Here is a 230686-nt window from a genome sequence, read left to right as displayed (position 1 = left end):
CCAGCACCCGTCCCATCCGCCGGCCTGCTGCACACTCGGCTGCAGCATGTTTTCGCCGGCCTATGCGCCGCCGGCCGATGCCGGGCTTGCACTTGCGTCCCTTTCCTTCGCCGTCGCCTTCGTCTTCCCGGCGACCACGCATCTCGACTTCGCCCGCGAACGCTCCCCATCGAACCCGCGCGCGCCGCCACTGGCGGCTTGAGCCTGCTTGCTTGCGGAACCTTTCGCGAGCGTACTCATCCAAGATCAAGCATTCGCGACCGGCGACGGCGCGATCATCACGTCGTGGAGCAACCATGTCCCATTCTTTCCGTATATCGGCGGGCACTGTGTTCGGCCGCACCCTGTCCCGCTTCAAAGCCGATTTCGGCATTGCCGCGTTGGCCCTCGCGCTTGTCTTCCTGGGCGCCCAGGCCGTCCTGGCGCATGAATTCAAGGTCGGCGATCTCGAAATCGAACACCCCTGGTCGCGCGCCACGCCAGCCGGCGCCAAGGTGGCCGGCGGCTATTTCACCATCGTCAACAAGGGCAGTACACCGGACCGGCTGCTGTCGATTTCCTCCGACGTCTCGGAAAAGGCCGAGCTGCATCAAATGGGCGTCAAGGACGGCGTCATGACCATGCGGCCAGTGGATGGTGGCCTGGAAGTCCCGGCAGGCGGCAAGGTCGCGCTGGCGCTCGGTGGCTACCACCTGATGTTCATCGGCCTGAAGCGGCAACCCAAGCAGGGTGAAAAATTCGCCGCCACGCTGACCTTCGAGAAGGCCGGCACGGTCAATGTCGAGTTCGCCGTTGAAGGGATGGGCGAAATGGGCGGCATGGACGACCACGCCAATTGATCGCGCCGATCACCAATTTTGAAATCTGAGGGACCATCATGAACAAAAATCTGTTGGCGGCCGGCGCGTTTCTCGTGCTGGGGACAAATGCCGCCTTTGCGCACATCACGCTCGAGACCCAGGAGGCGGCAGTCGGCTCGACCTACAAGGCTGTGCTGCGCGTGCCGCACGGTTGCGATGGCAAGGCCACGACGGCGGTGCGCGTGCAGATCCCGGAAGGGGTGATCGCGGTGAAGCCGATGCCCAAGTCGGGCTGGACGCTGCAGACCAAGAAGGGCAAGTACGAGAAATCGTACCAGCTCTACGGCCAGGCGGTTGCCGATGGGGTCAAGGAAGTCGACTGGAGCGGCGGCAATTTGCCGGATGAATTCTACGACGAGTTCCTCTTCCGCGCGACGCTGACGGCCGACCTGCCCGCCGGCCAGAAGCTGTACTTCCCGGTGGTGCAGGAATGCGGCGATGCCGCCGCCCGCTGGATCGAGATTCCGGCGGCCGGACAGGATGAGGACGCGCTGGAGAACCCGGCGCCCGGCATCAAGCTCACGCCGAAGAAATAGCTTTTCTCCCTGGCGCTCTGCTTGTCGGAGCGCCGCATCCCCATGGCACGGCATGATCGCAATACCTTCCTGGATGGTCGATACGAACAGCAAGCTCGTCGGCTGGATTGCCGGCGGGCTGCTCGCCGCGGCCATGGCGCTCATCGTCATGGCCTCGACAAGCCAGGCCCTTGCCCATGCGGCGCTGATCAAGACCGATCCGGCCGACGGTGCGGTGCTGGCGCAGGCCCCGGCGCGGTTCTCGCTGACCTTCAGCGAGCCGGTCTCGCCGTTGGTGCTGACGTTGGTGATGCCCGACGGCACCCCGGTTCCGCTGACCGACTTCCGTCTCGGCGACCAGACGGTCGAGATCGACAATCCGCGGGCGCTCAAATCCGGCACGCATGTGCTGAGCTGGCGTGTCATTTCCGCCGACGGCCATCCAGTCGGCGGCTCGCTGCTGTTTTCCATCGGCGCGCCAAGCGAGCCGCCGGCCGTCTCCGAGGCGATTGACTGGCCGTTGCGGTCGGCGATCTGGATCGGCAAGGTTTTTCTCTACATAGGCCTTTTCCTCGGCATTGGCGGCGCGTTCGCTTTTGCCTGGCTGGCCGGGGGTGGCCGGGCCGGCCAGCGCTTTGTCGCGGCCGCGATCTTGTGCGGGCTGGTGGCGGCGCCCTTGTCGCTGGGCTTTCAGGGTCTCGATGCGCTGGGGGGGCCGCTCTCCCATCTGGCGCAGCCGGTGATCTGGCGCACCGGGCTCGGCACCAGCTTCGGCTGGACGGTGCTGATCGCCCTGGTCGCCTTGGGACTTGGCCTGCTGTCGCTGGCCGGACCGCGCGCGGCCGCCAGGCCGCTTGCCCTTGCCGGGCTGGCTGGCGTCGGCGTCGCACTCGCCGCCAGCGGCCATGCCAGTGCCGCCGAACCGCAATGGCTGACACGGCCGCTGGTCTTCGTGCATGGCGTCGGCATCGCTTTCTGGGCCGGCGCTTTGGTGCCGCTCGGCCTCGCGCTGAAGCGTCAAGCGGCGGGCGCCGTCGAATTCCTGCACCACTTCTCATGGGCAATCCTGCCTGTGGTGGCCTTGCTTGCCGCGGCAGGCATCGTGCTGGCCGTGATCCAGGTGCAGATACCCTCGGCGCTGGTCGACACAGCCTATGGCCGGCTGCTGCTGGTCAAGCTCGCGCTGCTGGTCTTCCTGTTCACGCTCGCCGCCGTCAATCGCTGGAAGCTCACCGCTTCGGCCGAGGCGGGAGCGACCGAGGTGCAACGCAGGCTCACCCGCTCGGTCGGCGTCGAAGTGCTGATCGTGCTGGCGATCTTCGGGGTCGCCGCGGGCTGGCGCTTCACGCCGCCGCCACGAGCACTGGCGATCGCGGCGGCGCAGCCGGTTTCGGTCCACATCCACGCGCTGCAGGCGATGGCCGATCTCAGCATCACGCCAGGCCATGCGGGGCCGGTGGTCGCCTCGATGATCATCATGACCGGCGATTTCGGACCGCTCGACGCCAAGGAGGTGACGCTGGTGCTGTCGAAGCCCGATTCCGGCATCGAACCGCTGAAGCGCGCGGCGACCAGGCCCGGCGACGGCAGCTGGCGTGTCGACAACCTCATCATCCCGGTACCCGGCCGCTGGATGGTGCGCATAGACATCCTGGTCTCGGACTTCGAGATGGTGAAGATCGAGGCGCCGGTCGACATCAGACCGTAACGTCCCAGCCACACAATTGGGCGAGGCGGTTGACGCGGGCCTGAAGGGCCGTCAATCATTCAAGCAACAATGAGCGCAAGCTCCAAAACACCAGATCCGAAAGCAGGGAAGAAACGATGGAAAAAGCCGAAATCGGCCTGATCGGCCTTGGCACTATGGGTTCCAACCTGGCGCTGAACATCGCCGAGCACGGGCACCGCATCGCCGTCTTCAACCGCACAAGGGCACGCACCGACGCTTTCGTCGAGAATTCCGGTGCGCTCAGGGACATGGTCGTCCCCTGCTACAGCCTGGAGGAACTTGCCGCCGCGATCCGGCCGCCGCGCCCGATCATCATCATGGTGCTGGCCGGCAAGCCGGTCGATGAGCAGATCGAAGCGTTGCGTGGCGTGCTGTCCGACAACGATATCGTCATCGATGCCGGCAATGCCAATTTCCGCGATACGATGCGGCGCTTCTCCGAGCTCTCTGGCTCGGGTTTGACCTTCATCGGCATGGGTGTCTCCGGCGGCGAGGAGGGCGCGCGCCACGGACCCTCGATCATGGTCGGCGGCACGGAAGACTCCTGGAAGCGCGTCGAGAAGGTGCTGACCGCGATCTCCGCCAAGTTCAAGGAGGAACCTTGCGCCGCATGGCTCGGCACCGACGGCGCCGGGCATTTCGTCAAGACCATCCATAACGGCATCGAATATGCCGACATGCAGATGATCGCCGAAATCTACGGCATCCTGCGTGACGGCCTCGGCATGGGGCCGAAGGAGATCGGCACGGTATTTTCCAACTGGAACAAGGGCCGGCTCAATTCCTACCTGATCGAGATCACCGCCAAGGTGCTCGCCGCCGACGATCCGAAGACCGGCAAGCCGGTGGTCGACATCATCCTCGACCGCGCCGGCCAGAAGGGCACCGGCAAATGGTCCGTCATCGAGGCGCAGCAGCTCGGCATTCCGGCGACCGCGATCGAAGCGGCGGTGGCGGTGCGCGTGCTGTCGTCGATCAAGGACGAGCGGCAGGCGGCGGAAAAAGCCTATGGCAATATCGGCGTGACCAGGATTTCCGGCGACAAGGACGCGCTGCTGAAAGACCTCGAACTGGCGCTGTTCGCTGGCAAGATCGCCGCCTACGCGCAGGGCTTCGCGGTGATGAGCGGCGCTTCGAAGGAGTTCAACTGGAACCTGCCGATGCCGACCATCGCCAAGATCTGGCGCGCCGGCTGCATTATACGCTCGCACATGCTCGACACGATGGCCGAGGCTTTCAGTGGTGGCGCTTCCACCAACCTGTTGATGGCGCCTGCCTTCATCAGCCTGATGCAGGAGGCGCATCCGTCGCTGCGGCGCGTCGTGGCGAGGGCTTCCGAAGCCGGCGCGCCGGTGCCTGCACTGTCTTCGGCGCTTGCCTATTTCGACAGCTACCGCCAGGGCCGCGGCACCTCGAACCTGATCCAGGCGCAGCGCGACTTCTTCGGGGCGCATGGTTTCGAGCGCATCGGCGAGCAGGGTGCGTTCCATGGGCCGTGGGGCAGCGGCGCGGCTGGCTAGATCAATTCCAGGAAGATTGCGTGGCGGTTTTCCGTCCTGAATTGCGTAAAAAGGAGTCTATTCACCGAAGCGCCGATAGGCCACGACGCCCTTCGGTTCGCTCAGGCTCTGCAGCGAGCCGGGCGCGGCGCCGCCGATCCAGCCGAGCACCGAGCGGGCGAGTTCGGACCCGGCCAGGCGGAAGTCTTCGTTGACGACCAGCAATTCATGCCTGAACAGATGCAGCAGTTCCGACGACTGCTTCGACACCACGTCTACGTCGCGGCCGAGCTTCAGGCCGGCGTCCTCGATGCCGGCGACGATGGCGAGGGTCGCGGCGGCGGCGCTGCTGACGATGCCGTCCGGCCTGATGTCGCGCCGCATCAGCTGTGCGGTCCTCGTCCTGATCTGTTCGATCGAATGGTCGATCGAAACGGTGTTGAACGGCACCTCGCTGGCGCCGACTTCGCTCAGCGCATCGGCAAAGCCGTCGACCGTGTGGCGGTAGTAGCTCAAACCCACCGGCGGCGTCACCAAAGCGAGCCGGCGGCGGCCTAGGCCGGCGAGATGGCGCACCGCCTCGGCCGCGAAGGCGTAGTTGTCGAAATCATGATAGGGATGCACGAGCCCCATATCGGTGCGGCCGTGGGTCGCGAAGGGAATGCCGCGCTCCAGCATGTAGCGGGCGCGGGGATCGTTCGGCTGCGTGCGTGAAATGATGACGCCGTCGGCGGAGCCGGTCTCCACGAGATAGCGCACCGGATCCAGCGGATCCTGCGAGCGCGAATAGGGCGTGACGATCAGGTGGTAGGGCGTGTCGGCGATGACTTCCGTGACGCCATAGATGATGTCGGAAACAAAGCTCATGAGTTCCTGCTCGGTGTTGAGCACGAGGCTGATGACATTGGTCTTGCCGGTCCTGAGGCGCACGCCGGCGCGGTTCGGCCGATAGCCGATCTGCTTGGCCACGAGCTGGACTCGGCGCCTGGTCTCGGCGCCGATCTCGGGCGCGTCCTTCAAGGCCCGCGAGACGGTGGTGACACCGAGCCCGGTCATGAAGGCAAGCGTCCTCAGCGTCGGCCGCTCCTGTCCCGTCGCCTCGTCACCCTTGGCCGTGCGCTGTCTGTTCATCCGTCCCGCCCATCAGGCGCATAGCAGCCGCCGGGCAGCCCGGCAATGTTGCGGCCGCTCCCCATAGCGCGTCACCTACAGTGGAAGTAGTATACTGAAACGTTACAGCTTGTCACGATCGGTGTAAACGGGCGCGGGCGGACGCAAAAAGACGCCGTCAACCGCGAGGCGAAAAAGCGTTGGGATTCAGAGGGAAGCGTGCTCTTGGCAAGTTTCTTGCTGCTTTTGCCTAGAGAGCGGTGCAGTTTTGCATATTGCGCCGCACAACGCCGCAGCAGCGAGATGATTTTGTTCGCAGCTCGAAAAATGTCAAAGTGACACTTGCCGGAAGGGTTGCGTATGGTCTTCAATTGCCGTATCGAAAATCTGTAACGTTTCAGATTTCTGGGAGGAAGCCGAAATGCGATACAAATTCCTGACCGCTGCCTTTGCCGCGACGGTTGCTTTCAACTTTGCCGGGCCGGCGGCCGCGACCGATCTGGAAGTCACCCATTGGTGGACCTCCGGCGGCGAGGCGGCGGCGGTCGCCGAACTCGCCAAGGCATTCGACGCCACCGGCAATCACTGGGTCGACGGCGCCATCGCCGGATCCGGCGGCACGGCGCGGCCGATCATGATCAGCCGCATCACCGGCGGCGATCCGATGGGGGCCACGCAGTTCAATCATGGCAGGCAAGCGGAAGAGCTGGTTCAGGCTGGCCTTATGCGCGACCTCACCGATGTCGCCACCAGGGGCAAGTGGACGGAAGTGGTACGGCCCAAGAGCCTGCTCGATTCTTGCACCATCGACGGCAAGATCTATTGCGTGCCGGTCAACATCCATTCCTGGCAGTGGCTGTGGCTGTCGAACGCGGCGTTCGAGAAGGCCGGCGTGCCGGTGCCGAAGAACTGGAACGAGTATGTGGCCGCCGCTCCGGCGCTGGAGAAGGCAGGCATCGTGCCGCTCGCGGTCGGCGGGCAGGCCTGGCAGGCATCGGGCGCCTTCGACGTGCTGCTTGCCGCGGTCGGCGGAACCGACACCTTCCTCAAGGTCTACAAGGACAAGGACGCCAAGTTCGCAGCCGGTCCCGAAGTCGCCAAGGTGTTCAAGGCGGCCGACGATGCACGCAAGATGGCCAAGAACACGAATGTGCAGGACTGGAACCAGGCCACCAACATGGTCATCACCGGCAAGGCCGGCGGCCAGATCATGGGTGACTGGGCGCAGGGCGAGTTCCAGGTCGCCGGCAAGACCGCCGGCAAGGACTACACCTGCCTTCCCGGCCTCGGCCTGAACGAGGTCATCGCAACGGGCGGCGACGCCTTCTATTTCCCGCTGCTCAAGGACGCCGACAAGGCCAAGGCGCAGGAGGTGCTGGCCGAGACGCTGCTCGATCCCAAGACCCAGGTCGCCTTCAACCTCAAGAAGGGCTCGCTGCCGGTGCGCGGCGACGTCGACCTCAACGCGGCCAATGACTGCATGAAGAAAGGCCTCGCCATCCTGGCCAAGGGCGCGGTCATCCCGTGGACGGACCAGCTGCTCTCGCAGGACAGCCAGAAGCAGAAGGAGGACCTGTTCTCGGAGTTCTTCGCCAAGCCCGACATGAGCCTCGAAGAGGCGCAGAAGCGCTTCGCCGACATCATCGCTTCGGCTGATTGACGACCGACGAGCCGCCCGCTCCCGACCTTGCCAGACAGGGCCGGGAGCCAAGGCGTGCTGACTTTCCGCCCTTATCCGATCGAGCACGGCTGTACCGATGAGCAAGAGCGAACGCCCGAGCCAACTCTTCCGCAATCTCAACGCGAAGGTCGCTTCGATCCCGATGATCCTCACCGCAATGGTGGTCTTTGTCGGCGGCACCGCGTGGACGGTGCTCTATTCCTTCACCAATTCGAAGCTGCTGCCGCGGCTGAATTTCGTCGGGCTCGACCAGTATTACCGGCTGTGGGCGACGCCGCGCTGGCTGATTTCGATCGAGAACCTCTTGATCTACGGTGTGATCTCACTGGTGTTCTCGCTGGTGATCGGTTTTCTGCTGGCGGCCCTGCTCGACCAGAAGATCCGTTTCGAGGACACGTTCCGCACCATCTTCCTCTACCCCTTCGCGCTCTCCTTCATCGTCACCGGCCTTGTCTGGCAATGGCTGCTCAATCCGGATTTCGGCGTCCAGGGCGTGGTACGAAGCCTCGGCTGGACCAGCTTCGACTTCAATCCGCTCTACAATTCCAGCATCGTCATCTACGGCATATCGATCGCGGCGCTTTGGCAAGGCACGGGGCTAATCATGTGCCTGATGCTGGCGGGCCTGCGCGGCATCGACGAGGACATCTGGAAGGCCGCACGGGTGGACGGGATTCCCATGTGGAAGACTTATCTGTTCATCATCATCCCAATGATGCGGCCGGTTTTCATCACCACGCTGGTGATCATCGCGTCCGGCATCGTCAAGGTCTATGACCTCGTCGTCGCGCAGACCAGCGGCGGGCCGGGCATCGCCTCCGAAGTGCCGGCCAAATACGTCTATGACTACATGTTCTTCGCCCAGAATCTCGGCCAGGGCTTTGCCGCCTCGACCATGATGCTGCTGTCGGTGATGATCGTCATCGTGCCGTGGGCCTATCTCGAATTCGGAGGCCGCAAGCGTGTCTGATCATGCCGTCTCCTTGTCCGCCACGTCGTCAAACCTCCGGACTGGCGCCTCCGGCCCGAGCGGACCAAAGCCGCGGCACATGTTCTCGCGCCGTAACATTTTCCTGTACGGCACGCTCATCGTGGTGGCGCTCTACTATCTCCTGCCGCTCTATGTGATGGTCGTCACCTCGCTGAAGGGCATGCCGGAGATCCGCCTCGGCAACATTTTCTCGCCGCCGCTCGAGATCACCTTCGAGCCCTGGGTCAAGGCGTGGTCGCAGGCCTGCACCGGCCTCAATTGCGACGGGCTTTCGCGCGGGTTCTGGAATTCGGTGCGCATCACCGTTCCCTCGGTGATCCTGTCGATCGCCATCGCCTCGGTGAACGGCTACGCGCTGGCCAACTGGCGCTTCAAGGGCGCCGACACCTTCTTTATCATCCTGATCGTCGGCGCCTTCATTCCCTACCAGGTGATGATCTATCCCATCGTCATCATCCTGCGCGAGATCGGCCTCTATGGCAGCCTTACCGGCCTGGTGATCGTGCATTCCATTTTCGGCATGCCGATCCTGACGCTTCTGTTCCGCAATTATTTCACCTCCATGCCGGAGGAACTGTTCCGGGCGGCGCGCGTCGATGGCGCCGGCTTCTGGGGCATCTACCTGCGCATCATGCTGCCGATGTCACTGCCGATCTTCGTCGTCGCCGTCATCCTGCAGGTGACCGGCATCTGGAACGACTTCCTGTTCGGCGTCGTCTACACCCGTCCCGACACCTATCCGATGACGGTGCAGCTCAACAACATCGTCAATTCGGTGCAAGGCGTGAAGGAATACAACGTCAACATGGCCGCCACCATCCTGACCGGGTTGGTGCCGCTGATCGTCTATTTCATTTCCGGCAAATTGTTCGTGCGCGGCATCGCCGCCGGCGCGGTGAAAGGGTGATGGCGATGGCGGCGAACGGCACCAGCGTTTCGATCCAGGACCTGTCGCTGAACTTCGGCGCGGTCTCGGTGCTGCAGACGCTCAATCTCGATGTCGCCGAAGGCGAGTTCATCGTGCTGCTCGGACCCTCCGGCTGCGGCAAGTCGACCTTGCTCAACTGCATCGCCGGCCTGCTCGACATTTCGGAAGGCCGCATCTTCATCAAGGGCAAGAACGTCACCTGGGAAGAGCCCAAGGACCGCGGCATCGGCATGGTCTTCCAGTCCTATGCGCTCTATCCGCAAATGACGGTGGAGAAGAACCTGTCCTTCGGGCTGCGTGTCGCCGGCATCGCCAAGGACGAGATCGCCAAGCGCATCGCGCGCGCCGCCGAGATCCTGCAGATCGAGCCGTTGCTGCAGCGCAAGCCGGCGGCCCTTTCCGGCGGCCAGCGCCAGCGCGTGGCGATCGGACGGGCGCTGGTGCGCGATGTCGACGTCTTCCTGTTCGACGAACCGCTGTCCAATCTCGATGCCAAGCTGCGTTCGGAGCTGCGTGTCGAGATCAAGCTTCTGCACCGCAAGCTGCAGAACACGATGATCTATGTCACCCACGACCAGATCGAGGCAATGACGCTGGCCGACCGCATCGCGGTGATGAAGGGCGGCGTCATCCAGCAGCTCGACGCGCCGCAGACCATCTACAACCGCCCGGTCAACCGGTTTGTCGCCGGCTTCCTCGGTTCGCCTGCGATGAATTTCGTCGAGGGGCAGCTGGAGACCGGCACGACGGCGGTGTTCAAGACCGGGGATTTGGCCATCCCGCTCGAGCGCTATGGCTTCGATGGCGCCGGCAACAAGAGCGGGCCTTGCGTGTTCGGGATTCGCCCCGAGCACGTTGCCTTTGGCGAGGCCGCGAATTCCATGCCCTTCGCCACCGATGCCGCCGTCGAGATCGTCGAGCCGATGGGCTCCGATACGCTGGTGTGGACGAAGCTCGGCGGCCGCATTTTTTCCTTCCGTGTCGAGGCGGAAAAAACGCTGCGCAATGGCGACCCGATCAGGATCGGCTTTGATCCTGCCCGCGCCTCGCTGTTCGATACTCCATCCGGCAACCGCATGTAGCTCCCAAGAAAACCATCCTCCCAAGGACAATCCCCAAGCAGAACGGACAGAGACGATGAACTGGTCATTCCAACTTTACAGCGCCCGCAATTTCTTGCCCTGGACCGATGTGCTCGAAATGCTCGGCAAGCTCGGCTATGCCGAGGTCGAAGGGTTCGGCGGCGTCTATGACGATCCCAAGGCCTTCCGCGCCGAGCTCGACAAGAACGGCCTTGCCATGCCGACCGGGCATTTTTCCATCGATGCGCTGGAGAATGATTTCGACGGTGTGCGCCGGATCGCCGAAACGCTCGGCGTCAAGCTTTTGATCTGTCCCTATCTGATGGCCGAGGACAGGCCATCCGACGCCGCCGGCTGGCGCGCCTTTGGCGAGCGCCTGGCCAAGGTCGGCGAGGTCGCGTCGAAGGCCGGCTATGGCTTCGCCTGGCACAACCATGATTTCGAGTTCAAGACACTCGCCGACGGCTCGGTGCCGCAGGACCATATCCTGTCGTCCGCGCCCAATATAGGCTGGGAAATGGACGTCGCCTGGGTAGTGCGCGGCGGCTCCGACCCGCTGCCCTGGATCGAAAAGCAGGGCCAGCGCATCGTCGCCGTCCATGTCAAGGACATGGCGAAGGCGGGCGAGGGGCTGGATGAGGATGGCTGGTCGGATGTCGGCCACGGCACGATCGATTGGGCCGGCCTGATCAAGGTGCTGCGGGCCAAGAGCGCGGCGAAATACTTTGTCATGGAACAGGACAATCCCGACGACATCGAGCGCTTCGCCCGCCGCTCGATCGCAACCGTCAAGAGCTACTAGGAACAACCACCATGGCAAAGAAGCTGGGTACTGGGAAATTGGGTGTTGGCGTCATCGGCTGCGGCAACATCTCGAAGGCGTATTTTTCGCTGGCGCCGTTGTTTCGCGGCATCGAGATGCGCGCCTGCGCCGACATCAACATGGACGCGGCCAGGGCGCGGGCGAAGGAATTCAAGCTGCGCGCCGAGACCGTCGAGGATCTGCTCAAGGCCGACGATATTGACATCATCGTCAACCTGACCATTCCGGCCGTGCATTACGAAGTCTCGAAGCAGGTGCTCGATGCCGGCAAGCATGTCTATTCCGAAAAGCCGTTCGTGCTGTCGCTCAAGGAGGGTCAGGACCTCAAGGCGCGGGCGCAGAAGAGGGGGCTGCGCATCGGCTCGGCGCCGGACACGTTCCTCGGCGGCGCGCACCAGCTGGTGCGCGAACTGATCGACGAGGGCAAGCTTGGCAAGATCACCAGCGGCACCTGCCACGTCATGGGCCACGGTATGGAGCATTGGCACCCCAATCCCGACTTCTTCTTCCAGCCCGGCGCGGGACCAGTGCTCGACATCGGACCGTACTACATCACCAATCTCATCCAGCTGATCGGGCCGGTGAAGCAGGTGGCGGCTTTCGCGACGACCCCCGCCAAGGAACGGACCATCAGCTCAAAGCCGCGCGCGGGCGAAAAAATCCCGGTCAACACGCCGACCACCATCCATGGCCTGCTGGAATTCGAGAACGGCGCCGTGGTGACGCTGAACACAAGCTGGGATGTGTGGGCTCACGGCCACGCGCCGATGGAACTCTATGGCGAGGCCGGGACGGTGTTCGTGCCGGATCCGAACTTCTTCGGCGGCGACGTGCGCTTCACCGAAGAAGGCAAGCCGGTCAAGAAGCTGCCGAAATGGAAGCATCCGCTTGGCGTTCCCAATGAGATGCATGGCCAGGGCATGATGGCCAATTACCGCACGGCGGGCCTGGCCGACATGGCGCTGGCGATCGCCGAAGGGCGGCCGCACCGCTGCTCGATGGAGCTCGCGCTGCATGCCGTCGATGTCATGACCGGCCTCCTGCGCTCCGGCGAAACCGGCAAGTTCGTCACCATGCAGACCACTTGCGAGCGTCCGGCCGCGCTTGGCGTCAAGCAGGCCAAGGAGCTGCTGGCCAAGAAGAACTAGTCGCATGGATTATCGATAATTTTGCCTTACCCCTCTCCCCGTTCCTCCGGGGAGGGGGTAAAGGATGGGGTACGGGCATGCCCATCGCCTCTGCGATGACGGTGCCCTGTCCGTTCAGATTCGAGGATTTCCCGATGCCCTATATCGCCGCTGAAAACCGCTACGAGAAAATGATCTACAACCGCTGCGGTCGGTCCGGCCTCAAGCTGCCGGCGATCTCGCTCGGGCTGTGGCACAATTTCGGCGACGACACGCCGCATCGGACCAAGCAGGCGATCGTGCGAAAGGCCTTCGATCTTGGCATCACCCATTTCGACCTCGCCAACAATTACGGGCCGCCGCCCGGCTCGGCCGAGACGGCTTTCGGCGAGATACTGCGTACTGATTTTGCCGCCTATCGCGACGAACTGATCATCTCGACCAAGGCCGGCTACGAAATGTGGGCCGGCCCCTACGGCGAATGGGGCGGGCGCAAATACATGCTGGCCAGCCTCGACCAGAGCCTGAAGCGGATGGGCCTCGACTATGTCGACATCTTCTATTCGCACCGCTTCGATCCCGATACGCCGCTCGAAGAAACCATGGGCGCGCTCGACCATGCGGTGCGTTCGGGCAAGGCGCTCTACGCCGGCATCTCGTCCTACAATTCGCAGCGCACCCGCGAGGCCGCCGACATATTGAGGCAACTCGGTACGCCCTGCGTCATCCATCAGCCGAGCTATTCGATGCTGAACCGCTGGGTCGAGGAGGACGGACTGCTCGACACGCTCGAGGGGCTCGGCGTCGGCTCCATCGTGTTCTCGCCGCTGGCGCAAGGCATGCTGACCGACAAATATCTCGGCGGCATTCCTGAGGGCAGCCGGGCCTCCCAGGGCAAGTCGCTGAAAACAGCTTTCATCAACGATCGCACCATTGCCAACATCGAGGCGCTCAACGCGATCGCCGGCAAGCGCGGCCAGACGCTGGCCCAGATGGCCTTGGCCTGGGTGCTGCGCAGGGGCCGGGTTACTTCGGCGCTGATCGGCGCCAGCCGGCCCGAGCAGGTCGAGGATTGCGTCGGGGCGCTGAAGGTGCTCGACTTCAGCGACGCCGAACTGGCCGAAATCGATACATACGCGCGCGAGTCCGATATCAACCTGTGGGCTGCTTCCGCCGAACGCAAAGGCCCGCCGAGGAAATAGCTGAAGCCGGCTAATAAAGGCTGGCGGAATTGCTCGCGCCGGCCTTCGCGGATGAAGTCCAGTCAGGGCGTGGCCGGCCTCCCTGAGGCGGCGTGATCGCCGCGTGGGTCGGCAGGCCAATGGTGCCTGGCACACCCTTGGCTACCCTCGTCGAGATTTCTGCCAATGTGCCCGCGCGTCATCGATTGGCCCGGGACAACAACAGAAGAGTAGCAAAGACGACGGTTCGTCGCTATCTGAATGGGATCGGGCCGTTTGCATGCGCAGACAGCCCGCCAACAGTGCAGGACAAGTGGAACAGGACCATGGCGGCAAGGGATGTGCTGACGAAAAACCAGTTGTGCGTGCTCGAGAAACTCGAGATCGCCAGCGGGCCGCTCAGCGCCTACACCTTGCTCGATCAGCTTCGCGAGCGCGGTTTTCGCGCCCCATTGCAGGTCTATCGCGCGCTCGACACGCTGGTGAAATCAGGTTTCGTGCACCGGCTGGAAAGCATTAATTCCTTCGTCGCCTGCGCCGAGCCGCACGACCATAGCCACTCGATGACCGCCTTCGCCATATGCGATACTTGCGGGCAGGTGACCGAAATGTCCGATCACGACGTCGATCACCGGCTGAACGAATGGGTCAACTCGACCGGCTTCGCCGCCAAGAAGGCGGTGATCGAATTTCGCGGGACCTGCGCGAAATGTTTGGCGCAAGCGGCCTGAGGGCCTTCGCCAGCACGTCAGTGTGCCTCGTCCCAGTTGTTGGCGGCCCGCGCGTCGACATGCAGCGGCACCGACATCGAGACCGCCGGCATCGCCGCGTTTTCCATGACATGGCGCACGACGGGGATCGTCGCCTCGACTTCCGCCTCGACCGTTTCGAAGATCAGTTCGTCATGCACCTGCAGGAGCATGCGGGCCGACAGCTTGGCCTTGTCCAAGGCTTCCTCCATGCGGATCATGGCGCGGCGGATGATGTCGGCGGCGGTGCCTTGCAGGCGGGCGTTGATCGAGGCGCGCTCGTTGAACGCGCGCAGCGACGGGTTCGAGGACCTGATGTCGGGATAGTGGATGCGGCGGCCGAAGATCGTTTCGACGAAGCCGTGCTCGCGGGCATAGGCCTTGGTCTCCTCGATATAATCGCGGATGCCGGGAAAGCGCTCGAAGTATTTCTTGATGTAGGCGCTCGCCTCCTCGCGCGGGATCGACAGCTGGTTGGCGAGACCGAAAGCCGAGATGCCATAGATGATGCCGAAATTGATCGCCTTGGCGCGGCGACGCACTTCCGACGGCATACCCTCCACGGGCACGTTGAACATTTCAGACGCTGTGATGGCGTGGATGTCGGCGCCATCCGCAAAGGCCTGCCGCAATTGCGGGATTTCGGCGACATGGGCGAGCACGCGCAGTTCGATCTGGCTGTAGTCGGCTGACACCAGCCGGAGGCTCTTGTCGGTGATGAAGGCGGTCCGGATCTTGCGGCCTTCAGCCGTGCGCACCGGAATGTTCTGCAGGTTCGGGTCGGAAGACGACAGACGGCCCGTCGTCGTCGCGGCGAGCGCGTAGGAGGTGTGGACGCGTTTCGTGTCGGGATTGACGAAGCCGGGCAGCGCATCGGTGTAGGTCGATTTCAGCTTGGTCAGCTGGCGCCAATCGACGATCTTGCGCGGCAGTTCGTGCCCTTCCGCGGCAAGGTCTTCGAGCAGCTGCGCCGAGGTCGACCACTGGCCGGTCTTGGTCTTGGAGCCGCCGGGCAGGCCCATGCGGCCGAACAAGATGTCGCCGAGCTGCTTGGGCGAGCCGATGTTGATGCGCTCGCCGATGAGCAGGTAGATTTCCTCCTCGAGCCGGGCCGCACCTTGCGCCAGTTCCCCCGACAGCCGCGACAGGATCTGCCGATCGACCGAAATGCCGCGCTGTTCCATGCGCGCCAGCACCGGCACCAGTGGCCGCTCCAGGCGTTCATAGACCGAGACCAGGCCCTTGGCGGCAAGCCGGGGCTTCAGCACCCGCCACAGCCGCAACGCCACGTCGGCATCCTCGGCGGCGTGAGCGGTCGCCCTGTCGATATCGACCTGGTCAAAACCGACAGAGCTCTTGCCGGAACCTGTCACGTCCTTGAGTTGAAGGGGTTTATGGCCAAGCCATTTGTCGGCAAGGGCATCCATGCCGTGGCCGTGCGGCGTGCCGGCGTCGAGCACGTAGGAGATCAGCATGGTGTCGTCGAACGGCGCGACATCGATGCCGTAGCGGCTCAGGATGACCAGATCATATTTCAGGTTCTGCGCGATCTTCAGGACCGACCTGTCCTCGAACAGGGGTTTGAGGACCGCCAGAGCCTCGCGAAGCGGAATCTGGTTTTCGAGCGTGCCGCCGCCAAGCAGGTCGCCATTGCCGCTCTTATGGGCGAAAGGAATATAGCCGGCGCGGCCAGGCGCTGTGGCCATGGCCAAGCCGATCAGTTCGGCCTGCATCGGATCGGTCGAGGTGGCCCTGACGTCGAAGGCAGCGATACCGGCCTCCCGCGCCTCCGCGACCCAGGCTTTCAGCGTCGCGATATCGCGGATGCACTGATAGGCCGCGGTATCGATCTTGGCGGTCGCCGCTCTCTCCAGCCGCAATGCGGCCAGAAGGGAAGGGGTGTCCCCTTGTTTTGGCGTCTCCGTCATCTCGATTTCAGCAGCCTGGCCAGGCTCGGAGCCCGTTCCGCCCCGGGCAACGGGCGGTGTTCCGGCGCCGACATCGGGGCCATGGGCGTTATCGGCGCGTTCGACGGGCACCGCGACGGCCTGGACGTCGCCGGCCTCGGTGCCGGTCGCTTCCGCCACACGGCGCGTCAGCGAGGTGAATTCCATGGTCTTGAGGAAGCCGATCAGCTTTGGTCCGTCGGGGGCATGCAGGACGAAATCGTCCAATCCTTCTGCCACCGGCACATCGTTCTTCAGCGTCACCAGCTGGCGCGAGACGCGCGCCTTGTCGGCGTTGGCGATGATCGATTCCCGCCTTTTTTCCTGCTTGATCTCGCCGGCGCGGGCGAGCAATCCGTCGAGGTCGCCGAACTGCTCGAGCAGTTGCGCCGCGGTCTTTGGCCCGATGCCGGGCACGCCAGGCACATTGTCGACTGAGTCGCCCGTCAGCGCCTGCAGGTCGATCATCTTTTCCGGCGGCACGCCCCATTTCTCGACGACTTCGGGGATGCCGATCTGCCGGTCCTTCATCGGGTCGTACATGCCGACCGTTTCGCCAACCAGCTGCATCAGGTCCTTGTCGGAGGAGATGATGGTGGTGTCGCCGCCGGCCTCGCAGGCCAGCCGGCAATAGGTGGCGATGAGATCGTCGGCCTCGAAGCCTTCCATCTCGACGCAGGGCAGGTTGAACGCCCTGGTAGCCTGGCGGATCAGGCCGAACTGCGGGATCAGATCCTCGGGCGGAGCCGAACGGTTGGCCTTGTATTCGGGATAAAGGTCGTTGCGGAAGGTTTTCGAGGAATAGTCGAAGATGACGGCGAAATGCGTCGGCACAATGCCCACATCGGTGTTGCGGGCGTCCTGCATCAGCTTCCACAGCATGTTGCAGAAGCCGGAAACGGCACCGACCGGCAGGCCGTCCGACTTGCGGGTCAGCGGCGGCAGCGCGTGATAGGCGCGGAAGATGTAGCCGGAGCCGTCGATGAGAAAGAGATGATCGCCTTTTTTCATGCGGGCAGGGATAGCGCGGCGCGATGGCTTGGTCCATGCCAAAGACAGCGCCAGATACAACACCCTGACAGATCGCGACCCTGACGGATCAAAGGCATACAGGCCCGCTCACGGGCACGTTACAAAAGTGTAACGTTGACGCCCTTGAATCGCCACGTTCACAGACCCAAATACACGTCATCGGCAGTTTTCGCCGAAGTCCGGAGCAAGGCCCGTCCCCCGCCTATACCGGACAATTGCGGCAGCCTATCCCCCCTCTCCGGGCTGCCGCATCGTTTCGAGTAAAAGGCCGCCGTGGTTCCCCCTCCACCACGGCGGCATTTTTTTGCCCGCGGCGGCCATCCGGGTCGTGGTCCAATCGTCCCGGGCTTTTCGTTTCGCCGCTCTGCCTTTACGGTTCCGACACTGAACCGAAAGGCTATTGCAAATGTCCGCAGTCTCCCCCGTCCTCGACCGTCTCGACAAGAATCTCGACCAGAGCCTGGAACGGCTCTTCGGCCTGCTCGGGATCAAGTCGATCTCCACCGATCCAGCCTACGCCGCCGACTGCCGCAAGGCGGCGGAATGGCTGGTGGCGGAACTCAAACTGATCGGCTTCGACGCCAGTGTGCGCGACACGCCCGGCCACCCCATGGTGGTTGCGCATCATGATGGGCCGGCTGGCGCGCCGCATGTGCTGTTCTACGGCCATTACGACGTGCAGCCGGTCGACCCGATCGAACTGTGGGAAAACGATCCCTTCGCCCCCGCGATCAAGGAGGTCGGACCTGGTCACAAGATCATCACCGGGCGCGGCTCGGCCGACGACAAGGGCCAGCTGATGACCTTCGTCGAGGCATGCCGTGCCTGGAAACAGGTGCACGGCAGCCTTCCGTGCCGGGTCACCATCCTGTTCGAAGGCGAGGAGGAATCCGGCTCGCCCTCGCTGAAGCCGTTCCTCGAAGCCAATGCCGAGGAGCTCAAGGCCGACTTCGCGCTGGTCTGCGATACCAGCATGTGGGACCGCGACACGCCGTCGATCTGCGTCGGGCTACGCGGTCTGGTCGGCGAGGAGATCACGGTGAAGGCCGCCGACCGCGACCTGCATTCGGGCCTGTATGGCGGGGCTGCCGCCAACCCGATCCGCATCCTGGCCAAGGTGCTGGCCGACATCCACGACAAGGACGGCCATATCACCATCCCGGGCTTCTATGACGGCGTCGAGGAAACGCCCTCGCAGGTGCTGAAATCATGGGAGACGCTGGGCGAGACGGCCGAGACCTTCCTCGGGCCTGTCGGCTTGTCGATCCCATCGGGCGAAAAAGGCCGCTCGGTGCTGGAACTGACCTGGGCGCGACCCACCGCCGAATTCAACGGCATCATCGGCGGCTATACCGGCAAGGGTTTCAAGACGGTCATCGCGGCGGAAGCCTCGGCAAAGGTCTCGTTCCGCCTTGTCCACAAGCAGGATCCGGCCAAGATCCGCGCGGCCTTCCAGAAATTCGTCAAGGAACGCATCCCGGCCGATTGTACGGTCGAATTCCATGCTCATGGCGGCTCACCGGCAATCCAGCTCTCTTACGACTCGCCCTTCCTGGCCAAGGCCAAGACGGCGCTTTCCGACGAATGGCCAAAGCCCGCGGTGACGACCGGCAGCGGCGGCTCCATTCCGGTGGTGGGCGACTTTCAGACCTATCTCGGCATGGAATCGCTGCTGGTCGGGTTCGGCCTCGATGACGACCGCATCCACTCGCCCAACGAGAAATACGAGCTCAGCTCCTTCCACAAGGGCCAGCGCTCCTGGGCGCGCATTCTGGATGCGCTGACACGCTGAGCGCGGAAAACACGTTTTCTTGTTGATTTTTCACTGGATCGCGGCGAGGACGGGTAACGCCGCGACCCGGAGAAAACGATGAGCGATATCCGCTTCCATAAAAACGATCTGCCCGACCTTTCGCATTACGATGTCGCGGCGGTGGCGATCGATACGGAGACGCTTGGCCTCAACCCGCACCGAGACCGGCTCTGCGTGGTGCAGATCTCGCCTGGCGACGGCAGCGCCGATGTCATCCAGATCGCGCCGGGCCAGAAGGAAGCACCAAACCTGGTCAAGCTGCTGGCAAACGACAGGGTGACCAAGCTGTTCCACTACGGTCGCTTCGACCTCGCCGTGCTCTACCATGCGTTTGGCGTGATGGCCGAGCCGGTGTTCTGCACCAAGATCGCCTCGCGGCTGACGCGCACTTACACCGACCGGCACGGGCTGAAGGACATCTGTTTCGAGCTTCTCGGCGTCGGTCTGTCCAAGGCGCAGCAATCGTCGGATTGGGCGGCCGAAACGCTGTCGCCCGAACAGCTCGAATACGCCGCCTCCGATGTGCTCTATCTGCATCGTTTGCGCGATGCGCTGGCGGGACGGCTGGCGCGCGAGGGCCGCACGAAGGAGGCGGACGCCTGTTTCCGCTTCCTGCCGACGCGGGCCAAGCTTGACCTGATGGGCTGGGGCGAAGAGGATATCTTCGCTCACAGCTGAGAAAAGGGATGAGATGGCGGACAGAAAGCCGATATCGACCGCGCCGACCGACGGCTCAAAGGTCACCGTCACCTGGAAGGACAGCGACGGCGTCCTCAATGAATCCATAGCGCAATACCGCGACGGCGGCTGGTGGGTCTACACCGACAGCCATACCCAGAAGAAGGTCGAGCCGACCAGCTGGCGGCCCGCTGCCAGCGACGACGACGACCAGTGAGCGCCGCTGGCGAGGCCGGCTGCTTTCGACTAGCCTGAAGCCGTTGATATCGGGGCCGATTCGGAGCCTTCCGCTCCGCACCCGCCCTCTTGCACGGAGGAACCCGCCATGGGTGTCGAAAGCCTTCTCGTCTTCATCCTCATCGGTGCCATCGCCGGCTGGCTCGCCGGTCTCATCGTTTCGGGTTTCGGCTTCGGCCTGATCGGCAACATCATCGTCGGCATTATCGGCGCGTTCATCGCCGGCTGGCTGTTTCCGCGCATCGGCTTCTCGATCGGCGGTGGCATCATCGCCTCCATAATCCACGCCACGATCGGCGCCATCATCCTTTTGGTTCTGGTCAGGGTCCTGAAACGAGCCTGAGGCTCGGCACGACAAAAGGCGCGCCATGAAGCAGAATACGCTCTATCTCATCATTGGCGCGCTCATCATCGTGATCATCGCGCTGGCCGTCTACGTCTACCGCGAGCAGGCCAGGCCGAAAGGCGTCGAACTCAAGATCGACGACAAGGGCATTTCAATCCAGCAGAACTGAACCCGCCGGGATCCAGGAGCGTGACATGGGGGCTTCCGACGCGTGGCAGAGCGGAGAGCGGCCCAGGATCACCGTGGCGGAATGGGAGAGACTGAACCGGCCGCCACGACGCGAGGCGTTGCTGCGCTATTACTGGCGGACTTTTCGCTTCCTGAGGACATCCGCGCCGGTCAGCGAATTGCAGGGACGACAGCAATCGTTCCGTGACGCGGTCGTGGCCACCGTTGCCTTCAACCGGCCTGATGTGATCGCATGGCAGATCCACCTCGTGCGCCGACACCTGGCCGAGCACGAGAGCTATATCGTCTTCGACAACAGCAAGAAGGAGGAGGCGAGGGAGGCCATCCGCGACCTCTGCCTGCGCCAGCACGTCCCCTATGTAGCGTTGCCGAGGAACAGGCTGACGGTCAGCAGATCGCACGGCCAGGCGCTTAACTGGATCGTGCGCAATTTCATGACCGGCTTGGCCCCGAAGGTCTTCGGCTTCATCGACCATGACATCTTTCCGACGGAACCTTTTTCAATCCGCGACCGGCTGAAGGGCAAGAGCGTTTACGGCAGTGTCCGGCGCGACACTCCGACGCCGGGCGGCTGGTTCTTGTGGCCCGCCTTCTGTTTTTTCGACGGAAGCCTGTTGCGGCAGCGGCTGGATTTCGCGCCGAGCTACAAATTCCGTATGGACTCGGGTGGCGGCAACTGGCCGCTGCTCTACCGCACGATCGACCAGGCGCTGGTCAGATTTACCGAGAACAAGTTGCTGCGCTGCGGCGAGGGCGATGACGAGCACGAGGATTTCTTCATGTCGGTCGACGGCTGGCTGCATGTAACCAATGCCTCGAACTGGCGAAGGCAGCCGGTTGATAGGCGCGAACAACTTGTCGCCTTGTTGCGGCAAGCTGCGGGTCCTGACCATCTGGATGTGAAGTTCGAGCCGATCTAGAAGGATCGGGGTCCGTCGACCGCTCGAACAATGTCGTTGCGGTCACCTGCGAGGAGCAGGCGCTGGCCTTCTATCCGCCGGCGTCGATTGTCGGAACGGCAGGCTCGGGGATCGAGCCAGGCTTCGGAGAGAAGAGGATTAACAAATTCCTAACGGAATTCAGAGGTTTGGCCGAAGGCCTGCTTAACCCGCCCTTAAATCGCCGCATCTACTCTTCAACCCGAGCGCCATTGGCACCGGGGACATCAAGCGCAGCGCATGGCGAACCGCAGAGACAGTCGCATCGAGCCCAGCTTCGAGGGACCGCCGCGAGCGAGATCCCAGACGGGTCTTTCGGTGAGCGAGGAGGACCGCGTCGTGCCGAGCAGCCGCAAAGCCTCCGCCAAACGCAAATCATCGAAGGCGAAATCGTCGCGGGGGAGGCGCGGCGGAGGCGGGCGCGGGCTGTTCGGCGTGCTCGGCCGGCTGTTCTACTGGTGCTTCGTGCTCGCCATCTGGGGCGGCATCGCGGTGGCCGGCGTCGTCATCTACTATGGCGCCAAGATGCCGGCGGTCACGACCTGGTCGATTCCCGATCGTGCGCCCAACATCAAGATCGTCTCGGCCGATGGGCAATTGCTGGCCAATCGCGGCATGAGCGGCGGCGAGGCGGTCGGCCTGCACGAAATGTCCCCCTATATCCCCGAGGCGGTCATCGCCATCGAGGACCGCCGTTTCTATTCGCATTTCGGTGTCGATCCGATCGGCCTGTCGCGCGCCATGGTCACCAACCTCATCGGCGGGCATTTCTCGCAAGGCGGTTCGACGCTGACGCAGCAATTGGCCAAGAACCTGTTCCTGACGCCGGATCGTACGCTGGAGCGTAAAGTGCAGGAGGTGCTGCTGGCCCTATGGCTCGAGCACAAGCACAGCAAGGACCAGATACTCGAAATGTACCTCAACCGGGTCTATTTCGGCTCCGGCGCCTATGGCGTCGAGGCGGCCTCGCGGCGCTATTTCGGCAAGAGCGCGCGCGACGTCACGCTGTCCGAAGCCGCCCTGCTTGCCGGCCTCTTGAAAGCGCCCTCGCGGCTGTCGCCGGCGCGCGATCCCAAGGCCGCCGAGGAGCGTTCGCAGCTGGTGCTCGGCGCCATGCGCGAGGAGGGCAAAATCAGCGAAAAGGAGCTGAAAACGGCGCTCAGCGCGCCGGCGACGCGCTCGCCATCCTACTGGACCGGTTCGGAAAACTATGTCGCCGACACCATCATGGAAGAATTGCCCGACCTGATCGGCGACGTGCGCGGCGATATCGTGATCGATTCTACCGTGGACCTGAACCTGCAGAAGCTCGCCGAAAAATCGATCCGCCGGCTGATCGACGACAGCGGCAAGAAGCTCAACGTCACCCAGGGCGCGCTGGTGTCGATCGACGATTCCGGCGCGGTACGCGCCATGGTCGGCGGCTACGACTATTCGACCAGCCAGTTCGACCGTGCCTCGGAGGCGCGCCGGCAGCCGGGCTCGGCGTTCAAGCCGTTTGTCTATATGGCGGCACTTGAAGCCGGCCGCACGCCTGACAGCATCCGCAACGATGCGCCGATCAAGATCGGCAACTGGACGCCGGACAATTACGGCGGCAAGTACTTTGGGAAGGTCACCTTGGCGACAGCGCTGGCAAAATCGCTGAACTCGGTTGCCGCGCAGCTGACCATGGAAGTCGGCCCGAACGCGGTGGTGGAAGCCGCGCACCGCATGGGCATCCAGTCCGACCTGCAGGCCAACACCTCGATCGCGCTCGGCACCTCGGAAGTGACGCCACTGGAGCTGACTTCGGCCTATGTGCCCTTCGCCAATGGCGGCTACAAGCCGGACATTCATTTCATCCGCCGCGTGTCGACGTCAGACGGCAAGGTGCTCTATGACAGCGCCGGCGGCAGCGCACCGCGCGTGATCAAGCCCGAGATCGTCGGCATGATGAATTCGATGATGACCGGCACGGTCGAGGTCGGCACCGCCAAGAAGGCGGCTTTCGCCTGGCCGTCGGCCGGCAAGACCGGCACCAGCCAGAATTCGCGCGACGCCTGGTTCGTCGGCTACACCGCCAATCTGACCACCGGCGTATGGTTCGGCAATGATGACGGCACGGCGATGAAGAAGGTCACCGGCGGCGCGCTGCCGGCGCAGGCCTGGCACGAGTTCATGGTCGCCGCGCATGAGGGCTTGCCGGCGCGGCCGCTGCCCGGCACCTGGAAATCGACGCCGGCCGACACCATCGTCCCCGACGAGATTCCCTCTGCCAGCAACAACCAGCCGGCACCGGTTCCGTCGGCGTCCGTCGGCCAGCAGCCGCCGGCCGCGCAGGCGACAGCACCGGCAACGCCGGTCCGTGCGGCGCGGCCTGCCCAGACCGTCGATGCCGATGGCTTCGATATGCCGGCGGATGACGGCACCACCGCTTCGGTCGGACATCCGGTGCCGCCAGGCAGCGTCGGCGGTCGGCTCAAGAAACGGCAGACGTCGATCCTGGATATCCTTGGCGGCGGCTGAGCAGCCGGCTGGCGGCGTCAATCCGCCTCTCGCCACCTCAGCGGCATTCGGCTACATGTCCAGCCCGGAGACCGCGACATGACCGAGACCGACACCAGAAAAACCATCGTGCTGACCGGCGCCAGCCGCGGTATCGGCCATGCCACTGTCAAACGCTTTTCGCGCGAGGGCTGGCGCGTCATCACCTGCTCACGCCAGGCCTTTGCCGAGGATTGCCCGTGGCCGGCCGGTCCCGAGGATCACATCAAGGTCGACCTCGCCGATCAGGAAGATGTCGGTATTGCGGTCTCGGAAATCCGCCATCGGCTGGAATCCCATGGTGGCCAGTTACACGCGCTGGTCAACAATGCAGGCATTTCGCCCAAGCTTAAGGACGGCAACAGCCGCATGAACTCGATCGACACGCCGATGCATGTCTGGCGCGACGTGTTCCAGGTCAATTTCTTCGCGCCGATCATGCTGGCGCGCGGCCTGTTCAAGGAATTGGCGGCGGCCAGGGGCTCGATCGTCAATGTGACGTCGATCGCCGGCACCCGCGTGCATCCCTTCGCCGGCACCGCCTATGCGACCTCGAAGGCCGCGCTCGGCTCGCTGACGCGCGAGATGGCGCATGATTTCGGCCCGCACGGCATCCGTGTCAACGCCATCGCGCCAGGCGAGATCGACACCGCGATCCTGTCGCCGGGCACGGAAAAAATCGTCGAGACCATCCCACTGCGGCGCCTGGGCACCACGGCTGAGGTCGCCGACATCATCTTCTTCCTGTGCTCGAGCCAAGCGTCCTACGTGACCGGCTCGGAAATCCACATCAATGGCGGCCAGCACGTGTGAACTGATCGAGCCAAGGCCCGCTAATCTGGCCAGCGTGACAACAGCCTTCGCAGTTCATTCGTGGCTTGATCAACGCGCCTGTGGGCAGCGCCGGCTCAGGCAGCGGACGGTTCAGCGACCCGCGGCTTTTGGCCAAGCACCTCTTCGACAATGCCGCGCGCGATCTCGCGTTCGCCCATGATCACCGTATCGGCGCCGAGCCCCTTGAGATGCTCGACCTCGGCGTCGGAATGGGCGCGGGCGACGACGTTGATGTTGGGATTGGCGGCGCGTGCCCGCAGCACGATCTGGCCAGCCTCGAACGCGTTGGGAATGGCAAGGATCAGCCGCGTGGCGCCTTCGGGATTGGCGGCGGCGAAGACTTCGGCGTTGGCGGCGTTGCCGGCAACGGTTTCGACGCCGTCTGCTTTCAGCCTCGCCAGCGTCTTGTCGGCATCCTCGATGACCAGGAAAGGCCGTGCTGCTTCTTTCAACGCGGCGCCGACGAGGCCGCCGACGCGGCCGTAGCCGATCAGGATGGCATGACCGGTGAGCGCCGTCCTTGGTGGCGGGCCGTCTTCCTTTTTGGATGCCATGGCGACCGAGGCGACATGGCCCGGTTCCGTCGCCGGGCCAACCGGCTTGGCGTCCGCCGGCGGCGCCGTCCTGGCGGCGCGGGCCTCGAGCCACGGCTTCATCCAGTCGATGACCAGGAACATCAGCGGGTTGAGCACGATCGACAGGATGGCGCCGGCCAGGATGAGGTCCCGTCCCTGTTCGGGCAGAAGTTTCAGCCCGACGCCGAGTTCGGCCAGGATGAAGGAGAATTCGCCGATCTGGGCGAGGCTGGCCGAAATCATCAAGGCCGTGGCCGGCGGATAGCCGAAGGCGACGACGATGACGAACGCCGCCAGCGACTTGCCGATGACGATGATGGCCAGCGTCGCCAGGATCGGCAGGCCGTTGCTGAACAGGCTGAACGGGTCGAACAGCATGCCGACGGAGACGAAGAACAGCACCGAGAAAGCATCGCGCAGCGGCAGCGATTCTTCGGCGGCGCGGTGGCTGAGCTCGGATTCGCTCATGATCATGCCGGCGAAGAAGGCGCCCAGCGCCAGCGAGACGCCGAACAGTTTTGCCGCGCCGAAGGCGACGCCGAGCGCTATTGCCAACACCGAGAGCCGAAACAGCTCGCGCGAGCCGGTATGGGCGACATAATGCAGGATCCAGGGAATGACCCTGCGGCCGACCATCAGCATGACGACGACGAAGGCGGCGACCTTCGCCAGCGTCATGCCGACGACACCCCAGATGCCGTAACTGGCCGGCAGCGCCAGCAGGCCGCTCGAATGGGCATCGGCCTGTTCCTGGCCGCCGAGTACGCCGGCAAGGGCCGGCAACAGCACCAGCGCCAGCACCATGGCCAGATCCTCGACGATAAGCCAGCCGACGGCGATGCGGCCGCGCTCGGTCTCGATCAGGCGGCGTTCCTGAAGCGCGCGCAGCAGCACCACGGTCGAGGCGACCGATAGCGCCAGGCCAAACACCACGCCCGCCCCCATCGACCAGCCGAGCATCCAGGACAGCCCGGCGCCGAGCGCGGTGGCAAAGCCGATCTGGACAATGGCGCCCGGCACGGCAATGGCGCGGACCGACAGAAGGTCCTTCAGCGAAAAATGCAGGCCGACGCCGAACATCAGGAGGATGACGCCGATTTCGGCCAATTCGTTGGCAAGGCGGGCGTCGGCGACAAAACCGGGTGTGTTCGGCCCAACCAGCACGCCGGCTACGAGATAGCCGACCAGTGGCGGAATGCGGAACCGATTGGCGAGGGCGCCGAAGACGAAAGCCAGCCCCAGACCGGCGACGATGGTGGCGATAAGGGGCGTGTCATGCGGCATTGTCTATGGAGCGCCTTTCAAGCCACCGATGTCGGATATGCGCCGCCCTAAGCCGCCGCCTGTTTGCAATATGGTGGACGGGGTGTCGGCGATGCAACCCGCAAAGCCGCGAATCAACGTCGAGACGGCAAAAATCTGACCGGCAGCTGAGTGACTGCCGGTCAGGTGCCTGGGATCAGTGGCGACCGTGCTGCGACCCGATAGGCGCCTTCGCCGCGCGTGGTCAGGCTGCCTGCAGCAACGCCTCGATCTCGAAAATGGCGTGGTTGGTCATGGTCTTCGGGATTTCGGCCGTCACCTTGTCGCCAACCTCCTTATGCAGCTTCTTGCGCATCGCGCCGAGCACCATGGGCGGGGCGACAAGCACAAGACTGTCGAATGCACCCTCATGTGCAAGCTTGTAGAGGCGGGCGGCAATCTCCTCGGCGAAGCGTTCCTTGCCGATGCGATGCCAGTCGGTCTCCTCGACCGCGCTTCGATGCACGGATGGGCCGTCATTGTATCGACCGGGGCTGTCGCTTCCCTGTTCGCGTGTGGGCGGGTTCTCCTGTTCCATCACCTGCACGACTTCAAGGTTGGGAAACTTGGTGTCGCCGGCGTTCTTGAGCAGGAGCGCCTTTTCGCCGTCGGCCACCAAAACCCAAATGCCATGCTTCAGTTTGATCGTGTTCATAGGGACGCTCCTTGTTGAGTGGTGGCTATACCGGGAACGCATTTTGACCCGTCAACGTTCCACCCGAACGGAGGACCGAGTGGCCGTGCAGGCAGGCGCTGAAGACGAAATCACCACCGGACGACTTTAATCTACTGAATTGATAGAAATTAGAAAAAAACTGTTTTGTGGGATAGGTAGCCGGCAGCTAAAAGTGCTTAAAATCAAGGCGCGTTTCAGCAGCCCGGGCGCTCCCGGTGCGTGGGCATGGAATATTTTTCTCCCGCCCTTCGCGGTTGCGGAAAAGCGATTGCCTGCCATCACCGGATGCGCGAGTGCTTTGCTTCTGCTTTTTTACGCTTGGGCGTAAAACTGCGACCCTGTTCCCGGATCTGCTTTGTCATGTCGCAAGCCACCACCAAGCTCAACGCCTTCCCCGTCTTCATGCGGGTCGAGGGCGAAGCCGTGGCCATTGTCGGCGGCGGCGAGGAGGCTTTGGCCAAGGCGCGGCTGATCGCCCAGTCGAGCGCGGTCCTGCACATCATCGGTGGGGATGCCGAACCGGATCTGTTGGCCTTCATCGCCGAGACGGGCGCGAACCATATGCCCGGCGCGTATGATGCTTCGCAGCTTGAAGGCGCCGTGATGGTGTTTGCCGCCAGCGGCGACGAGGCGCTCGACCGTCGCGTCGCCGCCGACGCGCGCCGGCTGGGCATTCCCGTCAATGCCGTCGACCGGCCGGACCTCTGTGATTTCTTCACTCCGGCGCTGGTCAACCGCGCACCGGTCGCCGTGGCGATAGGTACCGAAGGCGCGGGCCCCGTGCTTGCCCAGATGCTGCGCAGCCGCATCGACCGCATGCTGTCGCCCTCGCTTGGGCCACTGGCAGCGCTTGCGGCGTCGTTCCGCAATGCCGCCGAGAGATTGCCCAGGGGCAATGTACGTCGCCGTTTCTGGAGCGACTTCTTCGGCGGAGCGCCAGCACGCGCCGTCGAGGCCGGCGAATTTTCACAGGCGCGCGAAGCCGCCACCGATCTGCTGTTGTCCGACGCGCCCATTCGCGGCCACATCGCCCTGGTGGGCGCCGGTCCCGGCGCCGAGGACCTCCTGACCCTGCGGGCGCATCGTCTGCTGATGGAGGCCGATGTCATCGTCCATGACGCGCTGGTGCCGGAGGCGGTCGTCGCCATGGGCCGCCGCGATGCCGAGCGCCTGCCGGTGGGAAAGCGCAAGGGCTGCCATACCAAGAGCCAGGCCGAAATCAATGCGCTGCTGGTGGATCTCGGTCGTCAGGGCAAGCGCGTCGTGCGGCTGAAATCGGGCGATCCGCTGGTGTTCGGCCGCGCCGGCGAGGAGATGGCCGCGCTTCGTGACGCCGGCATCGCCTATGAGGTGGTTCCAGGCGTCACAGCGGCCTTTGCCGCTGCCGCCGATTTCGAACTGCCGTTGACGCTGCGCGGCGTTTCCTCCTCGATGGTGTTCACCACCGGCCACGATCTCAAGGGCAATTCACTGCCGGATTGGGCCAAGCTCGCGATTTCCGGCGCTACCGTTGCCGTCTACATGGGCCGCTCGGTCGCGGCCGAAGTTGCCGGCCGGCTGATCGAGGCGGGCTTGTCGCCGGACACGGCGGTCGCCGTGGTCGAGAATGCCAGCCTGGCGAATCGCCGACGCTTCCACGGCACACTTGCCGACCTGCCGTCGCTGGAAGCGCGCGCCGATCTGTCGGGCCCGGTCATGACCATCATCGGCGACGCCGTCGCCGGCGCCAATTTCGAGCGGTCCGAGCCGCTCGCGGCACACAGGCACGAGAGCGTGCCCGTAGCAGCCGCCGAGGGAGTTCAGCCATGAAGATACTGACCGCCAATCGCCTCGGCGACGGCATTGCCGTGTGGTACGCCGATGGCGGCTGGGCCGAGACGGTGGACCATGCGGACCTTGCCCACGACAAGGCGGCCGAGGATCGGCTGGAGGCGATCGGCGCCAAGGCCCATGCCGACAATGAAGTGGTCGACGTCAATCTGATCGACGCGGACATCGTCGACGGCGTTGTCGAGCCGGTGCGGCTGCGCGAGAAGATCCGCGCCGCCGGCCCGACCATCCGCAACGACCTCGGCAAGCAGGCCGAGCAGGCGGCATAGCCAGGACACCAGGTGAACGGGCGGACGCGCCCTGAAAGACGAAGCATGTACCGTTACGATGAGTTCGACCACGATTTTGTCCAGGCCCGCGTCGCCGAGTTCAGCGACCAGGTCGGGCGCCGGCTGTCCGGCGAGATCACCGAGGACCAGTTCCGGCCGCTCCGGCTGATGAACGGCGTCTATCTGCAGCTGCACGCCTACATGCTGCGCATCGCTGTGCCCTACGGCACGCTGAACGGCAAGCAGTTGCGCATGCTCGGCCACATCGCCCGCAAATACGATAAGGGCTACGGCCATTTCACCACGCGCCAGAACATCCAGTTCAACTGGCCGGCGCTGTCGGACATTCCGGCGATTCTGGCGGACCTGGCCAGCGTGGAGATGCACGCCATCCAGACCAGCGGCAACTGCATCCGCAATGTCACCGCCGATCATTTTGCCGGGGCTGCCGCCGACGAGGTCGCCGATCCGCGTCCCTATGCGGAAATCCTGCGGCAGTGGTCTTCGGTGCATCCGGAATTCTCGTTCCTGCCGCGCAAGTTCAAGATCGCGGTGACGGGAGCCGAGCGCGATCGCGCCGCCATCCAGACGCACGACATCGGCCTGCACCTGAAGAAGAACGCCGCCGGCGAACTCGGCTTCGCCGTTTATGTCGGTGGTGGCCAGGGCCGCACGCCGATGGTGGCGAGGAAGATCCGCGACTTCTTGCCCGAAGCCGACCTTCTCTCCTACTGCACGGCGATCCTGCGCGTTTATAATCTCTATGGCCGCCGCGACAACAAGTACAAGGCGCGCATCAAGATCCTGGTCCACGAGACCGGCGCCGAGGAAATCACCCGGCAGGTCGAGGCCGAGTGGCAGGAATTGAAGGACGCGGAGCTGAAGCTGCCCGAGGCGGACATCCGCGCGATCGAGGCCTATTTCGCCCCGCCCGCGCTGACCGGGCGGCCGGACGGCGATGCTGCCGTCAAGGTGGCGCGGCTGGATTCCAAGGGCTTCTCGGACTGGCTCGACCAGAACGTGGTGACGCACCGCCACCCCGACTACGCGGCGGTGACGATCTCGCTCAAGGGTATCGGCGAGGTGCCGGGCGATGCGACCGACAGCCAGATGGAAGCGGTCGCCGACATTGCCGAGAAATATGCCTTCGACGAGCTTCGCGTCAGCCACGAGCAGAACCTGATCCTGCCGCATGTGGCGCGTGCCGACCTCAAGGCGGTCTATGACGCGCTGGTCGACATCGGGCTGGCGACGGCTAATTCCAACCTGATCTCGGACATCATCTCGTGCCCGGGCCTCGATTATTGCGCGCTGGCGACGGCACGCTCGATCCCGATCGCACAGGAAATCTCGCGCCGCTTCGCCTCGCTGGAGCGGCAGCGCGAGATCGGCGAATTGAAGCTGAAGATCTCCGGCTGCATCAATGCCTGCGGCCACCACCATGTCGGCCATATCGGCATCCTCGGTGTCGAGAAGAAGGGCTCCGAACTCTACCAGGTGACATTGGGCGGTTCGGCCGACGAGAACACTTCGGTCGGCGAGATCATCGGCCGTGGCTTCTCTTCGGAAGAAATCACCGACGCCATCGAGCAGATCGTCGACACCTATCTCGGCCTTCGGCTCAACCCGCAGGAAAAATTCATCGACGCCTACCGCCGTGTCGGTCCCGCGCCGTTCAAGGAGGCGCTCTATGCTGGCGAAGCCAAGGCCGCTTGACCATATTGCCGATGCCGATGACGGCATCGCCGCCAAAGCGGCGGGGTTTGACGCGCTCTACGGTCATCTCAGCCCGATCGAGATCATCGAACGATCGGCCAACGATCTGTTTCACGACGAGATCGCCGCCGTGTCTTCATTCGGCGCGGATTCGGCAGTGCTGCTGCATATGATCGCCAAGATCGACCGCACGCTGCGGGTCATCTTCCTCGATACCGGCAAGCATTTCGAAGAGACGCTCGGCTATCGCGACGCGCTGGTCGCCGATTTCGGATTGACCAACATCCGGGTGATCAAGCCGGACGAGGCGGCGCTCGAACGGATCGACCCGACCGGCAATCTGCACCAGAACAACACCGATGCCTGCTGCGACGTGCGCAAGGTCGAGCCGCTGGCACGTGGCGTCGCACCCTTCCGCGCCTGGTTCACGGGCCGCAAACGCTTCCAGGCCTCGACACGGGCCGCACTTCCGGTGTTCGAGGCGGTCGGGCCTCGCATCCGCATCAATCCGCTGGCGCACTGGACGACGTCGGACCAGGCCGACTACATGCGCGCGCATGCGCTGCGCGAAAACCCACTGGTCGCCTATGGTTATCTGTCGATTGGCTGCTTTCCCTGCACGCAGCCGGTGCAGCCGGGCGAGGATGCGCGCAGCGGCCGCTGGGCCGGCCACGCCAAGACCGAGTGCGGCATTCACCTGTCGGGACTGGAAGTGTCGCTGACCGACGCATCACTATAGGGTATATTGCCATTCAGGTGAGGCCGGGCTGCAAACGGCGGCTTCCTGCGCTTCCGGTGCTCACGGACTTCAAGTACGCTCCGCTCCGGTTCTCGTAAGCCGCCGTTTTCGACGTAGCCTGACCTGGATTTCAACACGTGCTTGAGCTCTTCGAATTTTAGGAATTTTGATGACTGGACTGACGACACCGGAGACCCGGCTCTGGACCCCGGAGGGTTTTCGCGAGGACGAGTGGAGCCATGCCGAGAGCGCTGACGCGCTTTCCGGCAATGGCCGATTCATCTTGCCGCTGCAGGCGTTCCTCGATCTCGACCCGGAGGTGCGCCGCTCGGCGAAGGAGCGGCTCGGGGTCGTGCTGCAACCCGGCGACCAGCTCGAGAAGATCGTCGACCTGCTCGACCAGCTGTCGCTGGTGGCGCTGGCCTTCCCGGCTTTCGGCGACGGCCGCTCCTTCTCCAAGGGCGAACTGCTGCGCAGCCGTTATCATTTCACGGGCGCGTTGCGTGCCACCGGGCAGGTCCTGGTCGACCCGTTGCCGCACATGCTGCGGCTTGGCTTCGATGAATTCGAGATCTCAAATCCAGTGCTCTTGAAGCGCCTTGAAGAAGGCCGCACCGGTGGGTTGGGGCTTTACTACCAGCCAGCCGCCATAACGGAGACCAAGGGTCCGAAATATTCCTGGCGGCGCCTTCGCAACAGCTGACGCTTTTTCTAGGAAGGCCGAAGGCCCTCTCACTCGAAACTGGTCGTACCAATTGTGCGATTTGCGCTTTTCCTCCCGGCATCTTGCCCTTAGGATACCCCCGTTATTTCGCGACCCGAAATAAATGGCCACAAAGGGAGGAACCGGGAATGGCTGGCAAGAAGATATTGATGCTCGTTGGCGAGTTCAGCGAGGAATACGAGATTTTCGTCTTTGAACAGGCCATGCATGCCGTCGGCCATACCGTGCATGTCGTTTGCCCGGACAAGAAGGCGGGCGATGTGCTGAAAACATCGCTGCACGATTTCGAGGGCCACCAGACCTACACCGAGAAGCCCGGACACGATTACATCCTCAACAAGACGTTTTCCGAGGTGGATCCGGCCCAGTACGATGCCGTCTACGCGGCGGGCGGGCGCGGTCCCGAATACATCCGTATCGACAAGCGCGTGCAGACGCTGGTGCGGCACTTCCATGAGACAGGCAAGCCGATCTTCACCATCTGCCATGGCGTGCAGATCCTGATCGCGGTCGACGGCGTGGTGCGGGGCAGGGAAGTGGCGGCTCTTCACTATTGCGAGCCGGAAGTCACGCTGGCCGGCGGCATCTATATCGACGTCGCGCCGAATGGAGCCCATGTCGACGGCAATCTCGTTTCGGCCAAGGGCTGGCCGGGCCTGTCCAATTTCATCCGCGAATGCCTGAAGGTGCTGGGCACGGAGATCCGCCATGGCCAGATCCTGATGCGCGACGAGCGGCAAGCGGCCTGAGAAAGGTTTGGGAAATACCGCCGCGCGCTGGCGCGGCGGTATGCTCTACGCCGCCATCCGCGCTTCGCGGAACGACACCAGTTTGTGGCTGCTTTCGTCCCACAAGGCCAGTTTGACGCAGCGCAGGCTCTCGAGGAGCGTGACGCGGCCGATGCCGCGCAACTCGGGATAATCCCGCAGCACTTCCTGCAGCCGGTAGCCGGGCACCTTGGCGGAGAGGTGGTGGACGTGGTGAACGCCGATATTGCCGGTGAACCAGTTCAGCACCGGCGGGAGGTCGTAATAGGACGAGCCGTGCAGGGCGGCGCGCTGGAACTCCCATTCCTCATCCTTCGCCCATTCGGTCTCCTCGAACTGGTGCTGGACATAGAACAGCCAGATGCCGGCCGAACCGGCGAGAATGACGATCGGCAGATGGACGATCAGGAACGCGCCGGGGCCGATGACCCAGATGAGGATGGCCGCGGCAAGCGCGATGCCAAGATTGGTGGTCATTGACGACACCCAGGGCGTCAGGCCGCCACGCATCATGCCGATAGGCAGCCTTTGCGAGAAGATGAACAGCCAGATCGGCCCCAGGCCGAACATCACCAGGGGATGACGGTAGAGGCGATAAGCCAGGCGACCCCGCCAGGACATCCGCCGGTATTCGGCGACGGTCAGCGTCCTGATGTCGCCCATGCCGCGTTCGTCGAGATTGCCGGCGCTGGCATGATGGGTGGCATGGGCACGCCGCCAGCAGTCGTAGGGCGTCAGCGTCAGGATGCCCAGCGCGCGGCCGATCCAGTCATCGGCAATGCGATTGGCAAAGAAGGAGCCATGGCCGCAATCGTGCTGGATCATGAAAATCCGCACCAGGAAGCCGGCCGCGGGCAGGATCAGCACCAGTCCCCACCAATGACCATAGGCATAGGCAGCGGAAGACAGAGCCCACAGAGTGGCGAAAGGAATGAGGGTGATGGCGAGTTCGAGTGTGCTACGCCGCCTGTCAGGCTTCTTGTAGCGCGCCAGGATCTTGAGCCAGGCGCGCTTGCTGTTGGCAGCTGCCTCGGGGGAAATCATGTTCATCAGGAAGCATAGGCAGGGTGTGCCGCCACCGCAAGCCAATGATCACGCAAAGTTACTGTGCGTAATTGTCGCGTAAAGCCCGGGCGGTCCTACTGCCGTCGCCAGCCGGCGTCGCCATCCTCGACCCGGTCGAGATGCTCGAGCAATTGCTCAAACCGGTCCGGGATGTCGGGTTCGATGCGGAAGGCTGGCAAGGTGCGCAGAAAGCGCGTCACTGCCTCGGCGCCGAACTGGCGCCGAACCTCCGCAGCGAGCCTTTCGCCTTTTTCAAGCTTGTTGCGGGTCATCATTTCAAAAATCCTGCGTCGGCTCCGAAACTCCCCCAGCAGCGGAATGGTTCCCGCATCACCGCCTCGTGGCAAGCAAAGCCGGCAAGTACGGTAAAATTTGAATTAAAATCGAAGCGTCCCCATCGTGCTTTCCTGGTGGGGTCGCAGGCCCCTGCGGTCTCTTTCCCCTTGATTTTTGGCCTGCGAACCTCGATATCGGGCACAAAATCCATACCATTCGAGATGACGGGAAACGGCGATGAGCGACCAGGCAAAAGACGAACGCACGCCCAATGAAGCCGAGGCGGCCGAGGCCAATGCCGAGCGCACGGAAGGCAGCACCGATGGTGACTACGAAGCGCTTGTACGGCTGCTGAAGGAAAATGAAGAACTGAAGGACCGCGCGCTGCGGGTCGCGGCCGAGATGGAAAACCTGCGCCGCCGCACCGCGCGCGACGTGCATGACGCGCGCACTTACGCGGTGGCGAATTTCGCCCGCGACATGCTGTCGGTGTCGGACAATCTGCGCCGCGCCCTGGATGCCATTCCGGCCGAGGCCAAGGCATCGGGGGATGCCGGCTTCAAGGCGCTGATCGAAGGCGTCGACCTGACCGAGCGCGCCATGCTGTCGGCGCTGGAGCGGCATGGGGTCAAGAAACTCGCTCCCGAGGGCGAGAAGTTCGATCCCAATTTCCACCAGGCAATGTTTGAAGTGCCCAATCCCGATGTTCCGGCCAACACCGTGGTCCAGGTCGTGCAGCCGGGCTATTCGATCGGCGAGCGGGTGCTGCGCCCGGCCATGGTCGGCGTCGCCAAGGGTGGTCCGAAAATCGCCGCCGACGCGCCGGTCGAGCCAGGGCCGGTCAATGAGCAGGCCGAGAAGGATGCGTGATTAATGGGTAGCGATAGAGAGTTGTGAGTAGCAAGGACTGGGCCGGGTAGGCGCCTGCTTCGCCAATTGCCATTCACTACTGACTACTTCACTACTCACTCCATGAATCCGATCGCCCTCCTCGACTATGCCGGCGTTGCGGTCTTCGCGGCGACGGGGGCGTTGGCGGCGTCGCGCAAACAGCTCGACATTATCGGCTTCCTGTTCCTGGCCAGCGTCACCGGCATCGGCGGCGGCACGCTTCGCGACGTCATCCTCAATCTGCCGGTTTTCTGGGTCGCCAACTCCAGCTACGTGCTGATCTGCGCGGCGGTCGCTGTGCTGGTTTTCTTTGCCGCGCACCGTATCGAATCCCGCTGGAAATGGCTGCTCTGGCTCGACGCCATCGGGCTAGCCGCTTTTTCGGTGATGGGTGCGGCCAAAGGACTGGCCATTACCGGTTCTCCAGTCGTCTCCGTCATCACCGGCGTGCTCACCGCCACGTCCGGCGGCATCCTGCGCGATCTGCTGGCCGGCGAACCCTCGGTGCTGCTGAGGCCGGAAATCTATGTTACGGCCGCTCTCACGGGCGCTGCCATCTTCACGGCTGGCGACGTCACAGGATTGCCGCCGATCGTTTCAGAGCTGGCCGGCTTCGCCGCGGCGTTCGCCGTGCGCGGCGGCGCGCTCCGTTTCGGCTGGACCTTTCCAGCCTACAAGAGCCGGCCCGGCCGGCGGCCGGAAGACATTCCGTGAGGAGAGGGAGTAGGGGAGTGGTCAGTAGTCGCCGAAGCGCGAATCGTGTCGTCTTGACTACTGACTACTGACTACTGACTACTGCCTAATCGCTCACGCGGCGAAGCGCTGCGCTTCCCCGCCATAATAGTTGACGTAGCGGGCACCGATCTCCTTGACCGGCATCACGACGAAAATGTCGACCGTGGAGAATTCGCGGTCGATGACGCAACCATCGCCGATGCGAGCGCCGACCCGCAGATAGCCCTTGACCAGAGGCGGCATCGCCGCGATCGCCGCCTTGGTGTTGACCGCCTCGATCGGCATCAGATCCATGGAGCAATAGCGCCCGGACACAGCGCGCACGTCCCAGGCCGAGTTGGTGCGGCAGTGATGGGCAAGATAAGTGAGCGCCTCCGCATGCGCGGCCGGCACGGTGCCATGGAACGAGGCGCAGCCGGTCATCACCCCGATCTCGTAGTGATTGATGTAGGCCCAGATGCCTTGCCATAGCGCTTCGATGGTGCGCTTCGAACGGTATTCCGGCAAGACGCAGGAACGGCCGAGTTCAAGGAAACGCTGGCTGGGATGGCGGGCGATGAGCTTGGTCAGCTCGAATTCGCCTTCGGAATAGAAGCCTCCGGCGGTTGCCGCGATTTCTTGCCGCAGCAAGCGATAGGTGCCGACGATGCGGCGGTGCTCAGGGCCGGAAAGCGTGGTGTCGAGGACGAGCAGATGGTCGCAGAGCGGGTCGAAGCGGTCGGCGTCGCGGCGGTCCTGCGCCTGGAACAGATCCTTCCTGGCGCCAAGCTCGTCATAGAATACACGGTAACGCACTTCCTGCGCGGCCGCGATCTCGGCCTCGTTGCGGGCGAGCCGCACTTCGAGATTGCCGATACGGCCGAGCGCCGCGCCCTTTATGACGGAATCGACATTACGTCCGGCGAGCAAGGCGCTGCTGGCGTTCGGCCGAGTGTCACATTCCGGCATAACTGTATGCACGAGTGATTCTCCTTCGAGCCATCCCTCTTGGCACGGGGATACGGTGTAGGTGCAACAGGATTGTGACAGTACCGTGATACGGCGTCGCGGGCAATACTTCGTCGGCTGGCGAAAACGGTCAACCGGCTACGTTGCGTCACAAGACCCCAGGCGCGTCGCGTTCGCGGGCGCCGAAAATGGGCTGGTTTTTGGCGGCCTTGACCAGCCACGCACCCCGGAAAAAGCTGGCTCAAGCGGCGACCTGGCCCTCGACGGCACTGACCAGCGCATCGGGGTCGAGCGGCTTGGTGACGAAGCCGCTGGCGCCGTGGGCGAGCACCGCATGGCGGGTCTTTTCCTGGCTGTCGGCCGACAGCACCATGATCGGCACCGGCGGCACGGAGGCCTCCTCTTCATGGCGGCGGATCGCGGCAATGGCGTCCAGTCCGTCCATGACGGGCATGTGAAGATCCATCAGCACCACGTCGAAGCGGTGCTTGTGGCCGGCACCAGTGACCGCCTCGACGGCGGCCTTGCCATTGCCGACCACCTTGACGCGATGCCCGGCCTTCAACAGCGTCGCGCGGGCCAGCATGGCATTGATGTCGTTGTCCTCGGCGATCAGCACGGACAGGCCCTGCTGGCGTTCGCCTGAGGCACGAAGCGCCGGCGCGCGGCGTTTTTCCGGCTGCGGCTGGGCCAGGACCGGTGCGTGGCTGCTCAAAAGGACACGCAAAAGTGTTCCTCCGCGCACTGGCCGGGCAAGGAAAGTCGCGTAGCCGCTGGCACGAAACTCGCCCAGCATGCCGCGGTCGGTGGGTGCGATCAGCGTGACGGCTTCGCAATCGGAAAACCCATGCTGGCGAAGCCGCTTGAGCAGCCTTCCGTCACTCTCTTCCATGGCCGCGTCGACCAGGAGCACGTCGCAGCCGTCGGCAAAGGATGCGGCCTGAGCCACGGTGGTGGCGATGCCGGCCGCGCCGCCATTGGAGCGGATGGTGCGGGCGATGGCATCGGCCTCGACGGTGTTCTTGGATACGATCACGGCGCGTCGCCCGGCAAGCGCGTTCAACCGGCCCTGCGGCGGCTCGGTGGCTGATGTGGCGGGAATCTCGAAGACGAATTCCGATCCCTGGCCAAGCCGGCTGGAAACCGAAATCGTGCCGCCCATGGCGGCCACCAGGCGCTTGGAGATGGCAAGTCCCAGTCCAGCACCGCCATGCGTGCGTGTCGAGGTGCCGTCGGCCTGCTCAAACTCCTCGAAGATGCGCTCCATGTCCTCGTCGCGCAGGCCGGGACCGGTATCGGCGATGGTGAAGCAGATGCGGTCGCTGGTCTCGGTTCGGGCGCGCGCGACGCTGACCAGCACGCCGCCACTGTCGGTGAACTTGATGGCGTTGCCGATGAGGTTGAGCAGCACCTGCCTGACCCGGCCCGGATCGGCGGTGATCAATTGCGGCACATCCGGTTCGACATGGCAGCCAAGGCCAATGCTCTTGGCGAAGGCGCGCGCGGCCATCAATTCGATGATGTTGTCGGCGATCTCGCGCACCGACATGGGCTGCGGTTCGGGATCGAAGCGTCCGGCCTCGATCTTGGAATAATCGAGCAAGTCCTCGATCAGGGCAAGCAAGGCGCTGGCCGAGGTCGAGATGGCGCCGACATAGGTCTGCTGCTCCGGCGAAAGGCTGGTGTCGGCGAGCAGCCTGGCCATGCCCATGATGCCGTTCATCGGCGTGCGGATCTCATGGCTGACGGTGGCGAGGAAGCGCGACTTGGCCTGGCTCGCGAATTCGGCCCGCTCGCGCGCGGTGATCATGGACGACTCTGCGCGCTTGCGTGCTGTGATGTCGCGGGCGATGGCGCGATGCGAAACGGCACCGCTGTCCTTTTCGCGCACCGACAGCTCGATCCAGGAGAACCAGCGCGGGCCCGTCGGCGTGCGGATGGCGACGTCGGTGGAACTCAGGCATTCATGATCCGAGAAAGCCGCATCGGGAACGATACCGACCTCGATGCCGAGTTCGGCCAACGTCTTGCCGGCAAGATCGCGCGGATCGGTTTCGACGAGGTCGGCGAACACCTTGTTGGCGTAGACGATGTAGCCGTCGCGGTCGCGATGGATGACGAGATCGCCGAGCGCGTCGATGAGACCGCGAAAGCGCTCCTCGCTTTCCTGCATCTCCCACATGCGGTCGGCCAGCGTCTCGATCTCGGCGCGGTTGCGGGCGGTGATTTCGTCGAGCAGGACCGCGGTGCGGCGTACGCTGCGTCTGGCGCGCAGATGCATGGCCAGGCCAGCAAGGCCGGTTCCCAGCAAGGCAAGGCTAATGAAGACTGGCGCCCCGGTCAGGGATGAGAGGCCGGCCAGCAGCATGACGGCAACGAAGGTCAGGATCGGCAGGCCTTCGCGCTTGGCCGGTTGCTGATCAGGGACCAGCGGCGGCGCGGCGATAAACCGCCGCGCCGATACCGGCGGTTGCGCCGATGCCGCATCGATGTCGTCGCCGGCGTCGGCCTGTTGGCTGTCGGATTCCGCGATCATGCGAAATCCTTTGCCAGACAGAGATTATGGAAAATTGCGGGGGATCGTTCGAATTTTAGCGGATCGGGCGTTTTTGGCCCGGCGGCGACGGATTTGCCAGCCAATGTGGCAATTCCGCCCGGCGCCTGCCACCCCTGAACCGGGTCACATGTCGACGACGACGCGGCCGCGGATCTTGCCGTCGACGATGTCGTGTGCCGCACCGATGATGCCGTCGAAGCCGATGGTCGTGGACAGGCTGGCGAGCTTGTCCACATCGAGATCGGAGCCGATGCGCCGCCAGGCCTCGAGGCGCACGGCTTTCGGCGCCATCACCGAATCGATGCCGAGCAGGGAGACGCCGCGCAGGATGAAGGGGGCGACACTCGACGGAAGATCCATGCCGCCGGCCAGGCCGCAGGCCGCGACCGCGCCGCCATAGGAGGTCATCGACAGCACATTGGCCAGCGTGTGGCTGCCGACCGAATCGATGCCGCCGGCCCAGCGCTCCTTGGCCAACGGCTTGGCGGGCTGGTTGAGCTCGTCGCGCGATATCACCTCGGCGGCGCCGAGGTTGATCAGGTAGGGGCTTTCGGCGTTGCGGCCGGTCGACGCGATGACATGGTAGCCGAGGCTGGACAGGATCGAGACCGCGACCGAACCGACGCCGCCGGCAGCACCCGTCACCACGACAGGTCCGCGCTCAGGCAGGATGCCGTGCCGCTCCAGCGCCATGACGCAGAGCATGGCCGTGTAGCCGGCGGTGCCGACCGCCATGGCATCATGCGCGCTCATGCCTTCCGGCAGGGGCACCAGCCAGTCGCCCTTGACGCGGGCGCGCCCGGCATAGGCGCCGAAATGGGTTTCGCCAACGCCCCAGCCGTTCAGGATGACCTTGTCGCCCTTGCGCCAGTCGGGATTGGAAGAGGAGATGACGGTGCCGGCAAGGTCGATGCCCGGCACCAGCGGCCATCGACGGATCACCGGCGCCTTGCCCGATATCGCCAGTCCATCCTTGTAGTTCACCGTCGTTGCCTCGACCGCGATGGTGACGTCGCCCTCCATCAGATCGGCGTCGATGAGATCGGTCACGGCGACCGACTGTTTTTTCTCGGCATCGCGCGAAACGAGGATGGCTTTGAAGGTTTCGGTCATCTTTTTCTCCCCGAACTTGCTCGGCGTGACTGTGCGGCGATGGCCGCGCGGGGTCAATCCTCGGAAGGCTTGGCGTTCGGAGGCGCGGGTTCACGCCGCCAGCCGATGAGTTCGTCGAAGACGACCAGGGCCGCGCCCACCGAAATGAAGGCATCGGCAAGGTTGAAGACGGCGAAGGACCAGACCGGCGTGTGGAACAGGATGTAATCGATGACGTGGCCGTAGACGGCGCGGTCGATCAGATTGCCCAGCGCGCCGCCGATGATCAGGGCAAAGCCGGTGCGGGCGATGACATGGCCCGATGGCGTGCGCGTGGCGAGGTAAAGCACGAAAGCGACGACCAGCACCGCGATGACAACCAGGCCGATGTCGCCGAAGGAGGAGAACATCGAGAAGGCGATGCCGGTGTTGTAGGTGCGGAACAGCGCCAGGAAGGGCAGGAGGTCGAGCTTTTCCTGGAAGGGCAGTCCGGCTTCGACCAGTGTCTTTATCCACTGGTCGAGCGCGATGGCCACCATGACGAGCAGCGCGTAGGGAGACCATGATTTCACGATTGGGCAACCCTCATTGCTGGTCCGAAATTGGTTCGAGCTTCAGCGCGCCGCGCCGGATCTCGAACAGCATGATGCCGGTGGCGACCGCGAGATTGAGCGAATCGGCACGGCCCGCCTGCGGAATCCTGAGCAGCCTGTCGCAGCTTGCCGCCAGGCTTTCGGGCAGGCCCTGCTGCTCATTGCCCATCATCAGCAGCACCGGCCCGCGGGAAAAATCCACCGAGCGGTAGTCGACCGCGCCTTTCAGATGCGTGCCGGCAACCAGCCCTGAAAAGCCGCCGCGCCAGGCAAGGAATGCCTCCGTCGTTGCCTTGGCCACCGGTATGGCGAAGATCGACCCCATGGTGGCGCGCACCGTTTCCACCGAAAACGGATCGGTGGTGTCGCCGACCAGGATGACGCCCTTGGCGCCGACGGCATCGACGGTGCGGATGACGGTGCCGAGATTGCCGGGATCGCGCACCCGGTCGAGCGCCACCCAGACATCGCCATTGTCGGCACGGATGTCCTTCAGGGCCAGGAATTTCTGCGAGAAGACGCCGACCACCATTTGCGGATTGTCGCGGCGGGTGATGGCGACAAGCACTTTTTCCGATACTTCGAGCACGGTGCCGCCGGCGGCGACGGTGCGTGCCGCGACCTTTTCCACGGCCGCGTTGCCGCGTCCGGCCTTGGCGAAGACCAACGTCCTGATCTGCCAGCCCAAGTCGAGCGCATCGATGACCAGCTTCAGCCCCTCGGCCATGAAGGCGTTCTGCTGGTCGCGGAATTTCTTCAAGGCAAGTGCCTTGATGTCCTTGACCAGCGGATTGGCAAGGCTGGTGACTTCCTTCACCTGACCGGGCGCGCCGGCATGCCGTTCGTTCATGTCAGGCCACCCAACGCGAAAACAGTGACGTCGAAAGCGCCCGGCCGGCGGACTTTTCACGGATAATCAGCTCACCCGATTCAACCTTGCCGCCCATGCCGGCGAAGGTGTCGCGCACCAGAGCGTGGATGGCGAAGAAGGAGGCACGGATCGAATAGGCGGTCAGCACCACGGCAAGCGGTCTTGGGGTCAGGATCGAGCGACAGAGGTCCGTCAGATCGGGAAGATCTTCGAACAATTGCCAGACCTCGCCCTTGGGGCCGCGGCCATAGGCCGGCGGATCGAACAGGATGATGTCGTAGCGGCTGCCGCGACGCTCCTCGCGCTCGGCGAACTTGACCGCGTCGTCGACGATCCAGCGGATCGGCTTGCCGCCAAGTCCGGATATCTCCTGGTTTTCGCGAGCCCAGCCGATCGCCTTCTTCGAGGCGTCGACATGGGTGACCTCAGCGCCGGCGCGCGCCGCCACCAGCGAGGCAAGGCCGGTATAGCCGAACAGGTTGAGTACCTTGACTGGCCGCCTGGCGGCCGCGATCAGCCCGGCCATATGGTCCCAGTGCGACGCCTGCTCGGGAAAGACGCCGACATGGCGAAACGAGGTGAAGCGGCCGAGATAGTCGATGCCGTCATGCTTCATCGGCCAGGTTTCGCCGAGCGGCGTCCTGGGAAAACGCCAGCGGCCGATGCCTTCCTCGTCGGTGTCGCCGGTGAAGATCGCGTCGGCACGCTCCCAGTCCTTGGCCGGCAGAGCCTTCTGCCAGATCGCCTGGCCCTCGGGCCGCACGATGCGATAGGGTCCATATTGTTCAAGCTTTTGTCCAGCGCCGCTGTCGAGCAGCGCGTAATCCGCGTTGGGTGCCACTTCGAGGATTACCGGAAGTTGCTCAGCGGGCAGGACGCCGCCGCGACGGGCAAGGTTGCGGGGCGTGGATTTCGGTGCGGGCTGGTCCGGCTTCAGGTCTTGCCGCGGCCTGACCTCCGGCCTGGCCACGCCGCGACCTTCCGGTGGACGCGATTGCGCGGCTTCGCCTTTACCCGGCTGGTGCGGGCGGCCGTCGCGGCGTTTGTCGCGAAAAGACTTCAAGAGACAGCTTCTCCGGCGGTTCGGCCCGCTTCTGCCACAGCTATGCCCATCGGCGCAACAAACCCGCGCGACATTGCGATAGCAACGATTGGGGCAATTGCGGCTTGCGGATGGCTTAGCCGCCACGCCCGATCGAGAGCAGTGCGACAACCAGCGAAACGAAGCCGGCAGCCTTGGCCGCCGTGACGGCCATGTGGCCGGTTTCCCAGCGCAGCCGTATGGCGTCGAAATTGTCTGGAATCGGCCCTGGCACCCAGGTGGCGAGAACTTTATTGGCCGGTTTGACGAGAACGAACCAAAGTACGAGGGATAGCGCATAGAGCAAGGTGGCGGCGAGTGCGAACCAGAACGCCGACCGATCTTGGCGCAGCAGCCACGCCAGCAGTCCCGGGCAGATGATTGCCGCGACATCCAGCGGCGCGCCAATGATTGCGAAGAGCAGGAACTGGCCGTTGATAACGGTGGCCTCGCGCCAAAGCGCCGGGGACCATCGGGTGAGCCGGGGCACCGATTCCAGGACATGGGCGAAGGACGGCCCGAGGCTGAGCGCAGCGATCATGGTGGCCAAGACAGACCAGAACAGCAGGAAGCCATATAGTCGCATGACGCAACAACGGTTCCGGGCCGAAGCCGTTCCGAACGGCCGCACTTGCCATTGCCGCGGCCCCAGCCCTATCGTTTGGCGCTCCGGCACTGCGGGCCGATTAGCGGGCAAGCGTTGGCCGACGGATAACTGGCCAATTAGGAGCAGAAATGAGCGCGTATTGGATCGCCGTGGCGTCGGCCGAACATGTCCGGCGCGGCCGCAAGGGCGGCTTCATGCAGGTCAACCATGGCAAGGCGGCACCGCTGCGCCGCGTCAGGCCCGGTGATGGCATCGTCTATTATTCGCCGACCACGGTTTTGGGGGAGAAAGACGGTCTGCAGGCGTTCACGGCGATCGGCATGGTGCGGGAAGGAGACCCCTATCAAGGCGACATGGGCGGCGGCTTCACGCCGTTCCGTCGCGATGTCGACTGGGCGCAGGCACAGGAAACGCCGATCAAGCCATTGCTTGAGAGGCTGGAGTTCACCTCAGGCAAATCGAACTGGGGTTACCCGTTGCGCTTTGGCTTGTTCCCGATCAGCGTGGCAGATTTCGCTTTGATCGCGGAGACGATGGGCGCCAAACTCGCTTCGACTAGCCCCTGAGCGCCTTGTAGACGGCAATGCCGGCGGCCAAGTCCTCCAGCGCGGCACCGACCGACTTGAACAGCGTAATCTCGTCCGGGCTGCCGCGACCTTCCTTTTGGCCGCGCGCCAGTTCGTGCAGGTCGGCGACGATGGCTTGTGGTTTCAGCACGCCTGAGGCCAGTGGCTGGACGATGTCGCCGGCTTCCTTGGTGGCGCCGGCGCGGGTGTCGACATAGACGCGGGCGCGCATGACCGCGTCGTCATCGCTTTCGCGCATCGCAGGCGTAAAGCCGCCGACCAGGTCGACATGGGTTCCCGGCCGCAGCAACGTGCCCTTGATCAGCGGCGTGGTGGTGATTGTCGCCGAGGAGACGATGTCGGCCTGGCCAAGCTCGGCATCGAGATCGGTCGCGGCGCTGGCCGCGAAGCCCTCGGCGCGCAGATCGGCCGCGACTTTCTCGGCGTTGGCCGGGGTGCGGTTCCAGATGCGGATGGTCTTGATTGGCCGCACGGCGCTGTGCGCCTTGGCCAGGAAGGGCGACAGCGCGCCGGCGCCGACCACGAGCAGCCGCGAGGCATCGTCGCGGGCGAGATAGGACGCCGCCAGCGCCGAGGCGCACGCCGTGCGCCACTGCGTCAGCCGCTGGCCGTCGATCAGGGCTTCCGGCTCGCCGGTGCTGCCATCGAGCAAGAGATAGAGCCCCATCACGGCGGGCTTGCCGACGGCGTTGTTGTCGGGCGAGACGGTGACGATCTTGACGCCGATATGGCCGCCGGCGGAACGGCCCGCGGCGTGAAAATCGGTCCATGCGGGCATCAGCAGCAAGGTCGACGCCGCGCCGTCTGGCCTTTCGACCGCGTGATGATGCCTGACCGGCTGCACCGCGCCCTCGCGAAATGCCGTGCGCAATGTCTCGACCAGTCCAGGAAAGGTCAGCGCACGATCGACCTCCGCGGCCGAAATGGTCAGCATGAAAAGCTCCGCGAAAAGAAACGCGCCGACCTGCGGCTCAATTGGTCGGCTTCGGCAACGCCGACCCTTGGGCCGGTGCTTGGGCTGATGCCTGCGGCACCGAGGGCGTGCGGCTGACTGCCTGGCGCAGGTTTTCGGCCTCGACACCGCGCTGGCGAGCCAGTTTGCGGTAGTGGCCCTGCTTCACCCATGTCGCCAGGCTGCCGACGACCATGCCGATGGCGAGCGCCAGGAACAGGAAGATGAACAGCGGCAAGGTGAGTGTCAGCTTCGGATTTCCGGGATTGAAGGGGTCCAGCGTGAAGGCGACGAGTTCGCGGTTGGCGACGGCCAAAGCGATCAGGATGATCGCCAGGGGCACGAAGACCACGATGAGCATGAAGCGATTGAGCATGATGTTTTCCGTCGCAAGCGGGCCGATAAGGCCGTCCGGCGCTGACGCGCCTACTTGCCGCCGTTCAGCCTTTCACGCAACTCCTTGCCGGTCTTGAAGAACGGCACCCATTTCTCCTCGACCTCGACGGATTCGCCGGTGCGCGGGTTGCGGCCGGTGCGGGCAGGTCGGTTCTTCACCGAAAAAGCGCCGAAACCGCGCAATTCGACCCGGTTGCCCTCGGCAAGCGCGTCGGTGATTTCATCGAAGATCGCGCCGACGATGTTTTCGACGTCGCGCAGGAAAAGATGCGGATTGCGCGTGGCAATAATCTGCACAAGCTCGGACTTGATCATCAGACGGGTCCCCGTGAAAGCAGTTCGGCCAAAATTATCAGGATGATTTTATTTGCTTTTTTAGCTGTCCCAACGCGTCTCAAGGGTGCCAGACGGAAACGAGACCGTCAAGAAACAAGCGGTCGGCGCCAAGTTCATGGATCACGTCGCCGCCGGAGTCCGGCAGACCGAGCGCGCCGGCGATCGTGCGTGCCATTGCCTTCGAGAACAGGAAACCGCCGCGCCGTTCCGTGTCCTTCCACTCGACCACCTTGAGCTTGGCATCGACACCCTTGGTCGCCAGCCAGTCGATCGCCACGGACTCGCCGCCGACGGCGTCGATCAGCCCGTTGGCAACACCCTGGCGGCCAGTGAAGATCGAACCGTCGGCCAGCGCCAGCGCCTGTTCGTGGGTCATCTTGCGACGTTCGGCGACGATGCCGACGAACCAGTCGTAGCTGTCCAGAATGAGCTTGCGGACCATGGCGCGCTCGTCGTCATTGGTCGGCTTGAAGGGCGAAGGTGAGGCTTTCAGCGGCGAGGACTTGACCTCCTCCAGCTTGACGCCGAGCTTGTCCATCAGGCCGCTTACGTCGGGATACTGGATCAGCACCCCGATCGAGCCGACGATCGAGGTCTTGCGGGCGACAATATGGTCGGCGGCACTGGCGATCATGTAACCCGCCGACGCGGCGAGCGTGCCGACCTCGGCCACGACAGGCTTGTCGGCGGCCAGCTTGCGCACCTCCTCGTAGATCGATTCCCCGCCGACGGTGGTGCCGCCAGGAGAATCGACCACAAGGATCACGCCTTTTACTTTCGGCGACTGGCGGATAGCCTCCAGCCGCTTGATCAGTTCGTCGTCCTCGGTGATGGTGCCTTCGATCCTGACCTTGGCGATGTGGTCGACGGCGGAGCCGCCGAAATCGTCGCCATAGAACCAGGCCGACACCGCAATCACCCCGAGCGCCACGATGCCGAAGGCCGCGACACGCCAGAAAGTCAGCTTGCGCCGCAAGCGGCGGCGGTCGATCAGGTCGTCGGCTCTCAATGCCATCGTCAGCCTCACAGTCATCGGGAAGAGACGCTTTTAGACCATGATGTCTTGATCGGGAAGCAGTTCCGTCCCGCACATGGCGCGGCAATCCGCGCGCGGCGGTCCGTGTTGTCTGTTTTGTGACTGGCCTGTGCGGGCGACGCAAGGTAAGTGGGAAGAACTTCGGTGGTGAAAAAAGACGCAAGGGCGTCTATTTCTGCTATGAAGCACTGGCTGTTGCGCTGACCCGGGTTTCGTTTGTGCACGGCAGCTGTCACATTTTTGCGGTTTTCGTCGGCTTGTGCTTGCGCGAGGGCGCTGGCGTCCCACCTATAGGCGGTGCTCCCGGGGCAGGGTTTTAGAAGAAAGCAGTCATGTTAGCGCGACCGAATGAACCGACCAGCCCGGAGACGGAGTTGGCTCCCCCGGCGGATGACTGGACGCGGGGCGAAGCTTTCGACCGCGCCCAGCGTCATTCACGCCGCGTGCGCGTACTCAAATTCGCCGTGCCCTTGGCCGCGGCATTGATCGCCGTCGCCTTCCCAGTCTATTCCTACCTCGCCGCGCCCGTTTCCGTCGCGGTGCAGGCCGAAGGCACCGCCTTCTCGAACGGTAAGCTGGTGATGGCCAATCCCAAACTCAATGGTTTCACCAAGCAGAAGCAGCCCTATTCGATGACGGCGCTGCGCGCCATACAGGATGTGAGCACGCAAGGCATCATCGAGCTCGAGGGCATCGACGCCAAGGTGCCGATCGCTCCCGACAACGTCGCGGCGGTAAAAGCCTCGCGCGGTACCTACGATCGCGACGGCAATACGATGAAGCTGAACAGCGACGTCACCATCACCACGACCGACGGCCTCCAGGCCAAGTTCAAATCGGTCTTCCTCGACATGGGCAAAGGCACTATGAAGACGGATGATCCGGTCGATGTCAGCCGTGGCGGGTCGCAGATCACGGCGGATTCGATGTCGGTCCAGGACAATGGCAAGATCCTGGTGTTCGAGAACAAGGTTCGTGTCAACATCGATCCCGCCGTTCTGAAGGCGGCTGAGGCAAAGGGCGAAGAAGCGAATGTGGCTCAATAGTTCGACACGGCTTGCGGCCGCAACTTCGGCGCTGTTCCTGCTCAGCCTGGCGCCGTCGCTGGCGCAGTCGGGAGCGGCCAGCCAGGTGTCGGGTCTCAAACTGGCCGGCGACAAGCCGATCCAGATCGAAAGCGACAAGCTGGAAGTCCACCAGGCCGACAGCGTCGCGATCTTCACCGGCAATGTCACCGTCGTCCAGGGGCCGACGCTGATGAAGGCCGGCAAGATGATGGTCTACTACGTCAAGGACCCCAATGCGGGCGCCAAGGGCGCCGAAGCCGCCGGGGCGGCAGCCATGACCGGCTCGGCCAACATCGATCACCTGGAGATCTCCGACAAGGTCTACATCAAGTCGGATCAGCAGGTCGCGACCGGCGATCAGGGCAGTTTCGACATGAAGAGCCAGGTGCTGGTGCTTTCGGGCAAAAAGGTCGTCCTTTCGCAAAACGACAATGTGCTGGTCGGCTGCAAGCTCACCGTGCAGATGAAAACCGGGCTGGCCCAGGTCGATCCATGTGCTGGGCAGCGTGTGCAGATGTCGATCACACCGCCGCCGAAATCGGGAGCGACGAACCCCTGATGGTCAGCCTGTCGTCGCTGACGGCGCGTCTTCCGGGACGGGCCGCAGGCAAGCTTTCGGCGCCGGCCACGGTCGACAAGGCGAAGTTCAAGGGAACCTTGATCGCCAAGGGTCTGACCAAGAGCTACAAGGGCCGCAAGGTCGTCAGCGGCGTCACGCTGGGCGTGCGCGCAGGCGAGGCCGTCGGGCTGCTCGGCCCCAACGGCGCCGGCAAGACGACCTGTTTCTACATGGTCACCGGCCTGGTGCCGGTGGATGAAGGCTCGATCGAGATCGACGGCTTCGACGTCACCTCGATGCCGATGTATCGTCGCGCGCGCCTCGGCATCGGCTATCTGCCTCAGGAGGCCTCGATCTTTCGCGGGCTCAATGTCGAGCAGAACATCCGCGCCGTGCTCGAAGTGGTCGAAAAGGATCGCAAGGTCCGCGAGCGCAACCTCGACGAACTGCTTGAGGAATTTCACATCAGCCATCTGCGCAAGGCGCCATCCATGTCGCTCTCGGGCGGCGAAAGGCGGCGCCTGGAAATCGCGCGCGCGCTGGCGACGCGCCCGGCCTACATGCTGCTCGACGAGCCCTTCGCCGGCATCGATCCGATCGCCGTCGCCGATATTCAGCAATTGGTGCGTCACCTGACGGCGCGCGGCATCGGGGTCCTCATCACCGACCACAATGTGCGTGAGACGCTCGGCCTGATCGACCGCGCCTACATCATCCACGCCGGCCAGGTGCTCACTCATGGCCGCGCCGACGAAGTGGTGGCAAATCCCGACGTGCGGCGGCTTTATCTCGGCGAGGGTTTTACGCTCTGAGCGTGAAATTTGTTTCCTGATACGATTTTTTACGCGCCGGCGACCTGTTTTCCGCGATTTTGCTCCGGGATAACGCTCCGGTAAGCGGGTTTTGCTAGGCTTTGCCTTGACAGGCAAAAGCCGGGCCAGTTTCTATGGCCGGCCGTGAAATTGATTTCCGGAAGTTGGGGACGCGTAGAGGAGGCGTTTGAAACCGAACCATGGCATTGGCGGCCAAACTACAGCTCCGACAGTCGCAGTCGCTGGTGATGACGCCGCAGCTGATGCAGTCGATTCGGCTGCTGCAGTTCACCCATACCGAGTTAGAGCACTTCATCGACGAGGAGATCGAGCGCAACCCGCTTCTGGAGCGCGCCGAGCCGCAGGATGATGCCGCGAGCGACCAGGCGCAGAAGCTCGACGTAGAGCCGCAAGCGGCCGCCGATGGCGACTGGTTCGAGAACGAGGCGGGATGGAGTGCCGAAGCCATCTCGGAAAAGCTCGATACGTCCCTGGAAAACCTGTTTCCCGACGATCCCGGCACCAGTGAGCGGTTGGGCCCCGACCTGACGGCGCAATGGAAATCGGCTTCGGGCAGTGGAAGCTCCTCGTCCGAGGGGCTCGACGCCGGCGACATGGCTGCGAGCGGGATCACGCTGCGCGACCATGTCGGCGAGCAAGTCGCGCTCGCCTTCATCGATCCCGTCGCGCGGCTGATCGCCGGAGAACTTGCCGATGGGCTCGACGAGACCGGCTATGTCAGGGCCGATCTGGCGGAGATCGCCGCGCGGCTTGGCACCGACGAGATGGCGGTGGGCGAGGTGTTGGCGGTGTGCCAAACCTTCGAGCCGGCCGGCCTGTTTGCCCGCGACCTCGCGGAATGCCTTTCGCTGCAGCTTGCCGTGCGTGACCGTCTCGATCCGGCCATGAAGGCCCTGGTCGCCAATCTCGAACTGCTGGCGCGCCGCGATTTCCAGACGCTGAAGCGGCTCTGCGGCGTCGACGAGGAGGATTTGCTGGACATGCTGGCCGAAATCCGGGCGCTCGACCCGCGGCCGGGCATGGCGTTTTCTGGCGGCGCCAGCGATGCGATCGTCGCCGATGTCGAGGTGCGGGCGGCCAATGACGGCAGCTGGACCGTCGAACTCAATGCCGAAACGCTGCCGCGCGTGCTCGTCGACCACATCTATTTCGCCCAGGTGTCGCCGCACGCGAAGAACCAGGCGGAAAAGGACTTCCTGGCCGAGTGCCTGCAGAACGCCAACTGGCTGACACGGAGCCTCGACCAGCGGGCCAAGACGATCCTCAAAGTGGCCTCGGAAATCGTGCGCCAGCAGGACGCCTTCCTGGTCCATGGCGTGCGCCAGCTGAAGCCACTCAACCTGCGCACGGTGGCAGACGCCATCGGCATGCACGAATCGACGGTCAGCCGGGTGACCGCCAACAAATACATGCTCACCCCGCGCGGCGTGTTCGAGCTGCGCTATTTCTTCACGGCCTCGATCGCGGCATCGGGTGGTGGCGATGCGCATTCCTCGGAAGCGGTGCGTGATCGCATCAAGCAAATGATCGACGAGGAGAAGCCCGTCGATGTGCTGTCGGACGATGCTATTGTCGACATGCTCAGGGAAAGCGGCGTCGATATCGCCCGGCGCACGGTCGCCAAGTACCGGGAAGGCATGAATATTCCCTCGTCGGTACAGCGCCGGCGCGAGAAACGGGCGCTCGCCAGCGCCGGCCGCTAGGCGTTCACGATTTCCACAGCTTTCAAGTTTCATTGACAAGCCACGGTGAAGTGGCTAGAAGCCCGCCCGCATGAGACGGGCTTGATGCCCGCTAGCGGATGGTCCGTCACGACAATGACCCGGGACGGTCAAGAAGGCGGCTTGTGATCAACCGGAAAGTTCGGATTTAAATCGGCGCGAGTGACGCCGCAAAGCTTGTGCGCACGGATCACGAGTATAAACTCGGGCCAGTTTGAAGCCTGAGCAAGGAAGGTCAGTTTTCAGATGAATCTGCGCATTTCGGGAAAGCACATGGATATCGGCGATGCGTTCCGTACACGCATCAACGATCGTGTCGGTGAAGCGATCGGCAAATATTTCGATCGCGGCTTCGCGGGGCATGTCACCGTCATCAAATCGGGCTCGCGCTATTCCGCGGATTGCATGATCCGGCTGGATTCCGGCGCCTCGCTGCAGGCCACCGGCGACGCCCAGGACCCGACACTCGCCTTCGAGGCCGCGGCCGATCGGTTGGAGACCCGGCTCCGGCGTTACAAGCGCCGTCTGAAATCGCACAATTCAGGCAATGGCAACGGCGAGTTGACCGACATCGCTTACACGGTGATGGCACCGCTGGCCGATGACGATGAAGAAATCCCGGAGGATTTCGCACCGGCCATCGTCGCCGAATCGACCATGACGTTGAAGACCATGTCGGTGGCCTCGGCCGTCATCGAACTCGATACCAAGGACAGTCCCGTGCTTGTTTTCCGCAATGCCGGAACCGACCATCTCAACATCGTCTATCGGCGGCCCGACGGAAACATCGGCTGGATCGATCCGTCCACGACCAAAGTCGCACAGGGATAAAAGCCGGCCGCACGAGGGGTGGGGACTGGCGCGGCAGGCGAACAAGGATTTTCAAGCATGGATCTGAGCGATCTTATCAGCGTTCCGGCGATTTTGCCGGCGTTGAAGGCGAACTCCAAGAAGCAGCTACTGCAATTGTTGTCCGAGCGGGCAGCGACGATTTCGGGCATTCCGGAACGGGAGGTGTTCGACACCATCCTGCAGCGCGAGCGCCTGGGCTCGACCGGCGTCGGCAACGGCATCGCCATCCCGCACGGCAAGCTCGCCGGCGTGAAGCGCATCGCCGGCGTTTTCGCCCGGCTGGAGACGCCGGTCGATTTCGAATCACTGGATGACCAGCCGGTCGATCTGGTGTTCCTGCTGCTGGCGCCCGAAGGGGCGGGTGCCGATCATCTCAAGGCACTGTCGCGCATTGCGCGCGTGCTGCGCGACGCCGACACCGTGGCCAAGGTCAGGGGCACGCGCGACGCCGCGGCGATCCATGCGCTTTTGTCGGATACGCAGGCCTCGCACGCGGCCTGAAGCCATCTTTTTAAATATTGCTCCAAGGGCCGCCATGAGCGGCCCTTTTCAGTTCAGCCAACCAATTGTCTTTAATGAATGGCGACGGTGGTCAGGTCGTTTTCCATGGCGCCGGCCAGCGCGCGGTCACGCGCGTCGGAAAGCAGGATCGGCTGGCCATTGGCCCCAAACAGGGCCCACAGCTCCATGCCGGGCGCGATTTCACCGATGTTGGGGAAGCGGCCGAGCAGTTCGTCGCTCGAGACCTTGCGCAGATAGGCGACAGAGCCTTCGCCGAGATGGGCGAATTCGCCGCTGGTCATGGTGATGGTTTCGTCAGTTCTGGTCATTTCAAGCCTCCTTGGCGCGAGGACGCCGCTCAAGGCCATCCCGCATGAGAGCCATCGGTGAAGATCAGTCTTTCACCGATATGTTTATTTTCCGTACCAGCCGTTCCGACTCCGGCCGATCAAGGTCGATCGACAAAAGGCCGTTCTTCAGCTCCGCCGCGATCACACGCATGCCGTCGGCCAGCACGAAGCAGCGCTGGAACTGGCGTGCGGCAATGCCGCGATGAAGGAATTCGCGCTCGGTATCGTCGGTCTGGCGACCGCGCACGACCAACTGGTTTTCCTCCGTTGTCACATCGAGATCGCTTTCGGCGAACCCGGCGACGGCGAGTGTAATGCGCAGCCTTTCGGCCTTGCCGTCGGCACCGCTCAGGCGCTCGATGTTGTAGGGAGGGTAGCTGTCACCGGACTTCGCCAGACGCTCCAGGGTCTTTTCCATGGCGTCGAAACCCAGGAGAAGCGGGCTGGAGAAAGGCGTCATTCGGCTCATGTTACACTGTCCTCTCAAGAGCGACATAAACTGGAAAAACCCAAATGGCATTTTTCCCGATGGTCTTGATATGGTCCGCCCCGCGACCAAGTTCAAGCCACCAAAAGACCCGCCCAAGGAGACCATGTCGCGGACCCACGGAAATAGCCCAGGATCATCGTGGACTCACAGGAATAATCGACATGGCGCTTGAATCGACGCGCGGATGCAAGGAGAAGCGCGCAGGCCGGAACCGTCCCCCGTCAAGCGGTTCAGCAGCTTTGCAGCCGGTTGGCGTCTTTCGGGCGCAGGACCGGCCCGGTGAGCTGATGGCCAGCCAAACAAGGAATTGAAATGCCCCAACCACGCAAGATCATCATCGACACCGATCCCGGCCAGGACGACGCCATCGCCATTCTGCTGGCGCTTGGCAGTCCTGAACTGGAGATCGCCGGCATATCGGCCGTCGCCGGCAACGTGCCGCTGAAGCTCACCGAAAAGAACGCCCGCAAGATCTGCGAACTGGCCGGCCGGCCCGAAATCAAGGTCTACGCCGGCGCCATCCGTCCGTTGGCGCGCGAACTGGTCACGGCCGAGGAGGTCCATGGCAAGACCGGCTTGAACGGACCGGATTTGCCCGAACCGACAATGAAGCTGCAGGACCAGTATGCCGTCGATTTCATCGTCGAGACGCTGATGAAGGAAGAGAGCGGCACCATCACGCTCTGCCCGCTCGGACCGCTCACCAATGTTGCGCTGGCGCTGATCCGAGAGCCCCGGATTGCGCCGCGCATCAAGGAAATCGTGCTGATGGGCGGTGGCTTCTTCGAGGGCGGCAACGTCACGCCCACGGCCGAATTCAACATCTATGTCGATCCGCATGCCGCCGACGTCGTCTTCCGGTCCGGCATCCCGATCGTGATGATGCCGCTCGATGTCACCCACAAGGCGCTGACCACGTCCAAGCGCATCGAGGCGTTCCGCAAGCTCGGCACCAAGGTCGGCATCGCCGCCGCCGAGATGTTGGAATTCTTCGAGCGCTATGACGAAGGCAAATACGGCACGGATGGAGGGCCGCTGCACGACCCCTGCGTCATCGCCTATCTCCTGAAGCCCGACCTGTTCAAAGGCCGCCATTGCAACGTCACCGTGGAAACCGCCTCCGAACTGACCATGGGCATGACCGTGGTCGACTGGTGGGGGGTCACCTCCAGGGAAAAGAACGCCATGGTGATGCGCGACATCGACCATGATGGGTTTTTCGCGCTGCTGGTGGAAAGGCTGGGGCGGCTTAACTGACGTTTGGAATCGCCGACAAGCGCGCAGTGTCACCGGCGCGCGTTGTCACCCATTGAGCAATCGATAGGTGTCGACGCCGCGCTTGTGGTGTTGACGTTCAATAGGAACGAGTGAGCCAACAAGATGCGGTCGCTCGACGTCGTCGTCGATCGAAATCCGCGTGTTGCCGTCATCAAGGCGCACGTGGTAGGTGTAGTATAGATTGTGACCTACCATGGCATACGGGCTGACAGGTTTCACTCTGATGTATTCTACCACGGCCATCACGCGTTGAGTGGTGACGACCGGATTGGCCTGGAGCCCTACAATCGCAATGGATTTCATCAGCGCAAAGGCGCAAAAGAAAGCGGTGCCGATCACTGCGTCGCTGTACTCGTATTGCCAAATAAGCAAGCGATCCCGAAAGGAAACGTTTGATTTGCGCATAGTGAAGAGTTGTGCAGCAGCGTACAATTCTTCAATATGTCTCCGCAAAAATTTATGGAGAAGGCGCTTTCGCCGTTACTTTGCCTTCGAAAACGCCAGCCACAGGCCGCCGCCGACCATGAAGCTGCCGCTGATCCGCGATAGGAGCTTGATGCGGCTGGCTGACAGCATGCGCCCGGCGCGGCCGGCGGCGAGCGCATAGGTCGAGTCCGACATGGCGGCGAAGATCATGGCGGTCAGGCCCATGATGACGATCTGCAGTGGGTAGTTGCCGGCGGGAGAGATGAACTGCGGAAAGAAGGCGCCGAAGAAGATCAGCGTCTTTGGATTGCTCAGCGCCACGGCCAAGCCCTGCAGGAAGAAGCCGCCGCGTGGTTTGCGGGCGGTTCCGTCGGCGTTCAGCGTGCCCTTCGAGCGGAACATCTGCACGCCCATCCAGATCAGGTAGGCCGCGCCGATCAGCCTGACCCACTCGAACCAGTGGCCCATGCCCGAAATCAGCGTGTTGAGGCCGATGCCGACGATGACGATCATGACTGCTAGGCCGGCTTGCGTGCCGGCGACATTAGCGAGACCGGCGCGAGTGCCGTGGCGGATGCTGTTGGCGATGATCAGCGTCACCGTCGGTCCCGGCACCAGTATGATGACGATGCAGGCAAGGACATAGGCGGCGTAGAGTTCCAACGACATGATTTTTCCTCGCAATGCCGCTATCGCGGCCTAGCATGCAACAATCAATGCATGACGGCGAGGACGACGCAAGCCGGCGCGCCGGTCTGGCTCAGGCTCCGGCGGGCCAGGGCAGCGTCGTCTCATAGGCAGCCGCGGCCTTCAGCACGGCGAGGTCGCCGCGTGGCCTGCCGACCAGCTGCATGCCCATCGGCCGGCCCCTGTCGTCGAAGCCGACGGGAACATTGACCGCCGGGCAACCGCCCAGGGTGGCGAAGGCCGAAACCTGCATCCAGCGATGATAGCTGTCCATTGCCCGCCCCCCGACCTCGCGCGGCCAATGGGTGCCGACATCGAACGGAAAGACCTGCGCGGTCGGCAGCGCGATGAGGTCGAAGCGGTCGAAGATCGACAGCAGCGTGCGGTACCAGGAGGTTCGGACGACCGAGGCCGCGCGTATCTGCGGCGCCGTCAGCCGCATCGCGTTTTCCACTTCCCATACGGCTTCCGGCTTCAGCAGGCCACGCCTGGCGGGGTCGTCATAGTGTACTTTCAGAGCGCAGCCGCTGCTGGCCTGGCGCAGCGTCACGAAGGCCTGCCAGAGTGCCTCGAAATCGAAATCCGGTCGCAAGGGCTCGGTCAGGAAAGATACATCCGTGAACCGTGCGAGTGCTGCCTCGCATAAGTCGAGGATGCCGGGCTCGATCGGCAGATGGCCGCCGAGATCGCCGAGCCAGGCGATACGGCCACCGGTCGCCGCCGTCGCCAGGCCTTCGAGGAAGGAGCCTTGCTTCTCATAGGAGAGAGGCGCCTGCGGATGGTAGCCGGCCTGCACGTCGAGCAAGAGCGCCATGTCGGCGACGTTGCGGCCCATCGGCCCCTCGACGCCCATCTGCGCGTGGAAGACCTCGAAGTCGGGACCGCTGGGCACGAGCCCCTGTGACGGCCGGAAACCGTAGACATTGTTCCAGGCCGCCGGGTTGCGCAGCGAGCCGCCGAAGTCGCTGCCATCGGCGACGGGCACCATGTCGAGTGCCAGCGCCACCGCCGCTCCGCCGCTTGAGCCGCCGGCGGTCAGCGCCGGATCGAAAGCGTTCAGCGTCGGCCCGAAAACATTGTTGTACGTGTTGGAGCCGAGCCCGAATTCGGGAACGTTGGTCTTGCCGATGATGATGGCGCCGGCGTCGCGGATGCGTTCGACGAAGAAATCGTCTTCCCGCGGCACGAAATCGGCGAAGATCGGCGAGCCGAACGAGGTCCTGAGGCCGGAGGTCGAGGCAAGGTCCTTGATGGCGATCGGGAGGCCAAAGAGCGCGCCGGTGCCATCCGTCCGCCTGATATCGGCGGCATCGGCCTCGCGCAGTATGTCGGCACGGTCGCGTAACGAGACGATGGCGTTGACCAGTGGATTGACCGCGTCGATGCGGTCTAGGAACGCCGTCACCACCTCGCGCACGGAGAGTTTCTTCCGGCGGATCGCACCGGCAAGTTCGACAGCCGAAAGGCGGCAGATGTCGCTGGCCGCCGGTACGGCATGCTTCGTGCGGGGACGCATCATTTCAACCGGCCTCTTGCAGCGCCTGGTCGACATCCTTGGCCAGTGGGATCGCCGGTTGGGCGCCGGGCTTGAGGCAAGCCAGCGAGCCGGCGGCGCCGGCACGCGCCAATGCCTGTTCGAGCGTGAGGCCCGACGACAGGCCGGCGGCGAAATAGCCGCAGAAAGTGTCGCCGGCCCCGACCGTGTCGACCGGCGTGATCTGCAAAGCAGGGACGGTCAGGAATTCGCTTGGCGTTGCCGCCATCACGCCGTCGCCGCCGAGCGTGACGACGATGATGCGTCCAGTCTTGCTGGCATAGTCGCGCATGCGCGCCGCACGATCGCGGCCTTTCAGGGCCAGGGCTTCGCCATAGAGGTCGAATTCGGTTTCGTTCGCGACCGCATAGTCGGCCTTGCCGAGGAAGGCGGCTGCCCCGCCATGGAAAGGGGCCGTGTTGAGGACAGTGATCGCGCCGGCCGCCCTTGCCTGGTCGAGGGCCGCATCGACCGTCGCGAGCGGAATTTCATGCTGCAGCAGCACGACGTCGCCCTTTGTCAGAAAAGCCTTGGAGAGGTCGCCGGGCACCACGGAAGCGTTGGCGCCGGGCACCACGGCGATAATGTTTTCGCCGTCATCGCCGACCATGATCAGCGCCGTGCCGGTCGAGGCAAAGGTCTCTCCCACGCCCGACAGGTCGACCTTGGCCTCGCGCAGCAAAGCCAGTGCCTCGGGGGCGAAATTGTCCTTGCCAACGGCGCCGACCATGCGCACCTGAGCGCCGGCACGCGCGGCGGCGAGTGCCTGGTTGGCGCCCTTGCCGCCGGGGGCCGTCGTGAAGCTGGAACCGCTCACCGTCTCACCGGGGCTCGGCAAGCGGTCGACATTAGCGATAAGGTCGAGGTTGATCGAACCGACTACGATAATCAAGAAATGCCTCCTGCTGATGCGCGGAAGCTATCCTGCCAAGCCGTTCGATGCCAGACCACGCGAATGGTCCAGCGTGATTTGCCGCCTCACTCGCATCGCACGGTGACGATGCCCTGATAGTTGCCGGCGGGAAAGATACCGCTCGACTTGGTGGCGGTGAGGTCGATCTGCATGGCGTGGGTGCCATTGGCGACCCTTTGCGGCACGCCCCCATTATTGTCGACTCCCGAGCCATCGAGGCGGAAGACCGAGGCGAAGGTCACGTTGGTGCCGCCGCCGCTCGGCGCGGAAGAGAATGCGGCAGGCGCCGGCGCTGAAACCGAATAGCAGTCCAGCAAGTTGAGCAGCGAGCACAGCAGGGAACTTGCCACCACGGTGGCGCTGGCGCTTGATCCGCCTGCCTGCTTGGAGCCCAGTATGCTGATGGCCGGATTGGCGGTCATCGTGCCCGATGCCCCGACCATGATGGTGCAGGTGCCGATGATCGCAGCCTGCGCCGGAAGGCAGCAGCCGGCGAGCGCGGCCATCGCGAGCAGCGCGCGGCTATTTCTTCTTCTTTTTCTTGCCATCGCCGCTTCCGGTCCTGATGCTCCAGCCTTCGTTGGCCCATCCGGATGACGCGGCCACGGGCGTGGGAGCGCTGGCGGCCACGCTCGCAGTCGGCCCGTCACCGCCGAGGCCCATCTTGAGGAGCTTCAGCTCCAGTTGCAGGCGCTCGACCTCAAGCTCGTAGAGGCGGCTGCAATCGACGCGCTTCGGCGTACGCCCGATCGGAATAACCACGCGGCCGTAGGTGGCGATGTCGTTGTTCGCCTGATTGTTGCCTCTGATGACGCCAAGGTCGAGATAGGCACCGGTGCCCGATACGGCGGAGCGGCAGGTGGTTCCGTCGGAAGCGTGGACCTCATCCTGCCCTTGGGGCAAGGTCACGCCGGGCAGGTTGAAGCCGCTCTCATTCTGATTGAGGTTGTAGACGTCCTCCGCCAAAACCGGTGAGATTCCCGCCCAGATTGCCGCAAACGCGACTGTCAGGACTTGCGGTGCCCAAAAAACTTTCCGCATATCTGTGCCCTTATCTGCGTCTGTTGATTGGGAAAGGGGATGCTCTCGGTACAGATACGCACTTTACGCTCGGCAGCGCCGCCGAAGGGCACGACCACAAGGACAGGACGGGAAGCCTGCGAGCCCAGTTGGAAAGCGCTCGGAGAGATCTTGGCATCCACTGGCTGAAAATCCTGATCGTAGACGTGGATTTCGACCTTGATCTTCTGGCCGTAGGGATTGGCGGGAAACACGCGGACCGCGAAGGCGTCAGTGAAACTGTTGACCTCACCCCGCATCGGCGACATCGACTGGGCGTTGGCGGCAATGGCCGGCAGGCCGACGGCCAGCGCCGTCGCCAGGATTCGTGCATGGTTCAAGGACCCCTCCTTCGCGACGGCTATTCGCAGCGCAGTGTTACCGTTGCCTGATAGTTTCCGGTGGCGAAGCGGTTGCTGCCGCCCTTGGTGCCAGCGAGATGGACCGAGACAAGGTCGGCGCCGGGGACAGTGAGGGCGGTGGTGGCCCCCGTTTCAGCGGTCGTGTGGGCGCCGCTGGCCGAATAGGTCGGTGTCCAGGTGGTGGCGGTGCTGTCAGCGGCGGGCACGGTGGTGAGGGTCACCGGATCGACGCTAAACGAAACACCCCCGGTGGTGGTGAGCGTGACTGTTCCAGCCAAACCGCCGCTGTTGTGGGAGCTCAGCGACTGAAGGTCGGCGCTCACCGTCATCGTGCCGTTGGTGCCGACAACAAGCGTACAGGTCGCGGTGACCGTGCCATTGAAGATGACATTCTGCGTTGTGGCCATCGCCGCGTGGTCCAGGCAAGTGACCAGCAAGGCTGCACCAAACACGGTGCGGAACAACTTCATCGAGATCCTCCTATTAAGTCGGATTGCCCGAATTAATATGGATCATCATCGCTTTATCGTGGTTAATTTAGCGTAAACTTAAATAAGATATCGAAATAACGTTCGTGAAGGAACCGGCGGTTGTCCACGGTTGTATCCAGAAGTTCAAAAATCAAGCGCAATAATACTGCGTATTTCCAAATACTCGTATTTTTCTGTGGCAGAAAGCAAAAATCGACATTTCACGACGAAATCTGCCCCGCCTCCCAGCCGAGGATGGCGCGCTTGCGGGTCAGGCCCCAATGATAGCCGGTGAGATCGCCTGATTTGCCGATGGCGCGGTGGCAAGGCACCACGAAGGAGAGCGGGTTGGCGCCGTTGGCGGCGCCGACCGCGCGGCTGGCGCTCGGGGTACCGATGCTGGCCGCGATCGAGGAATAGGTACGGGCCTTGCCCATCGGAATCTGGAGCAGCGCCTCCCAGACGCGGACCTGGAAGTCGGTCCCGATCATGACGACATGAAGCGGCTGATCGGCGCGCCACAGCGTCGGCTCGAAGATGCGCGCGGCATAGGGTCCTGTCGCTTCCCTGTCCTCGATATAGAGCGCGTTCGGCCAGCGGCCGGACATGTCGGCAAAAGCGGTGCGTTCCTCGCCCGCGTCGCAGAAGGCGAGGCCGGCAAGCCCGCGGTCGGTGGCCATGATCAAGGCAGTGCCGAACGGGGAGGTGTGATAGCCGTAGCGGATGGTGAGGCCAGCGCCGCGCGTCTTGTAGTCGCCCGGTGACATCGCCTCATGGGTGACGAACAGGTCGTGCAGCCGGCCGGGGCCGGACATGCCCAGTTCGAAGGAGGTTTCGAGCAGAGGCATGCCGGAATCGAGCAGCCTGCGCGCATGGTCCAGCGTCACCGCCTGCAGGAAGGCCTTGGGCGACAGGCCGGCCCAGCGGGTGAAGAGTTTTTGCAAGCCGGTCGGCGTCTCGCCGACCTCCTCGGCCAGATCTTCCAGCGATGGCTGGTCGCGATAGTCGAGACTAATCTTTTCGATGGCGCGGCGTACGATTTCGTAGTCGCTGCCCTCGGGCGTGATGTCCTTCTTGAGGACTGCCGTGTGTGTGCTCATGGACTGTCTCCTTGGGCTGGAATATCGCCCCTCGGGGCGCCGATCGCCACCCGAAACTTGCCTTCTTGCAGCACTTGCCCAGATAGACTCGGGATTCGAGCCAGGGAGCCGCTGATGGCTGGCGAAAAAGTCCATCTGACAGGGGCAAAAGAGACCTTGCTCATGACGCTCTACGGCAAGGCGCTGGAGAGCCGGATGCCGGATTCGCTGCTTGGGGATCATTTCGCGGACACGGCAGTGCGCAAGATCGACTATGATTTCTCCAGGCTGAAGGTCGACGAAAATCTCGGCATCGGCCTGGCGATTCGGGCCAAGACATTGGACGTCCGTGTCGAGGATTTCCTGGCCAGAAATCCTGAAGCCATCGTGCTGCATCTGGGTTGCGGGCTCGATACGCGCTTCTTCCGGGTCGATCCCCCACCAGGGGTGGACTGGTTCGATGTCGACTATCCCGAAGTGATCGAACTCAGGCGCAAGCTTTACCCCACGCGCGATCATTACCACCTCATCGCTTCATCGGTGACCGAGCCCGGGTTGTTGGCCGGCGTGCCCCGCCACCGCCTGGCTATCGTGGTGGCGGAGGGGTTGACGCCCTATCTCCCCGCCGACGAAGGGCTGCGCCTGCTTTCACGGCTTGTCTTGCATCTTGCCGGCGGCGAACTGGTCTTCGACGCCTATAGTCGCTTCGGCCTGACGCTGCTTCGTCTCAATCCGACGATCAAGGCGACGGGCGCCAAGGTCCATTGGGCGATCGACGACCCGCACGAACTGGAACGGGCGGTTCCGAAGCTGCGGTTCATCGAGGACATCTCCGCCTACAAGCCCGAGCACGCTGCCCGAATGGGCTGGTCCGCCAAGCTGTTCGTTCGCCTTTGGAAATATATTCCGGCGCTGCGCAAGATCGGCAGGCTGCTGCGGTATCGCTTCTGAAGCACAGTGTTAGCCGCAATTCCAGGCGGAAGGTCGGGTCACTTTTCCTGGAATTGCTTTTAGCGCGCCTTGGCGGTCGCCAGCGCGCGCGAGAAGGCGGTGGCGAAGCTCTCGCGCGAATCGGGGTCGAGGAAGCCGCCGATCGGCACGTTCTGGCCTTGTGCTTCCACGGTCATTCTGGTGATGCCGATCTCGGCGTGCCGGGCGATCGAAAACCGTACCCAGAACGGATTGAAGCGATGCGCTTCCGACTTTCCCGAGGCGGCCGTCTTGCGAATGTCGAGGCTGGTGCGCGAGACCGACACTTCCTCGCGGGCGCGTGCAGCCCGATAATTGACTCGGAAGGCGATGTAGACGGCCACCACGTCGAGGCCGAAGAAGCCGAACACCGGCCAGGCACCGCGCGACAGGAAAAACGCACCCGTCACCAGCCAGCCGAACATCAGTGCGCCCATCAGGATCAGGAAGCCCGTCCTGCCCAGCGACCGGTGCGGGGTCAGCAATGCATGAAAGAAGGGCTCGTCAGCCTGAAACGAGGCGTTTGTGTCACTCATGACAGACTATTATAGGAGGGAAATGGCGCGTCCCAAGTCCAATGAGTCTTCCATGCCCGAAAAAGAGCTGCCGGCCGGACGGCGCGATGGCTCCAACACCAAGCCGCGCCCTCGGCCGGTGGGGCGCTCGTCCCGCTACAGCCCGGCTGAAGTGCATGAGATTTTCCGGCGTTTTTCGGTGCAGCGGCCGGAGCCGAGGGGCGAACTCGAACACGTCAATGCCTTCACGCTGCTGGTGGCGGTGGTGCTTTCGGCGCAAGCGACCGATGCCGGTGTCAACAAGGCAACGCGGGCTCTGTTCAAGGTTGCGGACACGCCGCAAAAGATGCTGGCGCTCGGTGAAACCAAGGTCGGCGACCATATCAGGACCATCGGTCTCTGGCGCAACAAGGCCAAGAACGTCATCGCCCTATCGCAGGCGCTGATCCGCGACCATGGCGGCGAGGTGCCGGATGACCGCGATGAACTGGTCAAGTTGCCCGGTGTCGGGCGCAAGACCGCCAATGTCGTGCTCAACATGGCCTTCGGCCAGCATACGATGGCGGTCGACACGCATATCTTGCGCATCGGCAACCGGCTTGGCCTGGCGCCCGGCAAGACGCCGGAACAGGTAGAGCAGGGGTTGTTGAAGATCATCCCGGACGAATATATGCGCCATGCGCATCACTGGCTGATCCTGCACGGACGCTATGTCTGCAAGGCGCGCAAGCCGGATTGCCCGGCCTGCGTCATCGCCGATATTTGCAAGGCAGAGGTGAAGACGACCAGCATTCCGGCGCCCCTGGTGCCGATCGCCCCGCTTGAAACTGTCGCCGCCGAAGATCAGGCGCCGTAGCCGCGCGCCATCGCCGCCGCGAACACCGGGATCAGGCTCGGCCGGACTATCAGAAGAACGACTATCTCGGCTGGATCGGCCGCGCCAAGCACCCGGATACCAGGTGAAAGCGGCTCGACCAGATGCTGGATGAATTGCAGCGTGGTGGTGTCTACATGAATATGGTCTGGCAGGCTGAAGTTCTGCTTCGATTACTAGGCCTTCCCTGGATGATGGCGCGTATCCCCCTGGCCCTTGCCCCGCACCAGCGATTTGCTAAGCGCTGAAGATCAGCGAGGCATATCGTCATGAAAAATCCGCACGGTGTTCCGGTCATCGAGACCCAGCGAACCATTCTAAGGGCGCACCAACTGAAGGATTTCGACGCCTATACCGCCATGTGGGCCGACCCCGTCGTCACCCGTTTCATCGGCGGCAAGCCGCACACGCGTGAGGAAAGCTGGATGCGCTTCCTGCGCCATGCCGGCCTGTGGTCGCTGCTTGGCTACGGCTTCTGGGCCATCGAGGAGAAAGCGACCGGCCGTTTCATCGGTGAGGCCGGGTTCCACGATCTGAAGCGCGACATGGAGCCGTCGATCGAAGGCATCCCCGAGGCGGGGTGGGCGCTCGCACCGGCCGCGCACGGCGCCGGCCTTGCCACGGAGATCGTCAGCCGCTTGCATGGCTGGGGCGACGAGACGTTCGGAGGTGCCAGAACCGTCTGCATCATCGATCCTGAAAATACGGCTTCGCTGAACGTCGCCAGGAAGTGCGGCTATACCGAGTTGACGCAGACCCTCTATCATGATGCGCCGACGATCCTGCTGGAGCGGCTGCCCTGAGCGGTGTCAGGCGAGGCGAGGACGCCGACAATCAACCGGCCATGCGCTACAAACGCGCAATCCGGACGGAAAACCGCTGCACACCTTGACCTGCCGCAGCCGGCCTTGGGGCGCAGCTTCCCTACATGGGCGGCGAACGGAAGTTGGGGGCCTTTCCGACGCCATAACGGCGAGAGCTAGGGCAAAGCCTCCGTCGCGAGGCTCGCCTGCTCCAGCATGGAGGCATCCTCGCCGAAGGCGCGAGTGGCGCGGGCCGCCGCCTCGAGCAGCGGGCGCTTCATGCGCTCAAGAAAGGCAGTGTCGACGCGTGTGCTTGGACCAGCCAGCGTCAAAGCGCCAAGCAGCACGTGCCCCGGCCCGAAAACCGGCGCCGAGACGCCTGCCGTTTCGGGGTCGCGGTCACCCACAGCGAGACAATTGCACGTTTTGCGAATGGTTTCATAGGGTTCTCCCTGCTGTCCCGAAAAGGCCGCCAGCACGCGCCCGCCCGAGCCGGCCAGCAGAGGCAATACGTCGCCTTCGCGTATCGTGTAGCGGATCGGATGCTTGGATTCGACCCGGTAAAGACAGGTGCGCACGTCTCCCGAGCGGACGTAGAAGGCAACACTCTCCCAACTTCGTTCGGAGAGATCGCGCATGATCGGCAACAGGATGTCCACCGCCACCACCGAACGCTGGTAAAGCGCGCCCAGCCGAAAGGCGGCGGGTCCGACGCGATAGCGCCCATCGTCCAGGCGCTCGAGCAGTTGCCCGCGCAACAGCGAATTGGCGAGCCGCAGGATCGTGCTTTTGTAAAGACCGGTGCGCATCGCGATTTCAGCAAGACTTAGCGAGCGGTCGGCCGTGCTGAAGGCGTCGAGGATGGCGATCGCCCGGTCGAGTGCCGCAACACCTTCGACGGAGGTGCGCCGGATTTCCGCATCAGCCGAGTTGCCTGGTAAGTCCATTGCGGTTCCCAATTCGGTGAAGCCCGAGCGGAACCACTCTGTCGCGCCACCGGACCGTTCTGTCCAGCAGAATGTCGTTCCTGTTGACGGAACAAGGTAAAATCTGCTTGAACTTGATCACGGGTCTGTGAACAGGCGCGTTTTGGCAGGCACCGGAGGAGGTGTCGTGATCTGGAGGAATCCCATGCTGAACAGACGCAGATTTTTGATGAGTACGGCGGCGGCTGGCGCGGCCGGGCTGGTGGCATCGCATTTCTCACCCGCCTTCGCCGAAGGTGCGCCTCAAGTCCAGATCTTCGTGCCGGCGGCGCCCGGCGGCGGCTGGGACCAGACGGCGCGCACGATGGATCAGGTGCTGCGCGGCGAGAAGCTCATCTCCGGCTCGCAGATCACCAATGTCGGTGGTGCCGGCGGAACGGTAGGGCTGCCGCAGTTCATCAATCAGTGGAGCGGCAAAGGCAATGCGCTCATGGTCGCGGGCATGGTCATGGTGGGCGCCATCATCGCCAACAAGGCGGCCAACAACCTGACCCAAGTCACGCCCATCGCCCGTCTCACCGGGGAGTTCGAGGCGCTGGTGGTGCCGGCGGACTCGCCGTTCAAGACGGCCGCCGATTTCGTCGCGGCACTCAAGGCCGATCCGACGAAGGTTCCTGTCGCGGGCGGCTCGGCCGGTGGGTCCGACCACATCCTGTTCGGCCTGATCGCCAAGACGGTCGGCGTTCCGGCTCCCAGCCTCTCCTATGTACCGTTCGCGGGCGGCGGCGAAGCTCTGTCGGCATTGCTCGGCAACCAGGTGGCGGCCGGCATTTCCGGCTTCGGCGAGTTCTCCGAGCAAGTCAAGGCGGGTGCGCTCAGGCTGCTCGCCATTTCGGCCGACAAGCGCCAGGACGGCATCGACGCGCCGACGCTCAAGGAAGCCGGTATCGATGTGGAACTGTTCAACTGGCGCGGCGTCTTCGCGCCGCCCGGCATTTCCGACGCCGACAAGGCGGCCATGATCACGCTGGTCGAAGCCATGGCCAAGAGCGATGCATGGGCGACCGAATGCAAGAACCGCAACTGGACGTCCATCCTGCTCACCGGCGACGACTATGCGAAATTCGTCACTGAGGATTCGGCTCGCATCGAGGCCATCCTCAAGGATCTCGGTCTCGCCTGATTTCCCCAAGGGGGCGGCTCGTGCCGCCTCCTCCTTTTCTCGACGCATCGATCGCATGCGGCCATGCAGCGTGAAGGTACGACGAAGCCGGCTGCTGGAGGCGGCTGTTTTGGCCACCAGATCGTAGCCATCCATACGGGGAGGACATTCATGAGCACCACCGACCAGCAGGCAGTGCCGCCGCGACTTGCCGTACCGGAATTGTTGATCGGCGTCGGCCTCCTGGCCTGCGCCGGGGCCGTCGCCTGGCAGACGCTGGCGATCCCGGTCTCGCCGCTCTATTCCAAGGTTGGTCCGACCGTCTTTCCCTATCTGACCATGGTCGGCCTGGTTGTGCTTTCCCTGCTGCTCATCCTCGCCGCGCTTCGCGGCGGCTGGCAGCCGGAGGAGGAAAAGGAAACGCCGACCGACTGGAAGGCGATGGGCTTCGTCGTTATCGGTCTGCTGGCCAATCTTGTGCTCATCCAGCCGCTCGGTTTCACCGCCGCGTCGGTCATCATGTTCGTTCTCGTCTGCTACGGCTTCGGCAGCAGGCATACGCTGCGCGATGTGCTCACCGGCCTGGTGCTGGCGCTGGCTGCTTATTTCGGCTTTGCCAAGGCGCTCGGCGTCAACATCGGCGCTGGTTTCGTCGAGAACCAGCTGAACATGGTGATCGACGCGTTCACCAGCACGCTGGGAGGCTGACGCCATGGATACGCTCGGCCATCTCGCACACGGTTTCGCGGTCGCTTTCAGCCCGACCAATCTTTTGTGGTGCCTACTCGGCACGACGCTTGGCACCGCCATCGGCGTGCTGCCTGGCCTTGGGCCAGCACTGACCATCGCGCTGCTCTTGCCGATCACCTATCAGGTGGCGCCGGAGGCGTCCTTCATCCTGTTCGCCGGCATCTATTACGGCGCCATGTATGGCGGCTCGACGACCTCGATCCTGCTCAACACGCCGGGCGAGAGCGCAACCATCGTGACGGCGCTGGAAGGCAATAAGATGGCCCGCTCCGGCCGCGGCGGCGCAGCACTCGCCACCTCGGCGATCGGCTCTTTTGTCGCTGGCACACTCGGCACGCTGGGCGTCGCCTTCCTGGCCCCGGTCGTGGTCAAGTTCGCGCTGGCCTTCGGCCCGGCGGAGTATTTCTCGCTGATGGTGCTGGCATTCATCACTGTTTCGGCGGTGCTTGGGTCGTCGTCGGTGCGAGGCTTGACCAGCCTGTTTGCCGGCTTTGTAATCGGGATGATCGGCGTCGATCTGCAGACGGGCCAGCCGCGCTTCACCTTCGGCATGACCGAGTTGCTCGACGGCGTCGACGTCATCATCGCCGCCGTCGGCCTGTTCGCGGTTGGCGAGACGCTCTACATGGCGTCGCGCCGCTATGCCGGCAAAGACGAGATCGTGCCGCTGAAAGGCTCGCTCTACATGACGGCGGCCGAATGGGGGCGTTCGTGGAAGGCCTGGCTGCGGGGAGCGGCGATCGGCTTTCCGATCGGCGCCATGCCGGCCGGCGGCGCCGAGATCCCGACCTTCCTGTCCTATGCCATCGAAAAGAAACTGTCGAAGCACAAGCAGGAGTTCGGTACGGTCGGCGCCATCGAAGGCGTTGCAGGGCCGGAAGCCGCCAACAACGCGTCCGCCGCCGGCGTGCTGGTGCCGATGCTGACGCTTGGGCTGCCGACCTCGGCGACGGCGGCGATCATGCTCTCGGCCTTCCAGAGCTACGGCATCAATCCGGGGCCGTTGCTCCTGACGACACAAGCCGACCTTGTCTGGGGCCTGATCGCCAGCCTGTTCATCGCCAATGTCATCCTGGTCATCCTCAACCTGCCGCTGATCGGCCTGTGGGTGCGGCTGCTGAAGATCCCGGCGCCGCAGCTTTATGCGGGGATCCTGGTGTTCGCCACTGTCGGCACCTATGGCATCTCGCAGTCGCCGATCGATCTCGTCATCCTCTATCTCCTGGGCGCCGCGGGCTTCCTGATGCGGCGGTTCGATTTTCCGACCGCGCCCGTCATCATCGGCATGATCCTGGGACCGCTTGCCGAAACCCAGTTCCGCCGGGCGATGACCATCTCGAACGGCGACTGGTCGGTGTTCTACAAGCATCCGTTGTCGCTGACCCTGCTGACGCTCGCCTTCATCGGCCTGGTCGGGCCGCATGTCTGGGCCTTCATCGAAAACCGGCGGCGGCGCGGTCCCGAACATGTGCCGGGCGATGCCTGAGCGATCTGAAAAGATATGACAGACCTGCTTTCCGGTATCCGCGTCCTCGACCTGACCAATGTGCTCGCCGGGCCGTACTGTGCCTATCAGCTGGCCTTGCTGGGAGCCGACGTGATCAAGGTCGAGGGGCCGCAAGGCGGCGATCTGGCGCGCCAGCTCGGCGGCTCTCCAAAGCTCAACAATGCCGGCATGGGCGCATCCTTCCTGGCTCAGAACGCCGGCAAACGATCGGTCATGCTCGACCTCAAGAAGGACACGGATCGCGGGCGCTTCCTCGACTTGGTCGCCAGCGCCGATGCGCTGGTGGAGAATTTTCGGCCCGGCGTGATGAAACGCCTCGGGCTTGACTACGAGATGCTGAGGGTGGTCCGCCCAGGCCTCGTCTATTGCGCGATATCGGGTTTCGGGCAGAGCGGGCCGATGCGCGACAACCCGGCCTATGACCAGATCATCCAGGGTCTTTCCGGGATCATGAGCATAACCGGCACGCCGGAAACCGCGCCGCTGCGCGTCGGCTATCCCGTCGCCGATACGCTGGGAGGCTTGGTCGGCGCGTTCTCGATCGCCGCGGCGCTGGTCAGGCAGAAGACATCGGGCGAGGGCGCGTTCCTCGACGTGTCGATGCTCGAATGCACGCTTTCCGCGCTTGGCTGGCCTGTTTCCAATTACCTGACGGCAGGGGTCGATCCCAAGCCGATGGGCAATGAGAACATGACGGCGGCTCCCTCCGGCGCCTTCCGCACCGGCGACGGGCTCATCAACATCGCCGCCAACAAGCAGGAGCAGTTCGTGACGCTGTGCCGGCTGATCGGACGGCCGGAACTGGCGTCGGACCCGCGCTTTGCCGAGCGCGAGACCCGCAAGCAGAACCGTGCCGCGCTCAAGGTCGAGATCGAGGATGCTCTGGCAAGCGATCCGGCGGCAATTTGGGAAGAGACGCTCAACCGAGCCGGCGTGCCGGCGGGCCGGGTACTGACGATCCCGCAAGTGCTGACCGAACCACAAGTGCTCGAACGCCAGGTGACGGCTCGCTTCGAGGATGTGGCTGGCATGGATGGGCCGCTGACCGTCCTGCGCGGCGGGTTCATGGTAGACGGTACGGCACCGTTGCCGACGCGGCCGCCGCCTGTGCTGGGCGAGCACATGGACGAGGTGTTCGCCGGCCTGCCGCCGCGCGCCAAGGCAAAGGCCCTGACATGAGCGGCGTGGAGAAGAAAACAGGCCGCGCGCGCGGCGAGGAATGGTGGCAGACCGGCATCATCGAGATGAGCCCCGGTGTGATCCGGCTGCGCGGCTACGAGATCCAGGACCTGATCGGCCGCGTCAGCTTCCCGGCTGTCATCTGGCTGATGCTGCGTGGCGAATTGCCCAGCGAAGACGAGGCGGCACTGCTCGGCATTGCCTTGGGGGCGGCCGTCGACCACGGGCCGCAGGCGCCGTCGATCGCCATCGCCCGCATGGCGGCCACCTGTGGCGTCGGCATCAACAGCGCCATGGCCTCGGCCATCAACGTGCTGGGCGACGTGCATGGTGGCGCCGGCGAGCAGGCGCTTTCCTTCTATGGCGATATTGCCGTGGCGCTTGATGGCGGCATGGGCCTCAATGAAGCGGTTTCGACACGTCTCGACCGGTTCTTCGGGCAGGAGAAGGGCTATGTGCCGGGGCTTGGCCATCGCTTCCATCCTGTCGATCCGCGCGCGCCGCGCCTGCTGGAACTGGTCAGAGATTTTGCCGCGCGTGGCGTGGTCAACGGCCGCTTTGCCGACATTGCCGAGGCGATCGAGGCCGACGTCGCGCGGCGCAAGGGCAAAAAAATCCCGCTCAACATCGATGGCGCCACCGCCGTCATCTATGGCGAACTCGGCTTTCCGCCGCCGCTGACGCGCGGACTCTTCGTGCTGTCGCGTTCCGTCGGCATCCTGGCGCATGCCTGGGAGCAATCTCAGCAGTCCGAGCGCAACAAGGGGCCGCTGCCGCGCGAATGGCTGTGGGCCTATAGCGGCCCGCCGGCACGGCCGCTTCCTGAAGATGAGGGCGCGGACAATTGAGGCTTATGCCTGCTCGAGCGGCGCGGGTCCGGGAAACTTCAAGGTGTTCACCAGCGTCGAGAGATCGGGCTCATCGATGAGCATCGCGGCGTCGGCCGGCGCCAGCCAGGCCCGCTGCCGCCGCTTGGCTTCCTGCCAATCGGCAAGCTCTTCCGTCACTTCCAGCAGAAACACGACGACGTCGACGCGGACAAAGCGGTTGGCCAAACGTTTCCAGTAGGAATAGGTGCCCGCCGGCTGCTTCAGCGTCTTGCCGAGCACGCCGGCTTCCTCCAGTGCCTCGATGGTGGCTGCCTTGCGCCCGCTCTTGCCTTTCATCGGCCATCCCTTGGGCACGATGAAGCGTCTCGTGGTTCTCGATGTGACCAGCATCACCTCGATGCCGCCATGCGCATTCAGCCGGAAGGGGATCGCCGCCACCTGGCGGATCCTTTCGCCTTTCTTGGCTTGGCGTACGGTCTTTTTCTTGGTGGCTGCCATCTCGATAATCCAGTCGCTGCAATGCCCCTTAGCGTGCTGCGACGCCTTTGCAAAATCCAAACTGCCGCAGGGGCACCCGAAGTGCCCTATCATGTAAGTCGGCTAAATAAAAGAAGCTGCCGTTCGTCAGCGGCAGGTGCTCACGGCGGTGTTGCCGATTATCTGCGTCTGGCAGCTCGGCCTAACCTGCGGCACGACCGGCGGCGGTTGCTGGACGATGATGCGATCCTGGGCACGATACTGCTGTTGCTGCTGCTGAAACTGCTGCCGCTGAACCCGGTTTTGCAACGCCTGCAGATCGTTCTGCTGGATGACTGTGTTGTTTCTGACCGTGGGATTGAGCACCTGCGCGGAAGCGGGCATCGCAAAGCCGGCGCAAACCGCTCCAGCCAGCACCACCAAGGTTGATATCATCGATGAACGACGCGCACACATCCATCTATTCCTGCAAAAAAATCTCATCACACCAGATATATAGGGCTTTTGCCCGACGATGCCATGCGAGAATGCCGATCACCCTCACACGAACCGCGCCCGCTCAAGGGCTGCCACCCGCGCTGGCTGCGTGTTTCCGGCAAGGAAGAAGGGTCGGTTGCAGGTTTCAACTTTTTTCCACCAAGGAGTGGGAGATCGAAGGCCGCTTCGGCGCGGCGGAGAATCTGCTGGCACCCCCCGCATTGCACTTGACGGAGGCGATCGATTCGCCGCTCTATCGGGTCGGCGCCGGCCTCGAGCTGAATTGCGTCGATGGCGTCGTCATGTCCGTCAGATATAATGGCGCCTTCGGGGAAACGGTCAAACAGAATGCAGTCAGCGCGTCTCTCAAGGTCAGTTTCTAGGCTGGCTCGAGGCGGAGCCGGGCGGGAGAGATCTTGATGAGGAAATACGCGTATTTCGCAGCAGTGCTGGGTGCTACCTGCATCGCAGGCCTGCCGGCCATGGCGGCGCAAACCAAGGGCGACAAGGTGGCGGCAACGCCGCCCGCCGCAGCTGACGTGCCGCAACTGCCGGGTGGTGCTTCGGCCTTGTCCGAAACCCATGGCGACTGGACGGTCAATTGCCAGATATCGGGCACGAACAAGGTCTGCAGCCTGTCGCACCAGCAGTTCAACAAGCAAAGCAACCAACGGCTTTTGGCGATCGAGCTGTCGAGCAAGACCGGCGAGGATGCGACCGGAACGCTTGCCCTGCCTTTCGGTCTGGCGCTTGCCAAGGGTGTCGCGCTGACCATCGACGATCAGAAGCTCGACGGCAGCCTGCCGTTCAGCACCTGCCAGGTGGTCGGCTGCCTGGTGCCGGTGGCGTTCGATGCCAATGTCACGCCGCTGCTCAAGAACGGCACCACACTCAAGATCGATGCGTTCGCGGCCGATACGGGGCAAGTCGTAAGCTTTTCCATTCCGCTCAATGGCTTCGGCGGTGCACTTGCCCGCACGGCGGAGCTTTTGGCCAACTGACGGCTTGGCTCACCGCAAGCGACAGGGTGTTGGCGGCAAACGCTTCCGCCGACACTTGTCAGACGATGATGGTTTTCAATCGCTCGGCGATGAGCGCGGCAAGCCGTGCCGCTACCTCGTCCTTGGTCATTTCAGGCCATTCCTCGACGCCGGCTTTCGACACGACCCGCACCCGGTTGCGATCACCGCCCATCACGCCTGAAGGACCGATGCCGCTTTGGTGGGACACATCGTTGGCGACGATGAGATCGGCCCCTTTCTTCGTGAGCTTGGCCTCGGCGTTGCGCAAGAGATCCTGCGTCTCGGCGGCAAAGCCGACGACCAGGCCTGGTCGTTGCTTGTGATGGCCGACACCCGCCAGGATGTCGGGGTTTTCGACCATGCGCAGCACCGGCGGGCCTTCGCCCGCGACCTTCTTGATCTTCTCACCGGCTGAATTCTCGGTGCGCCAGTCGGCAACGGCGGCGACGAACACCGCGGCGTCGGCGGGCAGAAGCTGTTCCACCGCGTCGCGCATCTCCTGCGCCCGTTCGACATGGAGGGTCTTCACTCCGGCCGGATCGGCGATGGTGACGGGACCGGAGACGAGGCGCACATCGGCGCCGAGCCTTGCCAATGCCGCGGCGATGGCGTGGCCCTGCTTGCCGGACGAGCGGTTCGCGATATAGCGCACCGGGTCGATTGGCTCGTGCGTCGGGCCCGACGTGACGATGATCTTGCGCCCCGCCAGTGGCCTGGGGCCGGCATCGAGCAGCGCCTCGACCGCGGCGACGATCTCAAGCGGTTCGGCCATGCGGCCTTCGCCGGCCTCATTGCTCTCAGCCATCTCACCCTTGGCAGGGCCGACGAAGGTGATGCCGTCCTTGCCCAAGCTCGCGCGGTTGCGGCGGGTGGCGGGATGCGACCACATCCTGGGGTTCATCGCCGGGGCCATCAGCACCGGCTTGTCGGTGGCGATGAGCACGGTCGAGGCCAGATCGCTGGCATGGCCATTGGCGAGCTTGGCCATCAGGTCGGCAGTGGCGGGCGCCACCACCAGGAGGTCCGCCTCGCGCGACAGCCTGATGTGGCCGACATCGTGCTCGTCATTGCGGTCGAACAGGTCGGTGAAGACATGGTCGGCGGAGAGCGCACCGACCGACAGCGTGGTGACGAACTCCTGCGCCGCCGATGTCATGACGACGCGCACCGCCGCGCCGCGCTCGCGCAGCCGACGGATGAGGTCGAGCGCCTTGTAAGCGGCGATGCCGCCGCCGATGATAAGCAGGATGCGCTTGTTGGAAAGCGTGCCTCGCGGCAAGCTCTTGCCTGCTAGTGCCGACGCCGGGCTCGGGGTGCCTTGCGAAGTGGCCAGTTCGTGAAGGGCTTTCTCGATCTGGTCGAGACGGCCAACAGGGCCGACCTGGCCGTCGACGGCGGCCCGGATCATCACCCGCGCCTGTTCTTCCATGGAGCGATCGTTTTCCGCCGCCAGACGGCGCAGCAACTCCTTGACCTCATCGTCCAGGTTGCGGATCGTGATGCTGGCCATGTGATTGCACTCTACTCATCTTACTTGATGGCGATGATAGCAATGCAATCAAATTGCCGCAAGCAGCTGGCTTGCCGCGAACACAGGCCTAATGAAGCTTCCAGGCAATGTAGACCAGCGTCAGCGCGATCACCCATAATGCGACACGGCCGGAACGGCTGTAGCGCGCTTCGGCCTTGCCTATAGCGCGGGCAGTCGCCTCATCGAAGCGCAGGCCGTGCTCGGCCATCAGGTCGATCTCTCGCGACAGCCGTTCCGTACGGGCCGCGAGTTCCGGCGCCTGGCGGATCAGCGCCAGCATCGCCTTGCCGCCGTCGCGCGCGTCGGCCAGCAGGCCGCGCGGCCCGAGGTTCCCGGCTATCCAGCCGCCGACCACCGGTTCGGCGGTCTTCCACATGTTGAAAGCCGGATCGAGCGTGCGCGCCACGCCCTCGACAACCACCATGGTCTTCTGCAGCAGGATCAGTTCCGGCCTTGTCGCCATGTCGAAGAGTTCGGTCACCTCGAACAGCAGCGTCAGAAGCTTAGCCATCGAAATAGTTTCGGCGGGTTGGCCGTGGATCGGCTCGCCGATGGCGCGGATCGCCTGCGCGAAGGCAGAGACATTGTGCTGGCGCGGCACATAGCCGGCCTCGAAATGGACTTCGGCGACGCGCAGATAGTCGCGTGTGATGAAGCCGTAGAGGATTTCCGCCAGGAAGCGGCGCTCCTTCTTGCCAAGGCGTCCGGCAATGCCGAGATCGACGGCAACGATGGTGCCGTTCGCCTCGACGAACAGATTGCCCGGATGCATGTCGGCGTGGAAGAAGCCGTCGCGCAGCGTATGGCGCAGGAAAGACTGGATGAGGTTGGTGGCGATTGCCTTCAGGTCATGGCCGGCGCTTTGCAGGCCGGCGATGTCGTTCATCTTGACGCCGTCGACCCATTCCATGGTCAGCACGTCGCGGCCGGTGCGTTCCCAGTCCACCGAAGGGACGCGAAAGCCAGGGTCTTCCCTGGTGCTTTGGCCAAGTTCCGAGAGCGCGGCCGCCTCGAGGCGCAGGTCCATCTCGATCCTGGTGGTCTGCGCCAGCGTCTCGGTCACCTCGACCGGCCTCAGCCGGCGCGACGACGGTATGTATTTCTCCTGCAAGCGGGCGGCGAGGAAATAGCTTTCGAGGTCCTGGAAGAAGCGGCGGCGCACGCCCGGCCGGATGACCTTGACCGCTACCTTCCTGGCGACGCCACCATCGACGGTTTCAGCGGCATGGACCTGAGCGATGGAAGCCGCGGCGACCGGGTCGCCGAACTGCTTGTAAAGATCGCCGAGCCTGCGCCCGAGCGAGGCTTCGATGGCGGCCACCGCTTCCGCTGTCGGGAAGGTGTGCATCTTGTCCTGCAGCATTGCGAGATCGAGCGCCATGTCGTTGCCGACGACATCGGGCCGCGTTGCCAGGAACTGGCCAAGCTTGACGTAGGATGGGCCGAGCCGGACCACCGCCTTGGCCAGCCGATCGCTGCGCTCATAGGCGAGCGCGCGACGGCGGGTGAACAGCCGCGCCAGCCGCCAGCCGAATTTCGGCAGGCCGGATAGTTCCTCGCCGGGCAAGGCGGCAACGACGCCCTCGCGCACCAGCACCCAACCGGCCCGTACGAGCCGGAACGCCGCGCTGACGGTGCTCATGGCCGCGTCCGCCCTACCGGTTCATCGAACTGGCGCAAGGCTCGTCGCGTGAGGAAGATCGGCGACGGCTTCAAAGCTTCCAGCCCGAATGCAGGGCCGCTATGCCGCCGGAATAGTTGCGGAAGGAGACGCGGTCGAAGCCGGCCCGAGAAATCATCGCCGCGAAGTTTTGCTGATTGGGGAATTTTGCGATCGATTCGACCAGATAGGAATAGGGCTCGCCGTCCCCGGTGACCAACTTGCCGATCCTGGGGATGGCATTGAACGACCAGGCTTCGTAGACCTTGTCGAGGAGCGGCATCTCGACCTCGGAGAACTCCAGGCACAGGATACGGCCGCCGGGCTTCAGCACGCGGAACGCCTCGCCCAGGGCCACGTCGATATGCGGGACATTGCGAATGCCGAACGCGATGGTGTAGGCGTCGAAGCTGGCGTCAGGGAAGGGCAGTTCCTCGGCATTGGCCTCGACGAAATCTGTGTTGCCGGACAACCCCTTCTTTTCAGCCCTGTCGCGACCGACGGCAAGCATCGAGCCGTTGATGTCGAGCACGGTGGCATGGGCATGGCCATGGCTGGCATCGACGATGCGAAAGGCGATGTCGCCGGTACCACCGGCAACATCGAGCACGCGCCAGCCCGCGCGCTTGGGCGGATTGAGCCAGGCGACCATGGCATCCTTCCACAGCCGGTGCAGGCCAGCAGACATCAAATCGTTCATCAGGTCGTAGCGGTCAGCGACCTTGTGGAAAACATCGTTGACCAGGGATTGCTTCTCGCCTTCCCCTACACGCTTGAAACCATAGGAGGTTTCCATGCCGCCGGCAGCCGTGGTTCTCTCAACTGACATTTTTTTGATCCGTCATAAAACCGGCGGGACCATAGCCGATCGATGATGCGGGCGCTATTGTTTAAGGCGCGGTGTTCAGCCGCGCTTCCAGGTGGTGGGTTTCAAGACCTGGACTGACCGACGGGATGTTTGAATGCCTCTGAAAGCGGAACTGCACTGCCACATCGAAGGGGCAGCGGCGCCCGATCTCGTCATTCGCCAGGCGCAGAAATACGGCAAGGACACCTCGCCTTATATCCAGAACGGTTCTTTCGTCTGGCACGATTTCACCTCCTTTCTCGCCGCCTATGACTTCTCCGCCGACCTGTTCCGGACCGAGGAGGATTATGCGCGGCTGGCCGACCACTATCTGACCAGCCTGGCCCGCGATGGCGCCATCTACTCCGAGGTGTTCACCTCGCCCGACCACGCGACGAAAGCCGGGCTGTCACCCAAGGCCTACACCGATGCGCTCGGCGAAGGCATGCTGCGCGCCAAGGCAAAGACCGGCATCGAGGGCCGCATGATCGTCACCGGCGTGCGCCACGTCGGTGTCGAGTCGATCGAGCGCGCGGCACGCTTCGCGGCGCGTTGCGGCCATCCGCTGGTTACTGGGTTCGGCGTCGCCGGCGACGAGCGCATGGGCGAGATGGAGGACTACGTCAGGGCTTTCGAGATCGCGCGCGAGGCCGGGCTCGGCATCACCGTCCATGCCGGCGAACTGACGGGCTGGGAAACCGTCCAGGCGGCACTCGACCATATCCGCCCGTCGCGCATCGGCCATGGCGTGCGCGCCATCGAAAACCCTGACCTTGTCCGGCGCATCGCCGACGAGGGTGTCGTGCTGGAATGCTGCCCCGGCTCCAATATCGCGCTCAAGGTGTTCGACAGTTTCGCCGACCATCCCTTTCCCGCCCTGCAGGCGGCCGGCTGCAAGGTGACGCTCAACTCCGACGACCCGCCCTATTTCTGGACCTCGCTGAAGCACGAATACGATATCGCCGCCGAACATTTCTCGATGAGCGAAAAGGCGCTTGCCGCCGTCACCAGGACCGCCATCGAAGCCGCCTTCGTCGACAGGAAGACCAAGACAGCGCTTCTTGGTCGGTTGGACGCGAAAGTTCGGTGAACAGTGAGTAGTCAGTAGTCGGTAGTGACGGTGCACGCATCGAGCGGTTGAAGGCCGGCGCTTTCACTGACGCAGGGACTCGCAAATCGGCTCACTATTCACTACTCACTGTTCACCACTCACTATTCCGTCGGAGCACATCATGAAGGGCGTCACCGTCGTCGATCATCCGCTTGTCCAGCACAAGCTGACCATCATGCGCAAGAAGGAGACCTCGACGGCCGGCTTCCGGCGGTTGCTGCGTGAGATATCGCTGCTGCTCGGCTATGAGGTCACCCGCAATCTCGAACTGACGACGACAACGATCGAAACGCCTATGGAGACGATGGAGGCTCCGACGCTGGAGGGCAAGAAGCTGGTCTTCGCCTCGGTGCTGCGCGCCGGCAACGGCCTGCTCGAAGGTTTGCTCGACTTGGTGCCGGCGGCCCGCGTCGCCCATGTCGGCCTCTACCGCGATCATGAAACGCTGGAGGCCGTCGAGTATTTCTTCAAGGCGCCGAGCGACCTCGCCGACCGGCTGGTCATCGTCGTCGACCCGATGCTGGCGACAGCCAATTCGGCGATCGCGGCGATCGACAAGTTGAAAGAGCGCGGCGCCACCAACATCCGCTTCCTGTGCCTGCTGGCGGCGCCCGAAGGCATCGAGCGCTTTACCAAGGCGCATCCGGATGTTCCGGTCTTCACCGCGTCCATCGACCGCCAGCTCAACGAGAAGGGCTACATCATGCCCGGCCTTGGCGATGCCGGCGACCGCATGTACGGGACGAAGTAATACCCGAGCAATGTGCTTGGTATTTTTTACCAGGCGTTTACGCAAAGACGTGGTTCCGGCGCGCGTTAAAGCGGCAAACACCATCCGGCGCTAATGATCAGCTCTTCACAAAGGCCGATCCATGCTGCGCAAGCTTCTCATTCTCAGCGTCTTTGCCGGTGCGTCGGCATCGATCCCGGTCGTCTACCAGTCGAATCCGCGAATATTCGAAAACCTGCTGAAATCGGCGGTGACGGCCAAGCCAGCGGCCGAGACGCAACCGGATGTCAGCCTGGCCTCCGTTCCCGACAAGCCGGTAGCGCCGCTGCCGACCGGCCGGAAGGTCGTGGTCGCGGCGGACGGGCGCGGACACTTCTCGTCGACCTTCAGGCTCAACGGCCGTCAAGTCGACGGCATGATCGACACCGGTGCGACGCTGGTCGCGGTCAATATGTCGACGGCACGCCGGATCGGACTGTCGCTCAATCCCTCCGATTTCAGCCACGAAGTCAACACCGCCAACGGCACCATCAAGGCAGCCGTGGTGACGATTGATCGTCTGCAGATCGGCAGCATCAGCGTCGAAGGTGTGCAGGCGATCGTGCTCGACGACAAGGCACTGCGCACCAACCTGATCGGCATGAGCTTTCTCAACAGGCTCGGCAAATACCAGGCTGAGAACGGCACATTGCTGCTGGTTCAGTAGGTCCACTCAGCCACGCGGCAGAATCCGCCGGATGACCGACTTGTCGGCGGCCGGCTTCGAAGCACCGATCGCATAGGCTGAAAGCACGGTCGCGGCTGCCGTCTCGGCATCTAACGGTGAGCGGGCGTGGATCAGAGCCAGCGCATCTCCGGCGTGTACTTCCGCGCCTATGGGCAGCAGCCTTGTGATGCCGACCGAGGGGTCGATCCTGTCGTCGGGCCGGGTGCGCCCGCCGCCCAGGCCGACGACCGCGAGACCGATGTCGCGGGTGGCGATGCCAGTGACGAAACCCTCCGACGTCGCCTTCACCGCGATTTCCGTTGCTGCTTCCGACAGATATTTCTCTGGCTTCTCGATGAAATCGGCGGGGCCGCCAAGCACCGTCACCATGCGCGCGAAGGTGGCGGCTGCGCGGCCGCTGGCGAGTGTCTCGGTGGCGCGTCGCATGCCGTCCTGGTTCGACGACACCAGTCCCGCCGACTGCAGCATTTCGGCTGCCAGCGCCAGCGTCACGTCCTCCAGCCGCCGGTCGCGCAGGCGGCCGGTCAGGAAATCGACGGCATTGCGCACCTCGACGGCATTGCCGGCGGCGGAGGCAAGCGGTTCGTTCATGCCGGTGATTAGCGCCGAGACTTTCAGTCCGGTGCCGCTGGCGACCTCGACGAGGCTATTGGCAAGCGCGGTCGCATCTCGGGATTTCTCCATGAAGGCGCCATTGCCGACCTTGACGTCGAGCACCAGCGATTGCAGGCCCGCCGCGAGCTTCTTCGACAGGATCGATGCGGTGATCAGCGGCACGGACTCCACGGTTCCGGTCACGTCGCGGATGGCGTAGAGCCGGCGATCGGCAGGTGCCAGGTCGGCGGTTTGGCCGATGATGGCGCAGCCGGTTTCAAGCACGGCTTTGCGGAACAGCGTGATGTCGGGTTGGCTGATATAGCCGGGAATGGCATCCATCTTGTCCAGCGTGCCGCCGGTATGGCCGAGGCCACGGCCCGAGATCATCGGCACATAGGCACCGCAGGCGGCAACGATCGGCGCCAGCATCAGCGAGACATTGTCGCCGACACCGCCCGTGGAATGCTTGTCGGTGACAGGGCCTGGCAAATCCGACCAGTCGAGCACGTCGCCGGAATCGCGCATGGCCAGCGTCATCGCCACCGCCTCGTCGCGGTTCATGCCGTTGAAGAACACCGCCATGGCGAAGGCCGCGACCTGGCCGTCGGTGACGGTACCCGACGTCACGCCGTCGATGAAGGCGGCGATCTCGTGAGGCGCCAGCCTGTGGCCGTCGCGCTTGTGACGGATGATTTCCTGTGGAAGCATCAGCTCTCCAGCAGCCCGTCACGGAACACGCGCTGCAGCACCGTTGCCAGCCGCGATCCGCCAACCGGCGCCATGTCCTTGGTTTCCTGGTGCGAAAGCTCGGCTCCGGTCATGCCGGCGGCCAAATTGGTGATGACCGAACAGGCAGCGACGCGAAGGCCGAGGAAACGCGCGAGAATCACTTCCGGCACGGTCGACATGCCGACGGCGTTGGCGCCCATGATGCGCGCCATGCGGATTTCGGCCGGCGTCTCGAAGCAGGGGCCCGAGAACCACATGTAGACGCCCTTGTGAAGCGCAGTGCCGGTCGCCTTCGCCGCGCCTTCGATCGCGTCGCGGATACCGGCATCATAAGCTTCGGTGAGGCCGACGAAACGGCGGTCGCTGGGCTCGCCGATCAGCGGGTTGGTGCCGGAGAAGTTGATATGATCAGTGAGCAGCATCACCGAACCCGGCGGCATATCCGGATCGACCGAGCCGGCCGCGTTGGTGAGGATCAGTTTCGTGATGCCGATGCCGGCGAGCACTTCCAGCACCGGACGCATCGCCGCGGCATTCCCATGCTCATAGTAGTGGGCGCGGCCGGACAGCATGAGCACCGGAACGCCGGCAAACAGCCCGGCGACCACTTGGCCGGCGTGGCCGCTGACACCGCTCCTGGGAAAGCCGGGCAGGTCGGCATAGGAGACGCGGATCGGATTCTCGATCCGGTCGACCAAGCCGCCCAGGCCCGAACCCAGCACAAGCGCGGTCGACGGCGCCAGGCCGTCCAGCCTTTCGATAAGGTGGTCGACCGTTTTTTGCGTCATATCAGCCAGCTCTTCATTTCAGAATGTCGCCGCGGAAGCCGTAGGGCAGCATGTCGCCCATGGTCACGGTTTCGGCCACGCCGGTGTTGTCGCAGAGATAGAGCTTCGTTTCCGGGCGGCAGAATTCGGCCAGTCGCTGGCGGCAGCCGCCGCAAGGCGAGCATTTGGCCATGCGTTCGGCAAGGACGGCGATTTCAACGATCTTGCCGCCGCCGCCCATGATATAATGGCCAAGCGCGGTGGTCTCGGCGCACCAGCCTTCCGGATAGGAGGCGACCTCGATGTTGGCGCCGGTGAAGACGCGTCCGTCCTCGGTGCGTATGGCGGCACCCACCGGGAACTTGGAATAAGGCGCATAAGCCTTGGCCATGGCAGCCTTGGCCGCTTCGAACAGATCATGCGACATTCAGGTGTTCTCTCCGATGATCATGTCCAAAACCCGGCGCTTCGTCTGCGCCGAACTGTCGACCGTTAGCGTTCCTTGACATAGGGCACGCCGCCGGCGCGCGGGGGGATGGCCTTGCCGATGAAGCCGGCAAGCAGGATGACGGTGAGGATATAGGGCAGGGCCTGCATGAACTGCACCGACACCTTGCCGACAATGGGCAGCGGCGTTCCCTGCAGGCGGATCGACGCCGCGTCGAGGAAGCCGAACAGCAGACAGGCGAACATGGCGTTGACCGGCTTCCATTTGGCGAAGATCAGCGCGGCCAGCGCGATGTAGCCCTTGCCCGCGGTCATGTCCTTCACGAAGCCGCCATTCTGCACCATAGAAAGATAGGCGCCTGCAAATCCGGTCAGGATGCCCGTGCAGATCAGCGCGCGATAGCGCAGCCAGGCGACCGAGATGCCGGCGGTGTCGACCGCGGCCGGATTCTCGCCGACCGCGCGCAGCCTGAGGCCAAAACGCGTGCGAAACAGCACCCACCAGGTGAACGGCACCATCGCAAAGGCGAAATAGACGAGGATCGAATGGCCGGAGATCAGTTCGGCATAGATCGGACCGATGATCGGCACGCCCCTGATGGCATCGGCGCCGGGCCAGATGATCGCCTCGAATCGTTCGCTCGGTTGCAGCGCCGGCGTGCGGCCACCCTGCTGGAACCATGCCTGGCCGAGAATGATGGTCGATCCGGCGGCGACGAAGTTGATCGCAACGCCCGAAACGATCTGGTTGCCGCGATGGGTGATCGAGGCAAAGCCGTGCACCAAAGCGAAGGCGACAGAGATCAGGATCGCCATGCCGAGACCGATAAGCGCCGAATGGAACACGGAAGCCGCGGCAGCACCCGCGAAGGCGCCGACCAGCATCTTGCCTTCGAGGCCGATGTCGAAAATGCCGGCCCGCTCCGAATAGAGGCCGGCGAGGCAGGCAAGCAGCAGCGGCACCGACAGGCGGATGGTAGAGTCCAGCACCTGGATGACCGCGTTGAAGATATCCATCTCAGGCGCCTTTCCCGTTGACGGCCTGCATGCCCACCGATTTCGGGCTGAACGATGCGAACAGAGCCTGGATATAGGGCCTGAACATATGCTCCAGCGCGCCGGCGAAGAGGATGACCAACCCTTGAATGATGACGATCATGTCGCGGCTGATTGCCGGCATCTCGAAGGCGAGCTCGGCGCCGCCCTGGTAAAGCATGCCGAACAGGATCGCCGCCAGCACGATGCCGACCGGATGCAGGCGGCCCATCAGCGCTACGGCGATGCCGACGAAACCGGCGCCCGAAACGAAGTCGATCGCGACATTGTGCTGGTCGCCCATCACAGGGTTGAGCGCCATCATGCCGGCTAGCGCGCCCGAGATCATCATCGCTGTGATGATGATGCGCGTTTCCGAAATACCGGCATAGCGGGCCGCTTTCGGGCTGTGGCCATAGGTGCGCATCTCATAGCCGAGCTTGGTGCGCCAGATCAGCAGCCAGACCAGGAAAGCCATCACCAGCGCCAGCAGGAAGCAGATGTTGAGCGGGGCCGAGCGGATCTTGGCGCCGAACAATTCGATGATCCAGTTCAGTTTCGGCAGCTCCGCGCCGGCGAGGAAGTTACGCGTCTGCGGCGCCTGCGACCCTGCCGGCTTCAGCGGGCCGACCAGCAGGTAGACCATGATCGAGGCGGCGATGAAGTTGAACATGATCGTCGTGATGACGATGTGCGAGCCCCGCTTGGCCTGCAGATAGGCGGGAATCAGGGCCCACAATGCGCCCACGAGCGCCGAAGCGACGATGGCCAGCGGAAATGTCAGCCACCAGGGCAGTGTGCTGTCGAAGGAAAGGCAGACAATGGCGATGCCGAGGCCGGCGATGTAGGCCTGCCCCTCGGTGCCGATGTTGAACAGTCCGCAATGCGCCGCTACCGCCACCGAAAGCCCGGTGAATATGAAGGTCGTGGCGTAGAAGAGGGTGAAGGCGATGCCGGTGCCCTTGCCGAAGGCGCCTTCGACCAGGATGACGGCGGCACGGAAGGGGTTTTCGCCGACCAGCATGACGACGAAGCCAGCGACGATGAAGGCGACCGACAGGTTGATCAGCGGGATCAGCCCGTAGTCGGCCCAGGCCGGCAATTTGGCGTAAGGCGTGCTCATTGCGCCGCCTCCCGATGCTCGACACCGGCCATCAGCAGGCCAAGCTCGCCTTCGGTCGCGTCGGGGCCGCGCTCGCCAACGACCCGGCCGGCAAACATCACCAGGATGCGGTCGGAGAGCGAGCGGATCTCGTCTAGCTCGACCGAGACCACCAGCACCGCCTTGCCCTGGTCGCGCATGGCGATCAGGCGCTTGTGGATGAACTCGATGGCGCCGACGTCGACGCCCCGCGTCGGCTGGCCGACGATCAGCACGCCGGGGTCCTGCTCGATTTCACGCGCGAGCACGATCTTCTGCTGGTTGCCGCCGGAAAAATTGGCCGTCTTCAGGCGCGGATTGCCGGGACGAATGTCGTATTTCTCGATCTTGTCGCTGGCATCGGCCATGATGGCATCGATGTTGAGAAACGGTCCCCTGAGGTAACGGGGATCGTCGTGGTAGCCGAGGATGGAATTCTCGTTCTCCTCAAAGGCCAGCACCAGCCCGACATGGTGGCGGTCTTCCGGTACGTGGGCGAGGCCACGGTCGCGCAATTCGCCGGGATCGGCCTTGCCGGTGAGATCGATCGGCTTGCCGTCGAGCGTCACGGACCCGGAAACGGCGCGCCTGATGCCGGAAATCGCCTCAAGCAACTCGGATTGCCCGTTGCCGGCGACGCCGGCGATGCCGACGATCTCGCCGGCTCTGATATCGAAGGAGACGTCGTCGACCATGGTGACGCCACGGGAATCCCTGACCGTCAGGTTCTTGACCGCGAGCTTGACGGCACCGGCCTCGGCTTCGCCCTTTTCGACCCTCAAGAGGACACGCCGCCCGACCATCAGTTCGGCCAGTTCCTCGACGGTGGTTTTCCTGGTCTCCCGGGTCGCCACCATCGTGCCCTGACGCATCACCGACACGGTGTCGGTGATGGCCATGATCTCGCGCAGCTTGTGGGTGATCAGCACCACCGTCTTTCCCTGTTCCTTCAACTGCCTGAGGATGCGGAACAGGTGGTCGGCCTCGGCCGGCGTCAAAACGCCCGTCGGCTCGTCGAGGATCAGGATTTCGGCGCCGCGATAAAGCGCCTTCAGGATTTCCACACGCTGCTGCAGGCCAACCGGCAGTTCTTCGATGATCGCATCGGGATCGACGTCCAGCCCGTATTCGCGCTCCAGCCGGTCAAGCTCGGAGCGCGCCTTGGCGATGCTGCTCTTCAGAAGCGCATCGGTTTCGGCGCCGAGGATGATGTTCTCCAGCACCGAGAAATTGTCGACCAGCATGAAATGCTGGTGCACCATGCCGATGCCGAGCGCGATCGCGTCGTTGGGTGTCTTGATCGATGCCGGCTTGCCGCCGACGCGGATCTCGCCGCTGTCGGCCTGGTAGAAACCGTAGAGGATCGACATCAGCGTCGACTTGCCGGCGCCGTTCTCGCCGACGATGCCGTGGATGGTGCCGCGCGCGATCTCCAGATTGATGTCGCGGTTGGCGCGCACCGCGCCGAAACTCTTGTTGATGCCGATCAGTTCGATTGCGGCTTGCGCCATGCAGCCTGTCCCACTCTTATTTTTTTATCGCTTGGTCAAAACGCCTAGCATGGCGCTCCGCCCATGCCAATTGTCCGGAGCAGCATCCACTCTCGACAAATCCCCGCGCGCTTGTCAATTTCGAACGTGGCCGAAGCTCTCACATTCGCTACTATGGCGAGGTCGATTTGACGTTGCGGCGCAAGGTGTCGCGGTACAAACTGGGGACTTTGCATGATCATGCCCGCCGACCGGCTGACGACGCTGGAAATCCGCGCAGCGGAGCAGGAGAAGACCATCGAGGAACTGTCGGGCCAGATCGCCGAGCAGTGGAAGGTGATCGACCGCATGCAGCGCAAGCTTGATGCGCTGACAGACCGCTTCCTCGCGCTTGAAGAGCAGGCGGCACCGGATGTGCCGGTGACCAAGCCGCCACACTGGTGAGGAGAGGGGGAGGGCACGGATCATGGCCGGTGAGAGCGATCGTATCGCAAGGGCCGGCGACTATGTGCTGGGCCTGATGAACGATGCCGAGCGCGAGCGGGCCGAGCGCGATCTCGAGATCGACCCTGCGTTCCGCGACGCGGTGGTGCAGCTGGCCGAGCGCATGCATGTCTTCGATCGCGCCGAAAAACCAGCCGGCGTCAATCATTGGGAACTGGTTACGCAGCGACTCGCCGAATTGCCGCAGATGCGAGGCGTTGGCCTGGGCGGCAATGATGCCAAGTCGCCGACAGTGATCCGAAGCTTGTCCCGTCAGCCGTACGGCGTTGGTGTGCATTCGCTTGGCGGTAGGCGTGGACTTGTCGTCATGGCCGGGCTGATTGCGGCCTTCGCGCTCGGCTATCTCCTGGGCACATTGTGATGGAGCCGGCGCGACATCAGCATCATCGTGTCGCCGTCCTGCTCGCACAGCTCGATCGTGTCCCAGCCGAGCGCCGCGTAGAACTCGCGCGCTTGCCAAGTGTAGAGGTAGAGCGTCTCGACGCCGGCTGACGCTGCATGCGCTTCGATCGCCTCGACCAGCGCGGTGCCGGTTCCCTTGCCTCGATGGCCGGCGTCGACGACAAGCCCGGCCAGCCACGGTGTCAGATCATGCGCCGGTTCCAGTTCGTGGCGGACCAGCAGGCAGGTGCCTATCGGCACATCGTTCACACGGGCAACCAGAGCCTTTTCGAGGCCGTCGCTGGTCAGCAGGTTGCGGAGCCCTGCCGCATCCTCTTCCAGCGTCCTTCCCGTGCCCTCGAAGAAGGCGGCAATCCGCAGTCGCGCGACGACTTCGATGTCATGCCCGCGCATGGGTTCGATCGTTGGCTGCATTCCTCGCTCCATGCCATTTGCGAGCTTCGTTCGATCGGCAAAAGCAAAACCGCCGGGCTTTCGCCCAGCGGTTGCAGATCATGGCCGTACGCTGCCGCCGATCAATAGGGGCAGGCGTTGTCGGCTGTGTAGTCGTGCACCTTGACCGTGCCGGCGATGATGTCGGCCTTGGCTTTTTCGACGGCCGCCTTCATTTCGTCGGTCACCAGTGCCTTGTTGTTGTCGTCCATGGCGTAGTCGACGCCGCCTTCCTTGAGGCCGAGATTCTCGACGCCACCCTTGAAGGTGCCGTTCTTGCCATCCATGAAGGCGGTGTAGACGGCAACGTCGACGCGCTTCAGCATCGAGGTCAGCACCTTGCCGGGCTGCAGGCCGTTCTGGTTGGAATCGACGCCGATGCCGAGCTTGCCGGCATCGGCCGCCGCCTGCAGCACACCGACGCCGGTGCCGCCGGCGGCCGCGTAAACCACGTCGGCGCCCTGGTCGATCTGCGTCTTGGCGATCTCGCCACCCTTGGCCGGATCGTTCCACGCCGCCGGCGTATCGCCAGTCATGTTCTGGATGACGTCGGTCGCGCCAGCGGACTTGGCGCCGCCGACATAGCCGCATTCGAACTTGCGGATCAGCGGGATGTCCATGCCGCCGACGAAGGCAACCTTCTTCGACTTCGACGCCATCGCGGCCATGATGCCGACGAGATAGGAGCCTTCATTCTCCTTGAACACCAGCGAGCGGACATTGGGCAGGTCGACCGCATCGTCGATGATGGCGAAGTTGAGGTCCGGGTATTCGGCCGCGACCTTCTTCAGCGCATCCTCCCAGGCAAAGCCGGCCATGACGATCGGGTTGTGGCCGTCCTCGGCGAAGCGGCGCAGCGCCTGCTCGCGCTGCGAGGCGTTGGACACTTCGAACTCGACATAGGCGACGCCGGTCTCGGTCTTGAATTTTTCGGCGCCATGGTAGGCAGCCTCATTGAAGGATTTGTCGAACTTGCCGCCGAGATCATAGAGGATGGCCGGCTGGACATCCGCGGCGAAAGCCGGAAGAACCATTGCGGTTGCGGCCAGGAGGCCGAGAACGATACGTTTCATGTGATCCACACCCTGTCGGTTATTTTTTCCGTTGCACACCGCCTGCCTGCCCGGTTCTCCGGCAAGCAAACGACGTTAGCCAGGAGTGTATTGCCCTCCCGCTCCCGGGCAATCTGGCACGGCCCGAAACAAAATTCACGCGGAATTTTGACCTTTTGGAAAAGCGTGCCACGGGCAAGCCACGCCGCGATCCGATCTTGCGTGCAAGCTTTCAGCAGCCGGCCGGAATGGTGCGGGAGATGGGTTCAGTTGGCGGCGAACTGTCCCGTGCGCCGCTGCCGCCGATAGCCGATGGCGTACAGCAGCAAGGCCAGCACCGCGAAGACGGCAAAGCCCGGCTGGTTGAGCACCCAGGCGATGACCGTGTCCCACAGCAGCGGACTGGCCTTGGCGCGCACGAAGGTTTCGAAGGCGGCCCGCGTGTCCGGCGAGACGGCCAGCCAACTGGCGTTGAGCGGGGTCAGCACAAGGGCCGAAGCCGCCACCGTGCGCGTCGTGTCGAGCACCGCCATGATGACGGAAACCGATAGCGCGACCATGGCCGCAAGACGAAAGACGAAGCGAAACATCAAGGCTCTCCCCCGGTTCCCCCTGGACGCTGACCAGAAGACCGCCGGCACATGTCCGAAACAGAAATAGAATGCGTGCGGTTCAGCTGCAATCGCGATACGCGAATTTAAGGCCCGCGCTTTTCTGGGCCCTATGCGACCGGCTCGCGCCTGGGGCGGTGAACGAGCCAGACGGCAAGAATGCCTCCGGCAATGGCGCCGACCACCAGCCCGGCCAATCCGATGAAGGCGGCAAAGTAGCCGCAGCCGCCCTCGAAGCAACTGACCTCGGCGACATCGGCGATCACCGAGCCAGCCAGGAAGCCGCCAACCGCGCCAATGATCGCGCCCAGGACGATGCCGAGCAAGGCAGCCACGATGGAAACGAAGACCGACGGCGCTTCGATCCGCGACCTGGCATAGACGCCCTCGGCGCCGGACCCACGGCGCAGCAGATAGATGCAGAGCAGGCCGATGGCGATTTCGACGCCGCCGATAAGCAGGCTCCTGGCGGAAAAGACGAAATCGGGCACGGCGAGCACATAGGCCTGCCTCGCCAGCACCCAGGCGATGGTCGCCACCTGCCAGATGATGAACTGGCGCGGGAAGCGCGCCGAGCGGCCAAAAGCAAGGCCGAGCAAATAAAGCCCCCACAGGATGGTGATGATGTCGACGGCAAGCCCGCCAAGGAGGAAATAGAAAATCCTGTCCGGCAGGCCGGAATTGCCGGTCAGCCACCAGGCGGAGGCCAGGCCGTAGACCGACCACGCCATGACGAAGATGAGCCAGCCCACCGGCACGTAGGACAGCCCGCTGTCCGGGCGCCCGATTGGCGCCTGCCCCGGCATCCCGCCGCCCGGTTGTTCACTGCCTGATGTCATGCCCGGACGATGCCCCCCGCAAAGCCTCCATTTCACTCGACAGGTGGCCCGCGACGAAGTCAAGCGCGGCCGGCCTTGCCGGCTCGCCTGTGCACATCATTTGGGGCGTCGGCACCTTGAAACGGATGACGCCGCGCCCTCGCGAAGCGCTGTGTGGCCGGCAAAGCGAATAGACTGTCGTTATGGCTTGGCATTCGGCGCGGGATCGACTAGATGAGCCCCGCGCCTGTTGCTTTGACGGCTCAGGTGCCGGGGAGAGGTGTCCGCTGGTTGGCGGCACCCATAGCGCGGAAATCGCTACTCCTCCCTGAAGGGACTGCATTGTCCCCAACCCGCGCGGCGAAACCGGCCGTCGCGAAAAATGCAAGGACGGAGAGGTGGCCGAGTGGTTGAAGGCGCACGCCTGGAAAGTGTGTTTACGGGAGACCGTAACGCGGGTTCGAATCCCGCTCTCTCCGCCATTTCTCAAATTGGCCAAATTATCCCTGATAAATCAGCTACTGACCGACAATGGCGTCGATCACTTAGACCAACGACTTAGACCAATCTGGATCAACCAGCCAATAGGTAAGCTTCACGCTCTTCGGCTTCCTTCATGGTATCCGTTCGGTCCACCTCACGACCCCATCGAGGTCCCGGTAGCGTTCGACCCGGGAGCGCCCGAAGTGGGTCGAGAAATACCAGTCCCTAACGCCGTTGATCCCGATCTCGGTCTTGCTGGTTTTGATGGTGGTAAAGTTCTGCATCGCCTTTGCTCCTCTTGCGCCGCTCAGCCGTTGAAGCGGTCGTGTGGGAGATACTGGCGGATGAACACGGTGGTCGATTCAAATAAATTCAATGCATTAGCGGAACTATCCCCTTAGCGGAGACGTCCCGCCAATGGAGCGATTTCTGTCCCAAAGGGCCGACCCCGACACACCTCTTGGGGCGATGCATCGGGGCAGGATAGGTCGATTAGTCGCTGTAGGCCGAACCGTTCTTACGAGCCCGTGCTATGGCTTGGGCGTGCCCATGGAAGACGTGCCACTCACCCTTGGCCGCAGCCCTGCGGAGCGCCGGGAAGTCAGCCTCATCGACATACTCAAGGTAAGTCGCCAGCGTCAGCCCATGCTGCCGAAGCACGTTGCGGTCCAGATGCTGCTCGAAAGCAACCATGACCACAGCCGTCTCAACCTCCTCGATCCCGAAGGCTTCCCCGGTCGGGATTTCTCCGGTCTCCACGTAGGCATCCACGATGAATTGCTGTTGAGGTTCACTGTGGGTTCCCTGAAGCGGTCAAGGCTCTGGTCGGCCATTCGCACAAAGTCGGCATGTTGCTTCTCCTCCTTTTGCTCGGCTGTCAGTTCCTCGTCGACCTCGTCGTCGGTCTTGTCATCCACGGCAGGCAACTCAGGAGCCGAAGCCCCTTCGCCACTCCCGGCCTCCGTGATTACCTGAAAGACTTTGGCGCGACGTAGCCACGGGCAGCCAGACCGTCGACCACGGCCTTGTTGAACTCGGCCTGCGTGATCTGCCCGACCTCGGCCATGTCCTTGGCCTGCTGGTATGAAACCTCGATACCGCCGAGGACCTTGACCGTGGTCTTCTCGACCTCTGTCTCCTCCTGCTTGGCCATCTCTGCCGCCTCGGTAGCAAGGGCACCTTGCTTGGCCCTGTCAGCGTCAGCCTGTGCTTCCTGTGCCCGGAACAGGCCTTGGCGAGCGCTTGTGCCGGCTCTGGGCAAGGTTGCATAGTCCAACAAAGCGACTCAGCGTGCTGTGCGCATCGGCTCGGAGCAATCGTGATTGGACTTTATGACATCTGGCCCGCTTTTGTGGTCGTCGCGCTGCTTTGGCCGCTTGCGGGCATGCCGCTGTTTCAGCGGGTAGGTTTCGGATCGAACTCCTCCAGGGTGCGGGCAATAGACGGAATGCGAGGCTATCTGGCGCTTGCCGTCGTGCTTCACCACGCCGTCATCTACCATGAAATGCTGGCGACCGGCGCATGGAAGTATCCGCCCTCGGCTTTCTATGGCCCACTGGGACAGGTAGGCGTATCCTTGTTCTTCATCATCTCTGCCTATCTGTTCTGGGGGAAACTGCTGTCGGCCAGGTCCTCCGTGGATTTTCCGACCCTGTTCCTCAAGCGGGCTTTCAGGATCGGGCCGCTCTATGTTGTGGCCGTCGGCACGGCGATGGCTTTGGAGGTCGCCGATGGCGCGATCGACTATTCGGCCTTCGCAACTTACGAGCAGGCATTTTTCAATCTGCTGCTCGGTGTCTTCGGCTACGTCCCGCTTTCGAGTTCCCGCGTCTGCGCATTGGCCTGCGTAACCTGGACCTTGCCCTATGAATGGCTGTTGTATTTCAGCCTGCCGATCGCGGCGATATTCAGCCGGCATCCGGTGGCCCGCATGGGCTTGCCAGCCGTTCTCCTGGTTTTTTCAATTCTCATGTCAGTGAACGGAGGCCGCCCCGCCTATGGCTTTCTCGGACTTTTCGCGGGCGGGATGTTGTGCGCAACGCTTGAAGCACACGGCCTGCTGGTGACGTGGCATCGGCATGCCTTGTCCGCCGCCGCCCTTGTGATGCTGGTGTGTATCTTCGCTGTCTATAAGACTGCCTACGCGCCGGGGCCGATGCTGCTATGCATTGCCACCTTCTTCCTGGTGGTGACGGGCGCTGATTTCTTTGGTCTGCTGACGGCCTCCCGCTCAGTGCGGCTGGGCGAGATCAGCTTTGGCATCTATCTCTTGCAGGGGCTAGCCTTCGTCTCGACATTCTCCATCGCGCCCGTGCGGGCCTTCGCCATGGACAACCCCGCCCAATATTGGCTCGTGATATTGATTGCGATGGTGCTTCTGATCCTCATGGCGCTGGTCGCGCATCTTGTGGTCGAAAAGCCGGGCGTCTCGCTGGGAAACCGTCTTGCGGCAGTTCTTCGCCTGTCGACGCATCGCGAGGTGCGTGAGACGACAGCCGCTGACGCGGCAGCCCTGGCGCATCGCGCACGTCTCACAAGACAGTCTGCAGGCAGCGCATAACGTCCAAGAGCGATGATTTCCGGGCCGTTCGAATGCTGATTGGCCTGTGCTGGCGGGAACGATGGGGGCATGGCGATCAGAGCACGACAGCCGCTTTTCATATGAAATCTCCCGGCCCGGAACCTCTTGGCCAGCGGCGCGTTTCACGGCGTCCCGTCCGTGGACCAGCCCGGATATTTCTCCTGGCGCTGCTATAATCAGGAGCCCGCTTCATGTATGACAAGTTGTTTCATCCGCCCGTCGCACTGACCGTCGGTCTCGGCTTCAAGCGCGAAATCGCCTCGCTGGCCGAAATGCACGATTTCCTGACCAACTGGACGACCTCCCGACGTGGTCCGCTTTATCGCAATGCCGTCGAGGCGTGCAGCCTGGCCTTGGAAGGCTGCATCACGAGGGACGAGGCGCGCCATGCGCTTGTTGAATTCGCGGAAGCCACCGGTATTCTCTGGCCCGAGATCGAGCCGGTCATCGTGGCGCGCGCCGTCGCACGCGGCCATGGCGGCTACGCCGCCTGATCGTTCGAGCTGTCATTGCGATGGCCACCTCGTAAGGCCGCTCCCCCGAAAGCCCGGCTTGGCCCTCCGAGCCCGGCTTTTCCGTTCCATCTTGCGGAGGGTCCGCAGACCAGGCCGCGGTCAATCGCACCAGTTCGATGAGATGACGAGCGATGCTTCGAAGACATGGCGCCCGCTCTCGTCGCGCACCTTCACGGTGATGGCCGTTCGGTCGTTTTCGATCATCTCGTCGCGAATGATGTCGGGCAGGATAAGGATTGCCTCTCGCCGCAGACGCTCGCGCGAGTCGAACACCTGACCATGGTCATCCACCGTCAGGCCATCGCCATTGTAAAGGTCGAGAAAGTATCTGGGCATGATGCGGCCGGATCCCGAGCTGATGAAATTTCCAAAAGAGACTTGAGCGACAATTCGCGGGCTAAGCCGTTGTTCCATCAGAGATGATCTTCGTTGGCGAATAAGCGCCTTCTAACAAATGTTAATGCCCGCCGGCGCCCGACGACCTAGTGCTTCGGTAGCCGCCCCTTGCTTTCGACAGTTGGCGATCGGCTCTGAGCCCTTTCGCTGGAGATAGCGGTGCTGGAATCCCTGTATCTGAATCTCGCCCAGCACGACGCGCTTTCCGATGCCGAAAAGGCGCTGCTGGCTGAGGCCATGACTTTCGAGCGGCATTTCGCGGTCGGCCAGGATATCGTCGCATCGGGCGCACGGCCCACCTATTCGACCCTGATCCTCGACGGTTTGGCGGCGCGCTACAAGGTGCTCGAGAACGGCGGCCGGCAGTTCACCTCGCTGCAGGTGCCTGGCGATTTCGTCGATCTCCACGCCTTCCTTCTGAAGACGATGGATCACGGCATCGTTGCTATGTCGCCCTGTCATGTCATGTTCGCCGATCACAGCCGGCTTCGTGCCATCACCGAGGAAGCGCCGCATCTGACGCGGCTGCTGTGGCTGGACACGCTGGTCGACGGCGCCATCCATCGCGAGTGGATCGTGGCGATGGGCCGCCGCTCCAAGACCTCACACCTGGCCCATCTCCTCTGTGAGCTTTTCGTACGGCTGCAGGTGGTGCAGCGCACCAACGGTATGAGCTTTCACCTGCCGTTCTCACAGGCCGAGCTGGCCGATGTGCTCGGTCTTTCCGTCGTACACATGAACCGCGTCATCGGCGCCCTGCGCAAAGTCGGCGTCGTCAATTGGGCAAATCACACGGTGACAATCCTGGATTGGCACAGGCTCCAGGAAATCGCCGAGTTCGATCCGACCTATCTCAGCCTGACGCGGGAGCCGCGGTAGAGCGTTCCCAGCAAGGCCGCAAAGCGCGGCGGCATATCCTTCCCGGCAATCCGCGTCGACAAGCTGCTCTTCGACGGCGAGCCGCGCCGGAAACCTTTATAGAATTCCTATTTCTTTCCCATCCGCCCCGTCTCGAACCTTTATGGCGATCGGGTCCATATGCACGTCGAGCAAAGCCGTCGACGCTGCCTAGTGCGGCGCGCCGTCTTACGGTATTTCTGCCCTGTCTTTGGCAGGAGACCAGTAGAAAATTGGAAGCAAGGAAAAGCACAATGGACATTATTGTTCTCGGGATCGGGGTTTTGTTCTTCGGCCTGTCCATCGTCTACGTCAAAGCTTGCGACAGAATTTAAGCTGAAGGATCGAGCCTATGCTTGTCGATTACATCCTCGGCGGTGGCGTGACCTTGTTCCTGCTCGCCTACCTCACCTACGCGCTCATTCGTCCAGAACGCTTCTGAAGGCACGGAAAGCCACAGCCATGACACTGAACGGATGGATACAGATCCTCCTCTATTGCGGGATCCTCGTTTTGCTGGTGAAGCCGCTTGGCTTCTACATGCACCGCGTCTTCAATGGCGATCGCACGCCGCTTTCGCCGATCCTCGGCCCGCTCGAGCGCGGGCTCTACCGCATTTGCGGAACCAGCGAGCGCGAGGAGCAGCACTGGACCACCTATGCGGTGGCTCTCCTGCTGTTCAACCTGGCGGGCTTCCTGGTGCTCTATGTCCTGCAACGCCTGCAAGGCAGTCTGCCCTACAATCCGGTCGGCATGAGCGCGGTCGACCCAGCGCTCGCCTTCAACACCGCCGCCAGCTTCATGACCAACACCAACTGGCAGAACTACGGCGGCGAAAGCACGATGTCCTATCTCGTGCAGATGGCCGGGCTGACGGTCCAGAATTTCGTTTCGGCCGCCACCGGCATCGCCATTGCAATCGCGCTGATCCGCGGCTTCGCCCGGGCGTCGGGCAAATCCATCGGCAATTTCTGGGTCGATATGACGCGCGCCACACTTTATGTGCTCTTGCCGCTCTGCGTCGTGCTCACCCTGGTCTATGTCTGGCTCGGCATGCCGCAGACGCTGGGGCCTTACGTCGACGCCACGACGCTTGAGGGCGCCAAGCAGACCATCGCGCTGGGGCCGGTCGCCTCGCAGGTCGCCATCAAGATGCTCGGCACCAATGGCGGCGGTTTCTTCAATGCCAACGCGGCACATCCCTTCGAGAATCCCGACGCCATCTCCAACCTGATCCAGATGCTGTCGATCTTCGTCGTCGGCGCCGCATTGACCAACGTCTTCGGCCGCATGGTCGGCAATCAGCGCCAGGGCTGGGCGATCCTCGCCTCCATGGGCGTGCTGTTCATCGTTGGCGTCGCCGTCTGCTACTGGGCGGAAGCCGCGGGCAATCCGCTGGTGCATGCGCTGGGCATCGACGGCGGCAACATGGAAGGCAAGGAGACCCGCTTCGGCATCGCGCTCTCGGCTTTGTTCTCCGTCATCACGACGGCCGCTTCCTGCGGCGCGGTCAACGCCATGCACGATAGCTTCACCGCGCTCGGCGGCATGGTTCCGCTCATCAACATGCAACTCGGCGAGGTCATCGTCGGCGGCGTCGGCGCCGGCTTCTACGGCATGCTGATGTTCATCCTGATCGCCGTCTTCGTCGCCGGCCTGATGGTCGGCCGCACGCCCGAATATCTCGGCAAGAAGATCGAGGCGAAGGAGGTCAAGATGGCGATGCTGGCCATCCTGTGCCTGCCGCTGGCGATGCTGATCTTCACGGCGATCGCGGTGGTGCTGCCGAGCGCGGTGGCGTCGATCGCCAATGGTGGGCCGCACGGCTTCTCCGAGATTCTCTACGCCTACACCTCGGCGGCGGCCAACAATGGTTCGGCTTTCGGCGGCCTCAGCGGCAACACGCCCTGGTACAACATCACGCTCGGCATCGGCATGCTGATGGGCCGCTTCCTGGTCATCATCCCGGCGCTTGCCATCGCCGGCGCGCTGGCGGCGAAGAAGACCGTCCCCGCCTCAGCCGGCACCTTCCCGACCGACGGTCCGCTGTTCGTCGGGCTGCTGGTCGGCGTCATCGTCATCGTCGGCGGCCTGACCTTCTTCCCGGCGCTCGCCGTCGGACCTGTCGTCGAGCACCTGGCGATGATCCATGGACAGACATTCTGAGGCAGACATGTCCTGGTTCAGCAACAAGCGCCGCAATATCAGGCATCGGGCCGATCCGGGGAAGGAGGGGCTGCCGCCTCCCTTCCCGACCATGTCGACGTTTCTTGGGCTTGCCGCCGCCATGATCGCGCTTTGGCTGCTGGCCTACCGGCTTCCTCATCTTTTTTCGGCATCCGACCAGTCGCCGCCGCACACCAACACTGAAGCCGGAGCTTCAAAATGAGTCAGTCAAAGTCAGCCAGCATCATGGATGCCGGCATCCTGTGGCCCGCCATCGGCGGCGCCTTCCGCAAACTCGATCCGCGCACGCTGGCCCGCAACCCGGTGATGTTCGTCGTCGCCGTCGTCTCGGCGCTGACATCGGTGCTGTTCGTCAAGGACCTCGTCACCGGCGGCGGTGATTTGCTGTTCACGCTGCAGATCATCATCTGGCTGTGGTTCACCGTGCTGTTCGCCAATTTCGCCGAAGCCGTCGCCGAAGGGCGCGGCAAGGCGCAGGCGGATTCGCTGCGCAAGGCTCGCACCGAAACCCAGGCCAAGCTTTTGACGGGCGAGGACCGCACCAGGTTCAAGCTGGTACCCGGCACCAGCCTGAAGGTCGGCGATATCGTTCTCGTCGAGGCCGGCGACATCATCCCGTCCGATGGCGAGGTGGTGGAAGGCGTCGCCTCGGTCAACGAGGCGGCGATAACAGGCGAATCCGCGCCGGTGATCCGCGAATCCGGCGGCGACCGATCGGCCGTCACCGGCGGCACGCAGGTGCTGTCGGACTGGATCCGCGTGCGCATCACCGCCGCCGCGGGCCACACATTCCTCGACCGCATGATCTCGCTGGTCGAAGGCGCCGAGCGCCAGAAGACGCCCAACGAGATCGCGCTCAACATCCTGCTCGTCGGCATGACGCTGATCTTCGTGCTGGCCACAGCGACCATCCCGAGCTTTGCCCACTACTCGGGTGGCTATATTTCGGTGACCGTGCTCGTCGCGCTGTTCGTGACGCTTATCCCGACCACGATCGGCGCGCTGCTGTCGGCCATCGGCATTGCCGGCATGGACCGGCTGGTGCGCTTCAATGTGCTGGCCATGTCGGGTCGCGCCGTCGAAGCCGCCGGCGACGTCGACACGCTGCTCCTCGACAAGACCGGCACCATCACGCTCGGCAACCGCCAGGCGACGGAATTCCGCCCGGTCAAGGGCGTCAGCGAGCAGGAACTGGCGGACGCGGCACAGCTTGCCTCGCTCGCCGACGAGACGCCGGAAGGCCGCTCGATCGTGGTGCTGGCCAAGGAGAAGTATGCCATCCGTGCCCGCGACATGGCGACATTGCATGCTACTTTCGTGCCCTTCACCGCGCAGACCCGCATGAGCGGCGTCGACATCGACGGTTCGTCGGTACGCAAGGGCGCAGTCGATTCCGTGCTCGCCCATGTCAACCAGGCGACATCGGCCAGCCGCGCGACGCGCCCGAACAGCGACACGATCAGGGATTTGCAGGCGATCGCCGACGAGGTCGCGAAATCCGGCGGCACGCCGCTGGCGGTCGAGCGGGGCGGGCGCCTGCTGGGTATCGTGCACCTCAAGGACATCGTCAAAGGCGGCATCCGCGAGCGTTTCGCCGAGCTGCGCAAGATGGGCATCCGCACGGTCATGATCACCGGCGACAACCCGATGACGGCAGCTGCCATCGCGGCCGAAGCCGGCGTCGACGACTTCCTTGCCCAGGCGACACCGGAGGACAAGCTGAAGCTGATCCGCGACGAGCAGTCCAAGGGCAAACTGGTCGCCATGTGCGGCGACGGCACCAACGATGCGCCAGCCCTTGCGCAGGCCGATGTCGGCGTCGCCATGAACACCGGCACGGTCGCTGCTCGCGAGGCCGGCAATATGGTCGACCTCGACAGCGATCCGACCAAGCTTATCGAGATCGTCGAAATCGGCAAGGCGCTGTTGATGACGCGCGGCTCGCTGACCACCTTCTCGATCGCCAATGACGTGGCCAAGTATTTCGCCATCATCCCGGCCATGTTCGCCGTCTTCTACGTCGCGCCCGGCCAGACCACAGGTCCGCTGCAAGCGCTCAACATCATGCATCTGGCGACACCGCAGAGCGCCATCCTGTCGGCCATCATCTTCAACGCGCTGATCATCATCGCGCTGATCCCGCTGTCGCTGCGCGGCGTGAAGTACCGGGCGATCGGCGCGGGTGCGCTGCTCAGCCGCAACCTTCTCGTCTACGGCCTCGGCGGCATCGTCGTGCCGTTCGTCGGCATCAAGATAATCGACATGGCCGTCACGGCCCTTGGCCTTGCATAAGGATCATTCCGATGCTCAAGCAGATCAGACCCGCGATCATCATGATCGTCTTCTTCACCGTGCTGACCGGGCTCGTCTATCCCATCGGCATGACCGGCATCGCCCAGGCGCTGTTCCCGCGCCAGGCCAATGGCAGCCTGATCGAGAGGGGCGGCAAGGTGATCGGCTCCGAACTGATCGGCCAGGCCTTCGCCAGCGACACGTATTTCCACGGCCGGCCGTCGGCCGCCGGCAACGGCTACGATGCCAGCGCCTCCGGCGGCTCCAACCTCGGTCCGACCAACCCGAAGCTGATCGAGCGCATCAAGGGCGACGCGGAAAAGCTGATGGCTGAGAACCCGGACCAGCCGGTGCCGATTGACCTAGTGACGACGTCCGGCAGCGGCCTTGATCCGCAGATCAGTCCCGAGGCCGCTTATTTCCAGGTTCCGCGCGTGGCCAAGGCAAGGCGCATCGACGAGGCCAAGGTCAAGGCGCTCGTCGACGGCCAGGTCGAGGACCGGGAATTGGGCGTGCTCGGCGAGCCGGCGGTTAATGTGCTGGCCCTCAACCTGGCGCTGGATGCCGCGAAGTAGGTGATGTCCGGCGCCGGGGATCGACACGGTCCCCGGCGCCATTCATGATCGGACCCGATGCCGGACGACAGAAGCAACGTCGAAAACAGACCATCTCCCGACGCGCTGCTAGAGCATGCCGAGCGGGAAGGGCGCGGCCGTCTGCGCATATTCCTGGGCGCGGCACCCGGTGTCGGCAAGACTTACGAGATGCTGATGTCTGGTCGCGCCAGGCTGGCCGACGGTGCCGACGCGGTGATCGGCGTGGTCGAGACGCATGGCCGCAAGGAAACACAGGCCCTGGTCGAGGGGTTTGAAGTCATTGCCCGCCGCAGGGTCGACTACAAGGGGCGCGTCCTCGACGAGATGGATATCGATGCCATCCTTGCCCGGCGTCCGGCGCTGGTCCTGGTCGACGAACTCGCCCACACCAACGCGCCCGGCAGCCGCCACCCCAAGCGCTATCTCGATGTCCAGGAAATCCTGGCGCGGGGCATAGACGTCTATACGACGCTGAACATCCAACATGTCGAAAGCCTGAACGACGTCGTCGCCCAGATTACCCGGGTCAGGGTGCGCGAGACGGTTCCAGACTCCATCATCGACCAGGCGGATGATGTCGAGATCATCGATCTGACGCCCGACGACCTGATCAAGCGGCTGGAGGAGGGCAAGGTCTATTTCCCCAATACCGCGCAGCGTGCTGTCGAGAACTATTTTTCGCCGGGCAATCTGACGGCGTTGCGGGAACTGGCGCTGCGCCGAACCGCCCAGCGCGTCGACGAGCAACTGCTCAACCACATGCAGTCCCACGCCATCCAGGGTCCGTGGGCGGCGGGGGAGCGAGTTCTTGTCTGCGTCGATGCACGTCCGGGCGGGGCAGCCCGCATTCGCTACGCACGCAGGCTGGCCGACAGGCTTCGTGCACCCTGGACGGCGCTTCATGTCGACACGCCTCGCTCCGCCGGCATGTCCGAGGATGACAAGGACAGGCTCGCCACACTGCTGCGCCTTGCCGAGCAGCTCGGTGCCGAGGTGACGACCATCCCGGGCCAGAGCGTCGCGCAGGACATCGTTCGCCATGCGACGGCCAACAATTTCACCCACATCGTGGTCGGCAGGCCGACCCGGTCGCGCTGGCGCGAACTGATCGAAGGGTCGCTCACCTATGATCTGATCCGCAATGCCGGCGACATCAGCGTCCATGTCATCTCCGGAACGGAGCGGGACACCGAAACGTCTTCCAGGAGAGTGAACGCGGCAGCCGAGGAAAGGCATTTCCAGGCCAAGCCGTATTTGCTCGCCACGGCTTACGTTGCCGGATCATTGGCCGTCAGCACCGTTCTCGACCAGTTCCTCGACGTTCGCAATCTGGCGATCGTCTTCCTGCTCTCCGTGCTGACGTCGGCGGTGGCTGGTGGTCTCTGGCCGGCGCTTTACGCCTGTTTCCTCAGTGTCCTTGCCTTCAACTATTTTTTCCTCGAGCCACGCTACACGCTGACGATCCGCGATCCCGAGAGCATCGTCGCGATTGCCGTCTTCGTCGCCGTTGCCGTCATCGCCAGCAACCTGACGGCGCGCGTGCAGCGTCAGGCCGCCGCCGCCCGCTCGCGGGCGCGGGCAACCGAGGACATCTATCTGTTCTCCAAGAAGCTCGCGGGCGCCGGCACGCTCGACGACGTGCTCTGGGCCACCGCCTTCCAGATCGCCTCGATGCTGAAGCTGCGCGTGGTGCTGCTGCTGCCGGAAGACGGCACGATCACCGTCAAGGCAGGCTATCCGCCCGACGACACGCTGGCCGAGGCCGACATTGCCGCCGCACGCTGGGCCTGGGAGCACAACCGTGCCGCCGGACGCGGCGCCGACACGCTTCCTGGCGCCAAGCGCCTCTATCTTCCCTTGCGCACGGGACGCACCGCAATCGGCGTCGTCGGCCTCGACAATGACAAGCAGGGCCCGCTTCTGACGCCCGAGCAGCAGCGGCTGCTCGACGCGCTGGCCGATCAGGCGGCGGTGGCGATCGAACGCATCCAGCTCGTTGCCGATGTCGACCGCGCCAAGCTCGCGGCCGAAGCCGACCGGCTGCGCTCGGCGCTGCTGACCTCGATTTCGCATGACCTGAAAACGCCGCTCGCCGCCATCATGGGCGCGGCCGGCACGCTCAAGGAATTCGCGCCCGACCTCCCCGAGCAGGACAGGGCCGAGCTCCTGTCGACCGTGATCGACGAATCGGAGCGGCTGAACCGCTTCATCGCCAACCTGCTCGACATGACCAAGATCGAATCCGGGGCGATGGAGCCGAACTACGCCCTCCATTATGTCGGCGATATCGTTGGCACGGCGCTCGACCGTGCCCGCAAGATCACCAGCGAGCACAAGATCGAGGTCGATATTCCGCCCAACTTGCCGATGCTGCGGCTCGATCCCGTGCTGTTCGAACAGGTCCTGTTCAACCTTCTCGACAATGCCTCGAAATATTCGCCGCCCGGCTCGACGATCCGCATCCAGGCCTGGGCCGATAATGGCTCCGTCATGGTGCGGATCATGGACGAGGGACCGGGCATTCCGGCGCAGGACCTGGAACGTGTCTTCGATACCTTCTACCGGGTGCGCAAGGGCGATCAGGTGCGCGCCGGCACCGGGCTCGGCCTGTCGATCTGCCGTGGCTTCGTCGAGGCGATGGGCGGCACGATCGCGGCCGCCAACCGGACCGACCGCCCCGGTGGCGCCTTCACCATCAGGATGCCGGTGCCGGCGCAGGCGCGCGATATCGGCAACCGCGGCGACGAGCCCGGCATGGATCAGCCTCGATGACCAATTCGAATGTCAGGATACTGGTCGTCGACGACGAGCCGCCGATCCGCAAGCTGCTGCGGGTCGGCCTTGGCAGCCAGGGTTACGCGGTCAGCGAGGCGCCGAACGCCAAGGCGGCGATCGAGCTGATGGAACAGGAGACGCCGGATCTCGTGCTGCTCGATCTCGGCCTGCCCGGCATGGGGGGCCATGAACTCCTGCGCAAATGGCGGGAGGAGGGCGTCGACGTTCCCGTCGTCATCCTTTCCAGCCGTACCGACGAGGCCGGCATCGTCAGCGCGCTCGAACTCGGCGCCGACGACTATGTCACCAAGCCGTTCGGCATGAACGAACTGGTGGCACGCATCCGGGTGGCGCTGCGCCACAAGTTCCAGCAACAGGGTGAGAAGCCGATATTCCAGAGCGGTGACCTCAGCGTCGATCTGGTCAAGCGCGTCGTCAAGGTCGAGGACAGGGAGGTGAAGCTCTCGCCGAAAGAGTACGACATACTGCGCATCCTGGTGCAGCATGCCGGCAAGGTGCTGACCCACCACTTCATCCTGAAGCAGATCTGGGACGACTCGACAGACGTGCAGTACCTCAGGGTTTATGTCCGACAGCTCAGGCAGAAGATCGAAAAAACCCCCGACCAGCCGCGCTACATCACCACCGAAACCGGTGTCGGCTATCGCCTGCGTGTCGAGTGAAATAGCCTGTCCGATAAACCTGCGTCAGCCGATCGCCTCCAGAGGCCGATTTGCCGCCGCCGATATCCGCAAGGCGGCGAGACAGCCCAGAATGCCGAGCGGCACGAAGGCAAGGAACAGCCAGCTCGCGACATTGGCCGCGGCGTCGTGATTCAGGCCCTGCGAAAAGCCGCTGGCGTTGGCGACGATGCCGGCAATGGCGGCGCCCACTGCATAGCCGATGCGCTGCATCGTCGGCACCGCGGCCGAGGCGATGGTCTGCTCCTCGGCCGGTGCGGAGGCGACGATGACGCGGGTCAGGAACGGCCAGGCAATGCCGAAGCCTCCGCCCTGCAGCAGGGCGCAGACCAGGATCAGCGGGATCGAGCCCAGCGGTATCGTGTAGGCGAAGCCGGCGATGCCCGCCGCGATCATCAGCGCGCCGCAGACAATGATCAGCCTTTCGCGCCGCGGCGGCGCGTTGGCGACGAGAATCGACAGGATCGACCAGGCGATCGATTCGGCGGCGATGATGTAGCCGGTGGTCAGCAGCGGAATGTCGTGCAGGCTGGTCAAGAGCAGCGGCCCGTAGACGCCGAAGGAGCAGGTCGCGATGGAAAAGGCGGCGACCATCGTCATGCCGGCGCCGACCGGCGTGCGCCAGGAGAACAGCCGCGCCGGGAACAGCCTGGAGCGCGGCTTCAGCGCATCGACGTAGAAAAACAGCGCGAGGCCCGTCAGGCCTAGCACGATCAGCAGCGAGGAACGCAACAGGGCGATGTCGACGCCGGCCGAGGCGATCAGCACCACGGCGACGGCAAGGCAGCCAAGCGCCACGAAAGGGAAGGGCGGCGCCTTGCCGGCACTCGTGCTGGGTTTCTTCGCCTCCGGCGTGTTGAGTACGAGGAAGCTTGCCAGCGCCATGGCGGTGCCGCCGAGTGTGAAGACGCCGAAGGCCCAGCGCCAGGACAGCAATTCGGTCATAACAGCGCCAAGCAACGGGCCGCTGAAAGCAGCAACGCCCCAGATAGCCGACATGATACCGAAAAGCTGCGGCCAGATGGCACGCGAAAACAGCCGCTCGACCGATACGAAGGCCAGCGACACCAGCGCGCCGCCGCCGAGGCCCTCGATCAAGCGGCCGGCAAGGAACAATTGCATCGAGGGCGAGGTGGCGCAGATCAGCGCCCCGGCGGCATAAAGCAGGGCCGCGACCACCATGTTGGTGCGCAGCGGGACATAACTCACCAGGCGTCCGGCGGCGGCACCGGCGACGATGGCGCCGAGTTCGTAGATTGCCAGGGACCAGCCGACGAGCTGTACGCCGGCCAGTTCGCCGACCATGGCCGGCATGACCGTCGCCACCATCGTCTCATTGGTGGCGTGCAGCAGGATGCCGAGGCTGATGAAGCAGAAGCGGGCGAGGTCGCCGCTTGCCCACAATGCGCGCCAGTCGACCTTGTTTGTGCTGATGTCAGTCATGTCCATCCCTGCCTTGCATATCTCGATGTAGCCGCACGGCACCAGAAGCCAGTGCGGGCTTCCAGCAGGACCATGCGCGCCGCGTCGAGATGCGGCCTTGCTCGGGGCGGGTTTGTAGAACCTCAACCTCTGTTGAGCTCAAGCGATTTTCTCGAAATATGTTTAGGCCAGCGTCGTCCTAGCTGGACCGCTTGCGATCAATTCTCGGTGCTGCGCAACTGGAATTGGCTGACGCCGATGGCGAGATTGATGCCGGTCTGCGTCTGCAGGCTGAGCGGCTGCAGGGTAAAGGCCTGCGAGGAGCCGCCGACCAGGAGATTGGCGCCGGCGCCGATGGCGGCGGTCACTTCGGCGCTGGCGCCGATGTAGTCGCCGGCCAATGCACCCGGCGCGTAGATGTTCTTCAGCGGCGTCAGCACCAGCCAGCGCATCACCGCCTGCTTGGTCGTGCCGATATCGAGTCCGTATTTGTTGACGGCGCCGAAATAGGCTTCCGGCGCGAAGCTCTTGTCGGCCGGGGTGAAGGTGCAGCTCAAATCCTTGCTCGAGCCGAAGATGAAGCCGGTGCCGCCCGATATGGCGCATTCAAGCGCACCGAGTTCGATGCCCTGGTCCTGCGCTCGTGCAGCGCCCGCAAGCATGATCGTGGTCGCGGCAGCGGCGATGGCTGTCCTGAACATGGCGGTCCCCTCAAAATCAAACAGCGCGGAACCATACTATCTGGTTCCGCGCCGCAGGGTGAGGGGTCGTGGAGCGCGTGGCTCCGTGCAATCACTTGAGCGAGTGGATCAGCTCCAGCGAGGTGACGGCGACCGCCAGGTTGACGCCGGTCTGCGCCTGGACGCTGAGTGGCTCCAGCATGAAGGCGCTGTCGAAGCCACCGACCAGCAAGTTGGCGCCGCCACCGGTGACGACGCTCGCCTCGGCGTTGACGCCATAGTAGCTGCCGGCAAGGTCGCCCGCGTCACGGTCGCGGGTTGCGGCAAACACCGCCCAGACCAACTGGCCCTGGTGCGTCTTGCCGAGATCGACGCCGAGCTTCGAGATGACGCCGGTGTAAATTTCAGACGGCCCGTGATGATAGGGCCGGAACACACAGGACACGCCCTTGTTGGAGGTCACGAGATAGCCGGTGCCGCCATCGATGGTGCAGTCGAGCGTGCCGAGCTGCAACCTGCCGGCGCTGGCCGGGGCGGCAGCGAACATAGTCGTTGCAAGGGCGGCAGCGCAGACGAGTTTCTTGATCATGGGAGGGTCCTTTCGCAATCGGTCTTCAGTAACGTCTCGAGCGCCGCGACCGTTCCGCCGAAAACTTGGCGCGAACAAGGCGAGGGGTTAACGGCTTGTCGCGGGGGTTAATACAGGGTTGCCGGATTGGCGGCGATCTTCAACGCCGCGTGTCCTTTCGGATACGCACGATGCAGTGCGCACCTTGCCGTGGGCCTGATGAGCCGACGTCAGCTGACGCGGGCGAGGCCGTCCTTGGCCGGCTGGTAGCTGGGGTTGAGGCGCACAGCCTCGCGATAGGCCTTCGCCGCCTTTGCCTTGTCGCCGCGCCGTTCGTAGATCAGCGCCTGGTTGGCCCAGGCCTCGGCGTTCTGGCCGTCGAGCTTGATGGCCATGTTGAAATCGGAGAAGGCGTTATCCTCGTCGCCGGTCGCCAGATAGGAGAGGCCACGGCCGTTGTAGGGTTCGGCGGCGTCGGGGGCCAGCGAGATAGCGGTCGAGAAATCCTCAATGGCGAATTTGTGCTGGCCCTGGCTCTGATAGATCAGGCCGCGATTGTGATAGGCGCGGGCGTCCGTCGTGTCGAGCTGGATCGCCTTCTGGAAGTCGTTGAAGGCATCCTGGGTGCGGCCCGCCTTACGGTAGAGATTGCCGCGGCCGATATAGGCGGCGTCATAATTGCCGTTGATCTGGATCGAGCGATTGTAGTCGGCAAGGGCTGCTTCCTGGTTGCCGAGGAAACGCTGGATGAGGGCCCGGTTCGAATAGGCCTGGTAGAAATTCGGATTGAGCTGGATGGCCTGGTTGAAATCCTTGAGCGCCGCCTGGTACTGGCCGCCGCGGCCATAGGCCGAGCCGCGGACATTATAGCCTTCCGGATCCTGGGGATTGCGCTGGATGACCGCCGACAGCGAGGAGATATTCTCGCTCGACCCTTGCGCCTTGTCGATGTTGTTGAATTCACCGGCCGGCCCCGATGTCTGGCAGCCGGCAAGCATCAGTCCGGAAAGCAGGGCCGCTGTCAGGGCGAAACCACGCAATGCGGTCCCGCGCTCCACGCTTGTTGCGTTCATGTCTGCCCTGTCCTCACTTGCGCCGTCGTTCAGGTCCGGTTCCCCCTCCGGGCCGGGTCACATCAAAATAAAAGGGTGGCGGCGATTCCGCATCGCGCCACCCTGGTATCCTTCGAAAAGGACGAAATATTGGCGATAATCAGCGCGGCGGACGCGCTGCACCGGCGGCACCGCCAGCAGCGACCGGACGCGGGGTCATCGGCAGCAGGCCTTCGCGCTGTGCGCGCTTGCGGGCCAGCTTGCGGGCGCGGCGAACGGCTTCGGCCTTTTCACGGGCGCGCTTCTCGGAAGGCTTCTCGTAGTGGCCGCGCATCTTCATTTCGCGGAAAATGCCTTCGCGCTGCATCTTCTTCTTCAGCGCGCGAAGCGCCTGATCAACGTTATTGTCGCGGACGAGTACCTGCACGGGCAATCCTGTCTTTCGGGTTTGATATCAACAGGCAAGCAGCCATAGCCGCAAGCCTCCGCGGCGCTCGACACCACGAATTGTGGCGGCTGATAGCAGAATCAAGCCTCACTGTCCACAGTCGAAATGAGAGACGACAGCCAAATTGCCACGTCGCCTGGAGATAGTGTGCCCGTTACGCCGTCGCCAGGTGCAGCCGCTCGAAATCCTCGAAGAACTCACCGTAGTCGCAGGTGATCTCCTCGCCGATGGCGATATCCCGGGTCGCGGTCGCACCGCCATATTGCGAAAAGTCGGTGTTCGGGGTCGCCGAATGGTTCATGAAGCGGCCATTGTCGACCTCGTAGACCATGAAACCGGGCTTATCCGGGCTCGGATAGGCATAGCGGTCGAGCAATTCCTTCAGGGGCTGGGGTGCGGCCTCATATTTGTCCATCGGAATCAGCCGGTCGAAATCCGGATCCAGGCGCCAGATCGAGGCGCCCTTCCGGATGGGTTCGGCGGCGAACATGCCGACGCCTTCGATCGCGCTCTGGGCGACATAGGTTCGGACCAGCATCATGGTTTCACAACCCGTCTTGGCAAGAAGACCCGTTTCGACAGGAAACGGAATCGCCAAATCGCGCCGAAAAAGCAAGAGCGGCGGCCTGCGTCACAACGACGAACAGGCAGCTCTCCGTAAAAATCCTTCACGTCCGGTTGATCGACACACCGCCATCGGCAAACAACGCGGTACCCGTGGTGAAGCTCGAGGCGTCAGAGGCAAGGTAAAGCGCCGAGCGGGCGATCTCTTGCGGCTGGGCCATGCGTTTCAGGGCATGGAGGCCCTCGACGAAGGCGCGGGCCTCGGGTGTGGTCGTCGTCGCACCCGGTGTGTCGGTGCCACCCGGCAGCAGCGCGTTGACGCGCAGTCCCTTCGGTCCATATTCGGCGGCCAGCACCTGCGTCAAACCGATCAGGCCTGCCTTGGCGGCAGCGTAGGCGGCCATGCCGGGCATGCCGGCGGTGTAACCGACAAAGCTCGATGTGAAGATCAGCGAGCCGCCGCCGCGCTCCAGCATGGCCGGTATCTGATACTTCGCGCCGAGAAAGGCGCTGGTCAGGTTGGTATCCATCGTCCCGTGCCATGTCTGTGCCGACATGTCGGGGACGGAGCCCATCAGTCCGACGGAGCCGGCATTGTTCAACGCGATGTCGAGGCCACCGAAGCTGCCGACCGCCAACTCGACGAGGGCTTTCGCATAGCTCTCGTCGGTGACATCTCCCGCGAGAGCGACGGCGGTGCCGCCGGCATCCTCGATTTCGGCGGCGAGTGCATCGAGCTCCGCTCGGCGGCGAGCGGAAATGACGAGCCTGGCGCCTTCCTCGGCGAACAGCTTTGCCGTGGCGCGGCCGATGCCGGAACTGGCACCGGTGACGATGGCGATCTTATTGGCGAGTGCGAGCATGTTTGGCATCCTTGTCCTTCGCGCCAGCTTCGCCGGCGATCGGATGCTTGGTCGCAAATCGGCAGAACAGCAGCCACCCGAAAGCTGCAGAGATCCGCGCCACTACTGCCGCAGCAGCCATGCCAGACGATCCAGCGAGAACGCGTAGCTGATGACGATCAGCAAGGCCATGATGATGGCCGTAATGGTATGGCCCGCCAAATGGAAACCCGCGGCGCCGCCGAACAGGACGATGAATTCCAGCGCCAGCCTGACAGCGCCCGGTACAGGCACCGGTGCCCGGCCCGACCGGCTTGGATCGTTGAGGACCGCGAAGATACCCCATGCCGCGGCTGCGGCGAGCGGCAGGGCAATGGCGAGGACCCAACGCCACGCTTCGTCCGAAAGGCTCCAGCCTGCCATGCCGAGGCCGAGCAAGGCGGCAAGCTCCAGCAGGAAGCGCAATGTGAGATTCCACCAGGCGTTGCCCATCATCATCCTCCGAACCCCAGCGCCGAGAAGTGTGACTGAAGGCAATCATGGGAGCCAGGCCGGATAGCTCTTTTTCAGCGCGGCGCAAAACGGCAAGCGCCGTCGCAAACAGCGCAAGGGTGGCAGCGCTGTTTCGCTAGTGATACACCTCGCGCGCCGGGGCTTGATGATGAACGCCCGGCTGCCATTTGCGAGGCTGGAACGTGAAGAAATATTCGGTATTCGCCATCGCCCGCGAAGCCATGCGCGGCCACAAGGGCTGGGAGGAACAATGGTCCTCGCCGGAGCCGAAGAAGGAATACGACGTTATCATCGTCGGTGCCGGCGGCCATGGGCTCGCGACCGCCTATTACCTCGCGACCGTGCACGGCATCACCAATGTCGCGGTGCTGGAAAAGGGCTGGCTGGGCGGCGGCAATACCGGCCGCAACACCACCATCATCCGCTCCAACTATCTTTATGACGAGAGCGCCGGGATTTATGACCATGCGCTGAAGCTCTGGGACGGGCTCTCCCAGGAGCTCAACTACAACGTCATGTATTCGGCGCGTGGCGTCATGATGCTGGCGCACAATGTGCACGACATCCAGGTGCTGAAGCGCCATGTGCACGCCAACCGGCTCAACGGCATTGACAATGAATGGCTGACACCCGAGCAGGCGAAAGCATTCTGCCCGCCGCTCAACACGTCCAAGGATGCACGCTATCCGGTGATCGGTGCGGCGTTGCAGCGTCGCGGCGGCACGGCGCGCCATGACGCGGTCGCCTGGGGTTATGCGCGCGGCGCCTCGGCGCGCGGCGTGCACATCATCCAGAACTGCGAGGTGACCGGCGTCAAGCGGGCCGCCAATGGCGCGGTGACGGGCGTCGACACGACGCGCGGCTTCATCGGCGCCAAGAAGGTTGGCGTCGTCGCCGCCGGACACTCCTCCGTCATCATGAACATGGCCGGCGTGCGCATGCCGCTGGAAAGCTATCCGCTGCAGGCGCTGGTGTCGGAGCCGATCAAGCCGGTCGTGCCTTGCGTTGTGATGTCGAACACGGTGCACGCCTATATCTCGCAGTCCGACAAGGGCGAACTGGTGATCGGCGCCGGCACCGACCAGTATGTCTCCTATTCGCAGACCGGTGGGCTGCACATTCTTCAGCATACGCTCGACGCCATCTGCGAAATGTTCCCGATCTTCACGCGCATGAAGATGCTGCGGTCGTGGGGCGGCATCGTCGACGTCACACCCGACCGCTCGCCGATCCTGGCCAAGACGCCGGTGCCCGGCCTCTACGTCAATTGCGGCTGGGGCACGGGCGGCTTCAAGGCGACGCCGGGGTCCGGGCATGTCTTTGCCCACACCATCGCCAAGGACGATCCGCACCCGATCAACGCGCCCTTCACCATCGAGCGCTTCCGCACAGGCCGCCTCATCGACGAGGCGGCGGCCGCGGCGGTGGCGCACTGATGATGATGGCCGAGGTGGCAGTCGCGGTGCCGCTGATGCTGGCGGGGGAACAGGGCATGTTCCATGTTCCGACGGCGCAGGAAGTGCGGCTGCAGCCGATCAGCCGTGCGGGAAACGAGACCGGCTGGCCGTTTTCTGTCGACGAGGGAATGCTCGCCTGCGTCTGGAGTGTCGGCCAGAAAGTGGTGATGTTCTTCGAAGGCAGGCCGCATGGGCTGGATGAAGACGAGGATTTCCAGCCGCGTGGCGTCGTCGTTACGACAGATCCGATGCAGCTGACGCTCGGCAACATGGCCAACCGCGATCTGTTCAGCGCGGCGACGAGCGTCGAGGAGCGGCTGCGGCTCGTCGCTCCCTTCATGACTATGGGCCAGAAGCTTTGCGATCAACCGGCTGGCGCGCGCGTCGGCCACGGCGAATTGTAGGAACAAACACGATGCTTCTCATCCGCTGCCCCTATTGCGAGGAAGAGCGCCCGGAACTCGAATTCCGCAACGCCGGCGAGGCGCACATCGCACGCTCGGCCAACATATCAGGCGAGAGCGACGACGACTTCGAGAAGTTCTTCTTCATCCGCTCCAATCCAAAGGGCATTATCCATGAGCGCTGGCGCCACATGCATGGCTGCGCGCGCTTCTTCAACGCGGTGCGCGACACCGTCACCGACAAGTTCGTCATGACCTACAAGGCCGGCGAACCGAAACCCTCCAAGCTGCCCGGAGTAGCGAAATGAGCGGCGCGTTGCGCATTCCCGGCGCCGGACGCCTCAGCCAGGCCAAGACCGCGCGGTTCAGCTTCGACGGCCAGTCCTATGAGGGCATCGAGGGGGACACTCTGGCCTCGGCGCTGCTCGCCAATGGCGTGCATCTGGTCGGCCGATCGTTCAAGTACCACCGCCCGCGCGGCATCCTGTCGGCCGGCGCGGAAGAGCCCAACGCGCTGGTGCAGATCGTGCGCGACGACGCGCGCAAGACGCCGAACGTGCGCGCCACCGTGCAGGAGCTCTATGACGGGCTCGCCGCCAATTCGCAGAACCGCTGGCCGTCGCTGTCCTTCGATGTCAGCGCGGTCAACGACCTGGCCTCGCCGCTGTTCTCGGCCGGCTTCTACTACAAGACCTTCATGTGGCCGAAGGCGGCCTGGAAGAGCCTTTACGAACCCAAGATCCGCGAAGCCGCCGGCCTCGGTGTTTCGCCCGACAAACCCGATCCCGACCATTATTCGTCGCGCTACGCCCATTGCGACGTGCTGGTGCTGGGCGGCGGCGCGGCCGGCATCGCGGCGGCACTTGCCGCGGCGGAGACCGGCGTGCGCGTCATCCTGGCCGACGAGCAAGCCGAGTTCGGCGGCAGCCTGCGCTTCGAATCTGGTGCGAAGATCGACGGCCAGGACGGCTTTGCCTGGGCACAAGGTGCGGTGGCGAAGCTCGCTGGCATGGACAATGTTCGCGTGCTCCCGCGCACGACGGCGTTTGGCTATTACGCCCAGAATTTCGTCGGTCTGGTCGAGCGCGTCAGCGATCACCTGAAGGCCCCCGCCCACGATCTGCCGCGCGAACGGCTCTGGCAGGTCCGCGCCAAGCGCGTGGTGCTGGCCTCCGGCGCCATCGAGCGTCACATGGTGTTTGCCAACAATGATAGGCCCGGCATCATGCTGGCGGGTGCGGCGCGCACCTTCCTCAACCATTATGGTGTCGCGATCGGCCGGAATGTCGGCGTCTACACCGCCAATGATTCGGCTTACGGCGCCGCGATCGACCTGAAGAAGGCCGGCATCAACGTGGCGGCGATCGTCGATTTGCGTGACAACCCGACCGGCCCGGTGATCGATGAGGCCAGGGCCCTCGGCATCGAGATCAATTTCGGCCGTGCCGTGATCCGCGCCGGCGGCAAGCTACGGGTGTCGTCGATGACGGTGCAGCCGAAGAATGGCGGCGGCGAACGCACTATTCCCGTCGATGCGATCCTGATGTCCGCCGGCTGGACGCCGTCGGTGCATCTGTTCTCGCAATCGCGCGGCAAGGTCGCCTTCAACGACGAGACCAAGCGCTTCGTGCCCGGCACCTACGCGCAGGACTGCGTGTCGGTCGGTGCCTGCAACGGCACCGACGGCCTGACGGTGACCGTGGACGAGGCCTATGCGGCGGGCGCCAAGGCGGCGAAAGAAACAGGCGGCAAGGCGTCCAAGGGCGCCAAGCCGAAGGTCGAAGCCTCGGAAAGCTGGTCGCGCGGCATGCTGGGTGCTGGCCCCGGCGCCGGGCCGGACACGACGGTGAAAGCCTTCGTCGATTTCCAAAACGACGTGACCGCCAAGGACATCCGCCAGGCGGTGCATGAAGGCATGCGCTCGATAGAGCATGTCAAGCGCTTCACCACCAACGGCATGGCGACCGACCAGGGCAAGACCTCTAACATGCACGGACTGGCGATTGCCGCCGAAACGCTGGGCAAACCGATCCCGGAAGTCGGCCTGACCACGTTCCGCGCGCCCTACACGCCTGTCACCTTCGGCGCGATCGTCAGCCACGCGCGTGGGCCGCTGTTCGACCCGACACGCAGAACCGCGATCCATCCCTGGGCCGAGGCGCAAGGCGCGGTATTCGAGGATGTCGGCCAGTGGAAGCGCGCCTGGTACTTCCCCAAGGCAGGCGAGGACATGCATGCGGCGGTCGACCGCGAATGCGTCGCCGTCCGCAACCAGGCCGGCCTGTTCGATGCGTCGACGCTGGGCAAGATCGAAGTGGTCGGCCCGGACGCGGCGAAGTTCATGGAACTGCTCTACACCAATCCGTGGGAGAAGCTGGAGCCCGGCCGCTGCCGCTATGGCATCATGCTGCGCGAGGACGGCTTCATCTATGATGACGGCGTCGTCGGCAGGCTGGCGCCGGACCGCTTCCATGTAACGACGACGACGGGCGGCGCGCCGCGCGTCATGAACCACATGGAGGATTACCTCCAGACCGAGTTCCCGCATCTTAATGTTTGGCTGACCTCGATCACCGAGCAGTGGGCGGTCATTGCCGTCCAGGGGCCGAAGTCGCGCGAGATCATTGCGCCGCTGGTCGAAGGCATCGACATGTCCGACGAGGCGCTGCCGCACATGTCGGTGCGCGAGGGCAAGATCTGCGGCGTGCCGACGAGGCTGTTCCGCATGTCGTTCACCGGCGAGCGCGGTTTCGAGGTCAATGTGCCGGCCGACCATGGCCAGGCGGTCTGGGAAGCGTTGTGGGCCGAGGGCCAGAAGCATGGCGCCGCCGCCTATGGTACCGAGGCGATGCACGTGCTGCGCGCCGAGAAGGGCTACATCATCGTAGGCCAGGATACGGACGGTACGGTGACGCCAAACGATGCCGGCCTCGACTGGGCGGTCGGCAAGAAGAAGGCCGATTTCGTCGGCATTCGCGGCCTGACGCGGCCTGATCTCGTCGCCAAGGGGCGCAAGCAACTGGTCGGCCTGAAGACCAAGGATCCAAAGGTGGTGCTGGAAGAAGGCGCGCAGATCGTCGAGGATCCCAAGCAGGCGATCCCGATGAAGATGCTCGGCCATGTCACGTCGAGCTATTGGTCGCAAAATTGCGGCCGTTCCATCGCGCTGGCGCTGGTCGCCGGCGGGCGTGACCGGATGGGCGACACGCTCTATGTGCCGATGCCGGACGGGGTGATCGAAGTGGAGGTTACCGGCATGGTGTTCTTCGACGAGACGGGAGGGCGCCTCAATGGCTAAGGCTGCTGCAAAGACGGCCACGATGGCTTCATCATCAGCAGAGCGGCGTCCGGCATTGGCCGGGCGCACTGTCTCCGCAACGAGTGTCAAGGTCGAAGTGCTGCCGCCGGCCGAGCGTATCTCGCTGCGCGCCCCGGAGGCTTCAGTCGCCGCTTTGTCGAAGGCGCTCGGCCTGACCTTGCCGAAGAAGCCGAAAACCTCGGCGTCGAAGGGCGGGCGTACGGCGTTGTGGCTTGGCCCGGACGAGTGGCTTGTCATCGACGAGGCCGGCAAGGACCCACTCGCCGATTGCGCAGGAGTTTCCGCCTTGCATTCGTCGGTCGGCATCTCGCATCGCAACATCGCGATTTTAGTCGCCGGTCCGGCGGCGGAAGCCGCGATCAATTCGGGCTGCCCGCAGGACCTGTCGCTCGACGCCTTCCCGGTGGGCGCCGCTTCGCGCACCATTCTCGGCAAGGCCGAGATCGTGCTGCTGCGCACGGCCGACGAGGCCTTCCGGGTCGAGTGCTGGCGTTCCTTCTCGGACTATGTCTTTACTTTCCTGTCCGAGGGAGCCCGCGACGCCGCCGGCTGACCCCGGAACGTTTGCCGCCCGCGTCCGTTGAGCGGCGACAGTCGAGGGAGAGATGCCGATGCCGTCGAAGTCCGCGCCGAAATCGCCGAAAACCGCGGCGGTCCGTTCGCTCGAACATGAGCGGCATTACGAGGCCGACGCCGAAGAGGAACTTGAGGAAGGCCTCGAGGACACGTTCCCGGCCAGCGATCCCGTGTCGATTACCGGGTCGTCCATTCCTGGAGCACCGGCGAAACCCGGCAAGGCCAAGACCGTCCCCGGCCGCAAGACCCGCAAACCCTGATTTCAGAATTTTGGCTGACGGCCTCTTCCCAAGACCTCCGTGGATGCGGTATTCAAAGCGCTTTGGAGAGGAAAAATGCCTGTTAGAGCCGTTGTCTGGGGTGAAAACGTCCACGAACAGACCAATGCCGCCGTACGCAACCTCTATCCGCTGGGTATGCATGGCACCATTGCCGCCGCCCTCAATCAGGACAAGGGCGTCGAAGCGACCACCGCCACCTTGCAGGAACCCGAGCATGGCCTGAGCGAGACGCGCCTGGCCGCCACCGACGTGCTTTTATGGTGGGGCCATGCCGCCCACGGCGAGGTCAAGGACGAGATCGTCGAGCGCGTGCAGAAGCGGGTCTGGGAAGGCATGGGGTTGATCGTGCTCCATTCCGGCCACTACTCGAAGATCTTCAAGCGGCTGATGGGCACGCCCTGTTCGCTGAAATGGCGTGAGGCGGGCGAGCGCGAGCGTGTCTGGGCGATCAACCGCAGCCACCCGATCGCGCAACGCATCGGCGAATGCCTGGAGATCGGCGAGACGGAAATGTATGGTGAGCCGTTCGCGGTGCCGGAGCCGCTGGAGACGGTATTTATCTCCTGGTACGAAGGCGGCGAGGTGTTCCGATCGGGGCTGACCTATCAGCGCGGGGCGGGAAAAATCTTCTACTTCTCGCCGGGCCATGAGACCTATCCGATCTATCACAATAAAGGCGTTCAGCAGGTGCTGCGCAACGCCGTGCATTGGGCGCATAACCCGGCCCCGGCCTGGTCCGGCATCACCAATGCGCCAAACGTGCCGACGGACAAGGCCAAGGAGAAGATCGTGCAGAAAGGCCTGCGCCTGCATGCGGACGGTGACAAGGGACTGAGCTGATGCACCGCCTGCTTTTGCTCGGCACCGGTTGGATCGCGGCGCATCATATCGAGGAGTTCGGTCAGGTCCCGGGCTGCGCCATCGTCGCTTGCGTGGACCACCTGCCGGGCCGCGCGGCGGCGTTCGCAGCCGCCAACAAAATAGGCACGTTCTTTGAAAGCCTCGATGCGGCGATCGCTTGGGGTGAGTTCGATGCCGCCATCAACGCCACGCCCGACCAGGTTCACAAGGCGACGACGCTGGCCCTGCTGGCCGCCGGGAAACATGTGTTCTGCGAAAAGCCGCTGGCGCCGAACCACGCCGATGCGCTTGCGATGAGCGATGCCGCCGAGGCGGCCGGGCTCGTCAACATGGTCAACCTGACCTATCGCAACACTCCGGTGATCCAGGAGGCGCGGCGCATGGTGCAGGCCGGCGAGATCGGCGAGTTGCGCCATGTCGAGGCGAGCTACCGGCAAAGCTGGCTGGTCAGCAAGTTCTGGGCGATTGGCGGGTCGACGACAAATGGCTGTGGCGCCTGTCGGGCCGGCACGGTTCGACAGGTGTTTTGGGCGATGTCGGCATCCATATCCTCGACTTCGCGACCTATGGGGCGGCCGAGGATATCGTCAGCCTGCATGCCGATCTTGTGACCTTTCCGAAGGCGGAAGGCGACCGCATCGGCGACTATGTGCTCGACGTCAATGACAGCTTGGCGATAACGGCGCGGCTCGGTTCAGGCGCGCTGGCCACGATCATGGCCAGCCGCTACACGACAGGCCACGGCAATGATTTGTCGCTGGCCCTGCACGGTACCAAGGGCGCGATCAAGGTCGAGACCGACGGTAAGGTTTCGAAACTGTCCGCTTGCCTGGGTGACGACGTCGATCAGCACCGTTGGCGGACGCTGACGCCACCTGGCGTCAAGCACAACGCCCAGCGCTTTGTCGATGCGCTGGACACGGGACAGAACGGCGATCCGTCGTTCCGGCGGGCCGCCGACATGCAAAGGCTGATCGACGCCGCCTTCGAAAGTTCAGCGACCAAACTGCCGGTCTCGATCGGCTGAAATCACCATCCGGCCGGCTGAGCCGGCCAGAACCTACTTTCGAAAAATCTCAGTAGGCGCTCGGCATGATCCACGGGTTCACCGTGATGCCGAGCCGGGGACCCTTGCCGTCGGTCGTGGCTTCCGTGGAGGCCTTCTTGTCGACCGAACCGGTCGAAGCGCAATCGAGCTTCATATTGGTCTTGGTGTCGACGCAGGTCGCGGCGGGAACGTGCTTGACCGCGTGGGTGCCGTTGGCGGCAAAGGCCGAGCCCGAAAGTGCCAGCACGGCGGCGAGGGTGAGGAGTGTCTTTTTCATGGCCTGTCTCCGGTTTCGGCGGGTGAATTTTTTTCGTACATGTACGTTATTCCGTACAAATACGTCCGTCGATCGCGAAGTTCAAGAGAAAATCGTACGCGTACGGTAGTTTTTTGTTAACCAAGAAAGTCGCTGCGGAAGGCTTGGAGGGGCGGTGCGGAATCTGGGAGAACAAAGGATATAGCGCTCAGCAGTTGACCGGTGTCTCGGTCAATGGCGGCACATCTTGCGTGCTGAGCGTGGCAAGGGTGAAGTCGCACATTCGCTTCACGAAAGCCTGCGGGTCGCCGAACGGGTAGAAGGGGAAGGTGATCAAAAGCGAGATCGTGCCATGGCCGACGGCCCACAGTATGGTGGCGATGGCGCGTGGATCGCCATGCAATTTGCCGGCGGCGACACAGGCCTCGACCCTGCTGATCAGCGCCTTCATTGCGGGGTTGCTTTCCTCCATGTCCTCGTAGCTCCTGCCTTCCGGCAGCTTGGTCTTTTCGGTCATGAAGACGGTGCGGTATTCGTTGGGGTTGCCGAGCCCGAAGGCGGCATATTCGGTCATGACCGCCTGCAAGGCCTCGATCGGATCGTCGGACGGGTGCTCCTCAATGCGCCGGGCGAGCGTTTCGAACGCGTCCTCGGCCAGGGCGAACAGGATGTCCTGCTTGTCGGCGAAGTAGGAATAGACCGACATCGGCGCATAGCCGACCCGCTTGGCCAGCTTGCGGATGGTCAAGCCTTCATAGCCTTCTTCCTGGACGAGCTTGTGCGCGGCCGCGACAAGCTCCGAGCGCAGTTCGGCCTTTTGTTTCTCGCGGCGTTTCTGGACGCTCAGCGGCAAGTCCGTTGCCCTTGTCTGGTTGGTGCCTGGCTGAATTATATACGCTGTACGGAAACGGACAAGGGCGCCGCGGGTTCCCACGCGGCAGGCGTCAGATCGCGCCAACACCGCCATCGATGGCCAGCGCATGGCCGGTCATGAAGGAATTGGCCGGGTCGGCGGCAAACAGGATGGCCGTGGTGATCTCGTCGACTTCCGCCACGCGCTTCATCGGTATGCCACGGGTCAGCTCGGCCAACGCCTCTGCCTCCGGAATGCCGGAGACGCTCACGAAACCGTCTATCATGCCCGTTCTGGTGTGGGCGGGGCAGATGGCATTGATGCGCAGACCCTTGCTGGCATATTCGACCGCCGCCGACCGGGTCAGGCCGATCACGCCATGCTTGGCGGCTGCATAGACCGAAAGCTTCGGCGCGCCCGAAAGGCCGGCGGCCGAGGCAATGTTGACGATGGCGCCGCCCTTGCCGGTCGCCTTGAACTGCCGCTCCACTTGCGGGATCTGGTGCTTCATGGCGTAGAAGACGCCGAGCAGGTCGATCTCGAGCACCCGGCGGGCTTCGTCCGATGGAACCTGCGGCAGGCGCACGAAACTCTGAACGATGCCGGCATTGTTGACGGCGACATCCAGGCGGCCAAATTTTTCCAACGCCAGCGCCACCAGCGCTTCCGACAGTGCCTCCTCGGCAATGTTGCCTGCCAGCATCGCGGTCTCGGTATCGAGCGTCTCGGCGAAACTCATCAGGGCCGTTTCATCCAGGTCCGAGAGAACCAGCCGGGCGCCTTCGGCGGCAAAGCCCTTGGCGGCGCCACGGCCGAGGCCGCCGGCCGCGCCCGTGATCAGCACCGTGGTTCCATCAAAGCGGCCCATTGCTTAGTCTTCCTTGTCGATCAGCTCGGCGGCGAGGTGCGACAGCAGCTTCACCGCCTCGCCATAGGTCCTGGCTTTTTCCGGATTGGAAGCATTGCCGTCCAGCGCCCGCTTGTAGACACCCTGGCAGATTGCCGCCAGGCGGAAGAAGGAGAAGGCGAGGAAGAACGTCCAGTTGCCGATGCCGGCGAGGCCGCGCCGCCGGCAATAGGCAGCGACATAGTCTTCTTCCAAGGGCAGGCCGAGGGCCGGGCGATCGATGCCGCCAAGGCCGCGAAAGCCGGAGGCATGCGGCAGGCGCCATTGCATGCATTGATAGGCGATGTCGGCGAAGGGGTGGCCCGATGTCGACAATTCCCAATCGAGCACCGCCAGTACCCTCGGCTGGTCCGGCGCAAAGATCAGATTGTCCAGCCGATAGTCGCCATGCACCAGCGATATCAGGCCGTCATCGACCGGCAGGTGGGTTTCCAGCCAGGCGATCAGCCGGTCCATGTCGGCAATGATACCGGTTTCGGAAGCACGGTACTGGCCGGTCCAGCGTGCCAGCTGCCGCTCGAAGTAATTGCCGGGGCGTCCGAAATCGCCAAGACCCACGGCCTCGACATCGACATCGTGCAGGGCGGCGAGCGTGGCGTTCATGGCGTCGTAGATCGCGGCGCGTTCCTCGTTGCCGTACGCCTCCGGCAGTGCCGGATCCCAGAAGATGCGGCCGTCGAGGAAATCCATGACGTAAAACATGCGGCCGATGGGCGAATCCTCGGTCGACAGGTGCAGCATTTCGGGCACTGGTACGGCGGTGCCGGAAAGCGCCTTCATCACACGGAATTCGCGGTCTACCTGGTGAGCCGATTTCAGGAGTTGGCCTGGCGGCTTGGCGCGCAGCACGTAACGGCCGCTTGCCGCCGTCAGGAGATAGGTCGGGTTGGATTGGCCGGATTTGAATTTTTCGATGGCCGCGAGTCCGGAAAAACCCGGGATATGCGCGTCGAGGTAAGGCGCGAGCGTCGCCTGGTCGAGCGCGTTGGCGTCGTTCATGCTGTCTCGGGCTGGCGTTCAAGCAAGGTCAGCGTCAGCCAACGGGCGGTGAGCGCCGGTTTTTTGGAGCCTTCGATCTCGATGGTCACGTCGTGCGCCGTCTGCACCCAGCCCGACGGCCTGACCTTGACGTCGGCCAGCACGAAACGGGTGCGGATGCGCGCGCCGGTCTTCACCGGGGCGAGAAAGCGCAGCGAATCGAAACCGTGATTGACGCCCATCTTGCCGTTTTCCAGTGGCGGCATGGTCTCGAACGTCATCGCCGACAGCAGCGACAGCGACAGGAAACCATGCGCGATGGTGCCGCCGAACGGCGTTTCGCGCTTGGCCCGCTCCGGATCGCAGTGGATGAACTGGTGGTCGTCGGTGGCGTCGGCGAACTGGTCGATCATGCGTTGCGTGACCACCCGCCAGGGCGAAACGCCGACCTCCTTGCCGACACTGGCCAGAAGCACATCGAGACTGATTGGTTCCACGCTCATGTCCTCCAGTTCACCTCCGGCTTCTGCGGCCGGAAAATGTCATTCCTTGAACAAGGTCAACCCATGCTGCACCGACTGCCCGCCGTCGATCGGAAGGATGGCGCCGGTGACATAGCTGCCTGCACGGCTGCACAAATAGAGCGTTGCGCCGGCAATGTCATCCGGTGTGCCGATGCGGCCGATCGGGACATGGCCGCCGACATGCCTGGCCTGCTCGTCCGTGCCGGTGGCAAATGCGGTCATACGGCTCTGGAAGGGACCGGGGGCAAAGGCGTTGACGGTGATGCGGCGGCCGGCGAATTCGAGCGCCAGCGTGCGTGTCAGGTGATGAACGGCCGCCTTGGAGGCGGTGTAGGAATAGGCGTCGTCGGCCAGCGGCTGCGTTCCCATCACCGAGCCCAGATTGATCACGCGGGCAGGATCTTCGTCGCTGGCGGCGGCATCGAGCAGCGGCAGCAATTCGCGCGTCAGATGGAAAACCGCGGTGACATTGACGCCGAACACCTTGGCCCATGCCGAATAAGGGAAGCTCTCCAGCGGCGCACCCCAGGACACGCCGGCATTGTTGATGAGGATATCGAGTTTGCCGGTGCGCGCCTTGACCTCGCCGACCAAGGCGGCAATGCCGGCCTCGCTGGAGACGTCGCCGGCAAAGCCTTCCGCTTGGCCCGAAGCGCCAAGCCCGTTCAACTCACTGGCCACCTTGATGCAGTCCTCGCCCTTGCGCGAGGCGATCATCACGCTGGCGCCGGCCTTGATCAGCGCGGTCGCCGCCATGCGGCCGATGCCGGTCGCGGCTCCCGTCACCAGCGCGGTCTTGCCGGTGACCGAAAACAGCTCGTCCAGATAGCTCATCACAATCCTCCGCACGGCCTGCGGGCAAACAGTTCGCGTTGACAAGGCTATCCGAAGTACGGTCATCCTTGCCACTGACAAAATGCCCGGCCTGCATGAAGGGTTAGCGACCGATGACGGAGATGAATCTCGGCATGACCGAGCGGTTGAAGCCGATCCACGCCCGCGTCGCGGCCATGGTGCGCGACGAGATCATGCCGCTCGACAAGGAATTCCTGAGCGAGGTCGGCAAGGCCGGCGACCGTTGGGTCTACAGCAAGCGCCAGGGGGAGATCCTTGAAGGTTTGAAGAAGACCGCACGGGAGCGCGGCCTGTGGAACTTCTGGCTGACCGGCTCGGAACGCGGCTACGGCCTGTCCACCGTCGAATACGCCTATTTGGCCGAGGAGATGGGCAAGGCGCATCTGGGCGCCGAAACCTTCAACTGCTCGGCACCCGACACCGGCAACATGGAGGTTCTGGAACGCTACGGCTCGGCCGAGCACAAGCGGGAATGGCTCGAGCCGCTGCTGGACGGAAAGATCCGCTCGGCCTATCTCATGACGGAGCCGGACGTCGCCTCCTCCGACGCCACCAACATTTCCATGCGCTGCGAGCGACAGGGCGGCGACTATCTGCTCAACGGCGAGAAATGGTGGGCGTCGGGTGCCGGTGACCCGCGCTGCGCCATTTACATCGTCATGGTGCGGACCGCCGGCGATGAAGAGCCACAGCACCGCCGCCATTCGATGATCCTGGTTCCCTCGGGCGCGAAGGGCGTGACCAAGGTCCGGGCGATGCAGGTCTATGGCGACGATGACGCGCCGCATGGCCACATGCATCTTCGCTTCGACAATGTGCGGATATCGACGTCGAACCTGATCCTCGGCGAGGGCAGGGGCTTCGAAATCGCGCAAGGCCGGCTCGGCCCCGGCCGCATCCATCACTGCATGCGCGCCATCGGCCAGGCCGAGATGGCGCTGGAGATGCTGTGCCGGCGTTCCCTACGCCGCGAGGCCTTCGGCCAGAAGCTGGCGAAACTCGGCGCCAATCTCGACATCATCGCCGAATGCCGCATGGAGATCGAGATGGCCCGGCTGCTCTGCCTCAAGGCGGCATGGATGATCGATCAGGGCGACGCGCGGGCCGCGGCCCCCTGGATCAGCCAGATCAAGGTCATCGCGCCGCGTGTGGCGCTCAAGGTCACCGACGAGGCGGTGCAGATGTTCGGCGCGCAAGGCATCAGCCAGGATACGCCTCTCGCCCGCTCGTGGACGCATCTCAGGACGCTGCGCCTCGCCGACGGGCCGGATGCAGTGCATCGGCGGCAGGTGGCGCGCATGGAGCTGAAGAAATACACGCAGGAAAAGGTCTGAGCGCTGCCCGGCCGCGTTGCCGCCGACAAACAAGGAATACCGTCAATGACGATCCCCTCCGAAATGAAGGCGCTGCTCTTGGTCGGTGACGGCTATACGAGTACGCCGAGCGGCAGTGCGCTCGAGGCGATGGAGCCGTATCTCGAGCCGGGAAGCATCGGCGTGCCTGCGCCCGGACCTGGCCAAGTGCTGATCAAGGTCAGCCTCGCTTCGATCAATCCCTCGGATGTCGCCTTCATCAAGGGCCAGTACGGCCAGCCGCGCGTTATGGGCCGTCCGGCCGGCTTCGAGGGTGTCGGCACGGTCGTCGCGAGCAGCGAGGAGCCCTATCCCAAGAGCCTTGTCGGCAAGCGCGTCGCTTTCGCCACTGGTCTGAGCAATTGGGGCTCGTGGGCTGAATATGCCGTCGCCGAGGCGGCGGCCTGCATTCCGCTTCTCGATACGGTTCGAGACGAGGATGGCGCTGCGATGATCGTCAATCCGCTGACCGCGATCGCCATGTTCGACATCGTCAAGCAGGAAGGCGAAAAGGCCTTCGTCATGACCGCCGGTGCGAGCCAGCTCTGCAAGCTGATCATCGGGCTGGCGAGGGAGGAAGGGTTTCGGCCTGTTGTCACGGTGCGCCGTGACGAGCAGATCGCGTTGCTGAAACAACTTGGCGCGGCGCATGTCCTCAACGAGAAGGTGCCTGATTTCGAGGCCACGCTGCGCGAGGTGATGAAGGCCGAACAGCCGCGCATCTTCCTCGATGCAGTCACCGGGCCGCTGGCATCTGCCATCTTCAACGCGATGCCAAAAAGGGCTCGCTGGATCATCTACGGCCGGCTCGATCCCGAGGCAACGATCATCCGCGAGCCCGGCCAGCTGATCTTCCAGCACAAGCACATCGAAGGCTTTTGGCTTAGCGAGTGGATGCGGCAATCCAGGGATCGGCGAGGTCCGGCGGTCCTCGAGGCACAGAAGCGTTTTTCGGACGGACGCTGGTCGACCGACGTGACGGCGGTCATTCCGCTGGCCGAGGCAATGGCGCGAATGCCGGCGGAGCTGGCCAAGCCCAACGGCAAGGTGTTCATTCGGCCCTGATGCCGTCTTATGCGGCCCGGGAAGGGCGATCGCAGGCTTTCTGGACCTTTTCCCAGTTCGGTCGGCCATCCTTGGCGATCCCCGAAATTGATCGCCGCGTCTTTCGACCCCTATGCCTCGTCGCTTTGTCCGTGATATGTCGCCGCCATCGAATGCCGGGGACGGCGCCAAGGCTGAGGCGCCTTCCCCCATGGCGTGCGGGGTGAATTGATGACGATTTCCAAGCCGGTTTTCGATCGTTTGGGGCTGGGCATGTGGATCGGGGCATTCCTGATCGTTCTCGGCCTGGTGCTATGGTCGCCCGGCACGCGCACGGTGACGCAAGCCTACGGATATGGCAGCGAAGCATTCCTGACCGGGCGGCCGCTGTACAATCTTCAATCCGAGATGGGGTACCTGTATGCGCCAGCCTTCGCCGCGCTTTACCTACCGGTGCTGAAGCTCGGACCGTATCTGGGCGGCGTGGTGTGGCATGCGGTGGGCTTCGCAGCGCTCACCTTCGCGGCGATGCGGCAAGTGCGCAAAATCGGCGGTGAGGAATTGCCATGGCTGCTTTCCTTCGGCCTCTTCCTTGCCCTGCCGATGGCGCTGGGTGCCATCCGCAACGGCCAGGCGACGATCCTTTTGACCGCGGCCTGCTGGCTTCTGACCCTGTCGGCGCTCGAAGGGCGGCGCGCCGAAACCTTCTTCTGGGCTTCGGTCGCCATCATCGCCAAACCGACCGCGATCATCATGCTTTTGCTGGTGGGAGCCCTGCGCCTGCGGCTGATACCCGTGCTCGTGCTGGCAGTGCTGTTGGTACTGGCCATACCGTACGCGTTCGCGCCTGCCGGCTACCTCAACCAGCAGTACGGTGACTTCGCCCGCATGTTGACCTCCATGGCCGTCGACAAGTCCGGCCACTTTGTCCCTACCGACTTCACGGCGCCTTTCACCTCGGCCGGGCTGCCCATGCCTGAGTTCGCCGCCACGATCGTGCGCATCGTCGGGGCATTGCTTACGCTGTCGACCGTCCTCTGGTTCGACCGCAAGCTCCAGCCTGGAATAGCCGCACTGGCGATCTTCCTGGCGGCTGCCTTCTACATGTGCGTCTTCAATCCGCGTGTCGAGCCAAATACCTATGCCATGATCGCCGTGCCCGCCGGCCTCGCTATCGCCACACTGTGGCGGGAGGAGCGTGGCGGCGTCCTGGCCTCGGTGCTGTCGACGGTATTGTTCCTCACAGGTTTGACCAGCGTCGAGCGCCACATGCATGATTTCTTCTACCCTTGGTTCCGGCCGATCGCGGTCACCTTCATCGCCTGTTCGCTGATCTGGTGGTTCTGGGCCAAGGCGCGCGAAAAGATCGTGAGCGTCGGACCCGTTGCACATGGCTGATCCGCGTCAAAAACTCGACATCGTGGCGCCCTTCTTCAACGAGGCGCAATCGGCGCCGGCCTTTGCCGCCCTGCTCGACAGGCTCGAGGAAGCGGTATCAAGCCGTTTCGGCATGGCCGTCCACAAGATCCTGGTCGACGACGGCAGCCTCGACGATGGCGCCAGGCGATTTTCGCAAGCCCTGTCGGGATCGTGGGAGATCGTTCGCCTCAGCCGCAATTTTGGCAAGGAGGTCGCGGTGCTCGCCGGCCTCGACCAGTCGCGGGGCGACATGGTGCTGATCATGGATTCGGATCTGCAGCATTCCATGGATATCAGCTTGAAGATGATCGCCGAGCTGGTGGAAAGCCCCGATATCGACGTCGTGTACGCGCAGAACGACCGCCGCGAGGCCAGCTGGCGGCGCAGCCAGCTGGCGCGACTTTTCTACAGCCTGATCAACAGCAGCCAGCGTTTTGACATTCCGGAGAACGCCGGTGATTTTCGCGTCATGCGCGGTCCCGTGGTGCGTGCGCTGACCAGCCTGCGCGACAAGCGGCGCTTCAACAAGGGCCTGTTCGCCTGGGCCGGTTTCCGTCAGAAAGCCATACCCTATTCGCCGGAAAACCGCCCCATCGGCACGTCGAAATGGAGCCGGCTCAACCTGATCGCCTTTTCACTGGAAGGATTTACATCGTTTTCCGTCATCCCGCTGCGCATCATCAGCTTGAGCGGGATGCTGGCGGCGCTGGCGGGCGTCGTTTACGGCGCCAAAGTGTTCTTCGAGGTGATGTTCTACGGCGTTGCCGTGCCTGGTTACCCCAGCCTGATGGTCGCCGTCGTGCTGCTCGGCGGCCTCAACCTCACCTTGCTCGGCCTGATCGGCGAATATGTCTGGGTCACGCTGTCGGAGAGCAAGGACCGGCCGGTCTATCTGGTGCGCGATGTGGTGCTCAGCGAGACCGCCCCCGACAAGCCGCCGGGCGCGTCCCGCGGATGACGCGGCGCATTCGCCTGATCGCCGACGACTACGGGCTGGCACCAGGGGTTTGCGCCGGCATTCTCGACCTGCTCGACCGCGGACGCCTGACCGGCACCAGCTGCATGACCGGTTTTCCGGAATGGGCCGAGGCGGCGGCGCGCATAAAGCCGCTGCGCGGCCGCGCGGCGATCGGGCTGCACCTGACCCTTACGGACCAGCCAGCGGTCACAGGCAAATCGAGCCTGGCGCCCGAGGGTCGGTTGCCGCCGCTTCGTTCGCTGGCCCTGCCGGTCCTGCGCGGGCGGGTCGACGAGCGCGACGTCCATGCCGAACTCGACGCGCAATATAGCCGTTTCGTCGAGGCGCTGGGCCGCAAGCCCGACTTCATCGACGGTCATCAGCACGTGCATTTCCTGCCTGTCGTGCGCGGCTGGCTGCGGACACGTTTTCCCGACACTGCCGGCAGGCCGGTGCTGCGAGGCGCTCCGGCGCTGAGCGATGCCGCCGCCGCACCGAAAATCGCGGCAATCGCTGCCGTGGCCGCCGGCTTCAACCAATCGATGCAGCGTGCCGGCTTTGCCGTTTTGAAGCCGCTCGCCGGCATCTATGACTGGCGGCAACCCGAAAAGTTCGCCCCCTTGCTGGAGGCTGCCGTCGAAGCGCTGTCGGACCGTGGGCTGTTCATGTGCCACCCCGGCCATGTCGACCAAACGCTGTGCGCGCGTGACCCGATGCAAGGCGTGCGCGAAGTGGAATTCGGCGTTCTGGCTTCGGATGCGTTCGGCGTGAGCCTGGCCCGAGCCGGTGTCGAGATCTTGGACGGCAGGGAATGAATGGCGTTCAGCAACGGCGTTCGACCGGCAGCAAGATCGTCCGTTTTGCGCTGGTCGGACTGGCAAATACGGCCATCGACCTTGCCGGTTTTTTCCTGCTGCTCAAGCTGCACGCCCCGCCGCTGTCCGCCAATGTCATCTCGTGGTCGATTGCCGTCGTCTTCTCTTTCGTGGCGAATGGCTTCTGGTCGTTCGAACGCAATCACGCCATTCGGCTGCATGATGCCTTCCTGCGCTTCGTCTCGGCTGGGGCGTTGATTTCGCTCGGCGTGTCCAGCCTGTCGATCGCACTCTTCGCCGGCATCGGCGGTGTGTGGCCGGCAAAGATCGGCGGGGTCATCGTGGCGGCCGTGCTGAACTTCCTTGCCGCGCGTTGGTCGATCGAGGGCCGGCTGCTGAAATAGGTATCTCTATTCCGCCGGTTCCACGTTGGTGTAGGCGGCTTCCTCGAGTTCGCGCTTCAGCCGTGCTTCCTCATGGGTCTTCGGTGTGACGAAGCGGCCAAGCAGGAGATAAGCGACCGGGGTCAGGAACAGTGTCGAGATGGTGGCCAGGCCAAGCCCGCCGACAATGACCCAGCCGAGCGCCACGCGTGCCTCGGCGCCAGCGCCGGCGGCCAGCACGAGCGGCACACCGCCAAGTATGGTGCAGATCATCGTCATCATCACCGGCCGCAGGCGGATGGTGGAAGCCTGCTCGATCGCTTCGCGCACGCCCAGGCCCCGATCTCGCAGCTGGTTGGCGAATTCGACGATCAGGATGCCGTTCTTGGCCATGACGCCGACCAGAAGCACCAGGCCGATCTGGCTGTAGGCGTTGAGGCTGGTGCCTGAAAGCAGCAGCGCGAAAATGGCGCAGGCAAGGCCGAGCGGCACCGTCGCCATGATGATGACGGCGCTGACGAAACTCTCGAACTGGGCGGCCAGCACCAGGAGGATGATGACCAGGGCGAAGCCGAAGATGGTGACCATGGCGCTGTTGGTTTCACCCAAAGTCGCAGCCTCGGCCAGAGGCAGGATGCGGCTTCCAGGCGGCAGGAGCGGCATGGCGATCTGCTCGGCGCGTGTCAGCGCATCGCCAAGCGCGAAATTGCCAGAGAGGTTCGAGGTGATCGCCACCGAAGGCTGCTGCTGTTCGCGCGACAGCGACGGTGGTACGGCGCGCTCGGTCAGGGTGGCGATGGTCGACATCGGCACGAAGCGGCCATCCGCCGTCTTGAGGAACACATTTTCCAGATCGGTCGGATCGTTGATCGGATTGGTGGTCGAGACCAGTTTCACCCCGTAGCTGCGGTCGGCGATGTAGACATCGACGACGTCGTTGCCGTCGAGCATGGCTTGCATGGTGTTGGCGAGCCCCGTGATGTCGATGCCGAGATCGGAGGCGCGCTCACGATCTATCGCTACGGCCAGTTGCGGCTGCGTCGGGTCGATCGACAGGCGCGGCGTCTGAAAGCGCTCATCCTTCTGCATCTCGGCGATGATCTTGACCGCTGCATCGCCAAGCGCCTTTCGGTCGTTGCCAACCAGAGCGAATTGCAGGCCGTTGCCGGCGCCGCGGATGCCGAGACTGTTGGGTTGGACCGGGAAGATCCGCACGCTGGGCACCTGCCTGGTCAACTGACTGATCTCGGCCATGATCTCCTGCTGGCTGCGGCTGCGCTCGTCCCACGGCGCCAGCGTCATCACCATGAAGCCCGAATTGTAGGAACCGTTCTGGCCGGCGTTTTCGAAGGTCGAGCGGATCTCGCCGGAATCGCGCATCGGCTGGATCAGCCGCTCGATCTTCTGCATCTGCTGCGTCGTGTAGTCGAGACTGACGCCTTGCGGGGCGTTGATGCGCAACAGCACGGCGGCGCGGTCCTCGGTCGGCGTCAGTTCCTGGCGGATGGTGCCGAACAGCGCGAAGGCGACGCCGGCAAACAGCACCGCGACCAGAACCACGATCCAGGGCGCGTCGAGGCAAGCGTGCAGCGCGCGCTTGTAGCCGGCATTCAGGACGCCGCCGATGCGAGCGCCGATGCCTTGGCCGCCTTCGTGGTGAAACGGCGCGCTGGTCAGCATGCGCGAGGCAAGCATCGGGCAAAGCGTCAGCGCGACCACGCAGGACAGAAGCACCGACATCGCAAGCACGAAACCGAATTCGCGGAACAGGCCGCCGGTCTGGCCGGGCAGGAACGAGATCGGCACGAAGACGGCGACAAGCGTCAGTGTCGTGGCGACGACGGCGAAGAACACTTCCTGCGCGCCGAGCACGGCCGCCGCACGCGGCCCCATGCCTTCATTGCGCCGTCGCACGATGTTTTCCAAGACGACGATGGCGTCGTCGACCACAAGGCCGGTGGCCAGCACCAAAGCGAGCAGCGTCAGGATGTTGACCGAGAAGCCGGCTAGATAGATGGCGGCGATGGTGCCGATCATGGCGACCGGCATCGACAGGCCGGGGATGAGCGTGGCGCGCCAGTCGAGCAGGAAGATGTAGATGACGATCAGCACCATGGTGACCGACAGGCCAAGCGCGATCTCGACCTCGTGCACCGCACCCTTGACGAAGACAGCGTCGTCGCTGGTGATCTTGATCGACATGCCCTTGGGCAGGTTCTCCTGCAGCTTGGCGACGGCGACCTGGACGCCCGTCGAAATGTCCAGCGTGTTCGATTCCGCCTGGCGGATAATACCGAGGCCGATTCCGGTCTTGCCGTCCGAACGCAGCGTCGTCTGGCCAACATCGGGGCCGAGCGTGACGGTCGCGACATCGCGGATGCGCGTCGTGCCGCCGATGATGATGTTTTCGAATTCCTCGGGCGTCGTCACGTCGGCCGTGGTGCGGACGATCAGGTCCTGGTTGGTCGTTGTGATCGACCCGGCCGGGGAATCGAAGGCGACGGAGGCAAGCGCCGCCCGGAGGTCGGCGACCGTGAAGCCGAGACTGGCGAGCTTGTTCTGGTCGACATCGATGCGAAAGATCTTGTCGCGGTCGCCATAGACCTGGACGTCGGCGACGCCGGGCACGGCGGCCAGTTCGTCCTCGATCTGGTCCTGGACCACCACCGTCATGTCCTGGATCGACATGGTGTCCGAAGTCACCGCCAGCCGCATCACCGCGTCGGAATTGGCATCGGCCTTGACGATGCGCGGCGGATCGGCGGTATCGGGCATCTGGTTGGCGACCCGGCCGACGGCATCACGCACATCCGAGGCGGCGACATTGAGATCGACACCGTCGTTGAACTCGATGGTGACGCGGCTCGAGCCGAAGGAGGAGGAAGACGAGATCGACTTGACGCCGGAGACGCGGGCGACGGCGCCCTCGATCGTGTCGGTCAGTTCGCGGTCGACGGTTTCGGCGGCCGCGCCTTCGAAGGTCGTGGAGACCGTGACGACGGCGCGGTCGACGTCGGGCAATTCGCGGATCTCGACACCGTAGAAGGCAGCGAGGCCGGCAACGGCAATAAGAGTGTTCAGCACGAACGCCATGACCGGCCTGCGGATGAACAGTGCGGTGAAGCCGGTATCGCTGGCGGCGTTGACGGAGCCGGTCATGAGCCTTCCGCGGCGTTGGCGGCGCGCTGCTCCTGGCCCGCGATGCGAACCTCGCCGCCTTCGCTGACACTTTGGGTGCCTTCGGTGACCACCATGTCGCCGCTGTCGATCTCCGCGTCGATCAATACGGTCTCGGTGTTGCGCTGGATGATGCGCACCGGCACGCGCCTGGCCTTGCCGTCCTCGACCTGCCAGACATAGGCGCCGTCCGAACCCCAGAGGATCGCCAGCGGGCTGACGGCCGGATAGGTCTCGCCGGGGAATTTCATGGTGATGGAGAACGACATGCCGGCGCGCAGCGAATCGGCCGGATTGGCGATGGTGGCCTTGACCAGAAGTGTGCGGCTCTTTTCGTCGATATGATTGTCGATCGCCGAAACCGTGCCGGTGTATGCGTTGCTCGGATTGGCGATCGGCGTCGCCGTCAATTGCGCGCCGACCTTGACGGCGGCGGCGAAGCGCTCGGGTACCTGGAAATCGACCAGGATAGAGGACCGGTCGTCAAGCGTGGCGATCGCCGACTGGTTGGTGACGTAATTGCCGGCCGAGATCGGCAGGATGCCGACCGTGCCGGTGATCGGCGCCAGGATCGAGCGGCGCTGCAGTGCAAGCTCGGCATCCTGAAGCGCCAGCTTGGCGCCGGCCAGAACCACTTCGGCATCGGCGACCGCGACCGGTGTCGCCGCGTTGGAGGCACGCAGCGACTTGACGCGGTCGAGCTTGGACTGAGCATCCTGCAAGGCAAGCTTGGCGCGGTCCTGTGCGATGATCTCCGTCTCGGAATCGAGCGTTGCGATGATCTGTCCCTTGTCGACATGAGTGCCGGATTCGACCAGCAACTCGGCAAGACGGCCGGAACTGTAGGGATTGACGGTCACCGAGGCGTTGGCACGGCCGGTGCCGATCGCCTGCAGGCGGTCGTTTATGGTGGCCGTACCGGCAGGCAAGGCGACGACGTTGACCTGCCGGACTCCATTGCGATTGCCAGCCTGTTTCGCGCCGTCCGCACCGCTTCTGGCGGGAGGCGTTGCCGCGTACGCCCAATCCATCCCCCAGCGCGCCAGCACTTCCGGCGCGCCTGGATAGAAGCGTGCCCAGGCGGCCGCGGCGGCGACCACGATCACAAGCGCAACGACAATTTGCTTCCAGGTCCGCATCGACACTCCGGTTTCAGAAATCGTCGGCCATTCCCGAAGGAACGGCACAGTGACGATGCGGGCGGGCGGCAAAAATCCGGCCACGCCACACCCCGATATCAGCGGTTTATGGCAATTATCACGCAATCGTGCACATTAAATCTCGGTAACGTGAAACCGAGACGGCCGCGAAGCCGATGCAATGATCCGGAGGATTCTGCCTATCGCAGGCCTTCCATCTCGCGGATGCGCCGGGCGCCGTCGGCCTCGAGTTGCCTGGTGACGGCGCCGATCAGCGTTTCGGCGACGACGAAAAGTGCCGCTGAGGAATCCCATGCGGAAGGCACGGCGGTTCGTCCGGCGATGACATGGCGAGCAAAGCGGGCGATCGGCGACAGCCACTGGTCGGTGAACAGTACGATCTGAACGCCGCGCTGATGCGCCTTCTCGGCGAAGCGGACGAGGCTGTCCTGGTAGCGCCTGATGTCGAAGATCACCAGCACGTCGCGCTTGCCCATGTCGATCAGCCGGTCACGCCACATGCTCTCCTGGCCGGCGAGGTGAAAGACATCGGGCTGGATGACGGCGAGATGGGCGGCCATGTAGCGCGCCAGGGGGTCGGTAAAGCGGCCGCCGATCAGGAATGTCTTGCCACGCCGCTCGGCCAGCCTGGTGGCAATGTCGGCAAGCTGCTTGTCGGACAGGTGCCTGAAGGTCTCGCGCATATTGTCGAGCGTTGCTTCCAGCATGGGCGACACCGTGCCGCCAATAGGCGAGGGCGGGTTGAGCGTTCGTATCGCCGGCGATTGCAATTGCGCCGCCAGTTCATCCTGCAGGCTCGACTGGAACTCGGGGTAATTCTGGAAGCCCAGCCGGGCGACGAAACGCAGGATCGTCGGCGAGGAAACGCCGGCCGCGGATGAGAATTCGGCGACTGTCTTGAGGCCGATCATCGGATAGCTCGCGATCAGCGTCTGCGCTGCGCGCCGTTCGCCGGCGGGCATCGCGCCGATACGGTCGGCAATCAATTCGGCAATGTTGGAAATCATCTTTTCCCCACCCTTGGCCCGCCGATCGTCTTTTCCCCAGATCGCATTTGACAAAGCCAAACAAACTGTATGAAATCATCCACCGGGACGCAATGAAACAAAATACGTAACATACGATACAGCGCTCCCAGGGGACGGCAGGACTATGGAGACAGCGCGGCCCGCCAGCCTTGCATCGTCTGCTACCGTGGGGGTGACGAACCCCGGCGGATCGAGCCCCTTCGTGCTGACCTGCGATCACGCTTCCAATTTCCTGCCGGCTGAATTCGGCACGCTCGGCCTCGCCGCCGACGACCTGTCGCGTCACATCGCTTGGGATCCCGGCGCACTGCCGGTTGCGTTGCGGATGGCGCAGGCGCTTGATGCGACGCTGGTCGAAACCCGCATTTCGCGTCTCGTCATCGACTGCAACCGGCCGCTCGACGCGCCGGACCTGGTGCCGCCGGTCAGCGAAACCACTGCCATACCGGGCAATACCGGCCTGTCGGAAAAACAGCGCGCGGCGCGGGTCGCCCTGTCATGGCAACCGTTCCATGGCGCCATCGAGCGCATCGTCGAGGACCGGTTGGCGCGCGGCCAGGAGACCCGCCTGGTTTCCGTTCATTCCTTCACGCCGGTCTACAAGGGCCGCAATCGGCCCTGGCATATCGGCATCATCCATGACGAAGATCGCCGGCTGGCGTCGCCGCTGATATCGGCGCTGCAACGGCTCTCAGGCATCACCGTCGGCATCAACGAACCCTATTCGCCGGCCGACCGCGTCTATTTCACGCTGGAACGGCATGCGCGCTCGCGCGGGCTACCCTGCGCGATGATCGAAATCCGCAACGATGAAATCTCCGGCGAAACCGGGCAGCGGAAATGGGCGGATATGCTCACGGGCATTTTTTCGGATCTGGAGCCAGAGGAGGCCAAGGGCTCTCGACGAAGCGCAGTCGGAAAGTCAGTTCAATCGGCCAGCTAAGAACCAACAGGGGAACTCTGACATGACAACACCTGATCACTCTGACAAGTCGGAGGACACAAAAATCCTCCACAGTATGGGCTACGCCCAGGAACTAGCGCGCCGCATGAGCGGCTTCTCCAACTTCGCCATTTCCTTCTCGATCATCTGCATTCTGGCGGGCGGCATTACGTCTTTCCCGCTGGCCATGGCCACCGGCAGCGGTTTCGAGGCGACCATCGGCTGGGTCATCGGCGGCGTCTTTGCGCTCGTGGTCGCGGCTTCTCTCGGCCAGATTGGATCGGCCTATCCGACAGCCGGCGGCCTCTATCACTGGTCCTCGATCCTGGGCGGACGCGGCTGGGGCTGGGCCACGGCCTGGATCAACTTGCTCGGCCTGATCTTCGTCGTCGCTTCGGTGAATGTCGGCGTCTACCTGCTGTTTCAGGGGCTCGTTGCTGGCCCGATCTTCGGCTGGGACACATCGGCCTGGGGCTTCTGGCAACAGACGGCGGCAGTCGTCTTGATTACAGTTACCCAAGGTCTGTTCAATCATCTCGGCATCAAGACGACGACGATGTTGACCGATTTTTCCGGCTACCTCATCCTCGTTGTCGCGGTCGTGCTGACGCTGACCTTCCTGATCTGGGGCGCGCATGGCTTCGACCTCGCGCGGCTGACGACTTTCGTCAACACGACCGGCGATCTCGGTGGTGGCTATGTTCCGACGGCCCGCACCGCACTCGTGGCCTTCCTGATTGGCCTTCTCTACCCGCTTTACACGATCACCGGCTTTGACGCCTCCGCGCATACCGCCGAGGAAACGCACAATGCCCGCGTCGCTGTGCCCAGAGGCATGATCCACGCGGTCCTCTGGTCTCTCGTCTTCGGTTTCGTCATGGCGGTCTCCTTTGTCCTTGCCAGCCCCGATCTCGTGGCGACCGCCAAGGACGGCGGCAATGCCTGGTTCAACCTGTTCAACAATCTGCCGGCGCCAACCTGGCTCAAGGCTCTGCTCGGCATCGCCATCGTGCTGTCGAACTATCTGTGCGCGCTAGCAGGGCTCACTTCGACCTCGCGCATGATCTTTGCCTTTTCGCGTGACGGAGGTCTGCCGGGGTCTTCTTTATGGAAGCAGGTTTCGCCGACCTGGCGCACGCCCGTCCCGGCCATCTGGCTCGGCGTCGTTCTGTCGATCGCCGCCACGCTCTATTCGCCGGCTTTCGCGGCGCTGGCAGCCGGCTGCGCACTCTTCCTCTACGTCTCCTACGCCATGCCGATCGCGGCCGGACTTCTTGCGGAAGGAAAGAGCTGGACCGAGTTCGGGCCATTCCGGCTCGGCATCTGGTCAAAGCCGTTCGCCGTCATCACCGTGCTTGGTGTTCTGGTGTTGATGTATGCCGGCATCCAACCGCCCTTCGACATCTTGATCAACTATGCGATCGGATTGATCGTTCTGCTTGTCGTTTTGTGGTTTGCCGTCGAGAACCGCCGCTTCCAGGGGCCGCCCATCGGCGAGACGGCAATCGCCAAGCGCAGGGCGATCATCGCAGCGGCCGAAAAGGCCGTCGGCGAATCCGCCTAAACAACCAATCAAGCCGTGGCGGGTTCGCTCGCCACGGTTTTTTGTTCTCGTTCAATATGACAAGCCCGAAACGCCAAGCACTGGAGTGCCAAAGGAATGGCCGGAAGTTTCTCGTTCGATCAGTTGAAGAAAGCGGTCTCCAGCGGCGAGATCGACACGGTGCTGGCATGCATTGTCGACATGCAGGGCCGGTTGGCGGGAAAGCGGTTCCTGGCGCAATACTTCGTCGATTCCGCGCATGACGAGACGCATGGCTGCAATTACCTGCTGGCGGCCGACATCGATATGGAGCCGGTGCCGGGCTACAAGGCGGCAAGCTGGTCGAAGGGCTATGGCGACTTCGTCATGAAGCCGGACCTGGCGACGCTGCGGCGCATTCCCTGGCTGGAAAAGACGGCGCTCGTCATTTGCGACGTGCTCGACCACCACACCCATGACGACCTGCCGCATTCGCCGCGCGCCATCCTGAAGAAGCAGGTCAAGCGGCTGAGCGAGCGCGGCTATATCGGCTATTTCGCTTCCGAGCTCGAATTCTATCTGTTTAACGAAACCTACGATTCCGCCCGCAAGAAGCATTGGCAAGGGCTCGATACAGCCTCGCCCTATATTGGCGACTACCAGATCGGCATCACCACCAAGGAAGAAGGCGTCATGCGCCGGCTTCGCAACGAGATGGAAGCCGCCGGTATTCCGATCGAGAATTCCAAGGGCGAGTGGGGTCCGGGCCAGGAAGAGATCAATGTGCGCTACGCCGAGGCGCTCGACATGGCCGACCGCCACGTCATCCTGAAGAACGGCGCCAAGGAGATTGCCGAGTCCGAAGGCAAGGCGATTTCCTTCATGTCCAAGTATAATTACGGTCTCGCCGGCAATTCGAGCCACATCCACAATTCGCTGTGGAGCGCGGACGGCAAGACGCCGCTGTTCTTCGACAGACAAGCCGACTGGACCTTGTCGACGCTCGGCCAGCAATGGGCGGCCGGGCAGCTGAAATACGCCAAGGAATTCACCTGGTTCCTGGCGCCCTACATCAATTCCTACAAGCGCTTCCAGGCCGGCACTTTCGCGCCGACCAAGATCATGTGGAGCGAAGACAACCGCACCGCCGGCTTCCGCCTGTGCGGCGAGGGCACCAAGGGCATCCGCATGGAATGCCGCATCGGCGGCGCCGACCTCAATCCCTATCTCGCCTTCGCGGCGCTGATCGCGGCCGGCCTCGCCGGTATCGACGAGAAGCTGGAATTGCAGAAGCCTTTCGTCGGCGACGCCTATCAGGCTTCTCGTTTGCCGGAAATTCCAAAGACGCTGCGCGACGCGACCGAGACGCTGGCGAAATCGAAGATGCTGAAACAGGCGCTCGGCGAGGATGTGCTCGAGCACTATGTCCACACAGCGAAGTGGGAGCAGTTCGAATACGATCGGCGTATCACGGATTGGGAACTGCACAGAGGGTTCGAGCGATATTAAAGCTTTATGCAGCTTTATTGTTGACAATGTAGTTAATGTAGCTCATATGAAGGCTGCAAGCTGCAATTGTTGGGGAGTTCGCAATGTCCAAATATGCGCCGCTGAAGGAATTTCTGGTCGCCCAGAATGCCGACCGTGTGCCTATGTCGTTCGATGAGATCGAGAGCGTGCTTAGTCTGCCGTTGCCGGCATCGAAGCGATACCCCGCGTGGTGGAGCAACAATCCGAGCAACAATCCCATGACCAGGGAGTGGCTCGAGGCCGGATTCGAGACCGAATCCGTCAACGTAGGCACTGGCAAGCTTGTCTTTCGCCGCGTTCGCAAGATGCCGACCGGTGACGCCGCACCCGCTGTGCGTACGCACCGTCACCCTGGATTTGGTTTCATGAAGGGCTTGATAGCTATCGAGGCCGGGTTTGATGTCACCAAACCGTTCGATGATGAGCCTTGGGATCGGGGTTATCTGGGCGGTGAAACTCAGGCGCAGCATGGTAAACACGTGATGCGCAAATGAGTGAAGAGCCGAGCCTGCTGCTGGACACGTGCGCGATGATCTTCATTGCAAACGACAGCAAAATCGACCCTCAGGCAAGTCAGAAGATTTCCGACGCGGCCTATGATGGCCGCCTCTATCTCTCGCCGATGTCAGCATGGGAGATCGGCATCGGTGTGGCTAAGGGCCGGCTCAACTTGCCCATAGCGCCGCTCGATTTCGTAGAGCGATTCATTGAGCGCATGTCCGCAAAACTCAGCGCGATTTCGCCGGCTATTCTGATCGCGTCCTCCAACTTGCCGGGTTCGCCCCATGGCGATCCTATGGATCGAATACTGATTGCCACTGCAAGGGCCTTGGACATGGTTCTTGTGACGCGAGACGAGCCCATCCTTCGCTACAGCCGCAATGGCCATCTGCGTACATTAGCCTGCTAAATGGAGCACCTTTTGGAAACCGTAAAACTCAAATCCCCCATCGACGGCTCGATCTATGCGGAGCGGCCGGTCGCTACCGACCAGGCGATCAACGCCGCGGTCGAGCGTGCCAAGGCGGTGCAGGAGAAGTGGGCGCAGTCGCCGATCGTCGAGCGCGGCAAGTACATGCTGGCGATGCTGGAAGCACTGGTCGCGATGACCGACGAGATCGTGCCGGAGATCGCCTGGCAGATGGGGCGTCCCGTTCGTTATGGCGGCGAGTTCGGCGGCGTCAAGGAGCGTACCAACTATATGGTCGAGATCGCGGAAGCGGCGCTCAAGTCCGTGCCGGCCTCCAACCCGAAGGACGGCTTCCGGCGCTATGTGAAGAAGGATCCGCTTGGGGTGGTCATGGTGATCGCGCCATGGAACTATCCCTATCTGACAGCGGTCAACACCATCGTGCCGGCGCTGATGGCCGGCAACGCCGTCATCCTGAAACATGCCGCGCAGACGTTGCTGGTCGGCGAGCGCTTCCAACAGGCTTTCGACAAGGCCGGCCTGCCAAAGGGCGTTTTCCAGAATGTCGTGCTCAACCATGCACAGACGGAAAAACTGCTGGGTTCCGGCAAGATCGACCATGTCAATTTCACCGGCTCGGTCGCTGGCGGCCGTGTTATCGAAAAGGCGGCGGCAGGCACCTTCATGACGCTTGGGCTCGAACTCGGTGGCAAGGATCCGGCCTATGTGCTGCCCGACGCCAAGATGGACCATGCCGTGGCCAATCTGGTCGACGGCGCCTTCTTCAATTCCGGCCAGTGCTGCTGCGGCATCGAACGCGTCTATGTGCACGAAAAAATCTATGACGAGTTCGTCGAAGGCTTCATCGCCGAGACCAGGAATTATGTCGTCGGCAATCCGCTGGAGCAGGCGGCGACGATGGGACCGATGGCGCAGGCGCGCTTTGCCGACCTGATCCGCGAGCAGAAGGCCGAAGCGCTGCGCAAGGGTGCCAAGGCGCACATCAACATGAAGGTGGCTAACGACAAGGCCGGCTCGCCTTACCTGGCGCCGGAGGTGTTGACGCAAGTCGACCATCAGATGAGCGTCATGCGTGAGGAAAGCTTTGGCCCGATCGTCGGCATCATGAAGGTGCGCAACGATGAGGAGGCGATCGCTTTGATGAACGACAGCCCCTACGGGCTGACGGCCTCGATCTGGACGCGCGACACCGAGCATGCGGTGGCGATCGGCGACCGCGTCGAGACCGGCACGGTGTTCATGAACCGCTGCGACTATCTCGATCCCGCGCTGGTCTGGACCGGCGTCAAGGACACCGGCAAGGGCGCTGCCCTGTCGGCGCTGGGCTATGACAACCTGACCCGGCCGAAATCCTTCCATCTGCGTGAAGCCATCTAATTTTCGAAAGATAAAAATGTCCAAGCTCATCTCCAAATGGAACTACCCCACCACCGTTCGCTTCGGCGCCGGGCGCATCAAGGAACTGCCGGAGGTGCTCGCGGCCACCGGCATCAAGCGGCCGCTTTTCGTCACCGATCCGGGATTGGCGAAACTGCCGGTCGTCGCCTCGACGCTCAGGATTCTCGACGAGGCCAAGGTGCCCTATGGCGTGTTCTCCGAGGTGAAGCCGAACCCGGTCGAGTCCAACCTCACCGCCGGCATCGGGGTGTTCAAGAGGGGCAAGCATGACGGCGTCATCGCCTTCGGCGGCGGCTCGGCGCTCGACCTCGGCAAGCTGATCGCCTTCCAGGCCGGCCAAGTCAGGCCGGTCTGGGACTTCGAGGATGTCGGCGACTGGTGGACGCGCGCCAACTCTGGCACCATCGCGCCAATCATCGCGGTGCCGACCACCGCCGGCACCGGCTCGGAGGTCGGCCGCGCCGGCGTCATCACCAACGAGGAGACGCATACCAAGAAGGTCATTTTCCATCCGAAGTTGTTGCCGGCGATCGTCATCGCCGATCCGGAGCTTTCGGTCGGCATGCCCTCCTTCATCACCGCCGGCACCGGCATGGACGCGCTCGCCCATTGCCTCGAGGCCTATTGCGCGCCGGGCTACCATCCGATGGCCGACGGCATTGCCGTCGAAGGCATACGCCTGGTGTTCGAGAACCTGCCGAAGGCTTATGCCAATGGCAAAGATCTCGTCGCCCGCGCCCACATGATGAGCGCGGCCGCCATGGGCGCCGCGGCCTTCCAGAAGGGGCTGGGTGCCATCCACTCGCTGTCGCATCCGATCGGCGCGCTCTACGACACCCATCATGGCATGACCAATGCCGTGTTCATGCCATATGTGCTGGCCTTCAATCGCGACTCCATCGAGGAGCGTATCGCCCGGCTCGCCGCCTATTGCGGCATCAAGGGCGGTTTCGACGGCTTCGCCAAGGCTGTTATCAAGCTGCGCAAGGAGTTGAAGGTGCCGCACGCGCTGCCGGGCCTGATCAAGGGGCTCGACATGGACAAGAAGCGCAAGGGCCTGATCGCCGACATGGCGGTGGTCGATCCGACGGCCGGCGGCAACCCGGTCAAGCTGACCAAGAAGGCGGCGCTGACACTGCTCGAAAACGCCATCGCCGGGACGGTCTGAGGCCGGTTCCTGGATGCGGAAGTTGATCGGGAAACGAGGGGAAAGGAGAGGGGAAGGGGCGATATAGGGGCGGATTAATGATTAGCCGGAAAATTAAGTGATGGCTAATTGCTACAGTCCGTTAAAAAGAGTTAACTTTTCACGCTGCGAGGCGCCGGTTTCACAAAGCTTTCATCTGGCTGTCACACGAAAACGATACCGCATCGCAGACGTCCAACGGCGTCAGTTCAATGGAGAGAACACATGTTCAAATTCACGGGGAAAGTGCTTTCCCTTTCGGCCGCGACCCTGATGGTGTCGTCGGTGATTTCGTCCGCCGCTTCGATGGACGATCTCATCAAGGCCGCCAAGGCCGAAGGCCAGCTCACCACGATCGCCTTGCCGCATGACTGGTGCGGCTACGGCGACGTCATAGCCGGTTTCAAGGCGAAGTATCCGGAAATCACCGTCAACGAACTCAACCCCGACGCCGGCTCCGGCGACGAAGTCGAGGCGATCAAGGCCAACAAGGACAACAAGGGTCCGCAGGCTCCTGATGTCATCGACGTCGGCCTGTCCTTCGGCCCGACCGCCAAGGCCGATGGCCTGTTGATGCCATACAAGGTGTCGACCTGGGACTCGATCCCGGACAGCGCCAAGGATGCCGATGGCGCCTGGTACGGAGACTATTATGGCGTTCTCTCGTTCATGGTGAACAAGGACCTGATCAAGGAGTCGCCGAAGGACTGGGCCGATCTCCTCAAGCCCGAATTCGCCAACGCGGTCGCCGTTGCCGGCGATCCGCGCGCTTCGAACCAGGCCATCCAGGCCGTCTACGCCGCAGGCCTTTCCGGTGGCGCGGCTGCTGGTGAAGCCGCTGGCACCGCCGGCCTCGACTTCTTCAAGAAGCTCAACGCCGCCGGCAATTTCGTGCCGGTCGTCGGCAAGCCGGCAACGCTTGCCCAGGGCCAGACCCCGATCCTGATCAACTGGGACTACAACGCGCTCGCTGGTCGCGACACGCTGAAGGGCAACCCGCCCGTCGACGTCATCGTGCCGAAGACCGGCGTTGTCGCCGGCGTTTATGTGCAGGCGATCAGCGCGTTCGCGCCGCATCCGAATGCAGCCAAGCTGTGGATGGAATATCTCTATTCCGACGAAGGCCAGATCGGCTGGCTGAAGGGCTATTGCCACCCGATCCGCTTCAACGATCTTGCCAAGAACGGCAAGATCCCCGCGGACGTTCTGGCCAAGCTGCCGCCGGCGGAATCCTACGCCTCGGCTGCCTTCCCGACGCTCGACGAGCAGGGCAAGGCGAAGGAGACCATCAGCAAGAACTGGGACGCCGTTGTCGGCGCCAACGTCAAGTAAGGCTTGAAATCCACCGGGCGGCCGCGAGGCCGCCCGGCTTCCCCTCGAAGACGGTAGCCGGCGCATGACCGATCTTACGCTTTCAAATCAGTCTGTCACCACCAAGCCCGCGCCGCCGAACGAGGCGACCACTTTCCGCTTTCCGATGCAGTGGATTGGCGTGGCGCCTTTCTTCATCTTCGTCCTGATGTTCCTGATCCTGCCGACGATCTATCTCGTCCTGGGCGCTTTCCAGAATGGCGACGGTCAGCTGACGCTGGACAATATCCTACAGCTGGTCAGCGATCCCTCGATCAGCGCTTCCTACTGGGTTTCGATCAAGATCAGTTTCTGGTCGGCGGTCATCGGTGCCTTTGCCGGGCTCGCGATTGCCATCGCCATCGTGCGCGGCGGGCTTCCCAACTGGACCCGCTCGGCGACCTTGACTTTTTCGGGCGTCGCCTCGAATTTCGCCGGCTTGCCACTGGCCTTCGCCTTCCTGGCGACCCTCGGCCGCGTCGGCATCGTCACGACGCTTCTGCGTGACGTTCTCAATGTCAACATCTACGCGATGGGTTTCAATTTCCTCACGACATCGGGTCTGATCGCGGTCTATCTGTTCTTCCAGATTCCGCTGATGGTGGTCATCATCGTGCCGGCCATCGACGGCTTGAAGAAGGAATGGGGCGAGGCCGCCGCCACGCTCGGGGCCACCCAGTCGCAGTATTGGCGCATGGTGGTCATCCCGGTCTTGTGGCCGAGCTTCCTCGGCACCGTTATCCTGTTGTTCGCCAATTCCTTCGGCGCCATCGCCACGGCTTATGCGTTTGCCGGCCCGGCACTCAACATCGTTCCCATCAAGCTCTATTCGCAGATCAACGGCGACGTGCTGCACAACCCGCAGCTCGGCTATGCCATCGCCTTCGGCATGATCGTCATCACGGGCTTGGCCAACGTCTTCTACATCTGGTTCCGGACCCGGTCCGAAAGGTGGCTCAAATGAAGTCGGGCAAATTCTGGGCCTGGGTCGTCTTCATTGTCGGCGCGGCCTATTTCTTCATTCCGCTGATGGCGACCGTCGAGTTCTCGTTGCGCATGCGCCGCGGCGTCCATTCCTTCGACGCCTACCAGATCGTGCTGGGCGACGCTCGCTTCCAGTCGACCTTCCTGTATTCGGTGGTAGCGGCCGTCTTCACCATCATCCTCGGCGTGCTGATCGTGGTGCCGGCGGCATACTGGATCCGGCTGCGCCTGCCGCAGCTCAGGCCGATCGTCGAATTCATCACGCTGTTGCCGCTGGTCATTCCGGCCATCGTCATCGTGTTCGGCTATATCAGGATGTACGGCTCGAATTCCCCGCTGCCGTTCCTGGGCAGCAATATGGGCGCCAATGCGCTGCTGGTGATCGGCTATGCGACGCTGGCTCTGCCCTACATGTATCGCGCCGTCGATACGGGGCTGCGCACCATCGATGTGCGGACATTGACCGAAGCAGCGCAGATCCTGGGCGCCGGCTGGGGCACGATCATTGGCCGGGTGATCCTGCCCAATGTCCTGATCGCCGTGCTGTCGGGCGCCTTCCTGACCTTCGCCATCGTCATCGGCGAGTTCACCATGGCGAGCCTTCTCAACCGTCCGGCCTTTGGCCCGTATCTGCAAAACGTCGGCGCCAACCGCGCCTATGAACCGGCAGCCCTTGCCATCATCGCCTTCGCCATTACCTGGGGCTGCATGTCGCTCATCCAGATCCTGTCCCGCTTCGCGCCGAAATCGGCGAACCGCCCGAATTGATCGAAAAGCACTGACCTGAGAGAAAAAGCCATGGCCGAGCCATTCCTGTCCATCCAGCATGTGCGAAAGTCCTACGGGTCCAACACCGTGGTGCAGGATTTCAGCCTCGACGTCGAGCCGGGCGAGTTCGTCTCGTTCCTGGGGCCATCCGGATGCGGCAAGACGACGGTGCTGCGCATGGTCGCCGGCTTCGAGGAGCCGTCGGCCGGCAAGATCGTCGTCGCCGGCAAGGACATCACGCGGCTGAAGCCCAACCAGCGCAACGTCGGCATGGTGTTCCAGGCCTATGCGCTATTCCCGAACCTGACGGTGGCGCAGAACATCGCTTTCGGGTTGAAGGTTGCCGGCATGCCGAAGGCCGACGCGGACAAGCGCGTCGCCGAGATGCTCGACATGATCAGGCTGCCGCAGATGGCGGACCGCTATCCCTACCAGCTCTCCGGAGGCCAGCAGCAGCGCATCGCGCTGGCGCGTGCTATCGCGCCGAAACCAAAGCTCCTGCTGCTCGACGAGCCGCTGTCGGCGCTGGACGCCAAGGTGCGCGTGTCGCTGCGCGAAGAAATCCGCTCGATCCAGAAGAAGCTCGGCATCACCACCATCTTCGTGACCCATGACCAGGAAGAGGCGCTGTCGATCTCCGACCGCATCGCCGTCATGTATGGCGGCAAGGCCGAGCAGGTCGCGACGCCGTTCGAGATCTACAACCGGCCAGCGACCAAGTTCGTCGCCAATTTCGTCGGCACGCTGAACGTGCTCGAAGGCAAGGTCACCGACGCCGCCTCCGGCAAGGTGCAGGTCAACACGCAGGAAGTCTCGCTCAAGGGCAAGCTCAACGGCTCGAAGTCCGGCGACACGCTGTCTCTGGCGCTGCGACCCGAGGCGATTTCGCTCGGCCGCCAGCCCGGCCGCGACTCCAGCCTGACCGGAGAGATTTCCGAAGTGCACTTCCTCGGCTCGGTTATCCGGGTCCGTGTCGGCATCGGCGGCAACACGGTGTCGCTCGACACGTTCAACAACTCCGCCACCCCGCCGCCCGCAGTCGGGGAGAAGGCCGAGATTTCGTTCTCGTCGAGCGATATGCTGGTGCTGCACTAGGTAGTCCGCTGTCGGAAGGCGCTCCCAAACGGGCGCTCCAGCCGTCGGGATTTCTCATGCTGCCGGCGGCGACACGGCCCGTGCCAGAGATGTCCCTGTTGTTTCACGACCATGACTTTGGCACTGCCAATCGCCTCGTTCGGCGGCTACGATAGAGCATGGCTCTTTTCGAACTGACGCTTATCCTCCTGTTGATTGCAGTCGCGCTGACGGCGCTGTCGCGGCGGCTGCAAGTTCCCTATCCGTCGCTGCTGGCGCTGGCGGGCGCGGGCATCGCCTTCCTGCCCGGCATGCCCACCATCGAAATCGACCCGGAACTGGCGCTGGCCTTGTTCATCGCGCCGGTGCTGCTCGACGCCGCCTATGACACCTCGTTGCGCGACCTCAATCGCAACCGGCTGCCGCTCGCCCTGTTGGCCTTGGGGGCTGTCGTTTTCACCACCGCAGCGGTTGCGCTGCTCGGCTGGAAGATGGCAGGCCTGCCGATCGCCGCGGCCGTCGCCCTTGGCGCCATCGTAGCGCCGCCCGATGCCGTCGCGGCGTCGGCCGTGCTCGGACAATTCAAGGTGCCGCATCGCATCACCACCATCCTGCAAGGCGAGAGCCTGCTCAACGATGCAACCGCGCTGCTGATCTACCGTATCGCTGTCGCCGCCGCCCTCGGTCCGTTCCTGTTGAGCAGCGCCGCGCCCATGGTCGTCTTGTCGACCGTTGGTAGCCTGGTGGCCGGCTATGTACTCGGTCGGCTGTCGCTTGCCACGCTGAGCCGCATCGAGGACGCGGCCAGCGGTACCGTGGTGCAGTTCGCCGGCACGTTCGGTGTCTGGATCCTGGCGGACAGGTTGGGTCTGTCGGCGATCATCACCATCGTCGTCTACGCCATGACCATCGCACAGACCGCGCCGCGCCGAATGTCAGCAAGAAAGCGTGTCAGTTCCTATTCGGTCTGGGAGACGGCTGTGTTCGTGCTCAACGTGCTGGCCTTCGTGCTGATGGGTCTGCAGGCTCGGTCGATCGTCGGACGGCTCGCCGGTACGGGAGAGCTCGACGCGTTCGTCTTTGCCGCGGCAGTGCTGGCGGTCGTCATCGTTTCGCGCCTGATCTGGGTGCTGGGCTGCGGTGCAGTCATCAGGTGGTTTGCCCGCTTTGGCGGCGCCGAGCATCAGCCGGATACGCCGTCCTTTCGCGGCGGCGTGCTCATCGGCTGGTGCGGCATGCGCGGACTGGTAACCCTTGCCGCGGCATTCGCCTTGCCGGTCGAATTTCCTGCTCGCGACCCGATCGTGCTCGCCGCCTTCACGGTCGTGCTCGGCACCCTGGTGCTGCAAGGAATGAGCCTGAAGCCGCTGCTGCGCGTCCTGAAGCTGGATCCCGACGAAACGGTCGACCGGGAGGTAGCGAAGGCGCGCGTCGTGGTCATGCAGGCCGCGCTTGATGTATTGAGCGGCAAGACCTCGAGCGCCGCAGCCGCGGTGCGCGAGCAATATGCCGCCCAGCGCAAGGTCGCCAAAAATCCCGAGGATGCCCAGGCCGCGACCGAATATGACAGGCTGCGTCTCTATGCCATCAAAAGCCAGCGCGATGCCCTGGAGGAGCTGCGCCGCAACGGCACCATCGGTGACGAAGCCTATCACCGTCTGGAGGAAGAGATCGACTGGACGGAACTTGCGGCATCGCCGGCAGGCCGGTTCCAGCCGCTGACCACCGACTAGCAGATACCGCGTCTCGGCCGCTGCCCTGCTGGCCCAAGCCCCGTCCGTCCTCCTGCACATTGCAAGCGATCGGCCGAACCGTTACTGCCAACACCGAAAAGTGAGCCGGATAAGCAATGAAGCTGGTCAGCTACAACATCCAGTACGGATTCGGCAGCGACGGGCGCTACGATCTTTCGCGTGCGGCACGCCTTGTCGCCGGCGCCGACATCATCGCCTTGCAGGAGGTCGAGCGGCACTGGCAGCGCAGCGATTTCGACGACCAGCCGGAGCGGCTTTCCCAATTGCTGCCTGGGTATCACTGGGTCTACGGCCCAGCCTACGACATGGATGCCAGCGAGCTGCGTGACGGCCGCCTGGTCAACCGCCGCCGGCAATTCGGCACCATGGTTATGTCGAAGCTGCCGATCGTCTGGTCGCGACTGCACGCGCTGCCGATGCGCCGCACGCTGCGGCCGCTCAACACCCGCAACGCCGCCCTCGAATGCATGATCCGCACGCCGGCCGGGCCGGTCAGGGTGCTGTCGCTGCATCTCGCGCACATCGCGGCGGAAGAGCGGCTGGAGCAGATTGATTATCTCATGGCCGAGCATCGCCGGGCACCATCGGAAGGCGGACCGTGGAGCGGCGCGGACGATGAACCTTCGCGTAACTGGACACATGGGGAAGTCGAGCCGGAAAATCCGCTGGCGACGATCTGGATGGGCGATTTCAACATGGAACCCGGCAGCGCCGAATATCGCCGCATTGTCGGCAGCACGCCCTATCATCGGGGCGCTGCCTATCTCGACGGCTTCGTCGATGCCGCTTCTGTCGCCAGCGAGCCGGTGGCGGATTTCCATACGCATGAGAAGATCATCGACGGCAGACTGGCAAAGCGCCGGCTTGACCATTGCTTCGTCGGCGGCATGCTGGCCGGGCGTGTGCGTTCGGTTGGATCAGACATGGGCGAGGTGGCTTCCGACCACTTCCCTGTCCGGGTCGACATCGATCTCGAGACGCCCTTCGGCCTGGGAGGTCGATGAGCTCCCCATGACGCTTTTCGTCTTCTTCGCGGTGCTTGCCGCGGCCGCCATGCACGCGATCTGGAACGCGCTGGTCAAGGTGCATCTCGACCGCTTCCTGTCGATCACGCTGATGACGCTCGGCATGGGCACTGCTGCCCTCGTCGTGCTGCCCTTCGTCGAGTTGCCGAAGGCGGAGGTCTGGCCCTACATCATCGCTTCGGTGATCTTCCACATGGGCTATCGCACCTTCCTGATCGGCGCCTACCAGGCCGGCGATTTCGCCCAGACCTATCCGCTGGCGCGTGGCACGGCACCTCTGCTGGCCGCGATTGGCGGCATGTTCGTCGTCGCCGAAGTGCCAGCGCCGCTTGCCATCCTTGGCATCCTGCTGTTATCGGCCGGCACGCTTGTGATGTCGTTTCGCGGTGGCGCGCATCTGGAGAAGCTGAACCTGCGCGCGGTCGGCTATGCGCTGGGCACGTCGATCTTCATCGCCAGCTACACGCTGTCCGACGGCAGCGGCGCGCGGCTGGCGGCAACGGCGCAAAGCTATGCCGCCTGGTTGTTCATCTGCGATGCATTTGGCGCGCTGGTGCTGTGCCTCGTTTTCCGAGGGCCCAAAGCGCTTCCCGTTCTGGCGCGCGACTGGAAGACGGGACTGTTCACCGGGGTGCTTTCCGGCGCCGCCTACTGGATTGTCATGTGGGCGATGACCAAGGCGCCGATCGCCTCGGTGGCGTCGCTGCGCGAGACCTCGATCCTGTTTGCCATGATGATCTCGGTCTACGCCCTCGGCGAGAAGATGACAGGCTGGCGCGGCGCTGCCGCGCTCAGCATTGTTGCAGGCGTCATCGCGTTGAGGATGGGTTGACCTCTCAGCCGAGCACCGTCATTACCTGGCCGCGCCGCTCCGGACTGAAGCGGATGACGACGATGATGCAGACGGCGACCACACCGGCAAAAAGCGCCAGCGCATAGCCATAGCTGCCGCCGGGGGCTTCGGCGATCCCGGCCTGATATGGACCGCCATAGGAAGCGGCGAGATTGCCGGCCTGATAGATGAAGCCGGGCAAGGTGGCGCGCACCGCACCGGGAGAAAGCTCGTTGAGGTGGACCGGGATGACACCCCAGGCGCCTTGCACCGCGACCTGCATGACGAAGGCGCCAATGGCCAGCATGAAGGGCGTGGAACTGTAGGCCCATAGCGGGATCGCCGGCAGGGCGATGATGCAGGCGAGTGTAATGGCGTTGATGCGGCCGATCTTCTCCGACAGTGCACCGAATGCCAGGCCGCCGACGATGGCGCCGATGTTGGCAACGATGGTGATCCAACTCACCGTATGTGGATCGAAGCCGTGCTGCTTCTTCAGGAAGGTCGGATAGAGATCCTGCGTGCCATGGCTGAAGAAGTTGAAGAACATCATCAGCACGACGGCATAGAGCGCGACGCCCCAGTGCTTCTGCAAGGTCTCCAGCATCCCCGGTAGAGCGGTTTTCTGTGCCTCGACGAAGGCAGGAGATTCCGGCACATGCGAGCGGATGAACAGGACGATCAGCGCCGGGGCGAAAGAGAGCAGGAACATGGCGCGCCAGCCGATCGTGTAGCCGCCGATCGTCTGCTGGTAGAGCAGGCCATAGACCACCGCCGCCAGCAGGTAGCCGGCCGGATAGCCGCATTGCAGGATGCCCGAGACGATGCCGCGGGCGCTCGGCGGGACGGATTCCATGGCAAGCGAACTGCCGAGGCCCCATTCGCCGCCCATGGCGATGCCGAACAAGGCCCGCAGCGCCAGGAAGATGCCGAGATTGGGCGAGAAGGCGGCGAGCGCCCCGATCACCGAATAGCTGACGATATTGAGCATGAGAATGGGCTTGCGCCCGTATTTGTCGGCTAGCATGCCAAAGAAGAACGCGCCGATGAAGCGCGTGGCCAAGGTCAGGAACAGTGCCTTTGACACCGCCGGGACATCCGTCTGGAATTCAGTCGCAATATCGGTGAGCAGGAATGTCAGAAGGAAGAAATCGAAAGCATCGAGCGTCCAGCCCAAGAATGAGGCCAGGACGGTTTTCTTCTGCTCTGTAGTGAGGTTCAAGGCGTCCTCCTTTTGCATCCCCAAAGGAACGATATGTCGCCCTGTCGGCAAAAGAGAACAGCGATCAGCCGGCTTTCGAAAGGCCGGCGGTCACTTTTTCGTAAGATCGAGATCGAAGACCATCAGTCCGTCCGTGCCGCCTTCGAGAGCCGCGACCAGGCGAGCGCCGGCACGCTGATGCGCTTCATGGACGAGATAGGCGTCGCGCGCCGCGGCATCGCGGAAATCGATGGTGAAGCCATGGGTGAACCCGCGCGCGAAAGGCTCTGGGCTGACATTGGTGCTGAACTGGACGGTGTCCATGCCTTCGACCACCTGTCGCAACGCCTCGAGGCCGGCGTGGATGGCCGTGCGCTCGGTCGACGACACATCGCTACGAAATCTGGCGAAAACGCAGTGCCTGATCATTTTACCACTCCTTAAGCAGCACGATTGCCGGAAAACACCGCCGGCGGCAGCGGCTCGCGGCCGAGGATCAGGTCGGCACCCTTTTCGCCGACCATGATCGTCGGCGCATTGGTGTTGGAGGAAGGCACGCGCGGCATCACAGACGCATCGCAGACGCGCAGCCCTTCGATGCCGCGCAGTCTCAGGTCCGGCGTCACCACCGCCATCTCATCATGGCCCATGCGGCAGGTGCCGACAGGATGGTGATCGGTCTTGGAGGTGCGGCAGGCATAGTCGATCAGCTCATCGTCGCTGGCGAGCGACGGGCCGGGCAGCACCTCGCGCAGCACGTAAGGGGCAAGCGCCTTCTGCCGCATGATCTCGCGCGCCAGCCGCAGCCCTCTCAGCGACATGTCGCGGTCATAAGGATCGGACCAGTAGTTGGGGTCGATCAGCGGGTGGTCGGCGGGATCAGCGCTTTTCAGCCGCACCGTGCCGCGTGAGCGCGGGCGCAGGAAGGCCGAGTTCAAGGTGACGCCCGGGTTTTTCAGCTTCTCGACGCCAGCCTCGATGCCGGAGCCAAGACCCAGATGGAACTGGATATCGGGCGAGGCGGCGGTCGGGTCGGCATACCAGAAGCCGCCGGTCTCGAACAGGCTGGAAGCCACCGGCCCCTTCTTCAACAGCAGATATTGCAGGCCAGCCCAGGCCGTGCGGTGCAGCTTGGCGTAATTGTCATAGGTGTGGTCGCCGGTGCATTCGGCGATGACGAACAGGTCGAGATGGTCCTGCATGTTGGAGCCGACGCCGGGCAGGTCATGCATCGGCGTGACGCCGACCGATTTCAGATGGTCGGCCGGGCCGATGCCCGACTGCATCAAAAGCTTAGGCGAACCGATGGCGCCGGACGAGACGATCACCTCGCGGTCGGCGCGCAGGATTTTTGTCTCGCCGCCCGGCCTGTCGACCACCTCGACGCCGATGGCGCGACCGTTCTCGACGACGATGCGGGTGACCAGTACGTCGGTCCTGACGGTGAGGTTCTTGCGAGCGCGGATCGGCCTGAGATAGGCGACCGAGGCGGAGGAGCGCCGGGCATCCTTCTGGGTCAGCTGGTAATAGCCGACGCCTTCTTGGGCAGCGCCGTTGAAATCCGGATTGAAGGGAATGCCCATCTCCTGGCCGGCGCGGAAATAGGCTTCGCAGATCGGCAGCGGCGCAATCGGGTTCGAGACGCCGAGCGGGCCCTGGTCGCCGTGGAAATCGTTGGCGTAGCGCTGGTTGTTTTCGGCCCGTTTGAAATAGGGCAGCACGTCGCGGTAGCCCCAGCCGGCCAGCCCTTCCTCCTTCTCCCAGGCGTCGTAGTCGCGCGCATTACCGCGCGTGTAGATCTGGGCGTTGATTGAGGAGCCGCCGCCGACCACCTTGGCCTGCGTGTACCAAAAGACGCGGTCGTTCATGTTTCTCTGCGGCACCGTCGACCAGCCCCAGGACGCAATGCCCTTGGTCATCTTGGCAAAGCCCGCCGGCATGTGGATATAGGGATGCCAATCCTTGCCACCGGCTTCGAGCAGCAGCACGGAATTGGAGGGATCCTCGCTCAGCCGGTTGGCCAGCACGCAGCCGGCAGGGCCGGCGCCCACGATGATGTAGTCGGTCATTGTCTCATCCGTTCATAGCCGAGGCACGGAAAGCGCGCCGTCGACATTGATGATCGAGCCGGTCGAAAAGCCCAGTCTCCCGGCAGCGAGCGCGGCCACCATGGCGCCGATGTCGGACGCTTCGCCCCAGCGTTTCGCCGGCACCAGGCCGCTGTCTATCAAAGCGTCGTATTTGGCGGTCACGCCCGCCGTCATGTCGGTGCGGATAATGCCCGGCCGCAGCTCGAACACGCCGATTTTTTCCGGGGCGAGCCTGAGCGCCAGATTCTTCACCCACATCGAAAGCCCTGCCTTCGACATGCAATATTCGGAGCGTTCCGGCGAGGCCATCTCGGCGCTGACCGAGGTGATGGTGATGATCGATTTCGCTTCATCGCTGGGCTGGCGGAGCATCGCCTTGGCGACCGCCTGGCTGAGAAAGACGGTGCCCCGCAGGTTGACGCCGATCGCGCGGTCGAAATTGTCGGGTTTGAGGTCGAGCAGGTCGCCCCGCACCACGGCGCCGACGCCGGCATTGTTGACCAGGCAATCGATGCGGCCGAAGGCGCGCATGGCGGTTTCGACCAAGGCGGCGTGGCTGGAAAGATCGGCGATGTCGCAGCTGACATAGGCGAATTTGGCGCCGCGTTTGGCGACGTCTTGCGCAAGCTCGTCAGCGGGTTTCGCGGCAACATCGGCGACAAGGATGTCAAAGCCGGCATCAGCGAGTGCCTGAGCGCAGGCAAGACCAATTCCGCGCGCGCCGCCGGTGACGATGGCTGCGGGGCGGGTCATCGGATACTCATCCTTATGTTAGCGCCGCCCCTCATCGCCCTGCCGGGCACTTCTCCCCGTATAGTGACGGGGAGAAGGACGCTGTTATCGCCTGCTTCACCATGCGCCAGCATTGCAGAAAAAGCGCCGAGATTGCGGCCAGCGTGCTTCTCCCCGTTTACGGGGAGAAGGTGCCGGCAGGCGGATGAGGGGCGGCGCTGACCGATCATGCGGCGAGCTCCGTCTTGCGGATGTGTTCGGCGACACGCAGCGCCTGGGCGGCGATCGACAGCGCCGGGTTCACGGCGGCCGAGTTTGGCAGAAAACCGGCGTCGACGACGAACAGGTTCCGGTGATCGAAGGCACGGCAGAACGGATCGAGCGGCGACGTCGCCGGATCCTCTCCGATTTTCACCGTCCCGCACTGGTGCGAGGGCGTGCGTTTGTCGAAAGGGCGCGACAGCACCAGGGGATAACCGCAGGCGCGAAAATTCTCGCGCATCACCTTGGTCAGCCCGTCGAGCGACTGCATATTGGAGCGCCGCCATTGCATAACGATGTCCTTGCCGTCGACCATGATGCGGCTTTCGGGGTCGGGCAGGTCCTCGCACATCAGGTACCAGTCGACCGCATGGCCGGCCATGAAATCGAGCGCGAATTTCGGCACTCGTTTCACATTGGCCTTGAGCATGTTGCCGTCGATCTTGCCGAGAAGCTGGACATTGCCGAGCGGTTTGCCGCCCTTGCCGTCGGAGAGGTAATAATCGTTGAGCATCAGCGTCTTCTGGTAGACGGCATCGTTCCGGCGGCGCGGATCGATCGCCAGCATGGCGCTCGAATTGTGGTTCATGAAGTTGCGGCCGACCTGGTCGGAGCGGTTGGCCAGGCCCTTGCCGCCCCCCTTGCCATTGCTGGGTGAGGGCGAGCGCAGCAGGATGACCGCTGAATTGACCGCGCCGGCCGACAGGATAACCAGTTTTGGCGACAGCTTTTTCAGCTCGCCGCTCTGGCGGTAATGAACCGCTGATACGGTTTTACCGTCCGGAGCAGTCTCGAGATATTCGACATGGGCGCCGGTTTCGAGCTTGATGTTAGGATCGTTCAGTGCCGCCGCCAGCGGTGCGGTCTGGGCGTCCATCTTTCCCTGGCCAGTGTTCGGAAAAGCGTCCCAGCCGGTCCTGCCTTCCCTGAGCCAGGTGCCGATATCGACGCCAAGCGGCAGCGAGGCCGGATGCAGGCCCAGCCCCTTGAGCTCGGCGCGGGCACGGGCGATCGGCGCCTCGTCCGGCACTGGCTTGTAGGAATAGGGGATCGAGTGGAACGGCTCGGTCGGATCCTCGCCGAGCGTGCCGCGCACGCGGAACAGCTGCTCTGCCCTGGAATACCAAGGCTCGAATTCGTCATAGGAAAACGGCCAGGCCGGCGAGACGCCGCCGAAGTGCTCCATGGCGGAGAAATCCTCTTTGCGGTAGCGGATCAGCACCGCGCCGAAGAATTTCGAATTGCCGCCGACATAGTAGTAATTGCCCGGGTTGAATGCGGCGCCACCGGCCTCGCGCCACATCTCCTTCGGCCGGTAGTGGCCATCAACGAAAATCGAGCGCGTGTCGCGTGCATGCGGCGTTGCCGGCAGCGGCTCGCCGCGTTCCAGCATCAGGATCGAGGCGCCGCTGCCGGCTAAGCCGGAGGCGATCGTGGCGCCGCCGATGCCGGAGCCGATGATGACGATATCCGGGTTTGTCATGGCCTAAAGCGCGCCGCTTTTGAATGGACACATGCGACGCGCTTTAGGTCTATTGTCTTGATGCATGTCGTTGCCCCAAAACCGGACCCACTTTTGGGCGACGCACATCAGCGGATACGGCTCTCGGTCGCCGGATCGAAGAACACCGCCTTGGTCAGGTTGAAGGCGAGCGGCGTGTTGGTGCCGGGCTGGATGTTGGCATCTGCGCGCAGCCGCGCCACCACGCCTTTGCCGCCGAGGTTGGTGACGGCGAAGGTATCGGAACCGGCCGGCTCCACCACCTCGATATGGCAATCGGCGGTGGCGATTTGCGAGGCGTTGCGCTCCGCGCCTTCCGGATCGGTGAGCGCCTCGGGGCGAACGCCGAAGATGACCGGCTTGCCCTTGAACGCCGACAATCCGGCCGGGGCGTTGGCCATCGGCAGAGTGATCGGCTGGCGTGCCTCGCGATCGAGCACGACGGCCAGGTCGCTGCCATTGCCGTCGATGGTCGCCGGGATCAGGTTCATCGCCGGCGAACCCATGAAGTCGGCGACGAAGACATTGCTGGGGTTGTTGTAGATCTCGGCCGGCGTGCCGAATTGCTGCACCTCGCCATCGCGCATGACGGCGATTTTGGTCGCCAGCGTCATCGCCTCGATCTGGTCGTGGGTGACATAGACGATGGTTGTGCCGGTGGTGGCATGCAGGCGCTTGATCTCGATGCGCATGTCGACGCGCAGCTTGGCGTCGAGGTTGGACAGCGGCTCGTCGAAAAGGAACAGCTTGGGGTCGCGCACCAGCGCCCGGCCCATGGCGACGCGCTGGCGCTGGCCGCCCGAAAGCTGGCTCGGCTTGCGGTTCAGCAGATGGCCGATCTGCAGCACCTTGGCCACCTTGTCGATCGCCTTCTGGCGTTCGTCGGCCGGCACGCCGCGCATCTCCATGCCGAAGGAGATGTTCCCGGCGACCGTCATGTTCGGGTAGAGCGCGTAGCTCTGGAATACCATGGCGATGTCGCGCTTGGACGGGTGCAGATCTGTGATGGTGCGGCCATCGACGCGGATATCGCCGGAGGTGATGGTCTCCAGTCCGGCGATGGTGTTGAGCAAAGTGGACTTGCCGCAGCCGGAAGGACCGACCAGCACCAGGAAGCCGCCCTTTTCCAGTTCGAGATTGATCCCCTTCAGGATCTCGACCTGGCCGAAACGCTTCCTCAGACCATCAATTTCCAGAAAAGCCATTGGGTTATCCTTTGACCGCGCCCGCCATCAGGCCACGCACGAAATAGCGGCCGGCGAGCACGTAGACGAGAAGGGTGGGCAGTGCCGCGATCATCGCGGCCGCCATGTTGACGTTGTATTCGACGACGCCTGTCGAGGTGTTGACGACGTTGTTGAGCGCCACCGTCATCGGCATGGCGTCGCCGGTGCCGGCATAGGCGGAGGCGAACAGGAAGTCGTTCCAGATGTTCGTGAACTGATAGATGACGGTGACGACGAAGATCGGCATCGAATTCGGCAGCATGATGCGCCGAAAGATCTGGAAGAAGGAGGCGCCGTCGACCTGCGCGGCCTTGACCAGTTCGGTCGGGAACGCCTCGTAATAGTTGCGGAAGAACAGCGTGGTGAAGCCGATGCCGTAGACGACGTGGACGAACACCAGGTTCACCGTCGGGTTGCCGAGGCCGAAGCTGGTTCCGACCGTGTTCTGCAGCGACACGCCGAACCGTCCGAGGCTGCCCAGGATCGTCGCCATCGGCAACAGTACCGACTGGAACGGGATGAAGCAGGCAAACAGCATCAGCCCGAACACCAGGGTCGCGCCGCGAAAACGCCATTTGGTCAGCACGTAGCCATTGAGCGCGCCGAGCATGGTCGAGATCAGCACGGCCGGAACCACCATCTTTATGGAGTTCCAGAAATAGCCCTTGATGCCGGCGCAGGTGAGGCCTACGCAGGTCTCACCCCAGGCCTTCAGCCAGGGGTCGAAGGTCGGCGCCTTTGGCAGCGCCAGCATGTTGCCGTTCTGGATCTCGTCCATGGTCTTGAACGAGGTCACCAGCATGACGAACAGCGGCATCAGGTAGAACAGCGCGAACAGCGCCAGAAGCCCGTAGATGACGATGCGGTTGACAATCTTGACGTTGACGCCGCCGCTGGCCCGGCGGGCGGGAGTGGTCACGGCGCTCATCGCGATTTCTCCCTAAGTTCGGAATAGAGATAGGGCACGATGATGGCGACGATGGTCATCAGCATGATCACGGCGCTTGCCGAACCGACCGCCATTTCGTTGCGCTTGAAGGTGTATTCATACATGAAGTTGGACGGCAGCCAGGCCGAGCCGCCGGGGCCGCCGCTGGTCAGTGCCACGACCAGGTCGTAGGATTTGATGGCTAGGTGCGCGAGCACGATGAAGGCCGACAGGAAGATCGGCCGCAAGAGCGGAATGACGATGCGGCGATAGAGCTGGAAGGTGGTGGCGCCGTCGATCTGCGCCGCCTTCATGATCTCGCCGTCAATACCGCGCAGGCCGGCCAGGAACATCGCCATGATGAAGCCGGAGGCCTGCCAGACGCCGGCGATGACCACGGTGTAGATGACGAAATCCTTGTTCTTGATCCAGTCGAAATGGAAGCTCGTCCAGCCCCATTGATGCAGCGTCTGTTCAAGACCGAGGCCGGGGTCGAGGAACCATTTCCAGGCAACGCCGGTGACGATGAAGGAGAGCGCCATCGGATAGAGGTAGATGGGGCGCAAAACGCCTTCGCCGCGAATCTTCTGATCGAGCAGGATGGCCAGGAACAGGCCGAGCGCCAGGCAGATCAAGATGTAGAGAAAACCGAAAATGCCCATATTGGTGATCGACGTGTACCAGCTCGATGGCGGGTCGGTGTCGAAGGTCCAGCCCCACAATCGCTGATAGGCGCGTGCGCCTGTTATGGCATAGGACGGGAAGGTCTTGGAGTTGGTGAAGGACAGATAGATCGTCCACAGGATGAAGCCGTAGACGAAGACGATGGTGATGGCGAAGCTCGGCGCCAGCACGATCTTGGGCAAGGCATCCTGCAGGCGCGAGCGCACCGAGGTGCGCGACCGCTCCGGCGTCAGCTTGATCTGGGTTGTCGCTACACTGCTCATGGGGTTCCTCCCGTCGGCATCCGGCCGATCGGCCTCACGGACCGGAAACCTTCCCCGCCGGAGCGGGGAAGGTGTTTGTGGCCGGCGCTTACTTGGCGTCGTCGATCGCCTTGACCAGTTCGGTCACGGCTTCGTCCGAGGTCTTGATCTGACCGTGGACAAACTTCGAGATGACGTCCTTGTAGGCATTGGCGACAGCCGGAGGCGCGCCATAGCCCTGGGCCAGCGAGCCGAACAGCGTGCCGCCTTCATTGGCCTTCTTCAGGTCGGCGATACCCTTCTTGCCGCAAGCGTCGAAGTCGGTGTCAGGCACGTCGGTGCGGGCCGGAACCGAACCCTTGACGACGTTGAAGGCCGACTGGAAGCTCTTCGACAAGGTGGCGGTGGCCAGAGCGATCTGGGCGGCCTTGCGGTCGTCCGGAACGTTGAACATGCCGAACATGTCGGAGTTGTAGATCACCGAGCCGTCGGTGCCCGGGAAGCGATAGCAGAGGAAGTCCGTACCCGGTGTCTTGTTGGCGGCGTGGAACTCGCCCTTGGCCCAGTCGCCCATGACCTGCACCAGCGCATCGCCCTTGATGACCATCGCGGTGGCCAGGTTCCAGTCGCGGCCAGAGAAGTTCGGGTCGACATAGGTGACGAGCTTGGCCAGATTGTCGAACGACTTCTTCATCGTGTCGGACTTGAGCGACGCGTCGTCGAGGTCGTTCATCGCCTTCTTGTAGAACTCAGGTCCGCCGGTCGACAGCACGACGGAATCGAACATGGTCGCTTCCTGCCAGTTCTGGCCACCAAGCGCGAGCGGGGTGACCCCAGCCGCCTTGGCCTTGTCGAGCAGGGCGATGAAATCGTCGAAGGTCTTAGGCTCGGTGCCGCCGATCTTGTCCATCACCGCCTTGTTGATCCACAGCCAGTTGACGGAGTGGACGTTGACCGGAGCGGCAACCCACTTGCCGTCATAGACGGAGAACTTCTGCAGCGCGGCCGGAACCGACTTGTCCCAGCCTTCCTTCTTCGCCGTCTCTGTGAGGTCGCCCATCACGCCGGCAGCGGCATAGTCGAGCACGGTGTAGCCGAGCATCTGCGAGGCGGTCGGATAGTTGCCGGCCGCGACCATCGCCTTCAGCGCGGTCATGGCGGCATCGCCGCCGCCGCCGGCCACGGGAACGTCCTTCCAGGCATAGCCTTCCTTGGCCAGATCGCCCTTGAGCACGTTGAGAGCAGCTGCTTCGCCGCCCGACGTCCACCAATGCAGCATCTGCACTTCCTTGACGTCCTCGGCATGGGCCGCGAAAGCCAGGCCCGAAGCGAGCGCCGTTCCGATAAGCAGTTTGCGCAACATGTACTTCCTCCCTTGTTGCATTACACGACCGGTGGCAGCCCACCGGGTTCTTCCCAACTCAGCCGACCCACCAACCGGTGCGCTGGCCGCGATGAAACTGGATTGTCTTTTCCTCTGTATAGTCCTCAACAGCGCGCTTGCCGAGTTCGCGGCCCAGGCCCGACTGCTTGTAGCCGCCGAACGGCAGTTCTGGATAACCTTCCATGAACGTGTTCACCCAGACAGTCCCCGAACGCACGCCCCGCGCCACCGACATGCAGGTGTCGATGCAGGCGCTCCACACACCCGCCGACAGACCATAGGGCGTGTTGTTGGCGATGCGCAACGCCTTTTCAATCGATTCAAAAGTCAGTACCGAGAGCACCGGCCCGAACACTTCCTCGCGCGCGACCGTCATGTTTTCGGTGACGTTGCGTAAGATCGTCGGATCGAGATATTGGCCGGCATTGGAAGGGCGTTGCCCGCCGCCGCTGTAGATACTGCCGCCTTCACTAGCGGCAGCCGCGACGTAACCCGTCACCTTGGCCAGATGGTCGGACGAAATCATCGCGCCGACCTTGGTTAGGTCATCGAGCGGATCGCCCACGGTTACCCTGGCGGTCAATGCCTTCACGGCGCCCAGGAAGTCGTCGGCGATCGCCTCATGCACGATTAGCCGGCTGCCGGCATTGCAGCACTCGCCGGCGTTGAAGAAGCCGCCGAATACCGCAGCATCGGCAGCGGCTTTAAGATCGGCATCGGGGAAGACGATCTGGCCGTTCTTGCCGCCGAGTTCCATCGAAACCTTCTTAAGGGAATTCGAGGCCGCAGCCATGGTCATCTTGCCGACACGAGTGGAACCGGTGAACGAAACCATCTCGACCAGGGGATGGCTGACCATCGGCGCGCCGACATCGGCGCCGAGACCGGCGAGGATATTGACGACGCCAGCGGGAACGCCGGCTTCCAACAGAATATCGCCAAGCACGAAGGTCGAGGCCGACGTCATTTCACTTGGCTTGACCACGGCCGTGCAGCCGGCGGCGAGCGCGAAAGGCAGTTTCTGGCTGACGATGAGGAACGGGAAATTCCACGGCGTGATGATCGAGACGACGCCGATCGGCTCACGCAGGACGACGCCCAGCATGGCATCGCCGAGATTGGCGTAGCTTTCGCCGTGCAACGTGCGGGCCAGTGAGGCGGCATAGCGCCAGATGTCGACGGCGCCGCCGATCTCGCCGCGCGCCTGGGCGATCGGCTTGCCGGATTCCAGCGCATCGAGCCGGGCGATGTCTTCCAGCCGGATCTCGATCAGGTCGGCTGCCTTAAGCAGGATCGCGGCGCGTTCGGACGCTTGCATGCGCGGCCAGGGGCCGGTCTCGAAGGCCCTGTGCGCCGCCTGCACCGCGGCTTCCACTTCGGCGGCACCCGCCTGAGCATAGTGTGAAACCATGAAGCCGTGGCCGGGGCTCTTGCGTTCCAGCATGCGGCCATCGCGGGCATCGACATGCTTGCCGTCGATCAGAAGCTTGTATGCCTTGGGGGCCACGGAGGCCTCGGCAGGCATGGAAATCTTCAGAGGTGCATTCATGTGATTTCCACTCTGTCCTACGAACGCGAAAACACGGGCTTCTGCTTGGTCTTGAAGGAGCCGACGCCGGCCTTGAGATCGCCGGTGAGCGCCATGAAGCCGCTGGCCAAGGCTTCTGTTGCAGCGGCACTTTCCTCGCCTTCCGCCACCGCAATCATCAGCTTGGCGGCTTCGGTGGCCAGCGGTCCGCGTTCGGCGATTTTTTCAGCCCAGATCCTGGCTTCATCCGACGCCTTGCCGGTTTCGACGACGCGGTCGACGATACCCAGCGCAAGCGCTTCCGGCGCCAGGAAAATCTCGCCACCGACAGCCATTCGACGCACCGTCTGGGCGCCGAAGCGACGCACCGCGCGCTGCGTGCCGGACCAGCCGGGGACAACGCCGATCGAGGTCTCGGGGAAGCCGAGCTTCACCTGCGTTTCCGCGACGCGGAAATCACAAGCCACAGCCAGTTCCAGCCCGCCGCCGAGCGCATGACCGGACAGAACGGCGATGGTCGGTTGCCGCAGCCGCGCCAGCCGGTCGAAGACACGGTGGCCGTAGCGCACCCATTGCACCTGGAAATCGGCGGCGCTCATGCTCCCCCAGGCCTCGACGTCGCCGCCGGCGCAAAACCCCTTGCCTTGGCCGCATATGAGGACGACGCGGACCTCCTGAGCGCTTTCCGCCTCGTCCAGCGCCGCTTCCAGCGCGCGCAGCATCGGGATATCGAGCGCGTTGAATTTTTCCGGACGGCGCAAGGTGACAATGCCGATCGCGCCATCCTGCTCGAAGGTGACGAGATGCTCAGCCATGCGCGCCTCCGAGCAAGGCGCCGCCATTGAGCGACAGGCCGACCGGCCGATCCTGGTAGAGCGCCGCCGGCGTCACCTTGAGGTCGTTGGCTACATTGAGCGGGATCTCGGCCTGCGCCAGCACATCGCGCTCGAGGTCGATGCCCGGCGCCAGTTCCGTCACCATCAGCCCATCGGGCGTCAACTTCATGACGCAGCGCTCGGTGACATAGGTGATGTCCTGTCCCTGCGCGACGGCGCGCTTGCCGGAGAAGGAGATGTGCTCGACCTCCTCGACGACTTTCTTGACCTTGCCTTCCGCGTCGATGCGGATGCCGCCATTGGCGAGCGACAGCTTTGCTCCGGCATTGAAGAAGCCGGAAAAAACGATCTTCTTCGCCCGTGACGTGATGTCGACGAAGCCGCCGGCGCCGGCGGTGACATGCGGCCGCGCCGAAAGCCTGGACACGTTGACCGAGCCGTGGCGGTCGATCTGCAGGAAGGAGAGCAGCGAAGCGTCGAAGCCACCGGCCTGGAAATAGATGAACTGGTGCGGCGAGGGCATGATCGCCTCGGCGTTGGAGGCGCAGCCGAACTTGAAGTCGAGCAACGGCACGCCGCCGACCGCGCCCTGTTCGATCACCCAGGTGACCTTGCCGTGCTGGCCTTCTTCCAGAAGAATACGCGGCACGTTGGCCGAAATGCCGAAGCCGATGTTGACGGCCATGCCGTCGCGAAGCTCCATGGCGACCCGGCGCGCGATCACCTTTTGGACATTCATCTTGGCATTGCGGAAGCTCGACAGCGGCCGGAAGATCTCGCCGGAGATTGCGGGATCGTAGGGCGTCAGCGTCGTCTGCAACTGATCCGGCGCAATGACGATATGGTCGACCAGCACGCCCGGCACGCGCACATCATGCGGCTTCAACGTGCCGTTCTCGACGACGCGTTTGACCTGCGCGATGACGATGCCGCCATTGTTGCGGGCGGCGAGCGCCTGCTCCAGCCCGCCGAGATAGGCCCCCTCATGCTCGTAGGTAAGGTTGCCGCGCTCGTCAGCCGTGGTGGCACGGATGATCGAGACCTGCGGCACGATCGCGCGGAAGTAGAGCCATTCTTCGCCGTCGAATTGCTGCACCGACACGATCGGCTCGGCGGCGGCGGCGTTCATGGCGCAGCCCTGGTGGCGCGGGTCGGCGAAAGTGTCGAGGCCGACCTTGGTCAGCACGCCCGGTCGCTTGGCGGCGGCCTCTCGGTGCATGTCGAACAGGATGCCGGACGGCACGTTATAGGCGGCAACCGCATTGTCGCCGATCATCTTCCAGATTTGCGGCGGCTCGGCGGAGGAGGGACCTGACGGATAGGAGCCGCACAGCGTACGCTTCAAGAGGCCGGGCTTCGCCAGATGATCGATGCCCTTGATGCCATACATGTCGCCGGCGGCGATCGGGTGCAGCGTGGTGATATCCTTCGGATGGCCCTCGCCATCGAAGCGTTCGCCAATCGCGGCGAGCACCGCGTCCGGACAGCCGAGGCCGCTCGACGAGGACACCGAGACGACCATGCCGTCCTTGATCAGGCTGGCGGCCTGCGCCGATGAGACGACCTTGCTCAATTCATGCTCCCGAGTTTCGGGTCGATCTTGACGGTCCTGCCGGAAGCCGCCGATTGCAATGCCGCCTCGGCCGAGGCGAGCGACCAGATGCCGTCCTCGCCGGTGGCGGAAGGCTGGCCCTCGCCACGGACCGCGGCATGGAACCCGCGTACCGACCTGGCGTAGAGGTCCTCGCGGTCGAAGCTCAACTGTTCTTCGCCGCTGGCTGTGCGCAGGAGGACCGAGCCGGCCGGCTTCTGCGTCATCACATCGCGGGCGATGAGCGAGCCCTGCGAGCCGTGCACCTCGAAGCCGGTGTCGGCAAACCTGGTGGTGAATCCCTCATGCGATTGCGCGATAAGGCCCGATTTGAAGCGCCAGACGCACATGGCGCCATCTTCCAGCCCGCTGCCGGCCATGCCGGCGGATTGGGTGAAAGCGGAAACCTCGACTGGATCGTCGCCAAGCACGAAGCGCAGCGTGTCGGCATCGTGCACGGTGATATCGAGCACCACCCCGCCGCCCGCCTCGGGCCTGGCGATGCGCCAGCCCTGCAGGTTTTCGGGCAGGTAGACGGAATGGAAGACACGCGCGGCAATGGGGTTGCCGATGCGGCCTGCGGCAACGGCGTCGCGCATGGCACGGTGCGCGCCGGCATTGCGCAGATGATGATTGGTACCGAGCACGACGCCAGCCGCCTTGGCCGCAGCGACCATCTTGCGCGCGTCGTCGCTGGTCAGCGCCAGCGGCTTCTCGCACAGCACATGCTTTCCCGCCTTGGCGGCGGCCAGCGCCTGTTCGAAATGCAGTTCATTGGTGGTCGAGATGTAGACGGAGTCGATGTCGGATCCGAGCAAGGCATCGAGATTCGACACGGCGGCTGGAATGCTATTTTCCCTTGCATAGACCGTGGCGCGTTCGGGGTTGGAGCTCATCACCGCTGATATCTCGCCATCGGGTTGCGCGCGAATGGCGTCGATCATGAATTGCCGGGCGATCGTGCTGGCGCCGATCAGCCCCCACTTGACGCTCATGTCGCGGCTCCCGTTGCCGCGGGCCTTTTTCGCGTGCGGCGATCCGGGCCGCAGCTTTCCCTGACCACGAGATTGACAGCGCCGATATGATCCTCGGCCCGCGTGGTGCGCGACTGGATCATCTTGATCATGACATGGGCCGCGCGTTCGCCGAGACCGGCGGAGTCCACCGCTACGCTGGTCAGCGGCGGCATATAATGTTCGGCCTCGACCACATCGTCGAAGCCGACGACAGCGAAATCCGCGCCCGGCTCAAGTCCGCGCTTGCGCAGCGCCAGCATGACGCCAAAGGCAACGGCATCGTTGAAGCAAAGGGCCGCGCTTGGCGGCTCGGCCATTGCGAGCGACGTTTCCAGGCAGGCCATGCCGCCCTTGCGATTGGTCTCGCCCTCTATGATGAGCGCGTCGCGGACGTCGATGCCGAGCGTCTCGCAGGCCTCGCGAAAGCCGCCCAGGCGCTCATGATAGACGACGAGGTCGGACGAGCCGCCGAAGAACGCCAGGCGGCGATGCCCCTTGCCGACCAGATGCGAGGTCGCGAGATAGGCGCCCCGATGATTGTCGGGAGCAATCACCGGAATGCGGCTTTCAGGCAGCCGGCGCATGGCGAAAGCAATCGGCAGACCGGCTATTTCCAGCCGCCGGAACGCCCCTGGCGTCGTGCCGCGCGCCGGGGAAACGATGAGTCCGGCGACGCCCTGTTCCATCATAGACTTCAGCACTTCTTCCTGGCGCACCGGATTTTCGGCCGTGTTGGCGATGAAGGGCACGATGCCGGCCGACTGGAAGACCCGCTCCATGCCGACCGCCAGCTCGGCGAAGAACGGGTTGGTGAGGTCGTTGATGACCATGCCGATGACGTTGGAGTGGGCCTTGCGCAGATTGGCGGCGCCGCGGTTGTAGACATAGCCGACATCCTCGATCGCCTTGCGCACCTTGACCGCGGTTTCGGGGCGGATCAGGCCGCTGCCCTGGAGCACGAGTGACACGGTCGATTTGGACACGCCCGCTTCGCGGGCGATGTCGAAGATCGTCGCCTTCGCCCGGCTGGCCATCCAAATATCCTCCCCGGTTTTCAATCGAATTCTATTGGAACGTTCTAATCTTTGTTTCCTGGATGAGTCAATCGGGATTTTTCCCGATCAAAAAGAAGTCGTCATAGGTGGTCAAATAATAGGACATCCAAGGCCCTTAATAGGACATCCAAGGCCCTTCCGTTTGCAGTGCAGCATTGGCCTAGGCTGGCCAGTTCGAATCCTAAAGTTTCTTGATTTATTGGAACGTTCCATTTATATGGGCTGCGAAGGGAGACGTCCATGGACATTGCCTTGCCTGGCGAGGGTGGCCGCAGCACACCCTACGCCCTTGTCGGACAGCCGGTCCAGCCGGTGATCGGCGTGCGGTTTTCGCGCATCGCCTATGCCGCCGCGCATGTCGTCGCCGATCCGCTGGGAATGACAGATCCATGGTCGCGGCCCGTTGTCGATTGGGACAGGACGATGGCGTTTCGTCATCATCTATGGCGGCTCGGCTTCCGCATCGCCGAGGCAATGGACACGTCGCAGCGCGGCATGGGTTTCGATTGGACGAATGCGCAGGAATTGATCCGCCGTTCAATCGCGGAGGCGCGGACCGTCGCTGGCGCAGATCTCGCCTCGGGTGCGGGCACCGACCATCTGGCGCCGTCGAACGCCCGGACGGTCGACGACGTGGTCGCCGCCTATGAGGAGCAGTTCGCTTTCATCGAAGGCCAGGGCGGCAAGGGGATCATGATGGCCAGCCGCGCGCTGGCGGCCGTGGCGAAGGGGCCGGACGATTACGCCCTGGTTTACGACCGCATATTGGGCCAGGCCTCCGGCAAGGTCATCCTGCACTGGCTGGGCGACATGTTCGATCCGACCTTGAAGCGCTACTGGGGCAGTGACGATTTCGAGACCGCGCTCGATACGGTGATCGCCATCATGGAGCGCAATGCCGGCAAGGTCGAAGGTATCAAGATATCGCTGCTCGACGCCGGCAAGGAAGTGGCGCTCAGGAACCGCCTGCCGGACGGCGTGATGATGTTTACCGGCGACGACTTCAATTATCCCGAGCTGATCGCCGGAGACGGCAAGCGGCACTCGCATGCGCTGCTCGGCATTTTCGACGCGATCGCACCGGTCGCCAATGCCGCGCTGGCGAAGCTGGCTGCCGGCGATCGTGCCGGCTACGACGCGCTGATGGCGCCGACCGTGCCGCTGTCACGGAAAATCTTCGAGGCGCCGACTGAATATTACAAGGCCGGCATTGTCTTCATGGCCTGGCTCAATGGCCACCAGGACCATTTCTCGATGGTCGGCGGCATGCAGTCGGCGCGCGGCATTCGCCATTATGCCGACGTCTTTCGCCTCGCCGACCAGGCAGGATTGCTGGCCGACCCCGACCTTGCCATTTCGCGGATGAAAAGCCTGTGTGCTGTCGCGGGGGCCTAAAACGCGTTTCGCGATCGGATCACCCGTCGTCCATTCCGGTGAGCGCCAAGACGCTCGCGTATTGATGCAAGGTCCGAATATCTGGGTTGGATGGTGGGCGTGACAGGGATTGAACCTGTGACCCCTGCAATGTCAAAACCACGCTCAGGCATCTCGCGATTTCCCTCCTCGTCCATAAGATACTGAAATACAGACACTAAGTCTGCCGGACCTACCTCTTGATTTCCCCCTGTCGCCTTGTCATTCCTCACTTTTTGATTACTATGTGATTACTGAAAGAGGATGATGGTCGTGAAAATACGGGTAACCAAAAGGTCCGTCGACGCGTTGGTTGGAGCGGAGAAGGACAGCTTCTGGTGGGACGACACGCTGAAGGGATTTGGCGTCAAAGTCACTCCAATTGGCAAGAAGGTGTTCGTTCTGCAGTACCGCGTCGGAAAATCGCCTGCACCACGACGTATCACAATTGGCGAATACGGGCAGCCATGGACGCCGGATTTGGCTCGAGACGAAGCTATGCGTCTCAGAGGCCTGGTAGCCACAGGAATAGACCCGGCCGACAAACCTGTCGAAAAGCTGCAACTAACCGTTTCGCAGCTTTGGGAGCGCTATGCTGACCAAGCTTCCGCGCACAAGAAGCCGTCCACCATCGCCCGAGACCGAAGTTCGGCAACACGTCACATTATTCCCTTGATGGGCGATCTTGATGTTGGTTCCCTGTCTAAACCAGAGATTCAGACGTTCTTCTCAGGCGTCCGATCTGGAAAGACCGCGGCGGACGAAAAGACGGGTTTTAGGGGGCGTGCAATTGTTACGGGTGGGCCTGGAACTGCCAACCGGACCCTAGACCTCTTGTCGTCGATGATGACCTTCGCTATCGACTTGGGGTTGCGTCAAGACAATCCAACGAAAGGGATAAAGAAGTTCGCCCTGCGCACTCGCGATCGCTACCTAAATGGTGAGGAGCTCAAACGACTCGGAAAGGCCCTCGACGCCGAGCAATCAGCGGGAGCAAATCCTCTCGCATTAGCTGCTATACGATTTCTACTGCTTTCGGGGTGTCGGAAGAGCGAGGCACTTGGACTTCAGTGGAAGTGGGTCGATCTGGAGAACGCCCTGGTCTCGCTGCCGGACAGCAAGACGGGTGCTCGTCAACTCCACATCGGCAGCGCAGCGAGAGATTTGCTGAAAAACATTCCTCGATTCGCAAATTCCCCGTGGGTCTTCCCTTCATCGCGAGGTTCCGGCCACGTGATCGGAATCCGCAAAATATGGGACGCGGTTCGCCAACGAGCTCAATTGGGCGACTTTCGACTGCACGATCTGAGACACAGCTTTGCGAGCTCGGCGGTTTCATCCGGCCAGAGCTTGTATGTTGTCGGCAAGCTGTTGGGACATAGCCAGGCTCGCACAACCCAACGGTACGCACATCTTGCAAAAGGTCCTGTTCAGTCAGCAGCCGACGCCGTATCGGACGAGATATCCAAGAGGCTGGCGGGAAGCTGATGGGCGATTTAGCCCAACCCGGGCGGTTGACATGTCCCTTACCGGCGCTTTGTTCACTACCTGAGCAGCAGGGTAAGCCAAGACAATGGCGCCGAGATCATTCATCGTGGGACGATCCGTCTGCCGCCAAAATCTGAAGGCTCTCGATCTCCTGCATCACCTTGCCTGCAATGCCTGGAGGTCGCCATACATTCCGACTGTGGACTCGATGACGCCTTGGATTTGCGCCTCGCGTTTAGCCCACAGTCGGACTGCTGCCTTACGCTCGCGAGCGAGATCGTCCTGCATGTCCGAGAACTTTTCGACGATGGCTTCGACTCGTTGCCTGAAGCGAGGGCCGGTTAGGTATCCGTAAACCAACTCCATCCTGGAGGCCTGACCGACCTGGGCGAGGCGAGAGTTCGCGAGCTCGATCAGCGATTGACGCAACATCACCGCGATCGGTATCGCGCATCACGGATTTGCCACGTAGATGCCGTCAATCAGGTCGAAGGTCTCCACGCCTGGGGGGAGGGTCTCGGAGATCATCAGGGCTACTTCGGCCTTGGCGGCTCGCTGGTCGGCCCTCAGCTTAGGCAGCCAACCTTGGCTCCAACTCTTGGTCCGCTTCGATTCCCAAAGGATGGCGCCACACGGCTGGCCGGCCGGTCCCACAACGCGTTGCAACACATCGCCACCAAACTCTCCCTTGGCGACCGGATCGATAATATCGACGGGGAACCTGGCGGCGATCAGAGACTCCAACTCCAGCTCTAACACCTCGCCTTGGAGTTGCTGTGACCCCTGTTCGGCACGACGCTTCAGCTCCTCGATCCGGCGCTGCATGCCGGCAATGTGTTCTTCCTTCTCTGCGACCTTCATCCGCAGGCCGTCCTCACTTCGGTCTTGGCCTTGGCGCGCACAAGATCCAATCCTTCATTGACACGTTTCTCGACGGTCAGTGAGATCTCACGTCGCTCATCATCCAGTGCTCGCTGCTGTTTCAGGAACTCCGCCTGCTGCTGTTGGGCCTCAGCCAACTTCTCATCCCTGGCCTGCAAAGTAGCCTCGAGCGCAGCTAGCTTCTTATCCCGTTCCTGCAAGTCGGCCGAGACCAACAGCTTGGCCTTACGAACTTCCTCAGCTTCTATCCGGCCACGCTGAATCTGAAGCTTCTCAGCGACGTCATTGTCGATCGCTTGTTTGGCGGCGTCGATATCGGCTCTTTCGCGTTTCAGCACATCTTCCTTGGCGGCTATCGCTGCATTGCTCTGAACAAGGCGCCCGTCGTAGTCCTCCTGCGTCGCCGCAATCAACGGAGCCGCAAGAGACTCGTTGAGCTTGATGCTCGAGTTGCAGTTTGGGCAGCTGATTGTCGGCTCGCTAATATTCCTAGGTTGTTCCGTCATCGCGATCGGCCTCGCTGAGAATCTCTTTTCGTGATTTTCATTGCACACGGCAACCTGTTGTCAGAAAGAACGAAGAAGGAACAACTAGCGTGATCCAGAGGTGATTTTGATGTCGGGTTGAGCTCCGCTGGACTTCGGTCTCCACTAGACGGGGGTGGCGCCCATCAAGCGGCGCTTCATTTGTTCGAATTCAGGGTCGGTTATGACGCCCTTGTTTCGCAGTTCGGCCAACCGTTCCAACTTCCCGATCGGTGGTTCGCCAGCGCCGGCTTCTCGTTGCCTTTCATGAGCCTGCGGCGGCGTAACGTTGGAGTTTGCGACGCCTCGGACGAATAGGGCGCAGGCTGAGGTCCGTACTCGTTTGGACCCTCTTCAGAAGCCATCGCCGCGAAGACAAATGCGATAGGGGGGACGACACAAGGTATGACAACCCAGGTAGCGTATCCCACGTCATGCAAACGCCGAACAAGTGCCGAGAAATGTGGAACGATGTGAACGAGAACCGTCAGCGGAAAAAATATATCAGTTTCGAGCAGGGGATCGATTGAAAGGGATACTGCGCTGATTATGGCTATCGCCCCGTAGAAATACCAAAATGCCCTTCTGCTCATACGACCCGAGGACACGGCGTAGTTTCGGGTAGCACTCTTATAGTGAAAGACAATCTCGTCGAAATCTCTAAGTTTATCAATCTCGCTTTTTCCATTAGTTCGTCCCTTTACGAGTGTTCGGACAGGATCAGAGGTTTCGTAGCGCTCGCCGGACGAGATCATGGCCTCCGAATTCCTTTTGTAGAGAATACTCCGTGGCGAAATACTCTTCAAGGCAGTGCTCTCGGACCCATGGAGATCCGAGAAGCTTTCGCACGAAATTTGAGAGCCTTGCGGCAGGCCAAAGGCCTGTCACAAGAGGAACTTGCGCACCGGGCAGGGATCGATCGGACTTATATCAGTGCGTTGGAACGCAATGTGTACAACGCGAGCATCGACGTGGTTGACCGGCTGGCCGAAGTCCTGGGCGTGGATGTCGCGGAATTGCTGAAACGACCCTAAGCCGACAATCTCGTCAGACACGACGACCTTCAACAAAACCCATGTCGTAACCCCAAAACCAGCGGTTTCTGGTGCCTTTTGGCTTGAAAATAGGAATATTTGCCTATAATCTTGAGTTGTACCCCCTCGGTGGAGCGCAACCAAAATGTCCGGTCGTCAAGCCAAAGTCGTCACCGATTCAATGTTGCGCAAAATGCTGACGCATACGCGTAAATCATCACACCCAATGCGGGACCGGGTGATCGTCTTGCTCTCCTGCAAGGCCGGGTTGAGGGCCTGTGAAATTGCCGGACTTGAATGGCCCATGCTCCTCGATCCAAAGGGGAGGATTGGAAACCTGGTCGTGATCGAGGATCGGATCGCGAAACGTCAATCCGGACGCCGAATTCCACTTCATCCCAGCCTAAAGGGAGCGCTCTCCCTTTTGAGAGAAGAGGGTTGCGACGGTCCGGTGATCCGCTCAAGCCGCGGCGGCGCCATGAAACCAAATAGCATCGTCAATTGGTTTGTCGAACTCTATCACGAGCTGAACTTCGAAGGATGTTCGTCGCACTCGGGACGCCGGACATTCATAACGACGGCAGCGCGATCCGCGCACCGCGCGGGAGGTTGCCTTCGCGATGTCCAGCTCCTTGCCGGGCACCGGTCTCTGTCGATGACCCAGACCTACATCGACGGCGACACCGATGCCCAACGCCGCATCGTTTTAATGATTTGAGACAGCGACGATGTCTGACCGAAACGAAGTGGTTAGTGGACCGAATTCGCACGCGCAGATTTTGAGGATGCCGATCGCGGAGAAGATCCTGGAGCCATTCAATCAAGGGGATCTTGATAGCTTGTGTGGTGTCTATTGCGTCATGAACGCCGTCCGATTTCTTTATCCGGAGTTGGGACTTCGGAAGTCGATTGGTCTCTTTCAAGTCCTGTCGGAAAGCCTGACGACAAACCGGGTGACTGCCCACGAGACGGTCGGGTTGGGAATCGAAATTCCGACCGTCCATGCCCTCGTCAAGGCTGCCGGCAAGTACCTCCGGGAGGTTCTCGAGGTTTCAATCATCGCTGCGACATTGACGTCGAAAATCCGCCGGTTCGACGATCTTTGGACCGCGTTGGGTGAGGGTTTGGGCGACAACCAGGTCGCCATCATCGGTCTCTCTGGTCGCCACGATCATTGGACGGTTGCCTATCGAATGACCGCGAGAACGATCCGGTTATTTGACTCCGATTCGATGAAAGTTTTGCAGCGGGCGCGGTGCTCGCTCCGCGATCCGAGAGTTCCGTATCAGATTGATCCGGACGAAATTATTCTTCTTCGCAGGGGAGGGGTCTGATGATGGAGAGTTCAATTGGAAAGTCGAACGGCTTTGCGACGTCTCCGATTGCCCGAACGGGGCTCTGCCGGTGACGCTGGATGAATATCTCGCCTACCGCAAAATCGTCGCCGCACATGATCCAGACGCGATGGAAAGGGTTAGGTCGAAAGCTCCACCCGTGGACGAAACTGATTTTGCCCTGAGGGTCTCATACGTCATCCTCAACAGCGGAATGAGGTGGACAGTTGCGAAGGACATCTGGAACCGGATGAAACCTTCTCTGGTGAGGACGGGGGAAGTGGGAGACACTTTCGGGCATCCGGGAAAGGCCAAGTCGATCAACAAGGTGATGTCGAACCGGTCGGAGCTCTTCCAAAGCTTCAAGCTGGCCTGGGCAAATGGGCCGGCAGAGGTGATCGAGTTTTGCGAAACCCTTCCGTACGTCGGCGCGATCACCAAGTATCACCTGGCGAAGAACCTCGGCGTTGACGTGGCAAAGCCCGATGTCTGGTTGGAACGAGTTGCCAGCCAATCGGGTGAAACGGTCCAGGAGTTATGCGGACGACTGTCGAAACAGTCGGGGGACAGCGTCTCGATCGTCGACTACGTGATTTGGAAAACGTGTCAGCAAGGATTGTGGCGTGCGGGAGTGTTTCCGGCTGACAAGTCTGCCCCTGATTGATTGTGCCTGACGACGGCTAACCACACCGAACAATAGGAAGGCTAAACTGACCGGCAATGTGGCCGGCCGGAAATACTGTGTTCAGAAAATAACGACCATGACCTCAACGGCGAAAGGATTTGACTATGGCTGAGCTGCAAAACTTTTCCCTTTTAATAGCGTGGAACGATGACGACGAAGAGCAAGGAGAATTCGGCGACACCGTCCGCGCCGAATCTTTCGAAAAGGCGGAGCGCATCGTGCGCGCCCGCATGATCAAATCGCATTGGCGGGAACACCGCGACCCGGCATTCGAAACGCATAACGAATCGCTCAGTGGGTACGTCAACGGCGACGGCACGTATTTTGGCCGCGTGATCGAAAGCGCGCCAGGCGCCATCTGGCGCGCTGCCGAACTTGAAAAGGCGTTGCGCGCGTTGCGAGCTGTGGCTGTCTGGAATGAAGACAGCGACCGGACCGCTTTCGACGCCGCCATGGCAAAGGCTAACTCGGTGCTGGCCGAAATCGACGGCTTGTAAGGCTCTTACAATGAACCAGATTAACGCTCTAACCCCGCAGGGGCTCGAACCAACGAACTGATCGGCGATGGGGCTAGCCTTAGGATGAACTGAGTCCATGAAAGGAAAGATCATGAAAAACCAGGAAACCGGATATGCGCTTTGGAGAGGCTAATGACATTAGCCAAGCTCTCGATGAGACCGTCATCAAGACCAGATCACTCAAGGACGACCTGAGGATCCATCGCCTCGGCGGAAATATGGTCATCACCGACGGGATCGGCCATCGGTCCCTCGACGGTTAGGGACATCTCAGCCGTCTCTCTCCCGAAAACGCCCCCTATGGTGAGCACGATTGCGCGGTCATGATGATCAGCGAGATCAAGATCGTTTGGAAGATCGATTACTACGATCTAAGTCGCCGGTACCACTCACCCGACCCATCGGACCGAAACGTCACGTCGCGTGTCATGACGATCATGAGGGCCGACGAGTACTGAAGCGCTACACAGTCTGACTACGTGAATGACCACCTAGCGCCAGGCAGCCGACATTTTAAAAAACTTGAGCATCAGCGTCGGAACAGCTTGGCGAAAATCCAAGACATTTCAGATACTCACGGTGCGCAGCGCTCTGGCCCCTTTGTAAATCTGTTCAGTCTGCATTCTCGTTGGCCTGAAGCGCTGTGTGAAATACCAGGAGGACTCGTTGATGACCGACAATTCAAAGCAGGCGTCGGTCGACGCGGTAGCTGCCGGTGAAGAGATTGGTAGCTTGCCGATTGGTTGGCCGCGCGCGAACGCGGTGCCGAGGACGACAATGGTGAGCTGGGGACTTATGACTCGCAGGATGCCCACACTCGAGACAGGGCTGGCGTGAGACTTGGCCACGGCGCCAGTAAGCGCGGTGTGGTTGAGGAAAGAATTTACTCGCATGATCGGCTAAGGGGCTGATGACGGCCTGACGGCATCGTAGTAGCCGCTTGGACAAAGCTTTTGAGGTTGGCGAGACGTTCGGTCATCCGGGGAAGAGAAAAGCCATCAACAAGGTGATGTCGAACCGGTCGGAGTTTTTCCAAAGCTTCAAGCTGGCCTGGGCAAATGGGCCGGCGGAGGTGATTGAGTTTTGCGAGACCCTTCCATACGTCGGGGGGATCACCAAATATCACCTCGCAAAAAACCTCGGCGTTGACGTGGCAAAACCAGACGTTTGGCTCGAGAGGGTCGCGGTAAGCTCAGGCGAGCCTGTTCAGGAATTGCGCGCGCGACTTTCGCAACTGGCTGGCGACAGCGTCTCGACCGTTGACTACGTGAATGTGGAAGGCGTGCCAACAAGGATGGTGGCCTCCTGAAAGTGTCGCCAAGCGACCGTCCTAGGAACGAGTGACCGTCGTCGCGAGCTGAAGGCTCCAAAAAGATCAGAAGTGCGGGACTGACCGGCAATAGGGCCGGTCAGAAGGGTCTCGTCATACGAAAGAAAGGGAAGTCCATGACGAAGGAAAAATCAGACATGCTGTTCGGGGAAGCCGATTTCATCAACGAAGCGAAGCGCTCGACGGAACCGCCCTCAAAATCAGATCACTTAACAACGATTTGAGGATCAGGCGCCTTGGTGGGATTGTCGTGATCACCGATGGGATTGCAGCTCTTGGTCCCTCAACGATCAGGGACATCATTTCTGCCGCCACCGCATTCGATGGCTTCACTTCCGAGAATGATCCGTATGGTGAGCACGACTGCGCAGTCATGACTGTGGGAGGAATCAAGATCATTTAAAAAATCGACTACTACGATTTAACCCCACCGATATGATCTAGTAGCAGAGGTGTGACATCGTGGGTTTGACGATCATGAGGGCCGATGAGTACTAAATGTTTGACCTGACATTTACTGGAGGTAACTAGACAATCGCGTAAGGCAAGTTGGCTCGCGAATCCGGGTCGATACTCAGCCGCCGCTTGAGTGGCGGAACGGCGCGCTGGTCGCAATTGGTCCGTTCGCAGATGCGGCACGAGATTCCGATCGGCTGGAACGCGTTGCGGCCTGACAGGCTGAGACCGTCGGCATAGACAAAGTCAGAAGAGTGCGAAACATCGCAGCCTAGAGCAATCACATAGCGCCGCTGTGGCTCCGCAAATCCACCACTGCGCCTAGAGATCTCTGTAGCAATTGACAGATAACGGGCTCCGTCCGGCATCTCGGCGAGCTGACGGACAAATCGGCCAGGAGATTCGAAAGCCTCATAGGCGTTCCACAATGGGCAAGCAGCGCCATAGCGGGCGAACTGCAGCTTTGCAGCGCTGTGGCGTTTGGTGATGTTGCCGGCCCTGTCGATGCGAGCAAAGAAGACAGGCACGCCCTTCTGTCCCGGCCGCTGCAAGGTGGAGAGCCGGTGCGCCACCTGTTCGAGACTCGCGCCGAAGCGCGCCGCCAGCAATTCTATGTCGTGGCGCACTTCCTTTGCGGTGGCAAGAAAGCGGCCATAGGGCAGCACCAGCGCCCCGGCGAAATAGTTGCAGAGCCCGATGCGGCAGATGTCACCCGCCTCGGCCGTGCGGAAACAGGCGCGCGCTATGATCGCGTCGACCTCCGTGCGTCGCTCTAGCGCGGAGATCTGGAAAGCGAGCTGAAAGGCGCGCGAGGCGCTGTCCAGATAGGGATTGAGATAGAGCACCCTGGCCTTGCCGTCATAGCGGCGCAGCGTCTTGCTGTCCTCGCCCGAACTGGCAATGCGCACGTCATGCCGCGTCTCCAGATGCTCCGCCATGGCGGCGATGCCGTCCTGCTCGCCAATCCGCAGATCGTTCGCGAGGCACTCGGCGGCAAGATCCAAATCGTCGATGTAATTGTCGACGAAATGAAAGAAGTCGCGTACCTCCTCGTAAGGGGTAGGCTCGGAAAAGCTCTCGGTGCGTACCATCTGATCGTCGATGCTGGCGAGCTGTTCGCTGTTGCGCCGGTAGGCCTGGTGGCAGGCGAGTAATGCGTGGGCGATGGCGGGCGCGCTCTGCGCCACCAGCTTCAGCTCCTGCGATCCGGGCGACAGTACGTCGAACAGCGGATCGGCCAGTGCCTCCTTGAGCGCCGATAGTAGCCTGTCGCTGTCGCTGCTAGAGAAGGCGGACAGGTCGACCCGGAATTTGTCGGCCAACGACAGCAGCACGGAGGCGGAGACCGCCCGCTGGTTGTTCTCGATCTGATTGAGATAGCTAGTCGAAATCCCCAGCCTCTCGGCAAAGACCGCTTGCGTTGCCTTGTTTGCTTCGCGCAGCTCTCGAATTTTCCGACCGACGAAAAGCTTCGAGGGTGCCATTTCGCAACTTCGCATGTTTCAATTTGCAAATTAACATACATGACATAGGCACCTCTTCAACCATTTTCTTCGCCCGCGTGGTCGATTAGCAGTCAATCCGTCCTCTTCTAGCCAACGGAAATGACATGACCACGAGCCGCTCACCCGCCCTCTCGCACCATTCCAGGCAAGCGCGTCATGCGCTGACGCTGCTGGGAGCTACGCTGCTACTTGCTCTATCGGCCAAAATTGCCGTTCCATTTTATCCCGTGCCAATGACACTGCAGACCCTCGCTGTTATCGGCCTCGGCTTCGCGCTCGGTCCTTGGCGAGCTGCGGCGGTGGTGGCGCCTTACCTGGCAGAGGGCGCGATTGGCCTCCCGGTGTTCGCGGGCACGCCGCAGAAGGGCGTAGGCCTATTCTATATGCTGGGACCGACGGGCGGCTATTTGCTTGGTTATCTGCCTGCCGCAATGATTGCTGGCTGGGCAGGCACGCTCAATCCGAGTGTAAATCCCGTGGCGGTGGCGGCGGTAGCGCTTTTGGCAAGCGCAGTCATATATGTTCCTGGACTGCTGTGGCTAGGTGCCGTCATTGGCTTTGACAAATCAGTGCTGCAGTACGGTCTCTACCCTTTCATTCTGGGTGACGTAACAAAGGCGGTCCTGGCCGGGCTGTTATTTGTCGCCGGCCGCACCGCATTCGCAGGCAAAGTCCAGCCCTGATGCGCGCAGTGCTGGAACAGTTGGAGGCGAGGCGCGTCGAAGCCCGCCTTGGTGGCGGCCAGAAACGCATCAACGCCCAGCATGCGAAGGGCAAGCTGACGGCGCGCGAACGGCTTGACGTGCTGCTCGATGAGGGGTCCTTCGAGGAATACGACATGTACGTCACCCACCGGGCGACCGAGTTCGGCATGGCGAGCCAGAAGATCGCCGGCGACGGCGTGGTCACCGGCTGGGGCACCATCAATGGCCGCATGGTCTATGTTTTCAGTCAGGATTTCACCGTGCTTGGCGGCTCGCTGTCCGAGACACATGCCAGGAAGATCTGCAAGATCATGGATATGGCCGTGAAGAACGGCGCGCCTGTCATCGGCCTCAACGATTCCGGTGGCGCGCGCATCCAGGAAGGCGTGGATTCGCTTGCCGGCTATGCCGACGTCTTCAAGCGCAATGTGGACGCCTCTGGCGTGGTCCCGCAGATCTCGGTGATCATGGGGCCATGCGCCGGCGGCGCCGTCTATTCACCGGCCATGACCGACTTCATCTTCATGGTGCGCGACACCTCCTACATGTTCGTCACCGGCCCCGATGTGGTGAAGACAGTCACCAACGAGATCGTCACGGCGGAGGAGCTCGGCGGCGCCAGCACGCACACCCAAAAATCCTCCGTGGCCGATGGCGCCTTCAAGAACGATGTCGAGGCGCTCGAGGCGATCCGACGGCTGTTCGACTTCCTGCCGCTCAACAATCGCGACAAGCCGCCGGTCAGGCCCTTCTACGACGATCCGGCGCGCGTCGACATGCGGCTCGACACGCTGGTGCCCGACAGCGCCAACAAGCCCTACGACATGAAGGAACTGATCCTGGCCATTGCCGACGAGGGCGATTTCTTCGAGATCAGCCAAGCCTATGCGAGGAATATCCTCACCGGCTTCCTGCGGCTTGAGGGCCAGACGGTGGGCGTCGTCGCCAACCAGCCGATGGTGCTGGCGGGATGCCTCGACATCGATTCCAGCCGTAAGGCAGCGCGTTTCGTGCGCTTCTGCGACGCCTTCAGCATCCCGCTTCTGACGCTGGTCGACGTACCGGGCTTCCTGCCGGGGACGGCCCAGGAATATGGCGGGGTGATCAAGCACGGCGCCAAGCTTCTCTTCGCCTACGCCCAAGCGACCGTGCCGATGGTGACGCTGATCACGCGCAAAGCCTATGGCGGCGCCTATGACGTGATGGCGTCCAAGCATATCGGCGCGGACGTGAACTATGCCTGGCCGACCGCCGAGATCGCGGTGATGGGCGCCAAGGGCGCGACCGAGATCCTCTATCGCTCGGAGCTCGCCGACGCGGGCAAGATCGCGGCGAGGACCAGGGAGTACGAGACGCGCTTCGCCAACCCGTTCGTGGCTGCCGAACGCGGCTTCATCGACGAGGTGATCATGCCGCATTCGTCGCGCAAGCGCATCGCACGCGCATTCGCGGCACTGCGCGGCAAGAGCCTCGAGCCGCGCTGGAAGAAGCATGACACCATGCCTCTTTGAGACAAACATGATGGCTGTTGCACCCTCTGACATCGGTTTGCGAAGGGCGACCGGGAATGACGAGGCATTTGTTCTCTACTTAGAAGGATTGGCTACGCGCAAACTAGCGGAGGCAGCATTTGGACGCTGGATTCCGCGCCCTGGAATGGGAGCATCATTCCCGGAAGCTACCTGTATCATTCAAGTGAGAAACAGCGACGTCGGATGCTTCACCATACATGAGCGGTATAATGTTGTCGAAATAGACCAATTCTACCTGCATCCTGAAGCGCAAGGTTTCGGCGTTGATAAACATGTTTTGGAGCGGATTGTGACTTTTGCCGCAATCGAGCATGAATTAGTCGAAACGTCACTAATTGCCGGAAGTGATGCTCAGGAATTGTTTACTGGCTGCGGATTTAAGATAATTGAAGTATCGGCTAAACGTATAAGAATGGAATATGCCGTCTCGCGGAAAATAACCACCTGGATAAATTAATGTTCAACAAGATACTGATTGCTAATCGGGGCGAGATTGCCTGCCGCATCATCCGCTCGGCCCGCAGCCTCGGCATAGCGACGGTGGCGGTCTATTCGGATGCCGATCGCGACGCGCTGCACGTCAAGATGGCGGACGAAGCGGTCCACATCGGCCCATCGCCGTCCAGCCAGTCCTACATCGTCATCGGCAGGATCGTCGACGCGGCAAGGGCCGTGGGCGCCGATGCGGTGCATCCGGGTTACGGCTTCCTGTCAGAGAACGCCAATTTCGCCGATGCGCTCAAGGACGCCGGTATCGCCTTCATCGGCCCGCCGGTGGCGGCGATCGAGGCGATGGGTGACAAGATCACCTCCAAGCGCATCGCCGCCGCGGCCGGCGTCTCCACCGTGCCCGGCCATATGGACCTGATCGAGGACGCGGACGACGCCGTGCGCATCGCCACGTCGGTCGGCTATCCGGTGATGATCAAGGCGTCTGCCGGGGGTGGCGGCAAGGGCATGCGCATAGCCTGGAACGACGTTGAGGCACGTGAAGGGTTCCAGTCGTCGAGGAACGAGGCCAAGGCCTCCTTCGGCGACGACCGCATCTTCATCGAAAAATTCGTCACCGAGCCGCGTCACATCGAGATCCAGGTGCTGGGCGACCAGCACGACAACATCGTTTATCTGGGCGAGCGCGAGTGCTCGATCCAGCGGCGCAACCAGAAGGTCATCGAGGAAGCACCATCGCCCTTCCTCGATGCGGCCACCCGCAAGGCGATGGGCGAGCAGGCCGTCGCGCTGGCGCGCGAGGTCGGCTATTTCTCGGCCGGCACGGTCGAGTTCATCGTCGACGGCAAGAAGAACTTCTACTTCCTGGAGATGAACACCCGTCTTCAGGTCGAGCATCCAGTGACAGAACTGGTGACCGGCCTCGATCTCGTCGAGGAGATGATCCGGGTCGCCGCCGGCGAAAGGCTGCGCTTTGGCCAAGACGATGTGAGGCTGAATGGTTGGGCCATCGAAAGCCGGCTCTATGCCGAGGATCCGTACCGCAATTTCCTGCCCTCCATCGGGCGCCTGACCCGCTATCGGCCGCCGGTCGAGGGACGGCGCGACGACGGCACGATCGTACGCAACGATACCGGTGTGTTCGAGGGCGGCGAGATTTCGATGTATTACGATCCGATGATCGCCAAGCTCTGCGCTTGGGCGCCGGACCGTGGCGGAGCGATCGATGCAATGGCGCGCGCTCTCGACGATTTCGAGGTGGAAGGCATCGGCCACAACCTTCCGTTCCTGTCGGCAGTGATGGCCCAGCCGCGCTTCCGCGAGGGCCGGCTGACCACTGCCTACATCGCGGAAGAGTTCCCGGACGGTTTTCACGGGGTCGAGCCCGACGACGCCCAGGCGCCTCTGCTGGCAGCCGTCGCCGCCTTCATCAACGGTAGAGTCGTTCGCAGGTCGGCGCAGATCTCGGGAGCTCTCGCCAATCATCCGCGCAGCATAAGCAAGGATTGGGTTGCGACGGTGGCCGATCGCGAATTTGCGCTCGTTGTGTTCCAGGATGAAGTCAACGCCCTCGTCGCCTTTGCCGATGGGCCGAGCCTCACAGTGTCTAGCGATTGGCTGCCGGGCGACAGCCATGCGACCTTTGTCGTGAACGGCGAAGCGGCGGGCGTGAAGGTGTCGCTTGACGGTTCCGGTCTGCGTCTGCGCTGGCGAGGTATCGACGTCACCGCATTCGTGCGCTCGCTCCGCGTGGCCGAGCTTGCCCGGCTGATGCCGGTGAAGGCGCCGCCCGACACGTCGAAGATGCTGCTATGCCCGATGCCCGGCGTCATCACGTCGCTGGCGGTGCAGGTGGGCGACGCTGTCGAGGCCGGGCAGATGCTTGCGACCGTTGAGGCGATGAAGATGGAGAACGTGCTGCGCGCCGAGCGCCGGGCGGTGGTGAAGGCGATCGCGGCAAGAGCCGGCGCCAGTCTCGCGGTCGACGAGCTTATCATGGAGTTCGAGTGATGGCCGACGAGCTCGAACCGTGGCGCGCCCTCGCCGAGAAGGAGATCAAGGCCGACCCGCGCACGCTTGTCTGGCTCACGCCAGAAGGCATCGACGTCAAGCCCCTCTATACGGCGCGGGATCTCGAGGGGAATAACTATCTCGGCGGTTTGCCGGGACAAAAGCCGTTCCTGCGCGGGCCACGCGCAACCATGTATGTGGGCCGCCCGTGGACCATCCGGCAATATGCCGGCTTCTCGACGGCTGAAGCTTCCAACGCATTCTACCGCAAGGCGCTCGCCGCCGGCCAGCAAGGCGTGTCGGTGGCCTTCGACCTGGCCACCCATCGCGGCTATGACAGCGACCACCCGCGCGTCGAGGGCGATGTCGGCAAGGCGGGCGTGGCGATCGATTCCGTCGAGGACATGAAGATCCTGTTCGGCGGCATTCCGCTTGACCAGGTTTCCGTGTCGATGACCATGAACGGCGCGGTGATCCCGATCCTCGCCAGCTTCATCGTCGCGGGCGAGGAGCAGGGCGTGCCGCGCGCACAACTATCAGGCACGATCCAGAACGACATCCTCAAGGAGTTCATGGTCCGCAACACCTACATCTACCCGCCGGAACCCTCGATGCGGATCGTCGCCGACATCATCGAATATACGGCGAAGGAGATGCCGCAATTCAACTCGATCTCGATCTCCGGCTATCACATGCAGGAGGCGGGAGCGACGCTAGTGCAGGAGCTTGCCTTCACGCTGGCCGACGGGCGCGAATATGTCCGTGCGGCGCTGAAAAAGGGCCTCGATGTCGACGATTTCGCAGGCCGGCTGTCCTTCTTCTTCGCCATAGGCATGAACTTCTTCATGGAGGCGGCCAAGCTGCGGGCGGCGCGGCTGTTGTGGACGCGCATCATGGAGGAGTTCCAGCCGACGAAGGCTTCCTCGCTGATGCTGCGCACCCACAGCCAGACATCCGGCGTGTCGCTGCAGGAGCAGGATCCCTACAACAACATCGTGCGGACCGCCTATGAGGCGATGAGCGCGGCGCTGGGCGGCACGCAGAGTCTACACACCAATTCCTTTGACGAAGCGATCGCGCTTCCGACCGAGTTCTCGGCCCGCATAGCGCGCAACACGCAGCTCATCCTTCAGCACGAGACGGGCGTGACCAGAGTAGTCGATCCGCTCGCCGGCTCTTACTATGTCGAGAGCCTGACCAAGGAGCTCGCCGATGCGGCGTGGGCGTTGATCGAGGAAGTCGAGGCAAGAGGCGGCATGACTAAGGCGGTCATCGAGGGGCTGCCCAAGCGCCTGATCGAAGAGTCCGCAATGCGCAAGCAGGCCGCGGTTGACCGCGGCGACGACGTGATCGTCGGGGTCAACAGGTATCGGCTCGAGGACGAGTCACAAATCGACATTCTTGAGATCGACAATCAGGCTGTTCGTCTGGCGCAGGTCGAGCGGATTGAGAAGGTCAAGCGCCAACGCGATCCCAAGCGCGTTGCCGCCGCCCTTGCGGTACTGGAAACGACCGCGGCCAGCGGCAAGGGCAACATTCTTAAAACAGCGATTGAAGCTGCCCGCGCCAGAGCCACGGTCGGTGAGATCTCTGAAACAATCAAAGAGGCCTTCGGTGCTCATGTCGCCGTGCCGGAGATTGTCGAGAAAATCTACGGTAAAGCCTTCATGGGTGAACAAGAATACGAGGCGTTCGCGAAACGGCTACGAGATTTTTCGAGTGAACTTGGGGAGCCCATACGGCTGTTGGTGGCTAAGCTTGGGCAAGATGGCCACGATCGCGGGGCCAAAGTTATCGCGTCAGCATTTGGTGACATTGGCTTCGATGTAGTCGCTGGGCCGCTGTTCCAAACCCCGGACGAAGCAGCGGACCTTGCGGTCCGCTCAAGAGTGCATGTTGTGGGCATGTCGTCGCTTGCTGCCGGCCACAAGACCTTGGGCCCTCAATTGGTGGAAGCGCTGAAGGCGAGGGGAGCAGATCACGTCATCGTAGTAGTTGGCGGCGTTGTACCGCGCCAAGACTATGGGTTTCTGCTTGACCAAGGGATTTCCGCAGTTTTTGGCCCTGGAACGAGTGTGCTTGAAGCCGCGCGTGCAGTGTTGGATCTCATGGAAGGCAAGAGGCGCAACATCTGAATCAAGTCGGAAAAAAGCGGCCTGTAAATTCAGCGACAAGTCGGCGCCGCTCTATGAACCTTACCAAGCTATCCTAGGCTGTCTAAAGATCCCAGTTTAGCTAAACCGTCGTTGCGCATCTAGCGTGAGTCCTCTCCCAACGCTACCAAAGATATCTCCCGCCACTATCTTCGCCGAGGGCATCGCATCCAATAGCTGTCGTTGAAGCTTCAATATTTTGGTGGAACCCCCAGTTAGCAGTATGGCGCCTATGGCCGCCGGAGGAACCGCAGCCAGCTGACAGCACTTAATCGCTGTGGCCACGATCCTATCCAGGTCCTCCTTAATTGTCGCCTCGAATTGATGCTGATCGACGGTCATTTCCAGAGTTGGTGTAGTTTGAACACGAATTCTAGCGCTCTCGGTCTCCGAGAGCGCAATCTTTGCCCGCTCGACTGTGTCAGCGATACCATGTCCCAACCGCCTGCGCAGTACGGAAATGAGCCGCTCGATAGGCTGTGCTTGGTCTGCATTGCGTAGAACACTTCTGAGATAAGACAGGTTCGCGGCACTATAAGCGTTATTTATGCGATGCCACGTCGCGAGATCATTGAAGAGATATCGGGGAAGAAGCAGGCCTTTGGGCAGAATTTGCACCTGGTAGCCGATTTCTTGCATCACAGTTGCGATACTCAGTCGGCGGTCAAAGTCTGTTCCACCAAGGTGGACCCCAGCGATTGCGAGAATATCTTTCGATCTATCGAGATATCTAGCATGTTTGGAAGACAATCTCACGACCGCGAAATCTGATGTGCCTCCCCCGATGTCGGCAACCAATGCGATTAACTCACCAATATTCAGTTGCTGTTCGAAGGATAGGGCGGCAGCAATTGGCTCGAATTGCAGCTCAACATGCCGAAAGCCGACGCGCTGTGCGACTTCGATCAGCTCGTCGCTCGCCCTGCGGTCTGCAATATCGTTGTCATCATCAAAGCGGACCGGCCTTCCTACAACAACCGAGTCTATCGGCTTCTGAACTGCCTGCTCCGCCTTCGTTTTAAGATGCCGGAGAAAAAGGGCCAGGACATCGCTGAGATTGACTGGCCGGCCCTGGATGATAGTTGCTTCACGCATCAGCGGAGATCCGAGCACGCTTTTGAGCGAGCGCATAAGGCGGCCGTTCGCACCTTGGATGTATGTCTCGATCGCGCGTCTGCCGAACTTCACCTCTTTTTCCTCGTAGTCGAAAAAGATGGCGCTCGGCAGGGTCAGGTAGCCATCTTCGAGCGCGCAAAGCTTTGGGACCTCATTGACTGCAACCCCGACAGTTGAGTTGGATGTGCCAAAGTCGAGTCCGCATGCGACGACAGACATTGTTTCAACCTGCTCGCAGGAGATCGGACGCCCGTTCCGCGATCATCATGGTTGGTGCGTTGGTGTTGCCGGAGATAATCGTCGGCATTACTGAAGCGTCGGCTACACGGAGCCCACCCACAGACTGGACGCAAAGCTTTTCGTCCACCACTGCCAGGGAGTCGCGGCCCATTCGGGCTGTGCCGACCGGATGGAAGATAGTGGTGGCAATTCTGCCTGCTGCAGCAAGGCACTCGTCATTGGATTGAACGAAGGGACCGGGGGCGAACTCTATCGGGGAGAATTTGGCTAGCGGCTCTTGCGCCACTATTCTTCGGGTCAGCCTTATTGCGCGAACGGCCTTTAGCTGGTCTTCAGTCGTAGAGAGATAGTTTGGTCGGATGAGCGGCTTGGTACGCGCGTCAGCATCCGCTACGTGAACGTTTCCGCGGCTGGTAGGCCGCAGGTTACATACGCTTGCCGTAAACGCTGGGAAATTGTGCAGCGGTTCTCCGAAACGATCCAGGCTGAGGGGTTGAACATGAAACTGAAGGTCGGCGCGATGGACGTCTACAGCGGATCTAGCGAACACGCCCAACTGACTAGGCGCCATCGAGATCGGGCCGCTCCTCCGAAAGAGGTACTCCAGTGCAATGTGCGCCTTGCCGTAAAGGGTGGAAGCGCGTTCGTTGAGAGTGCTAGCCCCTGTGACCCGGTAAGCGCATCGAATCTGTAGATGGTCCTGCAGGTTAGCGCCCACGCCCGGGAGATGCACTATTGGGTCGATGCCTATGGACCTAAGATACGTGCTGTCACCTATGCCTGAGCGTTCGAGGATTGCGGGGGTGCCGACCGCGCCGGCGCACAGAATTAGTTCGCCGGCGACCGATGCTGAGGCCGTTGTGCCACCTAGATCGTATTCGACGCCGACGCACTTCCGACCACTCAACAAAATCCTGATAACTCGGGCGTTGGTGACCACCATAAGATTGGATCGATGAATGGCCGGCTTTAGAAAAGCACGATAGGCACCCCATCGGATGCCTTTTTTCTGGTTCACCTCGAAATAGCTCGAACCGAAGTTGTCTCCACGATTAAAGTCTTCGACCTTTGGGATACCGACGCATTCCGCGGCCTCGCGGAATGCGTCCAACAGAGGCCATGACACACGTTGGTGTTCCACGCGCAATTCGCCATCGCCACCATGATAGGCAGAGGTGCCGCAGACATGCCATTCGGCGCGGCGGAAGTAGGGCAGCACGTCGTCCCACCCCCAGCCCACGTTTCCACTGTCACGCCAATGGTCATAATCTGCGGCCTGGCCGCGCATATAGATCATGCCATTTATGGATGAACTCCCGCCGAGCCCAAGTCCTCTCGGATAGGCGATCCGCCTTCCGCCCAATCCTTGCTCCGGTTCAGTTGAGAAGCACCAGTCGAAGCGGGGATTGCCCATGCAATAGAGATAGCCGATGGGAATCGTGGTCCAGGGATGCCTCCCGGTTCCGCCGGCCTCCAACAGCAGCACCCGCTTACGTGGATCGGACGAGAGTCGGTTGGCAAGTAAGCAGCCGGCACTACCGGCGCCGACAATCACATAATCAAAGGTCGCGGGGGTGAACACATTGCGTATCCGACTCATGCAGAAACCTGCTTTCCTATCGGGCCATCGGCTATTCTGTCCTGCCATACCGGCAGGCGATCTTTGTCAACGAGGATCGCGCGGACCCCTTCGATGAAGTCCGGATGTCTGATCGCGGTGGAGGCGACCGTTAGCTCACGACGAAGACAGGACTCGAGGCTGTCGTTCGCCCCAGCATCGAGCAATCTAACAGCGGCTCGACAACTATTACCGGAGGCCGCACGCAACAGCGCAAGGGACTTTTTGGAGGTGGCATCGTGGTCGGCAGCCAGAGACTTCATGATGCCATCCAGCGACGAAAGTTCGAAATGAGCTAATGTCCGCTGAGAAGGCAGATCACCAGAACCGCAGTCGCGAGATGACACGGTCTCGCGGAGGGCATACTCGATCCCCACAGTCGGATCAGTCAAAACTGCCGTCAGATGTGGTAGACTTTCAGAATGGATGAAGTGAGTCGCCAAGCCCGCTGCGACAGCCTCCATGCCAGTCATGCGCGAGCCAGTCAGCGCTATCCACCTGCCTAGCCCCGGCTGCAACCTCGGCAGGACGTAGCTTGCGCCTACGTCTGGGATGAAGCCGATCTGCGTCTCGGGCATCGAAAACAGAGATCGTTCAGTGGCGATGGAATATCCGCCGTGCATCGTCAAGCCCAAGCCTCCGCCCATGCAAAGGCCATCGACGATGCTCACATATGGCTTTGATGCGCGAGAAATGGCTAGATTAAGCCGGTACTCGGCGGCAAAAAATCTTAGAGCTGCGTCATATCGGCCCTCAAGACATAACTCGCGAATAGCTTTGAGATCTCCACCTGCACAGAACGCTCGATCCGATCGCGATCGCACTAGAATGCGCTTGATCTTAGGATCAGCATCGAAGCTGAGAAACGCCCCCTCAATCGCCTCTATCATCGGCGGATCGAGAGCATTGAGAGAACGAGGGCGGTCAAGCCAAATGATACCAACCCCGTTTTTGACTTCGCTTTGAATAGTCATACGGAGTTCAAATTGAGGTTGGCGGAAAAGGGTCTGCAACTGGAGAGCTTAAGTTTGCCCAAGTAGTCTTGGTCTGCTGATATTCTCTCACGGCATCCATGCCGTTTTCACGCCCGATGCCACTTGCCTTGTAACCACCGGTCGGTGCCGCGGGGCTCACACCTCGAAACATGTTGGCGTAGATCGTGCCAGCCTGAATCAGCGGGGCAAGTTGGAGTGCACGACCTACATCTTGGGTCCAGATACCTGCGGCGAGCCCATATGGCGTGTCGTTAGCGAGATGTAGTGCCTCCTCTTCACTGTCGAACGCTATCATCGCGAGAACTGGACCGAAAATCTCTTCTTGGGCGATCCTCATGCGCGAATCCACGTCGGTGAAGATCGTCGGCCCGCAAAACCATCCCTCCTCGAAACCGGGCACACGAATCCGGCTTCCGTCGATGAAACAGCGGGCGCCTTCTGACCGACCGAGGGAAATGTAGGATGTTACCTTTTCGAGCTGCTCTTTGGAGCCGAGGGGACCCAGATGTGTACGTCGATCGAGTGGATTTCCTACTATCGCGCGACTGCAGAGCGTCGAAAGTCTATCCAGTAGTGCCTTATGGACCGAGCGTTGTACTAGGAGCCTTGATCCCGCCGAACATGTCTGGCCGCTGGCTAGGAATATTCCGGCAGAGATTCCGCGCGCAGCCGCATCTAAGTCCGCGTCAGAGAAGACTATCTGCGGCGATTTTCCGCCAAGTTCGAGTGTCACACGCTTGAGTCCATCACCCGCCGTCTGAGCTATGCGTCGGCCTGTGGCCTCAGATCCCGTAAACGAGACTTTGGCAACGTCCTTGTGCGCCACGAGAGCGGTTCCCGCCTCTGAACCATATCCGGTTACAATGTTGATTACGCCGGGGGGGAAACCCGCTTGATTGATCAAATCGGCAAGAAGAAGCGTCGATACGCTGGCAATCTCGGATGGCTTCACGACAATCGTATTGCCCGCCACCAGCGCAGGGGCAAGTTTCCAAGTAAGAAGAAGCAGCGGTACATTCCACGGAGTTATCGCCGCGACCACTCCGAGTGGCTCTCTGCTCGTGTAAGCAAGAATTCCGTTTTGCTCTGGAGGAAGGAGATCGCCGGCCTGCTTGTCAGATAAACCAGCGAAATAGCGCAGCCACTTGGGCACCCGGCCTACCTGAGAGATCGCTTCCCACAAAGGTTTTCCGTTATCCGAGGTCTCCGCCAGTGCCAGCCGTTCGATATCCTGCTCTACTAGATCGGCCAGACGCAACATCAGCAGGGCACGCTCTGCAGCTTGCATGTCGGGCCAGGGGCCGGCTCGGAACGCCTGCGACGCAGCCGAGACTGCCTCCCCAACATCTTCCGCCGTCGCACGCGGTATCCGAGCCCAGATACCACCCGATGCAGGATTGAACGAGTCGATCCATCGGCCGTCGCGCGCAGCGACTCTGCTTCCTCCGATAAGCATGAGGTGGTCTAAGGGCGTGGCTACCATTTGGTCAGATCCGTGAGGTCATATGATCAGGAGCTTGGTTCTAAGTGAGCAGGGGCGAACGTCACCCCCACTTCGGGTGGTTCCTCTCTGTGATCCACCCTTTCGGGGGGTGCTTAACCCCGCTGGCTGAGCAACCATTGGGCACCAGAAGCAATGGATGAATCAAAATGTTCGACGAAGGAATACGGCATTACATTAATCGCTGCGAAGAAGAGGACGTATTTACCGAAACGCAACCGACGGATCTGACGAGCTTGCGTCAAAAATATCTCCGGATATGCGAAGAGTTCAGTATTCCTCATCCGCCTGGGCTGAAAGTTTGGGACGATACTATCAGGGCGGGTAGTCAGGACGTTGCGATCCGAGTATTCGCCCCATCACGCAAGCGACCGCCGCTTCTTGTGTTTTTCCATGGCGGCGGATGGATGTACGGCAATCTCGACAGCCACGACTCTTTAACTTCAGGTCTCGCCGCAGCCGGTGACTTCATGGTTATCGCCGTGGATTATCGGCTCGCCCCTGAGCATCCATATCCCGCACCGTTTGACGACGCGTGGAACTCACTAGCGGCGATCATGGCAGATGCCGACCGGCTAGGGTTCGATTCCGATAGGGTTGGCGTGGCGGGTGATTCAGGCGGTGGAAATTTGGCGGCCGGCGTCGCGCTTAAGGCTCGGGATCTCGGCGCCCCGAAGTTGTGCTGTCAGGTCTTGCTTTATCCGGCTCTTACAACCGACTTCACCGCTCCGTCTTACACAGAACGGGCGGTTGTTCCTTTGCTGACAACCGAAGAAGTCAAGTTCTGCTGGCGTACCTACCTCGATGACCAGTTCGATACACCGACCGACTACGCTGCCCCGCTACAGGCGCAATCGTTCGAAAATCTGCCGCCAGCCTTCGTCGTCGGCTGTGAATATGATCCCCTGCGCGACGATGCCAAAGCTTACGTGGAGCGGCTTAGGCAAAGCGGCGTTCCTGCGGAATTGAGACACGAGCCGAGGTTGATCCACGGCTACATGCGCGCCAGGGCTATAAGCCCAGCGGCTGCGGCGTCGTTCGATGCTACGGTTATGGCCTCTAAGCGGCTATTGGGAGCTTAAAAGATCTGCCGCCGCATCTCGTCCATCTTTCCCCCTCGTTGGGGTGGTGCCTCTCCCTGACAAAGGTAACAGCATGACATGGGCAACATCACATCCAAGGAATGAGGAGAGTAATATGAGGCAGCTTAGCTTACTGGGCAGTGCGGCTGGTACAGCCCTTATGCTGACGGTCACTGGCGCCGCAAGCGCCAGGGACCTAACAATCGTCGGGGGCGAGGGTGACACCGAAAAAGTTATCGTGCGCGCTATCAAAGACCCTTTCGTTAAAGAGACTGGGATTCAAATCGCTAGCGATATCTGGACAGGATCTGAGATCGCTAAGATCAAGGCGATGGTCGATACCGGGAGTTACAGCTGGGACGTTCTGACGGTGGAGGCGCCCGAACTCGCCCGAGGTTGCGAAGACGGCATCTTCCAACCTATCGACTTCTCAAAAGTGGGTGGGAAGGATCGCTTCATCCCAAATGGTGCAACTGAGTGCGGGGCGGGTTTCATCAGCTGGGCGATGCTGATGGCCTACAATCCGGGAGCAGTGAAAGCGGCACCGCGAAGCTGGGCGGATTTCTTCGACCTTGCTCGTAATCCTGGTAAGCGAGGCCTGCGCAAAACGGCTAAAATGACCCTGGAAATCGCACTACTAGGAGATGGTGTCGCGCCTGACCAAATCTACAATGTCTTGCGGACGGAAGAGGGCGTAAAACGGGCTTTTGCCAAACTGGAATCGCTGGGAGACCAGGTCGAGTGGTGGTCGGCAGGCGCGCAGCCCCAACAATGGCTGTCCTCTGGCGAAGTAGTCATGACTGCGGCCTATAACGGTCGCGTGGCGCTGGCGGCAGATGCCGGGCAGAAGGTTGCAACGAACTGGAATGGCGCACAGTACTCAGTCGACTACTATGCCATACCTAAGGGCGATCCATTGCTCGACAAAGCCTATGCCTATGTGGAGTTTGCTACGAGGGCCGGCGTTCAGGCGGCATTTTCGGAGGGAGTACCGTATGGTCCTGCGAATGCTGAAGCGGCGAAAAAGGTAAACAATCCCAATCTGCCAACTTATCCCGCCAATTTCGATGTAAGTGTGTTCAACGACACCGATTTCTGGATCGAGAATGGTGCCGCGCTCGAGGAGCGGTTTCAGGCTTGGGTCGCGGCGCGCTAAAATCCGGCCACTGTAATGAGAAAAAAAGGTACGACTCCGCAGCCCACGCAAGTCCGGAGCCGTTCTGCACTGGGCGGACGCCTCGCCTCATGCTTGTCGGGTTTTCCGCTCTACAGCCCCTTGCTTCTATTAGTTCTAGGGCTTTACGTATTGCCGATAGGAGGCATGCTCGCGCGAGCTTTCGACAACTCCGAGTTCACCCGGTGCACGTCTCGTACAATTGCCGCGCTTGACGGCTGGAATGGGCAAGGGCTGCCACCAGATGCGGCGTTCCGCTCGCTTGCTGAGGATATGAAGGCCGCGGTCAAGGAGCGGAAGCAGAGCGTCATCGCTGATCGGCTGAACCGGGAGGTTGTAGGGTACTATTCGGTAATTGCCCGCACGGCCAGAGAGATTGACCGCGTCGGTCTCGTTGATGCCCGCCATGACCTAATCGCCATCGAGCCTGCTTGGGGATCGGTGTCAATTTGGCAAGCGATTACAAGGGCATCCTCGCCTATCTCAAGCTTTAACCTGCTTGCAGCGTTGGACTTGCGAAGGAGTCCGATCGATGGTTCCGTCATTTCGGCGCCGGCCGAACAGGCCATCTATGTAGCGCTCTACATCAAGACAATCTGGATCAGTGTGTGGGTTACGATCGCGTGTGTTGCACTGGGGTATCCAGTCGCCGCCTTCATCGCTTCATTGGGCGCGCGAGGCCACCAGCTGGCTCTGTTCGCAGTGTTAATGCCTCTATGGACTTCGATTTTGGTGCGTTCAGCTGCCTGGATCATCCTTCTTCAGAAAAATGGGATCGTCAACCAGCTATTGCAGGGGGCCGGCATAACTGGGGAGCCGCTCGAACTTATTTTCAATCGCCTAGGCACATACATAGTGACAATACATGTCATGCTGCCATTTTTAATTCTTCCTACGCTGGGCGTGATGCGCTCGACCCCTGCCGAATACATGCGGGCCGCCTTGTCATTGGGTGCGCCGCCTTGGCGCGCGTTTGTCAGCGTGTACCTGCCACTCACGCTGCCGGGAGTTCTCGCGGGAGCCACCTTAGTTTTCGTATTGTCGCTGGGAAACTACTTGACCCCTGCGCTTGTGGGCGGTTCGCGGGACCAGATGATCAGCTATTTCATTTACTTTTACATGAATCAGCAGCTCAACTGGGGAATGGCGGCATCACTCTGCTTGGTACTAATTCTCTTCATTTTTTTGATTGGGATGGTAGCTTTGGCGACGCGACGATTCGTCCCAATCTTGAACACAAGTACTAAACTATGACCCTCATCATACGCATTTTTTCAGTGACCGTGCTGGCGCTATTGGTACTTCCGATCATTATAATTGTACCTCTATCTTTCACCTCCAGTTCATTACTAACACTGCCAGTGCCTGGCTGGTCGTTGAAGTGGTATGAGGAATTTTTCTTCTCCGAGAACTGGCGCGTTGCGCTGATCAATTCATTGATCCTCGGCACGCTTTCCACCTTGCTCGCGGCACCACTTGGCACAGGAGCAGCTATAGGTCTAATGCGGGCGCCCCCGCGCGCAAGGGGGCTCCTTGCCGCAATCTTGATGCTCCCCCTAATCGTGCCCACAATAATATTTGCAGTCTCGGGGTATTTTGCGTGGTCACGGCTCGGACTAGTAAATTCATTTGCAGGACTTATGCTGGGTCACTGTCTAATCAGCGTTCCCTTTATGATGCTCACAGTTATGGCGGGACTGAGACGCTTCGATTTCGGGTTGATGCGCGCAGCGGCAAGTCTTGGTGCATCGCCGGTCGCTTCCTACCGATCCATTTTTCTCCCACTTATGGCGCCCGCAATCTTGGGAGGTTCGCTTCTTGCGTTCGCGATTTCGTTCGACGATGCCGTGGTGGCGCTCTTCCTTTCAGGTCCCGAAACAAGAACGCTGCCGAGGCAGTTGTTCTCTAATGTGAGAGACAATTTGAGCCCTGTCGTTGCCGTTGCAGCGGTAGCCATGACCATTATCTCGATTTCGGTTATGGGGGCATCGCAGTTAGCCAGCAGGAAGAGGACGCCATAGCGCCGACAAAAGGGAACTACCCCCCAATCGTGGGGTGACTGGGAGCCGCACCCTCCCACATTGTCACAATCGGGAACAAAGCCAAGCCTCTAAAGGGAGTCTGCAAATGTTGAGAGCTATTTTTCGCGCGGGTGGCGCTGCATTGTTGGTAGTGACTTCCGCGACAGCTTATGCGCGGGACTTTACGGTTGCCTCCTGGGGTGGCGCCTACCAGGAAGCCCAAAAAAAGGTGTTCTTCACCCCCTTTGCAGAGGGTACAGGAATGAAGCTCGTAGAGGACGTCTACAATGGTGGTTGGGGGCAGTTCCAGGCGATGCAAACCAGCGGCAAGATCCCGTGGGATATCGTTCAACTAGAAACAGCAGAACTAATTCGTGGTTGTGAGGAAGGTGTCTTTGCCAAGATAGATTGGTCAAAGTTCGGAGGCCAAGGTGACCTTCTTCCAGAGGCGCAGCTGCCGTGTGGCATCGGAGCCGTAGTTGGCTCCACGATCATTGCCTACAACGCCGATCTGCTAAAAGAGCCGCCGCAGACCAGTGCCGACTTTTTTAACCTGGTCAAGTTTCCCGGCAAGCGAGGGCTTCGGAATGGACCGAAGACCAACCTTGAGTTTGCTCTAATGGCAGACGGCGTGCTGCCCGCTGATGTGTATAAAACCCTGTCTACTGCCGCAGGAGTAGACCGTGCGTTTGCGAAACTTGACTCAATCAAGTCGTCGATTCAGTGGTGGGAGGCCGGCGCTCAGCCTCAGGAGTGGCTGGCCGGTGGCGATGTCGCGATGACTACCGCGTACAACGGTCGGGTATCTGCTGCCGTCAAGGAAGGCCGACATTTCGGGATAGTCTGGTCGGGCGGAACTTTCGGCATGGACTACTGGGCGATACCTGTTGGAGCAGAACACGCCGACGTATCATATCAATTCCTGAAATTCATGAATGACACCTCCCGCCAAGTGGCGTTCGCCCAGCTTATCCCATACGGCCAGCCGCGAGCCGATGTCGCAAAGGCCGTTGATCCCAAGCTTGCAGCCGAACTTCCCGCGGGTGAGAATATCGCTCGGCAACTGTTTGTCGGCGGGGAGCAGTCCAATGATTTTTGGGTCGATAACGGCGACACGCTGCAGCAGCGTTGGGATGCTTGGGCTGCAAAAAAATAGACGGTCGCTACCCTGTCAACTTTTTCCGAAGGTTTCTCCGCAATGACCGATCGCCCTAACTCCTCTCGGCGCCGCGACGTCGCTTATCACCTGCACTCGCAGACAAACCTCGCAGAGCACGAGCTGACTGGCCCCACCGTAATTGAACGGGGCGAGGGTGTCTTCGTGTTCGATGAGGACGGGAAGCGCTATATGGATGTTATGGCGGGTCTTTGGTCAGTGACTCTGGGCTATAGTGAGAAACGGCTGGTTGCTGCTGCAACGAGGCAAATGCAGCGACTGCCGTTCTTCCAGACGTTCGCGCACAAGTCGCATCATCCTGCGATAGACTTGGCCGAACGTCTTATATCGATCGCTCCGGTGCCGATGTCCAAAGTGCTTTTCCAAAGCTCCGGATCGGAAGCTGTGGATGCTGCGCTCAAGCTTGTATGGTATTATCACAATGCGATCGGCAAGCCGGGTAAGAAGAAGGTTATAGCCCGGACCAATGCTTACCACGGGACAACAATAGCTTCGGCGAGTTTGACTGGCCTTCCCCACATGCACCGCGACTTCGACCTGCCGATATCGCGCATCCTCCATGTTGAGTGCCCACACTTCTATAGGTTCGGAGCAGAGGGTGAGGACGAGGAGGCCTTTGCAACGCGCCTAGCAGAATCTCTGGAAGCCAGAATCTTGGCGGAAGATCCGGACACGGTTGCCGCGTTCTTTGCAGAGCCGATAATGGGCACCGGCGGGGTGCTGATCCCTCCGGCCACGTACTTCCGGAAGATACAGGCAGTTCTGAAAAAGTACGATGTACTGCTTGTCGCCGACGAGGTCATTTGCGGCTTTGGTCGGACTGGTCGAATGTGGGGTAGCCAAGAAGTGGGCATGCAGCCCGATATGATAACCTGTGCAAAGGGCTTATCCTCGTCCTACTTGCCGATATCGGCCCTGCTGTTGAATGAGAAAATCTACCAAGGGCTCGTCGCAGAAAGCCGGGCTCTTGGGATATTTGGACACGGGCACACTTATTCGGCACATCCCGTTAGTGCGGCTGTGGCGCTCGAAGCCCTGAACATCTACGAGCAGGATCGCATACTGGATCACGTGGCTCAGGTGTCGCCCGTTCTGCAAGGCGGTCTCCGAAATTTCGCGGATCACCCTCTGGTGGGCGAAGTGCGTGGTGTCGGGCTCATGGGAGCTATCGAGATAGTTAAGAATAAGGCGACCAAAGCATCCTTTGACCCTTCAGGGAAGATAGTGCCGAAGATGTCGAAGCAACTCGAATCTCGGGGCTTCATTATCAGAGCGCTTGGCCAGAGCTTGGCCTTTGCACCGCCGCTGATAGTGGAGGCATCCCATATTTCAGCGCTCCTGGATGCCACGGCCGCGGTTCTTGACGAAACATACGCCGAATTGAAGGCGAGCGGAGAATTGGCGAGCGTTGCCGCATGATCGTACAAGGAAACGTTAGCGGAATGCCCTTCAGTCCAGTCGATAGAGGACGTGCACCAACAGCATCCGACAAGCAAGCCACCCTGGTGGAGCTCGTCAACGTGGAGAAGACATATGACGGCAAAATTCCAGTTGTCCGCAGCCTCAATCTTTCAATAAGGCGAGGGGAATTCCTGACACTTCTCGGGCCTTCTGGATCAGGCAAAACTTCAACGTTGATGATGCTTGCCGGTTTCGAAGATCCGACGTTTGGTGACATTCTTCTCAACGGAAAATCGTTGCTTAAAGTTCCACCTTACAAGCGTAATATTGGAGTAGTGTTCCAGAGCTATGCTCTTTTTCCGCATATGAGTGTACTTGACAATATCGCTTTTCCGCTAAAGCAACGACGCATTCCGGCGGCGGAGCGCATGAGAAGGGCGCAAGCCGCGCTGGAGATGGTTGAACTCGGGGCGTTCGGTTCGCGTCGTCCAGCGAAGCTCTCGGGGGGGCAACAGCAGCGTGTTGCGCTTGCTCGAGCTCTTGTGTTCGAGCCCCATCTCGTTTTGATGGATGAGCCACTAGGGGCGCTAGACAAGAGCCTCCGCGAACAGATGCAACTGGAAATCCGACGGTTACACAAGGAACTCGGAATGACCGTGGTATACGTAACCCACGATCAGACTGAAGCTTTGACAATGTCAGACAGGATCGCCATCTTCCACGACGGTCAGATCCAGCAGATAGGTACTCCGAGGGAAATCTACCATTCCCCGAAGACAAACTTCGTTGCCAACTTCGTTGGTGAGAGCAACTGTGTGGAAGGGATAGTCTTAACTAACGAGGCAGAGGGGTGCCACATCCGCACCGATTTTGGTGTGGTCTTGGCTTGCCCCTCACAACCCGGACTTCCCGTTGGAGCGGTGGTGGCGGCGATTACGCGCCCGGAAGACCTGTGCGTTGGAACGCTCCACAAGGAAGAATGCAACTGCCTTCCGGCGCGGTTTGTGGAATTGATCTATAGTGGCGATCATTCGTTGATACAGGTTCGTCTAGAAACAGGAAAAATCTTCAACGTGCGGCAATCGAGCCGGGTCTCTGATGGTTGGCGTGAAGGTGATCCGTGCTTTGTGAGCTGGGAATATCCTGCAACAATCGTGTTGACGCATGACGGCCGTGAAAAATAAAGTACTATCAGAGAAAGTCGTGCTGCACAGGAATGCTTTCGCAATCCGAGGTGGTGTTGATTATAGACGCAAAGTGTATGCCACGTTCCTCATAGCGCCATTGTTCCTGTTTCTCGTGGTTGCGTTGGTAATACCCGTGGGCGGCATTTTTTGGTATGCCGTGTCTAACAGTGATCTCAATAATGCTCTGAGTAAAACCGCGGAGGCCCTGAAGGGATGGGGCGGGACGGAACTGCCGGCCGAACCCGCGTTCTCTGCTCTGGCGGACGACCTGCGTATGGCGCGGGTCGCCGGCAAGCTTCCTGAATTAGGGGTCAGGCTGAATCGAGAGAAGGCGGGATTCGGCAGCCTCTTGCGCAGAACAGCGCGGAAGCTCCCAGACGCCGAAGGTTCGGGAAAGAGGGAGCTGCTCGTCGGGATTGACGCAAGGTGGGGAGATATTGACTATTGGCGTTCGCTGTATGGTGCCACAGGGATCGCGACCCCAAAGTATCTCCTTGCAGCTGTCGATCTGCAGCGAAACTGGGACGGTTCTCTCACGCGTGTTCCTGCTGAACAGCGCGTATTCCTCGAAGGGTTTTTGCGCACACTAGTGATTGCCTTTGTTGTTACATGTATCTGTCTTGCGGTAGGGTATCCGCTGGCGTTCATTCTGTCCGAAGCTACTGGTGTGAAAGGCCGCGTTCTATTGGCACTCGTGGTTCTGCCATTGTGGACTTCGGTGCTGGCCCGGACGGCCGCTTGGATGGTCCTCCTCCAGCAGCAGGGAGTGGTCAATGATGTGCTAATTAGACTCGGCATTGTGGAACAGCCCCTTGAGCTGATCTTCAATCGAACCGGAGTGTACATCGGCATGGTTCACGTTTTACTGCCGTTCATGACGCTTCCACTTTATGGTGCGATGAAGGGGGTACCAAAGAACCAATTGCAGGCGGCGTCATCCCTCGGTGCCCGACCTTTGACGTCTTTCATTACAGTATATATTCCGCAGACGCTACCAGGTATCGCGTCGGGAACACTGATGGTGTTCATCATAGCAATTGGATTTTATATAACGCCTGCACTCGTAGGCGGGCCGGATGATCAGATGATCAGTGGCCAAATATCGCGTTTTGCCATACAATCAGGAAATTGGGGAATGGCAGCCGCGCTTTCTATATGGCTCACGGTTTGTATTCTAATGTTGCTTCTTGCGTTCGGACGCTTCCTGCGACTGGGTGGAAGCATTCAGTGATGACGGATCGTCGAGACCAGAATGTCTACGGTCAGAAGCAAGGTGTGAGCCGAGGATGGATGCCGTTTGTCAGACTGCTAGCGGCCTGCGCACTCCTCTTTCTTTGGCTGCCGATCTTGGCGATCATACCAATTTCATTTAGTTCCGGCTCTTTCTTGAGTTACCCAATGCCGGGATTTTCCCTCCGGTGGTACGCTGCAGTCCTGCAACCTGACCCTTGGCTGGCTGCATTTCGCAATAGCTTACAGGTCGGCATCGGAACGATGGTCCTATCCACGACATTAGGTACGATGGCAGCCTACGGTCTGAACCTCACGCAGGGTCGCTGCAGAAGCGCAGTCCTTGCATTTTTAATCTCGCCGATGATCGTCCCAGTGGTGATCATCGCACTCTCGTCTTATTTCGCGCTGGCATATGTCGGTGGTTTGGGCTCACTTAATGCGTTGGTGTTGGCCCATACACTCCTGGCGTCCCCCTTTGTTCTCATCTTGGTTCTGGCCAGCCTAGGACAGTTCGACCATACTCTCTCGAGGGCCGCTTCGTCTCTAGGGGCGTCGCCTATAGCCACGTTTAAGCAAGTCACTCTGCCGTTGATTTGGCCGGGGATCTTCGGCGGTGCGACATTCGCTTTCGTCACGTCGTTCGACGAAGTGGTTATCGCGATGTTTGTGACGGCGCCTGGGCAGGTTACCGTGCCTCGACAACTGTTTGCGGGTCTTCGTGACAAGATCGACCCTTCTCTGGTTGCCGTTACGACCGTATTGATTGCTTTTTCGATAATTTTTTTTGCGTTGTTGGAAGTAATAAATTCGGTCTCGCGATCCAGAACCTCTCGTTCCTGACGGAAGGCGGACTCAGATTATTGGCGCAAGCCAGCTCACCCCATTGTACAAGTGCGGTTTTTTCTGGTGTCTAGGGTACTGTTTGTGACCTTTCTGTAGGCGTTGTCTTGTGATGGCGGGCAAGCACGGACGTCATACTTGTCCGGGAGGTTCGACCGTATACCCCGAATTGCATCTACCCTTTCGAGTGGAGAAGGCGATTCGCCGGCAAGGTATCCTCCTCGAGTTGAAGGTAGGAGAGTAAGCGCTGTTCCGGCACCACCTTTCGCGCGGGGTCGTGAGCCACGATGCTCGGAGCCTTTGAGGGCTTCGACACATGACGATTCAGAGCTTACGCTTAAGTCCAGGGACGAGGAGCCGGTTCGACGGCTTGAGATATTCACGGGTTCTGGACGGCGGCGCGAATGGTTGCCGGAGGAGAAAGGCCGCGCGTGAAGCCGGTGTGATCGAGCTGGAGATTGACGGCGTCGCCATGCGGGTCGGTCGTGGCGCCGACGCCAGGACGGTGGCGGCGGTGATCCGTGCGCTGAAGGCGCCGTCGTGATCGGGCCGACGGGTGTGGTCAAGGTGATGCTCGCGACGAAGCCGGTGGACTTCCGCAAGGGGGCCGAGGGTCTGGCGGGGCTGGTTCGCGACACAATGGGCGCCGATCCGTTCTCCGAATCTAACCCAGGTAGTTGCGTAAGCGCTGTTCCGGCGGCACCTTTCGGAGGTCGGCCTGAGCGAGGATGTTGGAGCCTTTGAGGGCTTCGACACATGACGATTTCAGAGCTTACGCTTAAATCCAGCGATCCCGAGCCTGCGCGCCGGTTCGAGGTGTTCACGGGTTCCGGTCGTCGGCGCGAATGGCTGCCGGAGGAGAAGGCGCGGATCGTGGCGGAGTCGGAACCGACGGGGAAACGGCAGCCACAACGCAAACGGAACGCCGCCCGCGATGCCGGCATGATCGAACTGGAGATCGACGGCGTCACCATGCGGGTCGGCCGTGGCGCCGACGCCAGGACTGTTGCGGCGGTGATCCGCGCGCTGAAGGCTACGTCGTGATCGGGCCGACGGGTGCGGTCAAGGTCATGGTGGCGACGAAGCCGGTGGACTTCCGTAAGGGTGCTGAGGGTTTGGCCGCGCTGGTGCGCGAGACGATGGGCGCCGATCCATTCAGCGGCGCGGTCTATGTCTTCCGCGCCAAGCGCACCGACTGGATCAAGCTGATCTTCTGGGACGGCACCGGCGTCTGCCTTTATGCCAAGCGTCTGGAGGATGGCGAGTTCCGCTGGCCGAAAGTGCATGACGGCGTGATGAGGTTGACGGCTGCACAGCTCTCGGCGCTGCTCGAAGGGCTCGATTGGCGGCGCGTCCACGAGGCGCGCCGGACCCGCATTCCAGCCCAGGCGGGCTGACCCGCGACGAAGTGAATCAGCATCGATTCCGCTGTCGCGAGCCGTTGGCGAATATGGTCTGATCGGCTCATGGCGATGACGGCTGACCAGCTTCCCGATGATCCGGATGCGCTGAAGGCGATGGTCCTGGCGCGCGACGTCGAGAATGCCCGGCTGATCCAGATCATCAAGGAATTGCAGCGCCATCGCTTCGGCCGTCGCGCCGAGACGCTCCCCGAGGATCAGCTGCTGCTCGGGCTCGAAGAGGCCGAGCAGATCGAGGCGGCCGGCGAGGAAGAGAACGAGCAGGCTGCTGCCACGGAACGTCTGGCAAGGACTACCAAGCGTCGGGCCAACCGTGGCTCGCTGCCGGCACACCTTCCTCGCGTGGAGAAGGTCGTCGACATCGAGGACCATGCCTGCCCGTGCTGCCGCAGTGGCCTGCATCGGATCGGCGAAGGCGTCAGCGAGCGGCTCGATATCGTGCCGGCGCAGCTGCGTGTGATCGTGGTGCGTCGGCCCAAATATGCCTGTCGCGCTTGTGAGGACGTTGTCGTTCAGGCTCCGGCGCCCGCCCGGCTGATCGAAGGCGGGCTGCCGACCGAGGCGACGGTCGCCCAGGTGCTGGTCTCCAAATATGCTGATCATCTGCCGCTCTATCGTCAGGCGCAGATCTACGCCCGGCAGGGCATCAATCTCGATCGCTCGACACTCGCCGACTGGGTCGGCCGTGCCGCCTGGCATCTACGTCCGGTGCACGAGCGGCTGCTTGGAAAGCTGAGGTCCTCACCAAAACTCTTCGCCGATGAGACGACAGCGCCGGTGCTCGACCCCGGCCGCGGCAAGACGAAGACGGGGCAACTCTGGGCCTATGCCCGCGATGACCGACCGTGGGAGGGGAGCGACCCGCCAGGCGTGGCCTATGTCTATGCGCCGGACCGGAAGGCCGAGCGTCCGATCGCGCATCTCGCAGGCTTAACCGGAATCCTTCAGGTCGACGGCTATGGTGGCTATCGCGTGCTGGCCGAAAAGAGCGGCGTGACGCTCGCCTTTTGCTGGGCGCATGTCCGTCGGCGCTTTTATGAACTGGCAGCTGCCGGTCCCGCGCCGATCGCCAGCGAGGCGCTAAGACGGATCGCCGAGCTCTACAAGATCGAAGACGCCATCCGCGGCCTATCGGCCGACAAGCGCCGTGCGATGCGTCAGGATCGGAGCGCTTCGCTTATTGCCGACCTCGAACCTTGGTTGCGCGAAAAGCTCGGCCTGATCAGCCAGAAGACAAAGCTGGCCGAGGCGATCCGCTACACGCTCTCGCGCTGGGAAGGCCTCTCGCGCTTCCTCGACGACGGACGCATCGAGATCGACAGCAACACGGTCGAACGTTCAATCCGTCCGATCGCGCTCAACCGCAAGAACGCGCTCTTCGCCGGCTCGGATGGCGGCGCCGAGCATTGGGCCGTCATCGCCTCGCTGATCGAAACCTGCAAGCTCAACGGCGTCGAGCCCCTCGGCTACCTCGCCGACATCCTCACCAGGATCGTCAACGGCCACCCAAACAGCCAGATCGACGATCTCCTGCCCTGGGCTTACATCCCCGCCTCTGAACTCAGGGCCGTGGCCTGAGAACATCGCTTACGTAGTTGCTTTGAAGGATCGCTAAGTATTTCAAGTGGCGTCGTGTGGACGACAGTAAAACACACGGTTCACTCCGAAAAGTGAAGCGATTGGAGCCACGTACTGACCCGCCGAGCAGCCACCGGAAGGGGTGGACCAAAAATGGTGCACAAAAGTTATGGGCGGGAGCACGGCTAAGGATCATTTGGCGGTGGATCTGATGACCGCCTCGGCTCCGTCCTGCCTGAGATATTTGATCCTTCGCGTGCTGGTCAACAAGCCGTACGAATGGTGTGTGAGCGCAACGGTGGCCGTGCCGAAAGCTGCACCACAGCTCTAAAAAAGGTCCGACAGGTTTGCAAAGGGCTTTAGCAAACTCAAGACCTTTTTGCGCCCGCGCCGCCTATTTCCTCGGTTTGCAAATGTAAAGGCCGGCTCAACAATCAAAACTAATGTGGGCGCTCTCTCCTCAGAAGCCCGCGGCCGGTGGTGCATATCACGTCCGCCCCCCGGTTGGGGGGTTACCTCGGGCTTTTGCTGACCGATCGTGATGGCATATTTGTCGCGCCTCTCGGCTGCGCTGTGAAGGGGTTTCTGTTTAATGGTCGGTCGCTTGGAGAATAAGGTAGCCTTCATTACCGGTGCCGGTTCAGTTGGGGATGGGATTGGTAATGGGCGCGCGGCTGCTCTTCTGTTTGCACGCGAAGGCGCAAGTGTCTTCGCAACTGATATCAACAATGACGCAGTCCGTGTGACTTGCGAGGCTATTCGCGCCGAAGGAAATAGGTGCGAGGCGGTGGACTGCGACGTGACCTCGTCGGCAGATATCAAGCGCGCGGTAGAGACTTGCGTGTCCCGGTTTGGCCGCATCGACGTACTTCACAACAATGTTGGCGGGTCGGCTCCGGGCGATCCTGTTTCGATGCCTGAGGAGACTTGGTCCGCGCAGATCGCTATGAACCTGACGAGTGTGTTTCTGACATGCAAGCACGTGCTGCCGGTAATGTTGGCGGTAGGTGCCGGCTCGATCGTGAATGTTTCTTCGGTTGCAGGTGTTCGCTACCTCGGACACGACCTCATTGCATATGCGGCCGCCAAATCTGCGCTGATGAAGTTCAGTCAAGGCGTGGCAGCGCGCTACGCCAGGGACAACATCCGTAGTAACTGCGTCATTCCCGGCCTCATGCACACTCCCCTCGTGGAGGTTCGGTTGGCCCAGCAATACGCCGGCGGTGATGCCAGTGCGCTAATCGCGCGCCGAAATGCCCAGGTCCCCATGGGTAGGATGGGAGACTGTTGGGACATCGCCTACGCGGCGCTCTATCTTGCGTCGGACGAGGCAAAGTATGTGACCGGGGCTGAGATTCTTGTTGATGGCGGGCTTACCGCCAAGTGCTGAGTTCAGTAGGAGGGTGACGCATTGCGCATCATAGACTTCTTCGACCGCGGAGCAGAGCGCTTTCCCGATAATAGCTGTGTCTCCGATGGCGTACAGTCTTGGACCTATTCCCAGGTTCAAGCGCTTTCGCATGGTATAGGAGCGACCATTCGGTCGTTAGGCGTCGGCGACTGCAAGGTTGCAGTTCTCAGCCCGAACCACCCGCTAGCTTACATTGCGGTCCTGGGCATTATGCGCGCAGGCGCGGTTTGGGTGACTCTGAACGCGAAGGCAACGATCGCTGAGAACGAAGCGATCATCGAGGACATGGATGCGGAGGTGGTCCTGATCCATTCGGATTATTTGGCGCATGCCGGGCGCATAGCCGCCCTTCGAGCCGTGCGAAATGTGATCTGCCTTGATGCCTCCGACCACGAAGTTCCTTCGCTCTTGAACTTGATCGATGTAGAAGCGCGTGTGCCTGATTGGCCGGACAGCGGTTTGCGAGCTCAGGTAATCATGTCGTCGGGCGGCACGACGGGGCGGCCCAAAGGGGTGGTGCAGACGGTTCGCGTCTACGAAACGATGGTTGCCACATTTAGACTGTGTGCTCCGCCGAATGGTTGTCCACGTCAGCTTCTTGTCGCGCCCATGTCTCATGCCGCCGGGGCCATTTCCTGGTCTTATCTTGCAGATGGCGCCGAGACGATCCTTTTGCCGAACGTAAAGCCGATAGATATTCTCAAGGCGATTGAAGTTTATTCTGTTACTCATATATTCCTGCCGCCTACGCTTATCTACGTTTTGCTATCATTGGACGAAATAAGAGATTTCAAATATTCTAGCCTCCAGAACTTGTTCTACGCGGCAGCTCCCATGTCGAGTGAGAAGCTACGTGAGGCAATCGACGTTTTCGGCCCAGTGCTAACTCAGACCTACGGCCAGGCGGAGGCGAACATGATTTGTACGTTCATGTCGCCACAGGATCACATTGAGGCGTTGCGTCCCGGCCATGAGCATAGGCTTCTGTCGTGCGGCCGAGCCTCGCCTCTGACTCGAGTCGAGATCATGAGTGAAGATGGTTCGCTGATGCCCTGCGATGAGGTGGGTGAAATCGTGCTGCGTGGTGGATTGATTATGGGTGAATACTACCGCCGCCCCGATGCTACAGAGGACGCGAGCGCATTCGGATGGCACCACACTGGGGACCTCGGCCGCAAAGATGCAGATGGGTTCGTTTACATCGTGGGTCGTAAACGCGACATGATTATCAGCGGCGGCTTCAATATCTTTCCCGGGGAGATTGAACAGGTTGTGTGGGCGCATCCCGCTATCAGAGACTGCGCGGTTATCGGCATACCGGACGAGAAATGGGGAGAGGCGGTCACGGCAGTCGTTGAGCTTCGCGAAGGTGCCGAAGTCTCCGCCGAAGAAATTATTGCCCTGTGCAAACTCGAACTAGGCTCCATCAAGGCACCGAAATCTGTGATCTTCGAGGCAAGCTTACCTCGCAGCCCTGTTGGTAAGGTTTTGAAGAAGGACATACGTGCTCGGTTCTGGCAGGGCCGTGAAAGGCAGATATGATCATGTCCGAACAGAGAACTCGCCTTGCTGAGTTGCCGCTGTCGCAAATGACGGAAACCCAGCGCACCATTGCTGATCGCATTTTGGCCAGCGGCCGCAGCGGCCTTGACGGTCCATTTAGGATCTGGTTACGGAGCCCTGAGTTCGCTGATCGCGCCTCGCATTTGGGCGCATTCGTCCGCTTTGGCACCACGCTGCCGTCGCGTCTGTCGGAACTGGTCATCCTTACTGTAGCCGCCCACTGGAAGGCCCAGTTTGAATGGCACGCGCATGCTCCGATCGCGATAAAAGCCGGTCTTGATAGCGCGGTGATCCAAGCTATTCAGCTCCAAGCTATGCCGACATTTCACAACGAGGATGAGAAGCTGGTGTATTTAATTGCACTTGGCTTGGTGCAGCATGGAATGGTCGAAGACGAACTCGCCGATAGGGCTTTAGCGACGTTCGGCGAAACTACGCTCGTGGAGTTGGTAGGTATAGCAGGATACTACACGTTGGTTGCTTTCACCCTGAACTTGTTTCGCGTCGAAATTCCAGGAAACGGTCCGACGCCCTTTCCAACCTCGCCGCTGGCTGAAGGCCGGCGAACAACTGGAGCTTGATAAAGAAATGGGTGGACGTCTGGAAGGCAGGACTGCAGTGGTCGTGGGAGGCGGGTCGATCGGGCCGGGCTGGGGCAACGGCAAGGCCATCTCAGTTCGCTTCGCGCGAGAGGGCTGTCGCGTCGTTGCTATTGACCAGAATCTAGATGCGGCCGAGGAGACCAGCCGGCTGATCGGCGCAGAAGGCGGCCAATGTTTGGCATTGCGGGCAGACGTGGCGGTGCCCGATCAAGTCGAAAATGTCATCGGCGAGGCATACGATAGACTCGGAGCTATTGACATCCTTGTCAACAACGTCGGTATCGTTTCTGTTGGCGGCCCTGCCGAACTATCAGTCGAAGAATGGGACCGAGTCGCCGCAATCAACGAGCGGAGTGTTTTTTTAGCCACCAAATATGCGATTCCGCATATGGAACGCCAAGGCTCCGGTGTCATCATCAATATCTCCTCCATTGCAGCAATAAGATGGACGGGCGTCCCCTATTCAACTTATTACGCCACGAAGGCGGCTATCATCGGCTTCTCCCGCGGAGTTGCACTACAGTATGCCAAGGTTGGAATCCGCTCGGTCTGCATTCTGCCTGGGCTGATGGACACGCCGATGGTGCATGCGGGCCTCACCGGTGCCTACGGTACTGAGGGTGACCACGAAGGCTTGATCTCGGTTCGGAACGCCCAATGCCCCACCGGCAGAATGGGCGACGCTTGGGATGTTGCGAATGCTGCGCTGTTCCTTGCTTCCGATGAAGGCCGGTATATCACCGGCACTGAGCTGATTGTAGACGGTGGCCTGACGGCGAAATTCGCGTGAGAAGAAGAATGAATGCAAGCATCATCGGCTGGGCCCACACTCCATTTGCAAAGCACGACGGGTATGAGCTCGAGGAGCTGATCGGCCAAGTCTCGACTAAAGCGGTGGACGATGCGGGCCTAGAACCATCGCAGATCGATTCGATTGTCGTCGGTCATTACAATTCCGGACTATCTTCTCAAGATTTCGCAGCTCCACTGGTTTTGCAGGCAGAGCCGGCATTCAGATTCAAACCGACTGTGCGTGTGGAGAATGCATGCGCGACAGGTTCTGCGGCGATCCGCGCCGGCCTGAGTCAAATAGCGGCCCGAGATGCACGCGCTGTCTTGGTAATCGGCGTGGAAAAGATGACGTCATTGCCAAACATGGAGGTGGGAAAAGCGCTACAGAATGCGTCTTACCGGCGCGAGGAAGGCAATGTACCGGGCGGCTTCGCCGGAGTATTTGCCGCTATCGCCGATTCCTATTTTGCTAAGTGGGGAGACCAGAGCGAGATTATGGCGTACATTGCCGCCAAAAACCACAGAAACGGTATCGCGAATCCGTATGCGCATATGAGACGCGATTTGGGTTTCGAGGCGTGCAACGTAGTGTCTGACAAGAATCCCATTGTTGCGGGGCCCCTCCGTAGAACGGATTGTTCCATGGTGTCGGACGGGGCTGCCGCAATTGTCCTCGCCGACACAGCGTACTCGACGTCGGCCCGCCGTGCGATAGGTTTTCGGGGCCTCGGCCATGCTACTGACTTCATGCCAATGAGCAGGCGTGACATGACCCGGTTTGAGGGGGGCGAGGTGGCTTGGCGGCAGGCCCTCTCGGCGGCGGGAGTTGTTCTTTCTGACCTCGATCTTGTCGAAACGCATGATTGCTTCACTATCGCTGAGTTGATCGAATACGAGACGATGGGATTGGTGCCGCACGGGGAAGGGAGACGAGCAATCCTCGAAGGCTGGGTGACCAAAGAAGGTCGTCTTCCGGTGAATCCTTCAGGTGGCCTCAAGGCGAAAGGCCATCCGATAGGTGCAACGGGCGTTTCCATGCATATCATGGCCGCCTTACAGCTCTCTGGTGAGGCCGGCGATATGCAAATAGCTGGTGCCACGATGGCCGGAGTTTTCAACATGGGAGGAGCGGCGGTAGCTAACTACGCGAGCGTGCTGGAGAGAATCCGCTGAGGATATCGCTGCGCCTCGGACGTAGTTTACCTTCAATCGTCGCTGCGGACATTTGATGTTCTCGCTAGTCGCTTGGACCAAGCTTGCGCCGCCAAATCCTCCGGCGCGGCGACTTTCGCGCAGCAGGCTGGTCGAAAAACTTCTTGGGTTGCCAAGTGGAAACGTTCTGCTTGTGTCGGCTCCTGCCGGCGGCGGCAAGACTACGATTCTCAGCGAAGCCTTCATTCGTCTCCAGGCAATTGGCTCCAATCCATGTTGGGTATCTATAGACAGGTTAAGCAACGAATTACGATCGTTCTTCCTGTCTCTGGGCGCCGCTATAAGAACTGTCCGACCGTACTCCATGCGGCAGCTGGAATTGCAGTTGTCATCCGAGTTACCGAACCCCGAACAACTCGCTTCCGCGTTGATCAACGACTTGCTGGAAGATTCGACGCCAATCACAATCTTCTTGGACGATTTCCATCTCATAACTGACGATAAGACGTCCGCTGCGCTTGCCCTTCTCATCGAATACATGCCTGCGAACGTCTCGATTGTCATCGGAAGCCGTGACGTCCCCAACATGCACATGGATAAGTTGCGGGCACGCGGTACTCTAAGGCTTGTCAGTTGGAATGATCTGCAATTCACCGTGGGTGAGGTGCGGGAGTATTTTCTCGAGTGTTTAGACATCGCTCTTTCGGATGACGCAGCGCGCAAACTCGTAAGCGCAACTGAAGGCTGGATAACCGGAATTCAGCTTGCAGTGGCAACAATGGGGAACCAAGGGAAGATTGACTTCGATGAAATCACTGGTACGCGCATAGAGATTGGAAAATACTTATTTTCAGAGGTATTTTCCAAGCAATCGGAAGATGTTCGTCATTTTCTTCTTCAAACTTCACTTGTCGAGCAGTTCTCTTCTCCTCTTTGTAATGCGATTACGGGGCGACAAGATAGTCACTTGCTAATCGAAAAGGTCGATAGGCTAAACCTGTTTATAGTAAGACTCGGGCCGGACGGTAGCTGGTTTCGCTACCACCACCTCTTCAACTCTTTCTTGAGGGAGCGTTTGCAGACTGAGAGGCCAAATGAAATAGAGGAGATCGCCCTCCGGGCCATTAAATTCCTCGAGGATCAAAAGATGCTCGAGGAGGCTTTCCACCTGGCCATCAGGGTAAAGCTTTATGGTAAAGCAGCAGATCTGCTTGTCCATTTCGGCCGATCGTTATTCGCGGACGGTGCTTTCAGGGAAGTAGACCGGCATATCGCGATGGTCCCAGAAAGCCTAATCTCGACAGATGCTCGGCTGTGCATTTTGCACGCATGGGCTCTCTGCTACCTAGGCAATACGGATAGTAGCCTAGCTCGCATCTCTCAGGCGCGAACGATAGTGAAGCATAGTGAATCGGTAGCGGCAAAGGAAGAGATGACGACTTTGCTTGCTGAGATATCGGTGCTTAGTTCGATTGTAGGTGTAGTCCAGCGTGACGAGCCCGATTTAGGCCTTGAGAGGCGAGGCATCCTGTCCGAAATTGATGCGTCAGACCTCCTCGTGCAGGGGTTCGCCAATGTTGCACTAGGCCGCATCGCGCGCGTTCAAAGCAAACTAGATGACTCGGTTGGATATTATAGGCACGTGGGAACCCTGGCACAGCTGGCTAGAAGTCCTTTGCTTGCGCATCTTAGTGTCCTAAACCGCTCAGTGTTGCTGCGGTTGCAGGGCCGCTTAGCTGAGTCAGAGGCCCACTTGCGCTCGCATCTCGCGCTTTCTGCCGAACGGCGGTGGCTGAGGTCAGCGCCGGCTGCCTTCATAAGGGTTCAGCACGCTATCAATCTTTTTGATATGCACTTATGTGCCGAGGGGTTGGCCGAGCTTGCAGACGCGCTCAACATTTTGGAAGCAAACCGAACTTATGGGTTTTACGGCTTGGCATTGATCGAGCGTGCGAGAAACCTCGATGCCCTCCGCAGGACCAACGATGCGTGGAAAGATATTCGATCCAGCTGGGCGATGGCGGTTGATCAGAATGCACCTCGGGTCCATGCTCAAGCGGATCTCTTAGCAGCGCGGCTTGCGGCAAACGCTGGAGACTATGAAACGGCAAGCGAGTATATCGCGAGAGCCGATCGTAGCGGTAGTGCGGGCGGCAATGATGTTCCTGCACTCAGAAGCGAGATACAGGAATTGGCGATGATTGAGAGCGTGCGGCTACTTTTGCTTCGCGATGAACCCGTCGCGGCTTTTCGGCATTCTCGTACGGGGCTAGTCAGCGCGAATTCGGCGGGGCGGATAAGGTATGTTTTGGAGTTCTTGGCATTGCAGGCAGTAGCTTTTACGCGAATGCGCCGCCCCGAGCAGGCAATTAGAAAATTGATCGGTGTATTTGACCTCATGCGGGACGAAAGTTTTGTCAGCTTATTAATATTTCCAGACGTCGACATGCGTGGACCACTCACCCAGGCGGCTGTTAGTTGTCCGCGTAACGCCGCGCGTATCCGGCGGATTCTTGAGAGCCTCGATTCTTATGGGCAAAACGGGGGTGCCAAGAGTCCAGTGCCAATGACAGGCGATGTTCCTCGTCTGCATGTCAGAGAAGAGCAAATTCTTCGCCTACTCGCTACTGGCATGCGTAACAACGCAATCGCAGTGAGATTAGGCATATCTGACGAAACCGTAAAATGGTATCTTAAAAGCTTGTTTGCAAAGCTGGAGGCGTCGAACAGGACAGAGGCAGTTTCCTTGGCTCGCAGGCTGAGAATCCTATAGGTCGTTTTAAGAAACCTGCTCTTGTTGCAACGAATTCGGACGATTGCTCGGCCATTGCCGCGGAAGTCCTCACTTTCCACTGCATGTTTCAGCTGCACATGGGCAGATTCCTCGCTTCGAACTGGCATAATCAGAGGGCGATGCGGGCCAGTTGCTCGAGGAAGTGGTCCTATTTCACGCACCTCGAAGAACGGAAGCAAGAAGCCGGCCCATATCAAGGAGTTACACCCTGAATTGCGGGCTCTCGGGGCGTCCACCCCGGAGCCGGTCGATTCGCCTGACGAGTTGACCGTGTTAGGTGGTAAGTTTGTAGAGATCGACCTACGCCCCACCGTTTTGGAGAGTTGTCTCTTGTCGGCGGGGGATCACATCCCTCGAATGTTCCCTTTAGTGTGAAAGACTAATTTTACACTGACCAGACGTTCTTGTGAGTTCGTAAGCCAGTTGTTGACCTGAGAGCGGACGGACAGCGCTGGCATGCTCGCGCGTGAAATCGTCAGACATTCCGCTGAGCCCATTCGGCGACCGACGCTACGAGATCATTCACGGTGCTACTCCCCACGCTGATATTCTGATGCGGTTCGATCCGGTGATAGTCCGCCAGGGGTACAGTGCCTGAGACGAAGCCGGTACGTCGGGCGATGATGTTCTTCGTCCGCCTATTCTCCTGCCAATAAGTCACAATCGCGCGATGCTTCGCTTCATTGGGACTGCCCGGATGCAGCGCGCGCGGCGCTGGATAGGTCATGTGCCGATGATGGGCGTGAAGCAGAGTGACGTCATAGAGCCGGGCCAGGAACGCGCGCATTTCGTCTAGGCTCCCCGTGGCTTCGACATCTTTGCACTCGATGGCAACCCGGGGGCGGCCGACTGGGACGCCACCCGCTGTGCGCAGTGCCGCGCCGACACTTGCTGGGACGATCGCTATATCAATCTCATGCGATGCGCCACTCCGGCCGCCAAATTGGATGCCGTTCCAAATCTCCCATTTGGGCCGCCTACGCCACCGGAAGCCGATCACGCTAGCGTTGTCTGGCCCGGCAGAGGCTGGAGACACCCCGGTTGGCGCACCGCCACGCTGGATGAAGCGGCGATCGCTATCGCTTGGTAGAATCTCGGTACCGTTCGAGCGCTGCAGCCAAACGGTGAAGCCGGCATCCTGCAGCCCGCGCGCAAGGTTCGTCATCACGAATAGTTCGAAAATTCGACCGGCCCCCGACGCATGCTCCAACGTCGTCACCCGGCCAACAATCGTGTCGAGCGCAGATTCGACCGACGGGACCATCATGATGACACCTGTCCGCGGGCTTGCGCAGACCACACTGCCAGGCCGGTGCGCAGCGACGGTACGCTCGCCCTGGCGACAACCACATCGTCGCGGCCACTTTTCCGTGTCCCGACATCGTCGACAAGCAATATCCCGCTTTGGCGGGCATCCAAATCGGTATCGGCTTTCGCATCGTGCCCGCCTAGCGGGCGGTCGGAATCGATGATCGCGTCCAAGCCATCCATCGACCAGCCCAACTGGGCGAGGGCAGCGTCTAGCCGCTCGGCGACATAGGTCGCGGCCCACTCGATCTGAGCGTCCCCTTCGATCGGTTGGACGATCGCTATGACCGTTTGCGGCTCCCCCTGTGCTTTAGGTTGCGCATCGCTGCGAATGGACACGCGGGCGGCCGCGAGGGCCGTCTCCGGCTCCTCCTTGGCCCGCCCCGCTTGGATCGCCTCGACTAGCTCGAAAGCAAGCCAGTCGAGTCGCTTCTGAACCAGGGTCTCGATAAGCCCCAACAGCCGCGGGTCAAGTTGCGCCATTACAATGCAATCCTTCCTCCGTATTCCCTCAAATCACGACAATAGATTTCGGAACATGGCTTCAGGACACCGAAGGCCTCTGCGTTGCAGCTAAACCTTTGACCGGTGTCCGAAAGGGTCGATCTTCGTCCATAATCGGCGACCGGCTCTGGTGGCCGCCCAATATTCCTCTTCTCAGGCCGACATACGCCCCTTGAAAGGAATGACGTTGCCTGTCGTGGGATCGGCTTCCGGCGCGCTCTCATCGACAAGCCTCTCCAGAGGGGCAATCACCGTCTGTTCCCACAGCCCGCTGATCATCTGTTCAAGACGATCCTTCAACTTCGCCTCCTTGGCGAACCAGTTCTCTAGACGGTCCGCCACGCGCAGCTTAAAGCCAGGGCCACGGCCCCACTCAGAAGCACAAGCCGACCAAACAGGCGACTGTGAAAGAGGCTCTCGGTAGACCTCGACCCCTCCGAGCTGGGCCGCTTCCAAGAATGCGCGCTTCGAGGCTGCGGCATTCGCGGCGATCTGGTCGATCGAACGGATGGCCAGCGACAGACCTTCGTCCGCTTTCAGCGACTTCAGGAACGCATTAAGGCCGTTGAACCAGCTTTCGCTGCGCAGCTTAGCGTCTCGTGCTGCGCCGACGCCGACCAGATGAACGACGTTGAGTCCTGTGTAATCACCGCCCCGCCTTGTGGACGCCCAAAGCGTCGACGCATACCGAACGCCCTTGATTGTGCTAATCGCGTCAACATGCGCTAACCGCTCGCGTGCTCCTAACGCCCGATTGCCTCTAAGAAAGGTGTTGAGCCTGTTGGCGACCTCCTCAATAGCGGCGTTCAGTGCCTGTGCTTCATGGTTCTTGATGATGTCCTGCGATGCCGCACACAGGTCGAAAAGCCGCTCTTCAACCGCCTTCCTCATCCGGCTCAACTGCCCGAACAAGTCGCTGCGCGTTATAGCGGCGTCGTCCGCCTCGACGTTGTAAAAGAGCATGGGAACCCCGGCGAGATCTTCAGCCGACAGCTCCGACGATACCTGCATCTGCTTGAACTCGTAGCCCTCCGAATCCGTCAGTGCCTGTTCGCCAATGTCGTCCTTCATAGCGCGGGCTTCTTCAGATCGAGGCAGCGCCAGGATCGACACTTTTCCGGTGTCGAAGCGATCCGAAAAGGTCTGGCGCATGTGCTGAAGCAGCACGCGCGTACTGGTTCCCGGCGCGTCATTGAACCGTGAGCAGAAGACAATGCCTGTCCGAGGGTCCTTTAGTCGGTGGTCCAAATCCTCGCGCACTGCAACGTCGTCAACTCCTTTGGTGTCGATGACGGTAATTTCGAGTTCGCCGAATGTCCGACCGAAGTTCGGAATGAGCAGGTCAATGCTCTTCGGTAGCGGCACTTCCTTCAGGCGCCCATTATTGACTGCCTTGAAGGTTTCAGTGACCCACTCCATGGGATGCTTCCGGGTCGAGCTGTCGTACCACAGTTCGCGACGCGTCCGATCATCGAGGTTCATCAAAGCGAGGACGCGGGTCCGGAATTCGTCTTCACTACTGCTCGACTTGGCAAGGTCAATTACGGGATCTTGATAGACGATCTTGCCCTCAACCGTCTCACGCTTGCGCCCCAGCCCAGACATATTGCGGATGGCGCGCTCCGCCTCTCGGCTCACGCCGACGCTTTCCCCTGCTTCCCGGCCTTCGCTCGTGTTAGCGACCCATTTCGCCGCGCAGAAGTCAGAAACAGTCTCCCGCATCTCGGCGTCGCTCATGGGCAGTAGCGAAATACCAAACTCTGGCCCGCCTTTAATGTGCACTTCGCAAATCGTAGTGCCGCCAGCCCCTGTCTCTAGCACGGGCCTATTGATCGCCTTGTCGGCCAGAGATGTGGGAACAAGTAGGTCGAAGATGAAGCTGATGGCCGTGGACTTGCCGACACCCATATCGCCTATGAATGCAACATTATGACTAAGTCGACCTAGAAAGCTTGCCGCGCGCAGCAGTGAGTCACGTTGCCGCTCGATCTGACGACGCAGAGGCCACGGGTGGTCGTCGTTAGTCAGGAAGGTCTCAACCTCGTCGAGCGTCTCTTCCGTAATCTCTAAGCACGTACGCTCAGGGTTCCAAAATGACGGTGGCTCGATGTGCTGCCAGTCACGGCCCGCGTACTCCTTGAATGCTTTGGCATTGGGTGCCCCAAGGGCCTCGAGAGCTTCCAGCGCCCGATCCACATCCGCACTCGCGACGACCTCACCCTTCTCGATGCGGGAAATCCGACTCTGGTCCAGTCCGGACTTCTCTGCCAGAATCGCTTGCGTGACACTCGCTTCAACTCGGAGCCGAGCTAACGCTGCGCCCACTTTCTGCGTTGGAGTATACTCGCTCACTTAAGCCTCCGCCAGTGATTTGATGCTGCATATATGCGGCATTAATGATCGACTGTCAAGGTGCGTGGAAAGTTGAGCCTTCTGCCACCTTCGACCGTGGTGCGCTTCCATCGACTTTCGCCTGGATCACTATCAGCAGTTCATCGATCGCGACTTCTCGATCGAGAATTCCCGGCGCTTTCCAGCACGTGCTTGAGCAGCGCATCGGATCACAGATATTTGCCGATAGTGTTCCGGGATAGGCTGGTCTGCGGAAAATCTTCCGGACCTATAAATGCCTTCTGAAAGCCAGCGTCGGATACGCCCAATAACACGAGCGAATTGTAATGCCGGTCGAGAACGGCAGACGCCGGAGGATGCTAGAGCGATGTCTTAGTCTGATCGCATGGCGTATAACTGTCGATCATGTTGTTCGAGGCGCCGAGTGTGCATTCTAAAATCGACCAACTGGGCGATGCGCGCAGGCCGTCATTCTTCTCTAGGATTAATTCGGCTGAGCCTCAGCGGTCCGCCAGACCCATCAGCAGCAGTTCGTTTAGCGAGCTACGGATCCGGCCGGAGTAACGCACGCCATCATCTCGTGCGATGGCTTCGGAGACTGCGAGACCAACCGCGAGCCTGATTATTCCTTCGTTAATCGCGCCCGCCTCGCCCATGAAGCTTCTCGAGAATGGATGGCCCATAGACAAGCGCACCGCGAGGCGCCGCTCGCCGGAGGCTTGACCAGGCGGCTCGCTGATATCGAGCCACCTTTCGTCACGTCCGGCGGGGTCGAGCGTCACATCGACCTCCCAGCGCACCTCACCGAGCGGGATCGTCATACGTCGTGAGTTGTTCGTGCCAGCTTCAGCCGCACGAGTGGTGATGCGCGCGTCCGACCGCAGATGTGCCGTCCCTACGCGCTCGATTCCGATAGACTTAGGTACGAGCGGCACGACGTCTGCAAGGGCGCGCTCCTGTTCGCCCGAACGCCAGTTCTGCGCCTGATCGAGTAGCGGCATCCGCCGATCGGCAAGCGACGCCTTCAGCTTGGCGATCAACTCTTCTTCGGCCTCGTCCCAACGCACGCCGTCCTTAGTGTGGCTTACATTGAATCCAATCAGAGTGAGTTCGCCAAACAGGCGCTGAAACGCAAAGGAGTTGGAGGCGCCACACAGCTCGCGTGGCCGATAAGGCTCATCGGCGCTGCCCTCGATAACCCTGCCGCGGCGCAGCAATGCAAAGCCAGCTCGGGTTGTGGAGCCCTTGGCGCGTAATGCGGCCCAGCCTTCTACACGGCGGCCGGCATCAAGCGATAGCTTCACCGGAACGCGCCACTCGCGATGCGCGCCAGCCGGGTCGCGCCAATAGGGGGCGACAAGCACCTCGGGCTGCTCGAACGACAGTCGCTCCCCGTTGAGCATGATGACAACGTCACCGCGCGCTATGAAGCTTCGATATAGGCTCGAAAGATGATCCTTTATCTTGGCGAGTGTTCGGCTCTTCGGCGCGCGCCGAATGTCACTCAGTACGATTTCTGTGAAATGGCTGTCGCGCGGCGCGGCTGCGCTGACCACCGAAAGCTCCTCGATCGTGTCCGCGACGATCGATGCGATATCGAAACTCACGGTGCGCTCGACTTGTTCTCCCAGCGCGGAGGTGCGGATTGTCCAGCGCGGGGCAAACCAGGCTGAGGCGCTCTTCATGCCCATGCCGAATTCAGATAGGCCACTTGCGTCGAGTGGCGCCTCAGCGGGCCGAAAGGCGCGGCTGTAGGCGTCGCGTGAAATGCCGGCGGCGTTGTCGCGCACGACGATCATATTGCGTTCGGCATCAATATCGATGTCAATCGCGAGCGTCCAATCCTTACCCTCAAGTTTGCGGAGGGCCGCGCGATTGGACTCATAGGATTGGATAGCGTTGTCAACGAACTCCGCTAGCGCGTACCAGGGCTTGTAGTTGAGGTGCGGAAGCACGCTCAGCAAGCTGACGCCGGGGCGGATGCTCACCCGCTTTAAATCATCAACCATACTAGCCATTCACGACAAGGGAGAGATGCGGCGCAGCCCCAACAAGCTGGCGAGCAACAAGCTCAACAACCCTCGCGTTGACCGCGTTCCCGAGCGCGCGCGTCGTGCCGGTGAAGGTGCGCGGCAAGGTTGCCAACTCGCCCATGTCCTGGAGTTCCGCGCATTCGCGCGCAGTCATGTAGCGTCGCTCCCAGCCTATGATGGGAACCTGCGAGGTGCTCGACGCAACCAGCGCCGGCGCCGTTTGGGGCGATTTGGCGCGAATGCCAGATCCACGCATCTGGATGACACTATCCCAGACATCCTTGATGCCAGCATCGAAGTTCCACTCGAACTTTTTATAGCTTGGCTCGAAGCCTTCCAGCTTGGGCAACCAGCGATCGATCCAGTTCTTATGCTCGCTGTAGAGTTGGCGGTTGAGGTCGATGAACCCTTTCTTCCAGCCAGGGAAGACGCGCGTGTCGCGCGCATAGGGGGGCAGGGCGGCCGCAAGCGCGGCATGATCCAAGCCGGCGAGCGGCACACCGAAACTTCCCCGATGCCGGCGCGTGGCATCCGGCGCTGCCATCGGCGCCACGGTGAGATAGGGATATGTCGCGCCAAACTCGGCGGTCCAGATGGGAAAATGCGGCTTCTTCGCCGATTTAGGGTAAAGCCGCACGAACTCTGCCCAAGCCTCGATCGCCTGCTCGATCTTGGACGAGATGCGCGACCCAGGCTGTGGCTTGCTCAACACCGAACTTATGCTGGTAGGCGTATCTAATGGCTCAGGCCAGCTAAACACTGTCCGAGGGTCCCGCGCCGCGACGATAAACAGTCGCTCACGGATCTGCGGAATGCCGAAGCGGTGCGGAGAGAGCACCATTTTCTGGACCAGCGGATAGCCGGCATGCCGCAGTTCGCGATCGAGCCAGCGCCAGGTCCGGCCGCCATCATGACGCTCGAAGTTCGCGACATTCTCGAGTATTACGAAGTTTGGCCGATGCTTCCTGATCCAATCCACGACCACGCTGGCAAGGTCGCCATTACGCTCGCAGGCGAGCCCCGCCTGCGCGCCGGCTTTTGAGAAAGGTTGGCAAGGAAAGCCGCCGCACAGCACGTCGAAACTCGGCACGTCCTTGGGATCAATCCCGCGGATATCACCGTGCGGCGTGATGCCAAAGTTCTGGCGGTAGATATCGCGGAGTTCGGGATCGATTTCGGAAGCGAGCACACAGTCATGGCCGAGCCGCGACATCCCAAGATGGAATCCGCCAAGCCCCGCAAACAGGTCCACGAACCTGAGCTTGTGCATTAATCTCCCCTCAGCGCGTGGCGAATCGTTAATAATCCATCTGTCGAATCATGTAACAGACTTCCAAGCAGGACGTCAGCCAGAGAAGCACAGCGACGCAACCGGTTGCGTTGTGCTCGATTTTCGCGCACGGCAATTCTACCGACGATGCGCGTGAAGGGCTGTGGGAGGGGTTTTTGGACGAGATTGAATTTGGCGATATCGCACGGCTGTTGAGCGCCCTTTCGCAGCGAGCCCAGCTTCCCACCGGTGTCTCGGCTTTGCCGCCGAGCGGGTTTGACGCCTCTGGTGTTGGATTCGAGGATAATAGCTGGCTCGTTCGGGTTGCTGAGATACAAGGCTGGCTCTATCTCGAAGATACTTTGGATCGGACGGCGGACGCCGTCGAGCAAGCCAAGGTCCTATTCGATCAGCTTGCAACCGATGCCGAGACTCGTCTGTATAGCGTCGTCGACGGCGTCGTGAGCATGACAGATGCTGGCGCCCAATTACTAGAGTTGCGGCTGGTGAGAGCCGACGAGCGAAGCCAGCAGTTCGTCGAAGCGATCGACGAAGGCGCGACGCGCGAGGCCGCCTCAAACGAATGGGACTTGGCCTGGGATGAGCCAGAATCCAGCGAGCCCCCAAACATCAAAGCGACTGTCTCAACTTGGGCCATCGTCGAGTTTACCGATCGCGCGATGGAGAATGATCTCGACCTCAACCCATCCTATCAGCGCGAGTATATATGGTCGAACCCCGACTCGCAGAAGTTGATTGAATCGGTCCTCCGCGGAATCCCGCTCCCCTCGATCATCCTTGCCAGCATGAGCGGCGACAAAAGCGACAAGTTGCAGATCGTGGATGGTAAGCAGCGACTAACCTCGCTGCTGCGCTTTGTTGGCGCGCATCCCAGCGCAATTGAATTCGCGAAGCGGAAGAATGATCTTGAACTGTTTCGCACTAATTTTCGCAAGTTTGCCAAGAAGCACCAACTGACCACCGACGACATTCGCAAAAATTACCTGCCGTTCAAAACCGGTACTTACGACAAGAAGGATCCGCTCCATCCGCTTTCAGGCAAGTTCTACGACGAACTGAGGGAGGTTCAGACACTCATCGGTGGCAAGCCAACCTCGGTAAGAAAGCTATTCGCATCGAGCGCGCCTGAATATCGTATCCCGATCCTCAAATATGAGGACACTGACGTTCGCGATATCCACAAGGTCTTCACGATCTACAACAAGCAGGGCGTCAAGCTGAATGCTGAAGAGATTCGCAACGCCGTCTATAATCATCTCAAGATCGTTCAATTGATGCTATTCATAGGCGGAGATCGCAACGAACCGGCTATGGCCGAATATGCAGTGGCTGCCGGCATCGATCCGGCCTTCGCGCACCAAGTGATCACGGACATGGGCTTCAGCATTGCGCGCTTCCGGCGCACGAAAATCCTTCTGTGGATGCTGGCAACGCTGCTCCATTCCACCCGCTCTCGCGGCCAACTGCGAGCGCCGTCTACTGCTGCGCACATCGACTCATTCCTCGATGCGATAGATACCAAGCTTCAGAGGTTACGCTCGATCCAAGCGCTTACTGAACTAGCGCGGGCATTGGTCGACGCTATCGAACTACATGCTAAGGCTGAGCAGGCTTGGCATCCGAAGTTCCAGAGCAAGAAGGAGGCGAGTAAGTGGGAAGAACTTGGCGCCGTTGCGAGTATCGGCGCGTGCTTGGTGCTAGTGCTCCTCGGCAAGCAAGGACGCCTGCTCGATCGCCGCGTCGCCGTCCGCGAGGTCACTGCGACCAAAAAAGGGCCTGAAAGTACGCAGAACAAGACACAGTGGAAGCATATCTCCGACTCGCTTCTGAGCATATTGGAAGCGGTTGATGTTTCCGCCACGGAGGTCAAAATAGTCTTGGAAGAAAAATTCGGCACCTCCGCGGTCGATGGGCTGATTGAACTGCGCGCGCTGCAGGTTGATGGCTGAGCCTTCCCCCCAATCTTCGGTGACAATTCGGCCAGTGCGTGAGGTCGCGCTGCCAAACGAAACGTCGCCAATCGGATGGTGGCAGCGTTACCGGCGAAGTGCAGCTAGCCAGTTGTCTGACACGGCGTTGGAGGTGCTCGAGGCAGACGCGCGCTACATCGCCGAGGGCGCGCTACCGGGGCAAAATGGGTCATTTGATTCCGCCGCATGGTCAGACGAAGGCGTGCGGACGGGAATGGTCGTTGGCTCGGTCCAATCCGGCAAAACGGCGAGCATGTTGGCGGTCGCTAGCATGGCGCTCGATCGCGGTGTCGATGTCGTCGTGCTGCTTGCCGGCACCCGGGTCGGGCTTTGGCTCCAGACATACCAACGCATGCTCGGCCAACTTGACGGTTCGACACTCGAAACTGCTTACCAGCGCGGTGACAAACGCTTACTGCTTCCGCTACCTGAAGACGTCTTAGGTGAGCAGCGGTTCGGTCCGACCAGCTATTTGAAATCGTCCAAAGCTACCTTGGCGGTGCGAGAAGGCCGGCCGATGGTTATCGTCGTCCCCAAGCTCGACGAGCATCTTAACCACCTCGCGCGTATGCTCGTCACAGTGCTTCCCGAATCAACACTTGATGCACGAGACCATCCCACAACGATGCTTGTTCTCGACGACGAGGCGGACGATGCGTCTGTATTGGACAGCGCTGCATCGGAAAAGATTACACCTCGATTCATCGCGGCCCTATGGAGCGGAAGCCATCACAATTCGGCGAGCCGTCACCGCAAGCTGCTTGCAAGCTATGTCGCCTACACCGCGACGCCGCAGGCCAACTACCTACAGGAGTCGCATAATCCCTTGGCACCGCGGCAGTTCAGCGCAGCGCTGCGCGTTCCTGGAGTGACCGGCGACCTTGAGCCACGCCAGTTGACTTATCGCGAGCCAAAGGGGCTTCCTGGCTATTATTGCGGCGGCGATCTTTACTATGAGCAACTCACGGGACTTCGTGGCCCGCTCGCTGTCGCCTCACCTTTCCCGATCCAGCAGCCCGGCGAGCACGAGTTCGATTACGCCGCACGGGTGGCTCATCTGCGCTGGCAGATGATCTCTGATGCGATGCGGCACTATCTCGTTGCCGGTGCCGCGAGGCTGTTGCTCGAGAATCGCCGTCTGTCGCCACTCGTGGACCACGTTTTTGAGACGGTCGAGGCGCTCAAGACCGTATTGCCGCGCCCGCACACGATGATGTTTCACCCCTCTGCGCGAAAGGACGCTCACTTTCAGGCGGCTGAGGATCTTGCGCGCTGGTCGCTGAGCTTGCCCGGGGAGGAGAGCACGGTTGACCTCCCGGAAGATGAGCGCGGCGACCCAATCGTGCGGCTTGATCCCGCTGGCCTGGCGCGCCGTCTCGCCGCAGAGGAGGATTCTTGGCGTGCTTGCCTTGGCAGCTTCGAGCAATCACGAATGGCACTCGCCGGGCTACCGCATGGCGCCTTTCCTGCGCTCGGCGCGGATCGCTGGCCCGACGTTCGCCAACTGCTCGAGGACGAGGTATTTCCACATATAGCGCTACGCGTGCTCAACAGCGATCCGAACGCGGATGACCGGCCGAACTTCGACCCGTCGCTGGACGCGGAAGGCTGGCGCGCGCCGGACGACATCTTCACGATCTTCGTTGCCGGCAACATCCTCTCGCGCGGCCTGACCGTCGAAGGCCTCACGACAAGCATCTTTCTGCGCAGCAGCAATGAGCCTGCGGCCGATACTCAGATGCAAATGCAGCGATGGTTTGGGTACCGGGGTACGTATCTTCCGTTCTGCCGGGTGTTCCTTCACTCCGACCAACTCTCTCTGTTCGAGCAGTACAATCAGCGCGACAAGGCGCTGAAGTCGCTCGTGCTGCAGCGAATGGCCATGGAGAACGACGCCACCGCTGCCGGAACGCTGGTGCTTGAAGGCGAGAACTTCGTCGCCACCAGCAAGGTGGAGACGCGCAAGGTTCCGCTGAGTCCGGGCCCAAGCCCACAGATCCGGATTGTCGAGCGCGTCGACCCGAACCTCGCCGAGAACAACTTGGCGCTTGCGACAGATGCCCTCGCTACCGGCGATTGGACCCAAATCGACCCGGCCCGCGGCATCGGCCTCATTCGTCAGGACACGATTAGCCTACTCGAACTTGCCGAGTTGCTCGATGCGTTGCGCTATACGCGTCACGACCCAAACCCGGAAGATGAACTAAGCCGGCGCTGGGTGAGCCTCCAGCATGGGCTCGGCCTTTCAGATCGTCTGTTCCGTCCGCCCGGAGTTGCGCCCAAACCCTATGCTATCAAGCCGCAGGGGTGCCCATATGCGATAGCCGCGTACCTCCGTCTTTGGGATGCTATGACCAAGGGCGCTCATGCGCCAGGCTTTCACGCCACCGACAAACCCGATCTGCCTTGGTCGCAGCTTGATGCGCGCGTCGCGCCCCGCTTTCACATTGCCATACGATCAGGGCAACAGCCGGCGACCGACGACAGACTGCGCGCCGCAGGCATTCGCTCGATGGAGCGTGGCTTGGGTCCACTCGACCAACTCAACACGTTATGGGGCAGCCGCGGTTATGGGCATGGCGGGTACCTCGGCGACCAACTGATAGATTATCATTTTCACGGGAAAACACCCGTGCCGCGCCTGCAGGGCGGGCAGAGTTGGAGGCCGCGCGGCCATCCTGGGCTTGCGTTGTTCCATATAATCCAGGATCCGGACGGCGGTGACGACCTCGTGACACTGGGGCTCGGCCTGCCCCACGGAGGCCCTGACCATATCGCAGCACTGAGGCGTTAGGAGATGCGCACACCACTCAGCTTCGAGGCCCTGCGCGATCAGTTAGCCGCGCTCGCAGTGCCGGCGGGCCAGGCGCGCGAACTAGTCTGGGTAGTTCCCGATCGGCTCGGCGCCGCGATGACCGACGCGGGGGCGTTCGAGATTTTTCTGCTCGGTTCGCCGCTGCAGGCTGCTTCCCCGCTTGTGGCGGGAAATCTTCAGCATGATCGATGGGAGCCGATCGCAGGTGGACCGCCATTCGAGGCAAGCCGCGTCTTGCTAGGCTCAGCGGCGCACTTCGCCGCGGTCGCTGCGCTAATTGCGACCGAGTTGAGCCGGCTGGACGTATCGACTGCAACGGCAATGCAGAGATCGTTCAATGAGGTCGAGCCAATCATCGAGTTGGCGATCCGGCGCGCCGCACTGTCAAGCGAGGCGATCCTTGGCCTCATCGCCGAACTGCATGTGCTACGCGCGGCACTGCTCGCCACAGCGGCCGGCGATGATCGCGCGGCAACGCTGCTGAGTTGGAGAGGTTGGGCCCCTGGCCGTGACTTCGTGCTCGGAGGACACGGCATAGAGGTGAAGGCTACCCTTGGGGCTGCCTCGCGTCACCGCTTTAGCGGGATCCATCAACTCGAGCCACAGTTGCTCGATAACGCATGCGCTGAGAGGCTGCATCTTATGAGCTTTGGGCTGGAACCTGTCGCTGCGGGTGGCCTTGACCTCCCTGAACTTGTTGACGATCTGCTCTCGCTCCTGAGCGATGACAGAGGCGCTCGCACGCCGCAGCAAGGGCAACTTTTGGCGATGATCGCAAGCTATGGCGGCGCAGGCGCGCCAAGCTATGAGCATGACGCGATGCGCGGCTGGAACGTGTATCAGCAGCGCTTCGCAATCACATTCGCGCGGCTGTATGACGTGGCCGATCCCGAGATGCGGCTGCTCGATCGTGGGCTTGTCGAGCAGACCTTTGTTGTCCCAGACAGCTTGTCGTTCGAGCTTGCAGTGCCCTCGCTGCTATCCGCCTTCAATCCAGTTGAGGACTGGCAGAAGGAGATCGCGGCGATGGCGCGAGAATGAACATCTCGGCTTGGCAAGGTAGGGTCAATAGGCACCTTCTGGCGTGGCCATGTGGCAGAGTTTCGCCGACCTTGAAGCCTACCATCGGTCAGCTAGCCATTCGCGACAGTCTCGTTTGTCGGGTTTGTCAGAAAATTGAAAATGACCGGCGCTTTGCCAGCGCGGGATAGAAGGGTTTCCGAGTGCGTGGCGGGCGAGGGGCCGGGGGCGGTGGGAGTCTTGATCAATGCGAACCGGTGCTCATTTACTTCCGAAAGCCAGCCCGCACCCAACGGTATAACGCCGGAAAAGCGACCGGCATCGCGGTCAAAGCTGGAGCATGAACAATATCCCCATTGCCTCGGTAAAGTCCAAGTTCGCAGCCGGGCCGCTCCAGCCGGATGATCCATTTGCGCGGTCAACTACGTCCATTCCTGCAACTAGGAGCCACAGCCCAGTTCCCAGCATCCCAAAGCCGAAGATATCCCCGTGCCCAATTGATCCGAACTCGCTAAGAACGCTCGTTCGCTTTCACAGCGTTCTCTTGCGGCTGGGAGACATCCGCTGCCAACCGCGAAGCACGGATACCGGGCTCGCTAAGGTGGCCAGCAGGGTTGCTATGACGCAATCGGAAATCCTACAGAAAACGCTCTGATATCAGTTACTGCTGGAGGTCTGGCGGACCTTTAAACTGTCATCGCTCCTTCAGTGTGAACTACCCCTTCACGCTGAACCGCTTTTTTCGGGAGCAAGCATGCGGCGTGTCCCTCCACAGGTGAGGGGCGGAACGTCGGTGTAAAACACCATTTTCACACTGAGAGGTTCCCCCGTCACTACCGAGCGCTGCCGCAATCCATCGCAGATCAGGTCTCTTCCCATTGAATTGAGGTCACTGTCTCGAGCTGTGAAAGGCAAATCGTACGGCATCTGGCGTAGGGCGAATGATTTCGACGAGCACTTCATCCTACTTAGGCGCTTCACACTCGGAAAACCGAGATGGACGACCGCATTCGCATTGTGCTCGATGTTATCGACGGTTGGGAGGTTACGTGGGCGCTTCTCGGGCCTGACGCCGGATAACACCTGACGGCACTAAGCGGGCCGAACGGCCTACTTTCCTCTGAGCGTCACGCGCCCCAACGCCGAAAGGCGGCTGGCGATGTTCTCCTGAGTAAGCGGACCAGTGTCGTGATCGGCGAACGGTTGCGCCCGCAGTAATGGTGGCGTCGGTTCTTTGCCAATACGCCCGGATGTATCTGAAAAAACTAGGGCGAGAAGAAAATGGACAAGACGCGGCGTCCAAGGGGCGCCGGCGGCTGTCTTGTACCCATCCTTGTTGAGATGTACGACCACGTCCCGAGGCTTGCGGATCCCCGACCGGGCGTAGCTTTTCACGACCGGTCCCAGGAGATCGCAAATCTGCGCAACATTGATTTTCGGCCCGTGAAAATGGATCGTCTCCGCCTCCGTCATGTCGGGGCGCTCGTCCTTCCTTTGGGCCGCCTTCTTGATGAGCAGCGTTTTGTTAATGATGGTACTCGGCACCGGACGAACTCGTTCCGGCGCTGGCAGATGAGGGGCCACATGTTCATCGACTGCTTGGCCGATGGCTGTCCCGTCCATAAAGGTGACATGTGACAGGGTTTCAGGATGAAGGAACGAGATGATATCTCCCTTCACGCTGACGAAGTCACCAGCGGCGATTAACGCTTCAGGTGCCAGGTAGCCGAACATCCGCTTTCCATTCTCCTTGTCAACAGCTTCCGCGACGACCACATGTCGTTCGTCCCGACTCTCTGTCGAAACCACCACCATTAGCCGCCACCCGGGATTGCTGCTGCCGGGGGCATCGAACAATCTCGCGGTGACGCCTGCAGCGACAAGGTCCAGGGTGAGCCCGCGGGACCTTCTGACGGGCGGGGTGACAACAACCGGTCCAGGGGCAATCCTGTGCGACGGGTTGTCAGTACAGGGATGCTTGGGCCACGGATGCCCGAGTTCGTCGAAATAGACCCGGCTGCCTTGCCGGTTGGCGTAAAAAAAGACAGCGTCACCGCACACCGGGCAGCGCGCGTTCGGGTTAACATAACAGGCGCTAGCAGTACGGACGGCATTTCTTCCAAGCAGAAGGCGCGCGTCGTGCACGCGCAGGTCGGCTGCGACCTGGGATCGGTCTCTGCGCCTCCTGCCGTTGTTGACGCACCAGCCGCAGGTGCAATTTGAATAGTGGTTGTTACCGGTCATCCGTACTCGGATATCTTCTCTTGCCGCTGGAATCATAGCAGGAAGCGAAGGATTGAAAACAAGCGATCCCGGATGCAATTACTCACTCGCTATGAGATCCTGCGAATTAATGCGAATTAAAATGTCGCCACTCGTGCAGGGTTCTTCGTTCTCGACCTCGACGCATTCCAACTCTTGCGACATCGTGCGTTTTCGTAAGCCGATCATGCCGGACACCGCAAACTGTTGATTTACTTTGGGATAGGGAGCTTAAAAAAGCCCAGGTCGGACGGGAGTCGTGTAGGTTCTGGCAGGTGAAATCTCTCGCGGCGACGAGGGCAAGATCCGAAGCTGACGGTTATTCGCAGGCCACAGGCTCGAACAAGGGATAGTGATCGCATTAGGGGTTTGGATCGGGCGTTAAGCCCACAGGCAACGGTGGAGCGTTTGACCGAACCGAGGGACGGCGCAGAGGGACTATCAGCAGCCACTGCAAAAGAGGGTTCTCAGTGTAAAATTCCAGTTTTACACCTGAGAGGTGTCGGTCCGGTCTATCGCGACTGCGATGTTGACGTGGTTGAAAGGATATATTTGACAGGGGTAGCAGGGGCATGTTCCGTATCATTCGTATCGGTCGACGAGCAATCGGCGGGGCAATGCTGGTTGCAGCACTTGTTGCCTTCTTCTCGTCAAATCAGTTTGCGGTCCTGAAGCTGGCAATGAATTTCTGGGATCCGTTCGCGATCTCGCAATATCGGCTGAGCCGCCTTTCGGCTGACGACTACAAAGCATCCATAGAGGAGGCACTCAAGGTGGGTGATTTCTCCGAGGCTCAAAGCCTGGTGGAGCTAGCCCATGACAGCGGGCACGAGCTGCCGGCGGATTTGGTCGAACGGACGCGCGAAAGCCCTTTTGAATTTGGCCTGCGAAACGCCAAGGATTTCCTGGACGGCGCGATTACCGGGCAAGTGACGGCTCCGGCCTCCATCGGAGGTGTGCTGGCGGCCGATTATGTCGGTGTCGGCGATGTCCGTGACGCTGTCATCCAAGGCAACCATCTGGTCAGGGGAGAGGACTACGACAAGCTTACGCTTGGCCTTTCCCTGGTGGCCTCGCGACCGTTGTCCCCGGCTCAGGAGCGATGGATATCGGATTTTCGCTCCTGAAGACCACCAACAAGGCCGGAAAGCTATCGAAAGCGCTGCTCATGCGCCTTAGCGCCATATCTGTTCGCCTGGTCGACGTGGAAGGCTTGAAGCGAGGACTTTCCCGGATCGTCCTGCCATCTTTCAACGCTCCGTCGGCAGCGGCCGTTCGCACGGCATTCGGCGAGATCGACTGGAGACGCGCCGCGAGGGGCGACTTCTCGGGATTCCGAAAGCTGATCTCCGAAATGTTGCCGATGGACATCGCAGCGGCGAAGGACGCCTTGAGGGGCGCTGTTCGCAAAGAGGCGGTCGACGAAGTCCGCTTGTTGGCGAGTTCCGCAGCCGGGATAGCGTCGGACGGAGGAATAAAGGCGGCATACCGAGCGCTGGAATATGCCGATGACGCAAAGGATCTGTCCCGGGCCAGATCGCTGTCGGCGCGCATGGGGGAGAAAACCTCTGCCGTCCTGAGAGTGCTGGGCAAAGGCGCGATCAAGCTTGGGAAACTCGTCTATTTGGTAGCGTCAATTTTGATTGCGATTCTAGGTTGGTTCGTCGGCGCGTTGTGGTTCGTGTTTTCTTGGATCCGCACCTCGCGTCGCTTATTTTGGCGCAAGGGGGAGATCGCGTGAATTCGAGGCGTTCAAAATTGGCGCTGGTCGCGGCAGGGATTGGGGGAACCGCGGTCGCAGGCTTCGGACTCGCGTTCGGTAGGGACATCTATAAGACGACGAAGAAGAACGTCGAATTGATCGCGCTCCTTCTGGCAGCGGCCATCTGCCCGTTCGTCGGCGGACGGGGCCTCGTCCGAGGACATGATCGAGGGTTTTTAGGAACCATCTTCCTGACCGTTCTTGGAAGCCTCCTTCTAATCGCGGCGGGCCTGTGTGCAGCCACCCTTCTGATGTTCGGGGTCCTTGTGCTTGTCACCGACGACAAACTTGACAGCCCCTTCCTGCTTGCGCTGTTGGGCGCGTTTGTGGTGACCGCGCTTCTCGTGGGAATCGGGATCGTGGTTGGCCTTGTTCAGCGACCTAAACGGCTGAAGACAATTGCCGTCGGCAAGTTCAACGAGCGCTTCTTGGAGGAAAATGGGTTTCGAGAAACAGACGGGGACGACATCACTCACTATGATGACTGCGGTCAGGCGCTGCGTTTCCTTGAGGCTCACCCGGACCGGCTTGTTTTCATGGCTGTTGGGCGGCGCGGAAAGCGGGCCTTCATCGATTTAGATCAGGATGGCCGAATGGTGGGCTATTCTGGCATTAAATAGACACAGCAAGATTTCCAGACCTTCGTGCCGGCGGTGGTGACGGCGTCTCCTTCGGAACCCGTGCCGATAGCTTCGGAACAGCGCAGAAGTGGAAGATGGCCCGAAGATGCTGATATTATCCAGCTTGAGATCGAAGGCGTCACATGCGGGTTGGGCTGAATGGGAGGCTTCCCACCGGATGAGCAACCTCCTGTCGTCAACCTTGTTCTCGATCAGCGCCGGTCATCCGGCAGCGGCGTCCTCTAGGGATCGCCGATTGAAGAGTATGAACCGACTTTCTGCTGGCGACCGGCGACGGCCAATCGTCCGGCCCAAGAATCAAAATGGGTTTTTGCGCGCCCCGCCGCTCAAAGCCACCCTGATGCGGACACATATGATTGACGAACTATTGAGGTTTCAAGTCGACCCAGATTAGGCTGTCGGGAGGGGTGGCGCTCCAGTCTCTGCTCGGATTTCGACCGTACGGGCCCGGAGGTGCTTTACCACTGGTTCGCAACGATCATAGGACCATCCCCGCGAACCTGTCGGATGCGGTATATGAGCCGCAACTGCCCGATAAGGCATAGCCACTTCATATTCGCGCTCCCGCCAAGTTCGCCCGCCCGCCTTGAACGCTTCCTTCCTTTCCACCATTCCTGGTGCCATTCGCCGCCACAACGTGGTCCCACAAACCAGCACCGCCTCCGCTTCAACGGCCTTCACTAATCCTTTGAATAATTCCGGGGCGTTACCTCCCCAAAGAGCCAGGGGTGGCGCAGTACGAGGAGCATTCGCAGCGACCACTGGAATGTAGTTGTAGAAGACGACCGAATTCCAGAAGCGACAACGCTCCTGTGAGACATCTCGTCCGCTGACCAAGCGCTCGATCTTCCCCAAGAACATGTATGAGCTTTTGCCGCTGATATGTTCGTTGACAATGTCGTTTGTCATGTCCGGGACGTCGGAGCCCACGGGTGCTGACTCGTGGTAGTGAGACTCGCCGAGTATCATGAGCCTGAATCCACCTAGAAAATTGCCGGCATCGCCCCAGTCGTCGCCGCGCCACCTTGTAGCCATTAAAATATCTCCGTTTCGAGTTTGCAGCCGATACCTCAAGGTCACCAACAATCCGGACGGACGATATCTTTAGCCCTTTTTTGCAGCGGCGGCGCCCGTCCTGGCTTAGCAACCTTGGATCTCTGACGCGAACACATCTTCATCGATATTGGCCAAACCCAACCAATCTGTTTCAGCCACGAATCGGGCGATCGTTCGTTTGGTTTTGATTACCGATCGCCCGTCAAAGAGACGAAACAAGTCGGCACCGACCCCGTGGTCTGGATTCTCAAGGCGCGCGACACGATCGCGAAGATCTATCAATGGCTTAAAGCTAATCGTTCTTCGGTGGTTGTCGGTCATGAAGGTTCCTGAGTTCGAGTTTTCACGAACAAGAACCCTTCCATGGGCCGCAATTCAGACGTCTCGCCGAACTTTGTTTTTGGCTTTGCGCCGCATGTCAGCCATAAGTTTGGTTTGTATTTCCCTTGACCTGCCCCTAAGAATTTCCTCCATCTGAGATTAGAGTCCGGCCCTTGATCGAAGGACGGACTGATGAAGAGAAAGCGGTTCACAGAAGAGCAGATCATTGCGGTTCTGCGCGAGCACGAGGCGGGAGCGAAGGCGGGCGATTTGGCTCGCAAGCACGGGGTCTCGGAGGCGACGCTGTATAATTGGAAGGCGAAGTATGGCGGGATGGACGTGTCCGACGCCAAGCGCCTGAAGGCCTTGGAAGATGAGAATGCCAAGCTGAAGAAGCTGCTCGCAGACCAGATGCTCGAAGCCTCGGCGCTGCGTGAGCTTCTGTCAAAAAAATGGTAGGGCCCGCCGCCAAGCGCGAAGCCGTTGCGCATCTGCAGGCCGTCATGGGCCTGTCGGAGCGTCGGGCCTGTTCCTTTGTGGGCGCTGATCGCAAGATGATCCGCTACCAGTCCCGGCGTCCGCCCGAGACGGAGTTGCGTGGACGGCTGCGTGACCTCGCCAACGAGCGCCGACGCTTCGGCTACCGGCGGCTGTTCATCCTGCTCAGGCGCGAGGGCGAGGCATCTGGGGTCAACCGCATCTATCGGCTCTACCGCGAGGAGGGCCTGACGGTGCGCAAGCGCCGGGCAAGGCGGCGAGCGGTCGGCACGCGGGCGCCGATCCTGGTCGAGGCAAAGCCGAACGCGCGCTGGTCGCTGGATTTCGTCCATGACCAGTTCGCCTGCGGCCGGCGGTTCCGGGTGCTCAACATCGTCGACGACGTGACGCGCGAATGCCTGGCGGCGATCCCGGACACGTCGATCTCCGGCCGCCGGGTTGCCCGTGAACTGACGGAACTGATCACCCAGCGCGGCAAGCCCGGCATGATCGTATCCGACCACGGCACCGAGTTCACCTCGAACGCCATTCTCGCCTGGGCGAAGGATCATCGGGTGGAATGGCACTACATCGCGCCGGGCAAGCCGATGCAGAACGGCTATGTCGAGTCATTCAATGGACGGATGCGCGATGAGCTCCTGAACGAGAGCCTGTTCTTCGGCCTGGATCACGCCCGCAGTGCCATCGCCGAATGGAGGGAGGACTTCAACACCGCCAGGCCACATTCCTCGCTCGGATACCAGACCCCGGCAGCCTATGCCGAGGTCATCACCGCAACCGGCTCCGACGCTGCGCTAATCGAAGGCTCCGCGCCTCCGCCGGTTGCTCAACCCGCGCCACAAGGCGTAACAAAAACGGTCGAGGCTCTAATCGCAGCTGGATGACAATTTGATAGTCTACCCGAAAGGCGATTCGAGTGGGAGGGTTTTAGGTGCGCCAGCAGACAATTGAACGGGCGAAAGATGAGTTCGACATTCTTGGCGAACTCAGCGCGCGCTTGTCGCAAAAAATACGTGAAGGTTATCGGTCCGCGCGGCCCGAAATCATTCGGAATATTGAGCAAGTGGAGCTGGTGAATATCAGCGACGGCCTGACAAAGGCGTTCGAGGAAGTCGCGAAGCGTGGGTATGGACGTGTCGTGTTCGCAGACGAGTACGATGAAAACGGGGACTACGCTGGCGCTACTTATTATCGCGTTTCACAGGCCAATGCCGGTTTTCCGGACAGGCCAATCCGTCTTGTAGCTCGCAATTCGCCCATCGGAAGCCAGATAGCGTCCTGTTCGATCGGAGATGAAATCTCAGTTCGCGTACCGAAGGGAGAGCGCTCGATCCTCGTCAGCGGAATTGTCGATATTACCGGTATGAGTAATCTTCTTCGCGAAAATCCGGACGCGAAGAGGCTCCTGTTTAGGGTTGGCGAGGGCCTTACGGACGAGGAGGTATTCAATCTTCGGACCT

At 61.9% G+C, this 230686-nt stretch carries 219 protein-coding genes, 1 tRNA gene and 2 pseudogenes (2 of these 222 only partly in view); 129 read left to right on the top strand and 93 right to left on the bottom strand.

Annotation, left to right across the window (positions count from 1 at the left end; genetic code table 11):
• The 5 genes from FJ936_RS07695 to gndA form a co-directional block, all read left to right on the top strand.
• Positions 1-202: the 3' portion of a DUF2946 family protein gene (locus tag FJ936_RS07695; RefSeq protein WP_140823913.1), read on the top strand. The gene continues 152 nt to the left of window position 1, outside the view; the window shows 202 of its 354 coding nt (coding positions 153-354); its start codon lies off the left edge, out of view; its stop codon occupies positions 200-202.
• A gap of 94 nt (positions 203-296) precedes the next feature.
• On the top strand, positions 297-839 hold the full coding sequence (locus FJ936_RS07690; RefSeq protein WP_141906319.1) for a copper chaperone PCu(A)C: 543 nt from the start codon (positions 297-299) through the stop codon (positions 837-839).
• Between the two features lie 38 nt (positions 840-877).
• A complete protein-coding gene (locus tag FJ936_RS07685; RefSeq protein ID WP_141906318.1) occupies positions 878-1396 on the top strand; it encodes a YcnI family protein in 519 nt (172 codons plus the stop codon).
• A 52-nt stretch (positions 1397-1448) separates the two neighbouring features.
• Positions 1449-3083 (top strand): copper resistance CopC/CopD family protein, encoded by a 1635-nt coding sequence (locus tag FJ936_RS07680; RefSeq protein ID WP_141906317.1) that lies wholly within the window; start codon positions 1449-1451, stop codon positions 3081-3083.
• A 116-nt stretch (positions 3084-3199) separates the two neighbouring features.
• Entirely contained in the window at positions 3200-4624 is a 1425-nt protein-coding gene (gndA, locus tag FJ936_RS07675; RefSeq protein ID WP_141906316.1) for an NADP-dependent phosphogluconate dehydrogenase, read from the top strand.
• A gap of 57 nt (positions 4625-4681) precedes the next feature.
• On the opposite strand, the gene FJ936_RS07670 is transcribed toward gndA, so the two are convergent.
• Entirely contained in the window at positions 4682-5734 is a 1053-nt protein-coding gene (locus tag FJ936_RS07670; RefSeq protein WP_141906315.1) for a LacI family DNA-binding transcriptional regulator, read from the bottom strand.
• A 400-nt stretch (positions 5735-6134) separates the two neighbouring features.
• Here FJ936_RS07670 and FJ936_RS07665 point away from each other — a divergent pair, with 400 nt between their 5' ends.
• The 8 genes from FJ936_RS07665 to FJ936_RS07630 all read left to right on the top strand — a co-directional run bounded on the left by FJ936_RS07665 (position 6135) and on the right by FJ936_RS07630 (position 14257).
• Positions 6135-7373, top strand: coding sequence for an ABC transporter substrate-binding protein (locus FJ936_RS07665; protein ID WP_141906314.1), 1239 nt, complete (start codon positions 6135-6137; stop codon positions 7371-7373).
• A gap of 97 nt (positions 7374-7470) precedes the next feature.
• Entirely contained in the window at positions 7471-8364 is an 894-nt protein-coding gene (locus tag FJ936_RS07660) for a sugar ABC transporter permease (RefSeq protein WP_015315676.1), read from the top strand.
• Positions 8357-9292, top strand: coding sequence for a carbohydrate ABC transporter permease (locus tag FJ936_RS07655; RefSeq protein WP_141906313.1), 936 nt, complete (start codon positions 8357-8359; stop codon positions 9290-9292). Before FJ936_RS07660 ends, FJ936_RS07655 begins: the two co-directional genes overlap by 8 nt.
• Positions 9292-10395, top strand: a complete 1104-nt coding sequence (locus tag FJ936_RS07650; RefSeq protein ID WP_041163319.1) for an ABC transporter ATP-binding protein — start codon at positions 9292-9294, stop codon at positions 10393-10395. Before FJ936_RS07655 ends, FJ936_RS07650 begins: the two co-directional genes overlap by 1 nt.
• A gap of 55 nt (positions 10396-10450) precedes the next feature.
• Entirely contained in the window at positions 10451-11197 is a 747-nt protein-coding gene (locus FJ936_RS07645; protein ID WP_141906312.1) for a sugar phosphate isomerase/epimerase, read from the top strand.
• Between the two features lie 11 nt (positions 11198-11208).
• Positions 11209-12366: a Gfo/Idh/MocA family oxidoreductase gene (locus FJ936_RS07640; RefSeq protein ID WP_141906311.1), complete on the top strand. Its 1158-nt coding sequence runs from the start codon at positions 11209-11211 to the stop codon at positions 12364-12366.
• A 134-nt stretch (positions 12367-12500) separates the two neighbouring features.
• Positions 12501-13547, top strand: coding sequence for an L-glyceraldehyde 3-phosphate reductase (gene mgrA / locus FJ936_RS07635; protein ID WP_141906350.1), 1047 nt, complete (start codon positions 12501-12503; stop codon positions 13545-13547).
• A 305-nt stretch (positions 13548-13852) separates the two neighbouring features.
• Positions 13853-14257, top strand: coding sequence for a Fur family transcriptional regulator (locus FJ936_RS07630; protein WP_015315682.1), 405 nt, complete (start codon positions 13853-13855; stop codon positions 14255-14257).
• Positions 14258-14274: 17 nt separating this feature from the next.
• Here FJ936_RS07630 and polA read toward each other — a convergent pair whose 3' ends face one another.
• On the bottom strand, positions 14275-17232 hold the full coding sequence (gene polA / locus FJ936_RS07625) for a DNA polymerase I (protein ID WP_181171070.1): 2958 nt from the start codon (positions 17230-17232) through the stop codon (positions 14275-14277).
• Between the two features lie 427 nt (positions 17233-17659).
• Here polA and FJ936_RS07620 point away from each other — a divergent pair, with 427 nt between their 5' ends.
• The 8 genes from FJ936_RS07620 to FJ936_RS07585 all read left to right on the top strand — a co-directional run bounded on the left by FJ936_RS07620 (position 17660) and on the right by FJ936_RS07585 (position 24793).
• Positions 17660-19045 carry a M20/M25/M40 family metallo-hydrolase gene (locus tag FJ936_RS07620; protein WP_023770650.1) on the top strand — a complete coding sequence of 462 codons (1386 nt, stop codon included), beginning with the start codon at positions 17660-17662 and terminating at the stop codon, positions 19043-19045.
• Positions 19046-19123: 78 nt separating this feature from the next.
• On the top strand, positions 19124-19744 hold the full coding sequence (locus FJ936_RS07615) for a ribonuclease D (protein ID WP_140618902.1): 621 nt from the start codon (positions 19124-19126) through the stop codon (positions 19742-19744).
• A 13-nt stretch (positions 19745-19757) separates the two neighbouring features.
• Entirely contained in the window at positions 19758-19961 is a 204-nt protein-coding gene (locus FJ936_RS07610) for a hypothetical protein (RefSeq protein WP_023770648.1), read from the top strand.
• Between the two features lie 108 nt (positions 19962-20069).
• Entirely contained in the window at positions 20070-20324 is a 255-nt protein-coding gene (locus tag FJ936_RS07605) for a GlsB/YeaQ/YmgE family stress response membrane protein (protein ID WP_015315687.1), read from the top strand.
• A gap of 25 nt (positions 20325-20349) precedes the next feature.
• Complete coding sequence (locus tag FJ936_RS07600; RefSeq protein ID WP_140787871.1) at positions 20350-20496, top strand: hypothetical protein; 147 nt, start codon at positions 20350-20352, stop codon at positions 20494-20496.
• Positions 20497-20521: 25 nt separating this feature from the next.
• The gene (locus FJ936_RS07595; RefSeq protein WP_140787873.1) at positions 20522-21436 is read left to right on the top strand and encodes a hypothetical protein; all 915 of its coding nucleotides are present in this window, start codon (positions 20522-20524) and stop codon (positions 21434-21436) included.
• Positions 21437-21694: 258 nt separating this feature from the next.
• Positions 21695-23962, top strand: a complete 2268-nt coding sequence (locus tag FJ936_RS07590) for a transglycosylase domain-containing protein (protein ID WP_140787875.1) — start codon at positions 21695-21697, stop codon at positions 23960-23962.
• A 78-nt stretch (positions 23963-24040) separates the two neighbouring features.
• Entirely contained in the window at positions 24041-24793 is a 753-nt protein-coding gene (locus tag FJ936_RS07585; protein WP_140713189.1) for an SDR family oxidoreductase, read from the top strand.
• Between the two features lie 95 nt (positions 24794-24888).
• Here FJ936_RS07585 and FJ936_RS07580 read toward each other — a convergent pair whose 3' ends face one another.
• Both FJ936_RS07580 and FJ936_RS07575 read right to left on the bottom strand, forming a co-directional pair.
• Entirely contained in the window at positions 24889-26673 is a 1785-nt protein-coding gene (locus FJ936_RS07580) for a cation:proton antiporter (RefSeq protein WP_140787877.1), read from the bottom strand.
• Positions 26674-26896: 223 nt separating this feature from the next.
• Positions 26897-27346, bottom strand: coding sequence for a host attachment protein (locus FJ936_RS07575; RefSeq protein WP_015315693.1), 450 nt, complete (start codon positions 27344-27346; stop codon positions 26897-26899).
• Positions 27347-27727: 381 nt separating this feature from the next.
• On the opposite strand from FJ936_RS07575, the gene cysG reads away from it, so the two are divergent.
• The 6 genes from cysG (at position 27728) to FJ936_RS07545 (ending at position 33394) form a co-directional block, all read left to right on the top strand.
• Positions 27728-29176 (top strand): siroheme synthase CysG, encoded by a 1449-nt coding sequence (gene cysG, locus FJ936_RS07570; protein ID WP_140787879.1) that lies wholly within the window; start codon positions 27728-27730, stop codon positions 29174-29176.
• A complete protein-coding gene (locus FJ936_RS07565; protein ID WP_140787881.1) occupies positions 29173-29466 on the top strand; it encodes a DUF2849 domain-containing protein in 294 nt (97 codons plus the stop codon). Before cysG ends, FJ936_RS07565 begins: the two co-directional genes overlap by 4 nt.
• A 45-nt stretch (positions 29467-29511) precedes the next feature.
• Entirely contained in the window at positions 29512-31182 is a 1671-nt protein-coding gene (locus FJ936_RS07560; protein WP_140787883.1) for a nitrite/sulfite reductase, read from the top strand.
• A complete protein-coding gene (locus tag FJ936_RS07555; protein ID WP_140787885.1) occupies positions 31157-31921 on the top strand; it encodes a phosphoadenylyl-sulfate reductase in 765 nt (254 codons plus the stop codon). Before FJ936_RS07560 ends, FJ936_RS07555 begins: the two co-directional genes overlap by 26 nt.
• A 169-nt stretch (positions 31922-32090) precedes the next feature.
• Positions 32091-32624 (top strand): DUF934 domain-containing protein, encoded by a 534-nt coding sequence (locus tag FJ936_RS07550; protein ID WP_140787887.1) that lies wholly within the window; start codon positions 32091-32093, stop codon positions 32622-32624.
• 149 nt (positions 32625-32773) lie between these two features.
• Complete coding sequence (locus FJ936_RS07545; RefSeq protein WP_140787889.1) at positions 32774-33394, top strand: DJ-1/PfpI family protein; 621 nt, start codon at positions 32774-32776, stop codon at positions 33392-33394.
• Positions 33395-33439: 45 nt separating this feature from the next.
• Here FJ936_RS07545 and FJ936_RS07540 read toward each other — a convergent pair whose 3' ends face one another.
• Positions 33440-34462, bottom strand: a complete 1023-nt coding sequence (locus FJ936_RS07540) for a fatty acid desaturase (RefSeq protein WP_140618886.1) — start codon at positions 34460-34462, stop codon at positions 33440-33442.
• 89 nt (positions 34463-34551) lie between these two features.
• Positions 34552-34752: a hypothetical protein gene (locus tag FJ936_RS07535; RefSeq protein ID WP_023781176.1), complete on the bottom strand. Its 201-nt coding sequence runs from the start codon at positions 34750-34752 to the stop codon at positions 34552-34554.
• Between the two features lie 238 nt (positions 34753-34990).
• Here FJ936_RS07535 and grpE point away from each other — a divergent pair, with 238 nt between their 5' ends.
• Entirely contained in the window at positions 34991-35623 is a 633-nt protein-coding gene (grpE, locus tag FJ936_RS07530) for a nucleotide exchange factor GrpE (protein ID WP_015315702.1), read from the top strand.
• 102 nt (positions 35624-35725) lie between these two features.
• The gene (locus FJ936_RS07525) at positions 35726-36358 is read left to right on the top strand and encodes a trimeric intracellular cation channel family protein (RefSeq protein ID WP_140787891.1); all 633 of its coding nucleotides are present in this window, start codon (positions 35726-35728) and stop codon (positions 36356-36358) included.
• Positions 36359-36451: 93 nt separating this feature from the next.
• Here the strand turns inward: FJ936_RS07525 and FJ936_RS07520 are convergent, their stop codons facing one another.
• The 7 genes from FJ936_RS07520 to FJ936_RS07490 all read right to left on the bottom strand — a co-directional run bounded on the left by FJ936_RS07520 (position 36452) and on the right by FJ936_RS07490 (position 44107).
• On the bottom strand, positions 36452-37327 hold the full coding sequence (locus tag FJ936_RS07520; protein ID WP_041163320.1) for a GNAT family N-acetyltransferase: 876 nt from the start codon (positions 37325-37327) through the stop codon (positions 36452-36454).
• 241 nt (positions 37328-37568) lie between these two features.
• Entirely contained in the window at positions 37569-39863 is a 2295-nt protein-coding gene (locus tag FJ936_RS07515) for a PAS domain-containing hybrid sensor histidine kinase/response regulator (RefSeq protein WP_141906310.1), read from the bottom strand.
• 144 nt (positions 39864-40007) lie between these two features.
• A complete protein-coding gene (locus FJ936_RS07510; protein WP_140787895.1) occupies positions 40008-40997 on the bottom strand; it encodes an MDR family oxidoreductase in 990 nt (329 codons plus the stop codon).
• Positions 40998-41050: 53 nt separating this feature from the next.
• Positions 41051-41548 (bottom strand): signal peptidase II, encoded by a 498-nt coding sequence (lspA, locus tag FJ936_RS07505; RefSeq protein WP_141906309.1) that lies wholly within the window; start codon positions 41546-41548, stop codon positions 41051-41053.
• Positions 41549-41561: 13 nt separating this feature from the next.
• The gene (locus tag FJ936_RS07500; RefSeq protein WP_015315708.1) at positions 41562-42419 is read right to left on the bottom strand and encodes an RNA methyltransferase; all 858 of its coding nucleotides are present in this window, start codon (positions 42417-42419) and stop codon (positions 41562-41564) included.
• Position 42420: 1 nt separating this feature from the next.
• Positions 42421-43503, bottom strand: a complete 1083-nt coding sequence (locus FJ936_RS07495; protein WP_140787899.1) for a class I SAM-dependent rRNA methyltransferase — start codon at positions 43501-43503, stop codon at positions 42421-42423.
• Positions 43504-43618: 115 nt separating this feature from the next.
• Positions 43619-44107 (bottom strand): DUF1772 domain-containing protein, encoded by a 489-nt coding sequence (locus FJ936_RS07490; RefSeq protein WP_140787901.1) that lies wholly within the window; start codon positions 44105-44107, stop codon positions 43619-43621.
• Positions 44108-44256: 149 nt separating this feature from the next.
• Between FJ936_RS07490 and FJ936_RS07485 the strand changes: the two genes are divergently transcribed.
• Positions 44257-44694, top strand: a complete 438-nt coding sequence (locus FJ936_RS07485; RefSeq protein ID WP_140721160.1) for an EVE domain-containing protein — start codon at positions 44257-44259, stop codon at positions 44692-44694.
• Here the strand turns inward: FJ936_RS07485 and FJ936_RS07480 are convergent.
• From FJ936_RS07480 to sppA, 4 genes are all read right to left on the bottom strand, one after another.
• Positions 44684-45649 (bottom strand): ornithine cyclodeaminase family protein, encoded by a 966-nt coding sequence (locus FJ936_RS07480; RefSeq protein WP_140787903.1) that lies wholly within the window; start codon positions 45647-45649, stop codon positions 44684-44686. The genes FJ936_RS07485 and FJ936_RS07480 overlap by 11 nt on opposite strands.
• 37 nt (positions 45650-45686) lie before the next feature.
• Entirely contained in the window at positions 45687-46043 is a 357-nt protein-coding gene (locus FJ936_RS07475; RefSeq protein WP_015315713.1) for a hypothetical protein, read from the bottom strand.
• A 50-nt stretch (positions 46044-46093) separates the two neighbouring features.
• Complete coding sequence (locus tag FJ936_RS07470) at positions 46094-46378, bottom strand: integration host factor subunit beta (RefSeq protein ID WP_006200394.1); 285 nt, start codon at positions 46376-46378, stop codon at positions 46094-46096.
• A 79-nt stretch (positions 46379-46457) separates the two neighbouring features.
• Complete coding sequence (gene sppA, locus FJ936_RS07465; protein ID WP_140713206.1) at positions 46458-47414, bottom strand: signal peptide peptidase SppA; 957 nt, start codon at positions 47412-47414, stop codon at positions 46458-46460.
• A 353-nt stretch (positions 47415-47767) separates the two neighbouring features.
• Here sppA and lptC point away from each other — a divergent pair, with 353 nt between their 5' ends.
• From lptC to ptsN, 6 genes are all read left to right on the top strand, one after another.
• Entirely contained in the window at positions 47768-48481 is a 714-nt protein-coding gene (gene lptC / locus FJ936_RS07460) for an LPS export ABC transporter periplasmic protein LptC (RefSeq protein ID WP_140787905.1), read from the top strand.
• The gene (locus FJ936_RS07455; protein ID WP_140618869.1) at positions 48468-49061 is read left to right on the top strand and encodes an LptA/OstA family protein; all 594 of its coding nucleotides are present in this window, start codon (positions 48468-48470) and stop codon (positions 49059-49061) included. Before lptC ends, FJ936_RS07455 begins: the two co-directional genes overlap by 14 nt.
• Positions 49061-49873: an LPS export ABC transporter ATP-binding protein gene (lptB, locus tag FJ936_RS07450; protein ID WP_140787907.1), complete on the top strand. Its 813-nt coding sequence runs from the start codon at positions 49061-49063 to the stop codon at positions 49871-49873. Before FJ936_RS07455 ends, lptB begins: the two co-directional genes overlap by 1 nt.
• Before the next feature lie 200 nt (positions 49874-50073).
• The gene (rpoN, locus tag FJ936_RS07445; protein ID WP_140787909.1) at positions 50074-51597 is read left to right on the top strand and encodes an RNA polymerase factor sigma-54; all 1524 of its coding nucleotides are present in this window, start codon (positions 50074-50076) and stop codon (positions 51595-51597) included.
• 264 nt (positions 51598-51861) lie between these two features.
• Entirely contained in the window at positions 51862-52446 is a 585-nt protein-coding gene (raiA, locus tag FJ936_RS07440) for a ribosome-associated translation inhibitor RaiA (RefSeq protein WP_015315719.1), read from the top strand.
• A gap of 57 nt (positions 52447-52503) precedes the next feature.
• On the top strand, positions 52504-52968 hold the full coding sequence (gene ptsN / locus FJ936_RS07435; protein WP_015315720.1) for a PTS IIA-like nitrogen regulatory protein PtsN: 465 nt from the start codon (positions 52504-52506) through the stop codon (positions 52966-52968).
• A 71-nt stretch (positions 52969-53039) separates the two neighbouring features.
• Here ptsN and FJ936_RS07430 read toward each other — a convergent pair whose 3' ends face one another.
• Positions 53040-53297, bottom strand: coding sequence for a DUF1150 family protein (locus FJ936_RS07430; protein ID WP_015315721.1), 258 nt, complete (start codon positions 53295-53297; stop codon positions 53040-53042).
• Positions 53298-53361: 64 nt separating this feature from the next.
• Positions 53362-53787: an Hsp20 family protein gene (locus FJ936_RS07425; RefSeq protein WP_013893014.1), complete on the bottom strand. Its 426-nt coding sequence runs from the start codon at positions 53785-53787 to the stop codon at positions 53362-53364.
• Positions 53788-54120: 333 nt separating this feature from the next.
• On the opposite strand from FJ936_RS07425, the gene FJ936_RS07420 reads away from it, so the two are divergent.
• Positions 54121-55065, top strand: coding sequence for a nucleoside hydrolase (locus tag FJ936_RS07420; protein ID WP_015315722.1), 945 nt, complete (start codon positions 54121-54123; stop codon positions 55063-55065).
• A 45-nt stretch (positions 55066-55110) separates the two neighbouring features.
• On the opposite strand, the gene FJ936_RS07415 is transcribed toward FJ936_RS07420, so the two are convergent.
• The 9 genes from FJ936_RS07415 to FJ936_RS07375 all read right to left on the bottom strand — a co-directional run bounded on the left by FJ936_RS07415 (position 55111) and on the right by FJ936_RS07375 (position 61637).
• Positions 55111-55518 (bottom strand): hypothetical protein, encoded by a 408-nt coding sequence (locus tag FJ936_RS07415; protein WP_181171072.1) that lies wholly within the window; start codon positions 55516-55518, stop codon positions 55111-55113.
• A gap of 48 nt (positions 55519-55566) precedes the next feature.
• Positions 55567-56181 carry a LysE family translocator gene (locus tag FJ936_RS07410; RefSeq protein WP_140661711.1) on the bottom strand — a complete coding sequence of 205 codons (615 nt, stop codon included), beginning with the start codon at positions 56179-56181 and terminating at the stop codon, positions 55567-55569.
• A 91-nt stretch (positions 56182-56272) separates the two neighbouring features.
• Complete coding sequence (locus tag FJ936_RS07405) at positions 56273-57718, bottom strand: amidase (protein ID WP_140787911.1); 1446 nt, start codon at positions 57716-57718, stop codon at positions 56273-56275.
• Position 57719: 1 nt separating this feature from the next.
• The gene (locus FJ936_RS07400) at positions 57720-58625 is read right to left on the bottom strand and encodes a ribokinase (RefSeq protein ID WP_140787913.1); all 906 of its coding nucleotides are present in this window, start codon (positions 58623-58625) and stop codon (positions 57720-57722) included.
• An 86-nt stretch (positions 58626-58711) separates the two neighbouring features.
• Positions 58712-59194, bottom strand: coding sequence for a hypothetical protein (locus FJ936_RS07395; RefSeq protein ID WP_140787915.1), 483 nt, complete (start codon positions 59192-59194; stop codon positions 58712-58714).
• On the bottom strand, positions 59169-59687 hold the full coding sequence (locus tag FJ936_RS07390) for a hypothetical protein (RefSeq protein WP_140787917.1): 519 nt from the start codon (positions 59685-59687) through the stop codon (positions 59169-59171). The genes FJ936_RS07395 and FJ936_RS07390 overlap by 26 nt, the downstream gene beginning before the upstream one ends.
• Positions 59654-60046 carry a hypothetical protein gene (locus tag FJ936_RS07385; RefSeq protein ID WP_140787919.1) on the bottom strand — a complete coding sequence of 131 codons (393 nt, stop codon included), beginning with the start codon at positions 60044-60046 and terminating at the stop codon, positions 59654-59656. The genes FJ936_RS07390 and FJ936_RS07385 overlap by 34 nt, the downstream gene beginning before the upstream one ends.
• A gap of 20 nt (positions 60047-60066) precedes the next feature.
• Positions 60067-60537: a hypothetical protein gene (locus FJ936_RS07380; RefSeq protein WP_141906308.1), complete on the bottom strand. Its 471-nt coding sequence runs from the start codon at positions 60535-60537 to the stop codon at positions 60067-60069.
• A 221-nt stretch (positions 60538-60758) separates the two neighbouring features.
• The gene (locus FJ936_RS07375; RefSeq protein ID WP_140787923.1) at positions 60759-61637 is read right to left on the bottom strand and encodes a bifunctional helix-turn-helix domain-containing protein/methylated-DNA--[protein]-cysteine S-methyltransferase; all 879 of its coding nucleotides are present in this window, start codon (positions 61635-61637) and stop codon (positions 60759-60761) included.
• 114 nt (positions 61638-61751) lie between these two features.
• Here FJ936_RS07375 and FJ936_RS07370 point away from each other — a divergent pair, with 114 nt between their 5' ends.
• Positions 61752-62567 carry a class I SAM-dependent methyltransferase gene (locus FJ936_RS07370; protein WP_141906307.1) on the top strand — a complete coding sequence of 272 codons (816 nt, stop codon included), beginning with the start codon at positions 61752-61754 and terminating at the stop codon, positions 62565-62567.
• Positions 62568-62626: 59 nt separating this feature from the next.
• Here the strand turns inward: FJ936_RS07370 and FJ936_RS07365 are convergent, their stop codons facing one another.
• Positions 62627-63121, bottom strand: coding sequence for a DUF2244 domain-containing protein (locus FJ936_RS07365; protein ID WP_140793743.1), 495 nt, complete (start codon positions 63119-63121; stop codon positions 62627-62629).
• A 22-nt stretch (positions 63122-63143) separates the two neighbouring features.
• Here FJ936_RS07365 and nth point away from each other — a divergent pair, with 22 nt between their 5' ends.
• Complete coding sequence (nth, locus tag FJ936_RS07360) at positions 63144-63956, top strand: endonuclease III (protein WP_140793745.1); 813 nt, start codon at positions 63144-63146, stop codon at positions 63954-63956.
• A gap of 287 nt (positions 63957-64243) precedes the next feature.
• A complete protein-coding gene (locus FJ936_RS07350) occupies positions 64244-64777 on the top strand; it encodes a GNAT family N-acetyltransferase (RefSeq protein WP_140793747.1) in 534 nt (177 codons plus the stop codon).
• 176 nt (positions 64778-64953) lie between these two features.
• On the opposite strand, the gene FJ936_RS07345 is transcribed toward FJ936_RS07350, so the two are convergent.
• Positions 64954-65724 (bottom strand): IclR family transcriptional regulator, encoded by a 771-nt coding sequence (locus tag FJ936_RS07345; RefSeq protein ID WP_140793749.1) that lies wholly within the window; start codon positions 65722-65724, stop codon positions 64954-64956.
• Between the two features lie 184 nt (positions 65725-65908).
• Between FJ936_RS07345 and FJ936_RS07340 the strand changes: the two genes are divergently transcribed.
• From FJ936_RS07340 to FJ936_RS07320, 5 genes are all read left to right on the top strand, one after another.
• Complete coding sequence (locus FJ936_RS07340) at positions 65909-66886, top strand: tripartite tricarboxylate transporter substrate-binding protein (RefSeq protein ID WP_015315736.1); 978 nt, start codon at positions 65909-65911, stop codon at positions 66884-66886.
• A 150-nt stretch (positions 66887-67036) separates the two neighbouring features.
• On the top strand, positions 67037-67573 hold the full coding sequence (locus FJ936_RS07335; RefSeq protein WP_140661722.1) for a tripartite tricarboxylate transporter TctB family protein: 537 nt from the start codon (positions 67037-67039) through the stop codon (positions 67571-67573).
• Positions 67574-67577: 4 nt separating this feature from the next.
• Positions 67578-69101, top strand: coding sequence for a tripartite tricarboxylate transporter permease (locus FJ936_RS07330; RefSeq protein ID WP_015315738.1), 1524 nt, complete (start codon positions 67578-67580; stop codon positions 69099-69101).
• 15 nt (positions 69102-69116) lie between these two features.
• Positions 69117-70301: a CoA transferase gene (locus FJ936_RS07325; protein ID WP_140793751.1), complete on the top strand. Its 1185-nt coding sequence runs from the start codon at positions 69117-69119 to the stop codon at positions 70299-70301.
• Complete coding sequence (locus tag FJ936_RS07320) at positions 70298-71149, top strand: citryl-CoA lyase (protein WP_140618843.1); 852 nt, start codon at positions 70298-70300, stop codon at positions 71147-71149. Before FJ936_RS07325 ends, FJ936_RS07320 begins: the two co-directional genes overlap by 4 nt.
• Positions 71150-71152: 3 nt before the next feature.
• Here the strand turns inward: FJ936_RS07320 and FJ936_RS07315 are convergent, their stop codons facing one another.
• Positions 71153-71629 carry an NUDIX hydrolase gene (locus tag FJ936_RS07315; protein WP_140618841.1) on the bottom strand — a complete coding sequence of 159 codons (477 nt, stop codon included), beginning with the start codon at positions 71627-71629 and terminating at the stop codon, positions 71153-71155.
• A 126-nt stretch (positions 71630-71755) separates the two neighbouring features.
• Positions 71756-72064 carry a hypothetical protein gene (locus FJ936_RS07310; protein WP_140618839.1) on the bottom strand — a complete coding sequence of 103 codons (309 nt, stop codon included), beginning with the start codon at positions 72062-72064 and terminating at the stop codon, positions 71756-71758.
• 71 nt (positions 72065-72135) lie between these two features.
• Between FJ936_RS07310 and FJ936_RS07305 the strand changes: the two genes are divergently transcribed.
• On the top strand, positions 72136-72468 hold the full coding sequence (locus FJ936_RS07305; RefSeq protein ID WP_140721196.1) for a hypothetical protein: 333 nt from the start codon (positions 72136-72138) through the stop codon (positions 72466-72468).
• Positions 72469-72504: 36 nt separating this feature from the next.
• Positions 72505-73086 carry an invasion associated locus B family protein gene (locus tag FJ936_RS07300; RefSeq protein WP_140721198.1) on the top strand — a complete coding sequence of 194 codons (582 nt, stop codon included), beginning with the start codon at positions 72505-72507 and terminating at the stop codon, positions 73084-73086.
• Between the two features lie 58 nt (positions 73087-73144).
• Here FJ936_RS07300 and coaBC read toward each other — a convergent pair whose 3' ends face one another.
• From coaBC to ubiE, 3 genes are all read right to left on the bottom strand, one after another.
• Positions 73145-74617: a bifunctional phosphopantothenoylcysteine decarboxylase/phosphopantothenate--cysteine ligase CoaBC gene (gene coaBC / locus FJ936_RS07295; protein WP_210241810.1), complete on the bottom strand. Its 1473-nt coding sequence runs from the start codon at positions 74615-74617 to the stop codon at positions 73145-73147.
• 88 nt (positions 74618-74705) lie between these two features.
• Positions 74706-76280, bottom strand: a complete 1575-nt coding sequence (gene ubiB / locus FJ936_RS07290) for a 2-polyprenylphenol 6-hydroxylase (RefSeq protein ID WP_140793753.1) — start codon at positions 76278-76280, stop codon at positions 74706-74708.
• Between the two features lie 70 nt (positions 76281-76350).
• Positions 76351-77127, bottom strand: coding sequence for a bifunctional demethylmenaquinone methyltransferase/2-methoxy-6-polyprenyl-1,4-benzoquinol methylase UbiE (gene ubiE, locus FJ936_RS07285; protein WP_140793755.1), 777 nt, complete (start codon positions 77125-77127; stop codon positions 76351-76353).
• A gap of 133 nt (positions 77128-77260) precedes the next feature.
• On the opposite strand from ubiE, the gene FJ936_RS07280 reads away from it, so the two are divergent.
• The 3 genes from FJ936_RS07280 (at position 77261) to FJ936_RS07270 (ending at position 79692) form a co-directional block, all read left to right on the top strand.
• Positions 77261-78235 carry an adenosine deaminase gene (locus FJ936_RS07280; RefSeq protein ID WP_140793757.1) on the top strand — a complete coding sequence of 325 codons (975 nt, stop codon included), beginning with the start codon at positions 77261-77263 and terminating at the stop codon, positions 78233-78235.
• 142 nt (positions 78236-78377) lie between these two features.
• On the top strand, positions 78378-79007 hold the full coding sequence (gene upp / locus FJ936_RS07275; protein ID WP_015315749.1) for a uracil phosphoribosyltransferase: 630 nt from the start codon (positions 78378-78380) through the stop codon (positions 79005-79007).
• A gap of 121 nt (positions 79008-79128) precedes the next feature.
• Positions 79129-79692, top strand: a complete 564-nt coding sequence (locus FJ936_RS07270; RefSeq protein WP_140792469.1) for a TIGR02281 family clan AA aspartic protease — start codon at positions 79129-79131, stop codon at positions 79690-79692.
• Between the two features lie 6 nt (positions 79693-79698).
• Here the strand turns inward: FJ936_RS07270 and deoA are convergent, their stop codons facing one another.
• The 6 genes from deoA to FJ936_RS07240 all read right to left on the bottom strand — a co-directional run bounded on the left by deoA (position 79699) and on the right by FJ936_RS07240 (position 85940).
• Complete coding sequence (gene deoA / locus FJ936_RS07265) at positions 79699-81018, bottom strand: thymidine phosphorylase (RefSeq protein ID WP_140792471.1); 1320 nt, start codon at positions 81016-81018, stop codon at positions 79699-79701.
• Positions 81018-81827: a purine-nucleoside phosphorylase gene (locus FJ936_RS07260; RefSeq protein ID WP_140713251.1), complete on the bottom strand. Its 810-nt coding sequence runs from the start codon at positions 81825-81827 to the stop codon at positions 81018-81020. Before FJ936_RS07260 ends, deoA begins: the two co-directional genes overlap by 1 nt.
• A 13-nt stretch (positions 81828-81840) precedes the next feature.
• On the bottom strand, positions 81841-82233 hold the full coding sequence (gene cdd, locus FJ936_RS07255) for a cytidine deaminase (protein WP_015315753.1): 393 nt from the start codon (positions 82231-82233) through the stop codon (positions 81841-81843).
• Positions 82234-82298: 65 nt separating this feature from the next.
• Entirely contained in the window at positions 82299-83270 is a 972-nt protein-coding gene (locus tag FJ936_RS07250) for an ABC transporter permease (protein WP_140792473.1), read from the bottom strand.
• A 1-nt stretch (position 83271) separates the two neighbouring features.
• Complete coding sequence (locus FJ936_RS07245; protein ID WP_015315755.1) at positions 83272-84411, bottom strand: ABC transporter permease; 1140 nt, start codon at positions 84409-84411, stop codon at positions 83272-83274.
• Complete coding sequence (locus tag FJ936_RS07240) at positions 84408-85940, bottom strand: ABC transporter ATP-binding protein (RefSeq protein WP_140792475.1); 1533 nt, start codon at positions 85938-85940, stop codon at positions 84408-84410. Before FJ936_RS07240 ends, FJ936_RS07245 begins: the two co-directional genes overlap by 4 nt.
• Positions 85941-86156: 216 nt before the next feature.
• On the opposite strand from FJ936_RS07240, the gene FJ936_RS07235 reads away from it, so the two are divergent.
• Together FJ936_RS07235 and FJ936_RS07230 are read left to right on the top strand one after the other, a co-directional pair.
• A complete protein-coding gene (locus FJ936_RS07235) occupies positions 86157-86363 on the top strand; it encodes a SlyX family protein (protein WP_181166420.1) in 207 nt (68 codons plus the stop codon).
• A gap of 22 nt (positions 86364-86385) precedes the next feature.
• Entirely contained in the window at positions 86386-86784 is a 399-nt protein-coding gene (locus tag FJ936_RS07230; protein ID WP_015315757.1) for a hypothetical protein, read from the top strand.
• Here the strand turns inward: FJ936_RS07230 and FJ936_RS07225 are convergent.
• The 4 genes from FJ936_RS07225 to FJ936_RS07210 form a co-directional block, all read right to left on the bottom strand.
• Positions 86763-87239 (bottom strand): GNAT family N-acetyltransferase, encoded by a 477-nt coding sequence (locus FJ936_RS07225; RefSeq protein WP_140618819.1) that lies wholly within the window; start codon positions 87237-87239, stop codon positions 86763-86765. The two genes, FJ936_RS07230 and FJ936_RS07225, sit on opposite strands and share 22 nt — an antisense overlap.
• A gap of 101 nt (positions 87240-87340) precedes the next feature.
• On the bottom strand, positions 87341-88330 hold the full coding sequence (locus tag FJ936_RS07220) for a BMP family ABC transporter substrate-binding protein (protein ID WP_015315759.1): 990 nt from the start codon (positions 88328-88330) through the stop codon (positions 87341-87343).
• A 245-nt stretch (positions 88331-88575) separates the two neighbouring features.
• The gene (locus FJ936_RS07215) at positions 88576-88899 is read right to left on the bottom strand and encodes a hypothetical protein (protein WP_140661735.1); all 324 of its coding nucleotides are present in this window, start codon (positions 88897-88899) and stop codon (positions 88576-88578) included.
• 131 nt (positions 88900-89030) lie between these two features.
• Positions 89031-89759, bottom strand: coding sequence for a DUF2569 domain-containing protein (locus FJ936_RS07210; protein ID WP_224622286.1), 729 nt, complete (start codon positions 89757-89759; stop codon positions 89031-89033).
• A 371-nt stretch (positions 89760-90130) separates the two neighbouring features.
• On the opposite strand from FJ936_RS07210, the gene FJ936_RS07205 reads away from it, so the two are divergent.
• Positions 90131-90220, top strand: a tRNA-Ser gene (locus FJ936_RS07205).
• 132 nt (positions 90221-90352) lie between these two features.
• Here the strand turns inward: FJ936_RS07205 and FJ936_RS30465 are convergent.
• The 3 genes from FJ936_RS30465 to FJ936_RS07195 all read right to left on the bottom strand — a co-directional run bounded on the left by FJ936_RS30465 (position 90353) and on the right by FJ936_RS07195 (position 91374).
• A complete protein-coding gene (locus tag FJ936_RS30465) occupies positions 90353-90505 on the bottom strand; it encodes a hypothetical protein (RefSeq protein ID WP_181171459.1) in 153 nt (50 codons plus the stop codon).
• Positions 90506-90713: 208 nt separating this feature from the next.
• Positions 90714-90992: a hypothetical protein gene (locus FJ936_RS07200; RefSeq protein ID WP_140792606.1), complete on the bottom strand. Its 279-nt coding sequence runs from the start codon at positions 90990-90992 to the stop codon at positions 90714-90716.
• Between the two features lie 196 nt (positions 90993-91188).
• Positions 91189-91374: a hypothetical protein gene (locus FJ936_RS07195; RefSeq protein WP_140792608.1), complete on the bottom strand. Its 186-nt coding sequence runs from the start codon at positions 91372-91374 to the stop codon at positions 91189-91191.
• A 165-nt stretch (positions 91375-91539) separates the two neighbouring features.
• Between FJ936_RS07195 and FJ936_RS07190 the strand changes: the two genes are divergently transcribed.
• Together FJ936_RS07190 and FJ936_RS07185 are read left to right on the top strand one after the other, a co-directional pair.
• Positions 91540-92781 carry an acyltransferase gene (locus FJ936_RS07190; protein ID WP_246680418.1) on the top strand — a complete coding sequence of 414 codons (1242 nt, stop codon included), beginning with the start codon at positions 91540-91542 and terminating at the stop codon, positions 92779-92781.
• Between the two features lie 212 nt (positions 92782-92993).
• Positions 92994-93296 (top strand): DUF982 domain-containing protein, encoded by a 303-nt coding sequence (locus FJ936_RS07185; RefSeq protein WP_140792610.1) that lies wholly within the window; start codon positions 92994-92996, stop codon positions 93294-93296.
• 120 nt (positions 93297-93416) lie between these two features.
• Here the strand turns inward: FJ936_RS07185 and FJ936_RS07180 are convergent, their stop codons facing one another.
• Positions 93417-93653 (bottom strand): hypothetical protein, encoded by a 237-nt coding sequence (locus FJ936_RS07180; protein WP_141906306.1) that lies wholly within the window; start codon positions 93651-93653, stop codon positions 93417-93419.
• 219 nt (positions 93654-93872) lie between these two features.
• Here FJ936_RS07180 and FJ936_RS07175 point away from each other — a divergent pair, with 219 nt between their 5' ends.
• The 8 genes from FJ936_RS07175 to FJ936_RS07140 all read left to right on the top strand — a co-directional run bounded on the left by FJ936_RS07175 (position 93873) and on the right by FJ936_RS07140 (position 103143).
• On the top strand, positions 93873-94592 hold the full coding sequence (locus FJ936_RS07175; protein WP_140792613.1) for a Crp/Fnr family transcriptional regulator: 720 nt from the start codon (positions 93873-93875) through the stop codon (positions 94590-94592).
• Positions 94593-94962: 370 nt separating this feature from the next.
• The gene (gene kdpF, locus FJ936_RS07170; RefSeq protein WP_015315765.1) at positions 94963-95052 is read left to right on the top strand and encodes a K(+)-transporting ATPase subunit F; all 90 of its coding nucleotides are present in this window, start codon (positions 94963-94965) and stop codon (positions 95050-95052) included.
• 20 nt (positions 95053-95072) lie between these two features.
• Positions 95073-96776 carry a potassium-transporting ATPase subunit KdpA gene (kdpA, locus tag FJ936_RS07165; protein WP_140792615.1) on the top strand — a complete coding sequence of 568 codons (1704 nt, stop codon included), beginning with the start codon at positions 95073-95075 and terminating at the stop codon, positions 96774-96776.
• Complete coding sequence (locus FJ936_RS07160) at positions 96760-96999, top strand: hypothetical protein (RefSeq protein ID WP_246680417.1); 240 nt, start codon at positions 96760-96762, stop codon at positions 96997-96999. The genes kdpA and FJ936_RS07160 overlap by 17 nt, the downstream gene beginning before the upstream one ends.
• Entirely contained in the window at positions 96996-99089 is a 2094-nt protein-coding gene (gene kdpB / locus FJ936_RS07155; protein ID WP_140792617.1) for a potassium-transporting ATPase subunit KdpB, read from the top strand. Before FJ936_RS07160 ends, kdpB begins: the two co-directional genes overlap by 4 nt.
• A gap of 11 nt (positions 99090-99100) precedes the next feature.
• Positions 99101-99664 (top strand): potassium-transporting ATPase subunit KdpC, encoded by a 564-nt coding sequence (gene kdpC / locus FJ936_RS07150; RefSeq protein WP_015315769.1) that lies wholly within the window; start codon positions 99101-99103, stop codon positions 99662-99664.
• Positions 99665-99721: 57 nt separating this feature from the next.
• Positions 99722-102457: a sensor histidine kinase KdpD gene (locus FJ936_RS07145; protein WP_140792620.1), complete on the top strand. Its 2736-nt coding sequence runs from the start codon at positions 99722-99724 to the stop codon at positions 102455-102457.
• Entirely contained in the window at positions 102454-103143 is a 690-nt protein-coding gene (locus tag FJ936_RS07140) for a response regulator transcription factor (RefSeq protein WP_140713324.1), read from the top strand. The genes FJ936_RS07145 and FJ936_RS07140 overlap by 4 nt, the downstream gene beginning before the upstream one ends.
• Positions 103144-103167: 24 nt before the next feature.
• Here FJ936_RS07140 and FJ936_RS07135 read toward each other — a convergent pair whose 3' ends face one another.
• From FJ936_RS07135 to FJ936_RS07100, 8 genes are all read right to left on the bottom strand, one after another.
• The gene (locus tag FJ936_RS07135; RefSeq protein ID WP_140792622.1) at positions 103168-104604 is read right to left on the bottom strand and encodes an MFS transporter; all 1437 of its coding nucleotides are present in this window, start codon (positions 104602-104604) and stop codon (positions 103168-103170) included.
• 197 nt (positions 104605-104801) lie between these two features.
• Positions 104802-105284 (bottom strand): DUF992 domain-containing protein, encoded by a 483-nt coding sequence (locus FJ936_RS07130; protein WP_140792624.1) that lies wholly within the window; start codon positions 105282-105284, stop codon positions 104802-104804.
• A gap of 91 nt (positions 105285-105375) precedes the next feature.
• Entirely contained in the window at positions 105376-105852 is a 477-nt protein-coding gene (locus FJ936_RS07125; protein WP_023770564.1) for a DUF992 domain-containing protein, read from the bottom strand.
• 209 nt (positions 105853-106061) lie between these two features.
• Entirely contained in the window at positions 106062-106904 is an 843-nt protein-coding gene (locus tag FJ936_RS07120) for a tetratricopeptide repeat protein (protein WP_015315775.1), read from the bottom strand.
• Between the two features lie 139 nt (positions 106905-107043).
• Positions 107044-107310, bottom strand: a complete 267-nt coding sequence (gene rpsU / locus FJ936_RS07115; RefSeq protein ID WP_010911429.1) for a 30S ribosomal protein S21 — start codon at positions 107308-107310, stop codon at positions 107044-107046.
• Between the two features lie 175 nt (positions 107311-107485).
• The gene (locus FJ936_RS07110) at positions 107486-107872 is read right to left on the bottom strand and encodes an SET domain-containing protein-lysine N-methyltransferase (protein ID WP_140618786.1); all 387 of its coding nucleotides are present in this window, start codon (positions 107870-107872) and stop codon (positions 107486-107488) included.
• 127 nt (positions 107873-107999) lie between these two features.
• Positions 108000-108758, bottom strand: a complete 759-nt coding sequence (locus tag FJ936_RS07105; protein ID WP_140792626.1) for an SDR family oxidoreductase — start codon at positions 108756-108758, stop codon at positions 108000-108002.
• A gap of 102 nt (positions 108759-108860) precedes the next feature.
• Positions 108861-109229, bottom strand: coding sequence for a DUF2568 domain-containing protein (locus FJ936_RS07100; RefSeq protein ID WP_140792628.1), 369 nt, complete (start codon positions 109227-109229; stop codon positions 108861-108863).
• A 203-nt stretch (positions 109230-109432) separates the two neighbouring features.
• Here FJ936_RS07100 and FJ936_RS07095 point away from each other — a divergent pair, with 203 nt between their 5' ends.
• The 8 genes and pseudogenes from FJ936_RS07095 to FJ936_RS07060 all read left to right on the top strand — a co-directional run bounded on the left by FJ936_RS07095 (position 109433) and on the right by FJ936_RS07060 (position 117175).
• Entirely contained in the window at positions 109433-110686 is a 1254-nt protein-coding gene (locus tag FJ936_RS07095) for a sarcosine oxidase subunit beta (RefSeq protein WP_140792630.1), read from the top strand.
• A gap of 2 nt (positions 110687-110688) precedes the next feature.
• A complete protein-coding gene (locus FJ936_RS07090; protein ID WP_140792657.1) occupies positions 110689-111111 on the top strand; it encodes a hypothetical protein in 423 nt (140 codons plus the stop codon).
• Positions 111112-111122: 11 nt separating this feature from the next.
• Complete coding sequence (locus FJ936_RS07085) at positions 111123-111419, top strand: sarcosine oxidase subunit delta (RefSeq protein ID WP_140792632.1); 297 nt, start codon at positions 111123-111125, stop codon at positions 111417-111419.
• The gene (locus FJ936_RS07080) at positions 111416-114409 is read left to right on the top strand and encodes a sarcosine oxidase subunit alpha (RefSeq protein ID WP_140792634.1); all 2994 of its coding nucleotides are present in this window, start codon (positions 111416-111418) and stop codon (positions 114407-114409) included. Before FJ936_RS07085 ends, FJ936_RS07080 begins: the two co-directional genes overlap by 4 nt.
• A complete protein-coding gene (locus tag FJ936_RS07075) occupies positions 114402-114983 on the top strand; it encodes a sarcosine oxidase subunit gamma (RefSeq protein WP_015315783.1) in 582 nt (193 codons plus the stop codon). The genes FJ936_RS07080 and FJ936_RS07075 overlap by 8 nt, the downstream gene beginning before the upstream one ends.
• 58 nt (positions 114984-115041) lie before the next feature.
• Entirely contained in the window at positions 115042-115266 is a 225-nt protein-coding gene (locus FJ936_RS07070) for a hypothetical protein (RefSeq protein ID WP_041163323.1), read from the top strand.
• A 75-nt stretch (positions 115267-115341) separates the two neighbouring features.
• Positions 115342-116127: a ThuA domain-containing protein gene (locus FJ936_RS07065; protein WP_141906305.1), complete on the top strand. Its 786-nt coding sequence runs from the start codon at positions 115342-115344 to the stop codon at positions 116125-116127.
• A pseudogene (locus FJ936_RS07060) lies at positions 116127-117175 on the top strand (Gfo/Idh/MocA family oxidoreductase). The gene FJ936_RS07065 and the pseudogene FJ936_RS07060 overlap by 1 nt, the downstream one beginning before the upstream one ends.
• A 49-nt stretch (positions 117176-117224) precedes the next feature.
• Here FJ936_RS07060 and FJ936_RS07055 read toward each other — a convergent pair.
• The 6 genes from FJ936_RS07055 to FJ936_RS07030 form a co-directional block, all read right to left on the bottom strand.
• On the bottom strand, positions 117225-117473 hold the full coding sequence (locus FJ936_RS07055; protein WP_140792638.1) for a DUF680 domain-containing protein: 249 nt from the start codon (positions 117471-117473) through the stop codon (positions 117225-117227).
• 187 nt (positions 117474-117660) lie between these two features.
• The gene (locus FJ936_RS07050) at positions 117661-118305 is read right to left on the bottom strand and encodes a TetR/AcrR family transcriptional regulator (protein WP_015315788.1); all 645 of its coding nucleotides are present in this window, start codon (positions 118303-118305) and stop codon (positions 117661-117663) included.
• A gap of 91 nt (positions 118306-118396) precedes the next feature.
• Positions 118397-119173 (bottom strand): SDR family oxidoreductase, encoded by a 777-nt coding sequence (locus tag FJ936_RS07045; RefSeq protein ID WP_140792640.1) that lies wholly within the window; start codon positions 119171-119173, stop codon positions 118397-118399.
• Between the two features lie 3 nt (positions 119174-119176).
• Positions 119177-120211 (bottom strand): phosphotransferase, encoded by a 1035-nt coding sequence (locus FJ936_RS07040; RefSeq protein ID WP_140792642.1) that lies wholly within the window; start codon positions 120209-120211, stop codon positions 119177-119179.
• Positions 120208-120693, bottom strand: a complete 486-nt coding sequence (locus FJ936_RS07035; RefSeq protein ID WP_023770549.1) for a MaoC family dehydratase — start codon at positions 120691-120693, stop codon at positions 120208-120210. Before FJ936_RS07035 ends, FJ936_RS07040 begins: the two co-directional genes overlap by 4 nt.
• Before the next feature lie 39 nt (positions 120694-120732).
• A complete protein-coding gene (locus tag FJ936_RS07030; RefSeq protein WP_140618764.1) occupies positions 120733-121548 on the bottom strand; it encodes an SDR family oxidoreductase in 816 nt (271 codons plus the stop codon).
• Positions 121549-121661: 113 nt separating this feature from the next.
• Between FJ936_RS07030 and FJ936_RS07025 the strand changes: the two genes are divergently transcribed.
• The 6 genes from FJ936_RS07025 to FJ936_RS07000 all read left to right on the top strand — a co-directional run bounded on the left by FJ936_RS07025 (position 121662) and on the right by FJ936_RS07000 (position 127561).
• Positions 121662-122903 carry an acyl-CoA dehydrogenase family protein gene (locus tag FJ936_RS07025; protein WP_140792644.1) on the top strand — a complete coding sequence of 414 codons (1242 nt, stop codon included), beginning with the start codon at positions 121662-121664 and terminating at the stop codon, positions 122901-122903.
• 45 nt (positions 122904-122948) lie between these two features.
• Entirely contained in the window at positions 122949-123986 is a 1038-nt protein-coding gene (locus FJ936_RS07020; protein WP_140792646.1) for a zinc-binding dehydrogenase, read from the top strand.
• A gap of 210 nt (positions 123987-124196) precedes the next feature.
• Complete coding sequence (locus FJ936_RS07015) at positions 124197-125363, top strand: glycosyltransferase family 87 protein (protein ID WP_140792648.1); 1167 nt, start codon at positions 124197-124199, stop codon at positions 125361-125363.
• On the top strand, positions 125356-126342 hold the full coding sequence (locus FJ936_RS07010) for a glycosyltransferase family 2 protein (protein WP_140792652.1): 987 nt from the start codon (positions 125356-125358) through the stop codon (positions 126340-126342). The genes FJ936_RS07015 and FJ936_RS07010 overlap by 8 nt, the downstream gene beginning before the upstream one ends.
• A complete protein-coding gene (locus FJ936_RS07005) occupies positions 126339-127157 on the top strand; it encodes a ChbG/HpnK family deacetylase (protein WP_141906304.1) in 819 nt (272 codons plus the stop codon). The genes FJ936_RS07010 and FJ936_RS07005 overlap by 4 nt, the downstream gene beginning before the upstream one ends.
• Positions 127154-127561, top strand: coding sequence for a GtrA family protein (locus FJ936_RS07000; protein WP_140793292.1), 408 nt, complete (start codon positions 127154-127156; stop codon positions 127559-127561). The genes FJ936_RS07005 and FJ936_RS07000 overlap by 4 nt, the downstream gene beginning before the upstream one ends.
• Positions 127562-127567: 6 nt before the next feature.
• Here the strand turns inward: FJ936_RS07000 and FJ936_RS06995 are convergent, their stop codons facing one another.
• The 3 genes from FJ936_RS06995 to FJ936_RS06985 form a co-directional block, all read right to left on the bottom strand.
• Positions 127568-130699: an efflux RND transporter permease subunit gene (locus FJ936_RS06995; RefSeq protein ID WP_140793294.1), complete on the bottom strand. Its 3132-nt coding sequence runs from the start codon at positions 130697-130699 to the stop codon at positions 127568-127570.
• Positions 130696-131856 carry an efflux RND transporter periplasmic adaptor subunit gene (locus FJ936_RS06990; RefSeq protein WP_140793296.1) on the bottom strand — a complete coding sequence of 387 codons (1161 nt, stop codon included), beginning with the start codon at positions 131854-131856 and terminating at the stop codon, positions 130696-130698. Before FJ936_RS06990 ends, FJ936_RS06995 begins: the two co-directional genes overlap by 4 nt.
• Positions 131857-132056: 200 nt before the next feature.
• Positions 132057-132884: a MurR/RpiR family transcriptional regulator gene (locus FJ936_RS06985; protein ID WP_140661758.1), complete on the bottom strand. Its 828-nt coding sequence runs from the start codon at positions 132882-132884 to the stop codon at positions 132057-132059.
• 145 nt (positions 132885-133029) lie between these two features.
• Here FJ936_RS06985 and FJ936_RS06980 point away from each other — a divergent pair, with 145 nt between their 5' ends.
• The 14 genes from FJ936_RS06980 (at position 133030) to FJ936_RS06915 (ending at position 148202) form a co-directional block, all read left to right on the top strand.
• Entirely contained in the window at positions 133030-133848 is an 819-nt protein-coding gene (locus tag FJ936_RS06980) for an N-formylglutamate amidohydrolase (RefSeq protein WP_140721294.1), read from the top strand.
• A gap of 22 nt (positions 133849-133870) precedes the next feature.
• A complete protein-coding gene (locus FJ936_RS06975) occupies positions 133871-135412 on the top strand; it encodes an amino acid permease (RefSeq protein WP_015315803.1) in 1542 nt (513 codons plus the stop codon).
• A gap of 96 nt (positions 135413-135508) precedes the next feature.
• Positions 135509-136879: a glutamine synthetase family protein gene (locus tag FJ936_RS06970; protein WP_015315804.1), complete on the top strand. Its 1371-nt coding sequence runs from the start codon at positions 135509-135511 to the stop codon at positions 136877-136879.
• A gap of 83 nt (positions 136880-136962) precedes the next feature.
• The gene (locus tag FJ936_RS06965) at positions 136963-137394 is read left to right on the top strand and encodes a hypothetical protein (RefSeq protein ID WP_140793298.1); all 432 of its coding nucleotides are present in this window, start codon (positions 136963-136965) and stop codon (positions 137392-137394) included.
• Positions 137391-137810 carry a type II toxin-antitoxin system VapC family toxin gene (locus FJ936_RS06960; protein ID WP_140793300.1) on the top strand — a complete coding sequence of 140 codons (420 nt, stop codon included), beginning with the start codon at positions 137391-137393 and terminating at the stop codon, positions 137808-137810. Before FJ936_RS06965 ends, FJ936_RS06960 begins: the two co-directional genes overlap by 4 nt.
• Positions 137811-139208 (top strand): aldehyde dehydrogenase family protein, encoded by a 1398-nt coding sequence (locus FJ936_RS06955; RefSeq protein WP_140793302.1) that lies wholly within the window; start codon positions 137811-137813, stop codon positions 139206-139208.
• A gap of 16 nt (positions 139209-139224) precedes the next feature.
• A complete protein-coding gene (locus FJ936_RS06950) occupies positions 139225-140397 on the top strand; it encodes an iron-containing alcohol dehydrogenase (RefSeq protein WP_140793304.1) in 1173 nt (390 codons plus the stop codon).
• A gap of 243 nt (positions 140398-140640) precedes the next feature.
• Positions 140641-141747: an ABC transporter substrate-binding protein gene (locus tag FJ936_RS06945; RefSeq protein WP_015315809.1), complete on the top strand. Its 1107-nt coding sequence runs from the start codon at positions 140641-140643 to the stop codon at positions 141745-141747.
• 145 nt (positions 141748-141892) lie between these two features.
• A complete protein-coding gene (locus FJ936_RS06940; RefSeq protein ID WP_181165828.1) occupies positions 141893-142729 on the top strand; it encodes an ABC transporter permease subunit in 837 nt (278 codons plus the stop codon).
• Positions 142726-143517: an ABC transporter permease gene (locus tag FJ936_RS06935; protein ID WP_015315811.1), complete on the top strand. Its 792-nt coding sequence runs from the start codon at positions 142726-142728 to the stop codon at positions 143515-143517. The genes FJ936_RS06940 and FJ936_RS06935 overlap by 4 nt, the downstream gene beginning before the upstream one ends.
• 30 nt (positions 143518-143547) lie before the next feature.
• Complete coding sequence (locus FJ936_RS06930; protein WP_015315812.1) at positions 143548-144612, top strand: ABC transporter ATP-binding protein; 1065 nt, start codon at positions 143548-143550, stop codon at positions 144610-144612.
• Between the two features lie 158 nt (positions 144613-144770).
• On the top strand, positions 144771-146324 hold the full coding sequence (locus FJ936_RS06925; RefSeq protein WP_140721308.1) for a sodium:proton antiporter: 1554 nt from the start codon (positions 144771-144773) through the stop codon (positions 146322-146324).
• Between the two features lie 116 nt (positions 146325-146440).
• Positions 146441-147349 (top strand): endonuclease/exonuclease/phosphatase family protein, encoded by a 909-nt coding sequence (locus FJ936_RS06920; RefSeq protein ID WP_140721310.1) that lies wholly within the window; start codon positions 146441-146443, stop codon positions 147347-147349.
• A 7-nt stretch (positions 147350-147356) separates the two neighbouring features.
• Complete coding sequence (locus FJ936_RS06915; RefSeq protein WP_140793306.1) at positions 147357-148202, top strand: EamA family transporter; 846 nt, start codon at positions 147357-147359, stop codon at positions 148200-148202.
• Between the two features lie 4 nt (positions 148203-148206).
• Here the strand turns inward: FJ936_RS06915 and FJ936_RS06910 are convergent, their stop codons facing one another.
• The 14 genes from FJ936_RS06910 to FJ936_RS06845 form a co-directional block, all read right to left on the bottom strand.
• Positions 148207-149424 carry an MFS transporter gene (locus FJ936_RS06910; protein ID WP_181171501.1) on the bottom strand — a complete coding sequence of 406 codons (1218 nt, stop codon included), beginning with the start codon at positions 149422-149424 and terminating at the stop codon, positions 148207-148209.
• A gap of 90 nt (positions 149425-149514) precedes the next feature.
• Positions 149515-149832 (bottom strand): Dabb family protein, encoded by a 318-nt coding sequence (locus FJ936_RS06905; RefSeq protein WP_140793310.1) that lies wholly within the window; start codon positions 149830-149832, stop codon positions 149515-149517.
• An 11-nt stretch (positions 149833-149843) separates the two neighbouring features.
• The gene (locus tag FJ936_RS06900) at positions 149844-151472 is read right to left on the bottom strand and encodes a choline dehydrogenase (RefSeq protein ID WP_140793312.1); all 1629 of its coding nucleotides are present in this window, start codon (positions 151470-151472) and stop codon (positions 149844-149846) included.
• A gap of 12 nt (positions 151473-151484) precedes the next feature.
• Positions 151485-152246 carry a 3-ketoacyl-ACP reductase gene (locus tag FJ936_RS06895; protein ID WP_140793314.1) on the bottom strand — a complete coding sequence of 254 codons (762 nt, stop codon included), beginning with the start codon at positions 152244-152246 and terminating at the stop codon, positions 151485-151487.
• A 205-nt stretch (positions 152247-152451) separates the two neighbouring features.
• Positions 152452-153969 carry a GMC family oxidoreductase gene (locus tag FJ936_RS06890; protein ID WP_141906303.1) on the bottom strand — a complete coding sequence of 506 codons (1518 nt, stop codon included), beginning with the start codon at positions 153967-153969 and terminating at the stop codon, positions 152452-152454.
• A 107-nt stretch (positions 153970-154076) separates the two neighbouring features.
• Positions 154077-155192, bottom strand: coding sequence for an ABC transporter ATP-binding protein (locus FJ936_RS06885; protein WP_140619343.1), 1116 nt, complete (start codon positions 155190-155192; stop codon positions 154077-154079).
• 4 nt (positions 155193-155196) lie between these two features.
• Positions 155197-156141 (bottom strand): carbohydrate ABC transporter permease, encoded by a 945-nt coding sequence (locus tag FJ936_RS06880; protein ID WP_140713381.1) that lies wholly within the window; start codon positions 156139-156141, stop codon positions 155197-155199.
• A complete protein-coding gene (locus FJ936_RS06875; RefSeq protein WP_015315823.1) occupies positions 156138-157088 on the bottom strand; it encodes a sugar ABC transporter permease in 951 nt (316 codons plus the stop codon). Before FJ936_RS06875 ends, FJ936_RS06880 begins: the two co-directional genes overlap by 4 nt.
• Before the next feature lie 88 nt (positions 157089-157176).
• Entirely contained in the window at positions 157177-158430 is a 1254-nt protein-coding gene (locus FJ936_RS06870) for an ABC transporter substrate-binding protein (protein ID WP_140789006.1), read from the bottom strand.
• A gap of 58 nt (positions 158431-158488) precedes the next feature.
• Complete coding sequence (locus FJ936_RS06865) at positions 158489-160000, bottom strand: aldehyde dehydrogenase family protein (RefSeq protein ID WP_141906302.1); 1512 nt, start codon at positions 159998-160000, stop codon at positions 158489-158491.
• A 17-nt stretch (positions 160001-160017) separates the two neighbouring features.
• Positions 160018-160794: an enoyl-CoA hydratase/isomerase family protein gene (locus FJ936_RS06860; RefSeq protein WP_140789010.1), complete on the bottom strand. Its 777-nt coding sequence runs from the start codon at positions 160792-160794 to the stop codon at positions 160018-160020.
• Positions 160787-162388 (bottom strand): acyl CoA:acetate/3-ketoacid CoA transferase, encoded by a 1602-nt coding sequence (locus tag FJ936_RS06855; protein ID WP_140789012.1) that lies wholly within the window; start codon positions 162386-162388, stop codon positions 160787-160789. Before FJ936_RS06855 ends, FJ936_RS06860 begins: the two co-directional genes overlap by 8 nt.
• The gene (locus FJ936_RS06850; RefSeq protein ID WP_140789014.1) at positions 162385-163401 is read right to left on the bottom strand and encodes a Gfo/Idh/MocA family oxidoreductase; all 1017 of its coding nucleotides are present in this window, start codon (positions 163399-163401) and stop codon (positions 162385-162387) included. Before FJ936_RS06850 ends, FJ936_RS06855 begins: the two co-directional genes overlap by 4 nt.
• On the bottom strand, positions 163398-164456 hold the full coding sequence (locus FJ936_RS06845; RefSeq protein WP_141906301.1) for a LacI family DNA-binding transcriptional regulator: 1059 nt from the start codon (positions 164454-164456) through the stop codon (positions 163398-163400). Before FJ936_RS06845 ends, FJ936_RS06850 begins: the two co-directional genes overlap by 4 nt.
• Before the next feature lie 261 nt (positions 164457-164717).
• On the opposite strand from FJ936_RS06845, the gene FJ936_RS06840 reads away from it, so the two are divergent.
• Positions 164718-165872, top strand: a complete 1155-nt coding sequence (locus FJ936_RS06840; RefSeq protein WP_140789018.1) for a dihydrodipicolinate synthase family protein — start codon at positions 164718-164720, stop codon at positions 165870-165872.
• Positions 165873-166163: 291 nt separating this feature from the next.
• Complete coding sequence (locus FJ936_RS06835) at positions 166164-167378, top strand: site-specific integrase (protein WP_181763109.1); 1215 nt, start codon at positions 166164-166166, stop codon at positions 167376-167378.
• A gap of 97 nt (positions 167379-167475) precedes the next feature.
• Here FJ936_RS06835 and FJ936_RS06830 read toward each other — a convergent pair.
• Positions 167476-168745: pseudogene (locus tag FJ936_RS06830) on the bottom strand (DUF2130 domain-containing protein).
• Between the two features lie 863 nt (positions 168746-169608).
• On the opposite strand from FJ936_RS06830, the gene FJ936_RS06815 reads away from it, so the two are divergent.
• The 6 genes from FJ936_RS06815 (at position 169609) to FJ936_RS06785 (ending at position 173664) form a co-directional block, all read left to right on the top strand.
• Positions 169609-169818, top strand: a complete 210-nt coding sequence (locus FJ936_RS06815) for a helix-turn-helix transcriptional regulator (protein WP_141906298.1) — start codon at positions 169609-169611, stop codon at positions 169816-169818.
• Between the two features lie 145 nt (positions 169819-169963).
• On the top strand, positions 169964-170536 hold the full coding sequence (locus tag FJ936_RS06810) for a site-specific integrase (protein ID WP_141906297.1): 573 nt from the start codon (positions 169964-169966) through the stop codon (positions 170534-170536).
• A gap of 10 nt (positions 170537-170546) precedes the next feature.
• On the top strand, positions 170547-171152 hold the full coding sequence (locus tag FJ936_RS06805) for a hypothetical protein (protein ID WP_141906296.1): 606 nt from the start codon (positions 170547-170549) through the stop codon (positions 171150-171152).
• Entirely contained in the window at positions 171109-171816 is a 708-nt protein-coding gene (locus tag FJ936_RS06800; RefSeq protein ID WP_181763107.1) for a hypothetical protein, read from the top strand. Before FJ936_RS06805 ends, FJ936_RS06800 begins: the two co-directional genes overlap by 44 nt.
• Positions 171817-171941: 125 nt before the next feature.
• Positions 171942-172334, top strand: a complete 393-nt coding sequence (locus FJ936_RS06795; protein ID WP_141906294.1) for a hypothetical protein — start codon at positions 171942-171944, stop codon at positions 172332-172334.
• Positions 172335-173295: 961 nt separating this feature from the next.
• Positions 173296-173664 (top strand): hypothetical protein, encoded by a 369-nt coding sequence (locus FJ936_RS06785; protein WP_141906293.1) that lies wholly within the window; start codon positions 173296-173298, stop codon positions 173662-173664.
• Between the two features lie 548 nt (positions 173665-174212).
• Here FJ936_RS06785 and FJ936_RS06775 read toward each other — a convergent pair.
• The gene (locus tag FJ936_RS06775; RefSeq protein WP_141906292.1) at positions 174213-175625 is read right to left on the bottom strand and encodes a helix-turn-helix transcriptional regulator; all 1413 of its coding nucleotides are present in this window, start codon (positions 175623-175625) and stop codon (positions 174213-174215) included.
• A gap of 125 nt (positions 175626-175750) precedes the next feature.
• Here FJ936_RS06775 and FJ936_RS06770 point away from each other — a divergent pair, with 125 nt between their 5' ends.
• Genes FJ936_RS06770 through scpA form a run of 5 tightly spaced genes read left to right on the top strand, consistent with a single transcriptional unit; the run spans position 175751 to position 182477 of the window.
• Positions 175751-176329, top strand: coding sequence for a biotin transporter BioY (locus tag FJ936_RS06770; protein WP_141906291.1), 579 nt, complete (start codon positions 175751-175753; stop codon positions 176327-176329).
• On the top strand, positions 176329-177861 hold the full coding sequence (locus tag FJ936_RS06765) for an acyl-CoA carboxylase subunit beta (RefSeq protein ID WP_141906290.1): 1533 nt from the start codon (positions 176329-176331) through the stop codon (positions 177859-177861). The genes FJ936_RS06770 and FJ936_RS06765 overlap by 1 nt, the downstream gene beginning before the upstream one ends.
• A gap of 7 nt (positions 177862-177868) precedes the next feature.
• On the top strand, positions 177869-178339 hold the full coding sequence (locus FJ936_RS06760) for a GNAT family N-acetyltransferase (RefSeq protein ID WP_141906289.1): 471 nt from the start codon (positions 177869-177871) through the stop codon (positions 178337-178339).
• The gene (locus FJ936_RS06755) at positions 178339-180342 is read left to right on the top strand and encodes an acetyl/propionyl/methylcrotonyl-CoA carboxylase subunit alpha (RefSeq protein ID WP_141906288.1); all 2004 of its coding nucleotides are present in this window, start codon (positions 178339-178341) and stop codon (positions 180340-180342) included. The genes FJ936_RS06760 and FJ936_RS06755 overlap by 1 nt, the downstream gene beginning before the upstream one ends.
• Entirely contained in the window at positions 180342-182477 is a 2136-nt protein-coding gene (gene scpA / locus FJ936_RS06750) for a methylmalonyl-CoA mutase (protein WP_141906287.1), read from the top strand. The genes FJ936_RS06755 and scpA overlap by 1 nt, the downstream gene beginning before the upstream one ends.
• A 96-nt stretch (positions 182478-182573) precedes the next feature.
• On the opposite strand, the gene FJ936_RS06745 is transcribed toward scpA, so the two are convergent.
• The 4 genes from FJ936_RS06745 to FJ936_RS06730 are packed head-to-tail and all read right to left on the bottom strand — an operon-like array spanning position 182574 to position 187947.
• Positions 182574-183830 carry an Hsp70 family protein gene (locus FJ936_RS06745; protein ID WP_141906286.1) on the bottom strand — a complete coding sequence of 419 codons (1257 nt, stop codon included), beginning with the start codon at positions 183828-183830 and terminating at the stop codon, positions 182574-182576.
• A 4-nt stretch (positions 183831-183834) separates the two neighbouring features.
• Positions 183835-185433 carry a GMC family oxidoreductase N-terminal domain-containing protein gene (locus FJ936_RS06740; RefSeq protein ID WP_246680416.1) on the bottom strand — a complete coding sequence of 533 codons (1599 nt, stop codon included), beginning with the start codon at positions 185431-185433 and terminating at the stop codon, positions 183835-183837.
• A gap of 14 nt (positions 185434-185447) precedes the next feature.
• Positions 185448-186443 (bottom strand): enoyl-CoA hydratase/isomerase family protein, encoded by a 996-nt coding sequence (locus tag FJ936_RS06735; protein ID WP_141906284.1) that lies wholly within the window; start codon positions 186441-186443, stop codon positions 185448-185450.
• A gap of 7 nt (positions 186444-186450) precedes the next feature.
• Positions 186451-187947 carry an aldehyde dehydrogenase gene (locus FJ936_RS06730; protein ID WP_181763105.1) on the bottom strand — a complete coding sequence of 499 codons (1497 nt, stop codon included), beginning with the start codon at positions 187945-187947 and terminating at the stop codon, positions 186451-186453.
• Between the two features lie 167 nt (positions 187948-188114).
• On the opposite strand from FJ936_RS06730, the gene FJ936_RS06725 reads away from it, so the two are divergent.
• The 17 genes from FJ936_RS06725 (at position 188115) to FJ936_RS06635 (ending at position 209372) form a co-directional block, all read left to right on the top strand.
• Positions 188115-189047 carry an alpha/beta hydrolase gene (locus FJ936_RS06725; protein WP_141906283.1) on the top strand — a complete coding sequence of 311 codons (933 nt, stop codon included), beginning with the start codon at positions 188115-188117 and terminating at the stop codon, positions 189045-189047.
• A 115-nt stretch (positions 189048-189162) separates the two neighbouring features.
• Positions 189163-190203, top strand: coding sequence for an ABC transporter substrate-binding protein (locus FJ936_RS06720; RefSeq protein WP_181763104.1), 1041 nt, complete (start codon positions 189163-189165; stop codon positions 190201-190203).
• A 165-nt stretch (positions 190204-190368) separates the two neighbouring features.
• Positions 190369-191475 carry an ABC transporter permease gene (locus FJ936_RS06715; protein WP_181763103.1) on the top strand — a complete coding sequence of 369 codons (1107 nt, stop codon included), beginning with the start codon at positions 190369-190371 and terminating at the stop codon, positions 191473-191475.
• An 873-nt stretch (positions 191476-192348) separates the two neighbouring features.
• Positions 192349-193398: an ABC transporter substrate-binding protein gene (locus FJ936_RS06705; protein ID WP_141906279.1), complete on the top strand. Its 1050-nt coding sequence runs from the start codon at positions 192349-192351 to the stop codon at positions 193396-193398.
• Between the two features lie 42 nt (positions 193399-193440).
• Entirely contained in the window at positions 193441-194838 is a 1398-nt protein-coding gene (locus FJ936_RS06700; RefSeq protein ID WP_141906278.1) for an aspartate aminotransferase family protein, read from the top strand.
• 23 nt (positions 194839-194861) lie between these two features.
• Positions 194862-196004 (top strand): ABC transporter ATP-binding protein, encoded by a 1143-nt coding sequence (locus FJ936_RS06695; RefSeq protein ID WP_141906277.1) that lies wholly within the window; start codon positions 194862-194864, stop codon positions 196002-196004.
• Complete coding sequence (locus tag FJ936_RS06690) at positions 195985-197238, top strand: ABC transporter permease (RefSeq protein WP_141906276.1); 1254 nt, start codon at positions 195985-195987, stop codon at positions 197236-197238. Before FJ936_RS06695 ends, FJ936_RS06690 begins: the two co-directional genes overlap by 20 nt.
• The gene (locus FJ936_RS06685) at positions 197238-198080 is read left to right on the top strand and encodes an ABC transporter permease (RefSeq protein WP_141906275.1); all 843 of its coding nucleotides are present in this window, start codon (positions 197238-197240) and stop codon (positions 198078-198080) included. The genes FJ936_RS06690 and FJ936_RS06685 overlap by 1 nt, the downstream gene beginning before the upstream one ends.
• A 756-nt stretch (positions 198081-198836) precedes the next feature.
• Entirely contained in the window at positions 198837-199124 is a 288-nt protein-coding gene (locus FJ936_RS06675) for a hypothetical protein (RefSeq protein WP_141906273.1), read from the top strand.
• Positions 199121-199477: an IS66 family insertion sequence element accessory protein TnpB gene (gene tnpB, locus FJ936_RS06670; protein WP_141906272.1), complete on the top strand. Its 357-nt coding sequence runs from the start codon at positions 199121-199123 to the stop codon at positions 199475-199477. Before FJ936_RS06675 ends, tnpB begins: the two co-directional genes overlap by 4 nt.
• Before the next feature lie 69 nt (positions 199478-199546).
• Entirely contained in the window at positions 199547-201079 is a 1533-nt protein-coding gene (locus FJ936_RS06665; protein ID WP_141906271.1) for an IS66 family transposase, read from the top strand.
• 604 nt (positions 201080-201683) lie between these two features.
• Complete coding sequence (locus FJ936_RS06660; RefSeq protein WP_348643153.1) at positions 201684-202469, top strand: SDR family oxidoreductase; 786 nt, start codon at positions 201684-201686, stop codon at positions 202467-202469.
• 21 nt (positions 202470-202490) lie between these two features.
• On the top strand, positions 202491-204032 hold the full coding sequence (locus tag FJ936_RS06655; protein WP_141906269.1) for an AMP-binding protein: 1542 nt from the start codon (positions 202491-202493) through the stop codon (positions 204030-204032).
• Positions 204033-204034: 2 nt separating this feature from the next.
• Positions 204035-204634, top strand: coding sequence for a carboxymuconolactone decarboxylase family protein (locus FJ936_RS06650; protein ID WP_141906268.1), 600 nt, complete (start codon positions 204035-204037; stop codon positions 204632-204634).
• Between the two features lie 7 nt (positions 204635-204641).
• Positions 204642-205445, top strand: a complete 804-nt coding sequence (locus tag FJ936_RS06645; RefSeq protein ID WP_141906267.1) for an SDR family oxidoreductase — start codon at positions 204642-204644, stop codon at positions 205443-205445.
• A gap of 8 nt (positions 205446-205453) precedes the next feature.
• Positions 205454-206620 carry an acetyl-CoA acetyltransferase gene (locus tag FJ936_RS06640; RefSeq protein ID WP_141906266.1) on the top strand — a complete coding sequence of 389 codons (1167 nt, stop codon included), beginning with the start codon at positions 205454-205456 and terminating at the stop codon, positions 206618-206620.
• A gap of 343 nt (positions 206621-206963) precedes the next feature.
• Complete coding sequence (locus FJ936_RS06635) at positions 206964-209372, top strand: LuxR C-terminal-related transcriptional regulator (protein ID WP_181763102.1); 2409 nt, start codon at positions 206964-206966, stop codon at positions 209370-209372.
• Positions 209373-209868: 496 nt separating this feature from the next.
• Here the strand turns inward: FJ936_RS06635 and FJ936_RS06630 are convergent, their stop codons facing one another.
• The 5 genes from FJ936_RS06630 to dcm form a co-directional block, all read right to left on the bottom strand.
• On the bottom strand, positions 209869-210660 hold the full coding sequence (locus FJ936_RS06630; protein WP_141906264.1) for a hypothetical protein: 792 nt from the start codon (positions 210658-210660) through the stop codon (positions 209869-209871).
• A complete protein-coding gene (locus tag FJ936_RS06625) occupies positions 210657-211184 on the bottom strand; it encodes a hypothetical protein (protein ID WP_141906263.1) in 528 nt (175 codons plus the stop codon). The genes FJ936_RS06630 and FJ936_RS06625 overlap by 4 nt, the downstream gene beginning before the upstream one ends.
• A 174-nt stretch (positions 211185-211358) precedes the next feature.
• A complete protein-coding gene (locus tag FJ936_RS06620) occupies positions 211359-213557 on the bottom strand; it encodes a helix-turn-helix transcriptional regulator (protein WP_141906262.1) in 2199 nt (732 codons plus the stop codon).
• 500 nt (positions 213558-214057) lie between these two features.
• Positions 214058-215566, bottom strand: a complete 1509-nt coding sequence (locus FJ936_RS06615; protein ID WP_181763101.1) for an ATP-binding protein — start codon at positions 215564-215566, stop codon at positions 214058-214060.
• Between the two features lies 1 nt (position 215567).
• Complete coding sequence (gene dcm, locus FJ936_RS06610) at positions 215568-216860, bottom strand: DNA (cytosine-5-)-methyltransferase (protein WP_141906260.1); 1293 nt, start codon at positions 216858-216860, stop codon at positions 215568-215570.
• Positions 216861-217036: 176 nt separating this feature from the next.
• Between dcm and FJ936_RS06605 the strand changes: the two genes are divergently transcribed.
• The 3 genes from FJ936_RS06605 to FJ936_RS06595 all read left to right on the top strand — a co-directional run bounded on the left by FJ936_RS06605 (position 217037) and on the right by FJ936_RS06595 (position 222707).
• Positions 217037-218830: a DUF262 domain-containing protein gene (locus FJ936_RS06605; protein WP_141906259.1), complete on the top strand. Its 1794-nt coding sequence runs from the start codon at positions 217037-217039 to the stop codon at positions 218828-218830.
• Positions 218831-218942: 112 nt separating this feature from the next.
• The gene (locus FJ936_RS06600; protein ID WP_181763100.1) at positions 218943-221645 is read left to right on the top strand and encodes a Z1 domain-containing protein; all 2703 of its coding nucleotides are present in this window, start codon (positions 218943-218945) and stop codon (positions 221643-221645) included.
• A 3-nt stretch (positions 221646-221648) separates the two neighbouring features.
• Positions 221649-222707 (top strand): PD-(D/E)XK motif protein, encoded by a 1059-nt coding sequence (locus FJ936_RS06595; RefSeq protein WP_141906257.1) that lies wholly within the window; start codon positions 221649-221651, stop codon positions 222705-222707.
• Between the two features lie 1089 nt (positions 222708-223796).
• Here FJ936_RS06595 and FJ936_RS06590 read toward each other — a convergent pair.
• Complete coding sequence (locus tag FJ936_RS06590; RefSeq protein ID WP_141906256.1) at positions 223797-224930, bottom strand: hypothetical protein; 1134 nt, start codon at positions 224928-224930, stop codon at positions 223797-223799.
• A 590-nt stretch (positions 224931-225520) separates the two neighbouring features.
• On the opposite strand from FJ936_RS06590, the gene FJ936_RS06585 reads away from it, so the two are divergent.
• The 3 genes from FJ936_RS06585 to FJ936_RS06575 are packed head-to-tail and all read left to right on the top strand — an operon-like array spanning position 225521 to position 227330.
• Complete coding sequence (locus FJ936_RS06585; RefSeq protein WP_141906255.1) at positions 225521-226075, top strand: hypothetical protein; 555 nt, start codon at positions 225521-225523, stop codon at positions 226073-226075.
• Positions 226051-226689 (top strand): hypothetical protein, encoded by a 639-nt coding sequence (locus FJ936_RS06580; protein WP_141906254.1) that lies wholly within the window; start codon positions 226051-226053, stop codon positions 226687-226689. Before FJ936_RS06585 ends, FJ936_RS06580 begins: the two co-directional genes overlap by 25 nt.
• 17 nt (positions 226690-226706) lie before the next feature.
• On the top strand, positions 226707-227330 hold the full coding sequence (locus FJ936_RS06575; RefSeq protein WP_141906253.1) for a hypothetical protein: 624 nt from the start codon (positions 226707-226709) through the stop codon (positions 227328-227330).
• 1161 nt (positions 227331-228491) lie between these two features.
• Here FJ936_RS06575 and FJ936_RS06570 read toward each other — a convergent pair.
• Entirely contained in the window at positions 228492-228728 is a 237-nt protein-coding gene (locus FJ936_RS06570; RefSeq protein WP_141906252.1) for a hypothetical protein, read from the bottom strand.
• Positions 228729-228920: 192 nt separating this feature from the next.
• On the opposite strand from FJ936_RS06570, the gene FJ936_RS06565 reads away from it, so the two are divergent.
• Both FJ936_RS06565 and FJ936_RS06560 read left to right on the top strand, forming a co-directional pair.
• Positions 228921-230110 (top strand): IS3 family transposase gene (locus tag FJ936_RS06565; RefSeq protein ID WP_141906251.1). Its coding sequence is split into 2 segments (ribosomal slippage): positions 228921-229173 and positions 229173-230110, totalling 1191 coding nucleotides; the frame shifts between segments, so codons are not numbered across the junction.
• A gap of 47 nt (positions 230111-230157) precedes the next feature.
• A protein-coding gene (locus tag FJ936_RS06560) for an ATP-binding domain-containing protein (RefSeq protein WP_141906250.1) crosses the window boundary here: on the top strand, positions 230158-230686 show its start. Its footprint extends 2036 nt past the window's final position; the window shows 529 of its 2565 coding nt (coding positions 1-529); it begins with the start codon at positions 230158-230160; its stop codon lies off the right edge, out of view.

The organism is Mesorhizobium sp. B2-4-13 (genome assembly GCF_006658535.1).
In the GTDB taxonomy this organism is placed as follows: domain Bacteria; phylum Pseudomonadota; class Alphaproteobacteria; order Rhizobiales; family Rhizobiaceae; genus Mesorhizobium; species Mesorhizobium australicum.
The sequence above is the reverse complement of the archived record's forward strand: the minus strand, read 5'-3'. Positions and strand labels throughout refer to the sequence as shown.

Bases quoted from the DNA above. Each gene is read 5' to 3' on its own strand.
- FJ936_RS06695 (WP_141906277.1), top strand. From the start codon at position 194,862: ATGCCCTTCAGTCCAGTCGATAGAGGACGTGCACCAACAGCATCCGAC.
- FJ936_RS06965 (WP_140793298.1), top strand. From the start codon at position 136,963: ATGTCCAAATATGCGCCGCTGAAGGAATTTCTGGTCGCCCAGAATGCC.
- FJ936_RS07305 (WP_140721196.1), top strand. From the start codon at position 72,136: ATGCCGATCACCCTCACACGAACCGCGCCCGCTCAAGGGCTGCCACCC.
- FJ936_RS07130 (WP_140792624.1), bottom strand. From the start codon at position 105,284: ATGTTCAGGACAGCCATCGCCGCTGCCGCGACCACGATCATGCTTGCG.
- FJ936_RS07380 (WP_141906308.1), bottom strand. From the start codon at position 60,537: ATGAAGTTGTTCCGCACCGTGTTTGGTGCAGCCTTGCTGGTCACTTGC.
- FJ936_RS07245 (WP_015315755.1), bottom strand. From the start codon at position 84,411: ATGAGCACGCCTTACGCCAAATTGCCGGCCTGGGCCGACTACGGGCTG.
- FJ936_RS07350 (WP_140793747.1), top strand. From the start codon at position 64,244: ATGAAAAATCCGCACGGTGTTCCGGTCATCGAGACCCAGCGAACCATT.
- FJ936_RS07065 (WP_141906305.1), top strand. From the start codon at position 115,342: ATGCCTGTTAGAGCCGTTGTCTGGGGTGAAAACGTCCACGAACAGACC.
- FJ936_RS07185 (WP_140792610.1), top strand. From the start codon at position 92,994: ATGTATGACAAGTTGTTTCATCCGCCCGTCGCACTGACCGTCGGTCTC.
- FJ936_RS07475 (WP_015315713.1), bottom strand. From the start codon at position 46,043: ATGCTCAATCGCTTCATGCTCATCGTGGTCTTCGTGCCCCTGGCGATC.
- FJ936_RS07610 (WP_023770648.1), top strand. From the start codon at position 19,758: ATGGCGGACAGAAAGCCGATATCGACCGCGCCGACCGACGGCTCAAAG.
- FJ936_RS06580 (WP_141906254.1), top strand. From the start codon at position 226,051: ATGGATATCGGATTTTCGCTCCTGAAGACCACCAACAAGGCCGGAAAG.
- ubiE (WP_140793755.1), bottom strand. From the start codon at position 77,127: ATGTCAGTTGAGAGAACCACGGCTGCCGGCGGCATGGAAACCTCCTAT.
- FJ936_RS07240 (WP_140792475.1), bottom strand. From the start codon at position 85,940: ATGGCGCAAGCCGCAATCGAACTGATCGGCATCAACAAGAGTTTCGGC.
- nth (WP_140793745.1), top strand. From the start codon at position 63,144: ATGGCGCGTCCCAAGTCCAATGAGTCTTCCATGCCCGAAAAAGAGCTG.
- FJ936_RS06930 (WP_015315812.1), top strand. From the start codon at position 143,548: ATGGCCGAGCCATTCCTGTCCATCCAGCATGTGCGAAAGTCCTACGGG.
- FJ936_RS07045 (WP_140792640.1), bottom strand. From the start codon at position 119,173: ATGGGCCGCTTTGATGGAACCACGGTGCTGATCACGGGCGCGGCCGGC.
- FJ936_RS06890 (WP_141906303.1), bottom strand. From the start codon at position 153,969: ATGACAAACCCGGATATCGTCATCATCGGCTCCGGCATCGGCGGCGCC.
- FJ936_RS06675 (WP_141906273.1), top strand. From the start codon at position 198,837: ATGACGATTTCAGAGCTTACGCTTAAATCCAGCGATCCCGAGCCTGCG.
- FJ936_RS07225 (WP_140618819.1), bottom strand. From the start codon at position 87,239: ATGCAGCCAACGATCGAACCCATGCGCGGGCATGACATCGAAGTCGTC.
- FJ936_RS07080 (WP_140792634.1), top strand. From the start codon at position 111,416: ATGAGCGGCGCGTTGCGCATTCCCGGCGCCGGACGCCTCAGCCAGGCC.
- kdpB (WP_140792617.1), top strand. From the start codon at position 96,996: ATGAGTCAGTCAAAGTCAGCCAGCATCATGGATGCCGGCATCCTGTGG.
- FJ936_RS07085 (WP_140792632.1), top strand. From the start codon at position 111,123: ATGCTTCTCATCCGCTGCCCCTATTGCGAGGAAGAGCGCCCGGAACTC.
- FJ936_RS07685 (WP_141906318.1), top strand. From the start codon at position 878: ATGAACAAAAATCTGTTGGCGGCCGGCGCGTTTCTCGTGCTGGGGACA.
- FJ936_RS06990 (WP_140793296.1), bottom strand. From the start codon at position 131,856: ATGCGGACCTGGAAGCAAATTGTCGTTGCGCTTGTGATCGTGGTCGCC.
- FJ936_RS06765 (WP_141906290.1), top strand. From the start codon at position 176,329: ATGCGCGCAGTGCTGGAACAGTTGGAGGCGAGGCGCGTCGAAGCCCGC.
- FJ936_RS07070 (WP_041163323.1), top strand. From the start codon at position 115,042: ATGCCGTCGAAGTCCGCGCCGAAATCGCCGAAAACCGCGGCGGTCCGT.
- FJ936_RS07485 (WP_140721160.1), top strand. From the start codon at position 44,257: ATGAGCGCGTATTGGATCGCCGTGGCGTCGGCCGAACATGTCCGGCGC.
- FJ936_RS07545 (WP_140787889.1), top strand. From the start codon at position 32,774: ATGGCTGGCAAGAAGATATTGATGCTCGTTGGCGAGTTCAGCGAGGAA.
- FJ936_RS06730 (WP_181763105.1), bottom strand. From the start codon at position 187,947: ATGGTAGCCACGCCCTTAGACCACCTCATGCTTATCGGAGGAAGCAGA.
- FJ936_RS07315 (WP_140618841.1), bottom strand. From the start codon at position 71,629: ATGGCAGCCACCAAGAAAAAGACCGTACGCCAAGCCAAGAAAGGCGAA.
- FJ936_RS07560 (WP_140787883.1), top strand. From the start codon at position 29,512: ATGTACCGTTACGATGAGTTCGACCACGATTTTGTCCAGGCCCGCGTC.
- FJ936_RS07600 (WP_140787871.1), top strand. From the start codon at position 20,350: ATGAAGCAGAATACGCTCTATCTCATCATTGGCGCGCTCATCATCGTG.
- FJ936_RS06950 (WP_140793304.1), top strand. From the start codon at position 139,225: ATGTCCAAGCTCATCTCCAAATGGAACTACCCCACCACCGTTCGCTTC.
- FJ936_RS06745 (WP_141906286.1), bottom strand. From the start codon at position 183,830: ATGTCTGTCGTCGCATGCGGACTCGACTTTGGCACATCCAACTCAACT.
- FJ936_RS07230 (WP_015315757.1), top strand. From the start codon at position 86,386: ATGGCCGGTGAGAGCGATCGTATCGCAAGGGCCGGCGACTATGTGCTG.
- mgrA (WP_141906350.1), top strand. From the start codon at position 12,501: ATGCCCTATATCGCCGCTGAAAACCGCTACGAGAAAATGATCTACAAC.
- FJ936_RS07630 (WP_015315682.1), top strand. From the start codon at position 13,853: ATGGCGGCAAGGGATGTGCTGACGAAAAACCAGTTGTGCGTGCTCGAG.
- FJ936_RS06720 (WP_181763104.1), top strand. From the start codon at position 189,163: ATGAGGCAGCTTAGCTTACTGGGCAGTGCGGCTGGTACAGCCCTTATG.
- FJ936_RS07525 (WP_140787891.1), top strand. From the start codon at position 35,726: ATGAATCCGATCGCCCTCCTCGACTATGCCGGCGTTGCGGTCTTCGCG.
- FJ936_RS06635 (WP_181763102.1), top strand. From the start codon at position 206,964: ATGCGGCAGCTGGAATTGCAGTTGTCATCCGAGTTACCGAACCCCGAA.
- FJ936_RS07480 (WP_140787903.1), bottom strand. From the start codon at position 45,649: ATGCTGACCATTTCGGCCGCGGAGGTCGATCGTGCGCTGACCTTTCCT.
- FJ936_RS06585 (WP_141906255.1), top strand. From the start codon at position 225,521: ATGTTCCGTATCATTCGTATCGGTCGACGAGCAATCGGCGGGGCAATG.
- FJ936_RS06570 (WP_141906252.1), bottom strand. From the start codon at position 228,728: ATGACCGACAACCACCGAAGAACGATTAGCTTTAAGCCATTGATAGAT.
- FJ936_RS06755 (WP_141906288.1), top strand. From the start codon at position 178,339: ATGTTCAACAAGATACTGATTGCTAATCGGGGCGAGATTGCCTGCCGC.
- lptC (WP_140787905.1), top strand. From the start codon at position 47,768: ATGTTAGCGCGACCGAATGAACCGACCAGCCCGGAGACGGAGTTGGCT.
- FJ936_RS07035 (WP_023770549.1), bottom strand. From the start codon at position 120,693: ATGAGCGTGGAACCAATCAGTCTCGATGTGCTTCTGGCCAGTGTCGGC.
- FJ936_RS07370 (WP_141906307.1), top strand. From the start codon at position 61,752: ATGGCTGGCGAAAAAGTCCATCTGACAGGGGCAAAAGAGACCTTGCTC.
- FJ936_RS06705 (WP_141906279.1), top strand. From the start codon at position 192,349: ATGTTGAGAGCTATTTTTCGCGCGGGTGGCGCTGCATTGTTGGTAGTG.
- FJ936_RS07335 (WP_140661722.1), top strand. From the start codon at position 67,037: ATGAGCACCACCGACCAGCAGGCAGTGCCGCCGCGACTTGCCGTACCG.
- FJ936_RS06700 (WP_141906278.1), top strand. From the start codon at position 193,441: ATGACCGATCGCCCTAACTCCTCTCGGCGCCGCGACGTCGCTTATCAC.
- kdpC (WP_015315769.1), top strand. From the start codon at position 99,101: ATGCTCAAGCAGATCAGACCCGCGATCATCATGATCGTCTTCTTCACC.
- FJ936_RS06870 (WP_140789006.1), bottom strand. From the start codon at position 158,430: ATGTTGCGCAAACTGCTTATCGGAACGGCGCTCGCTTCGGGCCTGGCT.
- FJ936_RS07250 (WP_140792473.1), bottom strand. From the start codon at position 83,270: ATGGATATCTTCAACGCGGTCATCCAGGTGCTGGACTCTACCATCCGC.
- FJ936_RS07550 (WP_140787887.1), top strand. From the start codon at position 32,091: ATGACTGGACTGACGACACCGGAGACCCGGCTCTGGACCCCGGAGGGT.
- FJ936_RS07425 (WP_013893014.1), bottom strand. From the start codon at position 53,787: ATGAGCCGAATGACGCCTTTCTCCAGCCCGCTTCTCCTGGGTTTCGAC.
- polA (WP_181171070.1), bottom strand. From the start codon at position 17,232: ATGAAAAAAGGCGATCATCTCTTTCTCATCGACGGCTCCGGCTACATC.
- FJ936_RS06885 (WP_140619343.1), bottom strand. From the start codon at position 155,192: ATGGCTTTTCTGGAAATTGATGGTCTGAGGAAGCGTTTCGGCCAGGTC.
- FJ936_RS07145 (WP_140792620.1), top strand. From the start codon at position 99,722: ATGCCGGACGACAGAAGCAACGTCGAAAACAGACCATCTCCCGACGCG.
- FJ936_RS07580 (WP_140787877.1), bottom strand. From the start codon at position 26,673: ATGCCGCATGACACGCCCCTTATCGCCACCATCGTCGCCGGTCTGGGG.
- FJ936_RS06940 (WP_181165828.1), top strand. From the start codon at position 141,893: ATGCAGTGGATTGGCGTGGCGCCTTTCTTCATCTTCGTCCTGATGTTC.
- FJ936_RS06650 (WP_141906268.1), top strand. From the start codon at position 204,035: ATGTCCGAACAGAGAACTCGCCTTGCTGAGTTGCCGCTGTCGCAAATG.
- FJ936_RS07345 (WP_140793749.1), bottom strand. From the start codon at position 65,724: ATGGACTTACCAGGCAACTCGGCTGATGCGGAAATCCGGCGCACCTCC.
- FJ936_RS07100 (WP_140792628.1), bottom strand. From the start codon at position 109,229: ATGGGCAACGCCTGGTGGAATCTCACATTGCGCTTCCTGCTGGAGCTT.
- FJ936_RS07490 (WP_140787901.1), bottom strand. From the start codon at position 44,107: ATGCGACTATATGGCTTCCTGCTGTTCTGGTCTGTCTTGGCCACCATG.
- FJ936_RS07575 (WP_015315693.1), bottom strand. From the start codon at position 27,346: ATGAACACGATCAAACTGAAGCATGGCATTTGGGTTTTGGTGGCCGAC.
- ubiB (WP_140793753.1), bottom strand. From the start codon at position 76,280: ATGAGCACCGTCAGCGCGGCGTTCCGGCTCGTACGGGCCGGTTGGGTG.
- coaBC (WP_210241810.1), bottom strand. From the start codon at position 74,617: ATGGCCAGCATCACGATCCGCAACCTGGACGATGAGGTCAAGGAGTTG.
- FJ936_RS06810 (WP_141906297.1), top strand. From the start codon at position 169,964: ATGTCCGGTCGTCAAGCCAAAGTCGTCACCGATTCAATGTTGCGCAAA.
- cdd (WP_015315753.1), bottom strand. From the start codon at position 82,233: ATGTCGCATGATCTGTTCGAAGCGGCCAAGGCTGCCATGGCCAAGGCT.
- FJ936_RS06595 (WP_141906257.1), top strand. From the start codon at position 221,649: ATGCGCACACCACTCAGCTTCGAGGCCCTGCGCGATCAGTTAGCCGCG.
- FJ936_RS06690 (WP_141906276.1), top strand. From the start codon at position 195,985: ATGACGGCCGTGAAAAATAAAGTACTATCAGAGAAAGTCGTGCTGCAC.
- FJ936_RS07680 (WP_141906317.1), top strand. From the start codon at position 1,449: ATGATCGCAATACCTTCCTGGATGGTCGATACGAACAGCAAGCTCGTC.
- FJ936_RS06840 (WP_140789018.1), top strand. From the start codon at position 164,718: ATGGACATTGCCTTGCCTGGCGAGGGTGGCCGCAGCACACCCTACGCC.
- gndA (WP_141906316.1), top strand. From the start codon at position 3,200: ATGGAAAAAGCCGAAATCGGCCTGATCGGCCTTGGCACTATGGGTTCC.
- FJ936_RS30465 (WP_181171459.1), bottom strand. From the start codon at position 90,505: ATGCAGAACTTTACCACCATCAAAACCAGCAAGACCGAGATCGGGATC.
- FJ936_RS07260 (WP_140713251.1), bottom strand. From the start codon at position 81,827: ATGACGCAAAAAACGGTCGACCACCTTATCGAAAGGCTGGACGGCCTG.
- FJ936_RS07340 (WP_015315736.1), top strand. From the start codon at position 65,909: ATGCTGAACAGACGCAGATTTTTGATGAGTACGGCGGCGGCTGGCGCG.
- FJ936_RS07420 (WP_015315722.1), top strand. From the start codon at position 54,121: ATGCCCCAACCACGCAAGATCATCATCGACACCGATCCCGGCCAGGAC.
- FJ936_RS07455 (WP_140618869.1), top strand. From the start codon at position 48,468: ATGTGGCTCAATAGTTCGACACGGCTTGCGGCCGCAACTTCGGCGCTG.
- FJ936_RS07030 (WP_140618764.1), bottom strand. From the start codon at position 121,548: ATGAGCTATCTGGACGAGCTGTTTTCGGTCACCGGCAAGACCGCGCTG.
- FJ936_RS07410 (WP_140661711.1), bottom strand. From the start codon at position 56,181: ATGTCGTTGGAACTCTACGCCGCCTATGTCCTTGCCTGCATCGTCATC.
- FJ936_RS07055 (WP_140792638.1), bottom strand. From the start codon at position 117,473: ATGAAAAAGACACTCCTCACCCTCGCCGCCGTGCTGGCACTTTCGGGC.
- FJ936_RS07390 (WP_140787917.1), bottom strand. From the start codon at position 59,687: ATGCGGAAAGTTTTTTGGGCACCGCAAGTCCTGACAGTCGCGTTTGCG.
- FJ936_RS07195 (WP_140792608.1), bottom strand. From the start codon at position 91,374: ATGGCCAAGCAGGAGGAGACAGAGGTCGAGAAGACCACGGTCAAGGTC.
- FJ936_RS06945 (WP_015315809.1), top strand. From the start codon at position 140,641: ATGTTCAAATTCACGGGGAAAGTGCTTTCCCTTTCGGCCGCGACCCTG.
- FJ936_RS07590 (WP_140787875.1), top strand. From the start codon at position 21,695: ATGGCGAACCGCAGAGACAGTCGCATCGAGCCCAGCTTCGAGGGACCG.
- FJ936_RS07015 (WP_140792648.1), top strand. From the start codon at position 124,197: ATGACGATTTCCAAGCCGGTTTTCGATCGTTTGGGGCTGGGCATGTGG.
- FJ936_RS07690 (WP_141906319.1), top strand. From the start codon at position 297: ATGTCCCATTCTTTCCGTATATCGGCGGGCACTGTGTTCGGCCGCACC.
- FJ936_RS06960 (WP_140793300.1), top strand. From the start codon at position 137,391: ATGAGTGAAGAGCCGAGCCTGCTGCTGGACACGTGCGCGATGATCTTC.
- FJ936_RS07665 (WP_141906314.1), top strand. From the start codon at position 6,135: ATGCGATACAAATTCCTGACCGCTGCCTTTGCCGCGACGGTTGCTTTC.
- FJ936_RS06935 (WP_015315811.1), top strand. From the start codon at position 142,726: ATGAAGTCGGGCAAATTCTGGGCCTGGGTCGTCTTCATTGTCGGCGCG.
- FJ936_RS06770 (WP_141906291.1), top strand. From the start codon at position 175,751: ATGACCACGAGCCGCTCACCCGCCCTCTCGCACCATTCCAGGCAAGCG.
- FJ936_RS06955 (WP_140793302.1), top strand. From the start codon at position 137,811: ATGGAGCACCTTTTGGAAACCGTAAAACTCAAATCCCCCATCGACGGC.
- FJ936_RS07515 (WP_141906310.1), bottom strand. From the start codon at position 39,863: ATGATCGCGGAATCCGACAGCCAACAGGCCGACGCCGGCGACGACATC.
- FJ936_RS07180 (WP_141906306.1), bottom strand. From the start codon at position 93,653: ATGCCCAGATACTTTCTCGACCTTTACAATGGCGATGGCCTGACGGTG.
- FJ936_RS06630 (WP_141906264.1), bottom strand. From the start codon at position 210,660: ATGATGGTCCCGTCGGTCGAATCTGCGCTCGACACGATTGTTGGCCGG.
- FJ936_RS07040 (WP_140792642.1), bottom strand. From the start codon at position 120,211: ATGAACGACGCCAACGCGCTCGACCAGGCGACGCTCGCGCCTTACCTC.
- FJ936_RS07510 (WP_140787895.1), bottom strand. From the start codon at position 40,997: ATGACCGAAACCTTCAAAGCCATCCTCGTTTCGCGCGATGCCGAGAAA.
- FJ936_RS06685 (WP_141906275.1), top strand. From the start codon at position 197,238: ATGACGGATCGTCGAGACCAGAATGTCTACGGTCAGAAGCAAGGTGTG.
- FJ936_RS06640 (WP_141906266.1), top strand. From the start codon at position 205,454: ATGAATGCAAGCATCATCGGCTGGGCCCACACTCCATTTGCAAAGCAC.
- FJ936_RS06590 (WP_141906256.1), bottom strand. From the start codon at position 224,930: ATGACCGGTAACAACCACTATTCAAATTGCACCTGCGGCTGGTGCGTC.
- FJ936_RS06665 (WP_141906271.1), top strand. From the start codon at position 199,547: ATGGCGATGACGGCTGACCAGCTTCCCGATGATCCGGATGCGCTGAAG.
- FJ936_RS06860 (WP_140789010.1), bottom strand. From the start codon at position 160,794: ATGGCTGAGCATCTCGTCACCTTCGAGCAGGATGGCGCGATCGGCATT.
- FJ936_RS07430 (WP_015315721.1), bottom strand. From the start codon at position 53,297: ATGACCAGAACTGACGAAACCATCACCATGACCAGCGGCGAATTCGCC.
- dcm (WP_141906260.1), bottom strand. From the start codon at position 216,860: ATGCACAAGCTCAGGTTCGTGGACCTGTTTGCGGGGCTTGGCGGATTC.
- FJ936_RS07585 (WP_140713189.1), top strand. From the start codon at position 24,041: ATGACCGAGACCGACACCAGAAAAACCATCGTGCTGACCGGCGCCAGC.
- FJ936_RS06925 (WP_140721308.1), top strand. From the start codon at position 144,771: ATGGCTCTTTTCGAACTGACGCTTATCCTCCTGTTGATTGCAGTCGCG.
- FJ936_RS06805 (WP_141906296.1), top strand. From the start codon at position 170,547: ATGTCTGACCGAAACGAAGTGGTTAGTGGACCGAATTCGCACGCGCAG.
- FJ936_RS07540 (WP_140618886.1), bottom strand. From the start codon at position 34,462: ATGAACATGATTTCCCCCGAGGCAGCTGCCAACAGCAAGCGCGCCTGG.
- FJ936_RS07105 (WP_140792626.1), bottom strand. From the start codon at position 108,758: ATGCTCGCACTCGCCAATAAGATCGCCATCGTCACCGGTGCCAGTTCC.
- FJ936_RS07210 (WP_224622286.1), bottom strand. From the start codon at position 89,759: ATGACATCAGGCAGTGAACAACCGGGCGGCGGGATGCCGGGGCAGGCG.
- FJ936_RS07005 (WP_141906304.1), top strand. From the start codon at position 126,339: ATGACGCGGCGCATTCGCCTGATCGCCGACGACTACGGGCTGGCACCA.
- FJ936_RS07470 (WP_006200394.1), bottom strand. From the start codon at position 46,378: ATGATCAAGTCCGAGCTTGTGCAGATTATTGCCACGCGCAATCCGCAT.
- ptsN (WP_015315720.1), top strand. From the start codon at position 52,504: ATGGATCTGAGCGATCTTATCAGCGTTCCGGCGATTTTGCCGGCGTTG.
- FJ936_RS06760 (WP_141906289.1), top strand. From the start codon at position 177,869: ATGATGGCTGTTGCACCCTCTGACATCGGTTTGCGAAGGGCGACCGGG.
- kdpA (WP_140792615.1), top strand. From the start codon at position 95,073: ATGACACTGAACGGATGGATACAGATCCTCCTCTATTGCGGGATCCTC.
- FJ936_RS07565 (WP_140787881.1), top strand. From the start codon at position 29,173: ATGAAGATACTGACCGCCAATCGCCTCGGCGACGGCATTGCCGTGTGG.
- FJ936_RS06895 (WP_140793314.1), bottom strand. From the start codon at position 152,246: ATGACCCGCCCCGCAGCCATCGTCACCGGCGGCGCGCGCGGAATTGGT.
- FJ936_RS07125 (WP_023770564.1), bottom strand. From the start codon at position 105,852: ATGATCAAGAAACTCGTCTGCGCTGCCGCCCTTGCAACGACTATGTTC.
- FJ936_RS06970 (WP_015315804.1), top strand. From the start codon at position 135,509: ATGGCCGGAAGTTTCTCGTTCGATCAGTTGAAGAAAGCGGTCTCCAGC.
- FJ936_RS07365 (WP_140793743.1), bottom strand. From the start codon at position 63,121: ATGAGTGACACAAACGCCTCGTTTCAGGCTGACGAGCCCTTCTTTCAT.
- FJ936_RS07375 (WP_140787923.1), bottom strand. From the start codon at position 61,637: ATGAGCACACACACGGCAGTCCTCAAGAAGGACATCACGCCCGAGGGC.
- FJ936_RS07640 (WP_141906311.1), top strand. From the start codon at position 11,209: ATGGCAAAGAAGCTGGGTACTGGGAAATTGGGTGTTGGCGTCATCGGC.
- FJ936_RS06645 (WP_141906267.1), top strand. From the start codon at position 204,642: ATGGGTGGACGTCTGGAAGGCAGGACTGCAGTGGTCGTGGGAGGCGGG.
- FJ936_RS06775 (WP_141906292.1), bottom strand. From the start codon at position 175,625: ATGGCACCCTCGAAGCTTTTCGTCGGTCGGAAAATTCGAGAGCTGCGC.
- FJ936_RS06795 (WP_141906294.1), top strand. From the start codon at position 171,942: ATGGCTGAGCTGCAAAACTTTTCCCTTTTAATAGCGTGGAACGATGAC.
- FJ936_RS07320 (WP_140618843.1), top strand. From the start codon at position 70,298: ATGAGCGGCGTGGAGAAGAAAACAGGCCGCGCGCGCGGCGAGGAATGG.
- FJ936_RS07300 (WP_140721198.1), top strand. From the start codon at position 72,505: ATGAGGAAATACGCGTATTTCGCAGCAGTGCTGGGTGCTACCTGCATC.
- FJ936_RS07215 (WP_140661735.1), bottom strand. From the start codon at position 88,899: ATGTTTCGCTTCGTCTTTCGTCTTGCGGCCATGGTCGCGCTATCGGTT.
- scpA (WP_141906287.1), top strand. From the start codon at position 180,342: ATGGCCGACGAGCTCGAACCGTGGCGCGCCCTCGCCGAGAAGGAGATC.
- FJ936_RS06920 (WP_140721310.1), top strand. From the start codon at position 146,441: ATGAAGCTGGTCAGCTACAACATCCAGTACGGATTCGGCAGCGACGGG.
- FJ936_RS06995 (WP_140793294.1), bottom strand. From the start codon at position 130,699: ATGACCGGCTCCGTCAACGCCGCCAGCGATACCGGCTTCACCGCACTG.
- FJ936_RS07135 (WP_140792622.1), bottom strand. From the start codon at position 104,604: ATGACTGACATCAGCACAAACAAGGTCGACTGGCGCGCATTGTGGGCA.
- FJ936_RS07555 (WP_140787885.1), top strand. From the start codon at position 31,157: ATGCTGGCGAAGCCAAGGCCGCTTGACCATATTGCCGATGCCGATGAC.
- rpoN (WP_140787909.1), top strand. From the start codon at position 50,074: ATGGCATTGGCGGCCAAACTACAGCTCCGACAGTCGCAGTCGCTGGTG.
- FJ936_RS07090 (WP_140792657.1), top strand. From the start codon at position 110,689: ATGATGGCCGAGGTGGCAGTCGCGGTGCCGCTGATGCTGGCGGGGGAA.
- kdpF (WP_015315765.1), top strand. From the start codon at position 94,963: ATGCTTGTCGATTACATCCTCGGCGGTGGCGTGACCTTGTTCCTGCTC.
- deoA (WP_140792471.1), bottom strand. From the start codon at position 81,018: ATGCTTCCACAGGAAATCATCCGTCACAAGCGCGACGGCCACAGGCTG.
- FJ936_RS07670 (WP_141906315.1), bottom strand. From the start codon at position 5,734: ATGAACAGACAGCGCACGGCCAAGGGTGACGAGGCGACGGGACAGGAG.
- FJ936_RS06715 (WP_181763103.1), top strand. From the start codon at position 190,369: ATGCTCGCGCGAGCTTTCGACAACTCCGAGTTCACCCGGTGCACGTCT.
- FJ936_RS07520 (WP_041163320.1), bottom strand. From the start codon at position 37,327: ATGCCGGAATGTGACACTCGGCCGAACGCCAGCAGCGCCTTGCTCGCC.
- FJ936_RS07025 (WP_140792644.1), top strand. From the start codon at position 121,662: ATGACGGAGATGAATCTCGGCATGACCGAGCGGTTGAAGCCGATCCAC.
- FJ936_RS06865 (WP_141906302.1), bottom strand. From the start codon at position 160,000: ATGAATGCACCTCTGAAGATTTCCATGCCTGCCGAGGCCTCCGTGGCC.
- FJ936_RS06815 (WP_141906298.1), top strand. From the start codon at position 169,609: ATGGAGATCCGAGAAGCTTTCGCACGAAATTTGAGAGCCTTGCGGCAG.
- FJ936_RS07605 (WP_015315687.1), top strand. From the start codon at position 20,070: ATGGGTGTCGAAAGCCTTCTCGTCTTCATCCTCATCGGTGCCATCGCC.
- FJ936_RS06735 (WP_141906284.1), bottom strand. From the start codon at position 186,443: ATGACTATTCAAAGCGAAGTCAAAAACGGGGTTGGTATCATTTGGCTT.
- FJ936_RS06980 (WP_140721294.1), top strand. From the start codon at position 133,030: ATGGAGACAGCGCGGCCCGCCAGCCTTGCATCGTCTGCTACCGTGGGG.
- FJ936_RS07535 (WP_023781176.1), bottom strand. From the start codon at position 34,752: ATGATGACCCGCAACAAGCTTGAAAAAGGCGAAAGGCTCGCTGCGGAG.
- FJ936_RS07020 (WP_140792646.1), top strand. From the start codon at position 122,949: ATGACGATCCCCTCCGAAATGAAGGCGCTGCTCTTGGTCGGTGACGGC.
- FJ936_RS07395 (WP_140787915.1), bottom strand. From the start codon at position 59,194: ATGGCAAGAAAAAGAAGAAGAAATAGCCGCGCGCTGCTCGCGATGGCC.
- upp (WP_015315749.1), top strand. From the start codon at position 78,378: ATGAAGGGCGTCACCGTCGTCGATCATCCGCTTGTCCAGCACAAGCTG.
- FJ936_RS07310 (WP_140618839.1), bottom strand. From the start codon at position 72,064: ATGTGTGCGCGTCGTTCATCGATGATATCAACCTTGGTGGTGCTGGCT.
- FJ936_RS07645 (WP_141906312.1), top strand. From the start codon at position 10,451: ATGAACTGGTCATTCCAACTTTACAGCGCCCGCAATTTCTTGCCCTGG.
- FJ936_RS06850 (WP_140789014.1), bottom strand. From the start codon at position 163,401: ATGAGCGTCAAGTGGGGGCTGATCGGCGCCAGCACGATCGCCCGGCAA.
- FJ936_RS06725 (WP_141906283.1), top strand. From the start codon at position 188,115: ATGTTCGACGAAGGAATACGGCATTACATTAATCGCTGCGAAGAAGAG.
- FJ936_RS07160 (WP_246680417.1), top strand. From the start codon at position 96,760: ATGGACAGACATTCTGAGGCAGACATGTCCTGGTTCAGCAACAAGCGC.
- FJ936_RS07110 (WP_140618786.1), bottom strand. From the start codon at position 107,872: ATGATGCTGGTCCGAACCTATGTCGCCCAGAGCGCGATCGAAGGCGTC.
- FJ936_RS06845 (WP_141906301.1), bottom strand. From the start codon at position 164,456: ATGGCCAGCCGGGCGAAGGCGACGATCTTCGACATCGCCCGCGAAGCG.
- FJ936_RS07325 (WP_140793751.1), top strand. From the start codon at position 69,117: ATGACAGACCTGCTTTCCGGTATCCGCGTCCTCGACCTGACCAATGTG.
- FJ936_RS07405 (WP_140787911.1), bottom strand. From the start codon at position 57,718: ATGATGCGTCCCCGCACGAAGCATGCCGTACCGGCGGCCAGCGACATC.
- FJ936_RS07595 (WP_140787873.1), top strand. From the start codon at position 20,522: ATGGGGGCTTCCGACGCGTGGCAGAGCGGAGAGCGGCCCAGGATCACC.
- FJ936_RS06975 (WP_015315803.1), top strand. From the start codon at position 133,871: ATGACAACACCTGATCACTCTGACAAGTCGGAGGACACAAAAATCCTC.
- grpE (WP_015315702.1), top strand. From the start codon at position 34,991: ATGAGCGACCAGGCAAAAGACGAACGCACGCCCAATGAAGCCGAGGCG.
- cysG (WP_140787879.1), top strand. From the start codon at position 27,728: ATGTCGCAAGCCACCACCAAGCTCAACGCCTTCCCCGTCTTCATGCGG.
- FJ936_RS07500 (WP_015315708.1), bottom strand. From the start codon at position 42,419: ATGAACGAACGGCATGCCGGCGCGCCCGGTCAGGTGAAGGAAGTCACC.
- FJ936_RS07620 (WP_023770650.1), top strand. From the start codon at position 17,660: ATGTCCGCAGTCTCCCCCGTCCTCGACCGTCTCGACAAGAATCTCGAC.
- FJ936_RS07000 (WP_140793292.1), top strand. From the start codon at position 127,154: ATGAATGGCGTTCAGCAACGGCGTTCGACCGGCAGCAAGATCGTCCGT.
- FJ936_RS07270 (WP_140792469.1), top strand. From the start codon at position 79,129: ATGCTGCGCAAGCTTCTCATTCTCAGCGTCTTTGCCGGTGCGTCGGCA.
- FJ936_RS06880 (WP_140713381.1), bottom strand. From the start codon at position 156,141: ATGAGCGCCGTGACCACTCCCGCCCGCCGGGCCAGCGGCGGCGTCAAC.
- lptB (WP_140787907.1), top strand. From the start codon at position 49,061: ATGGTCAGCCTGTCGTCGCTGACGGCGCGTCTTCCGGGACGGGCCGCA.
- FJ936_RS07660 (WP_015315676.1), top strand. From the start codon at position 7,471: ATGAGCAAGAGCGAACGCCCGAGCCAACTCTTCCGCAATCTCAACGCG.
- FJ936_RS06915 (WP_140793306.1), top strand. From the start codon at position 147,357: ATGACGCTTTTCGTCTTCTTCGCGGTGCTTGCCGCGGCCGCCATGCAC.
- sppA (WP_140713206.1), bottom strand. From the start codon at position 47,414: ATGGCATTGAGAGCCGACGACCTGATCGACCGCCGCCGCTTGCGGCGC.
- FJ936_RS07280 (WP_140793757.1), top strand. From the start codon at position 77,261: ATGCCTCTGAAAGCGGAACTGCACTGCCACATCGAAGGGGCAGCGGCG.
- FJ936_RS07615 (WP_140618902.1), top strand. From the start codon at position 19,124: ATGAGCGATATCCGCTTCCATAAAAACGATCTGCCCGACCTTTCGCAT.
- FJ936_RS07650 (WP_041163319.1), top strand. From the start codon at position 9,292: ATGGCGATGGCGGCGAACGGCACCAGCGTTTCGATCCAGGACCTGTCG.
- FJ936_RS07220 (WP_015315759.1), bottom strand. From the start codon at position 88,330: ATGAAACGTATCGTTCTCGGCCTCCTGGCCGCAACCGCAATGGTTCTT.
- FJ936_RS06905 (WP_140793310.1), bottom strand. From the start codon at position 149,832: ATGATCAGGCACTGCGTTTTCGCCAGATTTCGTAGCGATGTGTCGTCG.
- FJ936_RS06625 (WP_141906263.1), bottom strand. From the start codon at position 211,184: ATGGCGCAACTTGACCCGCGGCTGTTGGGGCTTATCGAGACCCTGGTT.
- raiA (WP_015315719.1), top strand. From the start codon at position 51,862: ATGAATCTGCGCATTTCGGGAAAGCACATGGATATCGGCGATGCGTTC.
- FJ936_RS06615 (WP_181763101.1), bottom strand. From the start codon at position 215,566: ATGGTTGATGATTTAAAGCGGGTGAGCATCCGCCCCGGCGTCAGCTTG.
- FJ936_RS06985 (WP_140661758.1), bottom strand. From the start codon at position 132,884: ATGATTTCCAACATTGCCGAATTGATTGCCGACCGTATCGGCGCGATG.
- FJ936_RS07140 (WP_140713324.1), top strand. From the start codon at position 102,454: ATGACCAATTCGAATGTCAGGATACTGGTCGTCGACGACGAGCCGCCG.
- FJ936_RS07010 (WP_140792652.1), top strand. From the start codon at position 125,356: ATGGCTGATCCGCGTCAAAAACTCGACATCGTGGCGCCCTTCTTCAAC.
- FJ936_RS07075 (WP_015315783.1), top strand. From the start codon at position 114,402: ATGGCTAAGGCTGCTGCAAAGACGGCCACGATGGCTTCATCATCAGCA.
- FJ936_RS07330 (WP_015315738.1), top strand. From the start codon at position 67,578: ATGGATACGCTCGGCCATCTCGCACACGGTTTCGCGGTCGCTTTCAGC.
- FJ936_RS07120 (WP_015315775.1), bottom strand. From the start codon at position 106,904: ATGAACGCAACAAGCGTGGAGCGCGGGACCGCATTGCGTGGTTTCGCC.
- FJ936_RS06875 (WP_015315823.1), bottom strand. From the start codon at position 157,088: ATGAGCAGTGTAGCGACAACCCAGATCAAGCTGACGCCGGAGCGGTCG.
- FJ936_RS06900 (WP_140793312.1), bottom strand. From the start codon at position 151,472: ATGACCGACTACATCATCGTGGGCGCCGGCCCTGCCGGCTGCGTGCTG.